Here is a 225,554-nt window from a genome sequence, read left to right as displayed (position 1 = left end):
TCAAGGAGGCCTCCCGCGCGCTTCTGCCGCGCGAGGTGGTCGACCGGCCCAAGGGCTACTTCCCGGTGCCCGCCATCCGGCACATCGACGGGCCGTTCCTCGACCTGGTGCGCGACGCGCTCACCGCGCCCGCCGCCCGGGATCGGGGCCTGTTCGACAAGGCGTACGTCGAGGGGCTGCTGGAGAACAGGGAGACCAGCCGCACCACGACGGGGGTCAACATGCTGTGGCAGCTCGGGCTTCTGGAGATGTGGTTGCAGGCGCAGGGAGTGTGATGGCGGCGGAAGCCCTCGGTGTGCGGACTCCGCCCCCCGGGGAGTCCGTCGGGATGCCCGCCGTGAAGTCCGCCGCGAAATCCGCCGGGGATGCGGCGCTCGGCGCCTGGAGCTGCCGGGCGCCGGCGCTCGCCCCCGACCGCGGCGCGGTCGCGTACGTCAGCGACCGGGACGGCGTGCCGCGGGTCTGGGTCAGGCCGCTGCGGCGGGGCGGGCGGGCGCGGCCGGTCGCCACGGGACCGGAGCCGGTCGCGGAGGTGAGCTGGTCGCCGTCCGGGGAACGGCTGGCCGTCCTGCTCACGCCGGGCGGCGGCGAGCACACGCAGGTCTGGACCGTCCGGCCGGACGGCGGCGACCTGCGCCCGCTGGCCGCGCCGGAGGGCGGGTCGGCGTGGTTCGTCCACTGGACCGGCCGCGGCGACCTGCTGCTGGCCGCCGAGGTCGCGGCGTCCGGAACGGCCGAGGCGCTGCTGGTCGACGCGGCGACCGGAGGCCGGGAGACGGTGGCCCGCGGGCCCCTGCTGCACCCGGAGGCGGTCAGCCGCGACCACGCCCGGGTGCTGCTGCGGCGGGGGCCGCGCGGGGTCCGGCGGATGTACGTCAGGGAGCTGTCGCCGGAGGCCACCGGCCCGGGAGGCGAGCGGCCGCTGCTGGCGGACCTGCCCGGCTCCACCGGCTACGGCGTCCTGTCCCCCGGCGGCGAGACGGCCTACCTGCTGTCGGACGCGGGGCGGGACCGCGCCGCGCTGCTGGCCGTCGCCGGTGACGGCCGCCCGGTCGTGCTCGCCGAACGCCCGGACGCCGAACTGGACATGTTCGCGCTGACCGCCGACGGCCGGCGCGTGGTGCTGGTGTGGAACGCCGCCGGCCGCTCCGAGCTGGAGGTGCTGGACGCGCCCGGGGCGCCGGAGCCGCTGGAGACGCCGGAGCGGGCCGGCGGGGCCGGGAGCCCGGCGCGGCGTCCCCTCCCCCCTCCCCCGGGCGAGGTGGTCACCTCGATCAGGGTCTCCCTGGACGACCGGGCCGCCGTGCTCACGGTGGAGGGACCGGCCCAGCCGCCGCACGTCGTGCTGTGCGACCTGGAGACGGGCCGCTACCGCCGGGTCGCCGGGGCGGGCCGGATCGCCGGGGCGGTGGACGCCGAGCTCGTGCGGCTTCCGGCCCGCGACGGGCTGGAGCTCAGCGGCTGGCTCTACCGGCCGCCCGCGGCCGTGGGCCCGGCGCCGTACGCCGTGTTCCTGCACGGCGGGCCGGAGGACCAGGAGCGGCCCACGTTCAACCCGCTGTACCAGAGCCTGCTGGCCGCCGGGATCGGCGTGCTCGCCCCGAACGTGCGCGGGTCGGCCGGCTTCGGCCGGGCCTTCCGCGAGGCGGACGACCACGCGCTGCGCTTCCGCGCGATCGACGACGTGGCCGACTGCGCCGCCTTCCTGGTGCGGGCCGGTCTCGCCGACGCCGCCCGGCTGGCCTGCCTGGGCTGGTCGTACGGCGGCTACCTCACGCTGGCCGCGCTCGTCACGTATCCGGGCCTGTTCCGCGCCGGGGTGGACGTCTGCGGAATGGCCGACTTCGCCACCTTCTACGAGCGCACGGAGCCGTGGATCGCGGCGGCGGCGGTGAGCGAGTACGGCCATCCGGAGGCCGACCGCGACCTGCTGCACGCCCTGTCGCCCCTGCACGCCTTCGACCGGCTGGCCACTCCCCTGCTGGTGGTGCACGGCGCGCGCGACACCAACGTCCCGGTGTACGAGGCCGAGCAGGTCGTCCGCGCGGCCAGGGCCGCGGGAGTGCCCTGCGAGGTCCTGCTGTTCGAGGACGAAGGGCACGAGATCCGGCGGCGGGCCAACCGGGTCACGTTCGTCAGGCGGGTGACGGACTGGCTCGACCGGCACCTGACCGGCGTGTTCCCCGGCTGAGCGGAGTCGGCCGGGGACGGGCGCGGCCCGGCACGCTCAGCGCGACTCGCGCAGCCTGGCCAGGTCGCTCTCCATCTTCGCGATGACCCGCTGGTAGCCCTCCCAGCCGCACAGCCGGAGCAGCTCCGACTTCATGCGCAGCGTCTCCTCCTGCACCGCCTCCGGGCCCTGCCGCCGGATCGCGTCGAGCGCGCTGCGCGCCCGGCTCTCCTCGTCGCTGGCGTCGGCGAGACCTTCGCGTCTCATATCAGGAGCAGGCATGGGACCTTTCCTCCGGGTCTGGACGAACGGTGCCTACACCTGACGCGCCTTGACGCCGGGAGGTTGACGGCCGGGAGAAATATTGGCCGGCGCGTTATCGGAGCGGCCGGACCTCGCCGCCGGGGACGTCGACCGCGATCTCGCCGCCCAGCCGCCGGCCGTCGTCGAGGACCAGGTTGTCGCCGCTCCAGAACCTGCCGGGGTCGTACCAGTTGGGCCGGCGGCCACCCGGCAGCAGGCCCATCTCCTCGTACGTCACGGCGACGACCTCCGCGCAGTAGGCCGTCTCCAGCGTCCTGTCCCGCGCCGTGCGTCCCTCCGCGTCGCGTTTCCCCCGGCGGAGCCCGGGGAGGGAGACAGGGCGGAGCGCGGGCAGGCGCCCGCGCAGCCAGCGCCCCGCCAGGCGGGCGGTGGACGGGAACGGCGTGCCGTCCAGCCGGGCGATCGTCCGCAGGACCGCGTCCTCCATCTCCCTGCCCACCGGCGGCTCCAGCTGGCGCAGCCAGGCGCGCTGGCCGTACCTCGCCGCCCAGACGCACACCGCGTCACGCATGTCGTGCAGCTGCACGCCGCGCTGGTGGGTGCCCGACCACATGTCGGGCAGCGACCGGCCGAGCTCCGCGTGCCACATCAGCGGCGGCAGGTCCTCGATGACCACCGCCATGCCCACGTGGTTCACCGGGCTGTTGGTCGTGACCTGGATGGCCCGGTCGGGCGCGCTGCGCCCCCGGAACACCCACACGTCACCGGTACGGACCAGTTCGAGCGCCTTGTCGAGGCTTATCCGCGTACGAGCCACGGCAGTAGCCTAGGCACATGCGGTGGTGGAAGATACTCGGCCTGGCGGCGTTCGCGGGCGTCGCGGCGACCGGCGTGGTGATCGCCCGTGCGGAGCGCCGTCGGCGCGCCTACACGCCGGAGGAGATCCGGACGCGGCTGCGCGCCCGGCACGCCGAGGCGGTCGCCGCTCAGCCGCTCCGGTAGGCGTCGGCGCCGAGCTTGACCGCGACCGCGAGACCGCAGATCGCGGCGGCGAGGCGCAGCGAGTCGCCGGGCAGGCGGCGGGCGATGGCGGGGCCCAGCCAGCCGCCGAGGAGGAACCCCGCGGCGAGCGGCCCGACCGCGGCCCAGTCGACCGGGCCGAACAGCGCGAACCAGACGGCCGCGACGGCGTTGGCGAGCGCGCCCACGAGGTTCTTCACCGCGTTCACCCCTGCCGGGGATCGGTCGAGCGCCGCCGCGAGCACCGCGAACATGATGATCCCTCCGGCGGCGCCGAAGTAGCCGGTGTAGACCGCGACGCAGAACACGGCGGCACGCAGCGCCAGGCCGCTCTCCCCGCCGAGGCTCACCTGTCCCGCGCGGGGCGGGCGCAGCAGCAACAGCAGCGAGGCGCCGCCGACCAGCCATGGAGCGACCATCTCGAACATCCGCGCGGGCGTGACCAGCAGCAGGCCCGCGCCGGCCGCGCCGCCCAGGGCGGCGAAGAGCCCGAGACGGCCGACGACCGAGCGCTGGCCCGCCAGTTCCGGCCGCGAACCGGCCGCCGCGCCCACGCCGGTGAACAGCAACGCGACCGTGTTGGTGACGTTCGCGGCCAGGGGCGGCAGCCCGAAGGCCAGCAGGGCGGGATACGACACGATCGAGGCCAGGCTCACCACCGTGCTGACCACTCCGGCCACCAGACCCACGGCGGCCAGCCCCAGCACGTCGACAAACACAGACGAACCCAACCATATGGGTCATAGTCGCCCGTCACCGCCCTCCCGCTCTCACGCACGTCAATGACGGCACCGGGGGCCGGTGCGGTGTGACACCGTCCGCTTCACGCCGGTCTCCACCCGGGCGGCCCGGTTCCGCGGCGGCGCCCGCGGCCCGGTCGTCAGAGCGCGGGGAAGCGGAGCACCCAGCGGCGCTGCCAGGGCGTCTCGACGGCGCGCCGGTGATAGTTGGCCCGGGTCCAGGCCACGGCCTCGTGCGCCGGCAGGCCCGACAGGATCGCCAGGCACGCGATTACGGTGCCCGTGCGCCCGACGCCTCCGCCGCAGGCCACCTCCACCGCCTGGCCGGCGCGGGCGTGCCCGTGCAGCGCCCGGATGAGGCCGGCCGCGCTCTCCCCGTCGCGGGGCAGCAGGAAGTCGGGCCAGTCGATCCACTCGTGCGCCCAGGTGAGGCCGGAGTCGTGCCGGCGCCTCAGCCGGGCGCCGCCCAGATAGAGGCCGCGCTCGGGCGGGACGCCCTCGGGAGCGGGGTACCGCAGACCGCGTCCGCGGATCGGGGTGCCGTCGGGCAGCTTGATCGCGCCGGGGAGGAAGGGCTCGGACATGATCCCATCCTGCCCCGCCGACGGGACCGGAGAGCACCGGCCGGGTTCGACGGCATGGCCGTTTGCCCCCCTTGATCCTGTCAAGACGAATTTTTTACTTTTTCCCGCTTTATGGGCGTCCGTTCCAATATCGAGGGTAGCTCGCGGCTCAGGGACGAATTCGACCCAAGGAGGCTTTCGTGAGCGACTTCCATCCCGAGACGCGAACATACGCGGGGGGAAGCGGGCAGCCGCAGGGCACGCTCCGGCAGGAGGAGACGGCCCGGGAGACGGCATTGCGGGGGACGACCCAGCAGGGCGTGACGCAGGGCAACGGTCAGCAGGGTACGACGCAGCAGGTCCGCGAGACGGCTCAGCAGACGGCGCAGCAGGCCAAGGAGGCCGCCGGCGAGGTCGCCGCGACCGCCAAGGACCAGGTGCGCACGGTCGCCCAGGAGGCCAAGGACCAGACGCGGCACGTGGTCCACCAGCTTCGCAGGCGTACCGACGAGCAGGCGTGGCAGCAGAGCAGGCGCGCGGCCGGCGCGATCCGGCAGTGGACCGAGCAGCTGGAGTCCGCCGCCGACGGCGTCACGCCCGACTCCCCCATGCGCGACGTGGTCAGGCAGGTGACCGACCGGGGCCGCCGCACGGCCGACTACCTGGAGACCGAAGGTCTGACCGGCGCGGTGCGCGACGTGCAGGACTTCGCGCGGCGCCGTCCCGGCCTGTTCCTGGCGGGCGCCCTGGTGGCGGGGTTCCTCGCCGGACGCGCGGTGAAGGCCGTCGCCACGGCCGAGGACCCGGCGGAAACGGACGACGCGCGGCGGTTCGGCTCCGGCACCGCATACGGCTCCGCCCCTGACTACGGGCGCGGCACCGCATACGCTCCCGGGTCCCCCTCCCCGGTCCGGTACGGCGACGGCGCCGGAAACGGCCTGACCGGGGAATCGGTCTCCGGGAGCACGGGCACCGGTGGCCCGGGAACCGGCCGTCCGGGGACCGGCGCCGCCTCCCCGTCGTACGGAACCGGCAGTGGCAACGGGACTGGATACGAGACCGGCGCCCGGTATCCGGGCGGCGAGTTCCGCGACGGCCGCACGGACGGCCGCACGGACGGGTACACGAACGGGCGCGGCGACGGGTACGCGGACGGCGACGGGAACGGCCGCGGGCACAGCGGTGGGTTCCCCGGCGGTCTCCCCGGGGGTGAACCGCGATGAGCTACCCCAGCCCACCGGCCGAGCCCTCACTGGGCAAGCTGGTCGGCGAGATCGGCGAGGACCTGTCCAAGCTGTTCCGCCAGGAGGTGGAGCTCGCCAAGGCCGAGATCCGCCAGGAGGCGGGCAAGGCCGGCAAGGCCGCCGGAATGCTCGGCGGCGCCGGCTTCGCCGGATACATGGTGGCGCTCCTCGTCACGCTGGCCGTCGTGTTCGGCCTCGGCAACGTCATGGACCTGGCCTGGGCCGCGCTCATCGTCGCGGCCGTGTGGGCCGTGATCGGCGGAGTGCTGTTCGCGCGGGGCAAGGAGCGCATGCGCGAGGTGAACCCCACGCCCGAGCAGACCATCGAGACCCTGAAGGAGGACGTGCAATGGGCGCGAGCCCAGAGGAGATAAGGGCCGAGATCGATGCCACTCGGGCGGAACTCGCCGCCGACGTGGACCGGCTCGCCGACAGGACGAGCCCGTCGCGCATCGTGCGGCGTCGTACGGACAGTCTGCGCCAGACGGCGCGATCGGTGAGGGAGAAGGTGATGGGGGTGCCGGCACACGCCACCCACACGGTTCGCGACCAGGCCGGCGACACCGTGGGAACGGTCCGCGACAAGGCCGCGGAGGCGGGCGAGACGGTGCGGCACGCGGCGGCCGAGGCCGGCGAGACCGTACGGCACGGCGCCCAGCAGGCCGCGGAGACCGTGCGGAGCGCGCCGCGCCAGGCGCTGCGCGGCACGCAGGGCAACCCCCTCGCGGCCGGGCTGATCGCCTTCGGGGCGGGCCTGCTGGCCGCGAGCCTGCTGCCGAAGACCGCCGCCGAGGAGCGGGCGGCCCTGCAGGTCAAGGATCGGGCGGGTGAGCTGGCCGAGCCGGTCAAGCAGGCCGTCCAGGAGACCGCGCAGCTTGTCGGCGAGGACGCCAAGGAGGCCGTCCAGCAGGTGCGCGACACGGCGGCCGAGGCGACCAGGACGACCCGCGACGAGGCCCGCGACCAGGCCAGGCAGGTCACCGAGGACACCCGTGACCAGGCCAGGCAGATGACCGGGCAGTCGCGTTCGCAGTGACCGTCGCGAGGGCCGGGCCCGGTGGACGGGCCCGGCCCTCGGGCGTGTCACCACCGGGCCCGCGATCACCGACAGGGTGATGCCGGGGGCCGGCTCCGCTGGACGGAGCCGGCCCCCGGGCGTGTCACCGCCCACGCGGCCGCCGGGCCGGCGATCACGGAACTCGCGGCCGCAGGCTTGCGATCACCGGGGTTACGATCGACGGGAAGACGATCTCAGGGGGCGGCGATGGCGTCGAGGGACGCGGAGGGCGGAGCGTGAAGGCCGCCCGGCTGCACAAGGTGGGCGACATCCGGCTGAGCGACGAGCCGCCGCCCGTCCCGGGCCCGGGCGAGAGCCTGGTGCGGGTCACCGCGGTCGGCCTGTGCGGCTCCGACCTGCACTGGTACGCCGAGGGCGGCATCGGCGACGCGGTGCTGGACACGCCGCTCGTGGTGGGACACGAGATCGCGGGGGTGATCGAGGGCGGTCCCCGGGACGGCACGCGGGTCGCGGTGGACCCGGCGATCCCGTGCGGCCGCTGCGCGGTCTGCGCCACGGGCTACGGCAATCTCTGCCCTGACGTCCGCTTCGCCGGGCACGGGACGCTCGACGGCGGCCTACGAGAGCGGATCGCCTGGCCCGACGACCTGCTGCACCCGCTGCCCGCCGCGCTCTCCGACGGCGACGGTGCCATGCTCGAACCCCTGGGCGTCGCGATCCACGCCGTGGACCTCGGGCACGTCCCGCTGGGCGCGCCCGTCGCCGTCGTCGGCTGCGGGCCGATCGGCCTGCTCGTGATCCGGCTCGCCCGGCTCGCCGGAGCCTGCGCCGTCGTCGCCGTCGACCCGCTGCCGCACCGCCGCGCCGCCGCCCTGAGGTACGGAGCCGGCCTGGTGCTGTCGCCCGAGGAGGCGGCGGAGCCCGGCGTGTGGCGGGAGGTCGACGGCTCGGCGGGCCTCGGCGTCCGGGTGGCGTTCGAGGTGGCGGGCGACGACGACGCCGTACGCCTCGCCATGACCGCGGTCCGGCCCGGCGGGCGGGTGGTGCTGGCCGGGATCCCCGACGAGGACCGCACCTGCTTCCCCGCGTCACTCGCCCGGCGCAAGGGCCTGACGATCGCCCTCGTCCGGCGGATGAACCTCACCTATCCCCGGGCGATCCGGCTGGCCGCCGACCGGCTGGTCGACGTGTCGTCGCTGATCACCGAGCGTTTCCCGCTCACGGCCACGGCGGAGGCGTTCACCGCCGCCGTCTCGCGGCGCGGGCTCAAGGTCCTGGTCGAGCCCGGCCGCCGCTGAGCCGCGGCCGGTCTCGCACGGGATCGGTACGGCAGGACCGGAACCGGCAGAACCGGCAGGATTGGACCGCCGGCCGCCGGGCAGGGCCATGACGTGGCTGTCACCGACGATTCCGGCGAGCCGGTCCCGGCGTACCGGCGGCTCGCGGCGATGCTGCGCGAGGAGATCGTGCACGGCCGGATCGAGCCGGACCGTCCCCTGCCCTCGGAGGAGCGCCTGGTGCGCGAGCACGGGTTCAGCCCCGACGACGTCCGCCGTGCCGTCGGCGTGCTGAGCGGCGAGGGCCTCGTGTACACGATCGAGGGGCAGGGGGCCTACGTCTCCACCCGGGCCGAGGAGACCGGCGGCGGCTAGGCCGTGTCTGACAATGATCACGATGCTGGTTGGCGGAGCCACAGGATGAGTGAGGCGAGTTCGAGTCCGGCCCGGTAGCGGGTGGCGAGTTTGTCGAAGCGGGTTGCGACGGCGCGGAACTGTTTGAGCCGGTTGAAGCATCTCTCCATGACGTTGCGGTGCCGGTACGCCTGTGCGTCGAAGACGGGCGGACGGCCTCCCTTGGAGCCCCGGCGGAGCCGATCGGCCTGCTGGTCTCGACGTTCCGGGGTGGTGGCGGCGATGCCGTGACGTCTGCACCACGCCCGAATGGCCCGGGACGGGTACGCCTTGTCGCCCAGGGCTCTGTCCGGGCGGGTACGGGGCCGGCCCTTGCCCACGCGTGGGATGCGGACCGCGTCCGTCACCGCTTCGAACATGGTGGCGTCGTGGACGTTGCCCGGCGTGAGGACCAGGGCGAGTGGGAGGCGCGGCCGTCGACGGCCAGGTGGACTTTGGTCGTCAGACCGCCCCGGGACCGGCCGAGGGCCTGCCGCGTCGCCGAGCGTTCCGAATCCGCCAGCTCGCCTAGGTGCCGTCCGCCTCCCAGCGGGCGAAGCGCTCGTAGACCGTCTGCCAGGGGCCGTACCGTTCGGGCAGATCCCGCCACGGCGCACCCGTGCGCAGCCGCCACAGCACCCCGTTGACCACCTGCCGATGGTCCCTCCACGGCCGTCCACACCCATCCCTTGTTCAGCGGTGGCTCTTAGCGGGAGGCCTGGGCTGGCCGAGGGCCGCTTGCGACTCGTCGACGAGTCCGGTCAGGCGCGCGACCTCGGTGTCGGTCAACTGTTCGGCAAGCTCGGAAGCTGCGATGTTGGACCGGAGGTGGTCGGTACTGCTCGTGCCGGGGATGACGACCATGGAGGGCGAACGGCGCAGCAGCCAGGCCAGTGCGATCTGGGCCGATGTGGCGCCTAGGCGCTCTGCCGGGCCGGTCAGCTCCTGGTGGTCGCTCAGCCGCCCAGCGGCAAGCGGGAAGTAGGGGATGAAGAGAATGCCCTGGGTCTCGCAGTCGGCGAGGACCTGGACGCCGCTGCGGTCAAGCAGGTTGAAACGGTTCTGCACCGCCACGATGGGGGTCATCTGCTGGGCGCGGGCCAGCATCTGCGGGGACGCGCCGGACAGGCCGATGCGGCGGATCAGTCCCTGGTCTCGCAGCTCGACGAGTGCGCCGAGCGACTCCTCCAGCGGTACGTCTTGGTGCGCGCCGGGGGTGTCGCCGACGAGTCGGAGGTAGGTCAGCTCGCTCGCGTCCGTTCCCATATCGGTAAGCGCCTCGTGGACCTGCCGCCGGACCGTCTCGGGGCGGCCGTCGACGATCCAGGACTTGTCCGGGCCGCGCTCTGCGCCGACCTTGTTGCCCACGATCACGCCCTCGGGGATCGGTCCCAGCGCCTGCCCGATCAGCTGGTTCACCGTGCGCGGCCCGTAGGCGTTGGCGGTGTCGAAGAAGGTCACGCCCAACTCCACGGCCAGGCGCAGCACCCGCCGCGCCGCCTCCGGGTCGTCCGGGAATCCCCAGACCTCAGGGCCCGCGAGCTGCATGGCGCCGTATCCCACACGATTCATCAACCTCTCCCGCCGTATCGCTGTAACGCTATTTTCCGTATCACTGTCTGAATCACTGATACGCCTCATTGCGTAGCATTGCAACGTGGATGATGCGAAGACCCGCAGTCGCCGACAGATCCTGGAAGTGGCAGCCGAACTCCTGGAACGGGAGGGCGCCCAGGCGCTCTCCACCCGCGCCGTCGCAGCGGCGGCCGGCATCCGGGCCGCCTCCTTGTACCAGCTCTTCGGTGACAAGGACGGGCTCCTTTCGGCGCTGGCCATCCACGCCTTCGACCTGTACTTGGCCCAGAAGCACACTCTGACGCCGAGCGGCGACCCGGTCGACGACATGCGCCGCGGATGGGACATGCACGTCGACTTCGGCCTGAAGCACCCCGCCTTCTACCTGCTGATGTACGGCACCGACCGCCTCGGCCGCCGCCCACCCGCCGCGCGGGAGGCTCAGGAACTCCTCATGACATTCCTCACCCGCGCCGCCTCCGACGGCCGCCTACGGGTACCGCCTGTCCTTGCCGCCCACCTCACCCTGGCAGCGGTGACCGGCGTCACGCTCTCCCTGATCGGCATCCCCGAGAGCGACCGCGACCCGGAGGTCTCACCACGCATGCGGGAAGCACTCATCGACGCCCTGACCACCGACACGAGCCCAGCCCCAGACCCGACCCTCGCCGCTCGCGCCCTCGCGCTCGATGCCACCCTCAGCCGGGCGGATCCAGCTACCGTCCCGCTCCGCCCCGTCGAGACCGCACTTCTGCACGACTGGCTCCAGCATCTCGCCCGCTAGCTAGGACGAGCCGGGCCCTCGAAGGCCATTTGTCAGGCACGGCCTAGTCCCGGCCGGCCCGGCCGAGGAGGGAGGCGACCCGTCTGCGGGCGTCCTCGCCCACCGGCACCTGGAGCACCAGCACGAGATCGGGGTGTCCCATCGGGCGCATCTTGAACATCTCCAGGTCGAGCCGCCCTATCTCGGGATGGTCGATCCCGACCGTCGCCGGCCGGAAGCGGCGCACGGGGTAGTCGGCCCACCATTCGCGGAACTCCCGGCTGACCTCGCTGAGCTCCTCCACCAGCGCCGCGAGCCGCGGGTCGCCGGGCCTGCGTCCCATCGCGGCGCGGAACTGGCTGATCACGGCGCGGGCCGCGGGCTCCCAGTCGACCATGCGGGCACGGTTCGCGGCGTCGGTGAACATCATCCACAGCAGGTTCCGCCGGCCCGGCGGGAACGTCAGCGGATCCAGACGGAGCAAGGTGTAGGAGGTGTTCCAGGCCACATAGTCGAAGCACGCGTCGTAGAGGGAGGCGGCGTTCGGGGCGGCGGCGTCGACCAGGCGCCGGAGCCGGGCCGCTGCCGCCGCCTGCTCCCCTCCGGGAGGCGGCGTGTCGGGCGGGGCGAGGCCCGCGAGGTCCCGCAGGTGGTGGTGCTCGTCGGGGTCGAGCCGCAGCGCGCGGGCCAGCGCGTCGATGACCTGCGCCGACGCCGAGATGTCCCGCCCCTGCTCCAGGTAGGTGTACCAGGTGACGCCGACGCCCGAGAGCTCGGCGACCTCCTCGCGCCGCAGTCCGGGGGTGCGGCGCAGGGCCGGATCGCCTCCCGGCAGCCCGACGTCGGCGGGCCGCAGGCGGGCCCGCTGGGCACGCAGGAACGCGCCGAGCTCGGCCCTGCGGTCCGAGTCCCTCACGCGGCGGCCGGGTGCGAGACTGGCAGCACGAGTGCCAGGACCGCCGGACGCCGCCTCGTTATCGTGACGGCCATGATCCTTCACAGGGCGAGTCTCCCAGGGAGGCGGGTGTCATGAGTGATCGCGTACTGGTGATCGGCGCCACCGGGCGGCAGGGCGGCGCCACCGCCCGCGAACTGCTCGCCCGCGGGCGGACCGTGCGCGCCCTGGTGCGCGACCCGGGCTCCCCCGCCGCGGCGTCCCTGGAGCAGGCGGGGGCCGAGCTCGCGGTGGGCGACCTGGACGACGAGGCGTCGCTGCGCCGCGCCATGCGGGACGCCGAAGGGGTCTTCCTGGCGCTGACCATGATGCAGGGACCGAGGATCACCGTCGAGGGCGCCGCCGCCGAGGAACGGCGGGGGCTGACGGTGGTCCGGCTGGCCGCCGAGGCCAACCTCGGGCACCTCGTGTACAGCTCGCTCCCCGGCACCGACGCCGACTCCGGCATCCCCCACTTCGAGAGCAAGGCACGGATCGAGCGGGAGATCCACGCGCTCGGGCTCCCGGCGACGATCCTGCGCCCGGTCTCCTTCATGGAGAACTTCCTCACCTACAGTCGTCCCTCCGTGGAGGACGGCACCCTGGTCCTGCGGCTTCCCGCACGGCCCGGGACGCCGATGCAGCTGATCTCCGTCAGGGACATCGGGGTCTTCACCGCCCTCGCCTTCGAGCGTCCCGGCGGGTACGTCGGCCGGACCGTCGACATCGGCGCGGACGAGCTGACCCCGCCGGAGATCGCCGCCGCGTTCGGCCGGGTGAGCGGCCTGCCGGCCCGCTTCGAGCAGACGCCGATCGAGCAGGTGCGCGCGTTCGACGAGCACCTGGCCCGGATGTTCGAGTTCTTCGACGAGCACCCGGCCGGCGGTGTCGACCTGAAGGCCCTGCGGGCCGAGCATCCCGGTCTGACGACGTTCGAGACCTGGCTGCGCACCACCGGCTGGAAGCCGTGAGGCGCGGGACGTCACCGGCGGCCGGGATGCCACGCCCGTACGGCTATTCCGCGGGCGGCCGGGGCTCGCGCCACATGGGATACATGACCGGGCCTCCGGGCAGCCGGATCAGTTCCGGCATGTCCACGTAGCCGTGGCGGAGGTAGAGCCGCCGGCTCGACTCGCTGCTCGCCTCCAGGTAGGCGGGCACCCCCTCGGCGTCGAGCCGGCGATGGTGCTCCTCCAGCAGCATGGTGCCGAGGCCGCGGCCGGTCCTCCCCCGCTCCAGGGCGATGAAGTTCAGGTAGTGGTGCGGCTCGCGCGGATGGTGCTTCTCCAGCAGCTCGCCCAGGATGTGGTAGCGCCCCGCGTTCTCCCCGGTGAAGGCGTCGATCTCCGCCCGCTCGCCGGGGATCTCCGGGAACGGCGCGGTGAACCAGACGGCCACCCCGGCCAGTTCGCCCGCCTCGTGGATGCCGTAGACGTCGCCGTGCTCCATCGCGTGCGCGGCGTACATGGTGAAGAACCTCCGCTGGAGGGGCAGGCGGTCCTCCTGGCGCGGGACGAGCCACGCGGTGATCGCGTCGACGTGGAAGGTCTCCGCGATCAGGTGGCCGGTCGCCTCCGCGTCCGTCATCCGGCTGATCACCGGACCCGCCGCGTCCGCCGCGGTCACCGGGGGCCTCCCGCCGCGGCCTGGGCGCCGAGGCCGATGCCGGCGTACACCTCGGGCCGGGTCGCCCTGATCACCCGGGCCCAGACGACGCCGAACACCACCGCGACGACGTAGATGGAGGGCAGGATCCACCGGATCGGCGAGTCGGGCGCGACCCCGAGGACCGTGTCGAAGTTGACCAGCGTCAGCGCGATGATCACGACCAGCGCCACGATCGACAGGGCGGGAGCGAAACGCGTCCGCCAGGCCGTCTCTCCCCGGAGGTCGCGGGAGAAGTACACGATCACCGAGATCGAGGTGACCGTGAGCAGGGTCAGCAGCCCGAGGCCGCCGAAGGCGCCGAAGGTGAAGAACAGCTTCGTCACGGGGTCGAGTCCCGAGACGGCGTAAATCGCGATCACGATAAAGCCGAGCGCGGTCTGCAGCACCGATCCGGAGATCGGCGCGGCGGTGCGGGCCGAGGTGCGGCCGAACACCGAGGGCAGCACGTTCTCCCGGCCGAGGGCGAAGATGTAACGGGCCGTGGTGTTGTGGAAGGCGATCATGCAGGCGATGCTGCTGGTCACGAACAGCACCGAGCCGACCGTCGCGACGGTGCCGCCCAGGTGCTCGGCCGCCTGGCCGAAGACGAGCGTGGGACCCTGCTCGGTCGCCGCCTTGACGATCCCGTCCGGGCCGGTCGGCACCGTCTGGGCCCAGGCGGAGATCGAGTAGAGGATGGCGATGACCGCGATGCCCAGGTAGGTGGCGACGGGCACGGTGCGGAGGCGGTCCTTGGACTCCTCGGCGAAGACGACCGACGACTCGATGCCGGCGAAGCCCGCGACGACGGTGGCGAGCGCGGCGCCCACGCCGGGCACGAACAGCGCGGCGGGGCTGTAGCCCTCGAAGCTGACGCCGTTCCGCGCGCCGCCGAACAGGTCGCCCAGGTCGAACAGCAGGACGACGGCGATCTCGCTGACCAGCAGGACGGACAGGATCCGGCCGTTGATGTCGACCCGCAGCAGGCCGAGCAGGCCGGTCAGCGCCCAGGCCCCCAGCGCGATGACCCACCACGGGGGCGAACCGCCGAACCAGTCCAGGAGCAGCGGCTCCGCCGCCGACCCGATGATGCCGTACAGGCCGAGTTGCAGCGCGTTGTAGGCGAGCAGCGCCACCCACGCCGTCACCACGCCCTGCGTCCGGCCGAGACCCTGCGCCGCGTAGGCGTAGAAGGCGCCGGCGTTCACCACGTGCCTGGCCATGGTCACGTAGCCGACGGCGAAGAGCGAGAAGACCCCGCCCAGCAGCAGGAACGCGAGCGGCACGCCGATCACGCCCGTCACCGCGTACGCCGTGGGCACCGAACCCGCGACGACCATCAGGGGCGCCGCCGCGGAGATGACGAAGAACACGATGGACGGCACACCGAGCCGGTCCTGGGCCAGTGCGGCGGAGACGGCGCTCGGCCGTTGCTCTGTCAGGGACACCTGGAACTCCGTGAGGGGATTTGGGGGGCGAGCGGTCACCGGCGGCTGAGGACGGCCTGGCCGACGGCGGCCTTGGTCTGGGCGACGAGTCTCTGCATGGGGGCCGGGAGCATGGCGATCACCGCGGCCACGAAGCGGGGATCGTGTTCCGACAGCACCCGCTGGGCACAGCCGGCGGCGTCCAGCAGTCCCAGGAGGACTCGGTCCCGGGGGTTCGGCGGCGTGCGGCGCTGGACGGCGAGGTTCAGGCGGGCGAGCGGCCACGCGGCCGTGCTCATGTCCGCCGGAGCCGGGGGCTGCTGCTTCAGCAGGTGCCTGGCCGGCGGTTTGAGCAGCTTCGCGGCGATCATCCTGGCGGTCACCTCGGCCTCGGCCGTACGGGCGAGGAACAGCAGCCACGTGCTCACCGGATGGTACGGCTCGGCGACGACGTGGCCGAGCACCCTCCTGGTGAAGGCGTCATCGCTGTCCTCCCCGGCCGCCGCGTGGAGGCGTTCGGGGTTCGACGTGAGATCCAGGGTCACCCGCTCGGCGAGCATCAGCTCGGCGAGGACGCCGCCGGCCAGTGCCAGCCCCGCGAGCCGTGAATGCAGGTGTGGATGACCCGTCGCATTGTCGTGCAGGACGAAATACAAGTCATCGACAAGAGACGGGCTCGAAAGATCGCTTTCAGCCACGGTCGGCGATGATATCGGCGCTTTGTTTCATTTGTCATCGCCCGGGAATCATCAAGGCGAGAATGGGAACGCGTTTTCCCATCACGACGTGAATTATGCCAACCGAAACCCGCTTTTTGGTTTATGAGAGCGCATCGCGCGCTCCAGCCGAGGAATCCTCACCGGAGCAGGGCGTTCACGACGATTGTGAGCAGGATCGACGCGACGATCGAGATGATGATCATAAGGATGCATCCCGTCGCGCCGCCGAGTGGACGAACCCTGAAATTTCCTGGCATGAGGACCTCCCGCCGCCGCTCCTTCCACGGCCTACCCTTGGCCTCCGCCGCGAACCGGCCCGCGTTTTGTCCGTTTTGAGGGTGGGCATCGAGGGCCTATGACCACCCAGGACGACAGGGGCGCGGTGGTCCTGGCCCGCGCCCACGGCCTCTTCAACATCGCGGGCGGACTGTGGCCGCTCCTGCACCTGACGAGCTTCGAGAAGGTGTACGGCCCGAAGACCGACCGCTGGCTGCAACGGACCGTCGCGGGCCTGCTGGTGGGGATCGGCTGGACCCAGGTCCGCGCCGCGCGCACGCCGGACGGCGTCCGGCATGCGCGCCGTCTCGGTATGGCCACCGCCGCGACGCTTCTCACCGCCGACCTGCTCTGCGTGCCCACCGGCCGTATCAGGCCGACCTATCTCCTCGACGCGGCGGCCGAGGCGCTGTGGCTGCGCGCCTGGCGGGGCGGCGCCGTACGGCCCGAGCCCCGGGCCCGCCGTACGGGGTCGGTCCTCGCCGCGGCGGCGGCGCTGGCGGCCGGGTGCGCCACCGGCGGCCTGCTGGCCTCGCGGGTGCTGCGGCGCCCGCCGGAGCAGGAGGTGTCCGAACTGACCCGGGCCCGCTACCTCCGTCATCCCGCCGCGAGGTGACGGGCGCCGGCCTCTCCCCTCCACCGGGTTACGTCTCCCGGCGACGGGTAGAGCGAACGGCAGTTCGACATTGGAGGGACGATGGACCGAGGACCGGTGGAGAAGGACCCCGAGGACTGGGCGACCGGGGACGAGCCGATGACCGCGCCGCAGGAGTCCTACCTGCGCACACTGGCCCGGGAGGCCGGGCGTGACGTGCCCGAGGGGCTCAGCAAGGCCGAGGCCTCCACGTTGATCGACGAGTTGCAGGACCAGAGCCGCCGCCTGAACGAGAACGGGTGACCGCCGCCACCCGTCCCGTCGCCGCCCCGTGCGCGGCGGCCGGGCGGGCGGACGACCGGGGCCGCCCGGGTGGGAGGATCCACCCGGGCGGCCCACGCCGTCCTCGCCCGGCTATCCGGGCAGCGTCTCGCCGCCGATCGGCGCGAGGACCTCACCCGTGTAGTACGACGAGAGCCGGTTGGCCGCGAAGAACACGTACGACGGGGCGATCTCGTCCGGGTCGGCCGGGCGGCCCATCGGCACCTGCTCGCCGAACTTCTCCACCTTCTCCTCCGGGAAGGTGGCCGGGATGAGCGGCGTCCAGACCGGGCCCGGTGCCACGGCGTTGATCCTGATCCCCCGGTCGACCAGCACCTGGGCCATCGCGTAGGTGAACGCGTTGATCGCGCCCTTGGTCGCGGAGTAGTCGATCAGCTGCTTGTTGCCGCGCAGCCCGTTGATCGACGAGGTGTTCACGATCGACCCGCCCTCGGGCATGTGCCGCAGCGCGGCCTTCGTCACCCGGAAGTAGCTGTGGATGTTGACGGCGAAGGTGTGCTCCCACTGCTCGTCGGACAACTCCTCCAGGCCCTGCACGGGGGTCTGCGTGGCCACGTTGTTCACCAGCACGTCGATGCCGCCGAGCTCGCGGACGGTGCGCTCGACGACCTCCTCGCAGTGCCGGCGGTCGGCGAGATCGCCCGGCAGGAGCAGGCAGGTGCGGCCCTCCTGCTCCACCAGTTTCCTGGTGTGCTCGGCGTCCTCGTGCTCGCTCAGGTAGGCGATGGCGACGTCCGCCCCCTCCTTGGCGAACGCCACGGCGACGGCCCGGCCGATGCCGGAGTCGCCCCCGGTGACGAGGGCCCGCTTTCCGGCCAGCAGGTCGCGTCCGGTGTAGTCGCGCATCTCGTCCCTCGGCTCGGGGCTCATCTCGCCCGTCCGGCCGGGATACGACTGCGTCTGCGGTGGCGGTGTGGAGTTGGACTGCTCAGACATGCACCCCGCGTACCCCTGCCCAGCCAGGGCAAACGGCAGGACGCGGCGGGGGGACGGTCGCCCGGCGGATACACAGTGTTACCTATCCATCACGCTTTAGCGTCCCGAGATGGGACATCATGTATGACGTTGACATGACATCCCGGCCGAAGATCGCCCTCATGGACGTCGTCTGGAGGACGTGCGGCGCCTCCCCCGGCTGCCCGGGCATCGCCCGCGAGCCGTACGGCCGGTGCCTGGCGCACCTGACGCCCGCCGAGACCGGCGCCGTCCTGCGGGACCTCGCGCCGGGCCAGGCGCTGGACCTGCGCGGCACCACCGTGGCGGAGGACCTGCTCGCCCACCTGCTGGACCGTCTTGAGCGCCGTGTCGGACGGGCCAGGTTCGACCACGCCGTCTTCACCGGCCAGGCCCGCTTCGGCGAGGTCGCCTTCACCGGGGACGCGACCTTCGACCACGCCCGGTTCGACCGGCTCGCCTCCTTCTACGGCGCCAGATTCCTGCGCAACGTCTCCTTCCGCGCGGCCCGGTTCGCGCGCGAACTGTCCCTGCACGACGCGCGGGTGCGCGGCCACGCCGCCTTCGACCACGCCACGATCCGCGGCGACGCCCTGTTCGGCGCGGCGCGCTTCGGCGACCTCCCCGCCGGGAGCACGCCCGGCGGCTCGCCGTCCCCCGGCGCCCCGCCCTTCCGGGCCACACCGGACGTCTCGTCGGAGGGGACCCGGAACACCCCGCTCGCGGAGGCGCGGATCGCCTCGTTCCCAGGGGCATGGAACGCCTCGTTCCCAGGAGCACGGAACGCCTCGTTCCACGGCAGACAGGACGTCTCGTTCGAGGGAACGCAGTTCCGCGGGTTCGCTGCGTTCGACGCGGCGGTTTTCGCGGGGGACGTCGTCTTCCGCGGCGCCCGTTTCCACCGGGCCGTCTCCTTCCGCGGCGCGGTCTGCGCGGCGACCGCCGCCTTCGAGGGAACACGGTTCCAGGGCGCGGCCTACCTGGGCCCGATGCGGGTCGGGCGGCGGCTGTCCCTCGCGGGCGTGCGGGCCGGGGCGGCGCTGCACGTGGAGACCGGCGGGTGCCGCGTGATACTCCGGACGGCGGACGTCGCCGGGCCGCTCGTCGCGCGGCTGTCCGACGCCGATCTCGACCTGCGGGGCGCCGTCCTCTCCGGGACGTCGGCGGTCACCCGGCGCTCCGGCCGGCTGCGGGTGACCTCGCTCGACGGTCTCGACGCCGCGGCGCTCACGCTCACGGGGGCCGACCTGCGCGGGTGCGGTCTCGGCGGGCTGCGCCGCCCGGAACGCCTGCGGCTGCGGGAGTGCCTGTTCGCGGCGACGCCCGGCGGGATGCGGCTGCGGCTGGGCTGGCCGCCGGTCCGGTGGTGGAGCCGCCGCCGCGTCCTCGCCGACGAGCACCTGTGGCGCGGCTGGGACGCGGCGGGGTTCGCCGGGTCTCCGGAATCCCCGGCCCCGCCCTCGCCACGGTCCCATGGATCAGCCGGGCCGCAGGATTCCCGGCCGCAGGGAGCACATCGGCCGCGGAAGCCGCCACAGGAGTCGCCGGGATCGCCGGACGCCGCCCGGCTGGCCGTCCTGTACGAGCGGCTGCGGCCGGGCGTGGACGACGCCAGGACCTCCGCCGACTTCGCGTTCGGCGCCATGGACATGCGGCGGCTCGGCAGTTCCCGAGGCCGGGCCAGGCTGCTGCTCTCGCTCTACTGGCTCGCCTCCGGGTACGGCCTGCGGACGGGCCGCGCCCTGGGGTGGCTGACGCTGGTGACGGCCGTCGCCGCGGGCGCCGTCTGCTGGACGGCCGGAGCCCGTCAGGCACGGCCGCCGGTCGGCCAGCGCCCCCAGGTGGCGGTGGTCGGAGCGGTGATGCGGGGCGGGGTGCGGGCCGGGCTGCGGGGCGGGGTGCGCGCGGGGCTGCGGCCGGCGGCGACCGCCTCCCACCCGGCCCACTCCCGCGTCTTGCCCACCCGCGCGGGCTGACCACGGGGCCCGAGCATCGAGAACGTCGATGCTCAGGGCCGCAAGCGTTCACGATCCTTACGAGCGTGACCTCCTGTCGCCAGCATAAGCTCAATCGTTCGCGAAACAGGAGGTTCCATGACAAAGCGCCTATCTGTGGCCATAGTCGGCGCGCTGGTCGTGTCGGCGCTCGCCGGCGGCTGCGGGCGTTCGTCGTCGGAGACCGCCGCGGGCGACAACGCGGCGGCGACGGCGAACAAGACCGCCAAGGACCTGGTCCCGGAGGACGTGCGCAAGACCGGCACACTGCGGGTCGCCACCTCCGAGGGTTACCCGCCGATGGAGATGTACAAGAAGGGCACCCAGGAGCTCACCGGGGTCGACCCCGACCTCGGCGCGGCCATCGCGGCCAAGCTGGGGCTCAAGTTCTCGATCACCAACGCCGCCTTCGACGGGCTCATCCCGGGCCTGCAGGGCGGGCGCTGGGACATCGTGATGTCCTCGATGAGCGACACCGAGGAGCGGCGCGCGGCGGTCGACTTCGTCGACTACTTCAACGCCGGTGGCGCGATCATGGTCAAGAAGGGCAACCCCGAGGGGATCAAGAACCTCGACGACCTGTGCGGCCGCACGGTCGTGCTGGCCAAGGGCAGCTCCAACCTCGCCATCGGCGAGAAGCAGAACGAGAAGTGCGCCACCAAGATGAAGATCATGCAGAGCGAGGACGCGCCGACCGGCCTGCTCTCGATCGACTCCGGGCGCGCCACCGCGACCATCGTCGACTACCCCGTCGCCGTCATGTACGCCAAGGACACCGGCAAGTACGACGTGCTGTCCGAGCAGTACGACGCCGGGCCGTGGGGCATCGCCGTCGACAAGCGGAAGACCGCGCTGCGCGACGCCGTCGCCAAGGCGATGGAGGAGCTTCAGGCCGACGGCGGCTACAAGGCCGTGCTGGACTCCTACGGCGTGACGGCCAACGCCGTCGACGGCGTGCTGGTCAACACCCAGCCGTGGAAGTGACCCAGGAGAAGGCGCCCGCCGCCGAACTGCCGATCGACGCCGTGCGCCCCGCGCGGCCCGGCCGGTGGCTCGGCGCGGCGGCCGCCCTGCTCTTCCTCGTGTGGCTGGCCTACACGGTCATCGTCAACGAGAACCTGCACTGGGACGTCATCGTCGCCTACCTGGCCGACGGCAGGATCCTCGGCGGCCTGTGGGTGACCATCCAGCTCACCGTGCTCTCCATGGCCATCGGCCTCGCGCTGGGCGTGCTCGCCGCCGTCATGCAGCTGTCGGACAACCCCGTGCTGCGCGGCACCTCCGCGCTCTACACGTGGTTCTTCCGCGGCACGCCGCTGCTGGTGCAGCTGATCTTCTGGTTCAACATCGGGCTGGTCTTCCCCACCTTCGCGATCGGCGTCCCGTTCGGCGGGCCCAAGCTGATCGAGTGGCAGGCGAACGAGATCATCACGCCGTTCACCGCGGCGCTGCTCGGCCTGGCGATCAACGAGGGCGCGTACATGGCGGAGATCGTCCGCGCCGGCATCCGCTCCGTGGACCCGGGCCAGCGGGAGGCCGCCGAGTCGCTCGGGATGTCGCACCGGCAGGTGCTGCGCCGTGTGGTGCTGCCGCAGGCCATGCGGGTGATCATCCCGCCGACCGGCAACCAGTTCATCTCCATGCTGAAGACCACGTCGATGGTCTCGGTCATCGCCGGGGCCGAGCTGCTCACCGTGGCGCAGCGCATCTACCTCGGCAACTTCGAGGTCATCGCGATGCTCGTCGTCGCGTCGATCTGGTACGTCGTCCTCACCACGATCGCGAGCGTCGGGCAGCACTTCGTGGAGAAGCGGTTCGAGCGCGGCCACGTGCGGCTGTCCTCCCGCGTACGCCGCAACCTGCGGCCCCTGACGTCCAAGGAGCCCTCGTGAGCGCCCCCGCTCAGTCACCCGGCCGGCCACCCGGTCGGCCGTCCGACCTGCCGATGGTGCGGATCCGCGCCGTGCGCAAGCGGTTCGGCCCGCTGGAGGTGCTCAAGGGCATCGACCTCGACGTCCCCGCCGGCTCGGTGGTGTGCGTGGTCGGGCCGTCCGGGTCGGGCAAGTCGACGCTGCTGCGCTGCGTCAACCGCCTGGAGACGATCGACTCCGGCCGCATCTGGGTGAACGGCGAGCTGATGGGCTACGCCGAGCGCGGCGGGCGGCTGCACGCGTTGCGCCCGGCCGAGCTGTCCCGCCAGCAGCGCGGCATCGGCATGGTGTTCCAGCGGTTCCACCTGTTCCCGCACCGCACCGCGATCGAGAACGTCATGGAGGGGCCGGTCACCGTGCTCCGCACGCCCGCCGCCCAGGCCCGGCGGCAGGCGGCGGAGCTGCTGGAGCGGGTCGGCCTGGCCGACCGCGCGCACCACTACCCCGCGCAGTTGTCCGGCGGGCAGCAGCAGCGGGTGGCCATCGCCCGCAGCCTGGCCATGCGGCCCAGCCTGATGCTGTTCGACGAGCCGACCAGTGCGCTCGACCCCGAGCTCGTGCAGGAGGTGCTCGCCGTCATGCGGGACCTCGCGGCGAGCGGCATGACGATGATGGTCGTCACCCACGAGATGAGCTTCGCCCGCGAGGTCGGCGACCAGCTCGTCTTCATGGACGACGGCGTCGTCGTCGAGCGGGGCGACCCCCGCGAGGTGCTCGCCGCGCCCCGGCACGGCCGGCTGCGCGCCTTCCTGGGACAGGTCCTGTGAACCCGGGCGCGGCCGCTCGTACGGGACGGCCGGGCGGGCGGCGTCCCGCGGCCCCGGAGATCTCGGGGACAGGTCCGGTGGCGGGAACGGATGGGACGGATCGGGTGACGAGGAGGCTTCCGTGACGGGGGCGGGGACCCGCTTCGACCTGCTCGTCCGGGGCGGGCTGGTGGTCGACGGCACCGGCCGCCCGGCCCGGCCCGCCGACGTCGGGGTCTCCGGCGGGCGGCTGACCGTGCTGCCCCCCGGCTCGTCGTCCGGCTCGGGGTCCGGGTCGGGGTCCGGGTCGTCGCCGGGCTCGGCGGCCGGCGCCGCCGAGGTGCTCGACGCGCGCGGGCGGGTCGTCTCCCCCGGGTTCGTCGACGTCCACACGCACTCCGACGGCGTGGCCCTGCTCGGCCCGGCCGGCGACGGCGACAGGCCGGGAGACGGATCAGGAAACGGGTCCGGCGACGGGTCCGGCAGGGAGCTGGTGCGGGCCTCGGTGCTGCAGGGGGTCACCACCGAGATCTGCGGCAACTGCGGATCGAGCCTGTTCCCGGCCCTGCCGGAGCGGCTGGCCGCCATGCGGGCGGAGACCCGGATCACCTTCGGCGGCGACGTCGGCGCGTACGCCGACTTCGCGGGTTTCGCCGCCGCGCACGCCGGGGTGCCCCGGGCCAACCACCTGGCCTCGCTCGTCGGCCACGGCACGCTCCGGGCGGGTGTGCTCGGCCCGGTGGACCGGCCGGCCCGGCCCGCCGAGCTGCGTGCGATGTGCGCGCTGCTCGACGCGTCCCTGACGCAGGGCGCCGCCGGCCTGTCCACCGGTCTCATCTACACCCCCGGCTCGTACGCGGGCACCGCCGAGGTGGTGGCGCTGGCGGAGGTGGCCGCCCGGCACGGCAAGCCGTACGTGACCCACCTGCGCGACGAGATGTCGCGGGTGGAGGAGGCGCTGGAGGAGGCCGTCGAGATCTCCCGGCGCAGCGGCGCGGCGCTGCACGTGTCGCACCACAAGACCGCCGGGCGGTACGCCTGGGGCCGCACCGAGCGCACCCTGCCGCGCCTCGCGGAGTTGCGCGCGGGCGGCATGGACGTCACCTGTGACGTCTACCCCTACACGGCGGGCAGCACGGCGCTGGCCGCGATGCTGCCGCCGTGGGCGAACGACGGCGGGCTGCGCGCCCTGACCGCGAGGCTCGGCGACCCCGCCCAGCGGGACCGGATGCGCCGGGCCATCGCCGAGGGCGTGCCCGGCTGGGAGAACACGGTCGGCAACGGCGGCTGGGACCGGATCTCGGTTGCCTGCGCGCCCCGCCATCCGCGGGCCGAGGGCGCGACGATCGCCGACCTCGCCGCCGCCGCGGGCGCCGATCCCCTCGACGTGGCCGCCGACCTGCTGGTCGCCGAGGACGGCGAGGTGACGATCATCAGTCATTCCATGATCGAGGAGGACGTGCGGCGGGTGCTGGCCGCGCCGTACGCGATGATCGGTTCCGACGGCGTGCCGAAGCCGGGCGGTCGCCCGCATCCGCGCTGGGCCGGGACCTTCCCCCGGGTGCTCGGCAGATACGTGCGCGAGCTCGGGCTGCTCGGCCTGGAGGAGGCGGTGCACAAGATGACCGGGATGGCGGCGGCGCGCTTCGGGCTGACCGGGCGGGGCGTGATCCGCGACGGCGCGCACGCCGACCTGGTGGTGTTCGATCCGGCGGCGGTGGCCGACCGGGCGACCTTCACCGAGCCGCTGCTGCCGCCCGCGGGCGTCGACGCGGTGGTGGTCGGCGGCGCGGTCGTGGTGCGTGACGGCGAGGAGACGGGCGCCCGCCCGGGACGGGTGCTGGCGCTGTGAACACCGGAGACGCGGGGATCGCCGGGGACGTGGTGAGCGCCGGGGACGGGGGCGGGCTCCCCCGCGACGCCGGGCCGGGGGACGTCTCCGGCGCCGCGCGCGGCTCGCTGGCGGAGCTGGCGGCGTCCTGCCCCGGGACGCTGGCCGTGTGCGTGCCCGGCCTGCTCGGGGTGAACGAGGACGTGGTGCTGCCGCTCGCCAGCACGGGCAAGGTGCTGCTGCTCGCCGCGCTCGCGCGGGACGTCGCGTCCGGCGCGCTCGATCCGGCCGAGCCGGTCGCGCTGCTCGACGAGGACTACGCGGGGGGCTCGGGTTTGCTCACCGAGCTGTCGGCCCGCCGCTGGACCATCGGCGACCTCGCCGTGCTGACGGCGTCCGTCAGCGACAACACCGCGACGAACGCGCTGCTGCGGCGGCTCGGGCTCGCCCGGGTGGACGCCGCGGCCGGCGCGCTCGGGCTGGCCGGGACGCGCGTCCACGACAGGATCCGGGAACCGCGGCTGCCCGCGCACCCGCCCGCGTTCGCCACCGGGACGGCCCGCGACCTCGCCGGTCTCATGCGGTCCGTGGCGTACGGCCGGGAGCCGTGGCAGCGGCTGCTGCTCGGCTGGATGGCGTGCAACACCGACCGCGGCCTGGTCCCGGCGTTGCTCCCGCACGAGCCGGAGGACCGCGAACCGCCTCGGGTCCTGCCGTACGCCGCAGGGGTGTGGGTGGCGAACAAGACCGGCACGGACGCCGGGACGCGGGCCGACGTCGGCGTGATCGCGGCGGCCAGGTGGGAGGGTTACGCGGTGCTCGCGCACGGGCCGGAAGGCTCCGAGCAGGCCCTCGTGCGGGCCGTGCGGCAGGCGGGCGTCGCCGTCGCCGCCACCGTGACGGGCGCCGCCGCTCGGGCGTGACCAGCGCGGACGCGGCCCGATACTGGGTGGCATGCTCAGCAGCCACCGCCTCAGGGTGCTCCTGGAGGTCTTCAGGACCGGGAGCATCGCCGGAGCCGCCAAGACCCTGCGGCTGTCGCCGTCCGCCGTCTCGCACCAGCTCGCCCGGCTGGAGGAGGAGGCGGGGGTCGGGCTGGTGGAGCGGGCCGCGCACAGCCTGCGGCTGACCGCCGCCGGCCGCCGCCTCGCCGGGCGGGCCCAGGAGGTGCTCGACCTCATCGAGTCCGCCGAGAAGGACCTGCTCGCGCAGGCGCGGGCGGACGCCGGGCAGCTCCGGATCGGGTTCTTCGCCTCGGCGGGCTACCGGCTGCTGCCGATGGCGCTGTCGTCGTTCACGGCCCGCCACCCCGGCGTCGATCTCGACCTGGTGCTCGGGCAGCCGCACGAGCTGCTGGCCGACGTGGAGCGTGGCGAGCTCGACGTGCTGGTCGTGTTCGAGCACGCGCTCGATCCGTGGAAGGCGCCGAAGGGCGTGGAGGTCGTCCACCTCTTCGACGAGCCGCAACTCCTGGTGATGCCGCTCGGCCATCCCGCCGGGCACCGGCCCCGCGTACGGCTGGCCGACCTGGCCGACGATCCGTGGATCACCACGTTCGGCACCGAGACCCCGGTGTCGGTGCTGGAGCGGGCCAGCGCCCTGGAGGGGTTCACCCCCGCGATCCGCTGCCGCAGCGACCACTACGAGGTGACGCTCGGCCTGGTGCGGGCCGGGCTGGGGGTGGCCCTGGTGCCGAGCCTCGGCGTGCAGGGCGCGGCGGGCGTCCAGGTCTGCCAGGTGGAGGGGCCCCGGCTCTACCGCCGGGTCGGCGCCGCGATCCGGCCGACCAACCCCAATCCCGCCCTGCGCGCCTTCGTCGGCTATCTCAGGGACGCCTCGGCCCGCCTCAGCGTGACGCTCCGCCAGGGCGCGGCCGAGCGGCCCGCCGCACGGGGCGGCGGGCCGCCGGACGGCCGGTCACCAGTTGCCGAGCCGGTGCCCGCTCCGCTCGCCCCGCTCGTGCCGGCGGTACACCTGCGCCATGCCCAGCGCGGCGGCGCCGAGCGCGAAGATCACGATGCCGGTCACGACGTTGTTCCAGACGGTGCTGGTGGTGGCCTCGCCTCCGCCGCGCACCACCCAGGGCGAGACCAGCGCCCAGACGCCGAGTAGCGGGATCAGCCACCCCATGCCGTAGGTGCGTCCGAAGGCGGACGCGAGCCCGAGGGCCAGGGCACTGACCACGAGACCCGTGATCAGGTTGCTGATGGTCAGCCCGGGGAAGCGAAAGAACCCGACTATCCAGGGCGAGAGCGCCAGATAGAGACCCGCCAGGAAGGAGAGCCCTTCCAGTACCTGAGCGGGGGCCGTCGAACCCGCCCGGTCGTAGGTCTGACGCAGTTCGGCGATGTCGGGGTGACGCTCGATGCCGGTAGGTCCAACCATGACTGGTCCCGCCTTTCCTGCTGGTTGCGTTTGCGCGGACGGCCATACCCGCACAAATCCAGCAATTCTCTACTTTGCGTAATATCTCGCTTATTAATCGGTTTTGCGGGATAAATTGCCTTCAGAGCATTCATTGGGAGATAGCGGTATGTGCGGCCGGGGAGGGTACCGATGAGGTCCGGCTGAGGGGGCGGCGACGCGGAGGGGGGCCATGATCGCTGTAGTCCTGGCGGTGCTCGCCGCGGCGGCCAACGCCGTCGCGTCGGTGCTGCAGCGCCGGGCCGCGCGCCGCATGCCCCCCGGCGAGGCGTTCCGGCTGGGGCTGATCCTGCACCTGCTGCGCAGTTCCGCCTGGCTGGGCGGCATCGGGGCGCTGATCGCCGGGTTCCTGCTGCAGGCCGCCGCGCTCGCGTCCGGAGGGCTCGCCCTCGTGCAGCCCCTGCTCGTCGCCGAACTGCCGATCACGATGCTGGTGGCGGGCTGGATGTTCCGGATCCGCGTCTCCCCGATGACGTGGCTGGCCGTCGCGGCGCTGACGGCGGGGCTGGCCGGGTTCCTGGGGGCCGCCTCCCCCTCTCCGGGCGACCGCCTGCCGGGTGTGCTGGGCTGGACGATCTCGGCGGGGGTGACCGCCGGGCTCGTGGCCGGCTGCGTGGCGGTCGCGATCAGCTCCGGCGGCGCCACCCGCGCCGTGCTGCTCGGGGTCTCCGCCGGGCTCGGCTTCGCCTACACCGCCGTGCTGATGAAGCGCACCGTCGAGGTGCTGCCCGACGGGCTGCGGGCCCTGTCCGGCGCCTGGTCGCTGTACGCCATGGTCGCCGCCGGCCTGTGCAGCCTGTTCCTGCTGCAGAACGCCCTGCACAGCGGGCCCCTCGTCGCCGTGCAGCCGGCCCTGACCGTGACCGACCCCGTCGCCAGCACGGCGTACGGCGTGGCCCTGTTCGGCGAGGGCATCCGCACCGGCCCGTGGGTGCTGCCCGAGCTGACCGGCATGGCCCTCATCCTGTACGGCAGCGTGCTGCTGTCCCGGCACGCGCCGCTGCACGAGGCCGTCAGGAGACCGTGAGGGCCGTGCCGTCCGGCCGCGCGAAGCGGAGCAGCAGGGCCTCCGCCGGTTCGGCGTCGAACAGGGCCTCCGCGCGGGCGGTCAGCGCGGCGCGGGCGGGCGAGCCGGGGGCGAGCCGGTCGAGCTCCCGGAGCAGTCCGGCGGGACGGCGGACGTGGACGCTCACCCCGGCCCTGGCCATCGCGAGCACCCCGTCGCGGCCGTGGCCGGGGATCGGCAGGCAGGTCACGACAGGCACCCGCGCGGCGAACGCCTCCCGGCAGGTCAGCCCGGCGGCGTTGTCCACCAGCGCGTACGCCGCGGCGAGCAGGCCGGGCAGGTCGTCACGCCAGCCGAGGGCGAGGCCCGCCGGCCCCGGCGGCTCGCCGAACAGCCGCGACAGGCGGCGGCGCAGCCCCTCGTTGCGCCCGCAGAGCACGACGGGCACGTACCGCCCGCCCTCCTGCCTGTCTCCCGGCCTGTCCCGCCGCCTGTTCCGCCGCCTGTTCCGCGGCCTGTCCCGCGCTGCGGAGCGGCACAGGGCGCGGGCCGTCCGCACGACCCGGCCGACCCCCCACGCGCCCGCGCCGACCAGCACGATCCGGTCGCCGTCCGGCAGGCCGAGCCGGGCGTGGCCGCTCCGCCCCGGCGCCCGTACGGCGGCGAACCCGGGCCGCACGATCGGGGCGTGCCGGAAGGCCGGGCGGCCGGTGGCGGCCGTCACGGCGAGGGCGGTGGCCGCGTCCGGGCACAGATACCGGTCGTTGCCCCCGTGCAGCCAGAGGCGGTGCGCGGCGAAGTCGGTCAGCACGACCACGCTGGGGACGGCCAGCCGCCCCCGCGACCGCAGGTGCCCGGCGGCCTGGGCGGCCACGTGGAAGACCGGCACCACCAGCGAGGGCCGCAGGTGGCGCACCACCCTGCTCAGCCCGGCCGCCACCACGACCGTCAGCGGCGACACCGCGCGAGCTCGCTGGGCCCGCCGCGGCACGAAGAAGATCCGGTAGACGAGGGCGTACAGCCACGGAGCCCGGAGCATCACGGTGCGGTACCACCAGCGCAGGACCGTGCCCAGCCGCAGCGGCAGCAGGGCGAGCACGTCCACCACCACCACCCGGACCCCGGCGGCGGCGAGGCGCCGGGCCAGTTCGGCGGCCACGCCGTCGTGACCGGCCCCCATCGACGCGCTGACGATCAGCACCTTCGCCGCCGGCGGTGTCATGGGCCCCTCCCAGGGAGTGGACGACGACGCGGCGAGGCGCCGCCAGGTCACGCGCGGCACCGGACGCCCTCCCCCGTCTCGTTCCCGGCTTGGCGAATCCGGACACAGGACCTGATACAGGACGGGCGATACTGAATCCGATGAGACGTCGCGTGGCCGCCGCCGGGGCGGCCCTGCTGCCCGTCGCGGTGCACGTCGCGCCGGGCGCGGCCTGGCTGCCCGCCGTACGCCGCCTGCTGCCCGCCCTCGCGGGCGAGGGGCGGCCCGGACACGTCGCGCTGACCTTCGACGACGGGCCCGATCCCCGGTCGACGCCGCTGTTCCTCGACGAGCTCGCCCGGCTGGGCTGCCGGGCGACCTTCTTCATGCTGGGCGAGCTGCTCGACCGCCACCCCGGCCTCGGGCGGAGCGTCGCGCGGGCCGGGCACGAGGTGGCCGTGCACGGCTGGCACCACGTGAACGCCCTGGTCGCCAGGCCGGGCCGGATCGCGGCGGAGACGGCCCGGGCCGCGCGCCTCGTCGCCGAGGTCACCGGCGCGCGGCCCGCCTGGTACCGCCCGCCGTACGGCGTGCTGAGCGCGGAGGCGCTGCTGGCGGCGCGGTGGCACGGCCTGCGCCCGGTGCTGTGGACGGCGTGGGGCGAGGACTGGACGCGGCGGGCCACGCCGGAGTCGGTGCTGCGGACCCTGGCTCCCGGCCTGCGGGGCGGCGCCACGCTGCTGCTGCACGACTGCGACCACACCTCCGCCCCCGGGTCGTGGCGCTCGGCGCTCGGCGCGCTGCCCGAGGTGGTCGGCCGCTGCCGCGCCGCCGGGCTGCGGGTCGGGCCGCTCGGCTCCCACCTCCCCTGAGCGCAGAGCGCCTCCCGGGAGAGCTTTTTACCGGCGGCCGGAAGCGCCAACGGCGGGCAACGGTTCCGCCCGCCCCCGGCTGCCCCGCCCGGCGTTTCTTTGGCCCGCCTTTCCGTCCGCCCCCGTCCGCGTACGCCGGGTTGCCCGTCAGGTCGCACGCGCAAAGCCCATGCCCGATCTGTCGGGTTTTGGGGTGATTTTCGGTGGAGATTCTCCTGACATGTCCGCAGCGGACGTACGCGACGCCGCGCGCCGGGAGAACTTCCCGGTGGCCTCCCGGCTGCTGCCGCGCGGGTACCGCCGCGACCTCATGGCGGTGTACGGCTTCGCCCGGTACGTGGACGACGCCGGTGACGAGGCGGATCCCGCGGAGCGGCCCGCCCTGCTCGACGCCGTGGAGGCCGATCTCGGCCGCCTGTACGCGGGAGACGTCCCGCGCCTGCCGGCCGTACGCGCGCTGGCGCCGCTGGTCTCCCGCCGGGCCGTGCCGAGCGCTCCGTTCCTGCACCTGGTCGAGGCGAACCGGCGCGACCAGGTGGTGCGGCGCTACGACACGTTCGCCCAGTTGCTGGGCTACTGCGAGCTGTCGGCCAACCCGGTCGGCCGGATCGTGCTGCACGTGTTCGGGCTGGCGACGCCCGAGCGGGCGCGGCTGTCCGACCTCGTCTGCTCGGCGCTCCAGGTGATAGAGCACTGCCAGGACGTGGGCGAGGACCACGCCCGCGGCCGCGTCTACCTGCCGGCGGAGGACCTGCGCAGGTTCGGCGCCGGGGAGGCCGATCTGACCGCCGCGCACGCCTCCCCGCGGCTGCGCCGGGTGATCGCCCTGCAGGCCCGTCGCGCGGCGACCCTCCTCGACGAGGGGACGCCGCTCCTGGAGACCCTGCGCGGGTTCGCGCGCACGGCGGTGGCCGGTTACGTCGCGGGCGGCCGGGCGCAGCTCGCGGCGCTCGAACGCCGCCGGCACGACGTGCTGGCCGGCGCCCCGCGTGCCCGCCGTCACGCGGTGCTGCGCGAGTGGGTGCGTGTGCTGAAGGAGGTGGACGGTGACGGTTCCCGGCGCGATTCCTGATCCCGTCCCCGAGCCCCTGGCCGGCGCGGCGGCGGACCTCCCGGCCGGGCGGGCGCCCCGGGCCGGGCCGGGACCGATGCCGGTGTCGCGGGCCTACGGGCACTGCGAGCGCGTCGTCCGCACCCGGGCGCGGAATTTCGCGTACGGCATCCGCCTGCTGCCCCCGCCGAAGCGGCGCGCGCTCAGCGCCGTCTACGCGCTCGCCCGGCGGATCGACGACCTCGGCGACGAGGCCGGGCCCGTGGCCGGACGACTGGAGCGGCTGGAGCGGGAGCGCGAACTGCTGAGGGCCCTGAAAACCGTGCCCGGTTCCTCGGGACCTGACTCCATGCGGCCTGGTTCCTCGGGGCCGGGTTCCTCGGGGCCTGGTCCGGGGGCCGTTCATCCGGTGACGGCCGATCCGGTGCTGGTGGCGCTGGGCGACGCCGCCGCGCGTTTCCCCCTTCCCCTTGAGGCGTTCGAGGAGCTCATCGACGGGTGCGCCGCCGACGTCGCCGGGGCGCGTTACCGGTGCCACGACGACCTGGTGGGCTACTGCCGGCAGGTGGCCGGGTCGATCGGGCGGCTGTCCCTCGGCGTTTTCGGCCTCGCCGGCGGCGCGTACGGAGACGACGGGACCGGTGGCGGACCCGGTGACGGCGAGCTTGTGCTGCGGCGCGCGGCGGGCCGGGCGGACGCCCTCGGCGTGGCGCTGCAGCTCACCAACATCCTCAGGGACCTGCGGGAGGACCGCTGCGCCGAGCGGGTGTACCTGCCCGCCGACGACCTGCGGAGGTTCGGCTGCACACTCGGGCTGGACGCGAGGGGGGATTTCACCGACCCGCCCGAGCGGCTGGCCGGGCTGATCCGGTTCGAGGCCGCGCGGGCGCTCGGCTGGTACGCCGAGGGCATGCGGCTGATCCCGCTGCTCGACCGGCGCAGCGCCGCCTGCACCGCGGCGATGGCCGGCATCTACCGGCGCCTGCTGGGGCGGATCGCCACCGACCCGGCCCGGGTCCTGGCCGGGCGGCTGTCGCTCGCGCCGTGGGTCAAGGCGATGGTCGCGGCGCGGGCCGTCACGGGCGCGGCCCAGGCGGAGCCCGAGGCCGGGTCCCAGGGAGAGTCCCCATGAACAGCCCGATGAGCAGCCCCACGAACGGCCTGATGACCGGCTCCCTGACCGGCCCGGACGGCGGCGTCCCGCCCGTCGCGGTGATCGGCGGCGGCCTCGCCGGGATCACCGCGACCCTCGCCATCGCGGAGGCCGGGTGGCCGGTGACCCTGTACGAGGCGCGGCCCCGGCTCGGCGGGGCCACCCACTCCTTCGCCCGCGGCGGCCTGACCGCCGACAACGGCCAGCACGTCTTCCTGCGCTGCTGCACGGCGTACCTGGGCCTGCTCGACCGGCTCGGCGGGACCGGGCGGGTGCGCCTGCAGGAGCGCTTCGACGTGCGGGTGCTCACCCCGCACGGCGAGCGGGGGCGGCTGCGCCGGGCCTCGCTGCCCGGGCCGTTCCACCTGCTCCCCGCGCTCGCGCGCTACCGGCTGCTGTCCCCCGCCGACCGCCTCCGGGCGGTGCGCGGCGCGCTGGCGCTGCGCGGTCTCGATCCGGCCACGCCCGCGCTGGACCGGGCCGCGCTGGGCGCCTGGCTGGCCTCCAGGGGCCAGCGGGACACCGTGCGGCGCGCCCTGTGGGACCTGTTCGCCGTGGCCGCGCTCAACATCACAGCCGACGAGGCGGCGCTCGGGCCGGCGGCCATGGTGTTCCGCACGGCCCTGCTCGGCCGGCCCGACGCCGCGGACATCGGGGTGCCGTCCGTGCCGCTCGGCGAACTGCACGGCGGCGCGGCGCTGACCGCCGTCGCGCGGGCCGGCGGCACGGTGCGGCTGCCGGCGAAGGCCGAGGCGATCCTGCCGGCCCCGCCCGGCCTGCCGGGGCCGTCGGTCCTCGTCGGCGGCGCGCGGGTGGAGACCTCCGCCGTCGTCGTCGCCGTCCCCCACGGGCAGGCCGCGCGGCTCCTGCCCGCCGAGGCGGCGCCGGACCGCGACGCGTGGGCGGGGCTCGGAGCGAGCCCGATCGTCAACGTGCACGTCGTCTACGACCGGCCCGTCACCAGCCTGCCGTTCGCCGCGGTCGTCGGCTCGCCGGTGCAGTGGATCTTCGACAGGACGGCGGCGGGCGGGCTGACCCGGGGCCAGTACCTGACGGTGTCGGTGTCGGCGGCCCGGCACTGGATCGACGTGCCCACGTCCGCGATGCGCGCGGTGTTCGTCCCGGAGCTGGAGCGGGTGCTCCCGGCCACCCGGACGGTGCGGCTGCTCGACTTCTTCATCACCAGGGAGCGGCGCGCCACCTTCCGCCAGGGCCCGGGGAGCGGCGCGCTGCGCCCCGGCGCGGCCACCCGCTGGCCGGGGCTGTTCCTGGCCGGCGCCTGGACCGACACCGGCTGGCCCGACACGATGGAGGGCGCCGTGCGCAGCGGCCTGGAGGCGGCCCGCCTGGTGCGGCTGCACCTCAGCCACCTCGGCCACCTCGGCCATGTCGGGGAGCCCGCGCGAGCGGAGTGGGCCCGATGACCGCGCTCCTCACCGCCGCGTCCCGCGCCGCCACCGCGCTCGAGGCGGCCCGCGCCCACCTGCTCGCCCTGCAGTCGCCGGAGGGCTGGTGGAAGGGCGAACTGCGGACCAACGTGACCATGGACGCCGAGGACCTCCTGCTGCGCGAGTTCCTCGGCGTGCGGACCGCGGCCGAGACGGCCGGGGCCGCCCGGTGGATCAGGTCGCAGCAGCAGGCGGGCGGCGGCTGGGCCAACTTCCACGACGGCCCGGCCGACCTGTCCACCACCGTCGAGGCGTACACCGCGCTGCGGCTCGCGGGCGACCCGCCGTCGGCCCCGCACCTGCGCGCCGCCGCGGCCCTCGTCCGCGATCTGGGCGGCGTCGAGTCCACGAGGGTCTTCACCCGGATCTGGCTCGCGATGTTCGGCCAGTGGCGGTGGGAGGACCTGCCGGTGATCCCCCCGGAGATCGTGTTCCTGCCGCCGTGGTGCCCGCTGAACGTGTACGACTGGGCCTGCTGGGCGCGGCAGACGATCGTGCCGCTGACCATCGTGACCGCGCACCGGCCGGTCCGCCCGCTGCCGTTCGGCCTGGCGGAGCTGCGCACCGGAAGGCCCGCGCGGCGGGGCCTGCGCACCGGCTGGGACGCGGCGTTCGCGGCGCTCGACCACGTGCTGCACCGGTACGAGACGCGGCCGCTCGGCGGGCTCCGCCGCGCCGCGCTCCGGCGGGCCGCCGAGTGGGTCGTCGCCCGCCAGGAGGCCGACGGGTCGTGGGGCGGCATCCAGCCGCCCTGGGTCTACTCGCTGATCGCGCTGCGCCTCTCCGGATACGACCTCTCCCACCCCGTGATGCGCCGCGGGCTGGCCGGGCTGGACCGGTTCACGATCAGGGAGGACGGCTCGCGCAGGCTTGAGGCGTGCCAGTCGCCGGTCTGGGACACCGCGCTCGCGATGATCGCCCTCCTGGACGCCGGCCTGCCGCGCGATCACCCGGCGCTGGACCGGGCGGGTGAGTGGCTGCTCCGCGAAGAGATCCGGGGGCCCGGCGACTGGGCCGTGCGGCGCCCGGGGCTCGCGCCCGGCGGCTGGGCGTTCGAGTTCGACAACGACGGCTATCCCGACGTCGACGACACGGCGGAGGTGATCCTCGCGCTGGGCCGGTGGGGCCGTCCCGCCGCCCGGGACGCCGTCCGGCGGGGGCTGCGCTGGACGGCGGGGATGGCCTCCCGCGACGGCGGCTTCGCCGCCTTCGACGCCGACAACACGCGCGCGCTGTGCCTGCGGCTGCCGTTCTGCGACTTCGGCGCGGTCATCGACCCGCCGTCGGCCGACGTCACCGCGCACGTGGTCGAGGCGCTCGCCGCCGAGGGCCTGGCCCGCTCCCCCGTCGTACGGCGGGCGGTGACCTGGCTGCTGCGGGCGCAGGAGCCCGGCGGCTCGTGGTTCGGCAGGTGGGGGGCGAACCACGTGTACGGAACCGGGGCCGTGCTGCCCGCCCTCGCCGCCGCCGGGGTGCCGCCCGCCGCGCCCTGCGTACGGCGGGCGGTGGCCTGGCTGGAGGCCCACCAGCACCCCGGCGGCGGCTGGGGCGAGGACATGCGCTCCTACCGCGACCCCGCCTGGATCGGGCGGGGCGAGCCGACCGCCTCGCAGACGGCCTGGGCGCTCATCGGCCTGCTGGCCGCCGGGGAGCGGGGCCCGTCGGTCGAGCGCGGTGTGGCCTGGCTGGCCGGCACGCAGCGCCCGGACGGCACCTGGGACGAGCCGCACTACACCGGGACCGGGTTCCCCGGCGACTTCTTCATCAATTACCACCTCTACCGGCTCGTGTTCCCGGTCAGCGCGCTCGGCCGCTACCTGCGGGCCGGCGAGGGGGCCCGGGAGGGGACGCCATGACGGATCTGATCGTGTGCACCGCGCTGGGCATGGAGGCCCGGGCCGTGGCCCGCGGGCTGCGGCCGGCGCGGGAGCGTTCCCGCGTCCGGGTCGTCCGGGTCGGGATGGGGCCGGACCGGGCGGCGCGCGCGGCGGCCCTGCTCCCGCCCGCCGGCGCCCTCGCCGTCACCGGCTTCGCGGGGGCCCTGGACGACGGGCTGCGTCCCGGGGACGTGCTCGTCGCCACCGAGGTCCGCTCCGGGGACCGCGTGTGGCCGTGCCCGTCCGCTCCGCTGCTCGCCGGTGAACTGGCCCGCGCCGGGCTACGGGCCGTCACCGGCCCGCTCGCGACCTCCCCTCGCGTCGTGTCGGGCCGCGACCGCCGCGCGCTCGCCCTTGAGGGCGGGATCGCGGTCGACATGGAGAGCGCGCCGCTGGCCGCCGCCGCCCGGGGGCGGCCCTTCGCCGCCGTACGCGTGATCGTGGACACCCCCGCCGCTCCCCTGCTGAGCCTCGCCACGACGGGCGGCGCGGTCGCGGCGTGCCGCACGCTCACCCGGATCGGCCCGGTGCTGGCGCGGTGGGCGGCGGCCACGGGCCCCCGGCGGGTACTGCTCGCCTCCCCCCGCTCGTTCTGCGCGGGGGTCGATCGGGCGATCGAGATCGTGGAACGGGCGCTCGTCCGGTTCGGCCCGCCGGTGTACGTGCGCAAGCAGATCGTGCACAACGTCCACGTCGTACGGGACCTGGAGCGGCGCGGCGCGGTGTTCGTGGACGACCTGGCCGAGGTGCCCGAGCTTCCCGGGGGCGCGGTGACCGTGTTCTCCGCGCACGGCGTGTCGCCCGCCGTACGGGAGGAGGCCGGCCGCCGCGGCCTCCGGGTGGTCGACGCGACGTGCCCGCTGGTCGCGAAGGTCCACGCGGAGGCCCGCCGGTTCGCCGCCCGGGGCGACCTCGTCGTGCTGATCGGCCACGCCGGGCACGAGGAGGTCGAGGGCGTGCTCGGCGAGATGCCCGGCGCGGGCGTGCTGGCCGAGGACGAGGCCGCGGTGGAGGCCCTGCCCGCGTCGCTCGCCGAGGGGCGCGGGGTCGCCTGCCTGACGCAGACCACGCTGGCCGCCGACGAGGCCGAGGAGGTCGCGGCGGCGGTCCGGCGGCGCTTCCCCGGCGCGGAGGGGCCGCGGGGCGACGACATCTGCTACGCGACGACCAACCGGCAGCGCGCGGTGCGGGCGGTGGCCGCCGAGGCCGGGCTGGTCCTGGTCGTCGGGTCGGCGAACTCGTCCAACGCCCGGCGGCTGACCGAGGTCGCCGCCCGTTCGGGTCGTGACGGGGCCCCGCTCGCCCGCCTGGTCGACGGCCCCGGCGACATCGCCCTGGAGTGGCTGCGCGGCGCGCGGACGGTCGGGCTGACCGCGAGCGCGTCCACCCCCGCCTCGCTGGTGGACGCCGTCGTGGCGGCCCTCGGCGGGCTCGGGCCGCTGGAGGTGGAGGAACGGCGGGTGACCGAGGAGAACGTCGAGTTCACACTGCCGAAGGAGGTGCGGCCCTGATGCCGATGCCCTTACGTCAGAGCCTTCGCGTCGGCGGGTACGTCCTGCGCCAGCGGTTGCGGCGGCGCAGGCGGTTCCCGCTGCTGGTCGAGCTCGAGCCGTTGTTCGCCTGCAACCTCAAGTGCGCGGGCTGCGGGAAAATCCAGCACCCGGCCGACGTGCTCAGGCGGCGCATGCCGGTCGGCCAGGCGGTGGCCGCCGTCGAGGAGTGCGGCGCGCCGATGGTGTCCATCGCCGGCGGGGAGCCGCTCATGCACCCCCAGATCGCGGAGATGGTCCAGGCGCTGGTGGCCCGGCGGAAGTACGTCTTCCTGTGCACCAACGCCCTGCTGATCCCACGCAAGATCGACCAGTTCACGCCCTCGCCGTACTTCGCCTGGGCGGTGCACATCGACGGGCTGCGCGAGCGGCACGACGCGTCGGTGTGCAAGGAGGGCGTGTTCGACGAGGCGGTCGCGGCGATCCGGGAGTGCCGGCGGCGCGGCTTCCGCGTGACCACGAACACCACCTTCTTCGCCGGGGACAGCCCGCGCACGGTGATCGAGGTGCTCGACTACCTCAACGACGACCTGCGGGTCGACCAGATGATGATCTCGCCGGGGTACGCGTACGAGAAGGCGCCCGACCAGGACTGCTTCCTCGGGGTGCGGCAGACCCGCGAGCTCTTCCGCGCGGCGTTCGCCGGTGGCAACCGCGGGCGCTGGCGGCTGAACCACTCGCCGCTGTACCTGGACTTCCTGGAGGGGAGGATCGACTTCCCCTGCACGGCCTGGGCCATCCCGTCGTACTCGGTCTTCGGCTGGCAGCGGCCCTGTTACCTGATGGCGGACGGGTACGCCGAGACCTACCGGGAACTGGCCGACGACACCGACTGGAGCGCCTACGGCCGGGGCCGCGACCCGCGCTGCGCCAACTGCATGGCGCACTGCGGCTACGAGCCGACGGCGGTCTTCGCCACCGTCGGCTCGCTGCGCGAGTCGCTGCGCGCGCTGCGCAGCCCGTGAGAAACCGCGCAGCCCTTGAGACGCCGCGCAGCCTTGAGACGCCGCGCAGCCCCTGAGTCCGTGCCGTACGCGATCTCAGGGCCGGCCGAAGCGGCGGGCGAGGACGCGGAACGGGCCCGGCGCGGCGCCACGGAGCCGGGCGGGCAGTCGCAGCCAGGCCGGCACGTACACCTCGGCGCGGCCGCGCTCGACGGCCACCGCGACGGCCCGCGCCACCCGCTCCGGCGGCACGGGCGCGGGACTGCGGCGCGCGTACGGCATACCGCGCCGGGCGAAGAACGGCGTGTCGACCACCCCGGGCACCACGGTGGTCACCCCGATCCCGGGCAGCTCGTACCGCAGGCTCTCGGCGAAGGCCAGCAGGCCCGCCTTGGTCGCGGCGTAGACCGCCTCCCCGGGGACCCCCACAACCCCCGCGATCGAGGCGACGTAGACGAGGTGCCCGCGGCCGCGCTCGGCCATCGCGGGCAGCAGCAGCCGGGTGAGCTGCACGTGGGCCGTCAGATTGACGCCGATCAGGCGTTCCGCCGTGGCGCCGGGCATCCGCGTCAGCGGCCCGCTCCAGCCCTCGCCCGCGTTGGCGACCAGCACGTCCACCGGCCCGGCGCGTGCGGCCAGGTCCTCGACCGGGCTCCCGGCCCCGCCCTCGATTCCGGCGCGGTCGTGGGCGAGGTCGGCGGGGACGACCTCGCCGCCGGTCCGGGCGGCCACGGCGGCGAGCGCCTCCCGGTCGCGCCCGGACAGCACCAGGCGGGCGCGACGGGCCCACAGTTCGAGCGCGATCGCCGTGCCGATGCCCGACGACGCGCCCGTGACCAGCACCCGTGCCCCCGCCAGCCGCATCCGTCCTCCCCACTGTGGCTGTACCCGCGGACGCGGCCGCCGCCCGGGGATCGGCTGCCGCTCTTCCCGTGAACCGGTGGACCATCGGCGGTATGACTGAGTAACCTTCCGAGTATGACCAAGAAGATTACGATCTCTTTGCCGGACGAACTGGCCGACGAGGCGCAGGCGTCCGGCAACGCCTCGGCCTACATCGCCGCGGCGCTGCGCGAGCGGCGGCGCGTCCAGGGCGACCTGGCCATCATGGCCGATTTATGGGGGCCGGGCTGGCAGGACGGGATCACCGACGACGACAGCGCCCGCGCGGCCCGCCTCATGGGTGGGGACGCCAAGGCGGACGCCGCGTGACCGACCCCGTCCCACCGGCCGGCGTCCTGTCCGGCCACGTGCTGGACCTCGACGCCGTCGTCCACCTGATCGAGGGCAAGAGCATGTACGGCAGGGCGGTCGTGCGGCAGTCCTCGGCGCACGGCGTCACCCTCCTCGTGCCCGCGCTCGCCGTCCAGGTCCTCTCGCTGGGCCCGATCCAGCCCCGCCTCGAACGCTTCCTGCGCATGTCGATGGTCGTCACCGGCGCGCTGTCGCCCGACGACGCCGTCGAGGGCGGGCCGTACGCGCAGGCGATCAGGGCGAGCCTGCGCCGGCACCGGCCCGCGGCGGCCGACGCGCGCCTGACCGACGTGCTCGTGGCCGCCCACGCCGTCGTCCACGCCACCCGCCGCGACTGGCGGATCATCACCCCGTCCCCCTACCTGTACGAGGGCCTCGACGTCCGCCTGGAGATCCTCCCCTAGATGAGCCCTCGCTCCATGGCCACGACGACGGCCGCGGCCCTGCTGTCGACGCCGAGCTTGGCGAAGACGTGCTTGAGATGCGTCTTCACCGTCGTCTCGCTGATCAGCAGGGTCCTGGCGATCTCCTTGTTCGCCGAGCCCCGCGCCACCAGGCGCAGCACCTCCAGCTCGCGCGGGCTCGGCTCCTGGGCCCCGGGCCTGCTCAGCAGGGCGGACGCGACCGACGGCGCCAGGACCGCGCCGCCGGCGGCGGCCGTACGGACCGCTCTGTGCAGCTCCTCGCGCGGCGCGTCCTTCAGCAGGTAGCCCGCCACCCCGGCGGCCATGGCCCGCGCCACGTCCGCGTCCGTGTCGTACGTGGTCAGCACGACCACCTTGATCTCCGGGTGGTCCGCCCGGAGCCGCCGGATCGCCCCGACGCCGTCCAGGCCGGGCATGCGAAGGTCCATCAGCACCACGTGCGGCCGCGCCCGCCTGGCCATGGCCAGCGCCTCGAACCCGTCGGACGCCTCCGCCACCACCTCGATGTCCGCCACGTGGTCGAACATCCCACGCAGTCCGTCGCGGACCACGGGATGGTCATCGACGATCATCAGTTTGAGGGGATCCGCAGGCACAGCGCCGTCCCCTCTCCCGGTGCGGACTCCACGGTCAGCGTTCCCCCGACGCCGCCGGCCCGCTCCCGCATGGCCGCCAGCCCGTACCCCGCGCCGGGCGCGTCCGGGTCGAAACCCACCCCGTCGTCGAACACGTCCAGCGTCACCTCGTCGTCCATGTAGGTCAGCGTGATCGCGACCCTGCCCGCCCGGGCGTGCCTGGCCGCGTTCGACAGCCCTTCCTGCGCCGCCCGCAGCAGCGTCGTCTGCACCTCGCCGGGCAGCGGCCGGGGCGTCCCCTCCACCGACACGGCCGCCGCCACCCCCGACGTCCGCGACCACCGCGCGGCCACCTCCGCGAGCGCCGCCTCGGGACCCGCGCCGGCGAGAGGGCCCGGCCGCAGCGCGTCGACCGAGCGCCGCGCCTCCTGCAGGTTGTCGCGCGCCAGCTCCTTGGCCAGCGCGATCCTCTTGCGCACGGCGCCCAGGTCGGGCATCGCCTGCTCGGCCGCCTCCAGCTGGGTGACGATGCCGCTCAGCCCCTGGGCGAGGGTGTCGTGGATCTCCCTGGCCAGCCTCGCCCGCTCCTCCAGCACCCCGACCGTCCGGTTCTGCGCGCTCTGCCGGGACACGTAGTCGACGAACAGCCCGATCGCCACGACGAGGCCCGAACTGCCGACGAGCCGCCACAGGACGCCGGGCTCGTCCAGATAGCCTCTGGCGGCGAACGTGCTGAGGACCGTCGCCACCGCGCCCACGTAGGACCAGGGGCTCGCCAGCATCAGATACGGCTGGGGCATCAGCCCGAAGACGACGACGTCGAAGGACCGGTCCCGCGCCACCAGCGCGAGGTAGAGCGCGCCGACGACCGCCAGGTGGAACGCCATGGGGTTCAGCCGCCCGAGCAGCCGCGGCCGCCGTACGACGAAGAAGCCGTGCCAGCCCGCCATGAGCGCGACGATTCCCAGCGTGAGCGGGTCGGGGCCGGTGCCCTCGCCCGTGCCGTCCCCGTACGAGAGGATCAGCCCGAGCGCCAGGCAGGCGTAGTACAGCACGTGGAAGGCGCGCGACCAGCGCGCCTCCCAGACGTTCACGTCCTCACTCCCATCGGAACAGCGCCGCGCCGGTGGCCGTGGCCGCCACGATTATCCCGGCCAGGATCAGCAGGGGGAAGGGCGCGGCGGCGCCGGACCAGGCGCCTCCCAGGGCCTCCACGGCAGGGGTCAGGGGCAGGAAGTCGCCGATCTGACGCAGCGAGCCGGGCAGGGCCTTCCTGGGCACGGCCGCGCCGGACAGGAAGATCATGGGGAACATGACCAGCATGCCGATCAGGCTCGCGCCTCTGGTGTTGCGCACGACCGCGGCGATCACGAAGCCCAGTGCGCAGGCCATCACCGAGCAGAGCAGGAAGGCCGCGGTCAGCATGAGGACGTCGCCAGGCGCCCGCGCGCCGAACACCGCGACCGTCACGACCACCAGCAGCGCGGAGCCCGCCAGGCCCGCGGCGACCTGTGACACCAGCTGGGCGCCGAGCAGCAGGACCGGGGAGATCGGCGTGGTGGCCAGCCGCTTGAGCACCTTGCGCTCGCGGTACGAGGCCAGCAGGCCCGGCAGCGCGCCCATCCCGCCGATGGCGGCGATCATCGCGAGGTAGCCGGGGACCGCGCCGCCGTCGCCGCGTTTGAGCACCAGCAGCATGAGAGGGAAGGCCACCATGAAGAACAACGAGGCGGGGTCGCGCGACAGCAGCCTGAGCTCGGCGGCCGTCAGAGCCGTGAACGCCTTCATCGGTCCGCTCCCTCCAGGGCGAGGTAGGCCTCTTCCAGCGAGGCGCTTCCGGTCCGGGCGACGAGCTCGCCCGTGGTGCCCGTCGCCGCCACCCGGCCGCGGGCGAAGACGGCGACCCTGTCGCAGAGCGCCTCGATCTCGTCGAAGTAGTGGCTGACCAGCACCACGGTGGTGCCCGCCGCCTTCAGGTCGCCGACCAGCCGCCAGGTCTCACGGCGCGCGATCGGGTCGAGGCCCGTGGTCAGCTCGTCGAGCACGACCATCTCCGGGTCGCCGACCAGGGCCAGCGCGAGCATCAGCCGCTGTCTCTGACCGCCCGACAGGTCGCCGTACGCCTTCCTCGCCAGCGGCCGCAGGCCCCAGCGCTCCATCACCCGCCGCCAGTCGGACGCGTCCCGGTAGAAGGCGCCGAACATGCGCAACGCCTCGGCCACCTTGATCCGCTCCGGCAGGGAGCTGTCCTGCAGTTGCACGCCGAGGCGGTGAGCCAGGGCCCGCCGCCTGCGCGCCGGATCCTCGCCGAGCACCCGGACCGTGCCCGCGTCGGCTCGCCTGAGCCCGATCAGGCACTCGACGGTCGTGGTCTTTCCGGCGCCGTTGTGGCCGATGATCCCGAACGTCTCACCGGCCCGGACCGTGAACGTCACCCCGTCCACGGCGCGGGTGTCCCCGTAGGACTTGCGGAGGTCTGTCACCTCGATGGCTTCCATGCCTCAAGGTTCGGGGCGGCGCCGATCACGCGGCATCACCCGGCACGTCGCCCCGCATCACCCGTTCGGAGGATGGCGGTGCGCGCAGGCGACGGCGTCCTGCCCTGCCGGTCGCATGTCAGCGCAGGTCAGGGGGGTATCCGGAGACCGGCCGGGGTACCAGCGGGGCATGGCCGCCCTTCCGGCGTACGCGCCGATGATGGCCCGGCTCGGGCCACTGCCCGAGCCGCAGGGCGACTACGCGCACGAGATGAAGTGGGACGGGGTCCGCGCCCTCGGGTACGTCGAGGACGGGACGCTCCGGCTCGTCTCCCGCAACGGCAGGGACATCACCCCCGCCTACCCCGAGATCGCCGGGCTGGCCGGCGCGACCGGCGGGCGGGCGATCGTGCTCGACGGGGAGATCGTCGCCTTCGACGAACGGGGCAGGCCCTCGTTCGAGGCGCTCCAGCCGCGCATGCACCAGCGCGACCCGCTCAAAGTCAGGCATCTGGTGGTCACCACGCCCGTGACGTACCTGCTGTTCGACGTGCTGCACGTCGGCGCGGGCACCATGACCAGAGCGGCCTACACGGAACGGCGGCGCGTCCTGGAGGACCTCGTGCGCGCCGGGCGCCACTGGGCCATCCCGCCCTACTACTCCGGCGGCGGGGAGCACGCGCTGGCCGACTCCCGCCGCCTGGGGCTGGAGGGCGTCGTCGCCAAACGGCTCGTCTCCGCCTACCTGCCCGGCCGCCGCTCCCCCGACTGGGTGAAGGTCAAGAACGTCCGCACCCAGGAGGTCGTGGTCGGCGGCTGGCGGCCCGGGGAGGGGCGCCGCGCCGACACGATCGGCTCGCTGCTGGTGGGCGTGAACGACGGCGGCCTCCTCCGGTACGCCGGCAGCGTCGGCACCGGCTTCACCGACGAGGCGCTGCGGCGGCTCGGCGAGCGCCTCGCGCCGCTGCGGCGGGACACGCCCCCGTTCTCCGGCATCACCCGCGAGGAGGCCAGAGGTTGTGGCTGGGTGGAGCCGGTGCTGGTCGGCGAGGTGCAGTTCGCCGAGTGGACGGGCGAGGGACGGTTGCGCCACCCCTCCTGGCGGGGCCTGCGCGACGACAAGGACCCCGGCGAGGTCGTCCGCGCCGATGGATGAGAGAGGGCCGGGCGGGGGGATGGCACTCCGGGCTCACCGGCCCGGGCTCACCGGCCCGGGCTCACCGGCCCGGGCCCACACCCGGGTCCGCATCGGGGTCCACGGTGCCGCGCGGCCGCGTCGCGAGCACGCCGAGCAGCACCGCGCCGGTGAGGAAGGCGACGTTGTGCGCGTACTTCGCGACCGGCGCGATATTCCCCAGCGGCACCACGAAGAACCCGACGACCGTGCGCGCGGTCATGGCTCCGGCGGCGAGCGCGGCGACGTGGCGGCAGGTCCACGCCGGTGAGCGGGCGAGCCGGCCGGCCGCGGCGGCGGTCAGGGCGAGCAGGGCGAGCCCGCCCGCGACCCCGGCCCAGGTCGCGGGCAGGAGGTCGAAGGCGAGGCCCGCCACCAGGCCGGCCGCGGCGACGGCGACCGGCCGGGGCGGGCGCCGGGGCGGCACGGCAGGAGCAGGGGAACCAGGGCGGCGCCGGGCGCGGACCGTACGGAGAAGCGCGAGCAGCGCCAGCAGCGCGGCGACGGCCAGCGCGCCCCCGATCTGGGCCGCCGAGGCGTGGTCGGACTCGGTCCGCAGATGGTCGGTCAGCACCAACGTCGCCGCCGCGAGGTACAGCGCCACGGCGGCGGCCAGCCCGGGCGCGCGCAGCCAGGGCGTACGCGATAACCGGGGGGCCAGCGCCTCGGTCAGCGCGATCGGCACGCCGAAGCTCCAGATCGCGTGGCCCCCGACGAAGGCCAGCGCGGTGTGGGCCGCCAGCCCCAGAGGCTCGACGTACGTCGGGCGGATCATCTCCTCCCAGTACGGAATGTCCCGGTAGCCCTCGCTGAACAGGGACTGGTCGATGACGCCCGCCTGCAGCACGCCGAAGGCGGCCGCGAGGGCGAGGATCTCCGGCCAGCGCAGCCCCAGCCTGCGGGCCGTCTCACGGATCAGCATCGCGGGCGCGCCGTACAGCGGACTGAAGATCACCAGGCTGGCGATCAGCACGAACGGATCGCCCGTGCTGTCGTCGTAGCCCGCGAGGTACTCGGCGCACATCGGCGAGAGCACCATCAGCCCGGCCGCGAGCGACCAGCGGGCCCGGCGCGCGTCAGGCGTTCTCATCGCGCCTCCTCGCGGCGGCGAACACGACGGCGCCGGCGACCGCGACGAGCAGGTTCGCGTACACCTCGTAGCCGGTCAGGAAGGCGAGGCGCGGGATGACCTGACGGTTGAAGACGTTGAGGATCGCTCCGTTGAACGGCTGCACGGCCAGACGGTCGATGGTGCCGCTGACTCCCACGGCGACCAGGAACGCCCCGGCCAGCTGGATGACCTTGCGCATGACGCCGACGCTAGGGACCGGCGGGACCGCCGGGCATCGGGCGTCGGCATCCCTCCGTCCGGCGAAGGTCGCCGGCGCGCGGCGTGCTCTCCGACCGAAGTCGGACGTCCCCCGACTTCGGTATCGACTTCGCGCCACCGCGTGGGCGCGCCTCCCTCGAAGCCGTACGCTGCGGCCGTATGGAAGCTCCCGCCACCCCCCGGCGTCGGCGGACCCGGCGTGACTGGCTCGTGGACACGGCGATGTTCCTGCTCGCCGCGGCGTTCGCGCTCCTCATGTCGGCGGAGCGCCTCGGCACCGCGCCACTGCCGCCCGGGTGGCTGTTCCCCCTCGACCAGGTCGCGGGCGCGCTCGGCTGCGCCGCGCTGTGGCTGCGCCGCCGGTGGCCGGTCGGGCTCGCGGTGACGCTCGTCGCGCTGTCGGCCGTCTTCGAGATGGTCGCGGGCCCGATGCTGGCCGCGCTCTTCTCGGTCGCGGTCCACCGGCGTCCCCGGACCTCCGGCGTGGTGTTCGCGCTCAGCGTGCTGGCCGCGGTCGTGTTCACGTGGTTGCGCCCCGAGCCGGGCACGCCGCCGCTCGCGATGTTCATGCTGGGCCTGGCCCTGCAGGGTGCGGCGGCGGGCTGGGGGCTGTTCGTCCACCACCGGCGGCGGCTGGTGCTGGCGCAGCGCGACCGCGCGGCCCGGATGGAGACGGAGGCGAGACTCCGGGCCGAGCAGGCGCAGCACCTGGTCCGCGAGGCCATCGCCCGGGAGATGCACGACGTGCTCGGGCACCGGCTGTCCCTGCTGAGCGTGCACGCGGGAGCGCTGGAGTTCAACCCCGGCGCCGACCCCGCCGACGTCGCCCGCGCGGCGCGCGTGATCAGGGAGAGCGCCCACCAGGCACTGCAGGACCTGCGCGAGGTCATCGGCGTGCTGCGCGCCCCAACCGGCGGCACATCAAGCGGCACATCAGGCGACCCGTCCGGCGAACGGTCCGCGCCCACGCGGCCCGGCCTGCCCGGGCTGGCCGATCTGGACCGGCTTGTCGCGGAGTCGGGCGAGGCCGGCATGCGGGTGCGGCTGCGCGACGAACTCGGCGGGCAATCCCGGGAGGCCGTCCCCGACCGGACGGGCCGCACCGCGTACCGGGTCGTGCAGGAGGCGCTCACCAACGCGCGCAGGCACGCGCCGGGGGCGGAGGTCCGCCTGCGGCTGGCGGGGGCGCCCGGCGACGGCCTGACGATCGAGGTGGTCAACGACATCCCCGGGGCCGGCCGGCCGGAGACCGAAGGGGGTCACGGGCTCATCGGCCTGGCCGAGCGGGTCACCCTGGCCGGGGGACGGCTGGAGCACGGGCCCGTGCGCCGGGACGGCGGCACCGGCCCAGGTACCTGGCAGGTGCGGGTTTGGCTACCGTGGCCCGCATGATCTCGCCCGACTCCGCGCCGATCGGCGTGCTCATCGCCGACGACGACCCGCTCGTCCGGGCCGGCCTCGTGATGATGCTCGGAGGCGCGCCCGACCTCCGTGTCGTCGCCGAGGCGGGAGACGGCGCGGAGGTCCTGCCGCTGGCCCGCCGGCACCACCCCGACGTGGTGCTGATGGACATCCGGATGCCCGTCATGGACGGCCTGACGGCGACCGAGACGCTGCGCGCCCGCGAGGGCGCCCCGGAGGTGATCGTGCTGACCACCTTCGACGCCGACGAGCACGTGCTGCGCGCCCTGCGCGCGGGGGCGGCCGGGTTCCTGCTGAAGGACACCCCGCCGGACGAGATCGTCGACGCCGTCCGCCGGGTGGCCCGCGGCCATCCGGTGCTGTCCCCGGCGGTGACCCGGCGGCTCATCGCCCGGGTGGCCGAGTCGGGCCGGGACCTGCGGCGGGCGCGGGCGGAGGAACGCCTGGCGCCGCTGAACGACCGGGAACGGGAGATCGCCGTGGCGGTCGGGCAGGGCAGGCCCAACGCCGAGATCGCCGCGCTGCTCCACCTCAGCGTCCCGACCGTGAAGACGCACGTGTCGAGCATCCTCGCCAAGCTCGGGCTGAACAACCGCGTGCAGATCGCGCTGCTGGCCCACGACGCCGGGCTGCTCGACGACGTCCCGGAGAGCTGAGGACATTTTCCTTCCCCTTGGTGTTCTCATTGCCCGGCCCGGGGCGGCGCCGCAGGTGGGACGGGTGGTCCTGGGGAAGGAATGCTGCATGCGCGCGCTCACCGTCGTGCCGCGCCGGGCCGGGTCGCTGGCGCTGACCGAGGTGCCCGACCCCGTGCCCGGCCCCGGCGAACTCCTCGTCGAGAGCGTCGCCGTCGGCGTGTGCGGCACCGACAGGGAGGTCGTCTCCGGCGACTACGGATACGCCCCGCCTGGCCGGGAGCGGCTGGTCATCGGGCACGAGTCCCTCGGCCGTGTGCGGCAGGCCCCCGCCGGGTCCGGCTTCTCCCCCGGCGACCTCGTCGTGGGCCTGGTGCGCTATCCGGATCCGGTGCCGTGTGTGGCCTGCGCCCACGGCGAGCCCGACATGTGCCGCAACGGGCGGTACACCATGCGGGGATTGAAGGAACGGGACGGCTACGCGAGCGAGATGTGGTCCGTGGAGACGGACTGCGCCGTACGTCTCGACTCGGGTCTCGGCGAGTCGGGCGTGCTGCTGCAGCCGGCGTCGGTGGTCGCCAAGGCCTGGGAGCAGGTCGAGAAGATCGGGCGCCGGTCCTGGTACGAGCCGCGCCGGGTGCTGGTCACCGGCGCGGGACCGTTCGGCATGCTCGCCGCGCTCCTCGGTGTCCAGCGCGGCCTCGACGTGCATGTGTTCGACTTCGTCAAGGGCGGGCCTAAACCGGCGCTGGTCACCGACCTGGGCGCGACCTACCACACGGGCTGGATCGAGGACGTGGTGACCGGTCTCCGGCCGGACGTGGTCGTCGAGGCCTGCGGCGCGGCCGAGGTCTTCACCGGCACGATCTCGGCGATCGGTCCGTACGGGATCGTCTGCCTGACCGGGGTCACCCCCGGCTCCCGCCGGGTCACCGTGGACGTGGGCACGCTCAACCGTGAGATGGTCCTGGAGAACGCCGTGGTGATCGGGACGATCGACTCCAACTTCCGCCACTTCACCGCCGCGGCCGGCGCCCTCGCCGTGTCGAACCGCGACTGGCTCGCCCGGCTGATCTCCCGGAGGGTGCCCCTGGACCGCTACGCGGACGCGTACGAGAGGCGGGAGAACGAAGTCAAGGTCGTGCTCACCTTCGGCTGAACCTCAGCGGTCGCGGTCGGCGGTCAGCCGGGCCAGCGCCTCCAGCCCCGCGGCGGCCTCCGGCGTCAGCCCCGCCGCCCGCAGCGACTCCAGCGCCTCGGCCAGCAGGCCGTCCACCCGGGCGAGGCTCCAGGCGCGCCCGCCCGCCTCCTCCACCAGCCGCGCCGCCCGCGCCAGGTCGGGCTCCGCGACGGGACGGCGGTACAGGGCGGCGAGCGCGGCGCCCGCCGGGGTGCCCGAGGCCAGCGCGGCGACGACCGGCAGGGACTTCTTCCGGTTACGCAGATCGGAATACACCGCCTTGCCGGTGGCCGCCGGGTCGCCCCAGATGCCGAGCAGGTCGTCCACGATCTGGAAGGCCAGCCCCACGCGCTCGCCGTACGCCTTCAGCAGCACGGACTGATCGGGGGTGGCGCCGCCGTACAGCGCGCCGAGTGCGCAGGCGCACCGGAAGAGGGCCGCGGTCTTGCCCTCCGCCATCCGCACACACGCCTCCAGGCCCACCTCGGCGCGCTCCTCGAAGTCGAGATCGGCGCTCTGGCCGTCCAGCAGCGACTGCACGTGCCCGGCCAGCACCGGCACTCCGTCCGTCCTGCCGTCTGCCGCGCTGTCCGGCCCCCCGTCCGTTCCGGTGGCGAGCACGGCGAACGCTAGCGCCAGCAGCGAGTCGCCCGCCAGGATCGCCTGGGCGCGTCCGAACACGGCCCAGGCGGTGGGCCGGTGCCGGCGGACCCGGTCGCCGTCCATCACGTCGTCGTGGATCAGCGAGAAGTTGTGCACCAGTTCCACCGCCACGGCGGCGGGCAGCGCCGCCGTGGCCTCTCCCCCGGCTCCCTCGGCCGCCAGCAGCGTGAACGCCGGCCGCAGCGCCTTGCCGCCGCCCGCGCCGCCGACCGGCCGCTCCCGGGCGTCCCACCAGCCGAAGTGATACCCGGCCACGCGGCGCATCGAGTGCGGCAGCGTGCCCACCGCGCGGCGCAGCGCGGGATCGAGCAGGTCGCGCGTGCGGGTGAGCACGTCCGCGGCGTACGGACACGCCACCACCGGTTCCGTCACGCTCCCACCGCCTCTGGCTCGGGTGCATCGTCGGGCAGGCCGGGGCCTGTCGGCGTACCCGATCGCGGAGGTCCACTAACGTGGGGCGTCGTGTACGAGATGCTCCGCCGGCCGCTGGGCCGCAGCCGCCTCCAGGTCACCCCGATGGGTCTCGGGCTCGCGGCGCTCGGGCGCCCCGCGTACATCACGCTCGGGCGCGAGGAGGACCTCGGGCCCGGCCGGGACGTCGCGGCGATGCGGGCGCGCACCTGGGAGGTGCTGGACGCCGCCTGGGCGACCGGTGTGCGCTACTTCGACACCGCGCGCTCCTATGGACGCGCCGAGGAGTTCCTCGCGGGCTGGCTCGCCGACCGGGGGGTCCCCGCGCGGGAGGTCGTCGTCGGCTCCAAGTGGGGGTACGAGTACGTGGGCGGCTGGCGGATGGACGCCGACCGCCACGAGGTGAAGGACCTGTCGGCCGCCCGGCTGCGCCGCCAGCTCGGCGAGACGCGGGAACTGCTCGGGGACCACCTGTCGCTCTACCAGATCCACTCCGCCACGGTCGGCAGCGGCGTGCTCGACGACGAGGACGTGCTCGGCGAGCTGCGTGCGCTACGCGACCGGGGCGTCGCCGTCGGCCTGTCCACCACCGGGCCCGCGCAGGCGGACACGATCGACAAGGCGGTCGCGACGGGACTGTTCGACACGGTGCAGTCGACGTGGAACCTGCTGGAGCGTTCGGCGGGCGACGCCCTGGCCCGGGCGCACGCCGCCGGGCTCGGCGTCATCGTCAAGGAGGGCGTGGCCAACGGCCGGTTGACGGCTCGTGGCGCGCCCCCCGCGCTGGTCCGCGCCGCCCGCGAGCGGGGCGTCACCCCGGACGCCCTCGCGCTGGCCGCCGTGCTCTCCCGCCCGTGGGCGGGCACCGTGCTGAGCGGCGCGGCCACGACCGGGCAGCTCGGCGAGAACCTCGCGGCGCTCGGCGTGATCTGGGACGACGAGGCCGAGAAGACGCTCGCCGAGCCGGCAGAGGATCCGGAGACCTACTGGGCCCGCCGCGCCGCCCTGCCCTGGAGCTGACCCCGGCGCCCGTCGTGGTCCTCTAGGCCAGGTCTCCCAGGAGGGTGGTCAGGGCCGGGCCGAGTGGGGCGTCGAAGGTCATCAGCGCCTCGCCGTCGCCCCGGGTCGGCCCCTGGTTGATGATCGCGACAGGGATCGAGCGGGCGGCGGCGTGCCGGACGAACCGGTAACCGGACATCACGGTCAGCGAGGATCCCAGGACCAGCAGCAGGCCGGCCCGCTCGGTCAGCGCGTAGCACTCCTGCACCCGCGACGGCGGGACGTTCTCGCCGAAGAACACCACGTCCGGTTTGAGCACGCCGCCGCAGCCCTCGCAGTCCACCGTACGGAACGTCTCGATCTCGGCGGTGGTCAGCACGGCGTCGCCGTCGGGGTTGATCAGCGCGGTGCGGGAGTGCCAGCCGGGGTTCTCCGCACGCAGCCGCCGGTCCAGTTCGTGGCGGGCGCCGCGGTGACCACAGCCGAGGCAGCGCACCCGGTGCAGGCTGCCGTGCAGCTCGATCACCCCGTGCGCGCCGGCGGCCTCGTGCAGGCCGTCCACGTTCTGGGTGATGACCCCGGCGACGAGCCCCCGGCGCTGCAGTTCGGCGACCGCGCGGTGACCGGCGTTGGGGGCGGCCTCCACGATGTGCCGCCAGCCCAGATGGCTGCGGGCCCAGTAGCGCCGGCGGGCGGAGGCGCTGCTCACGAAGGTGTGATAGGTCATCGGGTCGGCTCTGCGCCTGCGTCCGGTCTCTCCGCGGTAGTCCGGAATGCCGGACTCGGTGGACAGGCCCGCCCCGCTGAGCACCACCACGTCGCCGTCCGCCACGAGATCGGCCAGCATGCTCCACCGCTCGGCGGTCCGCTCGCTGGCCTGCTCGGCAGTCTGCTTGATGGCTCGCGCCATTGGAAGCCGGTTCACCCCTCCATGGTGCACGATGGGCGCCTCAGCCCGGCACGAGCCGCACATCGAAGATCACTTCGACCTCGTCGCGCAGCCTGAGCGCGCCGAAGAACGCGGAGTAGGGGCGGATGCCCCACTCCGACTGCACGACGGTGGCCCGGCCGCGGGCCCGCCCGCCGGCGAGCACTCCCTCGACGGCGACCGGCCGGGTCACGCCCGCGATGGTCAGGTCGCCCTCGACGCGGAACGCCCCGGGGTCGCCCCCGACACGCGTCGACCGGAACGTGATCGTGGGATGCCGGTCCGGCCTGAGGACCTTCTCCCGCATGTTCTTCTCGATCTCGACCCGGTCGGAGTCGGTGAGCGGCTTGACCCCGCCCGTGCCCTCCCTGACCCGCATCGAGGCCGTCTCGGCCTCCAGCGAGATCCGGGAGGCCGCCGGGTCGTCCGGTGCCACCACCGCCTCGCCCCGCCACCTGGTGACCTCGATCGTCAGGTCATGCCCGGCCTTCGCGCCCAGACCGGCGCGGCCGGTGAGGACCAGCAACCGCCCCGACCTGGGCCCCAGCACGTACGTGCCCGCCTCGACGTCCATGTCATCGGCATTCCCACGCTCTCGTCCGGCGATGTCGCCGCGGGTGACGGTACTCGTGGTGACCCGGCGGGAGGGATCTGCACAAGGCCGCCGCCTTTACGTTGTAGATCCTGAAATCAACGCGTCCCCTCCGGGGGCCGTACGACCGCGACGGGGCAGTGCGCGCGGTGCAGCACGGCGTGGCTGACCGAGCCGAGCAGCGCGCCGCGCACGCCGCCCAGTCCCCGCGACCCGACGACGACGAGGTCGGCGACGAGCGACGCCTCGGCGAGCGCGGGAACCGGGTGCCCGAAGACCGCCGACTCGACGAGCGGGACGTCCGGGTGCTTCTCGCGCCACGGCGCCAGCCGCAGCCGGGCCGAGCGCGACTCCTCGTCGAAGACCTCGTGCATCGTCGCTGTGTAGCCGGTGGCGAAGGGGGAGAAGATCGGCGCCTCCCACGCGTAGACGGCGTGCACCCGGGCCCGGCGCGCCCGCGCCTCCTCGAAGGCGAACTCCAGCGCGGCCTCCGAGTGAGGCGATCCGTCGAAACCGACGACGACCTCGTGGTACTCGTCGCGGTGCGGCCGGCGTACGACCACGACGGGGACCGGAGCGTGCCCGGTCAGACCCAGGCCGACCGACCCGAGGACCAGGCCGGAGAAGCCCCCCGTCCCCCGGCTGCCGACCACGAGCGCGCCGGCCCCGGCCGACGCGGCGCGCAGCGTCTCGACAACCGTCCCCTCGGCGAGTTCCGTCGTCACCTCCAGGTCCGGGGCGACCTGACGTGCGCGCTCCGCGGCCGCGGCGAGCACCCCTTCGCAGAACTCGCCGTAGGAGTCGGCGAACCCCTCCACGGCGTGGAACGGGTACTGGTGCGCCCACGGCTCGCGTACGTGGACGATGCGCAGCGCGGCCCCCCTGCGCCGCGCGTCGTCCGCCGCCCACTCCAGCGCCGCCGTCGCGGGCTTCGATCCGTCGACGGCGGCGACGACCAGTCCGGTCATGATCCGTTTCCTCCCTGTGCTCAGCGGCTCGCGGTGCTCGGCGGCTCGCGGGCGCGGGGACACCGCTCCCGGCGACCATCGCACCGTGTCCGCTGCCCGTCGCACAGCGGTCGAAAGTCACTTCGCCCCGGGACTTCCGCCGCCTGCCGTGCCTCCTGGGCGGCAGGCCCGCCAGACATCGCGAACTCCATGGATCGAGAGGCTTCCGGCGGGCATGCTCTCTGTCAGGAGACGTCTCGGGCGGGAGCGAGCATCGTGCCTGGCGGAATGCCGTGTGATGACAGGACCAACGCAACTCACCGGTCGCGGAGCGGAGCGCGCCTGGACGCGCCCCTGTCCGGCTCACCGCCAGCACCCGGCCGCATCCTCCGGCGGACGCCCGTGGCAGGCACGCCCCTTTCCGGCGCGCCGTCCGCGCCCGGCCGGATCCGCCGCCGGCCGCCCGCCGTACTGGCTCCGGTGCTGGCCACGCTGGGGTTCCTCGCGGCGGCGTGCGGTACGGGCCCGGGGCCGTCCCCCGCCGCCGAATCGGGCGCCACGTCAGCCGTGACGTCCACAGGCCCGTCGTCCGGCTCGTCCCTCGCGGTGCCCTCGGCGGCCGTGACCGGCACTCCGGCTCCCTCGCCCGCCCTCGCCACCTCCTCCGGCGGCCCCCTGGTGGCAGGCCGTTACCAGCCGCTGTGGCCGTTCGCCGACGAGACGCAGGTGCGCGACTGGCAGCAGAGCTACCGCGCGGGCGGGCACCAGCCCTGGCACCTGGACGCCGGGCAGACCGCTCTCGCCTTCACCCAGGGATACCTGGGGTTCAAGGGGATCGACCAGCTGGTCGACAGCACCGTCGACGGCGCGCACGCCCGCGTCTCCGTCGGCATCCGCGGCGAGGGCGGCGGTCGTCCCGGCATCGCCTCCGTCATCCACCTGGTGAAGTTCGGCACCGGTGGCGACGCTCCCTGGGAGGTGGTGGGCACCGACGACACCACCCTCTCCCTCACCACCCCCCGGTACGGCAGCTCCGTCTCCTCCCCCGTGAAGGTCGGCGGCAGGATCACCGGCGTGGACGAGAGCGTCCGGGTGCAGGCACGCGGTGTCGGTGGCACCGGCCCGCTCGGCGAGCGCTGCTGTGTCTCGGCGGGCGGCGAGAACCGCCCTTGGTCCACCACCCTCGACTTCCGTGCCGCCCCGGGCCGGACGGTGACCATCGTCGCGAGCACCGGCGGTCACATCGCCGACATCGAGCGGTTCGCCGTGACCGGAGTGCGCACCGCCCCACGTTAGGCTCCCCGGCCTCGTCGGGCCGCCGGTTCCGGTGCCCACCGTTCGCGGCGGGCACCGGAACCGGCCGGCGATGAGTCAGGTCACCTCGCGTTGGCCGCGCCGGGCGTGGGCACGTTGGTGGTGACGAAGTCGCGGCAGAGGCTGTCGGTGTCGTTTCCGTCGGGCCAGCGGGCGTTGCTCCGTCCGGCGCCGGTGGCCGCGCCCGCCACCACCGCGATGCAGCCGCCCCCGCCCTGGTCGGCTTCCAGGACGGCGAGCTCGGGGCTGGTGATGGTCCCGTTGCCGCTCGAACTGCTCTGCTGGGATCCGTAGACGACGGCGTCGACGACCACCGCGCCGGTGCCGTCCCGCAGCGCGATCGAACCGGCGCCGGTGGACAGGGCGCCTCCGAACCACTGGTCGGGCGCCTGCTGCCCCTGGTAGCCGGTCGTCGTGACCAGGGGATTCACCACGGCCGCGCCGATCTCGTGGCCGTTGTCGAGCGGACGGTCGAGGGTGATGCCGCTGCCGAGCGCCTGCACGGACACCCCGCTCGTGTGCGGCTCCTTCGTCCGCGGCGAGAAGCTGATGCCCGTCCCGCGGTCGGACACGTCGACGCCCTGCTCGTGGGCGAGCCGCAGCGGGGCGGCGAGGTCGACGCCCGTGCCGTTCGCGCCGGTGGTGCCGACGGCGGCGACGGTGACCTCCTCCTTGTTCTCGCCCGTGTCCACCGTCAGGGTGTCGCCGACCGTCATGTTGGCGTCGGCCGCGACCTTGATGTTGGTCGCGCCCGCGGGCGCCGCCGCCGACAGGGTCGTCTGCGTGGCCGCCTTGCCGACCGCGGTGACCATGGCCTGCTCGTAGTTCTCGCCCGTGTCGATGCCGATCCGGTCGCCGACCGCGAAACCGGCCGCGTTCGTGACCGGCACGTCGGACGAGCCACGGGGGATCGTGATCCACGGCCCGGTGGAGACGGGGATGAACAGCGTCGTCGCCGCGGTGGCCGCCGTCCCGACCTGCTGGACCGTACGGGTCTCCCGCCCGGAGCCGGTGTCGATGTCGACCTGCTGGCCGGCCGCGAAGCCGGTCGTGCTCCTGACGTTGACGACGGTCGCACCCTTGCTCACCGGGGCCGCCACTCCCGAGCCGGACAGGCCGAGCAGGTAGTAGTCGCCGCTCGTGAGCTTCGTCCCGGCCGGGATCCGCGCCAGGGTAGTGGCGGCCGAGCCGCTCGGGGTGTTGGTCAGGGTCCAGCCGGAGAGGTCGGCCTCGGCGCCCGAGGCGTTGTAGAGCTCGACGAACTGGTCGGTCGCGTTGGTGCTGGTACGGAAGCGGACCTCGTTGATCCTGATCGGGAGGGCGCTCCGCACCGCCTGGGTGACCTCCGTGGACTGCCTGTTCCGACCGGCGGAGTTGACGTACTTGCCCTCGCCGACCAGGAAGCCCGCGCCGGTCTCCGCCGCCGAGGTGACGGTGAAGGCGGCCCGCACGCTTTCACCCGGCTCGACCCGGCCGAACGTCGCGGATGTGTCATCGGTGCCCTTGACCCGGACGGTCCACTTCTTGGGCGCGGCCAGGCTCAGCTTGACGTTCAGCGCGGCCTCCCCCGTGGTGTTCGTGAACGTCTCGGTGACGTCCTGCGACGAGTTCGGGGTGAAGGTCGTGGCCCGCGACAGGGCCAGCCGCTGCACGTCGTACCTGGCGGCGACGATGTTGGCCTGCACCGCGTCCGTCGTGGCCTCCGACGGGTAGCCCGTCGTCATCACCCCCTCGTAGAAGGTGCCGGACGAGCCGTTGCCGTTGTCGCCGCCGGTGCCCAGGAGGACGGCGCCCTTCTTGTGCATCGGGTAGTAGCTGGCGTTGGTCAGCGAACCGGGGCGGATTCCGCTGTAGTAGGTCGTGAGGGGGCCCTCCTGCGCGTTGCCGCCGCGCAGGTCCCACTGGTTCCCGCCGCCGCCGTCGACGACGGCGGTGACGAACCGCCAGGAGTCGATCGTCGGGTCGGCCGGGTTCTGCTTCGCGTTGTATCCGGAGAACAGGCCCGCCTCCATGTCGGCCATGATCCACGGACCGGGTCCGCTGCCGCTCCCCCAGGCGGTGGCGGTGCCGAAGTAGGTGGTCTCCATGGTGCCGGTGCCCACGGCGCGGCCGTTCGTCGAGGAGTTGCCGTAGTCGAAGCAGCAGCCGCTGTCGTAGTGCTTGCCGTCGATGACGTAGTAGATGCCCTCCGGCTCGTCCCCCTTCGCGAGGCCGGTGGCGTTGTTGTTGCGATACCCCATGCCCGGCATGATGTAGGTGCCGTACACCCGGTGGCCGCCGAGCGTGATCGGCGCCATGTCCGCGATCGAGAGGGTGTCGAATCCACCGACGGCGGGGCCCCGGAAGGTGCCGGGGGGCGCCTGGTAGAGGTGGTTGCCCTTGCCGGACTGGTCGTAGATCGTGGTGATCAGGCAGACCGTGTCCTCGCAGAACGAGTCCTGCCTGTCGGCGTCGGCGTATCCGCCCGCGTCGGGGTATGCCCCGCCGACGGGGGCGACGACGCCGATGTCCCTGACCCTGTTGTCCGATGTCCGCCTGACCTGGTAGAGCGGGCCGTCGTAGGAGGCGTACAGCGCCCGGGTGGTGCTGTGGGCGGTCACACAGGGGGTGCCGCCGGCGGCGTAGATGTCACACGGGCCCTGCGGCCTGGCCGGAGGGGGCGCCGCCTGCGCCGTCGGCGCCGTCGCGAACGTGACGCCGGCCAGCGCCGTCACGATCGCCGCACCGGCGGTCAGGACTTTCCGGTGTACGGAACGGATGGGGGGTCTCGCCATGTTGGATCGTTCCTCCATACATCCTGCTCGGCTTTGAAAGCCGATTGTTAGCGCTAACAAATGTTTGCGCTAACATCATTAGCTGTTCTGGACGGCGGACGAGGAATGGGAGTCGGGCGCTGATCAGCAACCCAGACTATGGCACCGGGCAGAAATCACGTCAAGGTTAAGGGCGTGCTTTTCGGACGGGCCTTTTCCCCTCGTTTTCCCGCCGAAGCGGTTCCCGGCGCCCCGGGTGGGATCAGTGACCTCGGCGGATCCAGTCGTCGAGGTGGGGCCGCTCGGCGCCGATGGTCGTGCTGTCGCCGTGGCCGGTGTGCACGACGGTCTCGAGCGGCAGGGTCAGCAGGCGGTCGCGGATCGAGCCGATGATTACCCCGAAGTCGGAGAACGAACGGCCGGTGGCTCCTGGTCCGCCCTGGAACAGCGTGTCGCCGGTGAAGAGGACACCCAGGTCCGGTGCGTGGAAGCAGCAGGCGCCGGGGGCATGGCCGGGCGTGTGCAGCACTTCGAGGCGGGTCCCGGCCACCTCGATGATCTGCCCGTCGGACAGGGCGCCGTCGGGCTCCCGGTCAGGGTGGGTGAGCCGCCACAGCGGCAGGTCGGCCGGGTGCAGCAGGACGGGCGCCCCGGTGGCGCCGGCCAGGTCGGGCGCGACCCGGACATGGTCGTCGTGCGCGTGGGTGGCCAGGATCGCCAGGACCCGCCGACCGGCGATCACGTCCGTGATCGCCTTGACGTCGTGCGGCGCGTCGAACACCACGCATTCGGCGTCGTCGCCGAGCACCCACACGTTGTTGTCGACGTCGAACGTCTGGCCGTCCAGGCTGAACGTGCCCGATGTGACGGCATGGTCGATACGGGCACTCACGAGAAGATCACCACCGAGTTGCGCATGGCCCCCATTGTGCAGGATCTCGGCGGGCGGAGTCCTGGTGGGCAGGGCCTGGCGGACAGGGGCTCGGCGGGCAGGGGCTCGGCGGGCAGGGGCTCAGTCCGCCCGCGACGGCTTGGGCGGGAGCACCGGCTCCAGCCGGAACAGTCCCGCCGACGAGTCCGCGTCCTGTGCCACGGCCACCCGTCTGCCCGCCACCGCCGCCAGCAGGTCGGTCACGGTGACGATGCCCTTCAGCATGCCGGAGGCCCCGATGACGGGCACCACGTCCACCTCCGACTCCAGCATCGCGGCCGCCACCCCGGGCAGGGGCTCGTCCGGGGACACGTGCGGGCACCTGCGCCCTCCGAGCAGCTGCCGCACCTGGGCGCTCGACTGCTCCGCCGGGCCGCCGGACCAGTGGGCGGCGATGTCCTCCCGGGTGAGCACGCCGATGATGTGGGACCCGGAGTCCACGACGGGCAGATGGTGCATCGACCCGCGGCGCATGAGCTCCCAGGCCATGAGCGGCGACTCGTCCGGCTTCACGGTCACCAGCACGCGGCTCATCACGTCGGCGGCGGTCATGGCTTCCATGGTCATCGTCGTCCACCTCCCGCGGGCGGCGCGCCCGGCCCTCTGCCGGGGCACGCGTCTGCCATCTCCATGGGACACCGGGACGCGGTCCGGCGCAGGTGCCGAACGTCCCGAGCCGCGGGGACCTGCGGCCCGGCGGGCACCGGCGCCGCCCGGGCGAGGATGGAGACAGCGAAGGTGGAACGGTCGACGCTCAGATGGGAGGTGGCCATGCTCGCCGGTGAGGTCATGAGCAGCCCGGTGATCACGCTGGGCCGGGGCGACACGGTCCGACGCGCGATCCGGGTGCTGTACGACCACGACATCACCGCCGCTCCCGTGCTCGGAGACCACGGCGAGCTGGTGGGGATGGTCAGCGAGATCGATTTGCTGTGCGGCGCCTTCGCGCCCGGCATGTCCGGGCCGGCCACGGTGGCGGACGTCATGTCGCGGCAGGTCAGCACGGTCGAGGAGACCACCGACACGGCGGTGCTGACCGACCTGATGATCGCGAGGAGGATCAAGAGCGTCCCGGTGCTGCGGGACGAGCGGGTCGTCGGCATGGTCAGCCGCCGGGACCTCATGGCGCTGCTGGCCAGGTCGGACGCCGAGCTTCGCGACGCGGTCCTCGCCGCGCTCCGCGAGCGCTACCCGTCCGAGACCTGGGAGGTGAGCGTGCGGAACGGGGAGATCGACCTGCGCGGCCCGGAGGGCCAGGGCCCGGAGCACGTGGCCGACCTGCTGGAGCGGGCGGTCCCCGGGGTGCGGCCGGCCCGCCGCTGACACCGGCGGCCCAGCGGTCAGAGAGCGTGCCGGACGACGGCCACCGGGCAGCGCGCGTGTTCGAGCACGGCGCGGCTGACCGAGCCGAGCATGGCCGCGGTGAGGGCGTTCCTGCCGTGGGAGCCGACGACGAGCAGGGCGGCCCGGGCCGAGGCGTCGACGAGCGCGGAGACCGGATGGGCGCGGACCATGTCGAGTTCGGTCTCGACGTCCGCGTACCTGTCCCGCCAGACGGTCAGCAGGCGCCGCGCCCGGTCCTCCCGGATCCGCCCGATCTCGCCGGTGTCCACGGCGATCCTGGGCCCGGAGGAGATCGGCGGTTCCCAGGCGCAGACGACCCTGAGCCGGTGCCCGCGCAGCCGGGCCTCGTCGAACGCGTACGCGAGCGCGGGCGTCGCCGCGTGCGTGCCGTCGAATCCGGCCACGATCTCCGCGCCGGCGCCGGGAGACGCCGGGCGTACGACGACGACCGGCACGTCCACGTGACCGGCGAGCCGCGCGCCGACCGGCCCGTGGCCGCCCAGCACCAGCTCGGCCGCGCGGCCGGCCTGCTCGCGCAGCACGCGGCCGGGCCGCCCGTCGGCCAGTTCCGTGCTCACCTCCAGGCCGGGCCACCGGTCCCGGGCGACCTTCTCGGCGTGGTCGAGAAGCTGCCGGCCGGACGGGATCATCCGGTCGTAGCAGTCGGGGATCGGATAGCGGGGGGCGTCGTACGGCAGGCGGTCGGCGGCGTGGACCACCCGCAGGGGCAGTCCCTTCCGGTGGGCCTCGTCGGCCGCCCATTCCACGGCCTGGATGGCCACGGTCGTGCCGTCGGTGCCCGCCACGATCGGGCGGTCGGCGAAACTAGTCCTCATCGCAAGCCTCTCCAGGTGGCGGCAGCGGGACGCTCCAGCGCAGGCAGGTGCCCCCGTCCGGGCGTGGCCCGGCCGTGCAGCTCCCTCCCAGGGCCTCGGCCCGTTCCCGCAGGTTGAGCAGGCCGCTGCGGCGGCCCTGTGCCGGGATGCCGATCCCGTCGTCCTCCACGGTCAGCGTCAGCCGGCTTCCCTCCACGCACACGCTCACCGTGGTGCGGGTGGCGCGGGCGTGCCGTACGACGTTCGACAAGCCCTCGCGCACCACCGCCAGCAGATGCTCGCCGATGCCGCCGGGGACGCGGGTGTCGAGCCCTCCGTCCAGCCGCAGGGCGGGCAGGAAGCCGAGTTGCGCCCGCGCGCTCTCGACCAGCGCGACGAGCCGGGCGCGCAGCCCGGGAGCGCCGGCGGGGGTCTGCAGCGCGAAGATCGTGGAGCGGATCTCCCGGATCGTGCCGTCGAGCTCGTCGATCGCGTACCGCAGGCGGGCGGACGCCTCCGGGCGCTCGACCAGCCGAGCGGCGGCCGTCAGGGTCATCGCGATCGCGAACAGCCGCTGGATGACCACGTCGTGCAGGTCCCTGGCGATGCGGTCGCGGTCTTCGAGCAGGCCGAGCCGCTCGGCGTCCTTGCGCGCCTCGGCCAGTTCCAGCGCGACGGCCGCGTGCCCGGCGAACGCGTGCAGCATGCACACCTCCGACCGGCTGAACGGAATGCGGCCGGGCCGCCTGCCGAGCCACAGCACCCCGCGTACGGCCCCCGGAGTCCCCAGCGGGACGGCGCACACCGGCCCCTCGTCCTCGTCTGCGGCGTCGGCGGCCATGCGGGGTTCCGCCAGGGTGAAGGCCTGCCCGGCGAGCGTGCCGTCGACGGGGATCGGGCGCGCCCCCGCGCAGGGCTCGGGGAGGGCGCCGTCGGCGATCGCGACCCGGAGGGTGCGCCCGCCGGGGTTCGGCAGCAGGATCGCCATGGTGTCGGCGCCGGCCATCCGCCGGGCGCGGCGGGCGATCAGCGTGAGCACGCGGGGCGTCTCGGCGCCGGACAGCAGGCTGGTCGTGATCTCGCCCGACGCCTGCAGCCAGATCTCCCTGCGGCGGGTCTCCTCGTAGAGGCGGGCGTTCTCGATGGCCACTCCGGCGGCTCCCGCGAGGGCGACGACGATCGCCTCGTCGTCCTCGTCGAACTCCCCTCCCCCGCGTTTCTCGGTGAGGTAGAGGTTGCCGAACGCCTCGCCCCGCACCCGTACGGGGACGCCGAGGAAGCCGCGCATGGGGGGATGGCCGGGCGGGAGGCCGTACGACTCGGGGTGCCGGGAGATGTCGGGCAGCCGCAGCGTCCGTGGCTCCTTGATCAGCAGGCCGAGGAGGCCCAGCCCGTGGGGCCAGTGCCCGATGCGGGCGATCTCCTCCTCGCTCATCCCGACGGGCACGAACCGGGCCAGGGTGTTGTCCTCCCCGATCAGGCCGAGCGCGCCGTACCTCGCGTCGACCAGGGTGGTGGCGGTCTCGACGATGCGCCGCAGGACGGTTTCGAGATCGAGGTCGCCGCCCACCGAGACGACCGCCTCCAGCAGTGCCTGCACCCGGTCACGCGTCACCAGGACCGCCTGCAGCCGCGCGTGCAGCTCGGTCAGTAGCTCGTCCAGGCGCGTGCGCGGAATCACCGCGCTCACCCTCGTCCTCGCCGCGGCATGTGGGCCACATCTGAAAGTGTCGCAAATAAGGACAGTCCGGACACCGGCTCTTTGCCAGGTCACGACGGGCTTCTTACCAGTGCGAGCCCTCGGCGGGCCCGACCGCCCGGAGATACTCGAACTGGGGGGTGGACCATGCCGGCTGAACAGCGTGACGGGGTCATCCAGGTCGCCTGGCACGGAGCCGGCCGTTTCGACGTCCACGTCCGCCGGCACGCCGTACGGTCCGACCAGCCAAGGGACGTCGGCGGGAGCGACACCGGCCCCACGCCGGCCGAGCTGTTCGTGGGCGGGCTGGCCGCGGGCGTCGCGCACTGCGCCGAACGCTTCCTGCGCCAGCGGCAGCTCGCCGCCGGGGTCGGCGTCACCGCGCGGTACGGCCTGGGCGTCTGTCCCGGGCGGATCGACCGTGTCGAGCTGTCGGTGGACGCCCCCGGCCTCCCGGAGGGCCTGCGCGCCTCTCTCCTGTCGGTCCTGGAGCACTGCGCGCTCTGCACCACGCTGCGGGTGCCGCCGCGGATCACCTTCGACGTGCGCGAGGCCGTTCCCGGGTCAGCCGTTCCCGCAGCTCACGAGCCGTACGGTGAACCGCGGCCAGGACGGGCGGGGTCATCGGCGCCCCCGGTGTGAAGTCACCGCTCGATGCCGACGACGACCAGCTCGCCCGGCAGGCGGCCGAGGGCCCGGCCGAGGCCGACGGCGTCCACGAGGCCGAGCGAGCGAGTGGGTGCCGCCGCGTCGGCCCGCGTGCCATCCAGGGACGAGCGGGGAGAGGAGATCGTCAAGGCGCTGCCGCACACGCCCACCTCGGCCCGCGACCCGGCGGACGCGGCCCTCATCGCCGCTGCCTGTGATGCCCCTCGCACTCACCGTACGCCTGCCGTACCGGCGGATGAAACGTTCACCCGCGTACCGGCGCTACCGCGCGTACGGAGCCCGAGGCCATGACATTCCCCGCCGGCCGTGATCACAATCCGGAGGAACGTTCGTCGAATCGGCCGCGGGGACACCCCCTGGCCGGCGAAAGGAGAGGGAATGGCACGGCGGTATCGTGAAACCGGTTTCACCCGGCGGGGCGCCTGGATCGCGGCGGCGCTGGCCGCGGCCGCGGTGGTCGCCGCCCCCGCCCCGGCGAACGCGACCTCGGCGTCCTGCTCGGTCAGCTTCCCGACCGTCCACAGCTTTCCCTCGGGTTTCGTGGCGGACGGCAGAGTGGTGAACACTGGGACGACCACCCTGAACGGCTGGCGGATCTCCTGGACCTTCACCGGCGACGAGAAGCTCTTCTCCCTGCTGACCACGAGGTGGACCCAGACCGGGCGGAGCGTCACCGCGACGAACGTGTCCTGGAACGGCACCATCGCGCCCGGGGGGAGTTTCGCCGTCACCGCCAACGGCTCCTCGACCGGCGGCACGTTCGGCATGACCGGTCTGACCTGCACGCCGCTGTGACACCCGGGGTCCCGCACCCGGCCGTCAGGACCGCGCGACGGCGGCCCGGTAGTCGGCGGCGATGCGGGCCGCGACGGTCAGCAGCGGTTCGACCAGGCGGGGCAGCTCACGCACCCGCCGTGAGGACACCACGATGCCGACGGCCGCGACGGGCCGGCAGGCCTGCCCGTCGGCGGGCGGGCCTCCGGCCAGCACCGGCGCGGCGGCCGAGCACGAGCCGAGCGTCATCTCCTCGTGGGTCGTGGCGTACCCCTGGGCGCGCACCTGGGCGAGCTCGCGGGCCAGCCGTCCCGGCTCGGTGATCGTGTGCGGCGTCGGCCGCTCCAGCGGCCGGGACAGATAGGACGTGACGAACCATCCCGGCTCGTAGGCCAGCAGGGCCTTGCCGACGCCGGTCGGGTGCATCGGCAGGCGGGAACCGGTCCGCGACAGGATCGGCACGGCCCGCTTGCCGTACACCTTGTCGACGTAGAGGACCTCCAGCCCGTCCCGCACGGCCAGGTGGACGTTCTCGCCGGTGCCGCCGAACAGCTCCTGCAGCCAGGGACGGGCCACCTCCTGCAGCGGGTCGGGGGCGAGCTGCCCCAGCTCCCACAGGCGGCGGCCGATCTGGAAACGCCCGTCGGCGCCGCGGCGCAGGGCCCGCCACTCCTCCAGCTCCCCCGCCAGCCGGTGGACGGTGCTGAGCGCGAGGCCGGTGCGTTCGGCGATCTCCGTCAGCGTGAGCCGGGCGTGCCGGGCGTCGAAGGCGCCGAGGATCGCCAGCGCCCGGGACGTCACGGAACGCCCGGGGTCACGTGCGCCGCCGGCCATGTGCCTCCCTCTTCCACTGAGCGGACTTCCACTGGGCGGAAGCAAAGCCTACGTGACACGGCGGGCGCCGCCGATGCTTGGGCCATGCGAACTCAGGTCGGGATCATCGGGGCGGGGCCGGCCGGCCTGCTGCTCTCCCATCTGCTCCACCTGCGCGGGATCGAATCGGTCGTGCTGGAACGCCGGAGCAGGGAGTACGTCGAACGGCGGGTGCGGGCCGGGGTGCTCGAACAGGGCACGGTGGACACGCTCGTCGAGGCGGGGGTGGGCGAGCGGCTGAAGCGGGAGGGTCTCCCCCACCACGGCATCGAGCTGCGGTACGGCGGAGCGGGCCACCGGATCGCCTTCGAGCGGCTGGTGCCCGGCCGGTGCATCACCGTGTACGGCCAGCAGGAGGTCGTCAAGGACCTCGTCGCGGCGCGGCTCGCGGCCGGGGGCGACGTCCGCTTCGAGGTGGACGACGTGCGGGTGCACGACGCGGCGACCGACCGGCCGTACCTGACCTTCACCGGCTCCGACGGCGCGGCACACCGGCTGGACTGCGACGTGATCGCGGGCTGCGACGGCTTCCACGGCGTGTCCCGGGACTCGATCCCGGACGGCGTGCTGACCGAGTATCGGCGGGACTACCCCTTCGCGTGGCTCGGGATCCTCGCCCGGGTGAAGCCGTCGTCGGAGGAGCTGATCTACGCGCGGACCGAGCGCGGCTTCGCCCTGCACAGCATGCGCTCCCCGGAGATCAGCCGCTTCTACCTCCAGGTGGCCCCGGACGAGGACGTCGCCGCGTGGCCGGACGAGCGGATCTGGGCCGAGCTGCGGACCCGGCTGGAGACCGTGCCCGGCTTCGCCCTGGCGACCGGCGAGATCGTCGAGAAGAGCGTCACGCCGATGCGGAGCTTCGTGGCCGAGCCCATGCAGTACGGCAGGCTGTTCCTGGCCGGGGACGCGGCCCACATCGTGCCGCCGACCGGCGCGAAGGGGCTCAACCTGGCGGTGGCCGACGTGCGGGTGCTGACCGAGGCGCTGGCCCGGTTCTTCGCCGGCGGCTCCACCGAGACGCTGGACGGCTACTCGCGGGCCTGCCTGCCCCGGGTGTGGCGGGCGCAGCACTTCTCGTGGTGGATGACGACGCTGCTGCACACCTTCGACTCCGACGACGCCTACGCCCGGCAACTGCAGGGCTCCCATCTCGACTACGTCACCTCCTCGGACGCGGCGGGTACGACGCTCGCGGAGAACTACGTGGGCCTGCCGTACGAGGAGAGCCTGTGAACAGCCCTATGGACAAGGTGGTGGCGAGCGCCACGGAGGCGGTGGCCGACGTCGGCGAGGGCGCGTCGCTGGCCGTGGGCGGCTTCGGGCTGTCCGGTGTGCCGTCGGTGCTGATCCGCGCGCTGCTTGAGCGCGGCGTCGGCGGGTTGCACGTGGTGTCGAACAACTGCGGCACCAACGGCCGGGGTCTCGGCGAGCTGCTGGCCGCCGGCCGGATCGCCCGGGTCACCGGCTCGTACGTCGGGGAGAACAAGGAGTTCGCCCGGCAGTACCTGGCGGGCGAGGTCGAGGTGGAGCTGATCCCGCAGGGCACGCTGGCCGAGCGGCTGCGGGCGGGCGGCTGCGGCATCCCGGCCTTCTACACCCCTGCGGGGGTGGGGACGATGGTCGCCGAGGGCGGGCTGCCCTGGCGTCACCACCCCGACGGCAGCGTGGCCGTGGCGTCGCCGCCGAAGGAGGTGCGCGAGTTCGACGGCGTGCCGTACGTGCTGGAACGCGGCATCGTGACCGACTTCGCGCTGGTCAGGGCGGCGAAGGGGGACGCGTACGGCAACCTCGTCTTCGCGAAGGCGGCGCGCAACTTCAACCCGCTCGCGGCGATGGCCGGGCGGGTGACGATCGCGGAGGTCGAGGAGCTGTGCGACCTCGACCCCGACGAGGTGCACCTGCCGGGGGTGTTCGTGCGGCGGGTGGTCCCGCTCACCCCTGAGCAGGCCGCCGGCAAGGGTGTCGAGAAGCGCACCGTGACACCTGCGGTGAAGGAGGCTTAGGTGGCCTGGAGCCGTGACGAGATGGCCGCAAGGGCGGCCCGTGAACTGCCCGACGGGGGCTACGTCAACCTGGGGATCGGGCTGCCGACGCTGATCCCCGGTCATCTGGACGGCCGGCGCGTGGTGATCCACTCGGAGAACGGCGTGCTCGGCGTCGGCCCCTATCCCACCGAGGACGAGGTCGACCCCGATCTGATCAACGCGGGCAAGGAGACGATCACCGTGCTGCCCGGGGCCGCGTTCTTCGACTCGTCGCTGTCCTTCGGCATGATCCGCGGCGGGCACATCGACGTCGCCGTGCTCGGCGCGATGCAGGTGTCGGCCCGCGGCGACCTCGCCAACTGGGCCGTCCCCGGCAAGATGATCAAGGGGATGGGGGGCGCGATGGACCTGGTGCACGGCGCGAGGCGGCTGGTCGTGCTGATGGAGCACACCGCGAAGGACGGCACGCCGAAGATCGTGCCGGAGTGCACGCTGCCGCTGACCGGCCGGGCGTGCGTCCACAGGATCATCACCGACCTCGCCGTGGTCGACGTGACCCCGGAGGGCCTGCGGCTGGTGGAGACCGCGCCCGGTGTCACCTCCGGCGAGGTGCGGGCGAAGACGGGAGCCGAGATCGCATGAAGGACGTGTTCATCGCCGACGCCGTGCGGACCCCGATCGGGAGGTACGGCGGCGCGCTCGCCGGGATCCGCCCCGACGACCTGGCGGCCGGGGTGATCGGGGCGTTGCTGGACCGGGCCCCCGGCCTCGACCCGGAGCGGATCGACGACGTGGTCCTCGGCGCCGCGAACGGCGCCGGGGAGGACAACCGCAACGTGGGCCGGATGGCCGCCCTGCTGGCCGGGCTGCCGGTCACGGTGCCCGGCTCGACCGTCAACCGCCTGTGCGCCTCCGGCCTGGAGGCGGTGATCCAGGCCGCCAGGGCCGTGGCCTGCGGTGACGCCTCCGTGGTGGTGGCGGGCGGGGTCGAGTCGATGAGCCGCGCCCCCTGGGTGCTGCCCAAGCCCGAGCGCGGCTTCCCCCGGGGCCACGAGCAGCTCTACTCCACGACCCTCGGCTGGCGGATGGTCAACCCGGAGATGCCGGAGCGGTGGACGGTCTCCCTCGGCGAGGCGACCGAGACGCTCGCCCGCAGGCGCGGCGTGAGCCGCGAGGAGCAGGACGCCTTCGCCGAGCGCAGCCACCGCCGGGCCGCCGCCGCCTGGCGGGACGGCCTGTTCGACGCGGAGGTCGTCCCGCGGGAGGGGCTGTCCCGCGACGAGACGATCAGGGACGACACGTCCGCCGAGGCGCTGGCCCGGCTGAAGCCCGCCTTCACCGCCGACGGCACGATCACGGCGGGCAACTCCTCTCCGCTCAACGACGGCGCCGCCGCGCTGCTGGTCACCGACGCCGACGGCCTCGCCGCGCACGGCCTGCGCCCGCTCGCCCGGGTGGTGTCCACCGGGGTCGCGGGCGTGGACCCGGCCGACTTCGGAATCGGGCCCGTCCCCGCGGTCGCCCGGGCACTGGGCCGGGCCGGGCTCGGCCTCGCCGACCTCGCGTCCGTCGAGCTCAACGAGGCGTTCGCCGCGCAGGTGCTCGCCTGCCTCGGCGAGTGGAAGGAGCTCGACCCCGAGGTGGTCAACCCGCAGGGCGGCGCGATCGCGATCGGGCACCCGCTCGGCTGCTCCGGCGCGCGCCTCGCGGGCACTCTCGCCCACCGCCTCTCCCGCACCGGCGGGTACGGCGTGGCGACCCTGTGCGTCGGCGTCGGCCAAGGACTGGCCCTGACCCTCGAAGGACTCCGATGACCCAGCCGCCCTACCTGTATCCCGGCTACGCGAGCACGGTCCTGCGCGCGCCGTCCCGGACGCCGCTGCCGATGAAGGAGGACCCGGAGGCGGCCGAGCTGACCGGCCCGGTCTTCGGCCACGGGGACGTCGGCCCGCTCGACGCCGACCTGACCGCCGGGCACGCGGGCGAACCGATCGGCGAGCGGATCATCGTCACCGGCCGGATCCTCGACTCCTCCGGCCGGCCGGTGCCCCGGACGCTGGTGGAGATCTGGCAGGCGAACGCGGCCGGCCGGTACGCCCACCCGGTCGACCGGCACCCGGCGCCGCTCGACCCCAACTTCACCGGGGCGGGCCGGTGCCTGACCGACGACGAGGGCCGCTACCGGTTCGTCACGATCAAGCCGGGGGCCTATCCCTGGCGCAACCACCCGAACGCCTGGCGGCCGGCCCACATCCACTTCTCGGTCTTCGGCACCGCGTTCACCCAGCGCCTGGTGACGCAGATGTACTTCCCGGGCGACCCGTTGTTCGCGTTCGACCCGATCTTCCAGTCCGTCCCGGACCCGGCCGCCCGCGAGCGGCTCGTCTCCGCCTTCGACCTCGACGTCACCGAGCCGGAGTGGGCGCTCGGCTACCGCTGGGACGTCGTGCTGGGCCGCACCCCGATCGAGGCAGCACAGGAGGACGCGTGACCACTCCTTCGCAGACCGTCGGGCCCTTCTTCGGGTTCGCCCTGCCGTACGAGGGCGGCTGGGAACTCGTGCCCGAGGGGCATCCGGGCGCGGTCACGATCACCGGCCGGGTGCTGGACGGCGCGGGCGAGCCGGTGCCCGACGCGCTGCTGGAGCTGTGGACCGGCGAGCCCGAGGGGGTCGGGCAGCGGGGGCCCGCCGGCACGGGGTTCGGCAGCGCAGCCGCCGCAGGCAGCGCAGGATTCGGCGGAGGCGGGTTCGGCGGAGGCGGGTTCGGCCGGTGCGCCACCGAGCCCGACGGCTCCTACCGGTTCCGGACCGCGCCGCCCGTCCGGCCGTACCTCCCCCTGCTGGTCTTCGCCCGGGGGCTGCTGAAGCCGGTGCGGACCCGCGTCTACCTCGCCGACGTGCCCGACCCCCTGCTCGGCTCGCTGGACCCGGACCGCCGCGCGACGTTGCTCGCCCGCGCGGACGGGAAGGACGCCTACCGGTTCGACGTACGGCTGCAGGGTGAGCGGGAGACGGTCTTCCTTGATTTCTGACGCACGCTCAGATGCAGGTTCAGATTCAGGGCCCGATGCAGGGTTCGATGCGGCGTCCGGCGCGGCGTCCGGCGCGGGCCCTGACCACGGCCTGCTGACGCCCGTCTGGGCGGGCACGGACGTGGCGGCGATCACGGGCGACGGCGCCTGGTTGCGGGCGATGCTGGAGGCGGAGGTCTGCCTCGCGCGGGCGCAGGCCCGCCTCGGCGTCGTCCCCGAGCGGGCCGCCGCCGCGATCGCCGAGGCGGCCCGCCCGGAGCGGTTCGACGCGGCCGGTCTCGCCCGGCGGGCCAGGGACGCCGGCAACCCCGTCGTGCCGCTGGTCGAGGACCTGCGCGCCGCCGCCGGGGACGCGAGTAGGTGGGTGCATCACGGCGCGACCAGTCAGGACGTGCTCGACACGGCGGCGATGCTGGTGTCGGCGCGGGCGCGCGCGGTGATCCTGCCGCACCTGGACCGGGTGCTCGCCGCGCTCGCCCGGCTGGCCGCCGAGCACCGCGGCACCCCGATGGCCGCACGCACGCTCATGCAGCGGGCGGTGCCCACCACGTTCGGGCTGAAGGCGGCCGGATGGCTGCTCGGCTGCCGGGACGCCCGCGACCGCCTCGCGGCGGTGCGGCTGCCGGTCCAGCTCGGCGGCGCGGCCGGGACGATGGCCGGGTACGGCGAGCGGGCCCTGGAGCTCCTGCCGCTCTTCGCCGCCGAGACCGGGCTGGCCGAGCCGGTGCTGCCCTGGCACACCTCCCGCACCCCGGTCACGGACCTCGCCGCCGCGCTCGCCGCCGTCACGGGCGCGCTCGGCAAGCTCGCCGTCGACGTGATCCTGCTTGCGCAGAGCGAGGTGGGCGAGGTCGCCGAGCCCGCCGCGCCCGGCCGGGGCGGCTCGTCGGCGATGGCGCACAAGCGCAACCCGGTGCTCGCCACGATGATCCGGTCGGCGGCGCTGCAGGCGCCCGCCCTGACGCAGATCCTGCTCGCGTCACAGGTCGCCGAGCACGAGCGGCCCGCCGGAGGCTGGCACGCCGAATGGCAGCCGCTGCGCGAGTGCCTGCGCCTGGCCGGCGGCGCGGCGGAGACGGCCGCGGAGCTGACCGGGGGCCTGGAGGTGTTCCCCGGCCGGATGCGGCAGAATCTCGATGAGCTGCTCGCCGTGCTGCGCGAGCACGGGGAGGACACCGGGGCCGGGCCGGCGCCCGCCCTGGTGGACCGCGCCCTGGAGTTCCATGCCCGGGAGTCCCAAGCCCGGGAGCACCACGCGAGAGAAGACGGATGATCCCGCACCACCGATTCGACGGCCCGCCGGACGCTCCGGTCGTCGTGCTCGGCCCGTCGCTGGGCACGACGTTCGACCTGTGGGAGCCCCAGCTCGCCGCGCTCACCCGCACCTGGCGGGTCCTCCGTTACGACCTGCCCGGCCACGGCGGCTCCCCCGCCGCGTCCGGCTTCACCGTCGACGACCTCGCGGCCGGGGTGCTGGCGCTGCTCGACCGCCACGGTCCCGGCCGCTTCTCGTACGCCGGGGTGTCGCTGGGCGGGGCCGTCGGGACCACCCTCGCGCTGCGCGCGCCGGACCGGGTCGCGAGCCTGGTGCTGTGCTGCACCTCCGCCCGGTTCGGCACTCCGGAGAGCTGGCGCGAACGCGCCGCGCTGGTGCGGGCGGAGGGCACCGGGCCCCTGGTGGAGACGACCCGGTCGCGGTGGTTCACGGCGGGCTTCCCCGGCGCCGGGCGCTACCTCGACATGCTGCGCGGCGCCGATCCCGAGGGGTACGCCGGCTGCTGCGACGCCCTGGCGGCCTTCGACGTCCGCGACCGGCTCGGGGAGGTCCGCGCGCCCACGCTGGTGGTCGCCGGGGCCGACGACCCCGCGACCCCGCCCGCGCACGCCGAGGTCCTGGCCGGGGGCATCCCGGACGCCACGCTGCTGGTGGTGCCGGATGCGGCCCACCTGGCCACCGCCGAACGGCCGGACGTCGTCACCGAGGCGATCGTCCGGCACCTGACCACCACCTCCCGGAGGACGGCATGAGCGACGACGACGGCATGCGGGTGCGGCGGGAGGTGCTGGGCGACGCGCACGTAGACAGGGCGCAGGCGGCGACCACCGAGTTCACCGCCGACTTCCAGGACCTCATCACCCGGTACGCCTGGGGCGAGATCTGGACCCGGCCGGGACTGGACCGCAGGACCCGCAGTTGCGTCACGCTCACCGCCCTCGTGGCCCGGGGACAGCTAGAAGAACTGGCCATGCACGTGCGGGCCGCGCGGCGCAACGGGCTCACCACCGACGAGATCAAGGAGGTCCTGCTGCAGACCGCGATCTACTGCGGGGTGCCCGCCGCCAACGCCGCCTTCGCCGTCGCCCAGCGCGTGCTGGCGGAGGACCCGGGGAAGGACGTCGCATGACGTTCCTCGTGACGGGCGAGAGCCTCGTCGACCTGATCGGCGCGCCGGGGTCGTGGACCTTCACCGCCGTGCCCGGAGGCAGCCCGCTCAACGTGGCGGTGGCGCTGGCGGCGCTGGGCCGGCCGGTGCGGTTCGCCGGGGAGACCGGCGACGACCTCTTCGGCGGCCTGCTCCGCGACCACCTGACCCGCCACGGGATCGGCACCGGCGACCTCGCCTCGGCGGCGTCCACCGGCCTGGCCTTCGCCCGGGTGGGCGCGGACGGCTCGGCGTCGTACGACTTCCGCTTCGAGTGGCGGCTCTCCGCCCCGGTCGCGCTCGACGGGGTGACCTGCCTGCACACCGGCTCCCTGGCCACCCTCGTGGCCCCGGGCGGCGACCACGTCAGGGCCCTGATGCGGGCCGCGAAGGCGGCGGGCGTCACCGTCTCCTACGACCCGAACATCCGGCCCTCGCTGGCCGGCGACCATTCCGCCGCCGTGGCCCTGGTCGAGGAGTGCGTACGGCTGTCGCGCCTGGTCAAGGTGAGCGCCGAGGACCTGGACTGGCTCTACCCCGGCGAGCCCGGGCTCGACGTGGCGCGGCGCTGGGCCGGGCTCGGCCCGGAGCTGGTGGTGGTCACCCGGGGCGGCGACGGCGCGACAGCGGTGCTGCGTGACTGGCTCTCAGATGACGAGGTTCCGGGTGACGGGGTTCCGAGCGACTGGCTCTCAGATGACGGGGTTCCGGCCGGTGGGGTTCCGGGCGACGGAGTGATCACCTGCCCGGCCCCGGCCGTCGAGGTCGTGGACACGGTCGGCGCCGGCGACACCTTCACCGCCGCCTACCTCGACGCGCTGCACGACGACGCCCTGCCCGACGACGCCCTGCACGGCGGGCCCCTGCCCGACGGCACCCTCACCCCCGCGCGGGTGGCCAAGGCGCTGCGGCGCGGCTGCGCCGCAGCCGCGATCGTGTGCACCCGCGCCGGCGCGGTCCCGCCCACCCGGGCGGAGGTGAATTCGTTCTCCCTGGGTACGGGTCTGTCCCGAGCCGAGGAGGGACATACATGATCGAGATCATCGCCGTCGGCACCCCCTCCCTGGGCGACCGCAGCTACCTCGTCACCGACGGGGAGGTCGCCTTCGTCGTGGACCCGCAGCGGGACGTCGACCGGATGCTCCGCCTCGCCGAGCGGCGCGGCGTCGACATCCGCGGCGTCTTCGAGACCCACGTGCACAACGACTACGTCACCGGCGGGCCCGCCCTGGCCGCGGCCACCGGCGCGGACTACCACGTCAACGCGGCCGACCCGGTGGCGTTCCGCCACTGCCCGATCCAGGACGGCGACGTGATCGAGGCCGGGGACGTGCGTCTGCGCGTGCTGGCGACCCCCGGCCACACGTTCACCCATCTGTCGTACGCGCTGGAGGTCCCGGGCCGGACGCCCGCGGTCTTCACGGGAGGCTCGCTGCTCTACGGCTCGACCGGGCGGCCCGACCTGCTCGGCCCCGAGCACACGGACACGCTGGTGCGCGCCCAGTACGCGTCGGCGCACCGCCTGGCCCGCGAACTGCCCCCGGAGACGGAGGTCTACCCCACGCACGGCTTCGGGAGCTTCTGCTCGTCCGCCCAGTCGGAGGAGGTCACCGAGTCGACGATCGGCCGGGAGTCGAAGACCAACCCGGTCCTGACGCGGGGCGAGGAGGAGTACGCGGAGGCGCTGCTCGCCGGGCTGGACGCCTACCCGGCGTACTACGCGCACATGGCGGCGCTCAACCTGGCCGGGCCGGACGCGCCCGACCTGTCCCCGCCGCACCGGGCCGGCGCCGCCGAGCTGCGCCGCCGCCTGCGGAACGGCGAATGGGTGGTCGACCTGCGGTCCCGCACGGCGTTCGCGGCGGGCCACCTGCCGGGGACGCTCAACTTCGGGCTCGACGGCGGCTTCGCCGTCCACCTGGGCTGGCTCATCCCCTGGGGCACCCCGGTGACGCTGCTCGGCGCGACGCCGGAGGACGTGGCGGAGGCACAGCGCGAACTGGCGCGGATCGGCGTCGACCGCCCGGCCGCGGCCGCCACCGGAGGCCCGGCCGACTGGGCCGGTGACGGCGGCGAGAAGCCCGCGTCCCTGCCGCTCGCGACCTTCGCCGACCTGTCCGCCGTACGCCGCCCGGTCGTGGTCCTGGACGTGCGCCGCCACGCGGAGTGGCGCGAGTCGCACCTGCCCGGCGCGGTCAACATCCCGCTGCACGAGCTGCCCGCGCGGCTGGACGAGGTGCCGCCCGGCGAGGTGTGGACGCACTGCGCGACCGGCTACCGGGCGGCCGTCGCCGCCTCCCTGCTCGCCGCCGCCGGGCGCGACGTCGTCGCCGTCGACGACACCTTCCCTCCCGGCACGGGGTGATCCGCACCGGATGATCTGGGCCGCGTGATCCGGGCCAGGTGATTCGTACTGCCGGAGAGCGGACGTTCCACCCTGCGCATCCCGGCCGCCGGGGACCATAATGGCCGCCATGGCGGGAATATGGGCACTGGGGTTCACCGCCCTCCTGCTGCTCGCGCCGGCGTCGGCGGTACACAGCGGTTCCGAGTGGGCCATCCTGGCCGTCGCGGGGGTGTCGTTCGCGGGCGCGGTGCTCACCTCCCGCCGTCCACCGCCATCCGCGCGGTTCCTGCCGGCGGTGCTGGCCGGGCTGCTCGCGGCGGCGGCCGTCACGGCGAACGCCGCGTACGAGGCGACGGAGTGGCGGACGCTGTTCTCCCTGCTCGCGGTGGCCGTGGGAGTCGTCGCGCCCCTCCGCGTGGCACCCTGGCTCGTCGCCGCCACGGCCGTGCTGTCCGCCACCGTGGTGCTGAGCCGGGGCGGCTCCTTCGACGCCGCCCTCTGGGGCACCGCGCTGACCACCACGCTCGCGGGGATCACGGCGTACGGCTTCCGCCGGATGGGCCAGATCATCGAGGAGCTCGCCCGCACCCGCGAGCAGCTGGCCGCCGCCGCCGTCTCGGCCGAGCGGCTGCGTTTCTCCCGCGACCTGCACGACCTGCTCGGGCACACGCTCTCGATGGTGGTCGTTAAGGCCGAGGCCGTGCGCCGGCTGGCCCCGCGCGACGTCGCGGCCGCCGTGCGGCACGCCGAGGACATCGAGGCGATCGGGCGGCAGGCGCTGACCGAGGTGCGCGAGGCGGTCACGGGTTACCGGGACGCGAGCCTCGCGTACGAGCTGGACACCGCCCGGGCGGCGCTCGCCGCGGCCGGCATCGACTGCGAGGTGCGGGAGTCGGGGCCCGCGCTGCCCCGGGAGGCCGACGTGCTGCTGAGCTGGGTCGTCCGGGAGGGGGTCACGAACGTCGTGCGGCACTCCGGGGCGCGGCGTTGCGTCATCACGCTCCGCCGCGACCGCGACCCCGTGCTGGTCGAGGTCAGCGACGACGGCACCGGCGGCGCCGACGGCACAGGCGCGGAGGTCGCGGAGGAGAACGGCAGCGGCCTGCGCGGGCTGCGCGAGCGCCTGGCCGCCGCGGGCGGGCGGCTGCGGGCCACCCGGCTGCCCCGGGGGTTCGTCCTCGCCGCCGAGATCCCGCGCCTCGGCGGGGACGAGGGCCCGTGACGCAACCCGTGATCCCGCCCATGACCCCGCCCGTGACGCGCGTGCTGATCGCGGAGGACCAGGCGATGATGCGCGACGCGCTCGCCGTCCTGCTCGACCTGGAGGACGACTTCGAGGTGGTCGCGCAGGTCGCGAGCGGGGACGAGATCCTGCCCGCGGCGCTGCGGACGGAGCCCGGCGTGGCCCTGCTCGACATCGAGATGCCGGGCGGCGGCGGGCTCGACGCGACCGCCGGGCTGCGGGCGGCGCTGCCCTCGTGCGCCGTGGTCATCGTGACCACGTTCGGCCGGCCCGGCTACCTGCGCCGGGCGCTGGACGCGGGCGCCCGCGGGTTCGTGGTGAAGGACCGGCCCGTCGGCGAGCTGGCCCAGGCGATCAGGCGGGTGCTGGCGGGCGAGGTCGTGGTCGACCCCGCCCTCGCCGCCGCCGCCCTCAGCGCGGGGCCGAGCCCGCTGACGCCGCGCGAGCGGGAGGTGCTCGTCGCGGCGGCCGACGGCTCGACGGCCGCGGACATCTCCCGCCGCCTCCATCTGTCGGAGAGCACCGTGCGCAACCACCTGTCGTCGTGCATCGCCAAGACCGGCACCCGCAACCGCATGGAGGCCGTCCGGGCCGCCCGCCACAGCGGCTGGCTCTGACCGGTCCGATCCGGGCCGGGAAGCCGGTTGCCGGGGGGTGTGCCGCGGCGTAGCGTTGACGTCCGCCGCACGTGAAAGACGCACCTGACGCGACGTACCTGGCACGTGGAGGTTGGCATGAGCACTCCCGGCACGACGTCCGGCACAACCGTCGTCGACCTGTTCGACCCGCAGCTGGCGAGCGACCCGTTCGGGGGTTACTCGCGGCTGCGGGAGCAGGCCCCGATGATGCGCGGTTCCTTCCCCGGCCTGAGCTCCCCGATCTGGATCGTCATGCGGTACGAGGACGTGAAGACGGTGCTGAGCGACCGCCGGTTCGTCAACAACCCGGCCAACGTGCCGGGCTCGGACGTGCAGAACATCCGCGAGAACCTCATCGAGGCCCGCGGCATCCCCCGCGAGTACGCGCCGTACCTGCTCGACTCCGTCCTCGACGCCGACGGCGACGACCACCTGAGACTGCGCAGGCTGGTCTCCCGCGCCTTCACCGCGCGCCGCGTGGCGGAGCTGCGCCCCCGGGTGGAGGCGATCACCGAGGACCTGCTCGACCGGCTGCCCGGGCACGCCGAGGACGGTGTCGTCGACCTGATCGAGCACTTCGCCTATCCCCTGCCGATCACCGTCATCTGCGAGCTGGTCGGCATCCCGGAGGAGGACCGCCCGCAGTGGCGGGAGTGGGGCAAGGGCCTCTTCTCATTCGAACCGGGAGCGGTGAGCGAGCCGCTGCGGGCCATGGTCGACTACATCCACGAACTTGTCGGCCGCCGTCGCGCGGAGCCCACCGGCGACCTGCTCACCGGCCTGATCCGGGCCCACGACGAGGACGGCGACCGGCTGTCGGACACCGAACTGGTCACGATGATCCTCACGCTCGTCCTCGCCGGGCACGAGACCACCGCCCATCTGATCGGCAACGGGACCGCCGCCCTGCTGACCCACCCCGGCCAGCTCGCCGCGCTGCGGGCCGACCCCGGGCTGCTGCCGCGCGCCGTGCACGAGCTCATGCGCTGGTGCGGGCCCGTGCAGGGCACCCGGATCAGGTACGCCGCCGAGGACGTGCCGATCGGCGACCTGACCGTGCGGCGGGGCGAGCCGGTGATGGCCGTCCTGGTGTCGGCCAACTACGACCCCCGCCGCTTCGACGACCCCGACCGGCTCGACGTCACACGGGAGTCCGACGGCCACAAGGAGGTCCACGTCGGCTTCGGCCACGGCCTGCACTACTGCCTGGGCGCCGCGCTGGCCCGGCAGGAGGGCGAGGTGGCCTTCGGCGCCCTCCTGCGCCGCCACCCCCGCCTCGCGCTCGCGGTCGCGCCGGAGGACCTCGGCCGCCAGTTCCTGCCGTTCTCCTGGCGCCTCACCCGCCTTCCCGTACGCCTGGGGTAGGGCGCAGGCGGCGGGATCAGCCCTGGCCGGCGATGAGCGGCTCCAGGGTCAGGCCCTCGTGCTCGCGCTGGATCGACCGCATGCGCCACTGGTCGGTGAACACCGCGAGCAGGGCCTGGTCCCGGCCGCGCATGAGCACCTCCGCGCCGCGCTGGCGGCGCAGCACCTCGGCCGACTCGGCGTCGGTGCGGCGGGCCAGGGTGTACTCCAGCCGGTCCAGCACGATCTCCGCGCCGAACTCGGCGGCCAGGCGGTGCTGCACGACCTCGAACTGCATGGGCCCGACCGCGGCCAGCACGGGCGCCTGGTCGCCCCGCAGGTCGGAGCGCAGCACCTGGATGACGCCCTCGCCGTCGAGCTGGTCGATGCCGCGGCGGAACTGCTTGGCCTTGGCGGTGCTCCGGGAGCGGGCCACGGCGAAGTGCTCGGGGGCGAAGCTCGGGATCGGCGGGAACTCCACTGCCGTGCCCTCGTACAGGGTGTCGCCGGGGCGCAGGGCGGTCGCGTTCACCAGCCCGACGACGTCCCCCGGGTAGGCCTCGTCGATGGTGGCGCGCTCCTGGCCGAACACCGACTGGGCGTACTTGGTGGCGAACGGCCGTCCGGTCGCGGCGTGGGTGAGCACCATCCCGCGCTCGAAGCGGCCGGAGCAGACCCGGACGAACGCGATGCGGTCCCGGTGGGCGGGGTCCATGTTGGCCTGCACCTTGAACACCAGGCCGGCGAACGGCGCGTCCAGCGGCCGGGCCGCGCCCTCGACGTCCGTACGCGGCGCGGGCGCGGGCGCGAGGTCGACCAGCACGTCGAGCAGCCGGGCCACGCCGAAGTTGGACAGCGCCGCGCCGAACAGCACCGGCGTCGCCTCGTGCGCCTCGAACGCCTTCTGGTCGTGCTCGGCGCCGATGGCGGCGAGCAGGTCGCTCTCCTCCCGCGCCCGGGTCCAGTCGGCCCCGAGATCGGCCTCCGCCTCCCCCGGCGTCAGCGTGGTCTCCAGCGCCTTGGTGGCGCCGCCCGGGGTGCGGGTGTAGCGGACGGCGCGGCCGTCGAGCCGGTCGACCACCCCGTGGAAGTTCCCGGCGGCGCCGATGGGCCAGGTCACGGGGGTGGGCCGCAGGCCGGTCCGCTCCTCGATCTCGTCGAGGAGTTCCAGCGGCTCGCGGCCCGGCCGGTCCCACTTGTTGACGAACGTGATGACCGGGATGCGGCGGTGGCGGCAGACCTCGAACAGCTTCATGGTCTGCGGCTCCATGCCCTTGGCCGCGTCGAGGAGCATGACCGCGCAGTCGACCGCGGCCAGCACGCGGTAGGTGTCCTCGGAGAAGTCGGCGTGGCCGGGGGTGTCGACCAGGTTGAACACGTGGCCGCGGTACTCGAAGCGGAGCGCCGCCGAGGTGATCGAGATGCCGCGGGCGCGCTCCATCTCCATCCAGTCCGACGTCACGCCCCGCCGTCCGGCCTTGCCGTGCACGGCCCCGGCCTGGGTGATCGCCGAGGCGTGCAGGGCGAGCGCCTCGGTCATCGTGGACTTTCCGGCGTCCGGGTGGCTGATCACCGCGAACGTCCGGCGCCGCGCCGCCTCACCCGTCACGGCGCTCATCGCCGCGTCCCCGGCGTACGGACGCGGGTCGTCGTGGTGTGATCGTGCGATCGAGGCATCCGGGCTCCCAACTGCGGTGAACACCGTAGGTTACCGCGTCCGCGGGCACCCTCCACGCCATGGCGTCACGGGACGGGTTCCCGGTGGGCGGCGGAGACGACGAAGGACTCCAGCCGGTGCAGCAGGGCCTCGATCTCACCTTCGGACAGGCGGGTGGTGTCGGCGTTCACCTCCACGCCGAGCGTGCCGTTGCGGCGCATCAGGGCCAGGCAGAAGTCGCAGCTGCGCTTATCGGTGCCGGGGAGCCACTCCAGCTCGGACTCCTCGTCCGCGCGGGCGGCGGCGCCCGGGTCCTCGCCCGGGCGCAGGTCGTTGAAGCAGCACGACGGGAACACGGAGACGCCGCGGTCGGCGCTCAGCCGGTCGATCATCGCCTGCATGGCCGGCTTGTCGAATCGGGCGCGCCGGTAGGACGCGAGAACCGCCGGGTACGCGGTCGCGACCGTCTCGGCGAGGCCCCCGCTCGGGCCCAGGGTGAACAGTCCGAGCTGATTGAGGCTGGTGACCAGATCCCGGGTCCGGTCGTCGAAACGGTTGTGCACGATCGGGGTGATCGCGGCGACCTCGTGCCCGGTCAGCTCGCGCAGCAGCATGGCGACCGCCACCAGCAGGACGGTGGCGGTGCTCACCCCGGCCCGGGCGGCGAGCACGTACGCGGCGTGGTTGAGCCGGGGCGACGTCAGCACGGCCCGCGCGTACCTCGGCGTCGAGGCCGGCCGGACCGATTCCGGGAACATGGCGGACGGCACGGTCCGGAGCAGCGCCTCCCACTGGGCGATCGCGCGGTCCGAACGCGCCGGTGCCGCCCGCTCCTCCCGCACCAGGTCGAGCAGCTGCGACGACGGCGGTCGCGTGATCGCGCCGCGGAGCAGCAGCGTCCGCAGGTCGTTCACCACGACACCGGCCGCGTGCCAGTCGGCGACGGCATGACTCATCACGAGGGTCACGTGGGTGACGGCACCGTCGCGGACCACGAATCCGGCGCGCAGCGGCTGCTCGCCGTCGCCGAAGGACCGCGCGGCCAGGCGAGCGGCGAGTGCCGCCGCGACGTCGCCCGCCTCGTCGCGGGCCGCCTCGGCCATCTCGACCGGCAGCGTCCCCGCCGCCGCCACCTCCTGGTACGGTCCGTCCGCGCCGAGCCGCACCAGGGACCGCAGGGCGTCGTGCCGGCCCGTCACCTCGGCCAGAGCGGCGGCCACGACCTCGGGAGAGCGCGGGCCGCCCGCGCGCGGGACGGCGAGGACCTTGGGCACGTTGAAGTAGTGGGCGCTGTCCGGCCCGACCTGCTGGAGGGCTCCCCAGATATCCCGCTGCCCCCAGGCGAGCTCCGCTGTACCGGAACGGCTGGAGGCGAAGCCCACCTGAAGCCGCATGGCTCTCCTTCGACGCGGGTGTCCGTGGGGACGCTGCCATGAAGGCTAGGATGCGCCTCCGAGCGGGTCAAGATCCTCCCGGGCCGCCCGCCGGTCAGATGAGGTTGTCCTCCACGGGCAGGCCGAACTCGCCCCTGCCGTACATCGCGAGGGCGCGCTCGACGTCGTTGGCCACGTGGACGCCGCCGGCGTGGGCGTCGCGCCAGGCCCGCTCGATGGGGTTGCCGCGGCGGAGGGAGTTGCCCCCCGCCGTCTTGAACAGGACGTCGATGGCCTCCAGCGCCCGCTCGGTGGCGCGGACCTGGTCCCGGCGCACCCGCAGCCGCAGCTCGGCCGGGATCGCCTCGCCCCGCACCGCGTGCTCGTAGGCCTCCCGCACGTTGCGGTCGGTCTGCAGGACCGCAGCGTCGATCTCCGAGGCCGCCCGGGCGACCGCGACCTGCGCGAACTGGTCGTCGGCGAACCGGCCGCCGCCGCCCAGGCTCAGCCGTACGCGGTCGCGCATGGCCGACACGTACGACCGGTAGCAGCCGGAGGCCATCCCGATGATCGGCGCGGTGATCGTGGTGGTGAACACGGCGCCGAAGGGAAGCCGGTACAGCGGGCCGGTGTTCACCTGCTGGCCCGGCCCGCGCAGCCGGGTCAGGTCCTGGTTGCGCACCATCCGGTGCGCGGGGACGAAGGCGTCGTCCACGACGATGTCGTCGCTGGCCGTGCCGCGCAGCCCGATGACGTCCCAGACGTCCTCGATCGCGTAGTCGGAGCGGGGCACCAGCACCGTCACCACGTCCGCCGGCCGGCCCGCCGCGCCCAGGACGAGGCCGCCGAGCAGCGCCCACGACGCGTGCCCGCAGCCCGAGGAGAAGCGCCACCGGCCGGACAGGCGGTATCCCCCCTCGGCCGGGACGAGCCGCCCGACCGGCGCGTACGACGAGCAGGCGAGCACGCCGGGGTCGCTCCCCCAGACCTCGTCCTGGGCGGCCTCCTCGAACAGGGCGAGCTGCCAGGGGTGCACGCCGAGGACGGACACGAGCCAGCCGGTCGACCCGCACACCGCCGAGATCTCCCGCACCACCTCGTAGAAGCGCACCGGATCGCTCTCCGCGCCGCCGTACCTCTTGGGCTGCAGCATCCGGAACACCCCGGCCCGGGACAGCTCGCCGATCGACTCCGCGGGGACCCGCCGTTCCTCGTCGACGGCGCGGGCTCGTGCGGCGATCTCCGGCAGCAGCGCGCGAACCTCGTCCAGGACCTCGTTGCTCATGGGGGAATCCTTCTGTCTCGGTCAGATGCCCAGCCGCGCCGCGACGCCGTCGAGCACGCATTCGAGCCCCAGCTCGAACTGCCACTCGCCGTCGTCCTTGCGGACGCCTTCACGGATGTAGCGCTCGAAGGCGGGGTAGCGGCCCGACTCCAGCAGCCACCTCAGGTGCGAGGAGTAGAGGCCGCGCAGCTCGTCCGCCCCCGTGACGCCCTCGCGGCGCATGAGCTCGGCCAGGCCGACGTCGACCGCCACCATCCCGTTGACGTACGCGCTCACCGTGCCGACCACGGCCATGCGGCCGTCGGCGTCCAGGCCGAGGTCCTCCAGCGAGGCGAGCAGCCGGTCGGCCCGCGCGACGAGGTGCGGCGTGAGCTGGCCCGACCTGGCCGTCGTCCGGACCATCCAGGGGTGCCGCAGCACGGCGCGCCGCAGGCCGCGGGCCGCCTCGCGCAGCGTCGTACGCCAGTCGGCCGCGGGCTCCACCAGCGCCTCCTCCGCGATGACGGCGTCGAGCATCAGCTCGATCACGTCGTCCTTGCCGCGCACGTACCGGTAGAGCCCCATGGTCGCCACGCCGAGGCGTTCGGCCAGGTGGCGCATCGAGACGGCGTCGAGCCCCTCGGCGTCCGCGATCTCCACCGCCGCCGCGGCGATCTGGGCGTGGGTCAGCGCCGCGCGGGGCGGCCGGGCGGGGCGTTCCATCCGCTGCCAGATGGACTCGACGGCGTCACCCGCGACCTCGTCCGCGCTCTTCCCGGCCATCGCCACACTCCTCACCGTTGTGCGTGTACATCGTACCCGTGCTTGTACGCCGTACGCACTTGCGCGTACGGTGTACTCGTTGCGTACGACGTACTCACCTCGTGGAGGACCCATGCCAGGCGACGACCGGCTCGGAATCGCGATGATCATCGGCAGCGTCCGGGACGGGCGGGTGGCGCCCCTCGTCGCGAGCTGGTTCGCCGCCCAGGCCGAGCGGCGCGACGACCTCGCCCTCGACGTGATCGACCTTGCCGAGACCCGGCTCCCCGACGGGTTGCGCGGGCACTTCGGCGGCGACAGGCCCGAGGAGGTCACGGCGCTGCGGCCCCGCGTGGACGAGGCGGACGCCTTCGTCGTCGTGACCCCCGAGTACAACCGGAGCTTCCCCGCCGCCCTCAAGCTGATGATCGACAGCTATCACCGGGAGTGGGCGGCCAAGCCCGTCGGGTTCGTCAGCTACGGCGGCATGTCCAGCGGACTGCGGGCGGTCGAGCAGCTCCGGCTGGTCTTCGCCGAACTGCACGCGGTGACCGTCCGCGACTCCGTCGCGTTCCGGAGCCCCTGGACGCTGTTCGACGACGACGGCAACTGGCCGAAGGACCCCGCGGGCGCGGAGAGCGCGGCCAAGACGATGCTCGACGAGCTCGTCTGGTTCGGCAGGGCGCTGCGGGACGCGCGGGCGGCCCGGCCGTACGGCGCCTGATCCGGCCCTTCCCGTCCGCTCCCGCCCGCGCCTGCATCGCGACGCCGCCGCCCTGATCACGGGACGGCCGGTCCGTCAGCCTCCGTTGGAACCTCGTCCCGCGTCTCCGGGACCAGGCGCTCCACCGCCTGCTCCACGAGCTCACGCAGACGACCCTCGGGGAACACGTCGGGCAGCGTGAGCCGCTCCAGGATCAGCCAGTTCATGGCCAGGTGGAGTAGCTCCACCGACGTGGCGTCCCCGGGCCGGCCGTCGCCGAGGTGGAGACGGATGTTCGCGTCCACGTCCGCTCTGATCCGCTCGGTGAGCACGGCCCGCAGGGCCGGCCGTCGCGTCGCCTCCAGGCGCAGCTCCAGCAGGGCCAGGAATCCCGTTCGGTAGGTGCTGACCCGCTCGACCACCTCGTGGGTCAGCTCGGCGACCCTCGCCCGGTCCCTGCGTTTCTCCGGGCTCCCGGTCAGGGACCCGGCCTCCGGCTCCAGCCGTTCGTAGACGCGCGCGCCCGCCTGGGTGAGCATCTCGTCCCGGTTGGCGAAGTAGTTGGACGCGGTGCCGCCCGGCACCTGCGCCTGGGCGTCCACCGCGCGGAAGGTCAGGCCCCGCGCGCCGTCCCGCGCCAGCACCTCGATGGCCGCGTCGAGCAGAGCCGCCCGCCGAGCCGGATTCTGTCGCACCACGATTGACACCACTCCACTTGTAGTACTACGGTCATAACCACTACAGACAGAGTACTTCAGACGGAGCGTTTTGTATGCGAAAGCTTGTCTACTACATCGGCGTCAGCATCGACGGCTACATCGCGGGCCCCGGCGGAGAGTTCGACTTCTATCCGCTGGAGGACACGCTGAGCTGGATCATCGAGGAGTATCCGGAGACGGTGCCGAGCCACGTGCGCGCGCAACTGAACCTGGAAGCGCCGAACCGGCGTTTCGACACGGTCGTGATGGGCCGCGGCACCTACCAGCCGGGCCTCGACCTCGGCGTCACCAGCCCTTACGCCCACCTGAGGCAGTACGTGGTGTCGGCCTCGATCCCCGAGATCGGCGATCCCCAGGTGGAGCTCGTGCGGAGCGACCCCATCGGTCTCGTGCGGCGCCTCAAGCAGGAGGAGGGCGGGGACATCTGGCTGTGCGGAGGCGGCACGCTCGCGGGCGCGCTGCTGCCGGAGATCGACGAACTCATCGTCAAGAGCTACCCGGTCGTGGCCGGCGACGGGATCTCGGCGTTCACCGGGGCCTTCCGCCCCACGCCGTTCACCCCGGTCCGGTCCCGGTCCCTCGGCAGCGGAACGACCGTGACCTGGTACGACAGGGCGTAGGCGATCAGTGCGGGGAGGCACCGTCCACCGAGGCGGCGTACGCGAGGGCCCCGGCGACGTTCTCCGGGCGGCCCGGCCCGCGCGCCCGCACGCCGGCCGCCCGTCCCGGCGAGAACGCCGGGACGGGCGGCCGGATCGGCGTCAGCGGGCCTCGTGACGCCGCTGGCAGGCGATGCAGTAGCGGGCCAGGGGCCGGATCTTCAACCGTCCGAACGGGATGGCCGCCGCGCAGTCGGCGCACCGGCCGTAGTGTCCCTCCTCCATCCGCTCCAGCGTCCGGCGCACTTCGGTCACCGCCCGCTCGGTGGCGGCGACGTCGGCGAGCAGGGCGAGGCGGGCCGTGTCCTGCTCGCCGCCGTCGACCTCGGCCCGCAGGTCGCGCAGCTGCACCTCACGCCACTGGAGCTGCTCCTCCAGCTCGGTCCGGATGAGCCGTATCTGCGGCTCGCTGATGGCGGTGAACTCGTCACTGGTGGTCATGGTCGAGGTCCTTCACTTCGTCGGCGGGGATGAGGGCGGCGCGGCGCGCGACCGCGGGCAGCAGGCAGGCCAGGCCCCTGACGGTCGCCTGGGCGGGATCGACGGCGGGGGTGACGGTGATCCGCAGCCCGGCGCAGAGCGCGCGGGCCAGCTCCGGATCGCGGGCGCCGCCGCCGGTGATCAGCAGGCCGCGCCCCCGCGCGACGCCCCGCATGCGGGCGGGAACGCGCGCGACGAGGTCGGCGACCATGGCCACGATGCGTTCCCGCACGTACGGCGGGAACCGCGGACCGTCCGGCGGATCGCCGGCAGGGTCATCGGCGCGGTCCTCGGACCGGTCCCGCGTGCCCATCTGTACGGCCCCCGCGTCGGCGATCCGGCCGCCGCGGATGACGACGGCCTCGGCGATCCCCGCACCGGCGTCGAGGAGCAGCCGCGGCCTCGGGTCTCCGATGTCGACGCCGCAGCCCACCGCGGCGGCGAGCGGCTCCTCGACGATCGTGACCGGGCAGCGGGCGGCGCTGCCGACCGCCGCCTGCGCCGCGCGCCGGTCCAGCCGCGAGGCCGCCACCGGCACGCCGAGCAGGACGCGTTCCAGAGGCTCCTGCCCGGCGGCCTCGCGCAGCGCGGCACGGACCAGCCGCGCGCAGCCGGGCATGTCGGAGACCATCCCGTGCCGCACCGGCCAGTGGCGCGGTGCGGCCGGAGCGCCGACCGCGGAGGGCCACTCCCGGATCACCGGGCTGCCGGACAGCAGCAGCCGGGTCCGCGCGGTGCCGAGGTCGAGGGCCAGGCCGGTCGCTCCGCCCGCTCCCCCGCCCGTTTCGCCACCCGCACGGGTCACGCCGTGCCCGGTCGTGATCCCGGTTGTGCCGGTCATGCCGACATCCGGGTCTCGCCGGCGCAGGCGGCGCACAGTTGCACGTGCGGCGCCGAGCGGAGCCGGTCGAGCGGCAGGAACGCCTCACACTCCGTGCAGGTGCCGTAGAGGCCGAGGTCCATCCGCTCGATCGCCGCCTCGATGGCGGCGACGTCGCGGCTCGCCCGCCGTACGGCCTCGGCGGACGGGCGGACCCGCGCGACCGGCGGCGCCACCTCGTGTGGTTCGCCCGCCAGGGCCAGCTCGGCCCGCGCGGCGCGCAGCCGCTCGTCGAGCAGCATGCGCAGCTCGGAGAGCTGCGCATCGTACTGCCGGCACTCCTCCATGAGAGAGCCCGGCGACCTGATCTCAGCCATGATCGGCATCACTCCAGGTATGGAAAAAGGTGGGGTGGGACGCCACGCCCCACACCGGTACAAGACGGGTGCGAGCGGCGGCCCGGGTGACGGTCGGATCGGAGCGCGGCGAGCGGCCGGAGCCCGGCCGCCCCACAGACGCGGGAACGGACGCGGAACGGACGCGGGAACGGACGCGAGGCGGAGCGCGGCGGTCGCGAGGTCGCGAGGTGGGCCCGAGACGGACGCGAGACGGACGCGAGACGGACGCGAGACGGACGCGAGACGGGCCCGGGACGAGCGCTCGCCCCACCACACCGCTCGGAGAAGCGGCGGAACGGCGGAACGAGCTGGCCGTGCACCGCGCGAAGCGGAATGCCCGCCTGCGCCCTGCCCGGCCCTGCCTCGCACCCGGCAACACCCGGTACGCGGCTGTGCTCGATGCCCGACAGATCTGCCCCCTGCCCGGCTGTGGGCCGGGTGGGGGCGTCTGCGGTTCGTGGCGGTACGCCTGTTACGTCGTGCGGCGGACGCTCTGCAAGCAGCCGGGTCGAGGACCATACGACCGGCCGTTCAGAGGCCCTGCCCCGGCCGTTTCGCAGGCCAGGTCGCCAGCCGCTGCACAGACGGTGTCGCGGACCCCCTGCCGAGGATCACTCGACGCGTGGACCGGCCTGATTACCGGACGGCTGGGATGGCTGGGGCTGCTCGACGACGAGACCGGGGCGACGCCGCGGCTCGGAGCGCTCCGAAGTTCTAGACCAGCGGCGGGCTACGGGATCCGACCGTGCGATGCCCGGTCTGCTGCGGGCTGAGGAAGACGTCCTCGTTGTGCCGGACCAGCGCCGGGGCGGACGCCGGAGCCGCCAACGCGGCCACAGCGCTCGGCAGCCGCAACGACAGCGGCATGTGCTCTGAGCCGGCGCCCGCGGGCAGGGTGGCGGACTGGGGCGACCACGCCCCCGGCGTCCACACTTCGGCAGCGGCCTGGGGCGCGTGCTGCGCGGGGTCGCCTCCGTACCAGGCGGGCGTCGAGGCGACCAGGGCAAGGCCGAGCATCAGCAGGCCCACCACCCACGTGAAGGCGGTGGACCCGCACATGCCACGTCGTGAGGTCGCCATGAGACCGACCATAGCCCACCTTCGCGAAACGGTCATCTACGTTTTCCGCCGCCCGTTTCTCACCTTATTTCCGCCCATTTTCGAATGATCTCGGCACTTTTCGCCCTGCGCGATCACGGCACGCGGCGGGTCCGGGCCGGAGCGGCTACGGTGACGTGAGACCGGGTCGTCGCTGGAGGGAGGGATCGTGCGAAGCAGGCTGACCGCCGCGCTGCTGCTCCTGCTGCACGCGATCTTCCTGACCACCGGCTTCCTGACCGCCGGCGGCTCGCCCGCCGCCGCTCAGGGCATGACCCAGTCTGCCGGCGGGCTCCGCCTCACGGGCGCGCCCGCCGCCGCGGAGACCGCAGGCGTGCGGGGCGCCGCAGCGACCGCCGCGTCCACGGCAGCGCGGCCCACGACCGCCCGCCCTGTTAGGGCGGAGGACACGAGCGCACGGAACACGACGGCGCGGCACTGGGGGTCGCCCAGCGCGGGGCGGCCCGCGCACAGTGACCAGCCCCGGATCCACGCGGGTCCGGGCGGCCCCGGCGCCACCGCCGGGCCGGTCCTGCCGCCCGCCTCCGCGTCGCCGCGCGGGGGCACCCGGGTCACCCGAGCCGGCCCGGATCACGACGATCGTCCCGCCCAGCGCCCGCGCCGCACGACGGCCGCGCGGGCTCCTCCCTCCACGGCGTACTGAGGCCCTCTTCTCTCCTCGTACCTGCCTGTGGAGGCACAATGTCACGTGCGCCTTTGTGGCGCGCGGTGGCGGCGCTCGCCGTCATCGCCACCTCACTGCTGCTCGCCCTCACCATGGCCCCGCGCCTCGGGCTCGACCTGCGCGGCGGCACCCAGCTCGTCTTCGAGACGAAGGACTCCCCCACGGTCAGGGCGGACGCCGACGCCACCGACCGTGCCCTCGACGTGCTCCGGCGCCGTGCGGACGCCCTCGGAGTCGTCGATCCCACCCTGGTCCGCTCCGGCGAGAAGCGGATCATCGTGGAACTGCCCGGCGTGCTCGACCCGCGCGAGGCCGCCGAGGTCATCGGCAAGACCGCCCAGCTCAACTTCCACCCGGTGCTCGGCCCGGCCGGGGACGGCGACAAGGACGCGATCGCCGACGAGAGCGGCCAGAAGCTGAAGCTCGGCCCGGTCGCCCTCAGCGGGGCCGGCGTCACCGACGCCGCCGCCGGCACCGACCCCCAGTTCGGGCCCGGCTGGTTCGTGACGATCGACTTCCGGGAGGCGGGCCCCTGGCGGGAGCTGACCGGCAAGGCGGCCTGCGAGCCGATCGGCGATCCCAAGCGCAGGGTCGCCATCGTGCTCGACAACGAGATCATCTCCTCGCCCCAGGTGAACGAGACCGTGACCTGCGGGGCGGGCATCCCCGGCGGCACCACCCAGATCACCGGGTCGTTCTCCGCCGAGGAGGCGCAGAACCTCGCCGTGCTCGTCAAGGGCGGGTCGCTCCCGGTGCCTCTGGAGCTGGTCGAGCAGCGTACGGTCGGCCCGACCCTCGGCGCCGACGCGATCGCGGCGAGCGCCAAGGCGGGCGTCGCCGGGGTGATCCTCACCGCGGTGTTCATCGGCCTCGTCTACCGCCTGGTGGGCCTGCTGGCCGCGGTCGCGCTGGCCTGCTACGGGCTGATCTCGTACGCGGGACTGGTGGCGATGGGCGCCACGCTCACGCTGCCCGGCCTCGCCGGGTTCGTCCTGGCGATCGGCATGGCCGTGGACGCCAACGTGCTGGTCTTCGAACGGGCCAGGGAGGAGTACGGCGCGGCGCCCCGCCGGGGCCTCAAGGCCGCCCTGGACCGGGGGTTCAAAAAAGCCTGGAGCGCGGTCGCCGACTCCAACATCACCACCCTGCTCGCCGCCGGGCTGCTGTTCTGGCTGGCGTCGGGGCCGGTGAAGGGCTTCGGCGTGACGCTGGCGATCGGCGTGCTCGCCTCGTTGATCTCGGCCATGCTGATCACCCGGGTGCTCGCCGCCGCCCTGATCGGCAGGTTCGGCCCGGGGGTGTCGGGCCTCGGCTCGATCGGCCGGGTCAGGACCTGGCTGACCCGGCGGAACCCCGACCTGATGCGGGCGGGGCGGCGCTGGCTCGCCGTCGCGGCCGGGCTGCTCGTGCTGGTGGGCGCGGGGCTGGTCACCCGCGGCCTGAACTACGGCGTCGAGTTCACCGGCGGGCGGATCGTGGAGTTCGGCACGAGCGGGCCGGTCGACGTCGCCGCGGCCCGGCGGGCGGTGTCGGACGCCGGGTTCCCCACGGCCGTCGTGCAGCGGTCGGACGACGCGATCTCCGTACGGACCGGGCAGATCACCGCCGACGACGTCGTCCGCGTCGAGGAGGCCCTGGACCGGCGCGTCGGGGAGGTCACCAAGCAGCGCGACGAGCTCGTCGGGCCGAGCCTGGGCGCGGAGCTGCGCCGCAACGCGCTCATCGCGCTCGGCGTCGCGCTCGCGGCCCAGCTCGCCTACCTGGCGTTCCGGTTCCGGTGGACGTTCGGCGCCGCCGCCGTGGCGGCGCTGTTCGTGGACGCGGCCGTCGTCGTGGGCACGTTCGCCTGGCTGGGCAAGCCGATCGACGGCGTCTTCCTCGCCGCGATGCTGACGATCATCGGGTACTCGGTCAACGACAAGGTCGTGCTCTTCGACCGGGTCCGCGAGCTGTGGCCGGTGTCACGGGGGACGCCCTTCGGGCGGGTGGTGAACACGGCGATCCTGCAGACCGTGCCGCGTACGGTGAACACGGGGCTCGGCGCGCTGTTCATCCTGGCGGCGCTGGCGGTGTTCGGCGGCGACTCGCTGCGCGACTTCGCGATCGCCCTGCTGATCGGCATCGTGGCGGGCACGCTGTCGTCGTCGTTCGTGGCGGGGCCGGCGGCGATCGAGCTGGAGAGGCGCGCCGGTCAACCGCCGCCCGCACCCGCCGCTCCGCGTCGCCGGCCCGTGGCCCGCGACGGATCGGGCGCGGTGGTCTGAAGTGGTCAGGGATGGTCTGAAAGCGGTCTGAGAATGGTCCCGGGGCGGGCGGCGCCCGCCCCGGGACCACGGAGCCTCAGTGGCGGCCGAGGGCGCGCAGCTCGAGAGGGCTCAGCGCGGAGACGTTCTGGTCGATCGGCGAGTCGGTGTACTGGTGGATCGCCCAGCTCTTCCAGTCGGCCGGCGGGGTGATGTCGCCCGGGTTCCGGCTGTAGTGGGCCACCCACAGCGGATAGTCGCCCAGGCCGCGGCCGTACTTGTCGGCGAAGTTCCAGCCGCTGTAGAACATCGGCCGGACGCCGGTCTTGGCGGTCACGTACTCCAGCCATTTCCTGGCCCAGGCGTTGACGCGCTGCACCGACTGGCCGTCGGCGGTCTCCAGGTCGAGGACGAGGATGTCGCCGGGCTTGCCCGGCTGCGCGTTCACCACGCGGAGGAAGTGGTCGGCCTCGGCGATCGGGTCGTTGGAGGGGTGGCCGTAGTGGTAGACGCCGCGGACGATCCCCTTCTTGTCCAGCTCCCGCCAGTGCCGGGGGAAGGACGAGTCGACCCAGTCCAGGCCTTCGGTCGCCTTGATGAAGCCGAACTGCGCCCGGCTGTTGATCCAGTCGTGGTCGGCCTCGTAGCCGGAGACGTCCTGGCCGTACGTGTGCGGGTTCGCGTAGGCGGGAGCGGGCGCGGCCGCGGTGGCGACGAGCGTGGCGGCGGTGAGGGTGGCCGTGCCGGCCGTGACCGCGAGTGCCGCCGCGGCGAGGGCGGCGCGCAGGCGGCGGGCGGAGGGCCGCCCGGCGGGAGAGAACCTGATGGTGGGCATGACGCGGTTGAGCTCCTTGCTTCCATGCCGCCTACCGGGTTAGCTGACGGGTTCGGGCAGGAAGTGCCCTACGGGCGCATCTGGGGGTCTGCGCGCCGATTCACCCCGAGAAGTGGGTCCCCGGCTCCGCGGAACGCGGACTCGGCGGCCGCGCGCACAGAAGAGCGCACGGTCCGGGCAACGACACGGCAACGGAGGCGACGCGGATGTCACCGGTACCCATGCCGTGGCACCTAAAGGTACATACAGCTCAACAATGGTGTAAACCTGACAAAACCTGTTTTTACCTGGGAAGACTCGTCATGCAGGTGCCCCGTTGGACGGGATCCCGTGCGGCGCGGCGCCGAGGGGGTTTGTAAGTTCGTGACCTGAGCGCTGAGTCACCGGACCAGAGCCGCACCAGAGGCACGCACACCGGAGCCACCGGACCGCACGCGAGAGGTGAACCCATGACCGCAGCTTCCGCCGGCCCCGGCCTCGGCGACCCCGGCTCCGGAGACGCGCCGCCGCCGTCGCCCGCGGAGTTCCGGCGCGCGCTCGGGATGTTCGCGACCGGCGTGACCGTGGTCACGGGTCTCGACGACGGCGATCCGGTGGGGTTCGCCTGCCAGTCGTTCGCGTCGGTGTCGCTCGAACCACCGCTCGTGCTCTTCTGCGCCGACCACAAGGGCCGCGCCTGGCCGCGGATCAGGAAGTCCGGCCGCTTCTGCGTCAACGTCCTCGGCGAGGAGCAGGTCGACGTGTGCGCCAGGTTCGGATCGAGCAACGGCGACAAGTTCGCCGGGCTCGCCTGGGACCTGTCCCGCTGGGGCACGCCCGCCCTGCCGGACGTGCTGCTGCGCGTCCACGGCGAGGTCCGGGAGGTGCACGTGGCCGGAGACCACGACGTGGTGATCGGCCTCGTCCGAGAACTCGAACCCGTCCATCCGGAGCAGCGGCCGATGCTGTTCTTCCGCGGCAGATTCGGCGTGTACCACGACGACCCCGCCGCGGCGCTCGGGCCCAACCTGTGGGGCTGGGGCGACCACTGGGGATGAGGCCGTGCGGGGGGCGGGGCCGTGACCTGCCGGTGACTTGATAGCCTGCCTGCTCCGCGAGTTCGGCGGACAGGCGGTGAATCGGGGGCCTGATGCGGGAGGGGCGGGTACGGCTCGGCGGAGCGCTGGACACGGCCGGGATCCTGTTCGCCGCGATCTTCTTCTGCCTGTCCCTCACGCCGTCGCTGCTGCCCCGCTCGTGGCCGCTGCAGGGGATCATCGCGGGCGTGCTGACCGCGACCGGATACCTGGCCGGCGTGACCGCCGGCACTCTGGCCCGCCGGAGCGCCGCCCCGGTCGTCCGGCGGTATGCCGGGGCCCGGTGCGCGGGATGGCGCGAGGGGTGGCGCCGTACGGGACGGCGGCGGGTCCGCCGTCTGGTCGCGACGTTCGGCTGCGGGCTGGGCGCCGCGTCGCTGGTCCTCGGCGTACGCGCCCAGAGGGCCATCTACCCGCTGATGGGGCTGCGCCCGCCGGAACGGCTCGGCTATCTCGGCGTGCCGTTCGTCGCGGCGGCGGTGTTCCTGCTCCTGCTGGCCGCCGCCAGGGCGCTGCGCGTCGCCGCCCGGGCGCTCGGAGGCGTGCTCGGCAGGTGGATCCCCGCCACGGCGGCGCGGCTGGCCGCGACGCTCGGCGTCGGCGTGCTGGCCGTCCTGCTGACCGACGGGATCCTCACCGAGGCCCTGCTCAGAGGGGCCGACAACAGCTTCGCGGCGATCAACAGCGAGACCGCGCCCGGCACCTCGCGGCCCCGGTCCGCCGCCGTCTCGGGCGGCCCCTCCTCCCTGGTCTCCTTCGCGTCGCTCGGTTTGGAGGGCCGGGCGTTCGTCGCAGGCGCCCCCACCGTCGGGGAACTCAGCGGTTTCACCGGGCGGCCCGCGCTCCCGCCGGTCCGGGTCTACGCGGGGCTCGACTCCGCCGTGACCGCCCGCGAGCGGGCCGCCCTCGCCGTACGGGAGCTCGACCGGACCGGCGCGTTCCGCCGGGCGGTGCTGTGTGTGATCACGACGACCGGCACGGGCTGGGTGGACCCCCAGGCCGCCGCCGCCCTGGAGTTCATGTACGGCGGGGACACCGCGCTGGTCTCGATGCAGTACTCCTACCTGCCGAGCTGGCTGTCCTTCCTGGTGGACCGCGAGCGCGTCACGGCGGCCGGGCGCGAGCTGTTCGGCCAGGTGTACGCCCGGTGGTCGCGGCTGCCCGCCGGTCACCGGCCCCGGCTGCTGGTGTTCGGGGAGAGCCTCGGGGCGTTCGGCGCGGAGTCGGCGTTCCGCGACGACCGCGACCTGCGCGAGCGCACCGACGGCGCGCTTTTCGTCGGGCCGCCCGACAGCAGCCCGCTGTGGCGGCGGTTCGTGGACGGCCGCGACCCGGGCAGCAGGGAGGTGCTGCCCGTCTACCGGGACGGCGAGACCGTGCGCTTCGCCAACGGGCCCGAGGACCTGCCCGCGCCCGCCTCCTGGGACGGGTCGCGGGTGGTCTATCTCCAGCATCCCTCCGATCCGATCGTGTGGTGGACCCCGCGGCTGATCCTCGGCCGCCCGGACTGGCTGGAGGAACGGCGCGGCGGCGACGTGCTGCCCTGGATCCGCTGGTATCCGTTCGTCACGTTCTGGCAGGTCACCGCGGATCTGGTGTTCTCCCTCGACGCACCGCCCGGCCACGGGCACGACTACGACGGCGAGGTGGCCGCCGCCTGGGCGCGGATCGCGCCACCGGCCGGCTGGGACGACGCGCGGACCACGGCGCTGACCACGCTCCTGTCCCGGAGCGGGGCCGGCTCAGCCGGGCAGTGAGCCGAGCCAGCCGAGCAGCCGGTCGCCCTCACGCTTCATGATCTCGGGATCGCGCAGCGCGTTGGCCAGCAGCGACATGCCCTGATAGGCGCTCACCAGGGTCAGCGCGAGCCCGTCGGGCTCGGGCAGGCCCAGCTCGCGGAACTGGCGCTCGGCCCAGTCGAGCAGCAGCCGGATCACCCTCCCCGCCTCCGCGTCCAGCCCGCCCTCACCGCGCTTGTCCAGCTCGGCGGCGAGCGTGCCGGTCGGGCAGCCCCATCGCGCCGCGACGTCGCGCTGCCCGATCCAGGTCTCCACCAGCCCCTTGAGCCGCTCACGCGGATCGGGCAGCCGCTCCAGCCGTCCGGTGAGCTCCGCGAGATGCCGGGCGTGCTCGTCCAGCGCGGCGGCGACCAGCTCGTCCTTGGTCTTGAAGTAGTAGTACACGTTGCCCACCGGGACGCCGGCGGCGCGGGCGATGTCGGCGATGGTGGTGCGCTCGGCGCCCTGCCGGTGCACCACCTCGGCGGCGGCCGCCGTGAGCCGCCGCCGCTTGGCGCTCGCGGCCCCCGCGCGGGAAACGGTCGAGTCAGTCACCTGACTGACTATAGGCGCGTCCCGTGCTACGGTTCTCTCTGAGTCAGCCAACTAACTAACTCAAGGGAGATCACCATGATCGTCGTAACGGGAGCCACCGGGAACGTCGGCCGGGTCCTGGTCCGGCTCCTGGCGGAGGCGGGCGAGGACGTCACCGCCGTCGCCCGCCGCGTCTCGTCCGCCGATGTGCCCGAAGGCGTCCGTGCGGTCAGCGCGGACCTGGCCGATCCCGCCGGGCTGCGCCCCGCGCTGGAGGGGGCGGACGCGCTGTTCCTGGTGACGCCCGGCGACTACCTGGCCCTCGGCGGGAACGTGCGGCCGATCCTCCGCACCGCCGCGGAAGCCGGGGTGCGCCGGGTCGTCCTGCTGTCCTCCCAGTCCGCCGGGACGCGCCCGCTCTCCCCGGGTCACGGCATGCGGGCGCTGGAGGACGAGAGCGAGGTCAGGAACTCGGGGCTGGAGTGGACGATCCTGCGGCCGGGCGGCTTCGCCTCCAACGCCTTCGCCTGGGCGGAGTCCGTCCGCCTGCGCCGCACGGTGACCGCCCCGTTCGGAGACGTCGCGCTGCCCGTCATCGATCCCGGCGACATCGCCGAGGTCGCGGCGGCTGCCCTGCGGGAGCCCGGCCACGACGGCCGGGTCTACGAGCTCACCGGGCCGGAGCGGGTCTCTCCGCGTCAGATCGCCGCCGCGCTCGGCGACGCGCTCGGCGAGCCCGTACGGTTCGCCGAGCAGAGCCGCGACGAGGCACGCGCGATGATGGCGGCGTTCATGCCGGAGGAGGTGGCCGACGGCACCCTGGCCATCCTCGGCGATCCGACCCCCGGCGAACGGCGGGTCAGCCCGGAGGTCGAGCGGGTGCTCGGCCGCGCGCCGCGCCCGTTCTCGGACTGGGCGCGGCGCAACGCGGCCGCCTTCCGCTAGAGCAGGCGGCGGCCGGCGCCACCTACCACCACATCCACGGGATCACCTACTTCCACGGCTGCTACTCCGTCGGCGATGACCTGCTGTGGGGCGTCAACCGACGCCGCAAGGGCATCGACCACACCTGGGCGGCGCTGCGCTCCATCCGGGCCGCTCGCCCCGACGGTGCTCCTCGCCGCGAGCGCGCTCGCATCCGCAGCGAGAAGGGCATCCGTTCGGGCGGACGTCCCCTCGCCGATGCCGCTTGACCGGCCGGCGACCTTGCCCGGCCGGGTCCTAGCAGTAGCCGTCCACCCTGGCGCCGGCTGGAGCGAGGTTGGGCCAGGGATGCCCTGCTCTGTCGGAGGCAGCGGACCGTAGGAGGTCAAGAAGAGTGCATCCTGGGTAGCCCCGAAAACTCGCGTAGGTGCCCCGGTAGTAGCAGCTCCAGTAGCTCACGACCCGCCGTTGAGTGCGCGCGAAGAAGGCAGGATTGTCCACGATGAACTGCCCGTAAGCGAGGTGGCCGCAGGTGCCGGGCGTGGCGAGATCACGGAGCTCATCGCAGATGACGATCAGGATCTCCAAGACGTACTCGCCGACCAGCTGCACGACGAAGGGGACGACCCATGCCTCGGTCAGGTAACTGGCATCAATGGCCCCACACACGCTCAACCCGGCGAAGGTATGCGGTCAGAGCACTAGGCAAGAGCGGAGAAGGCAGGGCGTTCTGCGATGCGCCCCCTGGTGATCCACCGCTCGGGTGTGCGCAATGAGCCCCCGTAGCTCTGTGTGACGGCGGTAACGGTATGTGGTTCTCAGAAATGACCGGTTCTGCGAGGGTGACCATGCCCTGGCGGGTGCGTCTGTTCGCGCAGGTCGCTATTCGCAAAACTCCTCGCAGAACCTGAGGGTTGTGCGAGGAAGTTCTGCGAGAATCGGCGGGTGGAGCTGACGCCAGAGGAGGCCGCCGCGGCGGTCGAGGGGTCGACTGCCCGACTTGCGAGGTGATGGCCCCCTCCCCGTGCCGCACGCGGAGCGGGAAGGTCGCCTCCAAGTACCACACCGCGCGCTTCATCTTGGTGCCCGCACTGCGCGAGCTGCTGGAGGTGGCGGTCCCGGCCGGGCGCCGCCCGGGCGCGCGCTGGCAGGCGCTGGCGCCGGTGGCGGCCGCCGAGGTCACTCCGTCCGCGCCGGCGATCCGGATCGGCTACGCGCGCTGTTCGACCAAGGAGCAGGAACTGGACAGCCAGCTGCAGGCGTTGCGCGCGGCCGGGTGCACACGGATCTTCGCCGAGAAGATCTCCACTCGGATCAAGGTACGGCCCGAGCTGGATGCCGCGCTGACGCTGTGCCGTGACATCAAATCGGCCGCGCCCGGCCAAACGGTGATCTTCACCGTGCACGAGCTGAAGCGGCCCGCGCGCAACGCCGCCGAGCTGATGGCGCTGGCGGGCGGGCTGCAGGCGGCCGGGATCCAGTTGGAGCTGCCGACCGGCCCGTTGACCGGCGTCTACGACCCGAACGGGCTGGGCGCGATGTTGTTCGCCGTCCTGGCCGTCTGCGCCCAGCTCGACCGCGACTACATCCGCGACAAGACCCTGGAGGGCCAGCAGGCCGCCGCCGCGCGCGGCCATCATGGCGGCCGCCCCAAGGTGATCGATGAGGACATGCTCACCTTCGCCCTGGCGCTGCGGGCCAAGGGCCTGCCGGTTCCGGAGATCGTTGCCAAGCTGAAGATCGCCACGGGGAAGAACGCGGGCAGGGCGCCGTCGGTCGCCTCCCTGTATCGCGCGCCGGCCGATGCCGACCAGCGCAGCGCCTCGCTGGACGCATCCGGCTGAGCTGGGTCTTTCCGAACGTGACGGCTCGAAGGAGACGTTGACTTGGCGGCGATGGTGCGGCGTCGGACGGATGGCCGGCCGCTCACGCGGCCGGCCATCTCCGTGAGGACCGCGGCGTGCGCTCAGTCGAAGAGCGCGGCGTAACGGTCCAGGTAGAGCGGCCAGCCCTGGTCGTTGCCCACGCCCTCGGCGAGGGACTCCCAGCCAGGCCCGTGCCGGTCGATGTGCCGGTGCTCCAGCTCCACCCGGGTCCGGGAGGGCGACTCTTCGATGAAGCGGACCTCGACCTCGCTGGCGTTCGCGGTGTCGGCCTCGATCTGCCACTGGACGCCGATATCCCAGGAGAACACCACGCGAGAGGGCGGCTCGTAGGCCAGGACCCGCGCCCACCGGCACTCACTGCCGTCCTCGGCGCGGTCGTAGATGTGCCCGCCGGCCCTCGCCTCGAAGACGGTCTCGGCGATGGCCGCACCGAGCAGGTTGTGCTCGCGCGGCTTGAAGTCGCCGAACCGCTCGGTGAAGACCTTGAAGGCGTGCTCGACCGGTGCGTCGATCACGACGCTCCGATTCACGGCCGTCTGTGTCATTGCTGCTCCTCGTGCTGGCTTGGAGCGGCCGGGCCGTCCCGCTGGGCCGCGTCCTGGAAACCGGACAGCGCCCGCTCCCAGAACAGGTCGAGCTGATCGCGCAGCGCCGCCACGCCAGCCGGGTTCAGCCGGTAGATCCGACGAGTCCCCGCAGCGGTCTCGTCCACGAGCCCGGCGTCCTTCAGCACCTTCAGATGCTGCGACACCGCGGGCCGGCTGACCGGCAGCTCGTCGGCGAGTTCCCTGACTGAGCGCGGACGCTCGGCCAGGGTCGTGACGATCGTCCGCCGCGTCGGATCGCCCAGCGCGCTCCATGCGTCGTCGTCTGATCGGTAAGTGGCCACGAACCGTAAGCTTAAACTTACCGATGCCGGAACGCAAGGTTGCTGGCAGTCGCTCGCCGCGTGCGGGATCTCGTGTGCTTGGGACGAACTTCTCGCCGTTCTCCGTTCCATGCTGGCCATCGCCCGGCATGGCCGCTGGGTCGAGACCTCGCCTGTCGTGCACGGATATGTCCGGGCAGCGGACATGTCCGGGCAGCGGACATGTGGCGCGACAATCCCATGCCCGGACTCGGTGTGTGACCTGCGCCGACCACTTCCGCGATGCCTTCAAGGCCTATATGAAGGTCGGCCTTGCAGTCGAAGTGGCCGCCAGCCGTCATCCAGGAGCCGGCGCTTGTATCCGCGCAGCGCGTGACGTGCGGCCTTGGTGTTCGGTTTCGGCTGGCGCGCCAGCTCGTGCCAATTAAGGCGGCCGCCTTCGAACTGCTCGATAGGCGGGCGCTCGCAAGAGCGCCGGTCACCGAGCCGCCGCCCGCGCCGGGCCCCGCCGTACGCCCCGCCGCCGGCGGCGGCGGCCCGCCCGCCTCCCTCCGGCCGGCCGCCGCAGTGAGGGGTCCCACGTGCCGCTGTCGATCATCACCACGCCGTCCAGGTTGTGCCTGTGCACGGCCCGCACGAAGGCGTCGTCGGTCCGCTCACCGTTCCTCTCCCCGCTGGTGGCGAGCATGAGGTGATATCCGCGCCCGCTGAGCGCGGTCTTCAGAGCGACGAGGATTTCCTGGAAAAACGGGTGCCGCCAGCCGGGGCGGCGGTGGTCGCTGTCCCACACGAGGCCGACCATGAAGGACTTCTTGGTGGCCAGCGTGCGGGCCGACTCGTTAAGCAGGTAGCCGATCTGACGCGCCGCCCGCAGAACCTGCGTCCTGGTCTTCGCGTTAGCTACCTCCGGATTGTTGAAATCGCGGGAGACGGTTGCCGGGGACACGCCGCACAGGCGTGCCACCTCTCTGATCGTTGCCACGGATCGAACGCTGTCGCATCTCGCTGCAACCGGTTTCATGTAACCGGTTTCGAGGAAATTACGCAATCATGGGAAGTCTGTCAAGGTTGCCGGTAATTTCATCGGCGTTACGTTTTCGTGATTTGACATCGTGTGCCGCTGTTATGTCTCATGGCGGGCGTATCGGTCGATGCTTTTCGTTGCCGCGGCTCGACCGTCGCATCTCGCAGCCACGCCCCTTCTCCCTGCCAAGGAGTTCACGGTGTCTGCTGCGAAACTTCGTCTGCTCGTGGGTGTGCTCGCCGTCGGCGTGCTCACCGCCGGCTGCGGCGGCTCGACCGGCTCGTCCGGCGACGGCCCCGTCACCCTCACTCTCAACCTGTTCGGGAACATGGGGTTCAAGGACCTGTACGCCAAGTACGAGGCCGCCCACCCGAACATCAAGATCGTCGAGCGTACGTCGGCGTACAACGACCACCATCGCAACCTGGCCGCCCATCTGGCGACGGGCAGCGGCGCGGCGGACGTGGAGGGCATCGACACCGGCTTCATCGCCCAGTTCAGGGCTCAGCCGGAGCGCTTCGTCGACCTGCGCAAGCACGGCGCCGACGGGCTCAAGGACCGGTGGTTGCCGTGGAAGTGGCAGGCGTCGGTGGCCAAGAACGGGGCCCAGATCGGATACGGGACGGACGTCGGCGGCCTGGCCATGTGCTACCGGCGCGACCTGTTCGAGAAGGCCGGCCTGCCCACCGAGCGCGACGAGGTGAGCAAGCTCTGGCCGGACTGGGCGTCGTACTTCGAGGCCGGCAGGAAGTACACCGCGAACAAGCCGGAGGGCGCCAGCTTCTTCGACGGCGGCGCGCAGATCTTCAACGCGATGATCGGGCAGGCCGAGACCGGTTACTACGACGCCTCCGACCACGTGGTCGTCGCCACCAACCCGGTGGTCCGCTCGGCGTACGACGAGGTGCTCAAGGCCGTAGCCGACGGCGAGTCGGCCAAGCTGGTGGGCAGCTCCCCGGCGTGGAACACCGGCTTCGCCAAGAGTCAGTTCGCCACCATCGCCTGCCCCGCCTGGATGCTCGCGAAGATCCAGGACCAGGCCAAGGCATTCGCCGGCAAGTGGGACATCGCGGCCATCCCCGGCGGCGGCGGCAACTGGGGCGGCTCCTACCTGACGGTTCCGGCGCAGAGCAAGCACGTGAAGGAGGCGGTGGACCTGATCACCTGGCTGACGGCTCCCGAGCAGCAGATCGAGGTGTTCAAGGCGCACGGCATCCTGCCTTCGACAGTGGCGACGTACGAGAAGCCCGAGGTCAAGAACCTGAAGAACGCCTTCTTCAACGACGCCCCGGTCGGGCAGGTCTTCACCACCGCCGCGCTGAACCTGAAGCCGCAGTACCAAGGGCCGCGGGCCGGCGACATCCAGACCGCCATCCGCGACGCGATCAACCGAGTGGAGGAGGGCAAGCAGGACGGCCCGCAGGCCTGGGAGCAGATGCTCAAGGACGTCGAGCGCATCGAGCAGTAGCCGCCCAGCCAAACCGGGTGACGGCGGGAGGTAAGGGCCCGCCGTCGCCCCTTCCCCGGGATGGACCCATGACCCTCGCACGATCCGGGCCACGGCGCCGCTGGGCCTACCAGCTCGACGTCAAGGGCTCGCCGTACTTCTACATCGCCCCGTTCTTCCTGCTGTTCGGCGCGGTGGGGATGTTCCCGCTGCTGTACACCGCGTACGTCTCGCTCACGAACTGGAACCTGCTGGAGCCCACCCGGCACTGGGTGGGGCTGGCGAACTACGCCGAACTGCTGACCGACGACTACTTCTGGAACGCGCTGTTCAACACCGTCAGCATCTGGCTGCTGTCCACCGTGCCGCAGCTGCTCGCGGCCCTGTTCATCGCGCACATGCTCAACCGCAGCCTGCGTGCCCGCACGTTCTTCCGGATGGGCGTGCTGCTGCCCAACGTGACGTCCATCGTCGCAGTCACGATCATCTTCGCCCAGCTCTTCGGCCGCGACTTCGGCATGGTCAACTGGGCGCTCGATCTGGTGGGGCTCGACCCGGTGGACTGGCAGGCGGGCACCCTGTCCTCGCACATCGCCATCTCGCTCATCGTCATCTGGCGGTGGACCGGCTACAACGCGCTGATCTACCTGGCCGCCATGCAGACGATCCCCGAGCATCTGTACGAGGCCGCGACGCTGGACGGGGCCGGCCAGTTCACCCAGTTCCGGAAGATCACGATCCCGATGCTGCGGCCGACGATCATCTTCACCGCCGTCGTGTCCACCATCGGCGGCTTCCAGATCATCGCCGAGCCGCTGCTGTTCCAAGCCGGCACGGGCAACCCGACGGGAGGCTCGGACCGACAGTTCCAGACCGTCGGCCTCTACCTCTACGAGCAGGGGTTCAGCCTGTACAAGTTCGGCTACGCCTCGGCCATCGCATGGACCCTGTGCCTGATCATCGTGGTCATGGCTCTGGTCAACTACTCGGTCACCCGCCGGATCAGGAGAAGCTGACGTGACGACGATCATCACCGAGGCGCCCCGGAAGGCGCGCGTGCCCCGCTCGCGGGCGGCCCGCTCCCGCGGCGGGCGCCGCTCGGCCGGGTTCTGGACCTATGCGGCGCTGGTCGCCGTCCTGCTCGGCTCCCTGTTCCCCGTCTACTGGTCGCTCATCGTGGCGTCGCACGACAACGACGCCATCGCCCGCGTGCCTCCCGTCCTGACGCCCGGCGGGCACCTGTTCGAGAACATCGCGCGGGTCTTCGACACGACCGCGTTCGGTAAGGCGATGCTCAACTCCTTCATCGTCTCCGGCTCGGTCACCGTCTCGGTCGTGCTGTTCTCCACGCTGGCCGGGTTCGCCTTCGCCAAGCTCCGCTTCCGGGGCCGGACGTCGCTGCTGGTCATGGCCATCGCGACCACCACCGTGCCGCACCAGCTCGGGATCATCCCGCTCTACATCCTCATGGCGGAGCTCGGCTGGACCGGCCGGCTGGAGGCGGTGATCGTGCCCGGCCTGGTCACGGCGTTCGGTGTCTTCTTCATGACGCAGTACCTGTCGAGCGCGGTGCCGGACGAACTCCTGGAGGCCGGACGGATCGACGGCTGCTCCACCTTGCGCCTGTTCTGGCACGTGGTGGTGCCCGCGGCGCGGCCGGCCGCGGCCGTGCTCGGGCTGTTCACGTTCATGCAGGCATGGAACGACTTCTTCTGGCCGCTGGTGGTCCTCACCCCGGAGAACCCGACCGTGCAGGTCGCGCTCTCCTCGCTGGCCAGCGGCTACACGACCGACTACGCGCTCGTGCTCACCGGCACGGTGCTGGCGACAGTGCCCGTCGTGGCCGTCTTCGCGGCCCTGGGCCGGCAGATCATCGGAGGAATCATGTCAGGAGCGATCAAGGGATGACGGCGATCGAGGAAAGTCGCACCCGGCCGCGGACCTTTCCCGCCGGCTTCGTGTGGGGCACGGCCACCGCGGCGTACCAGATCGAGGGGGCCGTCGAAACCGACGGCCGGGGGCCCTCGATCTGGGACACCTTCTGCCGGGTGCCCGGCGCGGTGGCACGGGGCGAGTCGGGTGAGATCGCCTGCGACCACTATCACCGCTGGCAAGAGGATGTCGGCCTCATGAAAGACCTGGGGGCGGGGGCCTACCGATTCTCCGTTGCCTGGCCGCGGGTGCTGCCCGACGGGCGCGGGCCGGTGAACCGGCGCGGGCTGGACTTCTACCGGCGACTGGTGGACGCCCTGCGGGAGGGCGGCATCGAGCCGTACGTCACTTTGTACCACTGGGACCTGCCGCAAGCGCTCGAGGACCTCGGGGGCTGGCGGGTCCGCGACACCGCCGAGCGTTTCGCCGACTACGCCGAGGTGATGTACGACGCCCTCGGCGAGTCGGTGTCGAACTGGATCACGCTCAACGAGCCGTACTGCTCGGCCATCGTCGGCTACGGCGAGGGCCGGCACGCGCCCGGCGCCAAGGAGGGGCACGGCGCGCTCGCCTCGGCCCACCACTTGCTGCTCGGGCACGGCCTCGCCGTGGGGCGCCTGCGGGAGATGGCCAGGTCCGGTCAGCAGATCGGGCTGACGCTCAACATGTCGCCGACGGTTCCCGTCACCTCGTCGCCGCAGGACGTCCAGGCCGCGCGCCGGATGGACCTGCTGGTCAACCGGCAGTTCACCGAACCTCTCTTCGGCGGTGCCTACGCCGCCGACATGGCCGAGACGTTCGGCCGGATCAGCGGCTTCTCCTTCCGCTGGGACGGCGATTTGGAGATCGTCGGCAGGCCGGTGGACTTCCTCGGGGTGAACTACTACTACCGCCTGCACGTGGAGGCCGCGCCGTACGAGGAGGCCGATCCCGTCCGGCGCTCGGCGTTCGATTTGGGCGTGCGCACCGTCACGCCCGAGGACGCGCGCACCAGCGGGCTGGGCTGGGTGGTGGAGCCCGAGGGCCTGTACGAGACCCTGGTCGACCTGACCTCCCGCTATCCCGACCTGCCGCCGGTCTACATCACCGAGAACGGGTACGGCGACGACGGCGCGCTGGAGGACACCGGGCGCATCGACTACCTGCGCGACCACCTGACCGCGACCCGTAAGGCGATGACGGCGGGCGCCGACGTGCGCGGGTACTTCTGCTGGTCGTTGCTGGACAACTTTGAGTGGGCGCGGGGGTATTCGGCGAGGTTCGGCCTCGTGCACGTCGACTACGACACCCAGGCGCGCACGCCGAAGGCCAGCTTCCGCTGGATGCGGGACTTCATCGCCGACCCGGTCGTCACCACCCCCGTCACCGCCCGCCCCGCGACCACCGGCCCGGCCGACATCCTGGTCGCCGGCACCCCCAGAGATGAGCGCTGGGGACCGGGGTCGCTTTCCCAGGCGGCGGAGGAATCGACGTGACGGTCTCGGGGGGCGAGGAACATCGGAACAAAAACTGGCGCTAAGTCCTAGTCGCCCCCGGTGAGCGATTGATGGCTCGTCGGCGGCGAGCACGGCCTGAAGTTTTCCTACAGATAACGCCCTATTGTCTGCGGCAGGCTGAGTCGCGGCCTGCGGGGGCGTTCTCCAGGCGCTGCACGAGCCGCCCCTGTTATCTGTGGCAAGGGGATGCGGTGTCCGTACTCATACAGTTGCCGGTCGGCAACGCCGTCACCGTTCAGGAGGCGGCCGATGCGTTCCTGGACTCGCTCGGCAACCCGAACACCGTCCGCAGCTATGGGATCGGCGTCGGGAAGACCGTTGAACGCCTCGGCGGGGGCCGGCTGCTGGCGACAGTAGCCGACGACGAGGTCGGGGAGGCGCTGGAGGCGCTGTGGGGCACCGCGGCGGTGGGCACCTGGAACGTCCGCCGGGCCGCGGTGGTCTCCTGGCTGTCCTGGTGCCGCGAGCGCGGCCACGACGCGCCGACGGTTCCGGGGTGGGCGAAGCGGCTGGCGGCGCCGGACTCGCAGACCCCGGTGCGGTCGAAGATGGCGATCGACCGGCTGATTGCGCGGCGGGACGTCGGACTGCGGGAGAAGACGCTGTGGCGGATACCGTACGAGACCGCCGCGAGGGCCGAGGAGATCCTGGGCTTGAACATCGAGGATCTGGACTTCGCCGGACGTCGTGCCCAGGTGAAGGCCAAGGGCGCACGGGCCAAGGTCCGGCGGCGCGGGCAGGTGCGCGAGGACTTCGTGCTGGAGACGGTGTACTGGGACGCCGGCACGCGCGGTTGCTGCCACGGCTGTTGAAGGGCCGCACCCGAGGGCCGGTGTTCGTCACGGCTCGCCGTCCGGGGCCGGGGAAGATCGTCGGGGCCCCGCGACGTGTGCCCGGACACCGGAGCGGCACGTCTGTCCTACGGCCAGGCCCGCGCCCTGCTGGACGCGCACACCGCGGTGCGGGGGCCGGGGACCGGGTGGGACCTGCACGAATACCGCCATTCCGCCCTGACTCATCTCGGCGAGGTCGGGGCGTCGCTGCTGATGCTGATGGCTAAGTCCCGGCACAAGAAGCCGGGGAACCTGCGCCGCTACTTCAAGCCGTCGCCCGAAGCTGTCGCCGAACTCACGAGCCTGCTGGCACCCGGCGACAGCAGACGCTGAGACCGGGGGCGCGGGCGCTGGTTTACGCCGACTTTCGCTTTTCCCCTGATGGTCGTTCTGCGGCTTGGGTGAGTCGATCGGCCAGGTTCCTGAGCTCCTGTCGAAGTTCGTCGGGTTGGTGGATGGTGAAGGGCCATTCCAGGGAGGCGAGCATGTGGGCCATGCCGTCCAGCCGTTCCGCCCGCGCGTGCATCAGGACTCCGCTGGTGCCGGCGGTGAGTGTGACGGCCGAGCGTGGCAGCCGACGGGCGACCTCATCGAGGGGGCCGTGGATCGTCACCTGGACCTGCCAGCGGTATGGGGCTTGGGCCAGGGTCGAGGTCAGATGGGCGACGGGGTCGAACCCGTCGGGCTTGGCGAAACCGCGGGGGCGTGGGGTGACGGAGGCGATGCGGTCTATGCGGAAGGTCCGCAGGGCAGCGCGGAGGTGGTCGTGCCCGACGACGTACCAGCGTCCGGTGTGGAAGACCACGCCGTAGGGGTCGACGTCGCGTTCGGTGTGGTCTTGGCGCCACGACTGGTAACCGATACCGACGGTCGTGCGGGCGCGGGAGGCCTGGGCCAGCGCCAGCAGCACGCCTGTTTCGGGCGCCTGCCCGGGCACGGCGTTGGCGGTGAAGGACAGCGTCTCCCGCATCGCGGCGAGCGGTTCGCGCAAGGCGTTCGGCAGCACCCGCTCGATCTTGGCCAGGGCGCCGGCGTTGGCCGGGGCGGTCGTGCCCATGCCCAAGCGTTCCGCGGCCCGAAGACCCAGCACCACGGCGAGGGCCTCGTCGTTGGTGAGCACCAGCGGCGGCATCCGGTAGCCGCGGGCCAGGCGGTAGCCGCCGTAGCGGCCGCGTTCGGCCTGCACCGGGATGCCCAGCTCCCGCAGATGGGAGATGTAGCGGCGCACCGTGCGGACGTCGGTATCCAGGCGGTCAGCCAGCTCAACCCCGGTGAGTACGGCGTGCGACTGCAGGAGTTCCAGCAGGGTCAACGCGCGGGTCAGCGGATGTGACATGGATCACCCGGAATTCTAGGGCGGGAACTGTCCTGTATCGACCTTACTCTCCCTGCAGTACCTCACCTCAGGGAGATCACATGGCCACCTTCGTACTCGTTCCCGGCGCCTGGCTCGGGGCGTGGGCCTGGGAAGAGACAGCCCACGCTCTGCAGGAGCGGGGCCATACAGCACTGCCGCTGACGTTGACTGGCCTGGCCGAGAACGCCGGCCAGGGCGGGCCACAGACGGACCTGGACGCGCACATCGCGGATATCACCGGATTCGTCGAGCGGAATGATCTACACGACGTCACCCTGGTCGCGCACAGCTACGCGGCCGCCCCCGTTACCGGGGCGGCCGGACGCTTCGGTGACCGGCTGGAACGTGTGATCTACGTGGACAGCGCCCCGTTCCCCGCGGGCATGTGCATGCTCGACCTCATGCCACCGCAGGCCGCCGACCAACTGCGTCAGCAGGTCGCCTCATCCGGCGACGGCTGGCGGCTGGCGATGCCGCCCGCCGAAGTCCTGGGCCTGTCCAACAGCCTAGACGGACTTGACGAGACCCAGCTTGACCTCCTGCGCACGCGTGCCACGCCTCAGCCGTTCGGCACTTACACCCAGCCTCTGACCGGACCAACCGAACCCGGGCCCGGCGTGGATCGCGTCGTGATCGCCTGCCATGACTTCACGGGGCTGCTCGATGCCGGCGTGCCGATGCTGGCCTTCCTGAACCAGCCGCCGTGGCAGCGCTTCGGCCTGTCCACCGGGCACTGGCCGATGCTCTCGGCGCCTGCCGAACTCGCCGGCATCCTGCATGCCGCCGTCTCCTCATAAATCCGCTCTCACCCGGCGAAGCGATAAGGACGCCGACGTTACTGCTCGTCGGCGTCGTCAGGGCCGCGCAGCGGTCTCATCCCGCCGGGCAGCTCTGGCAGTTGGAAGGAGTACCGGCCGAGCATGTTGATGTGGTGCCGCACGAACGGCGAAAGACGGGCCACGTCGGCGTCGCGGACGTCGAAGCCCTGCCCGCTCAGCTCGGCGACGGCGGCGTCGATGTAGCGGGTGTTGAACAGCACGACGGCGTTCAGGACCAGGCCCAGGGCGCCGAGTTGGTCTTCCATGCCGTCGGCGTAGCGCTGGTAGAGCTGCCCGTTGCGGCCGTGGAAGATCTTGCGGCTCAGGGCGTGGCGGCCCTCCTGCAGGTTGGCCTGGGTCTTGATCTGGCGGCGGTAGCCGGGTTCGTCGGCCAGTCGCAGGATGTGAAGGCTCTTGGGTATGCGGCCATATGAGGCGATGCGGCCTTGCTGACCTGACCGGAGCCCGCATGCTCGCCGAGATCGGCGACGACCGGTCCCGCTTCGCCGACGCCCGCGCGCTGAAGGCCTACGCCGGATCGGCGCCCATCACCCGCGCCTCGGGCAAGAGCCTGGTCGTCCACCATCGCAAGGTGAAGAACCAGCGCCTGGCCGCAGCTGGGTATGTCTGGGCCTTCGCCTCCTTGCGAGCACCAGGCCCCCGGGCCCACTACGACCGCCGGCGCGCCGAAGGCGACCGGGCTGTCTGCACCACTGCCTCCAGAAGGGCACGACCTATGACGAACACGTGGCCTTTCCGGCGCGCCTGGAGGCTGCCGCTTGACGCCCTTACGCAGGTCGAATGTGTTCGCACTCGCGTTGATTTTGCTACGTGTCGCTGAATGCCTTCACAGCTCTGGGCCCTACGCTCACCCAGCTGAGTAGGGATACTCACGCGCCGTTCTAGCAGCCTTTATACGCTTCGATCATGTTTCTGAAGCTGGCCGCCACCGGGCGGTGGCTCGGATGGGCAGCCGTCGTCGCGGCGGTCGCAGCCGCCGCCGGCCTCTGGCTCTGGTGGACGCACCCTTTGGACGACGGCAACGACCGCTGGAAACTGGTGGCCGCCCAGTCGTCGGTCACCTACGGACAGGTCATCGCCACCGGCGAGCACGACGCCTGGGCCGTCGGCTGGGACATCCTCGGCATCGGCGCCTGGCTGCCGATGGCCGACGGCCCACACCGCCCCACGGTCTTCCACTGGGACGGCGACCGCTGGACGAAAAGCGACTTCCCAGTGGAACGCGGCGACATCAGCTCGCTCGCCGCGTCCTCCCCCTCCAACGTGTGGGCCCTGGCCAACGACGAGAGCGGCACCTCCGTCCTGCGCTGGGACGGACGCACCTGGGAGATCGCCCAGAAGCTTCCCGGTACGGCCGCGAGCCTTGCCGTCACCGCTGACAACGACGTGTGGGCCTGGGGCGATCACAAGGCCTGGCACTACAACGGCGCCACCTGGTCGGAACAGGGCGTCTCCTTCTCCGCCTATCGAGTCAGCGCCCGCTCCGCCTCCGACATCTGGGCCCTCGGCTGGGCCCTCGACGGCGAGGCCTCATCGGTGCACCACTTCGACGGCAAGGCCTGGACCCGAGTCGACGTGACCGCGGCGCTGCCCACGGCTCCGCCCCCGTCCGACGATTCTCCACTCGACCCGACCGGTCCTCGACTGGGCGCCATCACCGCCGACCCGGGCTGCGCGACCGGGTGCTGTTCGAGACCGCTCACGTCTGCGGCGCCCGCGCCTCCGAAGTCTGCGGTCTGTACGTCGAGGACCTCGATCTGCGCCTGGACGACGAACACGTGCGCTTCTGCGGCAAGGGCGGCAGCGTCCGCACCGTGCTGCTGGACGACCGCGGCTACGTCGCCCTGCTCAAGCTCTACCTGACCCGCGCCGGCTACACCGCCGGCCCGCTGTTCCGCGCCTCCATCAATGGCACCGGCGGGCCGCTGTCCTACGACGCCGCCCACCACCGCTGGCAGACCTACTGCGCCGCCGCCGGAGTCGAGATCGACATCCACCAGCTGCGTCACGCACACGCCACCGAGTTGATCAACGCCGGGGTATCGATCGAGGCCGTCCGCCGCCGCCTCGGCCACGCCAGCACCGAGGCCACCCAGCTGTACGCGCTGCTGGACGACAAGGCCGCCGACGCCGAGATTCGTGCCGCCCGGCGGCGCCGTGACCGAGTGGCGCGCTGACCGTACGGCCAGGGCCCAGGATCTTATGTTGCTGATCAGGGCAAACGCGATCGCGTGTACTTGGTGACAGCTTCGTTAACGACAGGCCTGTAGCGGGCGCTCGCCGAAGCCGAGGAAGCCGACATGTCCGACGACGCACAGGCCATCGGCCACCACCGCCCGGTCCGCGCCCGCATCACCGGCCGCAGAAGCGGCACCGACCCGGAGCTGATGGAACGGCTCACCGCACAAGTCCTGGACGGCGACACCGTGAGCCTCCGTCGACTTGAAGACACAGGTCAAAGGGCTGGCGTGACGGTCGCCCCAGGTTCTCACGCTGGTCGGAGGCGGCAGTCTCCGGAGTAGATCGTCTGTCAGCGGTTGACTCCCGCCCAGAATCGGTCTCGATGTTCTGCCCGTTCTGTTCTTCAGGGCCGGTGACCCGGCACCGGCGGTCTCAAGACCAGGCGATCTCGCCATGGCGGTCGATGAAGCGTCCGGTGCCGGCGCCCCGATCAGCGGGTGAGGAGGGCGCGCAGGGCCCCAGCGACGCCGGCCGGGTCCTCTTCGGCCATGAAGTGCCCGCATCCGACCGTCGTGTGCACCAGGTCGGGGGCCCAGGCGCCCCACAGCGCCTCGGCGTCATACCCGAGGGCGGCCCCCCAGTCCTGCTGGAGCACGGTCACCGGCATCCGCAGCAGGTTCCCCGCCTCCCGGTCCGCCCGGTCGTGGTCCACGTCGATGCCCGCCGACGCGCGGTAGTCCGCCACGATCGAGGGCACCGCCGCACGGCAGGCGTCCAGGTAGGCGGCGCGTACGCCGGCGGGGATCGCCTCGTGGTCCAGGGTCCAGACGTCGAGGAAGTGGCCGAAGAAGTCGTCCGCGCTCGCGCTGATCATCCGTTCGGGCAGGCCGGGCGGCTGGGCCAGCAGGTACAGGTGGAATCCGACGGCGGCGCCCGCGCCGTGCATCACCTCCCACATGTCCAGCGTGGGAAGCACGTCGAGGCACGCCAGGTGGCTGATCGAGGCCGGGTGGTCGAGCCCGGCGCGGAAGGCGACCAGCGCGCCGCGGTCGTGCCCGGCCAGCGCGAACCGCTCATGTCCCAGCGCCCGCGCCAGGGCGACGACGTCGGCGGCCATGGTGCGCTTGGAATAGGTCTCGCGACCGGCCTCGGCTGGCTTGTCGCTGGCGCCGTAGCCACGCAGGTCGGGACAGATCACGGTGTGGTCGGCAGCCAGGTCGGCGGCGACGTGCCGCCACATCAGGTGGGTCTGGGGGAAGCCGTGCAGCAGCACGATCGGGCTCCCCGACCCGGCGACGGCCGCGTTCAGCGACACGCCGTCGGCGACCGGCACGCGAAGGTAGTCGAAACCGGGAAGGACAGGCGCCATCACGCGCCCCCCTTTCTGTGCGGGATCAGATGCCCCCAGGCTGCCGGGCGTGAATGAGCATCCGGTCAGCGCGCTAACGTGACCTAAGGCCAGGCGGGGAAAGGGGCCGCAGGTGGGGATCGCGTTCGGCGTGCTGGGGCCGGTGACGGCTTGGGACGGCACCGGCGGCGCGATCGCCCTGAAGGGGCCTCGGCACCGGGCGGTGCTGGCCCGGCTGATCGTCGCCCGCGGCCGCGTCGTCCCGGTCACCCGCCTGATCGACGACCTGTGGGACGAACCGCCAGAGGGCGCGGTCGGGGCCGTACGGACGTTCGTGGCGGCGCTGCGCCGCGCGCTGGAACCCGACCGGCCGCCCCGCACCCCCGCACGGCTGCTGGTGACAGAGGGACCGGGGTACGCGCTACGGGCCGGCGCCGACGCGGTGGACGCATGGCGCTTCGAACACGCGGTGGCCGCCACCGCGGATCAGTCCCCCGAAGACGGGCTCGGACGGCTGGAGGAGGCGCTGGGGTGGTGGCGCGGCCCCGCCTACGCGGAGTTCGCCGACCAGGACTGGGCCCGCGCCGAGCGCTCCCGCCTGGCCGAGCTCCGGTTGCACGCGGTCGAGCGTCACGCGGAGATGCGGCTGGCCCTGGGCCGGGCGGCCGAGGCGGTGCCCGACCTGGACGCGCACGCGGCCGGGCACCCTTGGCGGGAGGAGGCCTGGCGGCTGCTCGCGCTCGCGCTGTACCGCAGCGGGCGGCAGGGCGACGCGCTCGCCGTGCTGCGCCGGGCGCGGGCGTTGCTAGTGGACGAGCTGGGAGTGGACCCGGGCCCGGGGCTGCGCCGCCTGGAGACCGACATCCTGCGCCAGGCCGATCACCTTGAGTCCTCCGTGCGCGGCGCGGCCGAACGGGTGTGGGCCGAGACGACCGCCGCCTACGACCGCGCGGTCGCCTCCGGGGCGCGGGCCCGCCTTGAGTCGACGGCAGGACTACTGCGCGATCTCGCCATGACCGGGGGCGGCGGCCTGCAGGCGGCGCGCGAGCACCGCGTGGCCGCCGTCGAGGCGGCCGAGGAGCTCGGCGACGCGGAGCTGACCGCCAGGGTGATCGGCGCCTTCGACGTCCCGGCCGTCTGGACCCGGTCCGACGACCCCTGGCAGGCGGCGCGCATCGTGGCGGCGGCCGGGCGCACGCTGACCGCCCTGGTCCCCGATCCCCAGACTGCCGATCCCCAGACTGCCGGTCACGAGGCGGCCGGTCACGAGGCGGCCCGGGCCCGCCTGCTGGCCACGATCGCGCTGGAGTCGCGCGGCGACCGCTCCGGCCGGGGGCCGCGGGCAGCGCGGCAGGCCGAGGAGATCGCCCGCCGCATGAACGACCCCGCATTGCTGGCGTTCGCGCTGAGCGGCCTGTTCATGCAGACCTTCGATCGCACGGGCCTGGCCGCCCGCCGCGACGAGATCGGCGCCGAACTGGTGGATCTGTCCGCCCGGCACGGCCTGGTCAGTTTCGAGGTGCTCGGGCGTCTCGTCCGGATGCAGGCCAGGTCGGCCCTCGCAGACTTCACAGCCGCCGACGCCCACGCCGCGGAGGCCGAGCGCCTGGCCGCACGGCACGAGCGGCCCCTCGTGGGCGTGTTCACCGCGTGGTATCGGGCGCTGCGCCTCGATGCGACCGGCCGGGCGACGGTGGAGGAGGCCGAGGCCGCCTACCGGGATGCCGCCGCCCGGCTGGACGGGGCCGGCATGCCCGGGATGGAGCGGGGCCTGCTGCCGCTCGCGTTGCTGTGCCTGCGCCTGCGGCACGGGCAGCCCCCGCCCGAGGTCGAACATGCCGATTGGGGGCCGTACGCGCCGTGGGCCCGGCTCCTGGTGCTGCTGGCGTGCGACCGCCGCGCCGAGGCGGCCGCGGCGCTGCGTGCCCTGCCCGAGCCGCCGCGTGACCTGCTGACGGAGGCCATGTGGTGCCTGGCCGCCCGGGCGGCCCTCACGCTCGGGGACCGCACGACGATGGAACGCGCCCACGCCGCGCTGCTGCCCGCGGCGGGCGAGCTGGCCGGGGCGGGCAGCGGCGTGCTGACGCTCGGCCCGGTGGCCGAGCACCTGGACGACCTGGCCGCCGCGCTCCGGCGGCCGACAGGAGTCGCGCCGAGCCGGTCGTGAGCCTGCTCTCCCGCTGCGGAATCGTCGGCTCAGCAGGGCTGGAGTGAGGGGAGGCGGCCCGCGAAGAAGGCCGCCGGAGGCACGCCCATCAGGGTGCGGAACTCGGCGGTCATGTGGGACTGGTCGTAGAAGCCGGCGGTCGCGGCGAGCTGCGCCCAGCGCGCCGTGTGGGCCCTGCCGCGGGCAAGCACCCGGCGCACGCGATCGATCCGCTCGAAGCGCGGGGCATCACGGTGGGGTGAAGGCCTCCGGGCGATGTGAACCTTGGTCGACTCACACCACGCCAGAAGGCCCTCACCCTTTTCGAGATCATCGACAGCGGGTCGCCAATACTCCTCCGCTGTCACCGACGTCCATGGGCAGAACACCTAGCGCGCCGGCTGACGCCGCCGCACCGGGGTCACCAGTTGGCCGGCAGGCCCGGGGTCGTGGCGGGCAGCCGGTGGCCCGGCGGGTGGATGACGTAGACGATCCCGCCGCTGCCGGTGCTGCGCAGCCAGACGTTCTCGAACGCGGCCCGCGGATACACGTGGCGTACGGCGTCGTCGTCCCGCGAGGCGGGGTCGTTGGCGATGACGTCGCCCGTGGCGGTGAAGCCGATGATCACCATGAGGTGGCCGTTGGTGCTGTATCCCGCGCCGGGCAGCTCCTCCGCCTTGAACGACTGGGAGGTGACGACCGGGACGCCCGCCCTGATCAGCCGCTCCAGTTCGGTCAGCGAGCGCAGCCGGGTGACGAACCCCTCCATTCCGTACCGCCCGGCGTAGGCGGTGTTGAAGGGCCAGTTGCCCGCGCCCTCGTAGGCGTAGTCGTAGGTGTGGCGGGCGGCGTAGTCGACCTCGGGGTCGGGATCGGAGGGATCGACCCAGGAGGTGTCCCGCGCGCTGGGCCATCTCCCCCAGTAGCCGAGCGCCATGGTGGTCGAGGTCGGGCTGCACCAGGCCTCTCCCCCGCCGTCCCACTGCGGGTAGTGGCCCTCGTGGACGTTCTGCGAGCGGCGCGGCACGGGCAGTTCGACGCCCCACGCGATGCCGCCCGGGCTGACCGGGACCGTCTCCCGGTCCGGCACGGCGGAGGCCATCGCGCCGAGCGTGCGGACCACCGGCCGTACGGCCGAGCCCGGCGTGCGGTACAACGTCACACGCAGCTGGTACGCGGTGATGGCCCGGCCCGCCGCGGCCACGAACGTGTCGACCGAGACCGTGCCGTCGGCGTCGCGCTGTCCCGGCAGCGACGTGCGGCGGATGTCCTCGTCGCCGTACGCCCAGCGGCCGAGGACGTACCACTTCGTCTGCCCGGCGGCGTGGCGGCCGCGCATCTCGACCTGTAGCCAGCTGCCGGCCGGGACGTCGGCGGTCCAGGAGGCCACCAGTTCGGTGGCGGCGAACCCGACCGGCCGCTCGGGGCCGGTCCACCGGGCGTACTCCCAGCTCTTCGTGCCGAGCGCGTCGGTGTACGAGATCGTGCCCACTGGGGCGGCGAAGGAGAGGGTCCTCCCCGCCTTCACGCCCTCCCGCGTGCCGGGGCCGAAGACCGCCCGTTGGTAGACGACGTCGACGCCGCCCGGCGGGGGTTCGGCCCCGGCGACGGCGACGGCGGCGGTGGCCGGGGAGGGGACGGTGAGGACGGATGCCGCCAGGACAACCGTCAGGAAGGCGGAAAGGAGGGTGGACAGGAACGCGGTCGGCACGCGCATGGCTCACCTCGGGGTCTCGTCGGCGTCCTCGACGGTAGGGAACCCGGGCGGCCCGGCGCATCGGCAGGAATACGTATCCGGCCCCGCGGCGCTCGCACGCTCGCACCCCTCGCCGCACCACCACTTATGCCTTAAACCCCCAGAAGTCACATTAGTCACGCGTTTTGCCAATATTTTGCTATTAATCGCCTGAAGGCCAGGAATCGTCATGGCACGCTGAAACGCATGCCGACCCGTAAGCTTTTCCTTGGTGTCTCCATGGCGGCCTTTGCCCTGTTCACGGGGGTCGCGTCGCCCGCGCTCGCGCAGCCCGCCACGGCCGCTCCCGGCCCGGCCGCTCTGGTCCGCGAGCACACCACGGCGTTTCCCGCGTACACGGCGCCGCACGCGTACGGCCGGGCCGTCTATCTTTTCGACGCGACCACGGGACGGGAACTGCTGGACAAGAACGCCGGCAAGCGGATGCCGGTCGCCAGTCTCACCAAGATCATGACCGCCTATGTCGTCCTGCGGGAGGCGAACCTCGACGACCAGGTCAAGATCAAGCGTGAGGATGTCGAGTACGCCTGGAACAACGACGGCACGACGGCCGATCTCGAACCCGGCGACACCCTTCCGGTCCGGGAACTGCTCTACGCGCTGCTGCTCCCCTCGGGCGCGGACGCCGCGCACGCCCTGGCCCGTGTGTACGGCCCGGGAGTGGACGGCTTCGTGGCCAAGATGAACGCCACCGCCAAGAGCCTCGGACTGAACGACACGCTCTACGTCAACGCCGACGGGCTGCCCACGCGCGCCGGCGACGGCTACTCCACCGCCCGCGACCAGGCCCGCCTCGCGGCGATCACGCTGCGCGACCCGGTCTTCACCGAGATCACCTCGACCCGGCAGCACTCGACCGGCGACGGCAGGTACGACTGGTCCAACACCAACCACATGCTCGGCCTGCCCGGCGCGATCGGCGTGAAGACCGGCTTCACCAACGCCGCCGGGTTCTGCCTGGCGTTCGCCGCCGACCGCCACGACCACCGGCTGGTCGGCGTCATCCTCGGCGAGGACGACTCCAGCCGCCGCTGGGACACCGCCGGATCTCTGCTCGACTGGGCGGCCGAAAGCTGATTTCTTCACCAGAAAAGGTGGCGTCCGGAAAACACTCCGGAAAAGAGGGCCTTCCCACATCGGCGGAACGCGGTTAGTTTCCCGATCAGTGTCCAGCGGAGGCCGATCTCGGTCTCCAGTCTGCTGGGCCGTCTCGGATCGTCATTGGACCCGAAGGAGAGCCCAATGCGCGCCACCCTCGGCATGCGGGGCGCAGTCGCCGTCGCGGCGTCCGCCCTCGTGCTTCCCCTCCTGCCCGCCGCGCCGGCGAACGCCGACCCCGACCCCGCGGGGGTCGTGCAGACGATCGTCGCGTCCGCGGTCAAGAAGCACCTGACGAAGCTGCAGCAGATAGCCGACGCCAACGGTCACACCCGGGCCGCCGGCACTCCCGGCCACGTGGCCTCCCGCGACTACGTCGCCGGGGTGCTGAAGAAGGCCGGTTACAAGGTGACCCTGCAGGCGTTCGAGTTCCCGTTCTTCAAGGAGAACGCCACCGCGTCGCTGGAGCGCACCGCGCCGACCCCGAAGACGTACGCGCCGACTCCGCCGGACGGCAGCACCGTCGGGGAGTTCGCGACGATGACCTACTCCGGTTCCGGCGACGTCACGGCCGCCGTCCGGAACGTCGACCTGATGCTGCCGCCCGGGCCGACGCCCAGCAGTTCCACCTCCGGCTGCGAGGCCGCCGACTTCGCCTCGTTCCCGGCCGGCTCGGTGGCGCTGGTCCAGCGCGGCACCTGCACCTTCCAGGTCAAGGCGGAGAACGCGCAGGCCGCCGGGGCGGCCGCGGTCATCATCATGAACGAGGGCCAGCCGGGGCGCACCGAGACCCTGCAGGGCACGCTGGGCGCGCCCACCGTGCACATCCCCGTCGTGGGCGTGAGCTTCGCGGTCGGCCAGGAGCTGGCCGGCACCGCCGGGACCGTCGTCCACGTCAGGACGAGCACCACCAGCGAGATCCGCACCACCCACAACGTCATCGCCGACTCCAGGTGGGGCGACCCGAACAAGGTGGTTCAGATCGGGGCGCACCTCGACAGCGTGGTGCCGGGGCCGGGCATCAACGACAACGGCTCGGGCAGCGCCGCGATCCTGGAGGTCGCCGCGAAGCTCGGCGCCGTCCCGACCCGGAACGCGCTGCGCTTCTCCTTCTGGAGCGCCGAGGAGCTGGGCCTGCTCGGCTCGGAGCACTACGTCGCGAGCCTGTCGCCGGCCGACCTGGCGAAGATCAAGCTGTATCTGAACTTCGACATGGTCGCCTCCCCCAACTACGCGCTCAAGATCTACGACGGTGACGACTCCGACGCCACCGGCGCGCCCGCCGGACCGGCCGGCTCCGACGAGATCGAGAAGCTCTTCGTGAAGTACTTCGACACCATCCGGCAGGGCCACGTGGGCACCGACTTCGACGGGCGGTCGGACTACGGGCCGTTCATCGACGCCGGGATTCCCGCGGGCGGGCTGTTCACGGGCGCGGAGGGCGTCAAGACCCCCGAGGAGCAGGCGCTGTTCGGCGGCACCGCCGGCCAGGCGTACGACTCCTGCTACCACAAGGCCTGCGACACCATCGCGAACGTCAACGACAAGGCCCTCGCGCTGAACACCGGCGCGATCGCCACGGCGGCCGTCGTCTACGCCTTCAGCCGCGACCTGCCCGGGCCGGACACCCGGCCCACCGCCCGGACCGCCGCGGCCTCCGCAGGCGCCCACGCGGACCACGGGCACGGCCTGACCGCGAGCTGATCCCCCGGCCACACGCGGGGCGTCCTCCGGGCCCCGCCGGACTTCGCGTCCGGCGGGGCCCGCCGCGTCTCACCCCGCCGTCAGCTGAAGACGACGTCGCTGCAGATGAAGTACGCCTGGTCCATGTGCGAGGCCTGCCAGATCGTGAAGACGACGGCCCGGCCGCTGCGCCCGGACGTGCTGGCGTTGATCGAGTAGCTCTGGCTCGGCGCGTACCTGCCGGTGCGGGTCAGCAGCTGCAGGTCGTTCCAGGTCAGGGCTTGCCTGGTCGGATCGAAGCCCGGCTTGGTCACGTAGACGAGGAAGTAGTCGGCGCCGTGGCTGGCCTGGTCCTGGAGCTTGACCGTGAAGCTGTTGCGGATGGTGGTGGTCTTCCACGCGCCGACCGCATCCATCGCGTTGTAGCGGCCGCTCTCGGCGTGGCCGCCGCTGCACAGCTGCCCGTTGGGGATGCCGGCCTGGAAGTTGCCGCCGAGGCCGTTGCGGTACAGGCCGTTCCAGTTCCACATGGCGTTGGGCTCGGCCTGCCACGCCTGCCAGCACATCGGGTCCTGCTGGGCCATGGCCGGGTTCTGGAAGTCGTTGCCCCAGCGCTGCCAGCAGCCGTAGACGCGGGAGGCGGGGTCGATGACGGAGCCGTGGGCGAGGGCGGCGCCCGTCCAGGTGGCCAGGCAGGCCGCCGACGCGGTCAGCAGGGCCGTGAGACGCGGGGCCCAGCGGCGGGCGCGGGGGCGTGCGTGGAGCTGTGCGTGGGGCTGTGACTGCGTGTGCACTGTTGGGTCTCCATCTTCCGGTGGGGGGTTCCGGGCGAGATGGGGAGCGCTCCCGAGTTGCTGCGATCGTAGCCGACAGGCTGGAGTCGGCAAGCCTTACTCATGCCTGTAAGATCCATCGCCGCACCGCCGCCCGGACACCGGGCCCGCGGCACGGCCCGTCCGACCTGGCCGTTCACAGCGGGACACCGCGACCCGTGCGGGGGGCGGAACCGGACCCGCCGCCCATGTACCTTTCAGCGCGGCACGAGCGCCGCCCAAGCGCCGCCCGGCCGGGCGGGCGGCGGCTTGCAGCGGGGAGGGAGCCGGCCGTCGCGGATCACGACGGGGTTGATCACGACGGGTCGGGGCGGCCGCTCGGGCCCTGCTCCGACTTGTGCAGGAACGGCGAGCGGCCGAGGACCACGATGCCCGCCACCAGCGCGACCAGCCCGCCTACCTCCCCCGCCAGGGCGGGCGGGTCGACGCGCAGGCGCTCGCCGAAGAGGGCGACGCCGAGGAGGATGCCGACGATCGGCTCGGTCGCGGTGGTGGCGGGCAGCGAGATCCGCAGCGGCGCGGCGTCGAACGCGCTCTGGTTGAGCAGGATGCCGGTCACCGCGATCACCGGCAGCGCGTAGAGCTGCGGGGAGGCGAACAGCGCCCCCGGTCCCCGCGCCAGCGTGAGCAGGGCTCCGCGGGTGAGCGCGTCCTGCAGGCCGTACAACGCCCCGGCCGCGGCGGCGAACAGCATCGCCTTGGTCTGCAGGGGCACCCGCAGCGCCACCACGACCATTCCGGCGGCGACGGCGACCACGACGAGCACGGCGATCCACGCCAGGGACCCCGACGCCGGCATCCCGCCCCCGTGCGGGCGCCCGGCCACCAGGAACGCGGCGACGCCCCCGCTGACCAGCACCGCCCCCAGCCACTCCGTCCCGCCCAGGCGTTCCTGGTACAGCAGGGCCGCCGCGCCCAGGGCGAAGATGAGGTTGGTCGCCAGAAGCGGCTCGACCGACGCCACGTCGGCGCGCCGCAGCGCCAGCGCGCCGGCGATCTGGCCGCCGACCATCAGGGCGATCCCGGCCAGCCACACCGGCTTGCGCGCGAGGTCGAGCAGCAGGCGCACGTGCAGCATCTCGCCCAGTGGCTCGGTGTACGCGACGTGCTGCTGCGCGACGAAGCCCAGCCCGAGGAGGGCCGCCGCCGCGAGGCCGAGGAACACCGTGACGGTCATGATCCCGCGCCCCACCCCCTCGCGCGCCGGTCGCGTCCTCCCAGGTTATGCGCCCGTCCCCGGTCCCGCCCGGGTCGCGTACGACGTGTCCATCACCCCGTGCGGTGACGCAGGGTGTCCGATCGGTAACCGCTTTTTATTCCGGATGCCGCCGATCGGTAACACGCCCGGACTGAAGTAGCCGTCACGAGAGCGATGGCACCGCCTGGAGGTCCGGATGGCAGCACACAGCACGCCGCGGCTCGCCGGGGCACACTACCCGGTGGCGGTCGTCGGCGGCGGACAGGCCGGGCTGTCGATCAGCCACTGCCTGGGCCGGCGCGGCGTCGAACACGTCGTCGTCGAGGCGAACCGGGTGGGCCACGAGTGGCGCGAGCGCCGCTGGGACTCCTTCTGCCTGGTGACCCCCAACTGGCAGTGCGACCTGCCCGGCTTCCCCTACAAGGGAGCCGACCCCGACGGCTTCATGGTCCGCGAGGAGGTCGTCCGCTACCTGGAGGACTACGCCGCCTCCTTCGGGCCGCCGCTGGCCGAGGGCGTACGGGTGACCCGGCTTCGGCGGGCCGTGAGCGGGGTCTTCGAGCTCGCGACGACCGCCGGGGACCTCACCGCCGACCAGGTGGTGGTGGCGACCGGCCCCTACCACGCGCCGTCGCTGCCCCGCCTGGCCGAGCGGCTGCCGGCCGGCGTCGAGCAGGTCCACTCCTCCCGCTACCGCCGCCCGGCCCAGTTGCCCGAGGGCGAGGTCCTGGTGGTCGGCACCGGGCAGTCGGGCTGCCAGATCGCCGAGGACCTCCACCTCGCCGGCCGCCGGGTGCATCTCGCGGTCGGCGGCGCGCCCCGGGTGGCCCGCTTCTACCGCGGCCGGGACTGCGTGGCGTGGCTGCACGACATGGGCCACTACACCAGGAGCATCGACGAGTTCGGCGACGCCGACGCCGTGCGCATGCGCGCCAACCACTACGTCACCGGCCGCGACGGCGGGCGCGACATCGACCTGCGGGCCTTCGCCCGCGACGGCATGCGCCTGTACGGCCGGCTGACCGGCGTGGACGGCACGAGGCTGGAGTTCGCCGGCGACCTGAAGGACAACCTCGACCGGGCCGACGCGGTGGCCGAGGGCATCAAGGACGCCATCGACGCCCACATCGCGGCCCACGGCGTCGCCGCCCCCACCGAGCCCCGCTACGTCCCGGTCTGGGAACCCGGCGAGCCGGTGCGTCACCTCGACCTGGCGGAGGCCGGGGTCACCTCGGTCGTCTGGGCGACCGGGTTCACCCGCGACCACCGATGGATCGAGATCCCCGCGTTCGACGGGCGCGGCTACCCGATGCACTGGCGCGGCGTGACGAGCTGCCCGGGGCTGCACTTCCTCGGGCTGCCCTGGCAGCACACGTGGGGCTCGGGCCGGTTGGCGGCCGTAGGCCGGGACGCCGAGTTCCTGGCCGCCCACATCGAGGCGTCCCGAAGGCTCGCCGACGTGTGCGGGGCGCTCACCGGGGCCCCCGCCGGACTCTCCCCCGCTCTCCCGGTCGGGTGACGCCGTGGTCTTCGACGCGCACCGCCACATCGGCGTACTGCCCGCCCACCCCTTCTATGGCGGCCCTCCCGTGAACCCCGACGTCACCGCCCGCGCCACCGTCAGGCGGCTCATCGCCGACCTCGACGCGGAGGGCACCGAGCGGGCGCTCGTGCTGCCCAACTACGGCGTGCCCGACCCGGACGCCGCCTTCGCGCTGAACGAACTCGCGCTGGAGGCGGCGCAGGCCGACGACCGCGTCCGCGCCGGGCTGTGGGTCTCGCCGCTGCCGCGCGACGAGGAGCGCACCGCCCGCGCCCTCGCCCTGGCGGGCGAGGCGGGCGTGCGGGCCCTCAAGCTCAGCTTCCTCCTGGGCGGCCGTCCCACCGACCCCGCCTGCCGGCCCGGACTCGACCGGATCTTCGCGGCGGCCGCGCGGCACGGGCTGGTCGTCCACGTCCACACCTCCCCCGGCGCCGCCTCCGACATCGACGAGGTCGGCCACCTGGTCGAGTGGTACGCCGACCGCGTGCCGGTCCACCTGGTGCACTTCGGCGGCGGGATGAGCGGCCACATCAAGCTGGCCGGCTCCCGGTTCTTCGACTGGATCGCGGCCGGCAAGCGCGTCTACACCGACCTGTCCTGGGCCATCGGCTTCGCGCCGTACTGGCTGGCCCGGGAGATCGAGCGGCGCGGCCTCGGCCACGACCGGGTCCTGTTCGCCAGCGACCAGCCGTGGGGCGACTTCGCGGGCGAGCACGCCCGGATGCGCGCCGCGACCGGCGGCGGCGAACTGGGCCGCCTCGTCTTCCACGACACCTTCGCCTCTCTCTACGACTGATCCCACCTATTCGAAGGAGACGCACGTGACCGTCGACATGACCGACCTCGAGAAGAAGAGCATCGAGGAGATCCCCCACCCGTCGCTGCCCGAGGGCTCCACCATCTACGGCACCACGAAGGTCTTCCCCGACTACAAGGCCGAGAACGGCGAGTCGTACTTCACGCTCGTCCACGGCATCGCGCACGAGTCGTCGGTGAGCTTCGTGGCCGTGCTCCAGGCCACCCGCGCCCTGCGCAAGGGCTTCGAGACCGCCATCTACTTCTACGGCCCCGGCTCGCTGAACTGCCTGGCCACCCGCGGCTTCCCGACCACCGGCAACTCGGCCTTCCCCGGCGAGCACAACATCAACAACCAGCTCAAGACGTTCATCGCCGAAGGCGGGAAGGTCTACTGCTGCCGCTTCGGCCTGTCCCTGCACGGCGCCCGCGAGGAGGACCTGATCGAGGGCGTCATCCCGACCCACCCGCTGGACGTGCAGGACGCGCTGATCCACTACGCCCGCAAGGGCGCCGTCATCAACTCCACCTACCAGCTCTAGCGCCGTGACCGACGTACGGATCATGACCCGCGCCGAGCTGGCCCTGCGCGGCGTGGCGCTGGACACCCCCGTGCGGCGGCCGGAGGGCGCCGGGCCCAGCGGCGACGGCCACGTCCTCGTGGACGGCGCCGGCGCCGCGCTCCCGGTCAACCCCGACAGCCCGTTCACGGTGCGGGACGGCACGGTCTGGCTCGGCGAGCAGGACACCGGCGTCACGCTGGTCCCCGTCCGCAGGCCCCGGTTCTACGACCTGGTCACCGCCGACGGCGTGCCCTACGAGCGGATCGCCCGGCTGCACGGCGCCGACGTGCTGGCCACGACCGTCGTGCAGACCTGCGTCCGGTACGGCGAGGCCGACCGCTGCCGGTTCTGCACCATCGAGGAGTCGCTGAGGTCGGGCGCCACGACCGCCGCCAAGACGCCCGCCCAGCTCGCCGAGGTGGCGGAGGCGGCGGTGCGGCTCGACGGCGTCCGGCAGATGGTGATGACCACCGGCACCACCGCCGGGCCCGACCGGGGGGCGCGGAACCTGGCGCGGTGCGTGCGCGCCGTGCTGGAGGCCGTCCCGGGGCTGCCGATCCAGGTGCAGTGCGAGCCGCCGGGCGACCTCGCCTGGATCGGCGCGCTGCGCGAAGCCGGGGCCACCGCGATCGGCATCCACGTGGAGTCCCTGGACGAGGAGGTGCGGCGGCGCTGGATGCCGGGCAAGTCGTCGGTGCCGCTGCGCGAGTACGAGGCCGCCTGGGACGAGGCGGTCCGGGTCTTCGGGCGCAACCGCGTCTCGACGTACCTGCTGGTCGGGCTGGGCGAGGACCCCGGCGAGCTGATCGCGGGCGCGGGCCGGCTGATCGACCGGGGGGTCTACCCCTTCGTGGTCCCGTTCCGCCCGATGCGGGGCACGCTCGCCGCCCGCGACGGGATCGGCGCGCCCGGTGCCGGGCTGCTGCGGCACGTCACCGAGAGCGTGGCGGCGCTGCTGCGCGCGGCCGGCATGCGCGGCGCGGACCAGGGCGCGGGCTGCGCCGCCTGCGGAGCGTGCGGCGTGCTGAGCGCGGCGGGCGGGTGAGGGCCGTGTACCTCGACGGCGGCACGCGTGCCCCGGCGCGGGAGACCCCGCCCGACATCCTCGCGCTGCTCGGCGACCACAGCACGCTGTCCCGCCGGACCGGCATCCGGATCGAGCAGGCCGGGGACGCCGCGACGCTGGCGGCCTACCACCGCCTCCGCCGGGAGGCGTTCGTCCGGGAGCAGGGCCTGTTCGAGGGCCACGACCTCGACGACCGGGACGACGACCCGCGCACGGTCGTGCTGGTGGCCAGGGACCCGGCCGGCTCGGTCGCCGGCGGGGTGCGGCTCGGCCCGGCCGGCGACGGCCCCGACATCGGCTGGTGGACGGGCGGACGGCTGGTCGTGGCCCCCGCCGCCCGCGGCACGCGGCATGCGGGCGGGGGTGCGGGCGCGGCGCTGGTGCGGGCGGCCTGCGCCCGCGCCGAGGCGGAGGGCGCGCTGCGGTTCGAGGCGACCGTACGGGCCGGGGCGGAGGCGTTCTTCCGGCGGCTCGGATGGGCGCGGGTGCGGCCGGCGGTGGTCGCGGGCGCGCCGCACGTGCTGATGCGCCACCCGATCGGCCGGATCGCGGCGCAGGCGGCCGCGGCCAAGTCGGCGCTCGGCCCGCTGCTGGCCGCCCTGCCGGGCGGTCCGGCACGGCTGGGCGGGCCGGGCTTCGTCGGCGACGACGGCGCGCCGGTGCCCGGCAGCGATCTCGTCGCCGCCTGCGACGCGATCGTGCCGTCCATGGTCGAGCGGGACCCGGAGTGGGCCGGCTGGTGCTCGGTCCTGGTGAACCTCAATGACCTCGCCGCGATGGGCGCCGCCCCGGCCGGGCTGCTCGACGCGCTCGCCGCGCCCGACGCCGCGCACGCCGCCCGGGTGATCGGCGGCCTCGCACGGGCCGCCCGCGCGTACGGCGTGCCGGTGCTCGGCGGGCACACGCAGCTCGGGGTTCCCGCGGCGCTGTCGGTCACCGCGCTGGGACGGACCGCCCGGCCGGTGCCGGGAGGCGGCGGGCGCCCGGGCCACGCCGTACGGCTCACCGCCGACCTCGGCGGCGGCTGGCGGCCCGGGTACCGGGGCCGCCAGTGGGACTCCACCACCGGCCGCCGTACGGACGAGCTGCGCGAGATGCTCGGCGCGGTCGCGGCGGCCCGGCCCGCCGCCGCCAAGGACGTGTCGATGGCCGGCATCGCCGGCACGCTCGGCATGCTGGCCGAGGCGGGCGGCTGCGGGGCCGTGCTGGACGTGGCCGCGGTGCCGCGCCCGGCCGCCGCCTCCATGGGCGACTGGCTCACCTGTTTTCCCGGCTTCGGCATGCTCACGGCGGACCGGCCGGACGCGCCGGCGCCGCCCGCGGGCCCGGCCGTCTCGCGGGTCTGCGGTGAGTTGACCACCGGCCGGGGCGTGTCGCTGCGCTGGCCCGACGGACAGGTCACGGAGGCCGTGGGCGGCCCGGTGACCGGATTGGGGACCGCGTGAGCGCCCTTCGCATGGCGGCGGTGTCCGCCGGGTTCGGCCGCGACCTCGAAGACGACTTCGCGGTCGCCGAACGCCTGATCAAGGAGGCCCGCACCGGCGACGTACGGCTGCTCGCGCTGCCCGAGGCGTGCCTGGGCGGTTACCTTCTCAGCCTCGACGGCGACGCCGCGGACGCGGGGCCTCCCCCGCTCGCCGTGGACGGCCCCGAGATCCGGCGGCTGGCCGCGCTCGCCGGCGACATGGTCGTGGTCGCGGGCTACTGCGAGGACGGCGGCGACGCCCGCTACAACAGCGTGGTGTGCGTGAGCGGCGACGGGGTCCTCGGCAACCACCGCAAGGTCCACCAGCCGCTCGGCGAGAACGCCAGCTACTCCTCCGGCGACGGGTTCCGCGCCTTCGACACGCCGGTCGGCAGGATCGGCATGATGATCTGCTACGACAAGGCGTTCCCGGAGGCCGCCCGCGCGCTGGCCCTGGACGGCGCGCAGATCGGGGTGTGCGTGTCGGCCTGGCCCGGGTCCCGTACGGACGCGGCGCCGGATCTGGAGCGGGACCGCTGGAAGCGGCGGTTCGACCTGTTCGACCGGGCGCGGGCCCTGGAGAACCAGATCGTCTGGCTGTCGGCGAACCAGGCCGGCACGTTCGGGTCGCTGCGCTTCGTCGGCAGCGCGAAGGTCGTGGAGCCCGGGGGCGAGATCCTCGCCGGGACCGGCGTCGGGGCGGGCATGGCGGTCGCGGAGATCGACGTGCCGGCGGCGCTGGAGACCGCCCGCCGGTCGATGGGCCACCTGCGCGACCGCCGCCCGGAGACGTACGGGCCGCCGCGCGAAGGCCGATCGTGAGCATGCTGCGGATCGCCGCCGCGGCCGCCCACTTCGGCCGCGACCTGGAGTTCGACCTCGCCCGCGTGGCCAAGCTGATCGCCGACGCGCGCGGCGCGGGCGCGGGGCTGCTGGTGCTGCCCGACGCCGCGCTCGGCGGCTACCTCGCCGACCTGCGCCGCCCGGACCCCGACGCGCTGCCGCCCGCGCTGAAGCCGGACGACGCGGTGATCGCCCGCGTGGCGGCGCTGGCCGCCGAGATGGTCGTGTGCGTCGGGTTCTGCGAGGACGGCGGCGACGCCCGCTACAACGCCGCCGTCTGCGTCAGCGGCGACGGCGTGCTCGGCCTGCACCGCAAGGTGCACCTGCCCGCGGGCGAGACGGCGGCCTACGCGCCCGGCGACCGGTTCGAGGCGTTCGACACCCCCGCCGGGCGGATCGGCATGCTGATCGACTACGACAAGACCTTCCCGGAGTCGGCCCGCAGCCTCGCCCTCGGCGGCGCGCAGATCCTGGCCTGCCTGTCGGCCTGGCCGACCAGCGTCACCAACCGCGCGCCGCGGATGGCCCAGGACCGGCAGTCGCGCCTGTTCGACCTGTACGACCAGGCGCGGGCCGCCGAGAACCAGGTCGTGCTCGCCTCCTCCAACCAGACCGGGGTGATGGGCGGCATGCGGTTCCTCGGGCAGGCCAAGGTCGTCGGCCCGGGCGGCGACGTGCTCGCCCGCACCTGGTCCAAGGCCGGGCTCGCCGTCGCCGAGATCGACGTCGCGGCCGAGATCGACCGCGCCCGGCGCATCCTCCACCACATCCGGGAGCGCAGGCCGGACGTCTACCGGGAGACCGCCACATGAACATCGCGCTGCTCAGCTACTCGACCAAGCCGCGCGGCGGGGTCGTGCACACCCTCGCCCTGGCCGAGGCGCTGGCGGCGGCCGGGCAGCGGGTGACGGTGTGGACGCTCGGCCGGGGCGGCGACGCGGGGTTCTTCCGCCCGGTCGAGCCCGCCGTACGGCTGCGGGTGGTGCCGTTCCCCGACATCCCCGGCGAGTCCGTCGGCGCGCGGGTGCTGCGGTCGATCGCCGTGCTGCGCGCGGCCTTCGCCCCGGCCGCCGCCGCCTACGACGTCGTGCACGCCCAGGACTGCATCAGCGCCAACGCGGCGGGCGACTGCGTGCGCACGGTCCACCACATCGACCACTTCACCACCCCCGAGCTGGCCGCCTGCCACGAGCGCGCGATCGTCACCCCGTACGCGCACGTCTGCGTGTCGGCGGCGGTGGCGGCCGAACTGGAGACCGGCTGGGGCATCAGGGCCACGGTGATCCCCAACGGGGTCGCCGCCGAGCGGTTCGCGTCGGCCGACCCGGCCGCCGTCCGCGAGTGGCGCCGCCGCCTGGGGACCTACGTCCTGACGGTCGGCGGCATCGAGCCGCGCAAGGGCTCGCTCGACCTGCTGGAGGCGTACGCGCTGCTGCGCGGGACGCACCCGGACGTCCGGCTGGTGATCGCCGGCGGCGAGACGCTCTTCGACTACCGCGACTACCGGGCGCGGTGGGAGGCCCGCGCGGCGGAGCTGGGCGCCGGCCCGGTGGTCCTCGGCCCGGTGCCCGACGCCCACCTGCCGTCGCTGGTGGCGGGCGCGGACGCCTTCGCCTTCCCCTCCCTGAAGGAGGGCTTCGGCCTCGCCGCGATGGAGGCGCTCGCGGCGGGCGTCCCCCTGGTGGTCCGCGACCTGCCCGTGCTGCGGGAGGTCTTCGGCCCGGCCGCGCGCTTCGCCGCCGGTCCGCCCGCCCTCGCCTCCGGGCTTCGCGACGCCCTCGCCGGCGACGACCCCGGCAGGCGTACGGCGGGCCGGGAGCTCGCCGCCCGCCACACCTGGTCCGCCGCCGCAGAACGCCACATCGCCTTCTACACGGCACTGGCCGCGTAGGCTCTGAAGCGTGGCGGGCAGACCATTCGACGCGGTGCTGTGCGACTTCGACGGCGTCCTGAAACTGCAGGACCTGGAGCAGCAGGCGGAGATCGAGCAGGCGTACGGGGTGGAGCCGGGGACGGTGGCCCGGGTGACCGGCGCTTCGGCGCTGGTGGTCCCCGCACTGACCGGGCTCGTGACCCGCGAGGAGTGGCTGGCGTCGGCCGTGCCCGTGCTCGCCGAGCTGGTGGGCTCGGCGGCGCGGGCGGGCGCGCTGATCGACGAGTGGGTCACGGCCCGCACCTGGGCCGACGAGGAGGTGCTGGCGCTGCTCACGCGGGCCCGCGCCCGCGTCCCCGTCGTGCTCGTCAGCAACGCGACCTCCGAGCTGGCCGCCCACCTGCGTGAGCTGGAGCTGCACGACGCCTTCGATCACGTGGTGAGCAGCTACGACGTGGGCGTGGTCAAGCCCGACCGGAGGATCTTCGAGATCGCCGTCGAGCACGCGGGCGCGCCCGCGCAGCGGTGCCTGTTCGTGGACGACCGGGCCGAGAACGTCGCCGCGGCGAGCGCCCTCGGCATGACCGGGGTCCACTACCGCGTGCCGGCGGACCTGGAGGCGGCGCTGCTCCCCCTGCTGGCGGACTAGGCTCCGGTCATGGTGCGCTGGATCGTGGCCTATGTCGACCGGCCCCGTGATCGGTTCGCGGCGGGCGCGGCGTTCTGGACCGCCGTCACCGGCACCCGGCTGTCGGCCCGCCGGGGCGGCGACGGGGAGTGGGCCACGCTGCTGCCGGAGGACGGCGACGCCTGCGTGAAGCTCCAGGCCGTACGCGACGGCGGCGGCGCCCACGTCGATCTGGAGGTGGACGACGTCCGCGCGGAGGTGACCAGGGCCGTCGCGCTCGGCGCCGCCGTCGCGGCCGACCACGGCGACTGGGCCGTGCTCCGCTCCCCCGAGGGCAGGGCGTTCTGCCTCACCCCGTGGGAGGGAGCGGCCCGGCGGCCGCCCGTGTTCGCCGCCACCCGCCTCGACCAGGTCTGCCTCGACATCGCCCCCGGCGCGTACGGCGAGGAGGTGGCGTTCTGGGCGGCGCTGACCGGATGGCCCCCGCTCAACGGCTCGCTGCCCGAGTTCACGGTGCTGCGAAGCCCGGACATGCCCGTACGCCTCCTGCTGCAGCGACTCGGCGACGGGCCGGGCCGCACCGCCCACGTCGACCTGGCCTGCGCCGATCCCGAGGCCGCCCGCGTACGGCACGAGCGGCACGGGGCGGCGTTCGTGGCGCGCGGGCGGCACTGGATCGTCATGCGCGACCCGGCCGGCGGGGTCTACTGCCTCACCGGACGGGACCCGGAGACCGGCTCCCTGCCCGGGTGACCACCCCCGGCTTGATTCCCGGCGGCGTTCCCGCCGCGTTCCCGGGCGTCAGGCGGCGGGGCGCAGGTGCCGCAGCGCGGCGGCGAGCCGGGCGAGCTCGGCCAGCATCGCGTCCGCCGAGCTGTCCATCACGTCGTTGGGCCGCAGGTCGCCCTCCGCGTCGACGAACTGGGTGACGAACGGGATCGAGACCGCCTCGGACACCGGCACCATCTTCAGCGTGGTGACGACCTGCTTGAGCATCTGCACCGCGCGCGTCCCGGCGGAGACCCCGCCGTAGCTGACGAACCCGACCGGCTTGCACTGCCACTCGTGGTGCAGGTAGTCGATGGCGTTCTTCAGCACCGCGTTGAAGCCGTAGTTGTACTCCGGGGTGACGAACACGAAGGCGTCGCCGCGTTCGATGGTCGCGCTCCACTCCTTGGTGTGCTGGTTGACGTACTGCCGCAGCCGGGGGTGGTGGGGCTCGTCCAGGAACGGGAGGTTCACCTCCGCCAGGTCGACGAGCTCGACCTCGAACGCGTCGTGCGCGACCGCGCGCTCCCGGAACCACCGCGCGACCGGCAGCCCCGTCCGCCCCGGTCGCGTGCTGGCGACGACGATCTGCAGAACCGGCTTCCCCACGATTCCCCCATTTAGCGCTCCAAGGGATATAACGCCCACCACGGTACGCCGTGATCGGAACGGGCGCCGACCGGGTCTCCCCATCCCGGGAGGCCCGGTGTCCTGCGGGTTACCGGCCCGAGAACCGCTTCGCGACGTCGCGGGCCCATCGCGCGGCCTCGGCCGCCTGAGCCCCGGTCACGGGCGCGCCGGGCATCCCGCCCAGGCGCTCCACCTGCTCGGCGTAGCGCAGGTGCTCCCGGTGCGCGTGCTCGCGGCACGCGAGGCAGGTGACGCTCTCCGGACGAGGCGAGGTCATCGCGTACGGCACCTGGAGACCGCACCCGGTGGTGACGACGCTCGGCGCGTCGGGCGCGCGCCCCAGCGACGACGCGAGCAGACCGCGGTAGACGGCACCGGCCTGCATGACCTTCTGCTCGACATGGATGTGCGGGTCTGTCTCGGTCATCGCCGCACACACCTCCGTCCGCGTCGTCCAGGTATGAGGCTCCGGAGCGAGACTAACGCGTGGGCCCGGTGCCGCACGCGGTCGTCAGCGGGCGAGGCGGCGGCCGACGACGCGGCGCCGGCTCTGATCGCCGCCCTCGAAGATCCGCATGATTTGGCCGAAGATCCTTCTGGCGGCACGGCGACGGGGTCCAATTGAGGCATGAGCAATGACTCGGACGCCTCCTCCGGCCACCCGGCTTCCCCGCTCTCCAAGTACGGCAGGCGCCTCTTACAAGGCTTGTACAAGGCCGCGACTCTTTCTGCCATCGCATTGACCGTCGCCACCGCCTATACGTTGATCGATCGGATTCCAGCTCCCGCGATCAACCCGCTGAGCCCTGTCTGGATCTTGACTGGTGCCCTCCTGTCGATGCCGTATGTCGCCCTCGGAGTTCTGGATCGGCTGCGACGTGGCCGGGACCGGCGACGACTCGACGCGGCCGCCGACGAGCCCGGCAAGCGGCTGAACGACCGGATCAGAGCAGTCAGCGACGCGTTCACCGAAGCGGCGACCCTGATGAACGAGCTCCAGCGCGATCTCAAAGCGCAGCAGGCGGCCCGCGAAACTCTCCTCACCGAAGCCCAACGGCAGCAGAAGCTTCTCGAAGTCGACAAGGAGCAGGCCGAGAAGATCCGGGAGATTCTGATCGGTGAGACAAAGGCCACCATTCGCGCCGAACGGCGCCAGCAGCTGCTGTTCTTCGCGCTCGGCCTGGTGGCGTCCGTGCCCATAGGCGTTCTCGTCAACTGGATCAGCTGAGCCGTGGAACCGGCTTCGGATCGGTACGGATATGCGGCGACAGGGCCACTGCCTGCGGTGCTGGCCGGAACAGGACACCGGCACCCCTTGATTACCTCTCCCCCGGTGAGAAGGTGGAGTCCCCGGATCGAAGAGGACAACGATGTCACACACTCACGCTCAGGGCTCTGACGCGCGAACCCAGGCGATCGTGCGGGAACTGGCCGTAGTCCACCAGCTCGCCGCGAAGGACCATCAGGTAGGGGAACCCGGGCTGTACTCCCGGATCATGGTGATCGTCGACGGCAACATCCCTTCCCAGGGCGACGATGAAAGCTGCTACCTGACCCCGGTCGCGGCGCCCAGGTCCGGCCAGGGCTACTACACCCTCACGAGGGCAGACGGTGCCGAACGTCCCGCGGAGATCAGCGTGGACGAGGCCAAGCTCTCGCAGCAGGACAGCGAGGTCACCACTCTGCTCGAGGCCTACGAATGGATGACCGGCCGGGGATTCACCGTCGCCGCCCAAAGTATCCAGGTCATCCTGATCAGCAACATCGGGCCGTGCACGGGCTGCCAGGCCCGCCTTCGGATCTTCCAGAGCGACCTCCTCGCCGCGGCCAAGGAGGCCGGGAGCAACGTCCCCTTCACCGTCGAGAGCGTCTACGACACCCCCGAAGCCTCCCTGGACAGGACACGGGGCAACAAGATCCCCACGACGTACGGTTATCCGGACGCGGTGCGGACGCCGTACGACATCTCGGGCCGGCAGGGAGCGTACTGGGTCTACAGGCTGCCCAGCCTCCAGTGACGGTGGCGCTTCGACCAGGTCGATGCGCTACCTGGCGAGGTGGCGGCTGATGACGAGGCGCTGGATCTGGTTGGTGCCCTCGAAGATCTGCATGATCTTGGCTTCGCGCATATAGCGCTCGACCCGGAACTCGCGCGTGTAGCCGTACCCGCCGAAGACCTGGACCGCGTCGGTGGTGACCCGCATCGCGGTGTCGGTCGCGACCAGTTTGGCGACGCTGGCCTGCCTGCTGTACGGCAGTCCGGCGTCGCGGCGGCGGGCCGCGTCGACGTAGGTGGCGCGGGCGGCGTCGACTCCGGCGGCCATGTCGGCGAGCAGGAAGCCGAGCCCCTGATGGTCGATGATCTTCTTGCCGAACGTCTCGCGCTCCTTGGCGTACGCGACGGCCTCGTCGAGCGCGGCCTGGGCGAGCCCGGTCGCGCAGGCGGCGATGCCCAGCCTGCCGGAGTCGAGCGCCCCGAAGGCGATGGAGAGGCCCTGTCCCTCCGCGCCGATGAGCCGGTCCGCCTCGATCACCGCGCCGTCCCAGTGCGCGGTGGTGGTCGGGATGGCGTGCAGGCCCATCTTCTCCTCGGGGCGGCCGAACGTCAGGCCCTCGGCCGTGCCGGGTGCGAGGAAGCAGGAGACGCCGCGCGAGCCCGGGCCGGTGCGGGCGAACAGCGCGTAGAAGTCCGCCCGGCCGCCGTGCGTGATCCACGCCTTGGTGCCGGTGATCCGGTAGCCGCCCTCGGTCTTCTCGGCCCTGCAGGTCAGGGCGGCGGCGTCGGAGCCGGCCTGCGGCTCCGACAGGCTGTAGCCGCCGATCAGCCGCCCGGCCAGCATGTCCGGCAGCAGGCGCTCCCGCTGCTCGGCGGTGCCGTACTCCGCCAGGGGGAAGCAGGCCAGCGTGTGGACGCTGACCGCGACCGCGACGGCCGCCCACCGCGCCGCGAGTTCCTCGATGACCTGGAGATACACCTCGTACGGCTGGCCGCTCCCGCCGTACTCCTCCGGATAGGGCAGGCCGAGCAGCCCGGCGGAGCCGAGCGTCGCGAAGAGCCCCTCGGGATAGGTCTCGGCGCGCTCGTGCTCGTCGACGCGGCGGGCGAGCTCCTTGTCGGCGATCTCCCGGGTCAGCTCGATCAGGTCCCGGGCGTCCTGCCCCGGCAGCAGCCGCTCGACAGTCACCGTGCCTCCCCAATCACTGTGCCTCCACGGGTGACGGGTCGTCCAGCCGGGCGAGAAGGGTCGCGGCCCGGTCGCGGAACTCGGCCACCCTGGCGAGCTTGATGCCCTCGTAGCCGCGGATCATGTCCGGCAGCGCGGCGATCTCGGCGACGGCGGCGGCGTTCGCCGGAGTGAGCCCGTCGAGGGCCCGCCGCACCAGCTCGCGGTACTCCCCGGGCAGCGTGCGCTCCACCCTGCGGACGGCGGCGTACCCGAACACGTCGGCAGCGGTGCCCCGCAGCGCGCGGGCGGCGCGCAGCCCGCGGAACACGACGCCGGCGGACCGGCGCAGCCTGATCTTCCGCTTCAGGCCCATCGCCCTGAGCAGCGGCGGATGCAGCAGCACCGACACGTCGGCGTCCGCGCCGAACTCCCGCTCACGCCTGGCGCGCTCCACCGGGTCGAGGTGCAGCCGCGCGACCTCGTACTCGTCCTTGTACGCCAGCAGCTTGTGCAGCCCCCGGGCGTACGCGATCGCGATCCGGTCGCCCGCCTTCTCCCCCGCGCGCTCGGCGGCCAGGGCGGCCACCCGGCGCACCTCGCGGGCGTACGACCCGGCGTACCCGGCGTTCTGGTATCCGGTCAGGTCGGCGGTTCGCACGGCCAGCGTGTCTTCCAGGGTCTCCTCCGCCGTCTCCTCCCGGGTCTCGTGCAGGGCCGCGGTCCCCGGGGTCGCGGCCCGGAACACGGCCCCGAACACGGCCTCGCGGTCCAGTACGGCGGCCCGGCCCCACCGGAAGGCGGCGAGGTTCGTCTCGACGGCGGCCCCGTTGAGCCCGATCGCCCGCTCGATGGCGTCCGCCGAGAGCGGCAGGCAGCCGTGCTGGTAGGCCGCGCCCACCAGCAGGAGGTTGGCGGGCATGTGGTCGCCGAACAGCGCGTCGGACAGCGCGCCCGCGTCCAGGTGGACGTTGCCGCCCGGCACGGTGGCCGACTCCAGGCGGGCGAGCGCGTCCTCGGGCCCGGGAAGCGCGGCGCGGCCGGTCAGCATGGCGGCGGTCGGCACGATCGCGGTGTTCACGACGGCGACCGTGCGTCCGGGTGAGGCGACGGCGAGGGTGCCGTCCGCGGCGGCGCCGAGCAGGTCGAAGCAGAGCAGGACGTCGGCCGCGCCCCGGGTGGCGCGCACCGAGCCCGTGATCGGGTGCGGGGAGAGGCGCACGTCGCTGACGACCGGGCCGCCCTTCTGCGCCAGCCCGGTCTGGTCGAGCCCGGCGGCGTGCAGGCCGTCCAGGTGCGCGGCCATCTGGAGGATCTGTGAGACGGTGACCACTCCGGTGCCGCCGATGCCGGGCAGCCGCAGCAGAACCGGCCGCCCGGAGAACCTCGGCGCCGGCTCGGTCAGCGCGACCGGCGGCGCGGGCACCGCGTCCCGGACCCGCGGGCGGGGCTCGACGAGCAGGAACGAGGGGCAGTCGCCCTTGAGACAGCTCAGGTCGGAGTTGCACGACGCCTGGTGGATGCGGGTCTTGCGGCCGAACTCGGTCTCCACCGGCTGGACCGACAGGCAGGTGGACGCCTCGCCGCAGTCGCCGCAGCCCTCGCACACCCGCTCGTTGACCACCACCTTCGCCGTCGGCGTGGGCAGTTTGCCGCGTTTGCGCAGCCGTCGCTCCTCCGCCGCGCAGCGGTCGTCGTGGACCAGCACGGTCACCCCGTCGACCTCGGCGAGTTCCCGTTCCACTTCCTGGAGGTCGTCGCGGTGCCGTACGGACGCGATCGGCGCCAGCCGGACGCCGCGGTAGGTCTCCGGCTCGGGCGTGGTGACCACGATCCGGCGCACCCCCTCGGCGGCCAGCGACCGCGTGAGCGCGGGCACGTCGAGGCGGCCCTCGGCGCGCTGCCCGCCGGTCATCGCCACCGCGTCGTTGTAGAGCAGCTTGTAGGTGATCGAGACGCCGGCGGCCACGGCGGCGCGGATCGCCAGCGAACCCGAGTGATGGAAGGTGCCGTCGCCGAGGTTCTGGGTGAAGTGCCGGTCGGAGGTGAAGGGGGCGAGGCCGAACCACAGGGCGCCTTCGCCGCCCATCTGCGTGATGCCGACCTGCCTGCCGCGCCCCTCGGTGTGGAGCGCGACCATCGCGTGGCAGCCGATGCCGGGGCCGACCAGGGTGTCATCGGAGGCGCGGGTGGAGATGTTGTGCGGGCAGCCCGAGCAGAAGTACGGCGTGCGGGCCGCCACCAGCGGAAGCAGGGGACGCATCGCGGGACGGGCGGACAGGACCACCGTACGGCGGGGCAGCCGCTCCTTGCCGAGGCAGGCGGCGAGCGCCTCGGCGACGTCCTCGGCGGAGAGGCCGCCACGGGCGGTCAGCAGCCCGCGGCCGACGACGTCGGGCCGGTGGTCGGTGTCGTACAACGCCTGCTTGAGATGGCCCTCCAGGAACGGCACCTTGTCCTCGACCACCAGCACCCGGTCGAGGCCCGCGGCCATGGCCGCGAGGTGGTCGTACGCGAGGGGGAACGGCATGGCGAGCCGGATGAGCCGCAGGCCGAGGTCGTCCATCGCGGTCTCGTCCAGGCCGAGGTCGGCGAGGGCGCGCAGGACCACCGCGTAGGAGGTGCCGGACGCGAGCACGCCCGTCGTGGCCCGCGGCGCGTCGTGCGTCACCCGGTTGAGGTCGTGGGCGCGGGCGTACTCGCGGGCCAGGCCGAGCCTGCGGGTGAGCATGTCGTGCTCGGCGTCGAGCGAGGCCGGGCCGACCAGCGTGGGTGGCGCGCCCCGGGGGGTGCGGTCCGGCACGGGGACGCCCTCGCGGAGCGGCCCGAGGCCGACTGTCGCCGAGGAGTCGGCGACGTCGGTGACGATCTTCATCCCGGCCCACAGCCCGGTGGCCCGCGACAGCGCCACGGCGTGCAGCCCGAGCTCGATGATCTCCGCGACGGATCCGGGGGCGAACAGCGGCATCGACAGGCTCTGGCACATCGGCTCGCACGTGCTGGGGACGGTCGACGACTTGCTGCCGGGGTCGTCGCCGATCCAGGCCACCGCGCCGCCGAGCGCCGCCGTCCCGGCGACGTTGCCGTGCCGGATCGCGTCCGCGGCGCGGTCGAGGCCGGGGTTCTTGCCGTACCAGAAGCCGGTCACGCCCTCGTGCCGGCGGCCCGGCAGCTGGTCGAGCAACTGCGTGCCGGCGACCGCCGTCGCCGCGAGCTCCTCGTTCAGCGCGGGTCTGGCCACCACGCCCGCCTCCGCCAGGAACCGCGCGGCCCGCGCCATCTCCAGGTCGACCCCGCCGAGCGGCGAGCCGGGGTATCCCGAGACGAAGACCCGCGTGTCCAGGCCGCGCCCGGCGTCCAGGCGGCGCTGCTCAAGTGTCAGGCGGACCAGCGCCTGGACGCCCGACATCAGCACGGTGCCGCTCTCGGCGGCGTACCTGTCGTCGAGCGAGACGGGACGCGGAGACATGCTCACACTCACGCGAACCTCCTGGGCTACTGGGGGGTGACCCACAGCACAGCAATCTCCCGCCCCGTACGCAAGCACGGCGCGGCAGACGGCGGCCACGACGCAAAACTATGAAGAATCGCTCTCATATGAGTACTGTTCTTTGCGTCGGTTACGGAGGTGGCCCCATCGCGGAGATAGACGAGATCGACCATCAGGTGCTACGTCTGCTGCGCGAGGACGGGCGCAGGACCTTCTCGGAGATGGCGGCCGAGATCGGCCTGTCGGTGGCCGCGGTGAAGCGGCGCGTCGACCGGCTGCGCGAGATCGGCGTCATCACGGGCTTCACCGTGCGGGTCGACTACGCCAAGCTCGGCTGGGGCATCGAGGCGTTCACCGAACTGCGGTATCCCGGCACGACCCCGGTCGCGAAGATCATTCGTACCGCCACGGACGTGCCCGAGGTGCAGGAGGTGTTCACGATCGCCGGCGATCCGGACGCGCTCATCCACGTCCGCGTCCGGGACCTCAGCCACCTTCAGCAGGTGATCGACCGGCTGCGCCGCGCCGGCGACGTGACCGGCACCAAGACCCTGCTGGTGCTCGGCTCCTGGACCCGCGACACCGGGTCGGCCAGAGACACAGGGTCGGCCAGAGACACAGGGTCGGCCAGAGACACAGGGTCGGCCAGAGACACAGGGTCGGCCAGAGACACAGGGTCGGCCAGAGACACCGGCCCGGCCGGAGAGCCCGGTCGCCGCCCTCCCCGCTGACGCCTCCGGAGGCCTCGCGGGACCCCCCCGCCCCCGGCATTCGCTCCCCGTATGCCCGGCGGTTCCGGACGTCTCGCGGCTGATGCGTCCCGAGGATCCCGGCGGCCGCGGCCGTGGCGGGCGTCTCGCGTCGCGGGCGTCCCGGGGATTCGGCGGCCCGGGAACGGTCAGTTCGGCCGGACGCCGACGCCGGCGTCGAGGAAGCTCGTCAGCGGGCCGTCGGCGAGGCGGCCGTCGCGGTGCGCCTTCTGCAGCTCGCGGACCAGGTCGTAGACGCGCCTCGCGCCCTTGTCCCCCCGGCCTCTGCCCCGGTCGTGGAGGAGGTCCCTGGCCGCCTTCCTGATCGTGTCGTGCGCCCGGCGGGCCAGCCCCTGCTCGATGCCGCCCCGGCTCTCCTGCTCCTGTACGGCGTGGTCGAACGCGGCCAGCCACTCCTGATATCCCCCGTAGACGCGACGCACCGGGGTGGGGGGCGCGGGCGTGGGCCTGCCGGACGCCCGCGGCGTGGCGGGCGTCGGGCGCGGCGAGGCGGTCCGCGTGGGGGTGGGCGAGGTCTCGGCACGGGTGGTCGTCGCCGTGGGGGCGGCCGTGGACCCGCTCCGCTCTCCGGGGCCGGACAGCGCCGCCACCCCGATGACGATCACGGCCAGGCCCGCCACCGCCGCCCCCAGCCGGATGAGCGTCCGCCGCTCGGGCGACCCGCCCGCAGCCGGCGACCCGGCCGGCCCGCCGTATGGCCCCCCATCAAGTGGCCCGTGCGGCGGCCCGCCGTACCGAGGCCCGTCGAACTCCTGCCCAACGGGCGGCGGCCCGCCGAAGGAGGGCACGTCCAGCAGCGCGGTGTCCCCCGCGCGGGCGCCGCCCCCGGCGGCGGGGGGCCTCGCGGCCGGGTGTGGGGCGGTGAGGGTTACGGCGGCCAGGACCTGGCGCGCGACCTCCGCTCCGGGGCGGGCGGCGGGGTCCTTGGCCAGCAGCGCCATGATCAGCCGCTCCAGCTCGGCGGGGATCTCCGGCCGATGCCGGCTCGGCGGCACCGGAGCCTGGTGGATGTGCCGGTACACCAGTTCCGGAGCCGATCCCGTGAACGGCGGGTGCCCGCACAGCAACTCGTAGCAGACGCACCCCAACGCGTAGAGGTCGCAGGCCGCCCCGGCGCCCCGGCCCTCGATCTGTTCGGGAGCCAGGTAGGCGGCGGTGCCGACGACGGCGCCCACCGCGGTGAGCCGCGCCGCCTCCGTCGCGACCTGCGCGACGCCGAAGTCGACCACCTTGAGCGCGCCGTTCGCCGTCCGGTGCAGGTTGGCGGGCTTGACGTCCCGGTGCACGACCCCGGCGCGATGCGCGGCGTCCAGGCCCGCAGCGGCCTGGCTCGTCAGGTCGCACGCCTCCGCCACGGAGTATCGGCCCCGGTCGGCCAGTTCGTCGGCCAGGCTGCGGCCGGTGAGCAGTTCCATCACCAGGTACGGCCGGGCGTCCTCCTCACCGATGTCCAGCACAGTCACCACGTTGGGGTGGACGATCCGGGCGGCGGCCCGGGCCTCGCGGGCGAAGCGCTCCCGTGACGCGACCCCGGCGACCTGCGGCGCGAGGATCTTGACCGCGACGGGGCGGTGGGCCCGCAGGTCCCGGCCCCGCCAGACCTCGCCCATCCCGCCCCGGCCGATCAGCCCCTCCAGCTCGTAACGACCGCCGAGCACGGACGGCACCACGTCCCGCACCTCCCAGCCTCGCGCACATGATCGGGAGCCAACCTATCCTCCCCCGAGGCCGGGAGAGAGCGCGTGCCGGCTCACCCTGGGACGGCGGCCCGGGCGAAGATCCCTGAAACTTCCAGAGGATCGGCCCGCGACGCGGGGCGGACCCGCCACCGCACACCGGTGGCCCGGCGCGCGCCGTACCAGTGCGGCTTCCGGGCCCGTAGCCCCGGCCCGTCAGCGCGCCGGGAGCGGCGGAGCGCACGCAGGCTTTTCGTGCCTTGACACCTTTCATGGTCGTTTTCACACTGTCCCGAGACGGCTCCCCTGCCTGGTCGGTGGTGGTGGCGGGGGTCGCCGGAAGTGGCACGCGTGCCGCCTCCGGCGACGCGGCGGGCCGTGGGTTTCACGTGCCTGGACCGTCACGTCCACGGCTCGATCAGTGTGAACCGGGCGGGAACGCCGCGCCGCGAGCACCGGAGGCGAACAGGTGACCGGATCCACGGATCCGTCGTTCCCCAGCCTGTTCCTCCATCTGCGTACGGCTCACACACGCGAACAAGCCGACCGGGGAACCTCGGCCGGCACCACCGCACACGGCGGCCTCGCCTCCGTGTCCCTCACTGGAGTGTGCATTGACCACGTTCGCAAGACTCCGTACGGCGCTCTTCGCCGCCTCGGCGGCGGGGATGGCGCTGACGGCCGCTCCGGCCTTCAGCGCCTCCGCGTCGGCGGTCCCCGCCGCCGCCCCGGCGGCGGCGCGGCTGGCCTCCTGGCCGTCCCCGAGCGGCCAGCAGGCCGTCGGCGCCACGATCAGCGTCTCGGGGACGTACGACGGGAAGCTCAAGCGCTACTACGGCACCGGCGCCCTCGGCTCCGGCGGTCAGCAGGAGGGCCAGTCGCCGATCTTCAAGCTGGCCGACGGCGCCGTGCTGAAGAACGTCGTCCTCGGCTCCCCGGCGGCCGACGGCATCCACTGCACGGGCACCTGCACGCTGCAGAACGTGTGGTGGGAGGACGTCGGCGAGGACGCCGCGACCTTCAAGGGCACCTCGTCGTCGCAGACGATGACCGTCGACGGCGGCGGCGCGAGGGCGGCCAGCGACAAGGTCTTCCAGCACAACGGCCCGGGCACCATGGTCATCAAGAACTTCCAGGTGCAGAACTTCGGCAAGCTCTACCGGTCGTGCGGCAACTGCTCCAAGCAGTACAAGCGCAACGTCGTCATCCAGAACGTGACCGCGACCACGCCGGGCAAGGTCCTCGCCGGCATCAACACCAACTACGGCGACACGGCGCGCTTCTCCCAGATCACGATCGTGAACGACGGAAGCAGGAAGGTCGTCGTCTGCGACAAGTACAAGGGCGTGACCAGCGGGGAGCCGACGCGGATCGGCAGCGGCGCCGACGGCGTCAACTGCCTCTACTCGTCGTCGGACATCGTCTACCGGTAGACCCGGTCCGCGCCCTCCATGACGTCCATGACGTCCGGTCCCGGCGGCGGCTCCCCTTCCCGCCGCCGGGGCCGGCCCGACCGTCGCGACAGGTCCTCCAGCAGGCGCACCGCCCGGGCGGCCTGCCGGTACGGCACGAAGAGGTGATCATGGTGGAAACCGGCGACGACGTTGCAGCTCAGGCCCGCCGCGGCGAGCTCCCGCGCGACGGCGGCGGTCAGCCCGACCGCGTCGAGCGCCGAGTGGACCCCCAGCGTGATCCACCCGGCGACGTAGTCGTACTTCAGTCCCGCCGCGTCGGCGTCCCGCTGCGGCACGACCAGCGTGAGTCCTTCGTCCTCCGCCACCGTGACGACGGGACGGACCCCGGGCGGGATCTCGCCGTCGACGGTGGTGAACACGTAGCGCCCCGGATTCGGCCGCGGGCGCATCGTGGTCAGCAGTTCACGCAGGTCGGTCTCGCCGCTCACGATCCGCAGCCTACAAGCGCGCCTCACCGGGCCACCGGTCACGAGCACGAGCTCACGAGGCGGTCCGGCCGCCGCACATGGGGGCTCCGGCATTCACGCATCGATGTGTTAACGCTAACAATAGGAGGTTTCCGATGAACGCCCGTTCACCGGTGCGCGGCGCTCTGGCGTCGGCGCTCACGTTGCTCCTGGCCCTGGGCCTCGGGCTCGTCCTGACCGGCCCGGCCCGGGCGGCGACGATCGACACGAACGCGTCGTACGTGCTGGTCAACCGCAACAGCGGCAAGGTCCTGGACGTCTACAACTGGGCCACCAACGACGGCGCGCCACTGGTGCAGTACTCCCGCAACGACGGGGCCTGGCAGCAGTGGCAGTTCGTCGACTCCGGCGGCGGCTACTACCGCCTCAAGTCGCGGCACAGCGGCAAGGTCGTCGACATCTCCGGCCGCTCGACCGCCGACGGGGCCGACGTCATCCAGTACACCGACAAGAACGCCACCAACCAGCAGTTCCGGGTCGTCGACACCGACAGCGGCTACGTCAAGTTCATCAACCGCAACAGCGGCAAGGCCCTCGAAGTCTGGGAGTGGTCCACCGCCGACGCCGGCCGCATCTCCCAGTACACCGACCTCAACGGCGCCAACCAGCAGTGGCAGCTCGTCAAGCTCGTCGCCTACCCCGACCCGGGCTACGTCACCGGTGACGTCGGCGCGCACGACCCCGAGGTGACCAAGAAGCCGGACGGCTCCTACCTGCTCGCGTACACCGGCGACAACATCGCGCTCAAGACCTCGACCGACCGGACCGCCTGGCGCAACGCGGGCGTCGCGTTCCCCGGCGGGGCCTCGTGGACCCATGCCTACACCAACGGCAGCAACACGCTGTGGGCGCCGGACATCACGTACCTCAACGGCAGGTACTACATGTACTACGCGGCCTCGACCTTCGGCTCCAACCACTCGGGGATCTTCCTGGCGACGAGCACGACCGGGGCATCGGGGTCGTGGACGAACCAGGGCCTGGTCATCGAGTCGAACACCTCGGACAACTGGAACGCCATCGACCCCAACCTCGTCGTCGACGACCAGGGCCGCTGGTGGCTCGACTTCGGCTCGTTCTGGTCGGGGATCAAGATGGTCCAGCTCGACCCGGCGACCGGAAAGCGGCTGAACAGCACCGTTCTCAGCATCTCGGGCCGTAACGGCGGTGCGACCGAGGCGCCGTTCATCTACCGGCACGGCGGCTACTACTACCAGTTCGTCTCCTTCGACCTGTGCTGCAAGGGCGCGTCGAGCACGTACCGGATCATGGTGGGCCGCTCCACCTCGGTCACCGGCCCGTACGTCGACCGCAACGGGACCGCGATGACCTCGGGAGGCGGCACGCAGGTGCTGGCCGGGCACGGGAGCATCCACGGCCCCGGCCACCAGGCCGTCCTCGCCGACAACGACGGGGACATCCTCTTCTACCACTGGTACGCCGACGACGGATCCTCGCGTCTCGGCATCAACAAGCTGGGCTGGGACAGCGCGGGCTGGCCCTACGTCTACTGACCGACCGATCGCATCGGCCACCCCTCGCGACGACGCGCGCCGGCGGCGGGCACGGCGGACGTCTGCCGCCACTGTGATCGCCTGCCGGCGGGCGCGTCAAGAGGGGTGGGCCCGCGACGGCCGCGGTCGTGGAACTTTCGCCCCGGCCGGAAATCGGGCCTTGACGCGGGAGAGTCAGAAGTCAAAACTGAGCACCGATCCCCACGCATGACTGTGAGGCGGCGGTTCACAGTTGTGAATGTTAGCGCTAACAAGGATGGTACGCACGTCAGCCAGAGTCACCCCCCACCAGAAAGGCACCAAGGTCATCATGATCTCCGCATTACGACGCCTGAAGACGGCATCGCTGGCCGCGGGCTCGGCGATCACGCTCACGGCCGGTCTGCTGGCCGGTCTCTCCGCACCGACGGAGGCCGCGACGCAGGGTCCGTGTGACATCTACGCCGCGGGCGGCACCCCTTGTGTCGCGGCGCACAGCACGACCCGCGCCCTGTACGCGAGCTACAACGGCCCGCTCTACCAGGTGCGCCGCTCCTCGGACAACACCACCCGGGACATCGGCGTGCTGAGCGCCGGAGGAGTCGCCAACGCCGCGACCCAGGACTCGTTCTGCGCCGGGACGACCTGCCTGATCACGATCATCTACGACCAGTCGGGCCGCAACAACCGCCTCACCCAGGCGCCTCCCGGCGGCTTCTCCGGCCCGGCGGCGGGCGGGTACGACAACCTCGCCAACGCGACCGCCGCGCCGATCACGGTCGGCGGCCAGAAGGCGTACGGCGTCTACGTCGCGCCCGGCACCGGCTACCGCAACAACGCCACCAACGGCGTCGCCAAGGGCGACCAGCCGGAGGGCATGTACGCCGTCTTCGACGGCACCCACTACAACGGCGGCTGCTGCTTCGACTACGGCAACGCCGAGACCAACAGCCGTGACAACGGCAACGGCACGATGGAGGCCATCTACTTCGGCAACATCAAGGTCTGGGGCTACGGCGCCGGCAACGGCCCGTGGATCATGGCCGACCTGGAGAACGGCCTGTTCTCCGGCGTCAACCAGAAGTACAACGCGGGCGACCCGAGCATCAGCCACCGCTTCCTGACGGCCATCATCAAGGGCGAGCCGAACCACTGGGCCATCCGGGGCGGCAACGCGCAGTCGGGCGGCCTGGGCACCTTCTACGACGGCGTGCGTCCCAACGTCGCGGGTTACAACCCGATGAAGAAGGAAGGGGCCATCATCCTCGGCATCGGGGGTGACAACAGCATCGGCGCCCGCGGCACCTTCTACGAGGGCGTGATGACCTCCGGCTACCCGACGGCGGCCACCGAGGACGCGGTGCAGGCGAACATCGTCGCCGCCGGCTACGCCACGGGCGGCGGCAACCCGGGCACCGGACAGCAGATCGTCGGCGGCCAGTCCGGCCGCTGTGTCGACGTGCCGAACAGCAGCACCACCAACGGCACCCAGGTGCAGCTGTGGGACTGCAGCGGCCAGAGCAACCAGCGCTGGACCGCCACCTCCGGCAAGGAGCTCCAGGTGTACGGCAACAAGTGCCTCGACGCCTACGCGAAGGGCACGACCAACGGCACCCAGGTGGTCATCTGGGACTGCAACGGCGGAACCAACCAGCAGTGGAACGTCAACTCCAACGGCACGATCACCGGCGTGCAGTCGGGGCTGTGCCTGGACGCCAACTCGGCCGCCACCGCCAACGGCACGAAGCTCATCCTCTGGGCCTGCAACGGCGGAACCAACCAGCAGTGGAGCCTGCGCAACTGAGCCCCTGCCCGATCCGCGCGTGATCCGCGCATGACCTTCGGCCGGGCGCCTTCCTGACCAGGCGTCCGGCCGTACGGCGGAGCCGCCCCCGCACCCGTGTGGGGGCGGCTCTCCCGTGTTCCGGCGGCTCCCCCACGGCACCCGCGCGCGAAAAAAGTTGCATCAGGCAAAATGCCTGTTAAGCACACCTTTCGCCGTCCGCAAATGGCCGTGTCGCGGGGGCCGCGCCGTTTGGGAGGAGCGGCATCGGGAAGGGCGACCGGCGAGCCGCTCGAAGCCGCGGAACCTCGAAAGACCTCGACGCGGCGGGGCGCGGTGGCACGGCCGTCGCGGCCGCCGCCGGCCCGATCCGTGCACGGTCTACCCGAACGGAGAGGCAGATGACTGAGATCGTCGGTGAGAGCCTGGCCAGACGGCTGGTGGAGTGGGGAGTCGACACGATCTTCGGGCTCCCCGGTGACGGCATCAACGGCCTGATGGAGGGTTTCCGGCGGCAACGGGAGAAGATCCGCTTCATCCTGGTCCACCACGAGGAGGCCGCCGCGTTCATGGCCACCGGCTACGCCAAGGCCACCGGCAGGCTCGGCGTGTGCGCCGCGACCTCCGGCCCCGGCGCGATCCACCTGCTCAACGGGCTGTACGACGCCAAGCTGGACCACGTCCCGGTGCTGGCGCTGACCGGCATGCAGGAGACCTCCGTCCTCGGCACCCACTACCAGCAGGAAGTGCATCTCGACCGGCTCTACCAGGACCTGGCCGCGTACAACCTGATGATCACCAACCCGCAGCAGATGCCGGGGGTGGTGGACCTCGCCATACGCAACGCGCTGACCAGGCGGACGGTCTCCCACCTGACCTTCCCCAACGACATCCAGGTCGCCGCCGCGGCCGAGGACCCCTACCGGCACGTCGGCCCCGGCACCCCGCCGGCCAGCATGCCCAACCGCTCGGTTGCGCCGCTGCGGCCCGCCGAGGACGAACTGGCCCGCGCCGCCGACGTGCTGCGGCAGGGCGGCAAGATCGCCATGCTGGTCGGGGTCGGCGCCCGCCACGCCCGCGACGAGGTCCTGGCCGTCGCCGAGAAGCTCGCGAGCCCGATCGTGAAGACCCTGCCGGGCAAGTTCACGGTGCCCGACGACCACCCGCTGACCACCGGCGGGCTGGGCCTCCTCGGCACCGCGCCCAGCGAGGAGCTCATGGAGGAGTGCGACACGCTGTTCATGATCGGCACCTCCTTCCCGTACGGGAAGTATCTGCCGCCGGAGGGGCAGGCCCGGGTCGTGCAGATCGACGCCGACCCCACCCTGCTGGGCATCCGGAGGCCCACCGAGGCGCCGGTCGCCGCCGACGCGAAACTCGCCCTCCAGGCGCTGCTGCCGATGCTGGACGAGGCCAAGGACCGGTCGTTCCTGGAGAAGTACCAGCGGAAGATGGACGACTGGCGCTCGGACATGAAGGCGCTGCAGGACCCCTCCCGCGACCCCATCGCCCCGCAGTACCTCATGGGGTGCGTGGACGAGGCCGCGGCCGGCGACGCGATCCTGACCTGCGACTCGGGCACGATCGCCACCTGGGCCGCCCGGCACTGGACGATCCGCGGCGGCCGGGAGTTCTACCTGTCGGGCAACCTCGCCACGATGGCCCCCGGCCTGCCGTACGCGATCGGGATCCAGCACGCCTATCCGGGCCGGCAGGTGGTCGCCTTCGTCGGCGACGGCGGTTTCGCCATGCTCATGGCCGACTTCCTCACCGCCGTCCGGCACGGCCTGCCGATCAAGGTCGTCGTCAACAACAACAACTCCTACGGGCAGATCCTGTGGGAGCAGATCATCCTCGGCTACCCGGAGTACGCCGTACGCCACCAGCGGCCCGAGGCCGACTTCGCCGCCTGGGCCCGCGCCTGCGGGGCGTACGGAGCGAAGATCAAGGACCCCGGCGACCTGCCCGGCGCGATCCGCGAGGCGCTCGCCCACGACGGCCCCGCCCTGGTCGACTGCGACGTCGACCCCAACGAGCCGCCCATGCCCGGCAGGGTCAAGTACGACCAGGCCAAGCACTTCGCCGAGGCGTTCCTGCGCGGTCAGCCGCACAAGGCGAGCACGCTGGCCGCCGTCGCCCGCGACAAGATCAACGAGCTGTTGTCATGACGGAGACACTGCACCTCCTGCCCGACCCCGTGACGGTGCCTCCTCCGCCCGGCGGCGGCCGGGTGGATCTCGCGGCGCTCGAACGCGACCTCAGGGAGGCGGTGGACGGCGAGGTCCGCTTCGACGCGACGATGCGCGGCGCCTACTCCACCGACGCGTCCAACTACCGCCAGGTGCCCCTCGGGGTGGTGGTCCCCCGTACGGTCGACGCGGCGGTGGCGGCGGTGGCGGTCTGCCGCCGGCACGGCGCGCCCCTGCTGTCCCGGGGCGGCGGCACCAGCCTCGCCGGGGAGTGCGTGAACACCGCCGTGGTGATCGACTGGTCCAAACACTGCGACCGGCTGCTGGAGGTCGACCCGGAGAACCGCACCTGCCTGGTGGAGCCGGGCATCGTGCTGGACGTCCTCAACGAGCGGCTGCTCGGCACCGGCCTGGAGTTCGGCCCGAGGCCCTCCACGCACAACCACTGCACGATCGGCGGGATGATCGGCAACAACTCCTGCGGGGCGACCGCCCAGCGGGCCGGCAAGGTCGTGGACAACATCGCCGAGATGGAGGTGCTCCTCTACGACGGCACCCGGATGTGGGTGGGCGAGACCGGTGACGAGGAGTACGCGGCGATCCAGCGGCAGGGCGGCCGGAAGGCCGAGGTCTACGCCCGGCTGCGGGCGCTGCGCGACACGTACCTGGAGCCGATCCGCACCCGCTACCCGCACATCCCGCGGCGGGTGTCCGGTTACAACCTCGACAGCCTGCTGCCCGAGAAGCGCTTCAACGTGGCCCAGGCCCTGATCGGCTCCGAGGGCACCCTCGTCACGGTGCTGCGGGCCAGGCTGAAGCTGATCCCGGTGGTCAGGGCGCGCACCATGGCGTACGTGGCCTTCCCCGGCATCGCCGCCGCCGGGGACGCCGTGCCGGCGGTCCTGCCGCACCGGCCGATCGCCCTGGAGGGCATCGACGACAAGCTGATCCGTTACCAGCGCGAGGTCCACCTCAATGCCGAGGCGCTGAAGAAGCTGCCGGAGGGCGGCGCGTGGCTGCTGATCCAGATGGGCGGCGAGGACAAGGACGACGCCGACCGCAGGGCCGAGGAGGTGCTGCGGTCGCTCGGCAGGCGGCGCGGCGACGCCGGCGTGGCCGTCTTCGACGACCCGAAGCTGGAAGAGCAGATGTGGCAGATCCGGGAGTCGGGCCTCGGCGCGACGGCCCGCGTGCCCGGGCTGCCCGACACCTGGCCGGGCTGGGAGGACTCCGCGGTCTCCCCCGACCGGCTGGGCGACTATCTGCGCGATCTCAGCCGGCTGTTCGAGAGGTACGGCTACGGGCAGACCTCGGTCTACGGGCACTTCGGGCAGGGCTGCGTGCACTGCCGCATCCCGTTCGACCTCACGTCGGCCGAGGGGGTGGCGGCGTTCCGCTCCTTCCTGGAGGAGGCCGCCGACCTGGTGGTCGCGTACGGCGGGTCGTTCTCGGGTGAGCACGGCGACGGGCAGGCCCGCGCGGAACTGCTGCCGAAGATGTTCGGCGACGAACTCGTCGAGGCGTTCGGCCGGTTCAAGGCGATCTTCGACCCCGGCGACCGGATGAACCCCGGCAAGGTGGCCGCGCCGTACCCGCTCGACCACCTGCTGCGGCTGGGCGCCGACTACAACCACGGCGACGTGGCCACGCACTTCGGGTATCCCCACGACGGGGGCAGCTTCGGCCGCGCGGTGCTGCGGTGCGTCGGCGTGGGCAACTGCCGCCGTCACGAGGGCGGGGTGATGTGCCCGTCCTACATGGTCACCCGGGCCGAGGAGCACTCCACCCGGGGCCGGGCCCGGCTGCTGTTCGAGATGCTGGACGGCACGGCGCGGGGCGGCGCGGTGGCGCACGGCTGGCGGTCGCGGGCCGTCCACGAGGCGCTCGACCTGTGCCTGGCCTGCAAGGGCTGCAAGTCCGACTGCCCGGTCAACGTCGACATGGCGACGTACAAGGCGGAGTTCCTGTCCCACCACTACGAGGGGCGGCCGCGCCCGCGCGCCCACTACTCGATGGGGTGGCTGCCCGTGTGGGCGAGGCTCGCGGCGTACGCGCCGCGGGTGGCCAACGCGCTGTCGCACGCGCCGGGGACGGCCCGGCTGGCGAAGGCCGCCGCTGGGGTGGACCGGCGGCGGGAGCTGCCGCTGTTCGCGCCGCGGACCTTCCGGGAGTGGTTCGCGGGCCGCGAACCGGCCGGCGACGGGTCGCGCGGGGAGGTCGTGCTGTGGCCCGACACCTTCAGCGACCACTTCCACCCCGAGGTCGCGCGGGCGGCGGTCGAGGTGATGGAGTCGGCCGGGTGGCGGGTGCGCGTGCCGGACCGCGCCGTGTGCTGCGGCCTCACCTGGATCTCCACCGGCCAGCTCACGACGGCCAAGAAGGTGCTGCGCCGTACGCTCGACGAACTGCGGCCGCATCTGCGGGTGGGCACGCTCGTGGTCGGCCTGGAGCCGAGCTGCACCGCCGTCTTCCGCGGCGACGCGCCGGAACTGTTCCCCGACGACGAGGACGTGCGGCGGCTCGCCGGCCACACGGTGACGCTCGCCGAACTGCTGCACGACCGCACACCGGGATGGAAGCCGCCGAGGGTGCCGCGCGAGGCGCTCGTGCAGGTGCACTGTCACCAGCACGCGGTCATGCGGCACCGGGCCGACGAGGCGCTGCTCGACGCCATTGGGGTGGACGCCGAGGTGCTCGACTCCGGCTGCTGCGGCCTGGCGGGGAACTTCGGGTTCGAGAAGGGGCACTACGAGGTGTCGGAGGCCTGCGCCGAACGGGTGCTGATGCCCGCCGTACGGCAGGCCGATCCCGGCACGGTGCTGCTCGCCGACGGGTTCAGCTGCCGTACGCAGATCGACCAGGGCGACGCGGACGGCCGCCGCGCGATGCACCTGGCCGAGTTGCTGCGCGCCGGGCTGCGCGGCGACCGGGGGGACACGCCGTGCCCGGAGGAGACCTACGCCCTCCGGCCCGCGCCGCCCTCGGCGGCGGCCCGGGCCGCCGCGACCGCCGCCGCCGTCGCGACCGCCGCGGCCGTGGCGGGCGGCGCGCTGCTCGCGGGGCGGCGGCTGCTGCGGAGGTGAGCCGGTGACGACCGGGCCCGAAACGCCCGCACGGCTCAGCGCGCGGGCGTACACGATCCCGGCCGACTTCCCCGAGGCCGACGGGACGCTCGCGTGGACGAGCACGACGATCGTGGTCGTCCACGCGGGCGCCGGCGGCGTGCGCGGGCTCGGCTGGACCTACGGCCCCGCCGCCACCGCGTCGGTGGTGACGGACGTGCTGGCCCCCGCCGTCGCCGATCTCGACCCGGACGACGTGCCGGGCGCGTGGACGGCGATGGCCCGCGCGATCCGCAACGCGGGACGGCCCGGGATCGCCGGGCTGGCGCTGTCGGCGGCCGACAACGCCCTGTGGGACCTCAAGGCGCGCCGGCACGGGCTGCCGCTGGCCCGCCTCCTCGGCGGGGCCCGCGCCACCGTGCCGGTGTACGGCAGCGGCGGCTTCACCACCTACGACGCGGAACGGCAGCACCGGCAGCTCGCCCACTGGGCCCACGAGCTGGGCATCCCCCGCGTCAAAATCAAGATCGGGGAGTCGTGGGGGCGGCGCCCCGGGCGGGACCTGGAACGCATGGCCGCCGCACGGCGGACCATCGGCGACGACGCCGAGTTGTTCGTCGACGCCAACGGCGCCTACACCCGCAAGCAGGCCGTGCGGCTGCTGGACCGGGCCGCCGATCTCGACGTGCGGTGGTTCGAGGAGCCGGTCTCCTCCGACGACCTGCCGGGCCTCGGGCTCGTCCGCGATCTCGTGCGGGCCGACGTGACCGCCGGGGAGTACGGCTACGACCTCGTCTACTTCGCCCGCATGGCGCCGTACGTGGACTGCCTGCAGGTCGACGTCACCCGGTGCGGCGGGATCAGCGAGTTCCTGCGCGCGGCGGCCGTCGCCGCCGCCCACGGGCTGGAGGTCTCCGGGCACTGCGCCCCGCACCAGCACCTGGCGGTCGCGGCCGCGGTGCCGAACCTCCGGCACCTGGAGTGGTTCCACGACCACGTGCGGATCGAGAGCATGGTGTTCGACGGGGCCGCCTCGCCGGTGGGCGGCGAGGCGCCGGTCGACCGCGCCGCCCCCGGCAACGGGCTTACGTTCAGGGAGGAGACCGCCGCCCCCTGGCGCGTCGTCTGACCCCTTCCGGGACCGGTGATCCGTGAAAAGGGATATTTCCTGACTCGGCGTGTCCATACTCGGTTACGATCTTGGCGAGATTCCGCCAACCCGGTGGCACGGCGTACCCGTCCGGGATGTGCTTCACCCGGTCCGCCGCCGGCGGAGACCCGGCAGGAACGCGAGTAGGAAATCCCCGCAGGAAACCCAGCAGGAAGAGGCCCGCCACGTGAGACGCGCGACCCGCAGCGCGGCCCTGGCCGTCGCGGCGCTGCTGCTGCCCGCCATGCCCCCGATGCCCCCGGTGTCCGCAGCGTCCGCAGTGTCCGCGGCGCCCGCCTCCGCGACCGGCGCACAGTCCGGGGCACAGGTCTCGTGCGCGGCGACGCTGTCCGCGCCCACCCGGGACGCCGCCTTCGCCGCGGCGGCCCGGGACACCGGTGTGCCGGAGCCGCTGCTCAAGGCCGTCTCCTACATGCTCTCCCGGTGGGACGACCACTCGGGCCGGCCCAGCGCGGACGGCGGTTACGGCGTCTTCGACCTGAGCGACCGTACGCCCGGCCCGGGCACCGGCGCGGACAAGGGCCGCGTGGCCGAGGCGAAGAGCCAGATCACGCGGGCGGCCGAGCTGACCGGTCTGACGGCCGACGCCCTCAGGCGCGTGCCGAACGCGGGTGTGTGCGGCGGCGCGGCGCTGCTCGCCTCCTACCAGCGCGAGAACCCGCGGCGGGACGGCCTCCGGAGCGGCGGCGACCTGGCCGCCTGGCGGGACGCCGTCGGGCGTTTCGGCGCCGGGCACGACTTCGTCCGGCAGGTCTACCAGACCCTGCGCGGCGGCGAGAGCCGGGTCACGGCCGACGGCCAGACGGTGACGCTCCCCGCCGACGAGTCGGTCCCGCTCCCCCCGGCCGAGACCGCCGCCGCCCCTGACACCGGCTGCCCGGAGGATCTCGGCTGTGAGGCGATCCCCGCGCCGTACGCCAAGCTCACGCCCACCGATCCGGACAACACCACCAAGTACGGCAACCACGACATCGCCGATCGGACCGGGTCCGGCGGGCCGAAGCTGGACTACATCGTCATCCACGACACCGAGGGCTACTACGACCCTTCGGTGCGGCTCGTGCAGGACCCGGCGTACCTCGCGTGGAACTACACGATCCGCTCCTCCGACGGCCACGTCGCCCAGCACCTCGACCCGAAGGACGTGGGCTGGCACGCCGGCAACTGGTACGTCAACATGCACTCCATCGGCGTCGAGCACGAGGGCTTCGCCGGTGACGCGACCTGGTACACCGAGTCGGCGTACCAGACCTCGGCGACGCTGGTGAAGCACCTCGCCGCGACGTACGGCATCCCGCTCGACCGGGCGCACGTCATCGGCCACGACCAGGTGCCGGGCACCGTCGCGGGCACGACCAAGAGCATGCACTGGGACCCGGGGCCGTACTGGGACTGGGACCACTACTTCGAGCTCCTCGGCGCGCCGATCGGCGGCGGCCGGGCGGCCACGACCCAGGTCTCGGCCGGCGACGTCGTGGAGGTCCGCACCGGATACCAGGACAATCGGCAGCCGCTCACCGGCTGCGCCGCGGCGTCGCCGCCCTCGCCGGAGTGCGTCCCGGGAGCGGGCACGAACTTCCTGCCGCTCCGCCAGGCGCCGTCGGAGGACGCCCCGCTCGCCGCCGACCCCGGCTGGAAGCCCGCCGGCGAGGCCGGCACGACGTACGTGAGCGACGTCAGCGCGCGCGTCGTCTCCGGGCACAAGCTCGTCGTCGCGGAGGTGCGGGGCGACTGGCTGGGCGTGTGGTGGGCGGGTTCACTCGCCTGGCTGCACAACCCCGCCGACCGGCCCGTCGTGCTCCAGGCGGCGGCGAAGACGGTCACCGTGAAGGCGGGCGCGACCGGTCCCGCCGCCGTCTACGGCCGCGCCTATCCCGAATCGGCGGCGTACACCGGGACCGATGTCCCCGTGCAGGCGGTCTCGCCCCTGGAGTACACGATCCCCGCCGGGCAGACGTACGCGGTGAGCGACGACGACGTGGTGACGGACTACTACCGGGCGACGTCGTTCGACGGGTCGGCCCCGGGCGACCGCACCGACGTCACCGGCCAGGACCGGTACTACCAGCTCTGGTACGCCCACCGGCAGGTGTTCGTCCGGGCGGCCGACGTGGACCTGCACGACGCGCGGCCGTCCGCCCTGGTCAGCACGGCGCCCCCGGTGGTGCGCGGCGTCCCGTGGGTGGGCCGGCGGCTGACGGCCTCTCCCGGCGCGTGGACGCCCTCGCCGAAGAGGATCCGCTACCAGTGGCTGCGCGACGGCGCGAAGATCAGGGGCGCGACGGGGCGGGCCTACCATGTCACGGGCCGCGACCGAGGCACGCGGCTCTCCGTACGGGTGACGGCCTCGGCCCCCGGCTACGAGAGCGGTGTCGCCACGTCGGCGGCCACCGCCCCCGTCCGTTCCCCGTGGCACCCCCACCGCCACTCCCACCGTCACCACCGTTAGGCGGAGCCGCTGGGCCCTACCGGCTCCCCGGCCTCGGCGTGAAGTAGTGCGCGACCATGTAGGCGGTGACCTGCGCGCCGATCTTCGCGCCCCGCTCGTCCGCCGTGCGGGTGTGGATGCCGCCCCAGACGCGGGCCTCGACGACCTCGGCGAGCGCCTGGGAGAAACCCCGGAAATACCTGGTGGTACCCGAATCGGCGCTGTAGCCGCTGAAGGGAACGCGGGCGGCGCCGGCCGCCACTGACCGGGCCGGGCGCCCACCGGCCAGGTCCGGTCGCCGAACGCCCCGTCGTCCCGCCGCGCCGCGATCATCGCGTCGGCGGCCTGGGTGCCCACGGTGATTCCCCGCTGTTTCGCGGCGCCTTCGCGTATCGCGCCCAGCGACTCGTCGTACTGCGTTCTCAACCTCGCCTGCTGGTCGGGGAACAGCGCTCGCAGCACCAGGTAGCTGGCGGTCGCGACGGCCGCGTCCGTCGATTCCGTGCCGTCGGCGGCCGGTGCGACCAGGTACGGCCGATAGGGAGCGCCGGCGATCGCGCTCACCGCGTCGTACACCGCTCCGTGCACCATCGCGAAGCTGCGTGCCTGGACCTGCGGCTGCTGACCGGCGACGTCCCAGATGGCGGTCTGGGCGTTGCGGTCCCGCACGACAACAAATATCGATCCAGCCGGAACACCCGTCTCCCAGGTCGTCGAATATGCGAGTTTCCGGCATCCGGTTTCGTCAGCCGGGCTGCTCGCGGGTGCCGGTGAGGTCGTCCCGCGCCGTCGTCCCGCGCGTCCGTACGGCGAGAGCGACGAGCGTGACCCCGCACGCCAGGAGCAGGACCAGTTGCAGGGACCCGACGAGGGTGATCAGGCCGGTGAGGTACCCCTCCGCGCCCGGGTGCAGGGTGGCGGCTCGGGCCACCACGGCGGGCACGACCAGGATCGCCGCCGCGGGCGCGACGGAGCCGGAGGCCACGACCGGCGGCGCGGAGACCGGGGCGGGGGTGGCGGAAGCCCGGAGTGCGGACCGGCGCCGGGCCACGCACCACGCCGTCACCGCGAGCAGCGAGACGCAGGCGAGGCCCTGTGGGTCGAGCCACAGCCACGGCTGCAGCATGAGCGGGGTCGGTTCGCCTCCGGCTCTCGCCGCCGCGCCGAGCACGCCGACGGCCAGGGCGAGCAGGACGCCCGCCGCGGCCGGGAAGGCGACGACCCGCGCGGCCGCCGCACCGCGCAGGCGCGGCGGCGGAGCGTCGCGGTGGAACCCGGCCGTCAGCGCCAGCACCGTCACCAGGGCCGGCAGCGCCGTCAGGAGCCCCACGACCCGGGCCGGGCCGCCGGCCGTCGCGGGTTCCAGCGCGTACGGCAGGACCAGGGCCGCCCAGGCCGACGCCTTGGCCGTGCCCGCCCGGCCGGCGACGAGCGCTCCGAGGCTCGCGGCCCACAACAGCGGCGCGAGGCCGGACAGCACCTGACGCAGCCGCTCGGGCGACCCGGGGTCGCCGATTCCCATGAGCCCGTCGGGGAGCACGCCCGCGACGACGCCGTACGTGAGCACCGTCTGCGCGGCGAACAGCGTGCCGGCCATCGTCCAGAAGACCAGGCCGAGGATCGCGGCCCCCCGGACCGCCTCTCCCGTGGCGTACTCCCCCGGCGGTGAGCCGGGGCCGCCGAGCCGCACCCGCAGCGCGAGCGCGGCCACGCCGGCGATCTCCGCCCACCGCACCCGCTGGTCGTCGAGTCCCGTCTCCGCGCGCCGGGCGCCGTCGAGGAAGGCGGAGACCATCTCCTCCTCGCGCCGCGCCCGGTAGGACGCGGGCAGCAGCCGGAGCACCCGCCGGTAGCGTTCCTCCAGCACGCTCACGCCAGGCCTCCCGCCTGCCGGAGGCGCAGCCGCTCGACGGCGCGGCGGGCGTTGTCGGCCAGCCGGACGGCCTCCTCCTCCAGCGCCCGCGCCCCCTCGTCGGTCAGGCGGTAGTAGCGGCGCAGCCGCCCCTGCCGCACCTCCTCCCGGTCGGGCTCCACCAGGGCGTCGGCCGCGAGCCGGTCGAGCACGCCGTACAGGGTGCCGATCTTGAGCTGGACGCGCCCTCCGGAGAGCCGCTCCACCTCCTGCGCGATGCCGTAGCCGTGCCGCGGCTCGTCGACCAGTGCGGTGAGGACGAGAAAGGCGGGTTCGGTGATCGGCCGTGATGTCATGCGCCCATCATATATTGCAAGGCATGATATTCAAGTGCGGACGGCATGGACGCGCCGTCAGGAAGTGATGCGGAAGGTGGCGTCCTGCCGGTCGACGGAGCTGGAGGACGCGCTCAACGGGTCGATGCGGAGCAGGTAGTCGTAGTGCCTGATGTAGCGGTCGGGGTAGTTGTAGGAGCGGAACGACGTCCACGCCGAGTCGGCCAGGCCGGCGGTGCGGTAGAAGGTGGCGTCGGCGCGGAACGTCGCGGTGTTGTCGTTGGCGGCGAGCCGCAGCTCGTAGTTGTAGTGCCGCAGGTAGCTGCCGGGGTAGTTCACCGACTCGAACGACACCCCGGCCGAGTCGGCGAGGCCGGGGACCATCCGCCACATCTGGTCGCGGTACGGATCGAAGGGATAGGCGTCGATGCGCGCGACGTTGTTCTGGTGCCGTACGAACCGGTCGGGGTAGTTGGAGGACTTCAGCCGGACCCAGTTCGGCGTCCCCCACCGGCTGACCAGGGTGTTGTACTCGGCGTCGGTGATCTGGGCGATCGAGCCGTGCTTGGAGTTCAGCGGCGGGGTGTAGTCACGCTGGTTCAGCACGCTCCAGGAGTTGGCGCCGACGTTGGCCGACCCCCAGGCGTAGTAGTCGTTGTTGACCGGGCTGTACGAGTCGCCCCACAGCCGCCACCCGCCCTCGTTGGTCCGATGCAGCAGCGGCGCCTCGATGCCGCTCCCCTGGATCAGGCCGCTGGTGTAGGTGGTGAAGCTGTTGGGGGCGCCCGTGGACGACCGCGCGCCGTACAGACGGCCGTCACCGAGGTTCTTGTAATAGAGGTAGGTGGTTCCACCGTCCACGACGATGTCACCGTCGAGGACGCCGAAGCCCGGGCTGAAGAAGGTCTGGGCGGCGCCGACGGTCACGAAGTCCGTCGTGTAGTTCACCCTGAGGATCTCGGCCGCGGAGTAGACGATGCCGTACTGCCCGCGCGAGGCGTCCCAGAAGACCGTCGGCGCCCAGGTGTGGTCGTTGGTGGTCTGCATCCGCACCCGGCGGTATCCCGTGAAGTTCGTCAGGTTCACCGAGTCCCAGACGTGCAGATACTGACTGTTCGAGTTCCAGTCGGTGCCCTTGAGGTCGGTGGCGATCACGACGAACGTGCCGTCGTTCTTCCGGAACACCTGCGGGTCGCGCAGGCCCAGCTGACCGGCCGTCGGGGTGACGACCGGATTGTTCTGGTTCAGCGGCGTCCAGTTCAGACCGTCCCGGCTGACCGCCAGGTGCAGGCCGTAGTCCGCGCCCTGGCCCGACGGCGACTCGGTGAAGTACGCGAAGACGTAGGCGGCGTACGTCGCCGCCCGCGCCGCCCGCGGGAAGCCCGCCGCGCCCGCGGTGACGAGCGCGGCGGAACCGAGGGCCGCCTTGGTGAAGTCTCTCCGGGACAGGGTCACGAGGAGCCTTCCTTTCTCGGTCTCAGGAGCGATCTCAGGGACGATCTGGACGGACCCGCGGAGCGGAGGTGAGACGGGCACCTCAGCGGTAGCCGGCGGCGACCACGTCGGCCTGGACCGCGTTCTCGGTCGCGTCGGACGGGTAGCCCGAGACGATGGCGCCCTCGTAGAAGGTGCCGGCGCTGAGGTTGGTGTTGGTGGCGCAGCAGTCGCCGCCGCTGCCGAGGATGATCGCGCCCTGCTTCTTCATCGGGCTGTAGCCGCGGGGCAGCGCGCCGTCGTAGAGGGTGTACAGGCTGCCGGACTGGGCGTTGCTGCCCTTGATCGCGAACCGGGACGTGCCGTTGTTCTTGAGCGTCGCGGTGACGAACTTGCTGGTGAAGGCCCGCTGGTTCGGGTTCCAGGAGCTGCTCCCGCCGGGGTAGAGGCCGTATTCGAGGTCGGCCTGCACCCACGGACCGCTTCCGGAGCAGCCGCCGAACCAGCAGCTCGTGCCGAAGTAGATCGCGTCCATGGCGCCGGCGCCGTCGGCCCTCCGGGTCGTCTCGCTGTTGCCGTAGTCGAAGCAGCAGCCGCTGTTGACGTGCGTGCCGCTGGTGACCATGTAGACGCCCTCGGGAGCGCTGCCGGTCGGCACGCCGGTCGTGTGGCCGTCGCGCCAGTAGCTGTTGCCGGGGTTGATGTACAGCGAGTACGCCTTGCTGCCGCCGACCGTCAGCGACTCGGTCGTCGCCTTCGCGGGGGTGGCCCTGCCGCCGGCCCCGCCCGATCCCTGGTACCAGACGTCGTTGCCCCGCCCGGACTGGTCGTACACGACGGTGATGACGCAGGTGGTGCCGGAGCAGAACGAGTCCTGGGCGGCGGCGTTGGCGACGCCGCCCGCGCTCAGCACGCCGATGTTCCTGGTCGCGTTGTCGGACGACCGCCTGACCTGGTACAGGTTGCCGTTGTAGGCGCGGTAGAGCGCGCGGGTCGTGCTGTGCGCGGCCACGCAGGGCGTGCCGCCCGCCGCGTAGATGTCGCAGGGCTTGGAAGACGCCTGCGGGGTGGACGACGGACTGGCCGAGGGACTCGCGGAGGGGCTGGCCGAGGGGCTCCTCGACGGCGTGCTCGAAGGCGTGCTCGACGGGGTGGTGGAAGGTCCCGTCGAACCGGTGCAGGCCGTGCCGTTGAGGGCGAAGCCCGACGGGGTGGAGGTGGCGCCGTCTCCGCTGCCGTTGAAGCCGAAGCTCGTGCTGCCGCCGCTCGGGATGCCGCCGTTGTAGGAGACGTTGGTCACCGTCACCTCGGAGCCGGACTGGGTGTAGGTGCCGTTCCAGAGCTGGCTGATCGTCTGCCCGCCGGGGAACGACCACGTCAGCCGCCACCCGTTGACCGGGTCCCCGAGGTTGTTGACGGTCACGTTCGCCCCGAAGCCGCCGGGCCACTGGCTGCTGACCGAGTAGTCCACCCGGCATCCGGTGGCGGCGTGGGCGGTGGTCGTGGTCAGCGCACCGGCCGCGCCGATGACGGCGGCGACCCCGGCGGCGATCCAGAGCCGCAGACGAGGAATCTTCATGAGCGCTCCCGGACGGGCTGCGAGGAGAAGGGTTGTTAGCGCTAACACAGGGGGGCCTGAAGTGTTAGCGCTAACAAGTCTTCGAGGAGGACAGGCCGTTCTTCTGTCGGGTCGTGACGGTGGTGGTGCAGCGGAGCAAACACGAGGCGGTGACACCCCGTCAAGGTCCGTGCGCCGCCTCCCCCTTCGGCCGAGACGCCGGGAACGTGCCTCATCTGCCGGTTCGAGGACGGGACCCGGACCGTCGATGGGAAGCGGAGGGTGAAATTTACAGGGGGGCGTTCCGGTGCCGGACCGCCTCGGCATGACATCGCCCCTGGTGCGTTACACGACATAAATGCTGTTACGGTTAGCCGCGGTGTGCCGGGAAGTCTGGTCGGCGACGTCCCGCCGTTTCCGGACAGGGGAGGTTTCCGGGTGGTAGCGAGCACGGCGGGCCGCCGATGAGCGCGCCGCTGCCGGCATGAGGCTGTTCTGGGCGGTGCTGGGGCGCTTCACCCAGCCGGCGCAGGTGATCACGACCGTGTTCGGCGCGGCCGTGCTCCTGGGGACCGCGCTGCTGTCCAGTCCGCTCGCGACGACCTCGGGCAGGCCCTCCGACTGGGTCACCGCCCTGTTCACCGCCACCTCCGCGGTGTGCGTGAACGGGCTGACCGTCGTGGACACGTCCGCGCACTGGTCACCGTTCGGCGAGGTGGTCATCGCCGCCCTGATCCAGGTGGGCGGCCTCGGCATCATGACCCTCGCCACCGTCTTCACCCTCCTCGTCTCCCGCAGGCTGGGCCTGCGCGCCCGGTTGTCCGCCCAGGCGGAGACCCGGGTGCTCAACGCAGGCGACCTGCGGCGGGTGGTGGGCAAGGTCGTGGTGTTCAACCTGCTCTGCGAGGCCGTGACGGCGGCCGTCCTCACGCTCAGGTTCGTCGTCGGGTACGGCGAGTCCCCCGGCCGCGGCCTCTACCTGGGCGTGTTCCACGCGGTCTCGGCGTTCAACAACGCCGGTTTCGCGCTGTGGCCCGACAGCCTCGTCCGGTTCGCCGCGGATCCGTGGATCTGCCTGACCGTCGCGGTGGCGGTGATCGTGGGCGGACTCGGTTATCCCGTGGTGTTCGAACTGCGCCGCTCTTGGCGCCGCCCGAAGCGCTGGTCGCTGCTGACCCGCATCACGCTCGCGGTCACCGCCGTCCTGCTGGCCGGCGGCACGCTGGTCTTCCTCGTCACCGAGTGGGCCAACCCCCGCACCCTCGGCCCGCTGGACGGGGAGGCCAAGCTGCTGACGGCCTTCTTCACCGCGGTCATGCCGCGCAGCGCCGGCTTCAACAGCGTCGACATCGCGCAGATGCACCCGTCCGGCTGGCTGGTCACCGAGCTGCTGATGTTCGTCGGCGGCGGCAGCGCGGGCACCGCCGGCGGCATCAAGGTCACCACGCTGGGCCTGCTCACGTTCATCGTGTGGGCGGAACTGCGCGGCGAGAGCCAGGTGAACATCGGCCACCGCCGCCTCACCGAGGCGGCGCAGCGGCAGGCGGTCTCGCTCACCGTGCTGAGCGTGGGCCTGGTCGCGCTCTTCACCTACATCCTGCTGGTGCTGACGCCGCACGCCCCGAGCAAGGTGCTCTTCGAGGTGGTCTCCGCCTTCGGCACGGCCGGGCTGTCGGTCGGCGTCGTCTCCGCCGTCTCCCCCGCCGCGCAGACGCTGCTCACGCTGCTGATGTTCGTCGGCCGGATCGGCCCGCTCACGCTGGGCTCCGCGCTGGCGCTCAAGGAACGCACCCGCCGCTATGAATTACCGGAGGAGGACGTCATCGTTGGCTGAAAAGAGAAACGACCCCGTGGCGGTGATCGGTCTCGGCCGTTTCGGCACCTCGCTCGCCCTCGAACTGGTGCGGCGCGGCACCGAGGTGCTGGCCATCGACCACCGGCCCAAGGTGGTGCAGAGCCTCGCGGGCCAGATCACCCACATCGCCAGGGCGGACGCCACCGACCCCGAGGCGCTGCGTCAGCTCGGGCTGCCGGACTTCTACCGAGCGGTCTGCGCCATCGGCAGCGACCTGGAGGCGAGCATCCTCACCTCGTCGCTGCTGGTGGAGATGGAGATCGACGACATCTGGGCCAAGGCGGTCAGCAGCCAGCACGGCCGCATCCTCAGCCGGATCGGCGTCCAGCACGTCGTCTTCCCCGAGCACGACATGGGCGAGCGCGTGGCCCACATGGTGAGCGGGCGGATGCTGGACTACATGGAGGTCGACGAGAACTTCGCGCTGGCCAAGACCCTCCCGCCCAAGGAGTACGTCGGCGTCCCCCTCGGCGAGTCCAGCCTGCGCCGCAAGTACGGCGTGACGGTCGTGGCCGTGAAGCGGCCGGACGAGGAGTTCACCTACGCCACCGCCGAGACGGAGCTCGGCTACGGCGATGTGATCATCGTGTCCGGCCGTACGGACCGGGTCGAACGGTTCGCCGAGCTGCCCTGAGTCCATCGTCCGCCCGATGGCGCGAATGTCCGCCTTTACCACCCGCCACATCACGAATTCGAGTAACGTCATCACTCGTAGTGATCGAACGTCTCGCGTGACCACCTGGGCGGGATGATCCCAAAAAGCCGTCATACGCCGCTGAAGATCGGGAGTGTCCGCTTCGGAGCCGGGAAGGAGTAAAGCCATCACTGAAGGTGTCTCGTAATGGCGCGGGGGCCGGCATTGGAGTCGCGATGAGTTCTCAGAGCCTCCTGCGCGCGTTGCCGTTCATCGCGATCTCCCTGGTCGTCGTCGTCGACCTGATCAGCGGGCCCGGTGTGGGCTTCCTGCCGCTTCTCACCTTGGGACCGACCTTCGCCTCGGTGGCGGGCGGCGTCCGCCGTACGGCCCTGGTGGGCGCGCTCGCCCTGGCCATCTGCCTCCCCCTCGCCGTCTACGACGGCCTGTTCGGCCGGACGCAGAACAACCTCACGATCGCGGCGATCGTCGGCGTCACCGCCGCGAGCATGCTGGCCAGCAGGCTGCGGAACCGGCGGGAGCGGGAGCTCGCCAACGTCCGCCTGGTCGCCGAGGCCGCCCAGAGAGTGCTGCTGCGCCCGGTCCCCCGCCGGGCCGGCGACCTGCGGGTGGCGCTCTCCTACACCTCGGCCGCGGCGGAGGCCCAGATCGGCGGCGACCTGTACGAGGTGGTCACCACGCCCGAGGGCGTCCGGATCCTCATCGGCGACGTGCAGGGCAAGGGCCTGGAGGCGGTCGAGACCGCGGCGTGGGTGCTCGGCGCCTTCCGGGAGGCCGCCTACGACCAGTCCGAGCTTTCCGGGGTGGCCGAGCGCGTGGAGGCCAGCCTGGGCCGCCATCTGAGCGGGGAGAAGTTCGTCACCGCGATCCTCGCCGAGGTCCACGAGGGAGAGATCTCGCTGCTCAACTGCGGCCATCCGGCCCCGCTCGTGCTGCGGGCCGACGGCACGGCCTACTTCGCCGAACCCCAGGAGGAGGCGCTCCCGCTCGGGCTCGGCGCGCTGGGCTCGCCGCGGCCCAAGCCGCACCGGCTGCCCTTCGGGGAGGGCGACCAGATCCTCTTCTACACGGACGGCGTGATCGAGGCCCGGGACCGGGCGGGACGCTTCTATCCCCTCGCCGAGCGGGCGCACCTGACCCGGGGCGCCGACCCCCAGGCGGCGCTGGACGACCTGCGGGCCGACCTGCTGCGCCATGTCGGCGGCCCGGTCCCCGACGACGCCGCGATGCTGCTGCTGCGCCGCCATCCCTGCTGACCGCCGGACCGAGAACGTGTCCCGCCCAGGAGGGGCGGGGCGCACGGGCGAACCCGCCGTTTACGTGGGCGAACGGCGGGAAGGGCATCCCGGCACACGGGCACGGGCACCCCCGGGAACACCGCGAGGGGCACCGCCGACTGGAGCCGACCATGGAATCCCTGAACACCGCCATCAAGAACCTGGGCGACACGGTGGTGTCGGCGGCCGGGAGCGTCGCGGGTGCCGTCGCCGACCCGAAGGGCGGCCTGAAGCAGTTGAAGTCCGCGATGTCGTCGCCGAAGGCGCTCGCCGCCGCGGCGGGGCTCGTCGCCGGCTACGCGCTCGGCTGGTGGTGCGGCCACCGCGCCGCCACCCGCTGACCACCGGCACCCGCTGACCACCGGCACCCGCCTCTGCCACCCGCCAGGGGCGACCGGCCACGGGCCGCCACAACGGGCCGCCACAACGGGCCGCCACCGCGAGCCTCCACCACGGGGACGGCTCGGTCACCGGCGGGCGGCACAATCGTTCAAGACCACCGCCTCGGCGTGCGCTACAACGGTCTCCGGCGCCGGCCATGGCGGTCGGCGCGGGCATCTGCGCGCGGAGGCGGACGATGGACGTGGGCTTCGTCGGGCTCGGGATCATGGGACAGCCCATGGCGCTCAACCTGGCCCGGGCGGGGACGCCGCTGGTGGTGTGGAACCGCACGCCCGCCAGGAGCGAGCCGCTGCGGGCCGCGGGCGCGGTGGTCGCGGACGACGTGGCCGGCGTGTTCCGCCGGGCTTCCACGGTGCTCCTCATGCTGGCCGACGAGGCCGCCGTCGACGCCGTTCTGGAGCGCGGCACGCCGCGCTTCGCCGGGCTCGTCGCGGGCCGTACGGTGGTCCACATGGGCACCACCTCCCCCGCCTACTCGGCCGGGCTGGAGGCCGACGTGCTCGCGGCCGGGGGCCGCTACGCCGAGGCGCCGATCTCGGGTTCCCGGGTGCCCGCCGAGGAGGGGCGGCTGGTGGCGATGCTGGCCGGGCGGCCGGACACGGTGGCGGAGGTCCGCCCGCTGCTGGCGCCGATGTGCGGCAAGACGGTGGTGTGCGGCCCGGCGCCGAGGGCGCTGCTGACGAAGCTCGCGGTGAACATCTTCCTCATCACCACGGTCACCGGCCTGGCGGAGTCGCTGCACTTCGGCGAGCGCCAGGGCCTGGACCTCGGGCTGCTCGTGGACGTGCTGAACTCGGGCCAGATGGCGAGTGACGTCTCCCGCGTCAAGGCGACGAAGCTGGCCGGGCGTGACTTCGCCGCCCAGGCCGCCATCGCCGACGTGCTGAAGAACAACCGCCTCATCGCCGAGGCGGCGCGGCAGGCCGGCATCGCCTCGCCGCTGCTGGACGTCTGCCACACCCTGTTCGGCGAGACCCTCGGGCTGGGCCACGGCGCGCTCGACATGGCGGCCGTCGTCCACGCGATCGAGGCGAGAACGCGGGAGGCGCAGGGGGCGCCGGAGACAGGCGGAACACGCCAAGAAGGAGCATGCGCATGACCTCTCGCCCGGTCGTCGTCGTCACCGGCGGCACCCGCGGCATCGGCCGCGGCATCGTCGAACTCCTGTGCGCGGACGGGTACGGGGTCGTGTTCACGCACTCCGGCTCCGACGCCGACGCCAAGGCGCTGGAGGACGACCTCGGCGGCCGCGGCGCCCTGATCCGGGGCGTACGCCTGGACGTGACCGAGGAGGACGCGCCGGCCCGGCTGTTCGACCTGGCCGAGTCGGCCGGCGAGGTCACGGGCCTGGTGAACAACGCCGGGGTCACCGGCAGGCTCGGGCCGTTCGCCGAACTGACCGACGCCGACCTGCGGCGGGTCGTCGAGGTGAACCTCGTGGCGCCGGTGCGGCTGTGCCGGGAGGCGGCGCGCCGCTGGTCCGGCCGTACGCCCGCGACCGGCGCAGCGACCGGCGGGACGACCGGCGCAGCGACCGGCGGGACGATCGGCCGGGTGATCGTCAACGTCACCTCGGTCGCGGCCCGCACCGGCTCGCCGGGCGAGTACGTCGCCTACGCCGCTACCAAGGCGGCGGCCGAGACGCTGACCGTGGGCCTGGCCAGGGAGCTCGGCCCGGCGGGCATCCGGGTCAACGCCGTCTCGCCGGGGACGATCGACACGACGATCCACGCCCGGGCCGGAGAGCCGGGCCGGGCGGCACGGGTCGCTGCGCGGGTGCCGCTGGGGCGTCCCGGGAAGGCGGAGGAGATCACCGAGGCGGTCCGCTGGCTGCTGTCGGACCGCGCGTCCTACGTCAACGGCGCCGTCCTGGAGGTCGCCGGAGGGCTCTGACCCGCTCCCGGCCCGCGGCGATGACCGGGAGCGAGGACCGGAGTGTCGCGACGATCCCGATGACCGCGTGCCCGATGACCGCGTGCCGGGACCAGGCGAACGCCGGTCGGGCGAGAATGGTCAGGCGAGCGCGGCGGTCCACCGGGCGGGCGTGAGACCGTAGGTGCGCTTGAACATCCGCGTCAGATGGGCCTGGTCGGCGAAACCGGCGAGCTGGGCCGTCTCGGACAGCGGCACGCCGTCGCGCAGCAGGCGCCGCGCCCGGTCCAGTTGCCGCATGGTGCGGAAGCGGGTCGGGCTGGTGCCGAAGGCCGTGCGGAACTGCCGCGCGATCGTCCATCGGTCCAGGCCCGAGACCGCCTCGAACTCGGCGAGGGAGTGCCGCACCGCCGGATCCTCCGCGATGAGGTCCCGTACGCGGGCCAGCGCCTCCAGCGCCAGCGGAACCGGCCTGCCCGGGCGGCGCACGGCCGCGTGCCTGACCAGTGTCCGGGCGGCGAGCAGCGTGGTCGTGAGGCGGCCGAAGTCGTCCAGGGGCTCGTCGATGTCCCGCAGGCACGCGGCGAGCGCGGGGTCGACGTCGCGCCGCCCGATCACGGGATCGGCGACGAAGGGCAGCGGGCCCCCGCCCAGCGCCTCCTGCACGAGGAACGGGTCGAGGTAGATGATCCGATAACCGAACCCCTCGTCGGTGCCGGCCGTGCCGTCGTGCACCTCGTCGGGGTGCAGCACGTGCAGTTCCCCCGGCAGGCAGTGCCGCGCCTCGCCCCGATAGCGGAACGTCTGCACCCCGTGAAACGTCATGCCGATCGCGTAGGTGTCGTGGCGGTGCGGAGCGAACCCCTCCCCGGTCAGCGAGGCCTCCAGACGCTCGATGCCGGCCGCGCCGGATCCGAACCGCAGGCGGTGGCCGGGCAGGGTCCCACCGGCCGGCAGATGCCGGCGCGGGTCCGCGCCGCCGCCCGGCATGTCCCCGCCGCCCCGTGAGTTCGTGCCGCCCCGTGAGTCGTTCCGCACGAGGCGAGACTACAAGCGGGCGCGGACGCGCCTGCGAGCACGGCGAAGGCCCGGTGCAGGCCCAGCGCAGGCCCGGCGCAGGCCCAGCGCAGGCCCGGCGTAGGGGCCACCGCGCCGGCAGGGTGACGGCGCAGCGGTGCGGCATGGGGGCGGCACAGCGCTCGGAGGCGGGCACAGCGCGGGGTTCGGGGCGGGCGCGAGACAGTGGGCGGGACAGTGGGCGGGACAGGGACGGCGGATCTTGGCGGGGAGGGCCCGGCCCCGCTAGCGTCGCCTCGTGTCCGCGCTCACCGATGATCTCCCGACCGCCGCCGGAGCGGGCTGATGGACGGTCCGGCCCGGGTCTACGTCGTGTGCTCGGAGGTGCCGCCGGGCGTCGTCGGCGGGCTGGGCCGGTACGCCGAACGGATCATGGCCGCCCTCCGGGACCTCGGCGTGCCGATCGAGGTCTTCGGGGCCGCCCGCCGCGGCGCGGCTCCCCCGGCCGAACGTCGTGGAGACGTGACGCTCCGGCGGCTTCCCACCCCCGGTTACGGCATCGACGCCGGCTCCCCCGTCCCGGCCGTGCTGCGTCGGCCGGCCAGGGTCGCCGGGCTGCTGGTGTTCAACGTCCGCGCCGCCGCCCGCATCCTGCGCGCCGAGGAGGCCCGCCGCCGGCCGGGACCACGCGGAGAGAGGCGGTCCGGGGAGGGACGTGCGGTGGTCGCCGTGCACGACTGGATGGGCTGCGTGGCCGGGATCCTGTGCGGCGCGCTCGGACGGCTGCCGGTCGTGTTCCACGTGCACACCCGCGAGCTGAACGCGCCCGGAGCGCGCCGCTCGGCGTACGCCGTCCTGCTCGACCTGCTGGAGACGGCGCAGGCACGGACGGCGCGGCTGATCGTGGTGCCGAGCGCCCGCATGCGCGACGACCTCACCGCCCAGGGGTGGCCCGGCGACCGGCTGGTCGTCGTGCCGCACGGCTTCGAGGACCCCGACCTGTTGCGGCTCGCCGCGCTGCCGGACGACGAGCGCGAACGGACCCGCGCGGAGGTACGCCGCCGCTACCTGCCCGGCGGACGGGGCCGGCTCGTCGTGTTCGCCGGGCGCCCGTCGCCGCACAAGGGGGTCGGGACGCTGATCCGGGCGGTGCCGAGGGTCGTCTCCGAGCACGGTGACACGCGGTTCGTGCTCGTCGGCGCGGGGCTACCGCAGACCGCCGACGCCGCCGAGGTCGCCCGGCTGATCGAGCGGACGGGGACGGGCGGGCACGTCGTCGCCGGCAACCGGTTCCTCCCCTCCCCCGAGGTGTTCGCGCACTTCCTCGCCGCCGACGTGTGCGTCTTCCCGTCCGTGTACGAGCCGTTCGGCCTGGTCGCCGTCGAGGCGATGGCGCTCGCCCGCCCGGTGGTCGTTGGGCCCGGCTACTCGCCCGAGGTCGTCGGCGACGGCGCGCTCCGCTGCGCGGACGACGTCCCCGGCGAGCTGGCCGCCGCGCTGCTGCGCTGCCTGGACGACCCCGGCGAGGCGGAACGGCTCGCGCTGCGGGGCGCGGCGTACGTGCGCGAGCGTTACGGCTGGGCACGCACCGCCGAGCGGACCCTGGCGGTGTACGCCGCCGCGGCCGGGACCGGGGAACGGCCCTGATGACGGTCCCGGGTACCACCTCCGTGAGGGGCGCCCGGGTCCGCGGCCACGGCGAGGCGCCGCCCGCGCCCCGCGCGGCAGGACATGACGGTCAGGCACCGCCCAGGCGCAGCGGCAGTGTGCGGGGGCCCCGCACCTGACCGGCGGCCCAGGTCACCGCCGCGGGGTCGGCGAGGCCGAACACCGGGATACGCTCCAGCCAGACCTCCAGGGCGACCCGCAGCTCCATCCGGGCGAGGTGCGACCCCACGCACCGGTGGATGCCGAGGCCGAAGGCGACGTGCCGGTTGACCTCTCGGTCGATGACGACCTCACCGGCCCGCTCGAACTGCTCGGGGTCGCGGTTGGCGGCCGGGAACGACAGCAGGACCCAGTCGTCGGCCCGCATGTCGGCGCCGCGCCAGCTCATGTCCTCCTTCACCAGCCGGGCCATCGTGACCGGAGCGTACGCCCGGAGGAACTCCTCCATGGCCGTGGGCAGCAGGTCCGGCTCGGCGACCAGCCGCTCGCGGTCGGCCGGGGTCTTCGCCAGGTGCCACAGCGACGCGCCGATGGCGCTCCACGTCGTGTCGATGCCCGCGATGAGCAGCAGGGCGATCGTTCCGGCGACGTGGTTGGGCTGCAGCTTGTGGCCGTACAGCTCGGCGTCGACCAGGTAGGTGGTCAGGTCGTCGCGCGGGTTGTCCACGTGGTCGCGGATCTGGTCGTACAGGTAGTCGAACAGCTCGTCCATGCGCGCCATCCGCTCCTCCGGCGGCAGGTTGACGCCCTCCAGGGCGCTTTCGACGAACCTGCTGAAGCGCGGCCCGTCCTCGGGCGGGAAGCCGAGCATGTCCGCGATCACCCGGATCGGGATGTGCTGCGCGTAGTCGCGGGCGGCGTCCACGACGTCGGCGCCCTCCAGCGCGTCGACGAGCGAGTGGCAGAACGCCCGCGTCGCCTCCTCCCGCCTCGCCACCGCCTTCTTCGTGAACGCCGGGAGCAGCAGTTTCCGCGCGTCGTGGTGGAACGGCGGGTCGGAGGAGATCGGCGGGGTGGCCCCCACGGGCGCGGTCTCCGCGGGCGGCCGGTAGTTGCTCATGATGATCGACCGCGAGGAGAAGCGCTCGGTGTCGTAGGCGATCGCGGCCACGTCCTCGTACCGGGTCGGCAGCCACCCGCCGCCGAACCTCCCGGTGTGCGCGATCGGGCAGCGAGCCCGCAGGTCGTCCTGGATCGGGTACGGGTCGGCGGCCCACTCGGCCTCCAGGTGGGAGAAGTCGGTGGCCCAGTCCGACACCGGCCCGGTGACGATCTCGTTGCGGGTGCCGGCGGGCGGCCCCTGCTTCCGGAAACCACCGGTGAAGCGGTCGTCGACGGTCATGTCACGCCTCCTCGGTGAGGACGACCGCTCTTTCCGGGCAGTTCGCCGCGGCCAGCCGGGCCGCCTGCTCCTGCCCGGGCGGTACGGCGCCGTCGCCGGGCACCCGGCCGTACCCCTCGTCGTCCTCCTCGAACAGGCCGGGGGCGAGGTCGTAGCAGCGGCCGTGCCCCTGGCACCGGCCAGGGTCGATCTGCACCTTCATGGTGTCGCTCCCGTGCTTTCCGATTCTGGTCGTTGATTGGGTCCGGCCGGGGCGAGAGCAGCGACGAGACGGGTAAGCAGGGCGCTCCACTCCTCGTCGCCGACCCCGTGCAGGTCCGGCGTGACGATCACGCTGCCCATCGCGAGCAGGAGGCAGAGATGGGCGAGCGCGCCGGCCGGCAGCGCGGGGTCGATCTCGCCGTCGTCCTGGGCGGCCCGCACCAGGCCGGTGAGCCATCCGGCCCGCTCCCCGACGTACTCACGCATGGGCCGGGCGACGTCCTCGTCGCGGCGGGCCGCGACCAGCGCCTCGGCGATCAGCGAACTACGCGCGTCCTGCCGGTGCGGGAGCCTGCGGCCCACGGCGACGAGCAGGTCCGCGACCGGGCGCGCCGGATCGGCGGCGAGCAGCTCGGCGAGCAGGCCCGGCCCGTGGGCGTGCAGCGCGGCGGCGATCAGCTCGGCCTTCGAGCCGAAGTGCGCGTACAGCGCGCCGTTGCTCACCCCGGCCACGGCGGCGATGTCGGCGACGCGTGTGCCGTCGTACCCGCGCCGGGCGAACACCTCGGCGGCCGCGCGCAGCAGCCGCTCGCGCGTCTCGGCCGCGGTGACTCCCGCGATCCGCCCCATAACGGAATTAAAAGACCGTTCATTTGAATCCGTCAAGACCGGGAACCCTGAACGGTCGACGTTGCTGGGAGGGGTGACGGCAATCACCAAACAGAGCAAACTAGCACTATGCGGGATAAAGCGGGCATGGCTCCAGCGAATCACGAGCCGGTCGTCGACGCGTTGCTCGCCTGCGCCGTGCTGGCGTTCACCATCCCGACGTCGATGTTCGGCTACACCTTCGCCGTGTGGGGCACGGCGCCGTTCTGGATCGAGATCCTGGCGGGGGCCGTGACGGCGGCGACGATGCTGGTGCGGCGCCGCACGCCGTGGCCCGCCGTCGCCGCCTCCGCCGTCTGCGCCTGCGTCACCGGGCAGACAGTGCCGATGATCCTCGCCGTCTTCTCGATGACGGCCGAGCACCGTCCGCGCCGATGGCAGTACGTCGCCCTGGCCCTCGTGGTGGTCTACGGCGCCGTCGACTACGTGAACCCGCACACCGACCGTTCCGTCTACCTCAACATCGTGCGCGCGCTGACCCTCATCTACCTGCCCGCCCTGGTCGGCACCTGGGTGTACGCCTACCGGCGGCTGATCCAGGACCTGCGGCACGGCGTGCGCGAACGCGAGGAGATCGCCGCGGCGGAGGAACGCCGGAAGATCGCCAGGGAGATGCACGACACCGTCACGCACGCGGTCACCGCGATGGTGCTCAACGCCGGGATGGCGCGCGACGCCACCGAGCCCGGCGAGGTGCGCGAACTGACGGCCGTTATCGAGGACAAGGGGGTGCAGGCGCTCAGCGAGCTGCGTGAGCTGCTCACCGTGCTCCGGCATGAGGAGGGGGACCTCGCCGGGGGCGTCGACGCCATCGCGCGGCTGGTCGGCGAGGCGAAGGCGAGCGGCCTCGAGGTCGACCTCCGCCTCGACGTCCCCGCGGAAGGGCTGCCGAGGCAGGTCTCGCACGCGTGTTACCGGCTGGTGCAGGAGGGGCTCAGCAACATCCGCAAGCACGCGCCCGGCGCCCGGGTGCTGGTCACCTGCGAGACCGTCGGCGACCAGGTCGCCGTCTCCGTGACCGACACCCCCGGCAGGGCGCGGCCCGGCCGGACCGACGTCCGCGCCGCGCCCTCCCTCGGCGGGGGGTTCGGGCTGGCCGGTATCCGCGAGCGCGTGTGCCTCGCCCATGGCCGGTTCTCCGCCGGACCGACCCCCGAGGGCGGCTTCACGATAGCCGCCTGGCTCCCCCTCAAGTGAGGCGACACGGCCGGCGAAGACCGGGCGTACCGCCGTTTTCGCACGTCCGGCGGGGGTACGCCTTCCTTGCCGGCGCATCGCCGGCGCGCGGGCCGACAGCGCCCGCCCGGCGTGCGGCGTACGGAGGCGGCGCACCGCCCGCACGCCGTCCGGCGCAACGATCGCGTTCGAGGGCAGCCATGAAAGCCGTGGTCTACGAAAGTCCCCGCAAGGTCCGTGTCGCCACCGTGCCGGACGCCCGGCTGGAGCGGCACACCGACGTGCTCGTCCGCGTGACCGCGGCCAACATCTGCGGCTCCGACCTGCACATGTACGAGGGCCGCACCGACTTCGAGCCGGGCCGGATCCTCGGTCACGAGAACCTCGGCGAGGTGGTCGAGGTCGGTGCGGCCGTCGACCGGGTCAGGGTCGGCGACATGGTCTGCATGCCGTTCAACGTCTCGTGCGGCTTCTGCGCCAACTGCGAGAACGGCCTGACGGCCTTCTGCCTGACCACCAACCCCGAGCCGGGCCGGGCCGGCGCCGCCTACGGCTACGCCGACATGGGCCCCTACCAGGGCGGCCAGGCCGAACTGCTGCGCGTGCCGTACGGCGACTTCAACTGCCTGGTGCTGCCCGAGGACGCGCGGGAGAGGCAGGACGACTACGTGATGCTCGCCGACGTCTGGCCCACCGGCTGGCATGCGACCGTGCTCGCCAGAGTGCAGCCGGGCGACACCGTCGTGATCTACGGCGCGGGACCGGTCGGCCTGATGGCCGCCTACTCGGCCCTCCTCAGGAACGCGAGCGGCGTGATGGTGATCGACCACCATCCGGACCGGCTGGCCAAGGCCGAGGAGATCGGCGCGATCGCGATCGACGACTCCGTGTCCTCCCCGGTGGAGCAGGTCCTGGAGCTCACCGAAGGCGCGGGCGCCGACCGGGGCTGCGAGTGCGTGGGCTTCCAGGCCCACGACCCGGAGGGCGACGAGCATCCCAGCATGACCCTCAACAACCTGGTCAAATCGGTGAAGTTCACCGGCTGCATCGCGGTCGTTGGCCTGTTCGTCCCGACCGACCCCTGCGGCGGCGACTCCCTCTACCGGCGGGGAGCGGTGGCGATCGACTACGGGACCTTCTGGTCGAAGGGGCAGACGATGAGCACCGGCCAGTGCAACGTGAAGAACTACAACCGCCAGTTGTGCGCCCTCATCCACGAGGTCGGCGCCCGGCCGTCCTGGATCGTCTCCCACGACCTGGACATCGACGACGCGCCCGAGGCGTACGCGCGCTTCGACGCGCGGGACCGGGGCTGGACCAAGGTGGTCCTGCATCCCGGCAAGCCCGACTGACGACGGCGCCGGCGGTCGCGGCTCGCGTTCGCAGGCCGCCGTTCGCAAGCCGGCGTTCGCAGGTCGTGTTCGGTGGCCGGCGTTCGCAGGCCGGCGTTCGCGATCAGTGCGAGTCGCGCGGCACCGGGTGACCGCTGGAGCCGGTGAGGAAGCCCAGGTCGGCGCCGGTGTTCGCCTGGCCGACCGTCTCGACGTACAGGCGCTCCCAGCCGCGGCTCGGGGCGGCGAAGGCCTTCGTCATTGCCGGGGACGGCTCGCGGGCGGCCCACTCCTCCGCCGGGACCTCGACGTCGAGCCTGCGGGCGTCGACGTCGAGGACGATCATGTCGCCGTCGCGGACGAGGCCGAGCGGGCCGCCCGCGGCCGCCTCGGGCGCGACGTGCAGCACGACCGTGCCGTAGGCGGTGCCGCTCATCCGCCCGTCGCACACGCGGACCATGTCGCGTACGCCCTGGGCGAGCAGCTTAGCGGGCAGCGGCATGTTGGCGACCTCCGGCATGCCGGGGTAGCCCCGGGGCCCGCACCCCCGCAGGACGAGCACCGAGTCGGGCGTGACGTCGAGGTCCGGATCGTCGATCCTCGCGTGGAAGTCCTCGACGGAGTCGAACACGACGGCCGGCCCGCGATGCCGCAGCAGGTGCGGCGAGGCCGCGGCCGGCTTGATCACCGCGCCGCCGGGGGCGAGGTCGCCGTACAGCACGGCGATTCCGGCGTTCTCCAGCAGGGGCGTCTCGCGGGGCCGGATGACCTCGGGGTCGTGGATGCGCGCGGCGCCGAGCCAGTCGACCAGCGGCCGGCCGGTGACGGTGATCGCCTCCGGGTCGAGCAGGTCGCGGACCTCGCGCAGGACGGCGTGCAGGCCTCCGGCGCGGTGCAGGTCGTCCATCAGGAACCGCCCGGCGGGCAGCAGGTCCACCAGCAGCGGCACACCCGACCCCGTACGGTCGAAGTCGTCCTGGGTGAGCTCCACCCCGAGGCGCCCGGCGATGGCGAGCAGGTGGACGACGGCGTTCGTGGACCCGCCGAGCGCGGCGAGCGCCACGACGGCGTTGAGGAAGGACCCGCGGGTCAGCACCGTGCTGGGGCGGCGGTCCTCGGCGACCATCTCGACGGCGAGCGAGCCGCTGGCGTGGGCGGCCTCCAGGAGCCTGCTGTCGGCGGCCGGCGTGCCGGCGACGCCGGGCAGGGTCATGCCGAGCACCTCGGCGAGCAGCCCCATCGTGGAGGCCGTGCCCATCGTGTTGCAGTGACCCCTGCTGCGGATCATCGACGACTCCGAGCGCATGAACTCGGCCTCGGTCAGCGTCCCGGCCCGGACCTCCTCGCTGAGCTTCCACACGTCCGTGCCACAGCCGAGCGGGACGCCGCGGAAGTGGCCGGTGAGCATGGGCCCGCCCGGAACGACGATCGCGGGCAGGTCCACCGACGCCGCGGCCATCAGCAGCGCGGGGATCGTCTTGTCGCATCCGCCGAGCAGCACGACCCCGTCGACCGGGTTGGCCCGCAGCAGCTCCTCCGCGGCCATCGCGGCCATGTTGCGCCACAGCATGGCCGTGGGGCGCACCTGCGTCTCCCCCAGCGACACCACCGGCAGGTTCAGCGGGACGCCGCCCGCCTCCCACACGCCGCGCTTGACGTGCTCGGCGACCTCGTCGAGGTGCGCGTTGCAGGGGGTGAGGTCCGACGCCGTGTTGGCGATCGCGATGTGCGGGCGCCCGTCGAAGGCATGGGCCGGCAGCCCGCGCCGCATCCACGCGCGATGGATGTAGGAGTTGCGGCCGGCTCCGCCGTACCACTCGGCGCTTCGCGTCCCCATGCGGCACCCAGGTTCCTCGGGAGGTCAAAGACAGATGTCAGAGACAGAGGTCAACGACTCTGCGAGGCTAACCCACGCCTCACTTGTCCCGAAAGAGCCAAGTGATCCACTTTTCTCCCAGTCGCAATCGTGGCGCCAAACGACCTAATATCCGGAAATATGACCAGGCGGTTCACCGCGACCCAGGCCGGCCGGGACGTGTACGCACTCGGCGAGGGTCCCGTGTGGGATCCCGCCCGGGAGCGCCTGCTGTGGGTGGACATCGACGCGGGCGCCGTACACGAGGGACGGCTCGACCCGGCGAGCGGCGCGATCGAGGCCGCCACGCTGCACATCTTCGGCGGCACCGTGGGCGCGGTCGCCGTCTCCGCCGAGGGCGACCTCGTCGTCGCCGAACAGGCGGTCCTCACCAGGGTCGGCGTCACCGGACGGCGCACCGAACTCGCCCGGGTGCTCCCCCCGGGCATACGGAGCAGGCTGAACGACGGCGCCGTCGACCCGGCCGGGCGTTTCCTGATCGGCAGCATGGCCCTCGACGACCGGAAGGGCCGGGAGGTGCTGGCCCGGCTCGACGGCACGACCCTCGTCCACCTCGACGAGGACCTGACCCTGTCGAACGGCCTCGCCTGGAGCCCCTCCGGCGACCGCCTCTACAACGTCGACAGCGTGCCCGGGGTGGTGTGGGCGCGCGACTACGATCCGGCCACCGGCCGGACCGGGCCGCGGCGGGAGCTGTTCGCGCTGGACGGGCCGCCCGGCACCCTGCCCGACGGGATGTGCGCCGACGCCGACGGCAACCTCTGGATCGCCGTCTTCGGCGGCGGGCGGGTCGAGTGCCGCGATCCGGCGGGCCGCCTGCTCGCCGTGGTCGAGGTCGGCGCCCCGAAGCCCACCTGCCCGGCCTTCGCCGGGCCGGATCTCGACATCCTCGTGATCACCACGGCGACCGAGAACATGTCTCCCCGGGAGCTGGCCGAGCACCCCGGTTCGGGGCACCTGTTCACCGCCAGGGTCGGCGTACGCGGCCTTCCGGCACCCTACTGGGCGCCGCCGGTCACCCCTTCCGTATCGTGAGGCTCCACCCGTGAGCAGATCGTGAGCGGGCGGCGGACACCCATCCGCGGCACGGAGAACCACAGCACGGAGAACCACTTGCACCACCACTCCCCCGCCGGCCCAGCCGCATCCGTCCTCCCTCCCTGCCGTGCCGTCCGGGCACCCCGGTAGGGGGCGGGCGCATGCGGGCACTGGTCATCACGGGACCCGGCGCGGCCGAGGTCCTCGACGTCGAGCCGCCGGTCGCCGCGCCCGGGCAGGTGGTCGTCGACGTCGAGCGGGCCGGTGTCTGCGGCACCGACCTGGAACTGTTCAGCGGCGCGATGAGCTATCTCCACTCCGGCCAGGCCTGGTATCCGCTGCGCCCGGGGCACGAGTGGTGCGGGGTCGTCACGGCGCTCGGGGAGGGCGTCGACCCCGGCTGGCTGGGCCGCCGCGTCACCGGCGACACGATGCTCGGCTGCGGCCGCTGCCGCTTCTGCCTAGCCGGCCTGCGCCACGTCTGCCCCGACCGGGCCGAGATCGGGATCCGCATGGGCTTCCCCGGAGCGCTGGCCGAGCGGCTCGCCGTACCGGCGTCGGCCCTGTACGCGCTGCCGGAGACGATCGACGCGACGCTCGGCGCGCTCGTCGAGCCGGGCGCCAACTCGCTGCGCGCCGTACGGGCGGCCGCCGCGGGGCCCGGCGACCGGCTGCTGGTGCTGGGCACCGGCACGATCGGGCTGCTCGTTGCGCTGCTCGCGCGGGCGCGGGGGGCCGAGGTGCACCTGCTGGGCCGCGACGAGCCCGCGCTGCGGCTGCCCCGCGACCTCGGTTTCGGCGACGTGTGGACCCGCCCGTCACTCCCGTCGCACCCGTGGGACGCGGTGGTCGACGCGTCCAACGCGGCGGACCTCCCGGCGCTCGCGCTCGACCTGGTCAGGCCCGCGGGCCGGGTAGTGTATATCGGAATCGCGGCCTCCCCCAGCCGCGTCGACACCCGCGACCTCGTGTTCAAGGACGTCACCGCCGTCGGCGTGCTCAGCGGCTCGGGCGGCCTGGCCGGAACCATCGAGGCGTACGCGGACGGATCGGTCGACGCCCATCCACTCGTGGCGGCCACCGTCGGGCTCGGCGACGCCGCCGAGGTGCTGGCGGGACGACGCCCGGCGGGCGCCGGGCCGGGCCCCAAGATCCACATCGATCCGCGGCGATAGCGGAGGCGCTCGCCCGCCTCTGAGGGAAAGCGATGAGATCATGAGCCTTACCGATGCCGGAGCGCGCCGGCTGACCCAGCCGGACCCCGCCGCCCTCGCGGCGGTGGAGGCGGCCGTCCCGGGGATCACCCGTGCGCGGGCGAGCGACCGGCTCGGCATGGCGCACGACGCCTCGCACTACCTGCTGACCCCGCAGGCGGTGCTGGTGCCCGAGAACGCCGAGCAGGTCGCGGCGCTGCTGCGGACCGGCCTGCCGCTGACCTTCCGGTCCGGCGGCACCAGCCTGAGCGGTCAGGGCGTGAGCGAGCACCTGCTCGTCGACACCCGCAGGCACTTCCGGGACGTCGAGGTGCTGGACGACGGCGCCCGTGTCCGGGTGCAGCCCGGCGCCGTGCTGCGGCAGGTCAACGCCAGGCTCGCGGCGTACGGCCGCCGGCTCGGGCCCGACCCGGCCAGCGAGGCGGCGTGCACGATCGGCGGGGTCGTCGCCAACAACTCCAGCGGGATGACCTGCGGCACCCACGCCAACACCTACCGGACGCTGGAGTCGATGGTCCTCGTGCTGCCGGGCGGGACCGTCGTCGACACCGGCGCCCCCGACGCCGACGCGCGGCTGCGCGCCCTGGAGCCCGCGCTGGCCGAGGGCCTGGAACGGCTGCGCGACCGCGTCCGCGGCAACCCCGAGTCGGTGCGGCGGCTCAAGGCGCAGTTCGCCCTCAAGAACACCATGGGCTACGGCCTCAACAGCTTCCTCGACCACGACTCCCCGGCCCAGATCCTCGCCCGCCTCGTCGTGGGCAGCGAGGGCACGCTCGCGTTCGTCGCCCGGGCCGTCCTGCGTACGGTGCCGGCGCACCGGCTCGCCGCGACCGGCCTGGTCGTCTTCCCGACCCTGCGGGCGGCGATGGCGGCGGTGCCGGAGATCGTCGCCGCGGGTCCCGCCGCCGTCGAACTGCTCGACGCCGAGTCGCTGCGGGTCGCGCGGACCGACCCGGGCGCCGACGGCGTCCTGCGCGCGCTGGAGGTGCGCGACCACGCGGCGCTGCTGGTCGAGTGGCAGGAGTCCGCGCCCGAGGTGCTCGCCGCCCGCGAGCGGGACGCCGCTGAGGTCTTCGCCCGCCTCAACCTCGCCGCCCCGGCCCGGCTGAGCGGGGACACCGCCGGCCGGGCGGCCCTGTGGCGCATCCGCAAGGGCCTGTACGCCGCGGTCGCCGGCGCCCGGCCCAGTGGCACGACGGCGCTGCTGGAGGACGTGGCCGTCCCGGTGCCCGCCCTCGCCGCCCTCTGCGACGACCTCGCCGGGCTGTTCGCCCGGCACCGCTACGAGCGCAGCGTGATCTTCGGCCACGCCAAGGACGGCAACCTCCACTTCATGCTGAACGAGCGCTTCGGCGACGATCCGGAGCGGTACGCCGGCTTCACCGAGGAGATGGTCGACGCCGTGCTCGGCCGCGGCGGCACGCTCAAGGCGGAGCACGGCACCGGGCGGGTCATGGCCCCCTTCGTCCGCCGCCAGTACGGCGACGAGCTGTACGAGATCATGCGGGAGGTCAAGCGGTTGTGCGACCCCGGCGGCACGCTCAACCCCGGCGTCGTGCTCACCGACGACCCGCGGGCGCACCTGCGCGACCTCAAGCCCGTCGTCACCGTCGAGCCCGAGGTGGACCGCTGCGTGGAGTGCGGCTACTGCGAGCCGGTGTGCCCGAGCCGCGACCTCACCACGACCCCGCGTCAGCGGATCGTGCTGCGCCGCGAGATCGCCGCGGCCCGGGCGGCGGGCGACGAGGCGCTCGCGCGGCGGCTGGAGCGGGAGTACGACTACGACGCCGTCGACACCTGCGCCGTGGACGGCATGTGCGCCACCGCCTGCCCCGTACTGATCAACACGGGCGACCTCACCAAGCGGCTGCGCGCCGAGCGCCACGGACGCGCGGCGCGGGCGGGCTGGACGTCCGCCGCCCGGCACTGGGGAGCGGTGACCCGGGCCATGGACCTCGCCATGGACGCCGCCGCGGCGGCCCCGGCCGGGCTCGCCGAGCGGGCGAGCCGGGCGGCCCGCGCGGCCGGCGACCCCGACTCGGTCCCCCAGTGGAGCCGCGACCTGCCGCGCGGCGGCGTCCCCCGGCGCGCCGCACCAGCGGAGCGGGCCGACGCGGTGTACGTGCCGTCGTGCCTGAACACGATGTTCGCGCCCGCCGACGGCGGCCCGGGGGTCATGGCCGCGGTCTTGCGACTCGCCGCACGGGCCGGTCTGCGGCTGCGCGTGCCGGAGGGCGTCCAGAGCCTGTGCTGCGGCACGCCGTGGTCGTCCAAGGGGTTCACGGAGGGCTACGAGGTGATGCGCGAGCGGGTGCGGGAGTCCCTGCTGACCGCCACCGAGGGCGGCCGTCTCCCGGTGATCAGCGACGCCGCCTCCTGCACCGAGGGGTTCGAACGCCTGGTCGCCGCGGCGGGCGGCGGGCATGCCGCCGATGCCGCCGCAGGGGGCGAGGGGCCGGTCGTGACGAAGGACGGCGAGCGGGCCGTTGTCGCCGGTGCTGAGGGAGGCGAGCGGGCCGCTGCGGCGGCTCCCGCCGTCCGGGTGGTCGACGCCGTGACCTTCGTGGCCGAGCACGTGCTGCCCCGGCTGCCGGAGCCGCCGGAGGGCCGCAAGCGGGCGTCGCTGGCCCTGCATCCGACCTGTTCCTCCACTCGCCTCGGCCTGGACGCCGCCGTCGCGAAGATCGCCGCGGCCGTCGCGGAGCGGGTCGTCGTGCCCGAGGGATGGCAGTGCTGCGCCTTCGCCGGCGACCGCGGCCTGCTGCACCCGGAACTGACCGCCTCCGCCACCCGCGCCGAGGCCGCCTCGGTGGCCGAAGGCGGCTTCGACGCCCACGCGTCGGTCAACCGCACGTGCGAGATCGGCCTCACCCGCGCCACCGGGAAGACCTATCACCACCTGCTCGAACTGCTCGACCAGGTCACGCGCTGAGCTCTCGTCGTGGCGGCGGCCTGTGCGTGGGTCAGGTCCCGGCGCCGCCGGCCCGCTGCCGGTCCAGCAGCCCGGACAGCCGTTTCGGCGCGATCATCCGGTAGCTGTCCTCAAGGAGTTCGGCGATCTCCGCCCAGTCCTGGGCGGCGTCGAGGCGCGCGCCCACCCAGCCCTTAGCGCCGACGTACGGAGGGACGAAGAAGCGCTCCGGGTCCGACGCCACGAGGGCCTGCTGCACCCCCGGACCGGCCTTGAACGTGAGGGACCGCCCGTCCTCGCTGGTCATGGCGAAGAGCTTGTCGCCGATGCGGAACGAGGGCGCGGTGTGGCCGCCGAACGGCTTCTCCACCGCCTCGGGCAGGGACAGGCAGATCTCCCGGACCCGCGCCACCGCGTTCTCGTCGCCCACCACGCCGTCCCTCTCTCCCGCTCCGCGCCGGGCCGCCCCGGCAGGCGCCCGTACCGCCCCAGTATGGCCGTGCCGGAGCGTCACGGTGTGCGGCGGTTCGTCGTACTGTCCGGTGGACGGATCACGCCCTGACCCGAGGACTCCGCATGCCGAAGCTCAACCGCCCCCCGCTGCCGGTCATCACCGAGCACGACACCCCCATGCCGATGCGCGACGGCACCGTCCTGCGCGGCTCCGTCCACCGCCCGGCGGAGGGCGGGCCGTTCCCGGCGCTGCTGGTGCGCACACCGTACGGCGAGGACTCGTTCCGTACGGCGCCGGTGCTGCCCGCGCTGCGGGCCGGGTTCGCGGTCGTGCTGCAGCACTGCCGGGGGCGCGGCACCAGCGACGGCGAGTTCCGGCCGTGGCTGGACGAGGGCGCCGACGGCCACGACACGATCGGCTGGATCACCTCGCGGCCCTGGTCGAACGGCGAGGTCGTCATGAGCGGCATGTCCTATCTCGCCGGGTGCGCGTTGCAGGCGGCGGCCACCCGTCCGCCGGGGCTCAAGGCGGTGGTCGCGGCGATGACGCCGCACGACTTCCACGACGGCCTGAAGTATCACGGCGGGGCCTTCGCGCTGGGGTCGGCCCTGAACTGGGGCGCGTTCCAGGCGATGCTCGGTCTGCTGCACGCTGCGGAGGCCGGGGAGGACGTCGGCCCGGCTCTCGGCGAGGTGCTGCGGGTCCTTGACGACCAGGAGACCGCCGTACGCACCCTGCCCGTCGGGGACGTCCCGGGCATTCCGTGGTGGGGCGACTGGACCTCGCACGTGGCGCGCGACGCGTACTGGGAAGGCCTGGCCGAGACGCTGCGGCACGACCGCGTCGAGGTGCCGGTCATGCACGTGGCGGGCTGGTTCGACCTGTTCCTCGCGGGGACGCTGGAGAACCACCGCCGCCTCGGCGGCCCGCTGGTCATCGGGCCGTGGTCCCACCTCGCGCCGGGCGCCACGGGCACCGGGCGGCTGTTCTTCGGTGCGGCCGCCTCGGCGCAGGCGATCGGCCTGGAAGAGCGGCAGATGGCCTTTCTCCGGGGCGAGGACGACGGCCCCGCGGTGCGGATCTTCGTGATGGGCGACGACGTCTGGCGGGACGAGGAGGCCTGGCCGCTGGAGCGGGCCGTCGGCACCCCCTACTACCTCCACGCGGACGGCCTGCTCTCCCCCGAGCCGCCCTCGGCGGCGGAGCCGGCCGTCTTCGTGTTCGACCCGCGCGACCCCGTCCCGACCGTCGGCGGCCCGACCCTGCTGGCCGATCCCACCAACGTCGGTCCCCAGGACCAGCGGGACGTGGAACGACGGCCGGACGTGCTCTGTTACTCGTCGGAGGTGCTCACCTCCGACGTCGAGGTGACCGGCCCGGTGTCGGTGGCCCTCCACGCGGAGACCTCGGCCGCCTCGACCGACTGGACGGCCAAGCTCGTCGACGTCCATCCGGACGGCCGGGCGATGAGCGTGATCGACGGCATCGTCCGGGTTCTCGTGCCGTCCGGGACGTTCGTCGTCGATCTGGTCGCCACCAGCCAGGTCTTCAAGGCGGGCCACCGCATCCGGGTGGAGATATCCAGCTCCAACTTCCCCCGCTTCGACCGCAACCCCGGCACCGGCCGCGCCGGCTCCGGTGAGGCGGACCTGGTCGTCCAGCACCAGAAGGTCCACCCGGACTCCTACATCACCCTGCCGATCGTCCCCCGCCGAGCGGCACCGTAGGCCGGCAGCCCCCGAGGGGGGACGCACGCAGACGCCGAATCACCATCGCTGTCAGCAGGCGATTCGGCGTTCGGCGGACGGTTCGGGTCAGAGTTCGTCGTTCAGAAGCGCGTCCACGGACTGGACCGTGGCGGCGGCGCGGATCCACGCGTCCAGCCGGTCCAAGTCATGGCACTTCCTGATCTTGTCGTTGAGCTCGTCGGGCACCTCGATGCCGCGGGCGGCCAGCACGGTCAGGATCGCCTCGGTCTTGCCCTCAGCGATGCCCCTGGCCTTCCCTTCAACGATGCCCTCGGTCTTACCCTTGGCGATGTTCTCGCGGGCCCAGTCGCTGAGGTACTCGTAGCTCTCTGTCTTCATGTGCCTCTCCAAGTGATCCCAGATCTCTCGGGGGAGCGCCGCACGCACCATGTCAGCGTACATACCCCCCTGGTCACGGTCGAGATTGTGCAGCGCGGCGAACAGCGCGTTGAGGATATCGGGGCCCTGCGGCGTGGCGGCGTGGTGAATCACCGACAGCATCGCCAGTTCGATGTCGTCGGCCGCCTGGCCGGGATCGGTGATGACGGGGACTTCGTCGGGGCCGGCGACCAGCGGTGTCAGCACCAGCCCGGGGTGGCCGAGCTCGATCGGCCGGGAGCACCACCGGGCGATGGCCGCCTCCGGGCAGATCACCAGCAGCATGACCGGGCATTCGAGGCGGGTGCGCAGGCTGACGAGGTACATCGGCCAAGACCACATCTTGCCGGGATCGCGGCCCCGCTGCACCTCCACGATCACCGCTACGACCGGCTCGGGGTCGGCACCGGGGCGCTTGCGCCGGAACACGATGACCGAGTCGGCGTGACGAGAGGCGGGCGTGACCTCCGTGAGGTCTGCCGACTCGACCGCGGCGTAGTCGAACTCCGGGAGCTGTACATCGAGGGAGCGGGCCAGGAGCCCGGCAGCCAGATCGGGCCGTTCCTGAAACAGCCGTATCACCGCTTCGTGTTCAATCGTAAGCACAGGGTTACAGTAGATCTTCGCAGTGGCGCTACTCGCATGATCGTAGCTTTGAGTAATAATATCGTTACTATGAGTGGTGTCCGTGTGCGCTGTTGCTCGCCGGCGCCACCGACATCACTCCGCCACCATCGGCTGCCCGGCTATCGGATGTAGTCGGGTGGGACGTGGTCGACAAGCCAGACGCCGTTGGCGCTCAGCCGGAAGTGATGCCCGGCCGCGTGCATCGCCGCCGCGTCCACGACGAGGACGACCGGCTTGCCCCGGCGGGCGCCGACGCGGGTGGCGGTCTCCCGGTCCGGCGACAGGTGGACGTGGTGACGTTCCATCGGCCGCAGACCCTCCTCGCGGATCGCCTCCACGTTCCGGGCGACCGTGCCGTGATAGAGGATCGGGGGCGGCTCGGCCACCGGCAGGTCGAGATCGACGGACACCGAGTGCCCCTGACTGGCGCGGATCCGATCGCCGTCGATCACGTATCGCCGCTTGTCGTTGTCGGCGACCACCTGCTCCAGTTCGGCACGGGAGATCGGGAACCCGTTCGCGGCCGCCGCCGTCAGCAGCGTGTCGACGGCGACCCAGCCGTGCGCGTCCAGTTCGATGCCGATGCGCTCGGGTTCGTGGCGCAGATGCTTGGCCAGGTACTTCGAGACCCGCACCAGCCTGCGTTGGTCCATCGGCGTCTCCCGGTGTCCTCGATGAGCCCGCTGAACGCCGCGGGGACTGGCCGGCCGGGTGAGGAGGGCTCGGAGGCTGGATGTGCCAGCAGGCCCGTCACAGGCCCACCTGGAATCGAACCAGGAGAGAAGGAAGCCCCCGAATGGCCTCACCGGGCCGGAGCGCGAGGAAAGCGGGCGGACTAGACAGGCGCCCTTGCGGGCAAACCGGTTCCCAGAGAGGTAGAAGGAAGCCCTCCCATGGCCTCGCGATCTTCACGATATCAGGCGGGGATCAGCTCGTGCAGGGTCGCGGGCGTGTAGACGCGCGCCCCCTCCGGGAGGCCGGGGGGTGTCTCAAGCCCGATGTACGTGACGTGACCGCCCGCCGAGGCCTTGCTTCGCAGCAGGTCGGCCAGGTAGCCGACCCGGAGGTAGTCCCGCTCCACGATCGAGCGTACGAGCAGCGACGTGGTGACCCGATTGCCCTCCACCTGGTTGAAGGCCGGATGGCCGGACAGGTAGAGATGCAGCCACTTCACCCGCCAGGCGCCGTCGTCCCCGCGCAGGAAGACCAGCGGAAGCGCGATGCGGCCGGACCCGCGCAGGTCGGACTTCATCCGGACGGTACGCGGCTCGAACGGCCTGCCCTCCTGCGTGGCGTCCCTGGTCATGTAGCCGAAGAACGCCTCGGCGGCCTCGTCGAACCGCTCTCCGGCGTAGACGTGGACCTGTGGGATGACGATCGGCCGCGTCGCATGCGGAAGTCGTATGTCGATGAACTCCGACGCGCCCTCGGCGGCGTCGGTGAGGTCACCCGAGTAGGTCGCGAAGTCGTTCCCGTAGGACGTCCACGAGATGTGCGTCGGGTTGTCGTAGGTGGCATCGAGCATGAGCGCGGACAGGTCGTAGTCAGTGCTCCGGCCGGCCTGACGCCAGTACACGAAGAAGCGGAGCAGCTCACCGTCCACGGGTGACAGGGAGCCGCGGGGCAGCACCCCGAGCCCGGGCGCGGCGCTCTTGCCCGACAGGGGTAGCGCCACGTCGAGCACGGCGGGGTCGACGATGAGCTCGCCGGGGTCGGGCAGGCGGCGGCTGATCTCCTCGTCGAGGATGGCGAGGGTCCGGGTGAGTGCCTCCTCGTCCAGCGGAGAGCGGGTGTCGGGGGTCGCCCACGCCTTACCGTGCCGATTCGTGAAGACCCGGTCCACGGGGACGGCCCGGTTCTGCAGGTGCTCGCGCAGGGAGAGCAGCACGCGGCCGGAGGCGTGCGCGGCGGCTCGCTCCGCCGCCTCCAGCACCGCGGAGCCGCCACCCGTACGCAGCAAATGGTCGAGGCGGCGCAGCAGCGCGCCGGGCGTGTGCTCCAGCAGTGCGACGGCATCGCCGGTACGGCCCCCGGCCAGCGCGGCCTCGACCCGGCCGCCGAAACTCGCCGCCTCGCGCACGCCCCTGGCCACGTCGAAGACCTCGGCCGCCATGGGGAACTGAGGGTACTCGTGCGGGTGCAGGCGCTCGCCGAGCCGCTTCCACTGCTCCCGGTGGCGGAGCACGTCCCCGTGCTTGGCGGCCGGGACGGCGTCGAGAGCGGCCAGCAGGATCCGGCGCTCGGCCCGGCGGAAGGAGCGCAGGCGGGTGGGGGTGGACAGGGTGACGTCACCCTCGGAGCAGAGCGCGGCCACCCTGAGCACGTCCGTCACGGTGTCGACGAGCAGCGGCTGCCCGGTGGCCAGCCGCACTTCGTTGACGACGGCCCGGTTCTCGCGTACGGGGACGTGCTCGGGCCGGTCGCCGGCGCAGAAGGCGGCGAGGGCGCGCAGGGCCGTGAGGTCCTCGGCGGCGAGCGGGACCTCGGAGCCGGCGAGCGAGAAGTAGAGCTCCCGCGCCTCGTCCCGGAGGCTCCCGCCCAGCTCCAGCACGGTCACCCGGTCCTTGGCCAGGGGGATCAGCTCGTCGTGCGCCGCCAGCAGGTCGGCGTAGGTGTGCTGGTAGCGGCCGTACCGCGGCAGATCGAGCAGGTTGAGGGTGCCCGGCTGGAGCCGGGCGGCGGCGACCGGGTCGAGCATGGCCTCACGCAGCAGTCCCGCCCAGAACTCCAGGGTGTCCGGGACGTTCCTCGGGAAGTCGACGAAGTAGGCGTTGTGTACGACGTGGTCGCCCACAAGGCGGCGGACCGCGGCCAGGACCCGCACGCCAAGGTCGATCACCTGCTCGCCGGGCAGCCGGGCCAGGCGGTCGAGCAGCGCCGGCGAACACGTGAAGCCGACGCTGAGCAGCGCCGCGTCGAGCTGCCGGGCCGCCACCTCACCCCAACCGGGCGTGCCGTCCCCCTCCGCGTCGACGGGAACGCGCAGGCGCCGGGAAATGATGAGATCTTCCACGCAGGCACGATATATGGCCACTACAGGCGGATCGCCACTCGAATACCGGGCCGCGTCGACGGTGACGGGCCATGTTCCGGAAGGCGTCGGCCGCCGGCGGCATCTCGACGAGGCCTTCCTCGGAGCGTGCGCGGGTATCGACCTGGGCACAAGGCGCCCGGCACGGGCGAAGATCACCGTAGAGCGCCGGTCATGGACTGGGTCGAGCGAGTCGCCGGCATCAAGCCCTGGAAGCGGCACGGCGAACGGGCGCCGCACAAACCGCTCCTGCTGCTCTACGCCCTCGGGCGGTTCCAGCGCGACGGCGACCGGCCGATCCCCTTCAGCGCGGCCGAGGCGGAGTCAGGACTCCTGCTCAAGGAGTTCGGGCCGCCACGCAGGACCAGTCCTGGTGGGCCGTTCCGCCGGGTCAGCGTGGCGTCCAGGTCGGCGCGGGCGCCGGGCGGAAGAGGAAGACCTGGTCGCGCCGTCCCGTGCAGGTCTTCTGAGCGATCTCCGCCCCCGCCCGCATGTCGGACTCGCCGTACAGCGCGCCGACGCACAGGCCGCTGTGCAGGGGTTGGACGACGAATCCCGATCCGGCGGGCTTCAGCAGGAACTGCTGGTGAGGCGCTCCCGTGCACTCCGCGGGCGCGATCAGCGCACCGGAGGCCTTCAGCGCCTCGTCCACGGTGAGACAGCCGGGGCCCTCCACGGGATGATGCCACTCGATCTGCCATGCGCCGTCACCGACCGCACGCAGAAAGGTGTCCGGGACCAGGCCCGCGCAGGGACGCTGCACGGCCAGCGGGCGATCCGTCCTTCCGCTGCGCTCGCGCCCCTCCCCGATGCACAGGTCGCGATCCGCGACGTGCGCGGGAACCATCTGATACCACCCCTTGGACGGCAAGCGGTCGCTCTCCGCGGTCGCGCCGACGCGGGAAGGCAAGGGCTCCGGAGGCACGCCGCCGGCCGGGGGCCCGTAGAGCGACGGGAGGACCGAGACCACCGCGAGGAGCAGGAGGAGGACACCCGCTCCCACGCCCACCAGGGCCGGCCACTGCGGCCCTCCCGACGCCGGGCGCAGCGGTGGGTTGTCCGATGCGTTCCTGTCCGGTGCTCTTTGGACCAGGGCGTTACGGTCCGGTGCCTCTCGGTCCGGGCCGTCGCGATCCGGTGCGTCTCGGTCCGGGCCCTTGCCGTCCGGTGTGTTCTGGTCTCCGGGCCCGGCCGGAGCGAGGGACTCCGGCCGCGCCGGGCTCCCAGGGACCCGGCCGGCGGGACCGCCGGGCGTGCCGGACGAGAGCGGCATCTCGGCGGCCAGGCGTTTCCTCGCGGCCACCCAGCGAGCCGACTCCGCCTCGTCGAGCCCGCACGCCCGTACGAACGCGGCCACGAACTCCTCCCTCGGGAGGGTCGCCCGCCCCAGAGCGCCGGCGATGGTGCTGGCGGGGAGCGTGTCGCCGTTCGCCCTCGCGGCGGCGGTGAGCTGCCGGAAGGTCCGGCCGGACCACTGGCGCAAACTGCCCAGTGCGGCGACGAACTCGGCGGTCGTGGTGAGCCCATCGGGCTGCGGAGGCGCGCCGAACGGACCTGACACGACGATCCTCCCAAGCCCGACCCAGCGACGATCCCGGCGAAACACTAACAAAAAGCAGTGATGCGAGGTGGCTCGTCGAGTCAACCGTTCCCCGTGCCGCGATCCCGCCCACGAGACGAGCTTCCGGAGGGGATCTTCGGGTGCACGTCCAGCACGGCCTGGTCGGCGGCGGCGCGGCCGGAGATCCAGCCCTCGCGGTTGCTGACCGAGCCCGTCCTGACCATGCTGAGCTCGGGGAACATCTTTTCCATCGCCGCGTCGACGGCCCGGTCCCTGGCCGCCAGCACCGGCAGCAGGTCTCTACTGGTCTCCGCCGCCGCCTGCCGGACCGCCTCCCCCGCCGCCTCGTGCAGCCGTTCGCCGATCCGATAGGCATAGGCGGCGAGGAACGACTGCCGGAACGACCGCGTGCGGGACCGGCCGGCGCCGTCCCGGCGGGCGCCGGCCTGCCGCATCGCGGTGGTGGCCTGCACCAGCAGGGAGGTGAACAGCACCTCCACCGCCGCCAGGCCGGCCGGGAACCCCAGCACGGTGGCGAATCCGAGGTGGCGGCTCCAGATCGACCGGCAGTGGTTGGCCGAGGCGATGACGTCGAGCAGCACCGCCTTGGGCTCCTCGTAGGGCGCGTCGATCCCCAGGCGCCGCCCCTGCGGTTCGTCGTCCGGGCGGTTCGGCGCTCCGGCGGCCAGCAGCGCCGCGTCGATGCTGTAACGGGCCATCAACGACTGGGCGGCGGCGGTGAACGTCTCGGCCTCCGCCTCGAACTCCGTCGACTCGGCCTTGGCCAGCAGCGCCCGCACCCGCGCCAGCATCCGCTCGTCCACCCGCCCGGCCGTCCGGGCCGTACGGCGCGCGGAACCGGGCGGCGGGCACAGCCGTTCCAGCGGCTGCAGCGTCGCCAGGAGGATGACCACCTCCAGCGCCCGGGCGACCATCGCGGTCCGGTCGCCGTCCTCGCGCAGGTACTCCTCGTCTCTCCCCCACCAGACGGTGGCGTCCAGGGCGGTCAGCTGGTCCTGCCAGCGCTCGTCCACGGTCGCCGGGGCGTAGGCCCGCATCTCGGCCGCGACGGCGTCGACGGCCAGGCACGCGTGCCGCGGCCCGAACCGCCGCCCCACGAGCCGGACCACGTCGGCCGGCATCCACCCGTTCCGCCAGGCCCGCGCCAGATTGCCGCCGAGCATGCCCAGCAACGCGCGGTCGACCACGGGCCGCAGGCCGGGGTCGCCGGCCAGCGTCTCCACGAGCCGCGGGAACTCCGGCCTGCCCGCATTCAGTCGCGCGTCCACCGCGGCCGACAGCAGTCCGGCCACCATCTCCTCCGGAGACGACTCTCCCCGCTCCCGGGGGAAGGCCCGCGCTCCGCCGGGCGGGCCCTGCCACCGGCTTCCGCGCGTCTTCTCCCCGGCCCTGCCCCGCTCCCGGTCCGTCCTGCCCATGTGTCCTCCTGCCTCGGCCTCCCCCGCCGGGGGCTCACGGAGTTCACGATTCTGACAGCGTCCCGGCCGCGCCGAGGACGTTGTCCACAGGCCGGCTGCCGGTGGATCGCGCATGGAGGTCGAGCCGCGCCTCCCGGCCGTCACCCGACCGGCGGGCAGCGGCTATCCCCACGTTTGTGGGGTTTCTCACCCCCTTCTCACCTGCGCATACTCGATTCACACCGCATTCCCCCGTCAGACAGAGAGGTGAAGGCATGGCCTTCGATCCGAGGGAAGCTCTGCGTGAAGCCGGCGTCCTCAACAGCCCCCTGGCAGCCGAAGTCGAGGCGGCGTTCGCCACCTTGACCCAGGAGGAAGTGAACCTGCTCATCTCGCTCAAGGACAAGCTCCCCACCGCGCTGCCCGGTGTGCTGGCGCACGCCGGCGCGGGCGGCGAGTGGTCCCGGCCCGAGGTGGAGGCCCACACCGTGCCCGTCGAGTCCAAGTGCCTGTGCGGGGCCTGGTCGGGCTCCGGATCCGGCGCGGCGGACTAGTCCGGACAGGTCGCGGGTGCGGCTCCGGCCGCGCGTCGCCCACAGAGGTCTGGGGCCGCACCTGCGGCTGGGAGCGTAAGGGGAATGATGTCTGGGAAACTCGCCCGGAACCGCTCGTTGATGGAAGTACCGGCGGACCTGACCTACTTCGTGCACGACGAGGAGTACCTGGTCGTCAACCCGCAGGTGGGTGGCCGGTGCGTCCTCAACGCGCGCGAGTTCGCCGTCCTGGCGGCCCTGGCCCGTCCCGGGGCTGGCGGGGAGCAGGCCCGCCTCGACGAGACGGAGGCCGGCGGGTCCGACGAGACCGATCGGACGCTCGCCAAGCTGATCCTGAACTACCTCGTCTACTACGACGGGAACCGCCCGGAGCTCAGCTTCAGGGAGCCGTCGCTTCACCAGGTGTATTACGCGATCACCGACGGCTGCAACCTCCGCTGCCCGTACTGCTACGCCTCGTCCGAGAAGTGCCTCCCCGGTGAGCTCACCACCGCCGAATCACTCGATCTGGTCTCCCAGGTCGCCGCCTTCGGCGCCAAAAACATGATCTTCACCGGCGGCGAGCCGATGCTCCGCAAGGACCTGTTCCAGATCGTGGAGCACGCCAACGACAGCGGGCTGACGTCGAACATCATCACCAACGCCACGATGATCAGAACGCTCGCGCAGGCCAGACGGTTCGCCGAGCTGTTCGGCATGGTCACGGTGAGCGTCGACGGCGGCACGGCCGAGACCCACGACCGCACCCGCGGCGCCGGCTCCTTCGCCCGGACCTACCGCGCCCTCCAGCTGCTCAACGAGGCCGGCGTGGTGCCGCGGATCAACCACATCGTCACCTCGGACAACGTCGACGAGCTGGAGGACTTCGCGAAGTTCGCCGAAGGGCTCGAGGTGCACAGCATCCGGCTGATGTACCACAACGACCTGGGCCGGGGAGAGAGCGACGAGTACGACTTCGGCTGGGACGACCACATGCGGATCCAGCGGCTCACCTGGACGTCACCGGCCGCCGGCAAGCTGCTGCCGGACGGTCCCCGGCCGATCACGCCGTGCTCGGTGAAGGCCAACTGCGGGATGGGCGGCAACGAGATCTACATCAACTCGCTGGGCGACGTGTATCCGTGCAAGCTGGTGACCGGGCGGTCGCACCACGCGGGCAACGTACGGCGGCAGTCGCTGGCGGAGATCTTCGGCGGACCGCTCCTGCGCGGGATGCGCACCAGCACCGTGCTCGGCGGCGACTACCACGCGGACTGCGCGAAGTGCTACATCAAGGCGTCCTGCGGCGGCGGATGCCGGGCCTCCCACATGTCCGAGTCCAAGGACCTGCGGCGCAACAGCCGTCACCAGTGCCGGATCCTGCGGCACGGCGTCGCCACGCAGTTGTGGCTCGAAGCCGGGGTCTCTCGGTCGGAGCTCGCCACCAAGGACCGCGAGATGACGACGCCCCGCCTGGTCGTCAACGGCGACGTCCATCCCGTCTTCGACGACTGGAAGACCTATGTTCCCCCCTCGCCCGGCTCGGTCAGGGTCGGCGAGCTGCTTCCCATCACGCCGGTATAGAGGAGGTCAGTGTGTCACTCCGGATCAGCGAGGCCGTGATCTGGCAGGAGACCGGGGAGGGCGTCTCGCTCTACCACACGGAGACGGGCGACTTCCACAGCCTGAACGACACCGGCTCCCGGATATGGAAGCTGGTGGCGAGCGACGGCGAACGTGAGCCGGTCATGTTCAAGCTGTCCCGCGAGTTCGCCGGCAGCAACTCCGCGATGAGCAGGCAGATCGTGGCGGACGTGCGGGACTTCATCGGCACGATGATCGAGCAGGGCCTGATCGAGGAGGTCCCGTCCGAGAAGGCCGAGAAGGCCGCCACGTGACCGGCCCGGCCGCGCCCGCCCCGTACGCGACCAGCCCGGACGCGCCCGGATCGGTCGTGATCAGCTCGGTCCTGATCGGCCGGGAGCCGGCTGGAGGAGTGCGCGTCCGGACGGTCACCGTCGTGCCGCGTCCACCGGCTTCGGGCCGATGAGCAGGGCGGTCGTCCTCGGCGGGGGCTTCGCGGGGGTGCTCGCCGCCGCCGTGCTCGCGCGCCACGCGGACGAGGTCGTGGTGGTGGAGGGCGACCGCTACCCGTCCGGGCCCCGCCCGCGCCGGGGGCTGCCCCAGTCGCACCACAGCCACGTGCTCGTGGCCGGCGGCGCGAGGGCGCTGGAGGCGCTGCTGCCCGGCACGGTCGGCGCCCTCCTGGCGCACGGCGCGCAGCTGCGCGACCTCCCCGGCGACGCCCTGATCCTCACCGCCGACGGCTGGTTCCGCCGCATGCGCACCGACGCCCACCTGATCTCCTGCACCCGCGGGCTGCTGGACGAGGTGGTGCGGCGCCGGGCGCTCGCGAGCGGGGCCGTCGTGGTGTGGGAGGACACGCGCGCGCTCGGACTCCTCGGGGACGCGGCCCGGGTCGGCGGGGTGTCGGTCAGCAGGCGGGGCGCCCCGCCCGAGACTGTACGCGCGGACCTCGTCGTCGACGCCACGGGACGCAGGTCGGCGTCTCCCCGATGGCTCGCCGAGATCGGCGTCTGGGACGTCGAGGAGACGACCGTCGCCACCGGCCTGGCCTACGCCACCCGGCTCTACCGGGCGCCCGCCGGCCTCGCCGCGGCGATTCCGGCGATCATGCTGCATCCCGGGCCCGGCCCGGGACGGCCGGCCCGGGGGGCGACGTTGTTCCCCGTCGAGGACGGCAGATGGGTCGTCACTCTGACCGGCACCCGGGGTGGTGAGCCGCCCACGGACGAGCAGGGCTTCGCGGCCTTCGCCCGCGCGCTGCGCGACCCCCTCGTGGCGGATCTCATGGCGGAGGCCACCCCCCTCGGACTCATCCGGCCGTACCGGGACACCGTCAACAGGAGGCGGTTCTTCGAGCGGGCACGGCTGCCCGCCGGGTTCGCGGTGATCGGCGACGCGGCCGTGGCGGTCAACCCCGTCCATTCGCACGGGATGTCGGTCGCCGCGCGCTGCGCGCTCCGGCTCGACGAGGAGCTGACCCGGCACGGCGGGATCGGACCGGCCCTCTTCCCTGGGCTGCAGTCCGCACTGGCGGCGGAGGCGGAGCAGTCCTGGCGCATGGCGGTCGAGGCGGACGGCGAACAGGCCGGCGCAGGCACAGGAGAGCGGGCTCAAGGTACCGGCGCAGGCGCGGCCGAACGGGCCGGTGCGGGGACCGGCCGGGACGGCGCGCCGCGACGCGAGCCGAACGCCTTCGAACGCGAGATCCGCACCCGCCTGGCGCAGGCGAAGCTGGGCAACCCGCGGATCGCCGCCAAGCTCTTCGCCGCCCAGACCTTGCTCTCCGACGACACCGGGACAGACAGGCCGGAGATCGCCCGGGCGCTGTCCGGGCGGCCGGAGCCCCTCCTCACCAGCGAGGAGGCGATCGGGCAGTACCCCGGCCTGGCCGCGTGGCTGCGCTCGCGCCTCGCCGCCGCAACCCCCTGAGACCGCGCGCCCGCCGAAGCCCTTTCGCGCCCCGAAGGCTCCACGCCACGCGATCCCTCCGCGTCGGTGTCCGACGTCATGCACGCGGATGCCGGGAACCGTGTGAACGGCCTGCTCACTGGTAGGCGGCGACGGCGGCGAAGTACAGGCCGAGGAAGGTGGCTGCCGCGCCCGCGCCGGTGAGGAGCGCGTTGGCGGTGCCGGCGCTGCTGCGGCGGGCGATCAGTGCGGCGGTGATCGCGATGTTGAGGGCAGAGGACAGGGCCAGCAGCAGGGACAGGATCTGTACCTGGCTCATCGGGTGCTCCCTTGGGCGGTGGGTGGCCCTGGCGGACGGGCCAGGGGTCGATGAGCCCGAGACTTGCTGACCAGACGGGTGCCCTGGCACCAGATGGTCGCAGGTTGGACACAATGCCGCATAACGGCCGGTGAACGGCCTACTGTGCGCAACAAGGCAGGGGCGAGGGCGTGGAGTGTCCATAGGGCGGATGGACACCCAAGGCCGGCGATCGGTGGAGAGGGAGCAGCAGTGGGGGCAGCGGACCGGGAACCGGACCTGGCCGTGCTGCTCACCGCACTGGCTCGGGTCCGCCGCCAGATCACGCTGGATGGGCAGCCGTCGGACCGGACGCTGGCGAAAGCCGCCGGGGTGAGCCCGACCACGGTGGGAGCGTGGCTGCGCGGCGCCCGCTTCCCCCAGCAGATCGACCCGCTGATCAGGATTGTGGACGCGGTGCGAGAGCACGCCCGCCGGACGACGCACACCTGGGCCGGTGAGCCCGCCGGGCTGTGGGACAAGCGGTGCTGGCGCGATGCCCACATCGCCGAGGCCCGCCGGCGCGCCGGAGAGACCAGCCGGGCCGTTCGGGCGGCCGACGCCCGGTCGGTGCTGGAGTCGGGACGGCCGGGCACGCCTCTGGACCAGGTGACCGACCCGTTCATGCTGGAGGTGCACCGGCCGATCACTGTGGACGGCGCGACGGTGGGCGTGCTGCCGTCGTACGTCCGGCGGGCGCACGACGAGCGTCTGGGCCAGGTGGTCGATCGGGTTCTCGGCGGCACGAGTGCGATGGCGGTGCTGGTGGCCGGCTCCTCGGCCGGCAAGACCCGGGCGTGCTGGGAAGCCCTTGGGCCGCTGCGTGCGGCGGGCGGGTGGCGGTTGTGGCACCCCTTCGACCCGACCCGGCGCGAAGCTGCGCTGCAGGAGCTGGACCGGGTGGGCCCGCGCACGGTGCTCTGGTTGAACGAGACCCAGGAGTACGTGGGCGATGACGAGGACGGGGAGCGGGTCGCGGCCAAGCTGCGCGCCCTGCTCACCGACCGGGCGCGGGCGCCGGTGCTGGTGCTGGGCACGTTGTGGCGGAAGCACCACGCCGACCTGACCCGAAGTTCGGGGTCGCAGGTGGCGCAACTGCTGGACGACGTGGTGATCGAGGTGCCGGAGGCGTTCACCGGGGCCGCCCTGGAGGCGATGCGGCGGGCCGCCCAGTCCGATGCCAGGTTGGCCGAGGCGGTCGAGCACGCCGTAGACGGGAAGATCAACCAGTATCTGGCCGGTGGCCCGGCGCTGCTGAAGCGGCTCGAAACCGCGGAGCCCGCGGCCAAAGCGGTCATCTGGGCGGCGATGGACGTCCGCCGTCTCGGGCACCGCAGCACCATCCCGCTGGCTCTGCTCAAGGCGGCCGCACCGGCCTACCTGACCGACACCGAGTGGGACGCGGCCGGGGAGGACTGGCTCGAACAGGCACTGGCCTACACCGCCGAGCCGTGTAAGGGCGCCCGCGGGCCGCTCACCCGCATCCGCCCTCGCCGTAGCCAGGGCCGTCCGGCTGCGGCGGCAGACCCCGACGGTGAGCCGGTGTACCGGCTGGCCGACTACCTCGACCAGCATGGCCGCATCACCCGTGCCGACCAGATCCCACCTGCCGGTTTCTGGACCGCCGCGGCCGCCCACGCCCATCCTGCCGACCAGGGCACTCTGGGGGGCGCCGCCTGGGCCCGCGGCCTGTACCGGGAAGGCGCCCAGCTCTACAAGCAGGCCGTCAGCCGTGGGAACGTCGTAGCCGCCGGCACCCTCGTCGATCGCCTTCACGAACTGGATCCCACCGATCATCGCCCCGCCCGGTGGGTTGTCGCCCACGCCTGTCTCGACGACCCGTTCCACGTGGGGAATCTGTTGGCCGGCCTGCACAGGGCCGGGGCGCACGACCAGATCGCCACGGTGCTGGCCCGCTATCCCGCCGGGCGCGTTCCTCTCGACAACCCTGCCCGCCTGGGTGTGCTGCTGGACAGCCTGCGCAAGGTTGGGGCACACGACCAGTTCACCGCGCTGGCCGAGCGAGCCGCCGCCCACGCCCCGCTCGACCTGCTCGGCGTGGGTGTGCTGCTGGACAGCCTGCACAAGGCCGAGGCGCACGACCAGATCGCCACGCTGCTGGCCCGCGATCCCGCCGCCCATGTCCAACTGGACACCCACTACAGCGCGCTGAGCCTGCTGCGGCTGTTGCCCAGCCTGCGCAAGGTTGGGGCACACGACCAGTTCACCGCGCTGGCCGAGCGAGCCGCCGCCCACGCCGCGTTCGACGGCGACCCGCTGAGCGTGGGCCGACTGCTGATGGACAGCCTGTGTGCGGCTGAGGCGCACGCGCAGATCGCGGCGGTGTGGGCTCGCCATCCCGCTGCCCACCTCCCGCTGGACGACCGCCACAGCGCGCTGACCGTGGCGCGGCTGCTGGACAGTCTGCACGCGGCCGAGGCGCACGACCAGCTCGCTGCGCTGCTGGCCCGCGATCCCGCCGGCCGCGTTCCTCTCGACAACATGGCTGATGTGCGTGCATTGCTGGACACACTGCACAAGATCGGGGCGCACGAACAGTTCACCGCACTGGCCCTGCGCGCTACCGCCCACGCCCCTCTCGACGACCCGCACGCTGTGGGATTGCTGCTGATAACGCTGCGTGTCGCCGAAGCTGGTAGCCACGTCGCCGCGCTGCTGGCCCGCGATCCCGCCGGCCGCGTTTCTCTGGACAACCCTGGCGGCATGGGGGCGCTGCTGTTCGGCCTGTCCTTCTTCGACGGGACGCTTGAGCAGATCGCCGCGCTGCTGGCTCGCGATCCCGCCGCCAACACCACGCTCAACCCGCGTTTCCCAGACGGACCGCATGTGCTGCTGTTCGGTCTGCAACTGGTCCAGGCACACGACCAGATCACCACACTGGCCGAACGGTTGCCCGCCGCGGGATTGTTCGAAGTGTTCATGCAGATCGATGGCCACAAGGAGCGGTTCCGGTTCGGGCGGGAACCCGATGGGAGCGCCGCCGACCGGTGGGGGTGGGAGGATCTGGAGTGAACGGCGACCGGCGTCACGTTCCCGCCGGCCGCGAACGCGTTGACAGCGCGGCCGAGAGCGGGAGGCTCAGGACGGTCGCGCAACGAGGATCCGGATCTCCGAACCGCCGAGCGGCGGTGTGACCTCGGTCAGGTCGAACCCCGCCGCGGCGAGCAGATCCCGGAACTCGGTGCTGCCGCGTTCCCGGCCGCCGGTGTAGACGAGCATCGCGATGTCGCTCATGACGGCCCCGGCCGCCTCCGGTGTGCCGAGGGCGGACGGCATCACCGGCTCCAGCACGAGCAGGCGTCCGTCCGCCGCGATCGACCGGCGGCAGCTACGCAGCAGGGCGACGCAGCGCCGGTCGTCCCAGTCGTGCAGCACGCCCTTGACCAGCATGACGTCGCCCCCGGGCACGGCCTCGAAGAAGTCGCCCGTCTCGATGACGCACCGGTCCGACAGACCCGCCCGCCGGAACTCCTCCTCGGCGCCCGCGACCCCCTCGGCGGTGTCGAACAGGATCCCCTTGAGGCCCGGGACGGCCGCCAGCACCGCCGCCAGCAGCGTGCCGTTGCCGCCGCCCACGTCGACCACGGTCTGCGCGCCGCTGAAGTCGTACGCCCTGGGAAGCGCGGGCGCGATCCGTTCGGTGCCCTCGCGCATCGCCCTGTTGAACACCGCCGACAGGTCCGGGTGGCGGGCGAGGTGGTCGAACAGCGGGCTGCCGTGCGCGTGGTCCCACGCCGTCTCACCGGTCCGCACGCTGTGGGTCAGCGCCCCCCACGCCTGCCACGTGGCCGGGTCGCCGAGCAGCAGGAGGCTGGAGCGCATCGACCACGGGTGATCGGCGCACAGAGGCCGCCCCTGCGGCGTCAGCGTGAAGCTTCCCGGCTCCCCCTCCTCCGCCACGCCCAGCACCACCAGCGCGCGGAGCAGCCGGTGCAGCGCGCCGGGGTCCGACCCGGTGCGCTCCGCGAGCCGCGCGACCGGTACGGCCTCCTCCGCGAGCAGGTCCGGCACGCCGAGCCGGACGGCCGCGTAGAGGATCTGCGAGGTGGCGTAGCCGAAGGCCATCCGGGACAGGTTCGCCTGCCCCGCGAGGCCTCGCGGTCGGTCACTCATGGTCCTGCTCCTTCGGGGTCTCTGACAGGTGGGGGGCAGGTGTCACACGACGCCCGCCTCCAGCCGCAACCGCAGCGGCAGGCGGCGTACGCCGTGCAGGAACAGGTCCGGCGTCCACTCCAGGCCGGCGGGGTCGACCGCGAGGGCGATCCCGGGGAAGCGGCGCACCAGCGCCCCGATGGCGGCCGCGGCCTGCAGCCGCGCCAGCGCCGCGCCGAGGCAGAAGTGGGCGCCGTGACCGAAGCCCAGATGCCGGTTCGGGCTGCGGCCGATGTCGAAGACGTCCGGCCGGGGGAAGACCGCCGGATCGCGGTTGGCCGCCAGCAGCACCGGCACGACCACGTCCCCTCGGGGGATCACGGTCCCGCCGATCTCCACGTCGGCGAGGACGTACAGCGGGCGGGAGTGCCCGACCGGGCCGTTGTACCGCAGCGCCTCCTCGACCATCGAGCCGATCAGCTCCGGGCGCGCCCGCAGCCGATCCAGCTGGCGTGGGTGCCGCAGCAGCTCCAGCACCCCGTTCCCGATCAGGTTGACCGTCGTCTCGTCCCCGGCGAGCAGCAGCTGGAACACGCTGGAGACCAGTTCGGCGCGGCTGATCCCGCCCGCCTGCTCGGCCTCGGCGAGCCGGCTCAGCAGGTCGTCCCCCGGGTGCGCCCGCCGCTCGTCGATCCTCTCGTCGGCGTACGCGACGAACTCCAGGCCGGCCCGGCGCACCCGGCCCGCGTCCCCGCTGCCCACGATCTCGTCGCTCCATCCGCGCAGCCGGGCGCGGTCCCCGGGGGGCAGGCCGAGCAGTTCGGCGACGACCAGGACCGGCAGCGGCAGCGCCAGTTCCCGGATCAGGTCGGCCTCGCCGCCCGCGGCGGCCATGCCGTCCACCAGTTCGCCGGCGACCCGGTGGACGCGCTCCTCCAGCGCGGCCACCGTACGGGCGCCGAAGGCCGGCGCCATCAGCCTGCGGATGCGGGTGTGGTCGGGCGGATCGAGGTGGAAGACGTTGCGCCGCAGCATGGCCAGCGGGTCGCGCAGCTCGGCCCTGCGGTGCGGCGCGGCGAGGCCGGGAGGCAGCCGGTCGAGCTGCCGCCCGACATCCGGGTCGAGCAGCGCGCGCTGCACGTCGGCGTACCGGGTCAGGTACCACAGCACCCGGCCGCTCGCCGGGCTCACGTACCGGTAGACCGGCGCGTGCTCGCGCATGCGGTGGAACAGCGGATGGGGGTCCGGACGGTGCCGCGCGGCCGCCGGGTCGAACGGCTGCGCGGCCGGGCCGGACGGCTGCCCGGGTGTGGTCACGGTCATGACCCTCTCCTCACGCGGATGCACGGACGTTCCGGGACGCGGGCCGCACCTGCCCCCGCGCCGGGCCGGCGTCAGCGGTTCCCGTGCTCATGGTCGCGCTCCCCTCCTCGTTCGCCACGCGCGCGGCCTCGTCCCTCGGCCCGCCACTCCGCTCACTCGTCGGCTCGCCGCTCGGGGGCACGCGCGTTCTGGACGTCGAGGGCGAAGAACCTCCTGACGGCGTGTCCCAGCTCCTGCGGGCCGGTGAATCCGCGCCGGGCCAGCTCCACCTCGGCCGACGTCCCCTTCCCGTGCCAATGACGCAGGAAGATCCTGGCGCAGATCTCCGGCGGCGGGACGGCGAGCCGCCCCCGGGTCCGCTCCGCCGCCTCGTCGGCGCGGGCCACGATCTCCGACCACTCCTGCCAGTGGCCCGACTCCCGGACCCGTTCCAGCACGACCGGCCGCCAGTCCTCCGACTGCCAGACCGGCCAGACCCGCACCATGACCAGCCGCAGCTGCTCTCCGGCGGGGAGCGCCGCCCGTTCCGTCTCGGTGAGCCACGACGCGAGGACGGGCGGCAGGGGCTCGGCCGCGGCGACCCCGAGCGTGGCCCGCGCGTACGCCTCCAGGTCGAGGCCCTGGGCGGCCGCGAAGCCGGTCAGCAGGCCCGTCAGAGTCTCCTCGTGCAGGCGGGGGTAGTCGTCGCCGAACAACCGCCCCGCGGTGACGACGTCGAGGTCGGTCATCCACCGGCCCGGCGCGTACTCGCGCCTCGACCGCCACTTCAGCGCCTCGTAGTGGGTGATCCCCGTCAGCGCCGTGTCGGCCGCCCAGGCCACGGACTCCTCGCCGGGCCTCTCACCGGCCTGCTCACCAGACTGCTCGCCGGTTGCCCGCAGCGCGGCCAGCGCGTCCAGCCGTTTGACGTCCCACTCCCCCGTGCCGATCATCTGCCGCAGCGTCTCCAGGCAGGCGCGGTCGCCGGAGTCCACCGCCGCGCCGATTTCCTGCCAGGTGCGGTGCGCGAACGGCATCGCCTTGGCCGTGCGGACGATGCGCTCCCCGGCCTCCGCCGGGATCCGGCCCGTCCTCGCCCCCTCCCGGCAGCCGTACCGGAGGTTGACCAGCGCGACCGTCCCGGCCGGGTAGCCCAGGTCGGCGGGCCCGTGCAGCACCGCGACCTCGTCGTCGCCGTCGACCTCGCCCGTCGCGTACATGTCGAACACGGTCCCGGCGCCGCGCATGCCGTACGGGCTCAGCTCGGCCGCGCGCAACGCGCCCATGCTGGCCGCGCCGACGACGTGCACGCCCTCGTCGATGAGCCACAGGATCTCCTTGTGGCCCACCGCCAGCTTCTCCCGGTAGTAGCCGTCGATGATGACGGCGGTGTCGTCCGGGTTCCAGGTCTCGCTGAGGAGGTCGCCCCGGGCGACGGGGGGCCGCACCCGCGCGTGCGGCACGACGCCGCGGACCTCGTCGGCGGAGATCGTCGGACCCGCGTAGACGACCACGTTCGGCGAGCTCATCGAAACACCCTCGCTCACTAGAAGACCTCCGGGCACACACGGCTCCCCGGCGCCAGCACCCTGACGACCGGCACGCCGAGGTCCTCCCTCGTCAGGTCGACGACGAGAGGCGCGTGGGAGAAGGCGACCGTGGCGCGCTTCACCACGTCGTCCAGGTCGTCGACCAGGCTCTCGTGCGCGTGCAGCGATGTGATCGGCGCGCCGGGCTCCGGTGCCGGCTCCGGCCGTCGCGGCGCGCCCCGGTCGTCGTGGACGTTCGCGTGCAGGTCGTCGCGTGAGCCCGCGATGTAGCCCAGCCGGGCCTGCGCGGCCTCGGTGACGGCGCGGCTGAGCGCGATCTCCGAGCTGAGGTGGCAGCCGAAGCCGAGAAACGGCGGGGGATAGTCGTCGCAGGTGATCCGGGCGAGGAAGCACGGCAGCCCGGTCGGCGAGGCCAGCGACCTGACCTCCATGCGGACCCGGGCCCGCTCCATCGTCACGCACAGGTCGTCGACGACCGGCGAGCCGAGCGAGCGCGGGTCGACCCTGGTTCCCCGGTCGCCGCCGGTCATGAAGGCGGTCACGGCGTCCCGCTCGATCACCTCGTACAACGCGTGCAGCACGCCCTCCGTCAGCGTGTTCCCGCTGGCCAGGCCGTTGGTCGAGGAGAAGAACACCGGCGGGTGCCAGCCCGTCCTGCGGACGAGGGTGAACTGCGCCAGCTCCATCGGGACGAGCGTCGGGGAGCCGTCGGCCAGCGATCTGGCGGCGACCCAGTCCACCGGCAGCCCGTCGTGCAGCAGGCTCGGCGCGCACCGCGGCAGGGCGCCGACGTCGTAGCCGAGTTCCCCGGCGAGGTCACGGGGGGACGCGGTCGTGACCGGTCGCATGGGCTGCTCGGCGTGCCAGAGCTCGACGGCCTCCATCATGGCGGACAGCTTCGCCAGGTCCGCCGTGACGCCCTTGCCCTGGGAGACGGCGAGGGTCCGCGCGGTGGGCCTGATCGCCTGGTACGTCGGGATGCCGAGGGTGTCGAGCCGGGTGATGTCCGCGACCCGGGTGACCCCGGCCCGGCGCGCGGCGCGGCCGGCCATCTCCAGTGTGGCGGCGGGGTCCCGGGCCCGGTCCGTCCCCGGCAGCCGGACCTTCGACTGGTCGGAACCGGAGAGAAGCCAGGAGTGGGAGGAGGTTTCTGTCCGCATCGTCCCCTTGCCCGTGTCGAGATGAGGCGCCCTGTCAGGCCGGCCGTGTCAGATGCCGAGTGTCAGGTGCCGGATGTCAGATGTTGCGCGCGCGGTTGATCAGGGCGCGGCCACCCACGGTGTAGCCGACGACCGCCATGACCGCCAGGACGAGCAGGTCCACCCAGGCCTCGCCGAGACCGAAGACCGCGGCGTCCCGCATGCCGTTGATCGCGTACGTCAGCGGGTTGACCACGGAGATCCACTGCAGCACCGTGGGCATGCTCTCGGTGGTGTACATCGACGGGGCGCTGAAGACGAGAACGGGCATCGACACGTTCGACAGCACCATGAAGGCCTGGTAGTCCGTGATCGTGATCGCCGCCGCCAGGTACAGCCCGTTGAGCGCGAGGGCGGACAGCGTGAGCGCCGACAGCAGCCCCACCCAGTTCTCCGGGCCGAACGGCAGGTCGAAGATGAGCGCCGCCACGGCGAGGCCCAGCAGGGTCTGCCCGAGCACCAGCGACACGCCGGCGATCATCTTGCCGAGCAGGAAGCGCGACCTGCGCATGGGGTACGACCACAACTGGGTCGCCACCCCGCTCATCTCCTCCTGGAACACGGCCATGGCGGACGTGGCCGCCGCGCTCACGACCGACATCGCCAGCGTCATGGGGAGCAGGAAGACCGCGAACCCGACGCTGACGCCCTTGTAGTCGACGACCCTGACGAGGTTGCTCAGCGAGGTGTTCACCAGCAGCAGGTAGACCAGCATCGGCGTCAGGCCGAGGATCAGGTAGACCCGGTTGCGCGCGAGCAGCGCGTACTCCCGGTAGAGCACCGCGAGCAGGTCCGTCGCCCTCGCCATGGGGGCGGGGGGCGCGGTGTGGAAGTGCAGCCCGGCGGCCATCGTCACCCCTCGTTCCCGGTCATCCGGAGGAAGACCTCCTCAAGCGAGTCCACGGCGGTCGACACCCCGGTGATCGCTATGGCGTGGTCCTGGCAGTACCGGGACAGCTCCGGCAGCAGGTCGCGTGCCTTCGCGTCGTCGATGCGCACCTCGTTGTCCTCGGCCTTGGCCCTGAGCCCGGCCGACTCCGCCCAGGCGGCCACCAGGCCGCCCGACTCCGGGTCCTCGACGGTCACCAGCAGGTGGGTGCTGCCGAACTCCTCCACGAGTTCGCGCGGCTTGGCGAAGCGCACCACCCGCCCGCGGTCGACCACCAGGACGCGCTGGCTGTTGCGCTCCAGTTCGTCGATGTGGTGGCTGGTCCACAGCACGGTCACGCCGTGCTCCTCGCGCAGCCAGGTCACGAACCGCTCGACCTGGCGCCGCCCCGCGACGTCCAGGCCCGCGGAGGGTTCGTCGAGGATGAGCAGCCGCGGGATGGTGAGCAGGGCCCGCACCAGTTGCAGCCGCTGCCGCTGACCACCCGACATCTGGAACACCAGGCGCTGCATCGCGCCGCTGAGACCGAGGAAGTCGGCCACCTCGAACGCCCACGGCCGTACCTCGCGCCACCGCAGCCCGCGGAACCGTGCGGCGATCCGCAGGTTGTCCAGCGCCGGGAGCATCATGTCGAACGGACCGGTCTGGTGCATCGCGCCGATTCCGCTTTTTGCGAGGACGGGCTGGCGCACCGGATCGGCCTCGAAGACCCGGATCTCACCGGAGGTCGGAGTGGTGACGCCGCAGATCATCTTGATCAGAGTGGTCTTGCCGGCGCCGTTGGGGCCCAGGAGCCCGATGGTCTCCCCCTGGGCGATCTCGAAGGAGACGTCGTCCACGGCCGGTCTCTCGCTGCCCCGATAGCGTTTGGTCAGCCCCACGGCCGTCACGACGTCTCTCAACACAGCCTGCCCTTCACTTCGCCCTCCCGCTGCTCAGCGATGTGAGTCGCCCTCCGATCGTCCCCCGGCCTGCTCGGAACGCGTCGCTGGTCGAGTATGAGCCGGGGACGAGCAGGTGACACAACCCCACAAACGTGGGCTACCGGCGTGGCCCGGAGGGCCATAACCACGGCCATGGTCAGGCCATACCGATCGTTAAGCGCCCCTTTCTAGGGTCGCCGCAGAGGGACCTCACCAGGTCACTCAGTGGAACGGCGATCCGAAGCGGGACAGCGCATGGACCTTGTTTCCGACGGCCTGATCAATGATCGCGACCGATGGCTGATCGTCATGCTGGCCAGGGGCTACACGACGACGAAGATCGCCCGCGAGATGCACCTCAGCCGGTACACCGTGGCCGAGCGGATCAGCAAGCTGCTCGTCCAGTTCGCCTGCAGCAACCGCAGCCAGCTCGTGGCCTACTTCTACGCGCACCGGCTCCTGCACGTCGGCATCTGGCCGCCCAGCGTCTCGGACGCCCTCGGGTAGGCCAGCCCGGCGCGGTCCCGGCCGGCTCTGAAACTTTCCGTCCCGCGCGACGGGGCGTACCTGCTCACCGCCCGCTTCCGGCGCCCCGGCGGCCTTCCTCCTTGTCTCCCGCCCGGCCCTTGGCCAGCGTGATGCCCTGGCCGCGATGGCGACTCCCGGTAATCCCCCGCCGTCAGGCCGCCAGATTCCAGGGATTCGGAAGGAAACCCGTGCTCAGAACAACGCTTCCCGCCGCTCTCACGGTGGCGATGGCCTTGGCCGCCGGCGCGGCCGGAGCGGCACCGGCCGCCCTCGCCGCCGCCACCGGCCCGGCGGTCACGGTGGACGTGACCGCCGGAAGGCACGCCATCAGCCCGTACGTCTACGGGATGAACCATGCCGACGAGACGCTGGCCAAGGAACTGCGCCTGCCCGTACGGCGCTGGGGCGGCAACGCGACCACCCGCTACAACTATCTGTACGACACCAGCAACCGGGCCTCCGACTGGTTCTTCGAGAACATCGCGGAGGACAACACCGACCCCTCCGCGCTCCCCGACGGCTCCAGCGTCGACCGGTTCGTGGAGCAGGACCGGCGCACCGGCACCGACACGATGCTCACCATGCCGCTGATCGGCTGGGTGCCGAAGGGCCGCGACGCCTCCTGCGGCTTCTCCGTCGCCAAGTACGGCCCGCAGCAGCAGACCGACCAGTGGCGGCCCGACTGCGGCAACGGCGTGAAGCCGGACGGCACGAAGATCACCGGCAACGACCCCCACGACACGAGCGTGGAGGCCGGGGCGGCGTACGTGAAGGACTGGATCGCCCACCTCACCGGCAAGTACGGCACGGCGGCCGCCGGCGGGGTGAAGTTCTACAGCCTGGACAACGAGCCCGACATCTGGCACGGCACACACCGCGACGTCCACCCCGAGGGCGCGAGCTCGGTCGAACTGCGTGACAAGGCGTACCTCATCGGCGCCGCGATCAAGGCCGCCGACCCCGGCGCGAAGACGCTCGGGCCGGTCGGCTGGGGCTGGTCCTCGTGGGACTACTCGGGCCTCGACCAGGAGGTCTGCGGCCGGACCAACTGCTGGTCGAACCCGCCCGACAAGGCGGCCCGCGACGGCCTGCCCTTCACGACCTGGTACCTGCGGCAGATGAAGAAGTACGAGGACACGCACGGCCTGCGCGTCCTCGACTACTTCGACGAGCACTTCTACCCCCAGGCCTCGGGTGTCGCGTTCGGGAGCGGCGGCGACCCCACGACCGACGCGCTGCGGCTGCGCTCCACCCGGGCCCTGTGGGACCCGTCGTACACCGACGAGAGCTGGATCAACACCCAGGTCCGGCTGATCCCCCGGATGAAGGAGCTGGTCGCCGCCGAGTATCCGGGCACCAGGACCGCGATCACCGAGTACAACTGGGGCGCCCTCGACCACATCAACGGCGCCCTGGCGCAGGCCGACGTCCTCGGCATCTTCGGCCGCGAGGGACTCGACCTGGCCAACCTCTGGAGCCCGCCGACCGCCTCCCAGCCCGGCGCGTACGCCTTCCGGATGTACCTGAACTACGACGGCAAGGGCGGCCGCTTCGGTGAGACCGCGGTCGGCTCGGTCAGCGCCGACCAGGGCAAGCTGGCGGTGTACGCGGCCGAGCGCGCCTCCGACAAGGCCCTCACCCTCGTGGTGGTCAACAAGACCGGCGACGCCCTGACCAGCGACATCGCGATCAAGGGCCGCACCGGCGGCGCGACCGCGCAGGTCTACCGGTACGGCGCGGCCGACACCTCGGCCATCAAGAGGGACGCCGACGTGCAGGTGGGCGCGGGCGGCTTCACCGGCACGTTCCCGGCGAACTCGATCAGCACGATCGTCGTCCCGGCGGGGACCGTGACGTCTCCCAGCCCGTCTCCCAGCGTTTCCCCCTCCCCCAGCGCGTCCCCGTCGCCCAGCGCCTCTCCCTCGCCCAGCGTGTCGCCCTCGCGCAGCCCCTCCCCCAGCCCGTCGCCGTCGCCCAGCGGGACTCCGGTTCCGCCCGGCTCCTGCTCGGTGACGTACACCCTCACGAACCAGTGGCCCGGCGGGTTCCAGGCCGAGGTGCGGATCGTCAACCGCGGCGCCGCCGCCGTGAAGGGCTGGCAGCTCGGCTGGACGTACGGCGACGGGCAGACCATCAAGCAGCTGTGGGACGGCTCGTACACCCAGACCGGTTCGAAGGTGACGGTGACCAACGCGAGCTACAACGCCACGATCCCGGCCAGCGGCGGCAGCGTGAGCTTCGGCTTCCTCGGCGGCTGGAACGGCTCCAACACCGCACCCAAGCAGTTCACCCTGAACGGCGCCGCGTGCGGCGCGTGAGTCGAGGACCGCGTGAGTTGAGGACTGGGAGGGCGGCGCGATCCCGCGCCGCCCTCCGGCCCGGCTCCGTCCCGCGATACTCCGGCCGGCGAGATCGCCGCGCGGCGTGAGCGAGCATGACAAGATCTCCGCCATGGACGATGAGCTCGGCTTCCTGGAGGGTCCGTTCGACAGCGACGAGGCCGCCGACGGGGTGGCGGCGATCGAGGAGAGCCACGACGTCGCGGCGGCGATGACCGGACTGCTCGGCGAGTTCGTGCGGTTCGGGGAACTGGACGAGGACGACGAGCTCGCCGACGCCGCCGACGCCGCCCTGGCGGTCGCCTGCCTGGTCGCCGCCCGGATGTCGGGGATCGCCCCCGACGAGCAGGCCCACCATTGGCTGGACCGCAACCCCTTCGACGTCACCGAGGACCTGCGCCGTCTGGCCGCCGCCGCCTTCGCCCTCGCGACCCGGCCCGACGGGCCGCTCGCCGACCTGCGCTCCGACTGGGAGGACTTCCTGGCCCACGTCGAGCCGTACCGGAAGGCGCTGGCCGGGGAGCCGCAGGAGGCGCCCGCCCCGCCGGTTCCGGACCTCTCCAAGGGCTGGTTGTGGGCCACCTGGAGTCACCGGAACGGGAGTCTCCCGGCCCGCTCGCCGTACGCCGTGGCGGCCGGCCGGCTCGTCTCCGCGCTCAACGAGACGCCGGCCTGGACCGAGTGGTGGCGTCCGTCCGGCCTGCACGAGTTGCTCGTCTTCGGCACGCTCGCGACGGGCCCATACGCGGAACAGGTCTCCCGGGGTCGCCTCACCGCGGAGGCGTGGATCGACTTCGGGCACCCGCATCCGCTTCCCGACGAGGACGTCGAGCGGGAGGTCGCCGCCGATCTGCACCGGGCTCTGGCGGCGGCGGGTCGTTACCTCGGCCTCGCCTCCCTCCCGCCGCCGCCCGGCCACCCCTGACCGGGGCCTGGTCCCGGGGGCGCCCCGTGCGTCCCGCACGTACGGAGCGCCCCCGGTCGTGCGCTCCTCCTGGTCAGGAGCGCGTCATCGGGTTTCGCCGGTCAGGACGCGTCGCACGTCAGGCTGGGCGTCTCGGCGCTGCCGCTGCCGGTGAAACCGAAGGTGGTGGTGCCGCCCGCGGCGACCGTGCCGTTGTAGGACTCGTTGCGGACGGTGACGGCCGAGCCGGAGCCGGACCGGACGCCGTTCCACAGCTGGGTGATGGACGGGGAGCCGGACCAGTTCCAGCTCACCGTCCAGCCCCTGATCGCCGAACCGCCCGCACGCACCGTGACCTCGGACTGGAATCCGCCGGGCCAGGAGTTGACCGTCCGGATCGTCGCGCTGCATCCGCCGGGCTCCGCCGTGGGCGACTGCGACGGGCTGACCGGCGGCGTCGGACTGGGGCTGTCCGAAGGAGACGGACTCGGGCTGTCGGAAGGCGTCGCGCTGGGGCTCACCGGCGGCGTGGGGCTGGGCGATTCGCTCGGGACGGCGGCGTTGAGGGCGTTGAGGACCGACGTGTAGGCGGCCTTCTTGTTGCCGTTGCCGTCGAACAGCAGCGGGGTGTCACCCGAGCGCCACGAGTCGCTGTCACGCACGCCCCACGTGGTGATGCCGTTGCAGCGCGGCACCGCGAGGCAGTCGTCGACCACGCTGGCGTAGGTCTGCGCGGAGGCGCCCTGGATGTCCAGCTCGGTGATCTGCACGTCCACCCCGAGCGCGGCGAAGTTCTGCAGGGTGGTCCGGTAGTTGCCCGGATAGGGGCTGCCGCTGTTGAAGTGCGACTGGAAGCCGACGCAGTCGATCGGCACGCCGCGCTGCTTGAAGTCCTTGACCATGTTGTAGACGCCCTGCGTCTTGGCCCAGGTCCAGTTGTCGGTGTTGTAGTCGTTGTAGCAGAGCTTGGCGGCGGGGTCGGCGGCGCGCGCGGTGCGGAAGGCCACCTCGATCCAGTCGTTTCCGGTCCGCTGCAGGTTGGAGTCGCGGCGGCCGCCGCTGCTGTCGTCGTAGGCCTCGTTGACGACGTCCCAGGCGTAGATCTTGCCCTTGTAGTGGGACATGACCCCGTTGATGTGGTCGATCATCGCCTGGCGCAGGCTGCTGCCCGAGAGCGACTGCATCCAGCCCGGCTGCTGCTGGTGCCAGGCCAGGGTGTGGCCGCGTACCTGCTTGCCGTTCTGCACCGCCCAGTTGTAGATCCGGTCGGCGTTGGTGAAGTTGAACTGCCCGCGGTTGGGCTCGGTCGCGTCGATCTTCATCTCGTTCTCGGCCGTCACCATGTTGAACTCACGGTTCGCGATGGTCGTGTACTGCGAGTCGCCGAGCTTGCCCGAGGCGATCGCGGTGCCGAAGTAACGGCCGCTGCGGGCCGCCGCCGCGCCGAGCGTGGAGGCGGGCGGACCCGCCGACGGGCTGGGCGAGGGGCTCGGCGACGGGCTGTCCGGCGGGGTCGGCGACGGGCTGTCCGGGGGCGTGGGCGACGGGGTGGGAGACGGCGAGCTCGGCGTCGTGCTGTTGAGGCCGAGGAAGTTGATGGCGTAGCCGATCTGGCCGCTGAGGGGCAGCGAGTGGCCCTGGCCGGAGACGCTGACGCCCTCGACGGGCGGCTGCGTGCCGTTACCGCCGTACCGGGTGCGGGTCCAGCCCGACGACGGGGTGTCGGTGGCGGCCGGCGTCTGGCTGACGCCGTTGAGGTTGGTCCACTGCTTGATCTCTTCACCGAAGTTGTTGTAGTTCAGCGTGCTGTCGGTGGTGCCGTGCCACAGCTGCATCCGGGGGTAGGAGCCGCTGTAGCCGGAGTACATCGAGCGGGCCAGGTCCCCCCACTGCTGGGCGGTCTTGCTGACCTGCCCGTTGGCGCACTGGCTGTTCCAGGTGGAGCCGTCGGTCGTCGCGAAGCAGCCCGCCGGGACGCCCATGAACGCCGAGCCCGCCCTGAACACGTCCGGGTACTCGGCGGCGAGCACGTTCGTCATCATCGCGCCGGAGGAGACGCCGCTGACGTAGATCCGGCCGGGGTCCACGTTGTAGCGCGACCGGGCGTAGTCGACCATCGACATGATGCCCACCGGGTCGCTGCCGCCGCCCCGCCTGAGCGCCTGGGGCGAGTACACGTCGAAGCACTGCCCGCTTCGGGTGGCCTCGGGGAACACGATGATGTATCCGTACTGGTCGGCCGCGGTGACGTAGTCCCGGAAGTAGCCGCTGTACAGCGCGGACGCGGTTCCCGTGCAGTAGTGGACGGCGACCAGCAGCGCCGGCCGGGAGGCCACCCGGTCCGGCACGTAGATGTACATGTTGAGGTTGCTCGGATTGTTCCCGAAGCCGGTCACCCGGGTCAGCGAGGCCGCGGCGGCCGGCTGGGCGACCAGTAACGCGGCCATCGCGACCACGGGCATCAGCACGGCCGTCAGCACGGCCACGATGCGTCGTCTCACGTGAGGTTTCCTTCCTTTAATTTTTCAGAAGACTGCCTAAAAGTTTCTGACGCCACAACCGGCGACGGGTTCGTAGCGAGGGCAATCGGAAGAGGCAAAGTTCACGAGGCGCCCAGGGCCTGTGGGAGCGGTCGGCCATTGGAAACTTTCATTCGACTACCGAAAAGTTCCAACCGCGCGTCACGCGTATGCAGAAGGGACCGCCAACGCCCGCTGTTGACCGCGCTGTCGCACGCCCGTGACAATGTGTGTGCTCCGGGCTCGACGGGTGCTGGCACGCCGACAGGGCCGGGGCGGTCTTACCGGCCATGACGCGTTCGGCGCCGCGTCCTTGTGAAAGGGACCACGCCGTGCGGCTGCCCTGGCGATCCACCGGGCCGACGGCGACGAGGGCCACTGCCGGCACGGGCGTCTCTCGTGCGGGAAGATCGACGCTCGCCGGAGCCCTGCTCGCCGTCGCGGCCGCCGCGAGCAGCGGGATCACGCCTCCGGTGACCGCCGCCCGGGCGGTGTCGTGCGCGGTGCCCGACGCCCGGCCCACGGTCAGGTTCCTGGACGCCGACACCGGCGTGGCGAACCGGCCCGCCGGGGGCGGCTGCACCGTGAACGACCTCGTCGACGACGAGCGCACGTGGCCGGACCACGGCGCGTTCGTCTCCCACGTGGGCGAGGTCGCCCGGCGGCTCGGCCGCTCAGGGGTGATCGGCGGGCGGGAGCGCGCGGCGCTCACGCGGGCCGCCGCCCGGTCCGGCATCGGCCGGCCGGACGGGCCCAGGCCGTACCGGTGGATCTTCGACGGCACGCGGGCGTCGTTCGGCGACTGGGGCTATGTCGGCGACCGGGGCTTCGCGCTGCGCGACGACGGGACCGTGGTGACCCTGGGCACGCCCACCGGCGGCGGGCTCGGCCTGCTCTGGTACCGGCCGGAGCGGTTCGGCGACTTCTCGCTGCGCCTCCGGTTCCGGGACGAGCGGGCCGGGGACGCGAACGCGAGGTCGAACGGCGGTGTTTTCGTACGGTTCCCCGGTGTGGACCCCGCCGCCGATCCCGAGTGCGGGACCCGCGACCCCGCCTGGGTCGCGGTCAACTGCGGCCACGAGATCCAGATCAACGACACCCCCGAGGGCGGCGCCGGGGACCCCAGCAGGACCGGGTCCGTCTACGGGTTCGCCGACCTCGGCCCGGCCCGGGCCCGGCCGACCGCCAAGAACGTCTGGAACGACCTGGAGATCCGCGTCGTCGGGCAGCACTACACGGTGATCCGCAACGGCGAGGTCGTGAACGAGTTCGACAACGCCCCCGGCCTCCCGTTCCCCGGGCGCCCGGCGGACCCCGGGACGAGCGGCCGCCAGTTCGCCCGGGGTCACATCGGGCTGCAGAACCACGACGGTGAGTCGGTCATCGCGTTCCGCGACATCCGCGTACGCGACCTGGGCCGGTAGGCGGAGCAGGGCGGCTGCCGAGGGGAACGCCGCGGGCCGGACGGCCGGGACGGGCGCGGCTCACCGCCTCCCGAGGCCGTGCAGCACGGCCGCGACCAGATCGTCCAAGCCGGCGTCGTCCGGTCCGGCGGTGCCCCGTACTGGGGCGGGCGGCGCGGGGGCGGGCGGATCTGGCGGCGGCACGGAGGCCATGGCGGACATCACCGGCTCGTGGCAGACGCCGACGATCATCCGCGCCGCCGCCTCGACCCGCGCGTCCGGGGCCAGGCGGCCGAGGTCCCGTTCGGCCTTCAGGTAGGCGAGCAGGCGGTCGCGCCAGTCCAGGCCGGGGACGGGCCCGCCGGCGAACCTGGCCAGCACGGCCGGCTGCCCGGCCAGCCCGGCGAGCACCGGCAGGATGCCCGCGTGCAGGGCCATGCCGTACGCGACGAAGGCGCGCAGACCGGCCTCGACGGTGCCGGCGCCCGGTTCGGGAAGGTCGCCCAGGCCGCTCTCGACGGCCCGCACGCGGGCGCGCAGCGCGCACGCCAGCAGTTCCTCCTTGTCGGCGAAGTGGTTGTAGAGCACACCGTCGGCGACTCCGGCCTCCCGGGCGATGGCGCGCACGGTCAGCCCCGCCGCCCCGCGCTCGGCCATCAGCCGCTCGGCGGTGGCGATCAGGTGCTCACGCAGGCTCCGCCCGCCGTCTCGCAGCGCGGCCGCTTTCCTCGGTGACATCACCCCGCATGCTAGTGCGGCGACCTCGGCCCCGCCCAGGTCGTACGTCTCACCGGACGGCCGTCACGAGCCACGCGGAGCCGGTGAGGCGCAGCGGCCCGCCGGGCTCCTCGAAGCGCCGCAGCGCCGTCTCCAGCGCGTCGAGCGCGCGGGCCGCCGAGGCGTCGTCCACCGCGCGGAGGTGGTGACGCACGGGCCCCCAGCCGCCGAGGAACTCCGCCGCGTCGGCCGCGTCCCTGCCCCAGATCTGCGGAGCCGTCACGGGCGCGCACCCGGCGTCCCGGAAACCCGCGGCGGCGAGGACGTCCCGGACCCGGTCCGGGTCGGCCAGCGAGGCGGGGCCGCTGCCCGCCTCCGCCGGCCGGAGCGCCGGAACGTGCTCGGCCACGGCGGCGAACACCTCCTCCAGGTCGCCGCTCCCGGCCTGCCGCAGGGACAGGAACGCCAGCCGTCCCCCGGGACGGAGGGCACGGCGGACGTTGGCGAAGGCGGCGACGGGATCGGCGAAGAACATCACCCCGAAGCGGCTCACCGCCACGTCGAACGCCGCGTCCGGGAACGGGTGGACCTGCACGTCGCCGCGCTCGAAGGTCACGTTGCCGACGCCCTCGCGCAGCGCGGCGAGCCGGGCGGTGCGCAACATCGGCTCGGAGAGGTCGACGCCGGTGGCCCCTCCCGAACCCGCCCGGCGCGCGGCGAGCCGGGTCACCTGACCGTTGCCGCAGCCGAGGTCGAGCACGTGGTCGTGCTCGCCGATCGCCGCCGCGCCGAGGAGCGCGTCGTTGAAGCCGCTGTTCACCGCGTCGTAGCGGTCGCGGTGGGAGGCCCAGTGCTCGCCCTCGTAGCCGTTCCACGCCGCCGCCTGCTCGCTGTTGACGATCACCATGCCTCCAAGATTATGAACAGTCGTTCATGAACTTGTGTTCATGATGCTAGCGGCCGTTCTCCTCCGTCAACGGCTTTCCGGGCGGGGAGCCCGGTGAGCTCTTCCGCCCCTCGCAGGTCAGGAGGGCGCGCCAGCGGTCGGCCGACTCGATCATGTCCAGGCCGACCCGCTCCAGGAACGCCCCTCCCCTGGCCAGCCGCTGCCCCACGGGCCCGTCGAGCCCGACGGTCTCCGCCGCGGCGATCGCGACCCGGGCCGCTTCGAGCGTCTGCCGCGTGCCGGTCACGATCGAGTGGTACCACGCCTCGTTGTCGACCACGTAGACGTCGCGACGCCGCCGCGGATCGCGCTCACGCCGGGCGTACCCGTGCTGGACCAGGTAGTTCACGGACATGGAGACGGAGGCCGGGCTGACCTTCAGCCTGCGGGTCAGCTCGGCCGCGGTGCGCCTGCCGTCCTCGGACAGCAACAGGTCGAGGTGCACGCGCGCGATCATCCTCGGGAGGCCCGTCCGCACGGCCATCTCGATGATCTCCCTCGGCGTAGGAGAGCCCATCGGCGAGCCCGGCCGCGATGCGCTGACGCTCCTGCTGGGTCAGTCGTCCTCCTGGCATGCCGCCAGTATTGCCTTCGCCTCCATTCATTGCAACGCACTGTTGCATTCACTCCCAGTGCCATTGCATCAATTTCTTGCCGTCTAGCTGGGTAAATACAAACTACGATATTGACATCCACCCTGAACGCAACGTAGCTTTCGCTATGCATAAAACACGTACTATCGCGAGAAGAGGAACGGCGATGGGTGTCTCCCTCCACACCGTCACGACGCTGCCGACGGCCCGTCGGCCCGGCTGCCCCTTCGACCCGCCTAAGGAGCTCATCCAGGCCCGCGAGCACGGCCCCATCAGCCGATTCCCCTTCCCCGACGGACACCAGGGCTGGCTGATCACCGGATACGACCTGGTCCGGTCGGTTCTCGCCGACCCGCGGTTCAGCTCGCGCAGGGAGCTCATGCGCCACCACCCGCTGGTCGACTACGGGGACGTCGAGGTGCCGCCGGCGCCGCCCGGCGAGTTCCTGCTGATGGACGAGCCGCAGCACGGGCGCTATCGCAGACCGCTGGTGGGCAGGTTCACCGTCCGGCGGATGCGACAGCTCACCGAGCGCGTCGAGCGGATCACCGCCGACCACCTGGACGCCATGGAGCAGGCCGGGCCGCCGGCCGATCTGGTGACCGCGTTCGCCAGGCCCATCCCCTCCGTCGTGATCTGTGAGCTGCTGGGCGTGCCGTACGAGGACCGAGGCCGCTTCCAGGACCAGATCGACAAGTTCCTCGGCGGAGAGGCCGGCGACGAGGAGCTGATCGCGGCCTACACCGCGACCCAGCGCTATCTCGCGGAGCTGGTGGCCGCCAAGCGCGCGAACCCAACCGACGACGTGCTCAGCGATCTCACCGACAGCGACCTGACCGACGAGGAGCTGAGGGGGATGGCCCTGATCCTGCTGTCGGCCGGATTCGACACCACCGCGAACATGCTGGCGCTGGGCACCTTCGCGCTGCTGAGCCACCCGGCGCAGCTGGACGCGTGGCGCGCCGATCCCGCGCTCACCGACCGGGCAGTGGAGGAGCTGCTGCGGTATCTGAGCGTCGCCAAGACGTTCATGAGGACGGCGCTGGAGGACGTCGAGCTGGGCGGCCGGACCATCGAGGCCGGCACGACGGTCATCCTGTCCTACAACACCGCCAACCGCGACCCCGAGCGCTTCGCCGACCCCCACGTGCTCGACCTCCGCAGGGAGAACGGAGGGCACCTGGCCTTCGGCCACGGCATCCACCAGTGCCTGGGCCAGCAGCTGGCCCGCGTCGAGATGCGGGTCGCCTTCCCCGCGCTGCTCGACCGCTTCCCTACGCTCCGCCTGGCCGTACCGGCCGAGGAGGTCGGCCTGCGCCCCGAGACCGCCGACATCTTCGGGGTCAAGAGCCTGCCCGTGACCTGGGACGCGTGATCCTCGCGGGGACTCGCCGGCGTCGCCGGACTGTTTACCGTTCACCCGGAAGATTCCGGCACGTCCTACTGGTTTGATGGGTGAATACCCGTCGCCACCGGAGGAGCGCCACGTGAGCAGCAGGATCGTCCTTCCCGAGGACCCGTTCCACCGCAGGCTGCACCACGTGGCGCCGGCCGGTCTGACGTCCGAGACCGCGCAGACGGGCGGGATGACCCGGCGCGCCGCCATCAGCGGCGCCACCGTCGGTTCGAGCCGCCTGTGGATGGGCCAGACGCACGTGGCCCCGGGAACCGTCTCGGCGAACCACCACCACGGCGACTCCGAGACCGCCATCTACGTGGTCAGCGGCACCCCGTCGTTCGTGTTCCTCGACGTCGACGCGGAGGAGCCGCGGGAGGTGCGGATCGACACGAAGCCGGGAGACTACGTCTTCGTGCCTCCGTTCGTGCCCCACCGGGAGGAGAACCCGGACCCCGGCCTGGAGGCCGTCGTCGTCATCGCCCGGAGCACCCAGGAGGCCATCGTGGTCAACCTGCCGGAACTGAGGTGGGCGGGCCCGGTCCGGACCACGGCCTGACAGGTGCCGGCGGTCAGGCCGCGCCCGCTCCCCGGAAACCGGCCGCGGGGAGCGTCATACCGCACCGAACACCTCCGGGGCGGCGGCGAGCGCACGAGCGACTTCGATCACCGTCTCACGGCGCCGGGCCAGAGCCGCCTGGTCGGTCTCCTCGTCCAGGACGAGGCGGCACATCCGGGGCACCGCGAAGTTCCAGGCGATCAGTCCCATGAGAGTGAACAGCAGGTCCTGGGCGGCGCGGACGCGCGTACGCTCGGGAAGATGGGGGGTGACGCCCTCGCCCGCGAGATGGCGCACCTTCTCGCGGAAACCGTCACGGCGTTCCCGCTCGCTCTCGGCGACTTCGTCGCACATCTCCAGCGCCTCCCAGAGCAGCAGCCTGATCAGCTCCGGGTGTTCCCGGTACCAGTCGAAGATCTGCCCCACCGACTCGGCCACCGCGTCGGGATCTATGGAGACGGAGACGCGGACCTCCTCCAGCTTCGCCCGCAGGACGGCCGCGAACAGCTTCTCCTTGCCGCCGTAGTACAGGTAGATGGCCTGCTTGTTGGCCTTGGCGGTCGTCGCGATCCGGTCGACCCTGGCCCCCGCGAGTCCGTGCTCGGCGAACTCGGCGGCGGCGGCTTCGAAGATCCGTCGCCTGGTGTGCTCCGCGTCGTAGGCCATGGACGGATTAAACCATCCGGTTGACTCCCCTCCGTACAGACGGCAGGATCGGGACCAGGAGTAAAACAACCAGATGGTTTATTTCATCGGAGGCTCTCCAGTGACAACCATGGCTCCCATCCCCGTTCGTACGCCGCTGCCGGGCGCCCTCTCCGGCAGGACCGCGGTCCTCATCGGCGGCAGCTCGGGCATCGGCCTGGCGGCGGGCGTCCTGCTGCGTTCGGTCGGCGCCCGCGTCGTGCTGGTCGGCCGCGACCCCGGCCGCCTGAAGGCCGCCGTCTCCCGGGTTCGGAGCGCGGGCCCGGCCGAGGATCCCGACGACGCCGTGCTGGCCGTCCCCGGTGACGCCGGGGACGAGCGGACCCTCGCCGAGGCCTTCGACAAGGCGGGGCACGCCGACCACGCGCTCGTCACCGCGGGCGGTCTCAGCGGAGCCGGCCCTTTGACCGGCCTGTCGGCCGACGACATCCGCACGACCCTCGGTTCCCGCCTCTGGCCGGCCTTCGCCGTCGCCCGCGCGGCGGCGGACCGGCTTCCGCCGGGCGGCTCGCTCACCTTCAGCTCCGGGATCCTCGTGGTCCGCCCCGCCCCCGGGCTGACCGCCCCGCTGTCGGTCGCCGGCGCCGTGGAGACCCTCACCAAGGCCCTCGCCGTGGAACTCGCCCCCGCACGGATCCGCGTGAACACCGTCCGCTTCGGCCGCATCGACACGCCGCTCATCCGCTCGCGGCCTGGACTCGACTCCGACGCCGCGATCGCCGCCGCCGGGTCGACCGCTCCCCTGGGCCGCATCGGCACGGCCGAGGAGGCGGCCGCCGCTGCCCTCTTCCTCATGGCCAACAACTACGTCACCGGCCAGGTCGTCACCGTCGACGGCGGCGAGTCCCTCACCTGACCAGACCCGGAGGCCCCCGCCGGGACCGGCCCGGGCCGCGACCGCGGCTTCGTACGCCCGGAAACGGAGAACCCCCGGCCGGAAGGCGTCCGGCCGGGGGTCCCGTCAGCAGGTGACTAGAAGCTGGGGTAGATGTCGTAGGTCCCGCCGCCGACACCGTAGTAGTTGGAGCCGGTGGCCCAGACGGTGTCGTTGATCAGCGGCTTGTACAGGAACGCCTGTCCGGTGGCGAGGTTGAACCCGCACTCCCACAGGCCGGCCGCGGTGTTCACGCAGTTCTGCCCGCTGGTCCAGCTCAGCGGCGAGTCACCGCGGAGGGTGATGGTGTTGCCCGCGCCGGGGTTGTAGTGGACGCGGATCGTGGTGTTGTAGGTGGAGGTCGCCTGGATGCGGCCGCCCAGCGCGGTGCGCACCGACGCGCCGCCGGAGGACGTGGCGGTCAGGACGCCCCCGAAGAGGCTGATCGCCGAGCTCACCTGGTGGAGGGTGACGGTGACCTGCGCGGTGCCGTTCGCGGGCACCGTCACGGTGCTCGCGCTCAGGGTGAACAGGCCCGACGGGGCGGCCGTCGTCCCGGCCGCGTCGGTCGCGGACACGGCCAGGTTCAGCGTCACCGCGGAGGTCGTGTCGTTGGTGTAGGTCACGGTCTGCGTGGCGGTGGGCTGGGCCGAGGTGACCGACAGCGCGGCGCTCGGCGGGTTGGCGGTGAGCGACTGGCTGACCGCCCGGGCCGCGTTGACCCGGCCGGTGCCGTACGTGTACGGGGTGGAGCCGGCGGCGGCCGCGGCGGTGCCCATCAGGGCGTCCTTCAGCCGCTGCGCGCCCCAGGCGGGGTGACGCTGCTTGACGAGCGCGGCCGTCCCGGCGACGTGCGGCGTCGCCATCGAGCACCCGCTCATCGTGCCGTAGCCGCCGCCGGGCACGGCCGCGGTGATGTCCACGCCGGGGCCGGTCATGTCCGGCTTCAGGCCCTGGTCGCCCACCGGACCGCGGCTGGAGAAGCCCGCCACGGTGTCGGTCAGGTCCACCGCGCCCACGGTCAGCGCCTTGTCGGCGACGCCGATGGAGCTGATGGTGGACGTGCCGGAGCCGTAGTTGCCCGAGCAGACCACGAACAGCGCGTTGTACTCAGAGGTCAGGCTGTTGATCGCCGTCGCGATCGGGTGGTCAGGGTAGCCCGGGCCGCTCTGGATGCTCATGCTGACGATCTTGACGCCCTGCTGGCCGACCGCCCAGTTCATCCCGTCGATGATCCAGGAGTCGTAGCCCCAGTTCTCGTCGTTGAGGACCTTGCCGATGACCAGGTCGGCGCCGGGGGCGACCCCCTTGTACAGGCCCCCGGAGGCGGCACCGGTCCCGGCGACGGTCGAGGCGGTGTGCGTGCCGTGCGACTGGCCGTCCTCGACCCCGTTCGCGTTGCCGGTGAAGTCGGCGGAGGCGACGACCTGGTTGACCAGGTCGGGGTGGTCGGTGTCGTACCCGCTGTCCAGCACCGCGACCTTGACGCCGGTCCCGTCGTACCCGCTCGCCCACGCGGTCGGCGCGCCGATGTGCGGGACGCTCTGGTCGAGCCCGGCCGTCACCCTGCCGTCCAGCCACAGCTTGGTGACGCCGCCCTGCAGGCCGGTGGGCTTGGCGGAGCCGCCGGTGAGACCGCGCCAGGCGTCGGGCGCGGTCTTCTTCCCGATGGCGAGTGCGCTGATGCCCAGCCGGGGGAAGACGCGCCGGCTCTTGGCCGCCCCGCCGAACGCGGCACGGGCCCGGTCGGCGTTCTCGGTGGTCGCGCTCTTGCCGTAGGTGGTCATGACCGGGATGGACTGGCTGCGCTCGTCGTCGTAGCCGTCCGCGATCAGGGTGCCGACCTCGAAGAGCTCGGGGTCGAGGCGGCCGGCCTTGATGAGGGCGGCCGCGTCCGACGGGACCACCGACACCTGGTCACCGCGGTCGGTGACGTCGAACGTGATCCCCGTACGCCCCTCCCCCGGCTCGGCCGACAGGACGCGCAGGTCGTGGCCTTCCACACGCGCCCGCACGGTGTCGCCGGTGACGAGGGTGACGGTGTGGTCCCCGGCCGGGGACGCCGCGGCGGCTCCCGTCGCCGCGGAAGAGCCGGAGGGGACCGCACCGGAGAGGGCCGGCGGGACGGTCTGCGCCGCGGCGGACACGGCGGGCAGGCCGAGGAGGGCGGCCGTCGTGAGGGCGACGGCCATGGATGAACTTCGCAAGGGTTGTCTCCCGGTTGCTGCGAGTTGATCAATGCGGCATCAGGCTAGGCTTTTCCGGGGTTATTGGGAATTGTGCGAAATTCGTGTTTTTGAGCGGACTTCGTGATCAAAAAATCGGCGTGTCGCGCGCCGCTGAAATCGGTTTCAGTGGTGGCAGGCCGGGCCGTACGACGAGATCGGCAGCGAGCCGCGCGTCTGTGGTCTCGATCACGCCCGACGACGTTGTCTTCTCCACCGGCCCTGGTGTACGGGCCGCCCACCCGCCCCGCATCCCTAACCGCCCGGCACCGGATCCGAGTTTCGAACGGCCGAACATTGCGTGAAAGCCGTGTAACCAGAGTTTTTGTTCGTTGAAACTTTGGCCATTTCGGGGTCCGGTCACCGGCAATGACGGCGCGGGGCGTTCCCGATATGACATCGAGGAGACGACGTCGTTTCACGCGGGCGGAAAGGACGACCGAAAACGGCCGTACGAACCGCTCAAAATGCGGCTCGGCGGTGCCGCCGGCGTCGTGGCCGGACGCGGCGGGGGTGGGTGACCGGCGTGGAGGTCCATTGACCGGGTATTGACAAAAAGTTAGATTACGTCGGCAGATTCGGGGGCCGGGTACCTGAAGGGAGACCGTCCTCATGCTGCGACGAGTCCTGATCTCCGCCGCGGCCGCGGCGTCGCTCCTCGTCCTGGGTGTCCCGCCGGCGGCCCACGCCGCGGACGGCATCCGGACGCCGTCGAAGCCCTCCTACACCGTCACCCTGAGCAGCAACACCTCGGGCACGACCTGGACGGGGCACGAAAGCGTCACCTTCACGAACGCGTCCGCCGACCCCCTGACGGAGGTCTACCTCCGGTTGTGGGACAACGCCCACGGGTCGTGCCCGTCCACCCCGATCACGGTGACCAACGTGACCGGGGGCACGCCGTCCGCCCTCTCGGCCGGCTGCACCGCGATGAAGATCACGCTGCCCGCTGCCCTCGCCCAGAACCAGAGCGCCTCGGTCGGGTTCGATCTCAGCATCGTGGTGCCCAGCGGCGCCGACCGCTTCGGCCGCGACGGGTCGTACAACTTCGTCGGGAACGCGCTGCCGGTCCTGGCGGTCCGGGACGCGAGCGGATGGCACCTCGACCCCTACACGAACAACGGAGAGTCCTTCTACGCGCTCATCAGCGACTACGACGTCACGCTCGACCACCCGACGTCACTGCTCGTGCCCGCGACCGGCACCTCCGTCGACACGCCGGGCGCCTCCGGCCGCACGGTCACCAGGGCCACGGCGAAGAACGTCCGTGAGTTCGCCTGGGGTGCCGGGCCGTTCACGAAGACCACCAGCACCACGACCACCGGCGTCACGGTGAACGTCTACCGGGTGAGCTCGATCAGTTCGAGCAGCGCGAGCTCGATGATGACCACGGCGAAGAACGCCCTGGTCGCCCATGCCGGGCGGTTCGGCGCGTTTCCGTACGCCGAGGTGGACGTGGTGCTGGACAACAACTTCTGGTTCGGCGGCATGGAGTATCCCGGCTTCGTGCTCGACGTGATCAGCTCCACGGCGCTCGCCCACGAACTGGCCCACCAGTGGTGGTACGGCATCGTCGGCGACGACGAGTACACCAGCCCGTGGCTGGACGAGTCGTTCGCCGACTACGCCACCGACCTCTACAACGGCCTCTCCGGCACCAACTGCTGGAACAGCGTCTCCTGGCAGTCGTCCGCGGAGAAGATCACCAACTCGATGGCCTACTGGGACGCCCACCCGAGCCGGTACTCGACGGTCGTCTACGGCTACGGCAAGTGCGCGCTGCACGACCTGCGGCGCGCGATCGGCACGACGGCCATGGAGAACCTCCTGAGAAACTACGCCGCCGCCCACTGGTACGGGATCTCGACCACGGCGGACTTCAAGGCCGCGGCCCAGGCTGCGACCTCGGCCGACCTGTCGTCGTTCTGGACCACGCACCGCATCGACGGCTGACGGCGAGACGGATCGCGATCCGGCCGGGCCCGCCCGGCCGGATCGCGATCTCGGCGTGCGCGGCCGTCGCACCGCCGCGGCAGTGGCCGCACCCCCGGCCCGCGCCCTCGGCCCACGCCGTATTCTCGCGCGCCCTTTTTCCCGCGCGGACGGCCCGGATGGTTGTTCAGGGCTCCCTTCATCCCCGCTTTCGGTTCACCAATTCCGCTCCGCCGAAGACATTCCGATACGGGATATTCGGGTAGCGCGGAAGTCCCCGCAGGCAGCGCCATCGCCGCAGCACAGGGCACTGACGGGACGCGCATAATTCTCGACCGCAATCCCCGTATACGGCTGTCTGACTTCGCGTAATACCGCCGGTAGACCTCTGCGTCAAGCCATTGATCGGACCCTCAATTCGTGAAATACCGGATTCGCCCCGATCGAATCGGCAAGGAGGAAATCCTTCGTGAAACTCTCCCCCACCACCAGGACCACAGGACGCTTCGCCCGCCTCGCGACCGCGCTCGGCGCCGGCCTCGTCCTCGTGGCCGTCGCCGGTGCTCACCCGGCCGCCGCACAGGACCCGGGCAAGGACACCACGACACAGGCCATCGAGCCCGCCGGCGCGGTGCCCGGCGGCTTCGCGTCCTGGAAGGACCTCCTCGCGACCCAGGAGCGGCTGGTCCGCGCCGCGGACCGCATCACCGCCGCCGTCGCGCAGGAGCGGAACGGCGGCGGCTACGCCGGCATCGTGGCCGCCCCCGAGAACCACGAGCTGCGCCTGTACTGGAAGGGCCGCACCTCCCAGGCGATCGACGGACTCGTCGGCCAGCTGCGCGGCGACGTCGCGGTGAGCGTCCTGCCCGCCCGGCACTCCGCGGCGGAACTCACCGCCGCGATGGCCCGGATCACCAAGAGGGCCGGCAGCGCGATCACGTCCATCGCGCCCCGCGTGGACGGCTCCGGCCTCACCGTCACCGGCGTCGACGCCGGCAGGGCCCGCTCGGCGGCGTCGGGCGAGACCGTGCCGATCACCGTGGAGGCGGGCGTCCGCCCGCAGCTGGCCACCCGCTGGAACGACTCCCCGCCCTGGTACGGCGGCGGCGCGTGGCAGTCCCCCGGCGGAGGCTGCAGCACCGGCTTCGCGGTGACCTACGGCGGGTCGAGCAAGATCCTGTCGGCGGGTCACTGCGCCGCGGCGGGCAACACGGCCACCGACCCCACCGGTGAGGTGATCGGCAGTGTCACCCAGGACAACAACGGCCTGGACGTCCTGCTGATCAACACCAGCGCCGCGGGCCGGGTCTTCAACAACCCCGTCGGCAATGTGTCCACCGAGTACAACAACCCGGTCATCGGCACCACCAGCAGCTACGTCGGCATGTGGCTGTGCACCTCCGGCGCCTACTCCGGCACCAACTGCAGCATCCAGGTCCAGCAGACGGGCGTGACCATCAACGTCGGCTACCTGATCACGGGCACCGTCCGCGCCGAGCAGACGGCCCACACCAACGCCGTCGGGCAGGGCGACAGCGGCGGCTCGGTGGAGGTCGTCAACTCCGCCAACACCAGCCAGGTGTACGCGGCGGGCGTCAACACCGCCATCGACACCAGCACCGCCGTCACCTGCACCGGCTACGTGACCAGCGGCCGGACCTGCGCCTGGCGGATGTACTACTCGCCGTGGAGCAACGCGACCTCCGCGTTCCCCGGCATCGCGATCACACTCGGCTGAGCCGGCCGACCGGCCCGGCATCGGGCGGGACCGCGGCGCGACCGCGGTTCCGCCCCCGCCACCACCACGGCCCGTACCCTCAGCGAGGAGGGTGCGGGCCACAGTGGCTCACACTGACAGGAAGGGCGGCCCATGAACCGGCACGAGCAGGACGATCCGGTCACCGGAGGGGCCGTGGCGGGCCTGGGCGCCACCGCGCCCCCGCGACGCCGGGCGAAGATCGCCGGCAGGGCCGGAGCGGCGCTGCTCGGGGCGCTGGCCGCGGGGTGCCTGCTCACCACGGCGGCCTGCGCGTCGCCGGCCTCCGGCGGAGGCGGCCCCGCGGCCCCGGGCGGGGCGGCCGGCGCGTCGGACACGACGGGCCGCGCCGTGGGCGACACGTCGGGCGGCGCACCGGTCGACCAGGTGAAGCTCGCCCGGACCGCGGACCGGATCGACGCCATCCTGCGGCGAGACTTCCCCCGGCACTACGCCGGGGTCGTCCTCGCCCCCTCGGGACACCGCCTGATCGTCTACCGGCGCCCGTCGGCCACCCTGGACGCGGCGCTGCGCAGACGGTTTCCGGGGGCGCCGGTTCAGATCCGCGACGCCCCGCACGCGGCCCGCGAACTGGACGCGCTGGCCGCCCGCGTGCGCGGCGACATCGGCTACTGGCGCCGGCGCGGGGTGTCCGTCACCTCCGTGGCCGTCCGTCCCGACGGCACCGCGGTGGAGGTCGGCGTCACCGGCGTGGCCCGGGCCTCCGCCGCGCTGCGGCGGCGGTACGGCTCCGCGCCGCTGAAGGTCGTCGAGGCGGGGCCCACGCTCATCCCGGCACGCTGAGGCCCGTGCGGTCCCGCCTCACGGGACCGCACGGGCCGGGCCGGCCTGCGCCGGTGCGAGGATGCCTGCCGTCAGGGCGCCGTCAGGGCTTCACGGCGACGCCGCCGTAGGCCCAGGCGTGCCCGCCCGGGATGTACTCGTAGCCGTCGTCCGGCCGCCACCGCACCACTTCGACCAGGCCCGGGTCGATCACCCGCCAGCCGTCGAAGAACGGCAGCACCTCGGCGAGCGTCCGGGGCACCATGGGGGCGGTGCTGTTGTCGTACGGCTTGGTGAACTCCTCCCGGTCCACCTTGGGGGCGAAGTCGAGCGTGATGTGCGACAGCAGCAGGTGGCTGCCCGGGGGGACCGCCTCCTTGAACCGCTCGACCAGCGCGTACGGCCCCTCGTCGTCGGGGAGGAAGTGCAGGACCCCGGCCAGGATGACGCCCACCGGCCGGGTGAAGTCGATCACCTCCCGGACCTCCGGGTGGGACAGGATCGTCTCCGGCTCCCGCATGTCGGCCTCGATCACCGTCGTCGCCCCGGCCGAGCTGCCCCGCAGGAGTGCGCGGCCGTGGACCAGGACGATCGGGTCGTTGTCGACGTAGGCCACCTTGGCCTGCGGGTTGGCCTCCTGCGCGATCTCGTGGGTGTTGCCCTGGGTGGGGATGCCGGTCCCGATGTCGAGGAACTGCGTGATCCCCGCCTCCGCCGCGAGGTAGCCCACCGCACGGCGCAGGAAGGCCCGGTGGGCCTGGACGCCCTCCCGCGTGCCCGGCGACATCTTCAGGAGCTGCTCGGCGGCCTCACGGTCGGCCGCGAAGTTGTCCTTGCCGCCCAGCAGATAGTCGTACACCCGCGCCGGATGGGGGATGCTCGTGTTTATCCGCGAGGCAGCGGACTCGTGGGCCGTCGAGTGGGACATACGTGCTCCTTGCCGTCTCTCGCCGGGGGTGGTCCCCCGGCGAGAAAGGTCACCGTGTAGTTAGGCGCGGGTCCACCGTTGGTTCGCACCGCCGTTGCACGACCAGATTGCCAGCTTGGTGCCGTTTGCAGTGGCATTGTTGGGTACGTCCAGGCACTTGTTCGCGCCGACGGCGGTGATGGTGCCGTCCGCGTTGAAGCGCCACTGCTGGTTGTTCTGGCCGTTGCAATCCCAGATGATCACATTAGTGCCATCCGCCGTGCCCCGGTTGTACACGTCCAGGCACTTGTTGCCGTACACGCGCAGTTCGCCGGAGCTGGTCTGGGACCACCGCTGGTTCGTCTGGCCGTTGCAGTCCCAGATCTGCACCTGCGTGCCGTTGGTCTGCGAAGCGACGTCCAGGCACCTGCCGGACCCCACCCCCTTGATCGCACCGTTCGTGCCCGGGGAGCTCGGCGTGGCCGAGGGCGTGACGAGGCCCCCTCCGGTCACGACGTACATGGCCGCCCCGTGCGCGGGCACGGACGCGCTGATCGTGCCCGTCGAGGAGCCGGTGCTGTGCGCCCACAGGTCGCGGACCGAGTAGGAGGACGCGGCGCCGAGACCCAGGGCGGAGGTGGTGGTGGACACCGTCGCCGTCGAGGTGCCCCGGTTGAGCAGCACGACCGCGACGGATCCGTTCGACATCGGCTTGCGCCAGACCTCCAGGTTCCCGTTGTCGCTGATCTTGCTGCCCTGCCGGCCGCCCCAGTCCTGGTTCACGGCGATGACCTCGGTGTTGGTGAGGATCGTCCGGGTGTCGGCGCTCATCGTGCGCAGGTCGTTGCCCGCGATGAGCGGGGCGTTCAGCAGCGCCCACAGGCTGAAGTGCGCCCGGCCCTCGGTGCCGGTGATCGAGCCGTTGCCGACCTCCAGCATGTCGGGGTCGTTCCAGCCGCCCGGCCCCGAGTACGCCTCAAGTCCGACCTGCTGGTCCAGGATTCCCATGACCGAGTTCCAGTTCGCCTGGATGTCGCCGGTGTTGCGCCAGGAGTTGCCGGTCTGCATGCCCCAGGTCCAGACGCTCTCCTGGCCCCAGTTGCACAGGCTGAACAGGATCGGGCGTCCGGTCGCGGCCAGCGCGTCGCGCATCGCCTGGTACCGCTGCTGCCCGTTCTTGCCCTGGTGGTCGCCGCAGTTGTCGTACTTGAGGTAGTCGACGCCCCAGGACGCCCACAGGGCCGCGTCCCGCCGCTCGTTGCCGAGGCTCGCCGGGTAGCCCGCACAGGTCGTGAGACCCGCCGACGAGTAGATGCCGAGCTTCAGGCCCTTGGAGTGGACGTAGTCGGCCACCGCCTTGATGCCGTTGGGGAACTTCTGCGGGTCCGGCACCAGGTCGCCGCTGGCGTTGCGGCTCTTGGTGGACCAGCAGTCGTCGATGTTCACGTACTGGTAGCCCGCCGCCGCCATGCCGCTCGACACCATGATGTCCGCGGTCTGCCGGATCAGGCTGTCGTTGACGTTGCAGCCGAAGCTGTTCCAGTCGTTCCAGCCCAGCTGGGGCGTACGGGCGAGCCCGTTGTCCAGGGCCGCGGCCGGGGTTGTCGCACTGCCGACCGCGACCAGGGATCCGGCGGCGAGTGCCGCCGCCATCGCCCAGCGGAGAATCCTGCCCATCTGACTGCTCCTCAGCATCGTGTTCGTCAGGGGGTGGTGAGGTCGAACCTGTTGACGGTGACCGAGCCGCCCAGGGACTGGGTGGCGTAGTTGAAGATGCCGAAGCGGTGGCCCATGAAGAACTGCCAGGCGTTGCCCATCGTGAAGGCGGGGCCGAAGGAGGTGAAGTTCACCCCGTCGGTGCTGTAGGAGAACTTGGCCTGGCGGCCGGTGCCGGGCCGGATGTCGGCGTTGACCCGTAGCCAGATCCGCCCGCCGGACACGGCGGTGGAGGCGACCTCGGTGCCGGTGGAGGTGGTCTGCCAGCTGCTGTTCATGGTCAGGTTGTTGGTCGCGACCAGCCGGGTCTGGCCGTTGTCGCGCCGTACGCCGATCCAGGCCGAGGAGTCGCGCAGTATCGCCAGCCCCGCCCGGTCACCGTCGCGCATCTGGGAGTAGTCCAGCTGGATCGTCGCCGTGGAGGACGGCCCGAGGATGCGGTGGGTGAGGGTGTTGCGGGCCGAGTACAGGTCGTTGGTCACGGTGGCGGTCTGCAGCCGCAGTCCGCTGCCGACGCTGAACTTCGTGGTGTCGGGGTTGTGGTTCCACTCCCACTCCGGCCCCAGCTCCGTGCCCGTGAACGTGTCGGTCCCGGTCGGCGACTTCACCTGACGCGGTGTGACCGGGTTCGGGTAGGAGGCGCCCCAGCCGCCGTTGACGGTCGTGATGGTGGGCCATCCGTCGGAGGTCCAGGTGATCGGGGCCAGGACGGGGATCCGGCCGCCGGGGTAGGCGTCCTGGAAGGCCATGTAGTACCAAGCGCCGTTCTGGGTCTGCACCAGGCCGCCCTGGTGCGGCACGCCGCCGCCGGAGACCGGGCCGGACATGTTCAGCAGGACCTGGCGCATCTCGTACGGGCCGAAGGGCCCGTTGGTGGACTTCAGGATGTACTGGCCGTTGGCCGGGCGGGTGAGGAAGATGTAGTAGTTCCCGTTGCGCTTGTACATCCGTGAGCCTTCCAGCGTGCCGACGCTGGAGGGGGTGGAGAACACCTGCTGGCTGCGGACCTCGCTCTTGCCGTCGGCCGACAGCTGGGCCACGCTGATCTGCGTGTTGCCGTAGGCGACGTACATCGTGTCGTTGTCGTCGA

Annotated in this window: 210 protein-coding genes, 7 pseudogenes and 1 riboswitch (1 of these 218 running past the window's edge); of the genes and pseudogenes, 123 read left to right on the top strand and 94 right to left on the bottom strand. The window is 73.0% G+C overall.

Annotated features, from left to right (window positions below):
* Both HHX37_RS26565 and HHX37_RS37950 read left to right on the top strand, forming a co-directional pair.
* Positions 1-275: the end of an N-acetylglutaminylglutamine amidotransferase gene (locus HHX37_RS26565; protein WP_182887190.1), read on the top strand. 1,507 nt of this gene lie to the left of the window's left edge; the window shows 275 of its 1,782 coding nt (coding positions 1,508-1,782); its start codon lies off the left edge, out of view; its stop codon occupies positions 273-275.
* Between the two features lie 53 nt (positions 276-328).
* Positions 329-2,191, top strand: coding sequence for a prolyl oligopeptidase family serine peptidase (locus HHX37_RS37950; protein WP_182887189.1), 1,863 nt, complete (start codon positions 329-331; stop codon positions 2,189-2,191).
* A 36-nt stretch (positions 2,192-2,227) separates the two neighbouring features.
* Here the strand turns inward: HHX37_RS37950 and HHX37_RS26555 are convergent, their stop codons facing one another.
* Together HHX37_RS26555 and HHX37_RS26550 are read right to left on the bottom strand one after the other, a co-directional pair.
* Positions 2,228-2,437, bottom strand: coding sequence for a hypothetical protein (locus HHX37_RS26555; protein WP_111701285.1), 210 nt, complete (start codon positions 2,435-2,437; stop codon positions 2,228-2,230).
* Between the two features lie 109 nt (positions 2,438-2,546).
* The gene (locus HHX37_RS26550; RefSeq protein WP_138460818.1) at positions 2,547-3,251 is read right to left on the bottom strand and encodes a hypothetical protein; all 705 of its coding nucleotides are present in this window, start codon (positions 3,249-3,251) and stop codon (positions 2,547-2,549) included.
* Positions 3,252-3,268: 17 nt separating this feature from the next.
* Here HHX37_RS26550 and HHX37_RS26545 point away from each other — a divergent pair, with 17 nt between their 5' ends.
* Positions 3,269-3,436, top strand: coding sequence for a hypothetical protein (locus tag HHX37_RS26545; RefSeq protein WP_165900726.1), 168 nt, complete (start codon positions 3,269-3,271; stop codon positions 3,434-3,436).
* On the opposite strand, the gene HHX37_RS26540 is transcribed toward HHX37_RS26545, so the two are convergent.
* Entirely contained in the window at positions 3,421-4,173 is a 753-nt protein-coding gene (locus tag HHX37_RS26540) for a sulfite exporter TauE/SafE family protein (RefSeq protein WP_244301892.1), read from the bottom strand. The genes HHX37_RS26545 and HHX37_RS26540 overlap by 16 nt on opposite strands.
* A 161-nt stretch (positions 4,174-4,334) precedes the next feature.
* On the bottom strand, positions 4,335-4,778 hold the full coding sequence (locus HHX37_RS26535) for a protein-tyrosine phosphatase family protein (RefSeq protein WP_182887188.1): 444 nt from the start codon (positions 4,776-4,778) through the stop codon (positions 4,335-4,337).
* A gap of 179 nt (positions 4,779-4,957) precedes the next feature.
* On the opposite strand from HHX37_RS26535, the gene HHX37_RS26530 reads away from it, so the two are divergent.
* The 5 genes from HHX37_RS26530 (at position 4,958) to HHX37_RS26510 (ending at position 8,671) form a co-directional block, all read left to right on the top strand.
* The gene (locus tag HHX37_RS26530; protein ID WP_182887187.1) at positions 4,958-5,980 is read left to right on the top strand and encodes a hypothetical protein; all 1,023 of its coding nucleotides are present in this window, start codon (positions 4,958-4,960) and stop codon (positions 5,978-5,980) included.
* The gene (locus HHX37_RS26525) at positions 5,977-6,375 is read left to right on the top strand and encodes a phage holin family protein (RefSeq protein WP_111701289.1); all 399 of its coding nucleotides are present in this window, start codon (positions 5,977-5,979) and stop codon (positions 6,373-6,375) included. The genes HHX37_RS26530 and HHX37_RS26525 overlap by 4 nt, the downstream gene beginning before the upstream one ends.
* The gene (locus HHX37_RS26520) at positions 6,351-7,037 is read left to right on the top strand and encodes a DUF3618 domain-containing protein (protein WP_111701290.1); all 687 of its coding nucleotides are present in this window, start codon (positions 6,351-6,353) and stop codon (positions 7,035-7,037) included. The genes HHX37_RS26525 and HHX37_RS26520 overlap by 25 nt, the downstream gene beginning before the upstream one ends.
* Before the next feature lie 257 nt (positions 7,038-7,294).
* Entirely contained in the window at positions 7,295-8,317 is a 1,023-nt protein-coding gene (locus HHX37_RS26515; RefSeq protein ID WP_182887186.1) for an alcohol dehydrogenase catalytic domain-containing protein, read from the top strand.
* A gap of 93 nt (positions 8,318-8,410) precedes the next feature.
* Complete coding sequence (locus HHX37_RS26510) at positions 8,411-8,671, top strand: winged helix-turn-helix domain-containing protein (protein ID WP_111701292.1); 261 nt, start codon at positions 8,411-8,413, stop codon at positions 8,669-8,671.
* Between the two features lie 17 nt (positions 8,672-8,688).
* On the opposite strand, the gene HHX37_RS37190 is transcribed toward HHX37_RS26510, so the two are convergent.
* From HHX37_RS37190 to HHX37_RS26500, 3 genes and pseudogenes are all read right to left on the bottom strand, one after another.
* Entirely contained in the window at positions 8,689-9,291 is a 603-nt protein-coding gene (locus HHX37_RS37190) for a transposase (RefSeq protein WP_396776906.1), read from the bottom strand.
* A pseudogene (locus HHX37_RS38295) lies at positions 9,221-9,367 on the bottom strand (transposase); the annotation flags it as partial. The pseudogene HHX37_RS38295 and the gene HHX37_RS37190, both read right to left, overlap by 71 nt.
* Before the next feature lie 15 nt (positions 9,368-9,382).
* Positions 9,383-10,330, bottom strand: coding sequence for an aldo/keto reductase (locus tag HHX37_RS26500; RefSeq protein WP_259406788.1), 948 nt, complete (start codon positions 10,328-10,330; stop codon positions 9,383-9,385).
* A gap of 16 nt (positions 10,331-10,346) precedes the next feature.
* Here HHX37_RS26500 and HHX37_RS26495 point away from each other — a divergent pair, with 16 nt between their 5' ends.
* Positions 10,347-11,048 carry a TetR/AcrR family transcriptional regulator gene (locus HHX37_RS26495; protein ID WP_182887184.1) on the top strand — a complete coding sequence of 234 codons (702 nt, stop codon included), beginning with the start codon at positions 10,347-10,349 and terminating at the stop codon, positions 11,046-11,048.
* 43 nt (positions 11,049-11,091) lie between these two features.
* On the opposite strand, the gene HHX37_RS26490 is transcribed toward HHX37_RS26495, so the two are convergent.
* Positions 11,092-11,943, bottom strand: coding sequence for a helix-turn-helix transcriptional regulator (locus HHX37_RS26490; RefSeq protein ID WP_182881127.1), 852 nt, complete (start codon positions 11,941-11,943; stop codon positions 11,092-11,094).
* Positions 11,944-12,056: 113 nt separating this feature from the next.
* On the opposite strand from HHX37_RS26490, the gene HHX37_RS26485 reads away from it, so the two are divergent.
* Positions 12,057-12,932 (top strand): NmrA/HSCARG family protein, encoded by an 876-nt coding sequence (locus tag HHX37_RS26485; RefSeq protein ID WP_182887183.1) that lies wholly within the window; start codon positions 12,057-12,059, stop codon positions 12,930-12,932.
* Between the two features lie 43 nt (positions 12,933-12,975).
* Here the strand turns inward: HHX37_RS26485 and HHX37_RS26480 are convergent, their stop codons facing one another.
* The 3 genes from HHX37_RS26480 to HHX37_RS26470 are packed head-to-tail and all read right to left on the bottom strand — an operon-like array spanning position 12,976 to position 15,691.
* Entirely contained in the window at positions 12,976-13,587 is a 612-nt protein-coding gene (locus tag HHX37_RS26480; RefSeq protein ID WP_182887182.1) for a GNAT family N-acetyltransferase, read from the bottom strand.
* Positions 13,584-15,056 carry an APC family permease gene (locus tag HHX37_RS26475; protein ID WP_182881130.1) on the bottom strand — a complete coding sequence of 491 codons (1,473 nt, stop codon included), beginning with the start codon at positions 15,054-15,056 and terminating at the stop codon, positions 13,584-13,586. Before HHX37_RS26475 ends, HHX37_RS26480 begins: the two co-directional genes overlap by 4 nt.
* A gap of 35 nt (positions 15,057-15,091) precedes the next feature.
* A complete protein-coding gene (locus HHX37_RS26470; RefSeq protein ID WP_182887181.1) occupies positions 15,092-15,691 on the bottom strand; it encodes a GOLPH3/VPS74 family protein in 600 nt (199 codons plus the stop codon).
* Between the two features lie 418 nt (positions 15,692-16,109).
* On the opposite strand from HHX37_RS26470, the gene HHX37_RS35905 reads away from it, so the two are divergent.
* On the top strand, positions 16,110-16,646 hold the full coding sequence (locus HHX37_RS35905) for a hypothetical protein (protein ID WP_220503165.1): 537 nt from the start codon (positions 16,110-16,112) through the stop codon (positions 16,644-16,646).
* Positions 16,647-16,727: 81 nt separating this feature from the next.
* Positions 16,728-16,928 carry a DUF3072 domain-containing protein gene (locus HHX37_RS26460; RefSeq protein ID WP_111701298.1) on the top strand — a complete coding sequence of 67 codons (201 nt, stop codon included), beginning with the start codon at positions 16,728-16,730 and terminating at the stop codon, positions 16,926-16,928.
* Between the two features lie 111 nt (positions 16,929-17,039).
* Here HHX37_RS26460 and HHX37_RS26455 read toward each other — a convergent pair whose 3' ends face one another.
* Positions 17,040-17,903 (bottom strand): SDR family oxidoreductase, encoded by an 864-nt coding sequence (locus tag HHX37_RS26455; protein ID WP_138460824.1) that lies wholly within the window; start codon positions 17,901-17,903, stop codon positions 17,040-17,042.
* 134 nt (positions 17,904-18,037) lie between these two features.
* Between HHX37_RS26455 and HHX37_RS26450 the strand changes: the two genes are divergently transcribed.
* From HHX37_RS26450 to HHX37_RS26420, 7 genes and pseudogenes are all read left to right on the top strand, one after another.
* Positions 18,038-19,897: a pentapeptide repeat-containing protein gene (locus HHX37_RS26450; protein WP_182887180.1), complete on the top strand. Its 1,860-nt coding sequence runs from the start codon at positions 18,038-18,040 to the stop codon at positions 19,895-19,897.
* Positions 19,898-20,014: 117 nt separating this feature from the next.
* Entirely contained in the window at positions 20,015-20,899 is an 885-nt protein-coding gene (locus HHX37_RS26445) for an ABC transporter substrate-binding protein (protein ID WP_182873536.1), read from the top strand.
* Complete coding sequence (locus HHX37_RS26440) at positions 20,890-21,807, top strand: amino acid ABC transporter permease (protein ID WP_310740551.1); 918 nt, start codon at positions 20,890-20,892, stop codon at positions 21,805-21,807. The genes HHX37_RS26445 and HHX37_RS26440 overlap by 10 nt, the downstream gene beginning before the upstream one ends.
* A 53-nt stretch (positions 21,808-21,860) precedes the next feature.
* Positions 21,861-22,613, top strand: a complete 753-nt coding sequence (locus HHX37_RS26435; protein WP_182881294.1) for an amino acid ABC transporter ATP-binding protein — start codon at positions 21,861-21,863, stop codon at positions 22,611-22,613.
* Positions 22,614-22,734: 121 nt separating this feature from the next.
* Complete coding sequence (locus tag HHX37_RS26430) at positions 22,735-24,444, top strand: N-acyl-D-amino-acid deacylase family protein (RefSeq protein WP_182887179.1); 1,710 nt, start codon at positions 22,735-22,737, stop codon at positions 24,442-24,444.
* Positions 24,441-25,346, top strand: coding sequence for a serine hydrolase (locus HHX37_RS26425; RefSeq protein ID WP_310740550.1), 906 nt, complete (start codon positions 24,441-24,443; stop codon positions 25,344-25,346). The genes HHX37_RS26430 and HHX37_RS26425 overlap by 4 nt, the downstream gene beginning before the upstream one ends.
* Positions 25,347-25,377: 31 nt before the next feature.
* Positions 25,378-26,247 (top strand): annotated as a pseudogene (locus HHX37_RS26420) (LysR family transcriptional regulator); the annotation flags it as partial.
* A 93-nt stretch (positions 26,248-26,340) separates the two neighbouring features.
* Here HHX37_RS26420 and HHX37_RS26415 read toward each other — a convergent pair.
* Positions 26,341-26,808, bottom strand: a complete 468-nt coding sequence (locus tag HHX37_RS26415; protein ID WP_111701305.1) for an SPW repeat protein — start codon at positions 26,806-26,808, stop codon at positions 26,341-26,343.
* A gap of 211 nt (positions 26,809-27,019) precedes the next feature.
* Between HHX37_RS26415 and HHX37_RS26410 the strand changes: the two genes are divergently transcribed.
* On the top strand, positions 27,020-27,874 hold the full coding sequence (locus HHX37_RS26410) for a DMT family transporter (RefSeq protein ID WP_111701306.1): 855 nt from the start codon (positions 27,020-27,022) through the stop codon (positions 27,872-27,874).
* On the opposite strand, the gene HHX37_RS26405 is transcribed toward HHX37_RS26410, so the two are convergent.
* Positions 27,861-29,135, bottom strand: coding sequence for an MGDG synthase family glycosyltransferase (locus tag HHX37_RS26405; protein ID WP_310740548.1), 1,275 nt, complete (start codon positions 29,133-29,135; stop codon positions 27,861-27,863). The two genes, HHX37_RS26410 and HHX37_RS26405, sit on opposite strands and share 14 nt — an antisense overlap.
* Before the next feature lie 80 nt (positions 29,136-29,215).
* Between HHX37_RS26405 and HHX37_RS26400 the strand changes: the two genes are divergently transcribed.
* The 7 genes from HHX37_RS26400 (at position 29,216) to hpnH (ending at position 37,970) form a co-directional block, all read left to right on the top strand.
* Positions 29,216-29,926: a polysaccharide deacetylase family protein gene (locus HHX37_RS26400; RefSeq protein WP_111701308.1), complete on the top strand. Its 711-nt coding sequence runs from the start codon at positions 29,216-29,218 to the stop codon at positions 29,924-29,926.
* Between the two features lie 220 nt (positions 29,927-30,146).
* Positions 30,147-30,998, top strand: a complete 852-nt coding sequence (hpnC, locus tag HHX37_RS26395) for a squalene synthase HpnC (RefSeq protein ID WP_182887178.1) — start codon at positions 30,147-30,149, stop codon at positions 30,996-30,998.
* The gene (locus HHX37_RS26390) at positions 30,973-32,109 is read left to right on the top strand and encodes a phytoene/squalene synthase family protein (RefSeq protein ID WP_310740546.1); all 1,137 of its coding nucleotides are present in this window, start codon (positions 30,973-30,975) and stop codon (positions 32,107-32,109) included. Before hpnC ends, HHX37_RS26390 begins: the two co-directional genes overlap by 26 nt.
* Positions 32,106-33,554, top strand: coding sequence for a hydroxysqualene dehydroxylase HpnE (gene hpnE / locus HHX37_RS26385; RefSeq protein ID WP_259406787.1), 1,449 nt, complete (start codon positions 32,106-32,108; stop codon positions 33,552-33,554). Before HHX37_RS26390 ends, hpnE begins: the two co-directional genes overlap by 4 nt.
* Positions 33,551-35,434, top strand: a complete 1,884-nt coding sequence (gene shc, locus HHX37_RS26380; protein WP_182887177.1) for a squalene--hopene cyclase — start codon at positions 33,551-33,553, stop codon at positions 35,432-35,434. Before hpnE ends, shc begins: the two co-directional genes overlap by 4 nt.
* Entirely contained in the window at positions 35,431-36,966 is a 1,536-nt protein-coding gene (gene ispH, locus HHX37_RS26375) for a 4-hydroxy-3-methylbut-2-enyl diphosphate reductase (protein ID WP_182887176.1), read from the top strand. Before shc ends, ispH begins: the two co-directional genes overlap by 4 nt.
* On the top strand, positions 36,966-37,970 hold the full coding sequence (gene hpnH, locus HHX37_RS26370) for an adenosyl-hopene transferase HpnH (RefSeq protein WP_182887175.1): 1,005 nt from the start codon (positions 36,966-36,968) through the stop codon (positions 37,968-37,970). The genes ispH and hpnH overlap by 1 nt, the downstream gene beginning before the upstream one ends.
* Before the next feature lie 75 nt (positions 37,971-38,045).
* Here the strand turns inward: hpnH and HHX37_RS26365 are convergent, their stop codons facing one another.
* The gene (locus HHX37_RS26365; RefSeq protein WP_182887174.1) at positions 38,046-38,813 is read right to left on the bottom strand and encodes an SDR family NAD(P)-dependent oxidoreductase; all 768 of its coding nucleotides are present in this window, start codon (positions 38,811-38,813) and stop codon (positions 38,046-38,048) included.
* 114 nt (positions 38,814-38,927) lie between these two features.
* On the opposite strand from HHX37_RS26365, the gene HHX37_RS26360 reads away from it, so the two are divergent.
* Both HHX37_RS26360 and HHX37_RS26355 read left to right on the top strand, forming a co-directional pair.
* The gene (locus HHX37_RS26360; RefSeq protein ID WP_117410272.1) at positions 38,928-39,161 is read left to right on the top strand and encodes a ribbon-helix-helix domain-containing protein; all 234 of its coding nucleotides are present in this window, start codon (positions 38,928-38,930) and stop codon (positions 39,159-39,161) included.
* Positions 39,158-39,607 carry a hypothetical protein gene (locus tag HHX37_RS26355; RefSeq protein ID WP_117410271.1) on the top strand — a complete coding sequence of 150 codons (450 nt, stop codon included), beginning with the start codon at positions 39,158-39,160 and terminating at the stop codon, positions 39,605-39,607. The genes HHX37_RS26360 and HHX37_RS26355 overlap by 4 nt, the downstream gene beginning before the upstream one ends.
* Here HHX37_RS26355 and HHX37_RS26350 read toward each other — a convergent pair.
* From HHX37_RS26350 to HHX37_RS26335, 4 genes are read right to left on the bottom strand one after another with little or no spacing between them, the layout of a single operon-like run.
* Positions 39,604-40,200, bottom strand: a complete 597-nt coding sequence (locus HHX37_RS26350) for a response regulator (RefSeq protein WP_182881139.1) — start codon at positions 40,198-40,200, stop codon at positions 39,604-39,606. The two genes, HHX37_RS26355 and HHX37_RS26350, sit on opposite strands and share 4 nt — an antisense overlap.
* Positions 40,200-41,297, bottom strand: a complete 1,098-nt coding sequence (locus HHX37_RS26345; protein WP_182887173.1) for a sensor histidine kinase — start codon at positions 41,295-41,297, stop codon at positions 40,200-40,202. Before HHX37_RS26345 ends, HHX37_RS26350 begins: the two co-directional genes overlap by 1 nt.
* Positions 41,298-41,301: 4 nt before the next feature.
* Positions 41,302-41,991 (bottom strand): ABC transporter permease, encoded by a 690-nt coding sequence (locus tag HHX37_RS26340; protein ID WP_182881141.1) that lies wholly within the window; start codon positions 41,989-41,991, stop codon positions 41,302-41,304.
* Positions 41,988-42,701 carry an ABC transporter ATP-binding protein gene (locus tag HHX37_RS26335; RefSeq protein ID WP_182887172.1) on the bottom strand — a complete coding sequence of 238 codons (714 nt, stop codon included), beginning with the start codon at positions 42,699-42,701 and terminating at the stop codon, positions 41,988-41,990. The genes HHX37_RS26340 and HHX37_RS26335 overlap by 4 nt, the downstream gene beginning before the upstream one ends.
* 169 nt (positions 42,702-42,870) lie before the next feature.
* Between HHX37_RS26335 and ligD the strand changes: the two genes are divergently transcribed.
* Complete coding sequence (gene ligD / locus HHX37_RS26330; protein ID WP_182887171.1) at positions 42,871-43,836, top strand: non-homologous end-joining DNA ligase; 966 nt, start codon at positions 42,871-42,873, stop codon at positions 43,834-43,836.
* Between the two features lie 61 nt (positions 43,837-43,897).
* Here ligD and HHX37_RS26325 read toward each other — a convergent pair whose 3' ends face one another.
* Both HHX37_RS26325 and HHX37_RS26320 read right to left on the bottom strand, forming a co-directional pair.
* Complete coding sequence (locus HHX37_RS26325) at positions 43,898-44,944, bottom strand: hypothetical protein (protein WP_182887170.1); 1,047 nt, start codon at positions 44,942-44,944, stop codon at positions 43,898-43,900.
* Positions 44,931-45,164 carry a hypothetical protein gene (locus tag HHX37_RS26320; RefSeq protein WP_182881145.1) on the bottom strand — a complete coding sequence of 78 codons (234 nt, stop codon included), beginning with the start codon at positions 45,162-45,164 and terminating at the stop codon, positions 44,931-44,933. The genes HHX37_RS26325 and HHX37_RS26320 overlap by 14 nt, the downstream gene beginning before the upstream one ends.
* A 179-nt stretch (positions 45,165-45,343) precedes the next feature.
* Between HHX37_RS26320 and HHX37_RS26315 the strand changes: the two genes are divergently transcribed.
* From HHX37_RS26315 to HHX37_RS26305, 3 genes are all read left to right on the top strand, one after another.
* A complete protein-coding gene (locus HHX37_RS26315; RefSeq protein WP_182887169.1) occupies positions 45,344-46,576 on the top strand; it encodes a sensor histidine kinase in 1,233 nt (410 codons plus the stop codon).
* Positions 46,573-47,262 carry a response regulator gene (locus HHX37_RS26310; protein WP_182887168.1) on the top strand — a complete coding sequence of 230 codons (690 nt, stop codon included), beginning with the start codon at positions 46,573-46,575 and terminating at the stop codon, positions 47,260-47,262. Before HHX37_RS26315 ends, HHX37_RS26310 begins: the two co-directional genes overlap by 4 nt.
* An 88-nt stretch (positions 47,263-47,350) precedes the next feature.
* Positions 47,351-48,400: a glucose 1-dehydrogenase gene (locus HHX37_RS26305; RefSeq protein ID WP_182881147.1), complete on the top strand. Its 1,050-nt coding sequence runs from the start codon at positions 47,351-47,353 to the stop codon at positions 48,398-48,400.
* Between the two features lie 3 nt (positions 48,401-48,403).
* On the opposite strand, the gene HHX37_RS26300 is transcribed toward HHX37_RS26305, so the two are convergent.
* Complete coding sequence (locus HHX37_RS26300; RefSeq protein ID WP_310740544.1) at positions 48,404-49,456, bottom strand: polyprenyl synthetase family protein; 1,053 nt, start codon at positions 49,454-49,456, stop codon at positions 48,404-48,406.
* A 99-nt stretch (positions 49,457-49,555) separates the two neighbouring features.
* Between HHX37_RS26300 and HHX37_RS26295 the strand changes: the two genes are divergently transcribed.
* Positions 49,556-50,515 (top strand): aldo/keto reductase, encoded by a 960-nt coding sequence (locus HHX37_RS26295; protein ID WP_182887263.1) that lies wholly within the window; start codon positions 49,556-49,558, stop codon positions 50,513-50,515.
* A 22-nt stretch (positions 50,516-50,537) separates the two neighbouring features.
* On the opposite strand, the gene HHX37_RS26290 is transcribed toward HHX37_RS26295, so the two are convergent.
* The 3 genes from HHX37_RS26290 to HHX37_RS26280 form a co-directional block, all read right to left on the bottom strand.
* The gene (locus HHX37_RS26290) at positions 50,538-51,419 is read right to left on the bottom strand and encodes an NAD-dependent protein deacetylase (protein WP_310740543.1); all 882 of its coding nucleotides are present in this window, start codon (positions 51,417-51,419) and stop codon (positions 50,538-50,540) included.
* Between the two features lie 25 nt (positions 51,420-51,444).
* A complete protein-coding gene (locus HHX37_RS26285; protein ID WP_182887167.1) occupies positions 51,445-51,996 on the bottom strand; it encodes a YceI family protein in 552 nt (183 codons plus the stop codon).
* A gap of 116 nt (positions 51,997-52,112) precedes the next feature.
* Positions 52,113-52,982, bottom strand: coding sequence for a universal stress protein (locus tag HHX37_RS26280; protein WP_182887166.1), 870 nt, complete (start codon positions 52,980-52,982; stop codon positions 52,113-52,115).
* 381 nt (positions 52,983-53,363) lie between these two features.
* Between HHX37_RS26280 and HHX37_RS26275 the strand changes: the two genes are divergently transcribed.
* Positions 53,364-54,257, top strand: a complete 894-nt coding sequence (locus tag HHX37_RS26275) for a hypothetical protein (protein ID WP_220503164.1) — start codon at positions 53,364-53,366, stop codon at positions 54,255-54,257.
* An 80-nt stretch (positions 54,258-54,337) separates the two neighbouring features.
* On the opposite strand, the gene HHX37_RS26270 is transcribed toward HHX37_RS26275, so the two are convergent.
* From HHX37_RS26270 to HHX37_RS26260, 3 genes are all read right to left on the bottom strand, one after another.
* The gene (locus HHX37_RS26270; RefSeq protein WP_182887165.1) at positions 54,338-57,049 is read right to left on the bottom strand and encodes an arabinofuranosidase catalytic domain-containing protein; all 2,712 of its coding nucleotides are present in this window, start codon (positions 57,047-57,049) and stop codon (positions 54,338-54,340) included.
* Positions 57,050-57,290: 241 nt separating this feature from the next.
* Positions 57,291-57,920: an MBL fold metallo-hydrolase gene (locus tag HHX37_RS26265; RefSeq protein WP_182887164.1), complete on the bottom strand. Its 630-nt coding sequence runs from the start codon at positions 57,918-57,920 to the stop codon at positions 57,291-57,293.
* Between the two features lie 120 nt (positions 57,921-58,040).
* Positions 58,041-58,526 carry an HPP family protein gene (locus HHX37_RS26260; RefSeq protein WP_117408197.1) on the bottom strand — a complete coding sequence of 162 codons (486 nt, stop codon included), beginning with the start codon at positions 58,524-58,526 and terminating at the stop codon, positions 58,041-58,043.
* Between the two features lie 171 nt (positions 58,527-58,697).
* On the opposite strand from HHX37_RS26260, the gene HHX37_RS26255 reads away from it, so the two are divergent.
* Entirely contained in the window at positions 58,698-59,282 is a 585-nt protein-coding gene (locus tag HHX37_RS26255) for a CBS domain-containing protein (protein WP_182887163.1), read from the top strand.
* A gap of 17 nt (positions 59,283-59,299) precedes the next feature.
* On the opposite strand, the gene HHX37_RS26250 is transcribed toward HHX37_RS26255, so the two are convergent.
* Positions 59,300-60,139 (bottom strand): universal stress protein, encoded by an 840-nt coding sequence (locus HHX37_RS26250; protein WP_182881153.1) that lies wholly within the window; start codon positions 60,137-60,139, stop codon positions 59,300-59,302.
* Positions 60,129-61,799, bottom strand: coding sequence for a GAF domain-containing sensor histidine kinase (locus HHX37_RS26245; RefSeq protein WP_310740542.1), 1,671 nt, complete (start codon positions 61,797-61,799; stop codon positions 60,129-60,131). Before HHX37_RS26245 ends, HHX37_RS26250 begins: the two co-directional genes overlap by 11 nt.
* A gap of 165 nt (positions 61,800-61,964) precedes the next feature.
* Here HHX37_RS26245 and HHX37_RS26240 point away from each other — a divergent pair, with 165 nt between their 5' ends.
* Complete coding sequence (locus HHX37_RS26240; RefSeq protein ID WP_182887162.1) at positions 61,965-62,459, top strand: OsmC family protein; 495 nt, start codon at positions 61,965-61,967, stop codon at positions 62,457-62,459.
* 2 nt (positions 62,460-62,461) lie between these two features.
* On the opposite strand, the gene HHX37_RS26235 is transcribed toward HHX37_RS26240, so the two are convergent.
* A complete protein-coding gene (locus HHX37_RS26235; protein WP_182887161.1) occupies positions 62,462-62,668 on the bottom strand; it encodes a hypothetical protein in 207 nt (68 codons plus the stop codon).
* Between the two features lie 196 nt (positions 62,669-62,864).
* On the opposite strand from HHX37_RS26235, the gene HHX37_RS26230 reads away from it, so the two are divergent.
* A complete protein-coding gene (locus HHX37_RS26230; protein WP_182887160.1) occupies positions 62,865-63,281 on the top strand; it encodes a cellulose binding domain-containing protein in 417 nt (138 codons plus the stop codon).
* Positions 63,282-63,305: 24 nt separating this feature from the next.
* Here the strand turns inward: HHX37_RS26230 and HHX37_RS26225 are convergent, their stop codons facing one another.
* The gene (locus HHX37_RS26225) at positions 63,306-64,094 is read right to left on the bottom strand and encodes an IclR family transcriptional regulator (RefSeq protein ID WP_182887159.1); all 789 of its coding nucleotides are present in this window, start codon (positions 64,092-64,094) and stop codon (positions 63,306-63,308) included.
* Positions 64,095-64,178: 84 nt separating this feature from the next.
* On the opposite strand from HHX37_RS26225, the gene pobA reads away from it, so the two are divergent.
* The 14 genes from pobA (at position 64,179) to HHX37_RS26155 (ending at position 77,167) form a co-directional block, all read left to right on the top strand.
* Positions 64,179-65,366: a 4-hydroxybenzoate 3-monooxygenase gene (pobA, locus tag HHX37_RS26220; protein ID WP_182887158.1), complete on the top strand. Its 1,188-nt coding sequence runs from the start codon at positions 64,179-64,181 to the stop codon at positions 65,364-65,366.
* 8 nt (positions 65,367-65,374) lie between these two features.
* Complete coding sequence (locus HHX37_RS26215; protein WP_182887259.1) at positions 65,375-66,136, top strand: CoA transferase subunit A; 762 nt, start codon at positions 65,375-65,377, stop codon at positions 66,134-66,136.
* A 21-nt stretch (positions 66,137-66,157) separates the two neighbouring features.
* Entirely contained in the window at positions 66,158-66,760 is a 603-nt protein-coding gene (locus HHX37_RS26210; protein WP_220499213.1) for a 3-oxoacid CoA-transferase subunit B, read from the top strand.
* Positions 66,757-67,932, top strand: coding sequence for a thiolase family protein (locus tag HHX37_RS26205; protein ID WP_182887157.1), 1,176 nt, complete (start codon positions 66,757-66,759; stop codon positions 67,930-67,932). Before HHX37_RS26210 ends, HHX37_RS26205 begins: the two co-directional genes overlap by 4 nt.
* Positions 67,929-68,609: a protocatechuate 3,4-dioxygenase subunit beta gene (pcaH, locus tag HHX37_RS26200; protein WP_182887156.1), complete on the top strand. Its 681-nt coding sequence runs from the start codon at positions 67,929-67,931 to the stop codon at positions 68,607-68,609. Before HHX37_RS26205 ends, pcaH begins: the two co-directional genes overlap by 4 nt.
* Positions 68,606-69,151: a protocatechuate 3,4-dioxygenase subunit alpha gene (locus tag HHX37_RS26195; RefSeq protein WP_182887155.1), complete on the top strand. Its 546-nt coding sequence runs from the start codon at positions 68,606-68,608 to the stop codon at positions 69,149-69,151. The genes pcaH and HHX37_RS26195 overlap by 4 nt, the downstream gene beginning before the upstream one ends.
* A gap of 121 nt (positions 69,152-69,272) precedes the next feature.
* Entirely contained in the window at positions 69,273-70,424 is a 1,152-nt protein-coding gene (gene pcaB, locus HHX37_RS26190) for a 3-carboxy-cis,cis-muconate cycloisomerase (RefSeq protein ID WP_310740541.1), read from the top strand.
* Positions 70,421-71,179 carry a 3-oxoadipate enol-lactonase gene (gene pcaD / locus HHX37_RS26185; RefSeq protein ID WP_182887154.1) on the top strand — a complete coding sequence of 253 codons (759 nt, stop codon included), beginning with the start codon at positions 70,421-70,423 and terminating at the stop codon, positions 71,177-71,179. The genes pcaB and pcaD overlap by 4 nt, the downstream gene beginning before the upstream one ends.
* Positions 71,176-71,556, top strand: a complete 381-nt coding sequence (gene pcaC / locus HHX37_RS37180) for a 4-carboxymuconolactone decarboxylase (protein WP_182887153.1) — start codon at positions 71,176-71,178, stop codon at positions 71,554-71,556. Before pcaD ends, pcaC begins: the two co-directional genes overlap by 4 nt.
* Entirely contained in the window at positions 71,553-72,608 is a 1,056-nt protein-coding gene (locus tag HHX37_RS26175; RefSeq protein WP_182887152.1) for a carbohydrate kinase family protein, read from the top strand. Before pcaC ends, HHX37_RS26175 begins: the two co-directional genes overlap by 4 nt.
* The gene (locus HHX37_RS26170; RefSeq protein ID WP_182887151.1) at positions 72,605-73,939 is read left to right on the top strand and encodes an MBL fold metallo-hydrolase; all 1,335 of its coding nucleotides are present in this window, start codon (positions 72,605-72,607) and stop codon (positions 73,937-73,939) included. The genes HHX37_RS26175 and HHX37_RS26170 overlap by 4 nt, the downstream gene beginning before the upstream one ends.
* A 109-nt stretch (positions 73,940-74,048) precedes the next feature.
* Positions 74,049-75,143: a sensor histidine kinase gene (locus HHX37_RS26165; RefSeq protein WP_220503163.1), complete on the top strand. Its 1,095-nt coding sequence runs from the start codon at positions 74,049-74,051 to the stop codon at positions 75,141-75,143.
* 32 nt (positions 75,144-75,175) lie between these two features.
* Positions 75,176-75,781, top strand: a complete 606-nt coding sequence (locus HHX37_RS26160; protein WP_310738139.1) for a response regulator transcription factor — start codon at positions 75,176-75,178, stop codon at positions 75,779-75,781.
* A 117-nt stretch (positions 75,782-75,898) separates the two neighbouring features.
* Positions 75,899-77,167, top strand: a complete 1,269-nt coding sequence (locus HHX37_RS26155) for a cytochrome P450 family protein (RefSeq protein ID WP_182887149.1) — start codon at positions 75,899-75,901, stop codon at positions 77,165-77,167.
* Positions 77,168-77,183: 16 nt separating this feature from the next.
* Here HHX37_RS26155 and HHX37_RS26150 read toward each other — a convergent pair whose 3' ends face one another.
* The 4 genes from HHX37_RS26150 to HHX37_RS26135 all read right to left on the bottom strand — a co-directional run bounded on the left by HHX37_RS26150 (position 77,184) and on the right by HHX37_RS26135 (position 82,223).
* A complete protein-coding gene (locus HHX37_RS26150; RefSeq protein WP_182881167.1) occupies positions 77,184-78,764 on the bottom strand; it encodes a peptide chain release factor 3 in 1,581 nt (526 codons plus the stop codon).
* A gap of 125 nt (positions 78,765-78,889) precedes the next feature.
* Positions 78,890-80,197 carry a condensation domain-containing protein gene (locus tag HHX37_RS26145; protein WP_182887148.1) on the bottom strand — a complete coding sequence of 436 codons (1,308 nt, stop codon included), beginning with the start codon at positions 80,195-80,197 and terminating at the stop codon, positions 78,890-78,892.
* Positions 80,198-80,291: 94 nt separating this feature from the next.
* Positions 80,292-81,461, bottom strand: a complete 1,170-nt coding sequence (hsaA, locus tag HHX37_RS26140) for a 3-hydroxy-9,10-secoandrosta-1,3,5(10)-triene-9,17-dione monooxygenase oxygenase subunit (RefSeq protein WP_182887147.1) — start codon at positions 81,459-81,461, stop codon at positions 80,292-80,294.
* A 21-nt stretch (positions 81,462-81,482) separates the two neighbouring features.
* Positions 81,483-82,223: a TetR/AcrR family transcriptional regulator C-terminal domain-containing protein gene (locus tag HHX37_RS26135; protein WP_182873583.1), complete on the bottom strand. Its 741-nt coding sequence runs from the start codon at positions 82,221-82,223 to the stop codon at positions 81,483-81,485.
* A 112-nt stretch (positions 82,224-82,335) separates the two neighbouring features.
* Between HHX37_RS26135 and HHX37_RS26130 the strand changes: the two genes are divergently transcribed.
* The gene (locus tag HHX37_RS26130) at positions 82,336-82,926 is read left to right on the top strand and encodes an NADPH-dependent FMN reductase (protein ID WP_182887146.1); all 591 of its coding nucleotides are present in this window, start codon (positions 82,336-82,338) and stop codon (positions 82,924-82,926) included.
* Positions 82,927-82,982: 56 nt separating this feature from the next.
* Here HHX37_RS26130 and HHX37_RS26125 read toward each other — a convergent pair whose 3' ends face one another.
* Positions 82,983-83,600 (bottom strand): TetR/AcrR family transcriptional regulator, encoded by a 618-nt coding sequence (locus HHX37_RS26125; RefSeq protein WP_182887257.1) that lies wholly within the window; start codon positions 83,598-83,600, stop codon positions 82,983-82,985.
* A gap of 77 nt (positions 83,601-83,677) precedes the next feature.
* Between HHX37_RS26125 and HHX37_RS26120 the strand changes: the two genes are divergently transcribed.
* Entirely contained in the window at positions 83,678-84,244 is a 567-nt protein-coding gene (locus HHX37_RS26120; protein ID WP_182887145.1) for a dihydrofolate reductase family protein, read from the top strand.
* A 141-nt stretch (positions 84,245-84,385) separates the two neighbouring features.
* Here the strand turns inward: HHX37_RS26120 and HHX37_RS26115 are convergent, their stop codons facing one another.
* From HHX37_RS26115 to HHX37_RS26100, 4 genes are all read right to left on the bottom strand, one after another.
* The gene (locus HHX37_RS26115) at positions 84,386-84,724 is read right to left on the bottom strand and encodes a TraR/DksA family transcriptional regulator (protein WP_182887144.1); all 339 of its coding nucleotides are present in this window, start codon (positions 84,722-84,724) and stop codon (positions 84,386-84,388) included.
* Positions 84,711-85,604, bottom strand: coding sequence for a rod shape-determining protein (locus HHX37_RS26110; RefSeq protein ID WP_182887143.1), 894 nt, complete (start codon positions 85,602-85,604; stop codon positions 84,711-84,713). Before HHX37_RS26110 ends, HHX37_RS26115 begins: the two co-directional genes overlap by 14 nt.
* A complete protein-coding gene (locus tag HHX37_RS26105) occupies positions 85,601-85,960 on the bottom strand; it encodes a TraR/DksA family transcriptional regulator (protein ID WP_182887142.1) in 360 nt (119 codons plus the stop codon). The genes HHX37_RS26110 and HHX37_RS26105 overlap by 4 nt, the downstream gene beginning before the upstream one ends.
* Before the next feature lie 735 nt (positions 85,961-86,695).
* Positions 86,696-87,061 carry a hypothetical protein gene (locus HHX37_RS26100; protein ID WP_182887141.1) on the bottom strand — a complete coding sequence of 122 codons (366 nt, stop codon included), beginning with the start codon at positions 87,059-87,061 and terminating at the stop codon, positions 86,696-86,698.
* Between the two features lie 187 nt (positions 87,062-87,248).
* Between HHX37_RS26100 and HHX37_RS26095 the strand changes: the two genes are divergently transcribed.
* Both HHX37_RS26095 and secD read left to right on the top strand, forming a co-directional pair.
* Positions 87,249-87,743, top strand: a complete 495-nt coding sequence (locus HHX37_RS26095) for a hypothetical protein (protein WP_182887140.1) — start codon at positions 87,249-87,251, stop codon at positions 87,741-87,743.
* A gap of 38 nt (positions 87,744-87,781) precedes the next feature.
* Positions 87,782-90,028 (top strand): protein translocase subunit SecD, encoded by a 2,247-nt coding sequence (secD, locus tag HHX37_RS26090; protein WP_182887139.1) that lies wholly within the window; start codon positions 87,782-87,784, stop codon positions 90,026-90,028.
* A 76-nt stretch (positions 90,029-90,104) separates the two neighbouring features.
* Here secD and HHX37_RS26085 read toward each other — a convergent pair whose 3' ends face one another.
* Positions 90,105-90,842 carry a glycoside hydrolase family 25 protein gene (locus tag HHX37_RS26085; RefSeq protein ID WP_182881175.1) on the bottom strand — a complete coding sequence of 246 codons (738 nt, stop codon included), beginning with the start codon at positions 90,840-90,842 and terminating at the stop codon, positions 90,105-90,107.
* A 13-nt stretch (positions 90,843-90,855) separates the two neighbouring features.
* Positions 90,856-90,999, bottom strand: a riboswitch (cyclic di-AMP (ydaO/yuaA leader).
* 292 nt (positions 91,000-91,291) lie between these two features.
* Here HHX37_RS26085 and HHX37_RS26080 point away from each other — a divergent pair.
* Positions 91,292-91,879 carry a flavin reductase family protein gene (locus tag HHX37_RS26080; RefSeq protein WP_182887138.1) on the top strand — a complete coding sequence of 196 codons (588 nt, stop codon included), beginning with the start codon at positions 91,292-91,294 and terminating at the stop codon, positions 91,877-91,879.
* Between the two features lie 92 nt (positions 91,880-91,971).
* The gene (locus tag HHX37_RS26075) at positions 91,972-93,675 is read left to right on the top strand and encodes an alpha/beta hydrolase (RefSeq protein WP_182887137.1); all 1,704 of its coding nucleotides are present in this window, start codon (positions 91,972-91,974) and stop codon (positions 93,673-93,675) included.
* On the opposite strand, the gene HHX37_RS26070 is transcribed toward HHX37_RS26075, so the two are convergent.
* Positions 93,661-94,251 carry a TetR/AcrR family transcriptional regulator gene (locus tag HHX37_RS26070; RefSeq protein ID WP_111702075.1) on the bottom strand — a complete coding sequence of 197 codons (591 nt, stop codon included), beginning with the start codon at positions 94,249-94,251 and terminating at the stop codon, positions 93,661-93,663. The genes HHX37_RS26075 and HHX37_RS26070 overlap by 15 nt on opposite strands.
* Positions 94,252-94,326: 75 nt before the next feature.
* Here HHX37_RS26070 and HHX37_RS26065 point away from each other — a divergent pair, with 75 nt between their 5' ends.
* The 3 genes and pseudogenes from HHX37_RS26065 (at position 94,327) to HHX37_RS26060 (ending at position 96,998) form a co-directional block, all read left to right on the top strand.
* Positions 94,327-95,175: an NAD(P)H-binding protein gene (locus HHX37_RS26065; RefSeq protein ID WP_182881178.1), complete on the top strand. Its 849-nt coding sequence runs from the start codon at positions 94,327-94,329 to the stop codon at positions 95,173-95,175.
* Positions 95,100-95,423, top strand: a pseudogene (locus HHX37_RS37945) (hypothetical protein); the annotation flags it as partial. The gene HHX37_RS26065 and the pseudogene HHX37_RS37945, both read left to right, overlap by 76 nt.
* Positions 95,424-96,236: 813 nt before the next feature.
* Entirely contained in the window at positions 96,237-96,998 is a 762-nt protein-coding gene (locus tag HHX37_RS26060; protein ID WP_310740538.1) for a recombinase family protein, read from the top strand.
* A gap of 122 nt (positions 96,999-97,120) precedes the next feature.
* On the opposite strand, the gene HHX37_RS26055 is transcribed toward HHX37_RS26060, so the two are convergent.
* The 3 genes from HHX37_RS26055 to HHX37_RS26045 form a co-directional block, all read right to left on the bottom strand.
* On the bottom strand, positions 97,121-97,585 hold the full coding sequence (locus HHX37_RS26055) for an SRPBCC family protein (RefSeq protein WP_182887136.1): 465 nt from the start codon (positions 97,583-97,585) through the stop codon (positions 97,121-97,123).
* A complete protein-coding gene (locus tag HHX37_RS26050) occupies positions 97,582-97,929 on the bottom strand; it encodes a metalloregulator ArsR/SmtB family transcription factor (RefSeq protein ID WP_310740537.1) in 348 nt (115 codons plus the stop codon). The genes HHX37_RS26055 and HHX37_RS26050 overlap by 4 nt, the downstream gene beginning before the upstream one ends.
* Positions 97,930-98,386: 457 nt before the next feature.
* The gene (locus HHX37_RS26045) at positions 98,387-98,890 is read right to left on the bottom strand and encodes a LacI family DNA-binding transcriptional regulator (protein WP_182887135.1); all 504 of its coding nucleotides are present in this window, start codon (positions 98,888-98,890) and stop codon (positions 98,387-98,389) included.
* Between the two features lie 241 nt (positions 98,891-99,131).
* On the opposite strand from HHX37_RS26045, the gene HHX37_RS26040 reads away from it, so the two are divergent.
* The 6 genes from HHX37_RS26040 to HHX37_RS37170 all read left to right on the top strand — a co-directional run bounded on the left by HHX37_RS26040 (position 99,132) and on the right by HHX37_RS37170 (position 104,973).
* On the top strand, positions 99,132-100,400 hold the full coding sequence (locus HHX37_RS26040; RefSeq protein ID WP_239101359.1) for an extracellular solute-binding protein: 1,269 nt from the start codon (positions 99,132-99,134) through the stop codon (positions 100,398-100,400).
* Between the two features lie 68 nt (positions 100,401-100,468).
* Positions 100,469-101,395 (top strand): carbohydrate ABC transporter permease, encoded by a 927-nt coding sequence (locus HHX37_RS26035; protein WP_182875223.1) that lies wholly within the window; start codon positions 100,469-100,471, stop codon positions 101,393-101,395.
* 1 nt (position 101,396) lies between these two features.
* Entirely contained in the window at positions 101,397-102,287 is an 891-nt protein-coding gene (locus HHX37_RS26030) for a carbohydrate ABC transporter permease (RefSeq protein WP_182887134.1), read from the top strand.
* Positions 102,284-103,786 (top strand): GH1 family beta-glucosidase, encoded by a 1,503-nt coding sequence (locus tag HHX37_RS26025; RefSeq protein ID WP_182887133.1) that lies wholly within the window; start codon positions 102,284-102,286, stop codon positions 103,784-103,786. The genes HHX37_RS26030 and HHX37_RS26025 overlap by 4 nt, the downstream gene beginning before the upstream one ends.
* Before the next feature lie 212 nt (positions 103,787-103,998).
* The gene (locus HHX37_RS37175) at positions 103,999-104,619 is read left to right on the top strand and encodes a hypothetical protein (RefSeq protein WP_259406785.1); all 621 of its coding nucleotides are present in this window, start codon (positions 103,999-104,001) and stop codon (positions 104,617-104,619) included.
* Between the two features lie 75 nt (positions 104,620-104,694).
* Complete coding sequence (locus tag HHX37_RS37170) at positions 104,695-104,973, top strand: hypothetical protein (protein WP_259406784.1); 279 nt, start codon at positions 104,695-104,697, stop codon at positions 104,971-104,973.
* Between the two features lie 22 nt (positions 104,974-104,995).
* Here HHX37_RS37170 and HHX37_RS26015 read toward each other — a convergent pair whose 3' ends face one another.
* Positions 104,996-105,976 (bottom strand): helix-turn-helix transcriptional regulator, encoded by a 981-nt coding sequence (locus tag HHX37_RS26015; protein ID WP_182887132.1) that lies wholly within the window; start codon positions 105,974-105,976, stop codon positions 104,996-104,998.
* An 80-nt stretch (positions 105,977-106,056) separates the two neighbouring features.
* Between HHX37_RS26015 and HHX37_RS26010 the strand changes: the two genes are divergently transcribed.
* Positions 106,057-106,794, top strand: coding sequence for an alpha/beta fold hydrolase (locus HHX37_RS26010; RefSeq protein ID WP_182887131.1), 738 nt, complete (start codon positions 106,057-106,059; stop codon positions 106,792-106,794).
* A 38-nt stretch (positions 106,795-106,832) separates the two neighbouring features.
* On the opposite strand, the pseudogene HHX37_RS26005 reads toward HHX37_RS26010, so the two are convergent.
* A pseudogene (locus HHX37_RS26005) lies at positions 106,833-107,255 on the bottom strand (Tn3 family transposase); the annotation flags it as partial.
* A 2-nt stretch (positions 107,256-107,257) separates the two neighbouring features.
* Between HHX37_RS26005 and HHX37_RS26000 the strand changes: the two are divergent.
* A pseudogene (locus HHX37_RS26000) lies at positions 107,258-107,598 on the top strand (transposase); the annotation flags it as partial.
* Positions 107,599-107,897: 299 nt separating this feature from the next.
* Here the strand turns inward: HHX37_RS26000 and HHX37_RS37940 are convergent.
* Positions 107,898-108,209, bottom strand: a complete 312-nt coding sequence (locus HHX37_RS37940; RefSeq protein ID WP_182887130.1) for a hypothetical protein — start codon at positions 108,207-108,209, stop codon at positions 107,898-107,900.
* A 15-nt stretch (positions 108,210-108,224) separates the two neighbouring features.
* On the opposite strand from HHX37_RS37940, the gene HHX37_RS37935 reads away from it, so the two are divergent.
* The gene (locus HHX37_RS37935; RefSeq protein WP_310740536.1) at positions 108,225-109,013 is read left to right on the top strand and encodes a tyrosine-type recombinase/integrase; all 789 of its coding nucleotides are present in this window, start codon (positions 108,225-108,227) and stop codon (positions 109,011-109,013) included.
* A gap of 494 nt (positions 109,014-109,507) precedes the next feature.
* Here the strand turns inward: HHX37_RS37935 and HHX37_RS25985 are convergent, their stop codons facing one another.
* Positions 109,508-110,386, bottom strand: a complete 879-nt coding sequence (locus HHX37_RS25985) for an alpha/beta fold hydrolase (RefSeq protein WP_182881309.1) — start codon at positions 110,384-110,386, stop codon at positions 109,508-109,510.
* Between the two features lie 112 nt (positions 110,387-110,498).
* Here HHX37_RS25985 and HHX37_RS25980 point away from each other — a divergent pair, with 112 nt between their 5' ends.
* The gene (locus tag HHX37_RS25980) at positions 110,499-112,532 is read left to right on the top strand and encodes an AfsR/SARP family transcriptional regulator (RefSeq protein ID WP_182887129.1); all 2,034 of its coding nucleotides are present in this window, start codon (positions 110,499-110,501) and stop codon (positions 112,530-112,532) included.
* Between the two features lie 29 nt (positions 112,533-112,561).
* Here the strand turns inward: HHX37_RS25980 and HHX37_RS25975 are convergent, their stop codons facing one another.
* Positions 112,562-112,732, bottom strand: coding sequence for a helix-turn-helix domain-containing protein (locus HHX37_RS25975; protein ID WP_220499137.1), 171 nt, complete (start codon positions 112,730-112,732; stop codon positions 112,562-112,564).
* Positions 112,733-112,932: 200 nt separating this feature from the next.
* Positions 112,933-114,228 (bottom strand): C39 family peptidase, encoded by a 1,296-nt coding sequence (locus HHX37_RS25970; protein ID WP_182887128.1) that lies wholly within the window; start codon positions 114,226-114,228, stop codon positions 112,933-112,935.
* 258 nt (positions 114,229-114,486) lie between these two features.
* On the opposite strand from HHX37_RS25970, the gene HHX37_RS25965 reads away from it, so the two are divergent.
* Positions 114,487-115,344 carry a D-alanyl-D-alanine carboxypeptidase family protein gene (locus HHX37_RS25965; protein ID WP_259406783.1) on the top strand — a complete coding sequence of 286 codons (858 nt, stop codon included), beginning with the start codon at positions 114,487-114,489 and terminating at the stop codon, positions 115,342-115,344.
* 165 nt (positions 115,345-115,509) lie between these two features.
* Positions 115,510-117,069 (top strand): M28 family metallopeptidase, encoded by a 1,560-nt coding sequence (locus tag HHX37_RS25960; RefSeq protein WP_182887126.1) that lies wholly within the window; start codon positions 115,510-115,512, stop codon positions 117,067-117,069.
* An 80-nt stretch (positions 117,070-117,149) separates the two neighbouring features.
* Here the strand turns inward: HHX37_RS25960 and HHX37_RS25955 are convergent, their stop codons facing one another.
* Together HHX37_RS25955 and HHX37_RS25950 are read right to left on the bottom strand one after the other, a co-directional pair.
* Positions 117,150-117,842 (bottom strand): lytic polysaccharide monooxygenase auxiliary activity family 9 protein, encoded by a 693-nt coding sequence (locus tag HHX37_RS25955; RefSeq protein ID WP_111702065.1) that lies wholly within the window; start codon positions 117,840-117,842, stop codon positions 117,150-117,152.
* A gap of 334 nt (positions 117,843-118,176) precedes the next feature.
* Positions 118,177-119,058 carry a DMT family transporter gene (locus tag HHX37_RS25950; protein ID WP_182881191.1) on the bottom strand — a complete coding sequence of 294 codons (882 nt, stop codon included), beginning with the start codon at positions 119,056-119,058 and terminating at the stop codon, positions 118,177-118,179.
* A gap of 217 nt (positions 119,059-119,275) precedes the next feature.
* Between HHX37_RS25950 and HHX37_RS25945 the strand changes: the two genes are divergently transcribed.
* The 10 genes from HHX37_RS25945 to HHX37_RS25900 are packed head-to-tail and all read left to right on the top strand — an operon-like array spanning position 119,276 to position 128,608.
* Positions 119,276-120,598, top strand: a complete 1,323-nt coding sequence (locus HHX37_RS25945) for an MSMEG_0569 family flavin-dependent oxidoreductase (RefSeq protein WP_182887125.1) — start codon at positions 119,276-119,278, stop codon at positions 120,596-120,598.
* A 4-nt stretch (positions 120,599-120,602) separates the two neighbouring features.
* Complete coding sequence (locus HHX37_RS25940) at positions 120,603-121,418, top strand: amidohydrolase family protein (protein ID WP_138460864.1); 816 nt, start codon at positions 120,603-120,605, stop codon at positions 121,416-121,418.
* Positions 121,419-121,443: 25 nt separating this feature from the next.
* A complete protein-coding gene (locus tag HHX37_RS25935) occupies positions 121,444-121,959 on the top strand; it encodes an MSMEG_0572/Sll0783 family nitrogen starvation response protein (protein ID WP_111702059.1) in 516 nt (171 codons plus the stop codon).
* A 4-nt stretch (positions 121,960-121,963) separates the two neighbouring features.
* Positions 121,964-123,025, top strand: a complete 1,062-nt coding sequence (locus tag HHX37_RS25930; protein WP_220503162.1) for an MSMEG_0568 family radical SAM protein — start codon at positions 121,964-121,966, stop codon at positions 123,023-123,025.
* Complete coding sequence (locus tag HHX37_RS25925) at positions 122,995-124,491, top strand: MSMEG_0567/sll0787 family protein (protein ID WP_220503161.1); 1,497 nt, start codon at positions 122,995-122,997, stop codon at positions 124,489-124,491. Before HHX37_RS25930 ends, HHX37_RS25925 begins: the two co-directional genes overlap by 31 nt.
* On the top strand, positions 124,488-125,333 hold the full coding sequence (locus HHX37_RS25920) for a carbon-nitrogen hydrolase family protein (RefSeq protein ID WP_182881193.1): 846 nt from the start codon (positions 124,488-124,490) through the stop codon (positions 125,331-125,333). The genes HHX37_RS25925 and HHX37_RS25920 overlap by 4 nt, the downstream gene beginning before the upstream one ends.
* Before the next feature lie 2 nt (positions 125,334-125,335).
* Complete coding sequence (locus HHX37_RS25915) at positions 125,336-126,166, top strand: carbon-nitrogen hydrolase family protein (RefSeq protein ID WP_259402205.1); 831 nt, start codon at positions 125,336-125,338, stop codon at positions 126,164-126,166.
* Positions 126,163-127,245 carry an MSMEG_0565 family glycosyltransferase gene (locus HHX37_RS25910; protein WP_182887124.1) on the top strand — a complete coding sequence of 361 codons (1,083 nt, stop codon included), beginning with the start codon at positions 126,163-126,165 and terminating at the stop codon, positions 127,243-127,245. The genes HHX37_RS25915 and HHX37_RS25910 overlap by 4 nt, the downstream gene beginning before the upstream one ends.
* Positions 127,246-127,255: 10 nt before the next feature.
* A complete protein-coding gene (locus HHX37_RS25905; protein ID WP_182887123.1) occupies positions 127,256-127,876 on the top strand; it encodes an HAD family hydrolase in 621 nt (206 codons plus the stop codon).
* Positions 127,877-127,885: 9 nt separating this feature from the next.
* Positions 127,886-128,608 carry a VOC family protein gene (locus HHX37_RS25900; RefSeq protein WP_182887122.1) on the top strand — a complete coding sequence of 241 codons (723 nt, stop codon included), beginning with the start codon at positions 127,886-127,888 and terminating at the stop codon, positions 128,606-128,608.
* Between the two features lie 48 nt (positions 128,609-128,656).
* Here HHX37_RS25900 and HHX37_RS25895 read toward each other — a convergent pair whose 3' ends face one another.
* The gene (locus HHX37_RS25895; RefSeq protein ID WP_310740535.1) at positions 128,657-129,232 is read right to left on the bottom strand and encodes an NAD(P)H-dependent oxidoreductase; all 576 of its coding nucleotides are present in this window, start codon (positions 129,230-129,232) and stop codon (positions 128,657-128,659) included.
* A 109-nt stretch (positions 129,233-129,341) separates the two neighbouring features.
* Complete coding sequence (locus HHX37_RS25890) at positions 129,342-129,680, bottom strand: hypothetical protein (RefSeq protein ID WP_182887120.1); 339 nt, start codon at positions 129,678-129,680, stop codon at positions 129,342-129,344.
* Positions 129,681-129,881: 201 nt separating this feature from the next.
* Here HHX37_RS25890 and HHX37_RS25885 point away from each other — a divergent pair, with 201 nt between their 5' ends.
* Together HHX37_RS25885 and HHX37_RS25880 are read left to right on the top strand one after the other, a co-directional pair.
* Positions 129,882-130,481: a hypothetical protein gene (locus HHX37_RS25885; protein ID WP_182887119.1), complete on the top strand. Its 600-nt coding sequence runs from the start codon at positions 129,882-129,884 to the stop codon at positions 130,479-130,481.
* Positions 130,482-130,623: 142 nt separating this feature from the next.
* Positions 130,624-131,271 carry a hypothetical protein gene (locus HHX37_RS25880; protein ID WP_182887118.1) on the top strand — a complete coding sequence of 216 codons (648 nt, stop codon included), beginning with the start codon at positions 130,624-130,626 and terminating at the stop codon, positions 131,269-131,271.
* A gap of 27 nt (positions 131,272-131,298) precedes the next feature.
* Here the strand turns inward: HHX37_RS25880 and HHX37_RS25875 are convergent, their stop codons facing one another.
* On the bottom strand, positions 131,299-132,438 hold the full coding sequence (locus HHX37_RS25875; RefSeq protein ID WP_182887117.1) for an acyl-CoA dehydrogenase family protein: 1,140 nt from the start codon (positions 132,436-132,438) through the stop codon (positions 131,299-131,301).
* 13 nt (positions 132,439-132,451) lie between these two features.
* Positions 132,452-135,898 (bottom strand): indolepyruvate ferredoxin oxidoreductase family protein, encoded by a 3,447-nt coding sequence (locus tag HHX37_RS25870; RefSeq protein WP_310740534.1) that lies wholly within the window; start codon positions 135,896-135,898, stop codon positions 132,452-132,454.
* A gap of 116 nt (positions 135,899-136,014) precedes the next feature.
* Here HHX37_RS25870 and HHX37_RS25865 point away from each other — a divergent pair, with 116 nt between their 5' ends.
* Positions 136,015-136,638, top strand: a complete 624-nt coding sequence (locus HHX37_RS25865; protein ID WP_259406782.1) for an Lrp/AsnC family transcriptional regulator — start codon at positions 136,015-136,017, stop codon at positions 136,636-136,638.
* A gap of 167 nt (positions 136,639-136,805) precedes the next feature.
* On the opposite strand, the gene HHX37_RS37930 is transcribed toward HHX37_RS25865, so the two are convergent.
* Positions 136,806-138,347 (bottom strand): serine/threonine-protein kinase, encoded by a 1,542-nt coding sequence (locus HHX37_RS37930; protein ID WP_182887116.1) that lies wholly within the window; start codon positions 138,345-138,347, stop codon positions 136,806-136,808.
* Positions 138,348-138,967: 620 nt separating this feature from the next.
* Here HHX37_RS37930 and HHX37_RS25855 point away from each other — a divergent pair.
* Positions 138,968-139,786, top strand: coding sequence for a pectate lyase (locus tag HHX37_RS25855; RefSeq protein ID WP_259406781.1), 819 nt, complete (start codon positions 138,968-138,970; stop codon positions 139,784-139,786).
* On the opposite strand, the gene HHX37_RS25850 is transcribed toward HHX37_RS25855, so the two are convergent.
* Positions 139,777-140,256: an ACT domain-containing protein gene (locus tag HHX37_RS25850; RefSeq protein WP_182881202.1), complete on the bottom strand. Its 480-nt coding sequence runs from the start codon at positions 140,254-140,256 to the stop codon at positions 139,777-139,779. The genes HHX37_RS25855 and HHX37_RS25850 overlap by 10 nt on opposite strands.
* Before the next feature lie 134 nt (positions 140,257-140,390).
* Here HHX37_RS25850 and HHX37_RS37160 point away from each other — a divergent pair, with 134 nt between their 5' ends.
* The 6 genes from HHX37_RS37160 (at position 140,391) to HHX37_RS25820 (ending at position 152,442) form a co-directional block, all read left to right on the top strand.
* Complete coding sequence (locus HHX37_RS37160; RefSeq protein WP_182887115.1) at positions 140,391-141,809, top strand: family 43 glycosylhydrolase; 1,419 nt, start codon at positions 140,391-140,393, stop codon at positions 141,807-141,809.
* Between the two features lie 310 nt (positions 141,810-142,119).
* The gene (locus HHX37_RS37155; protein ID WP_182887114.1) at positions 142,120-143,592 is read left to right on the top strand and encodes an arabinofuranosidase catalytic domain-containing protein; all 1,473 of its coding nucleotides are present in this window, start codon (positions 142,120-142,122) and stop codon (positions 143,590-143,592) included.
* 380 nt (positions 143,593-143,972) lie between these two features.
* On the top strand, positions 143,973-145,739 hold the full coding sequence (locus tag HHX37_RS25835; protein ID WP_182881205.1) for a thiamine pyrophosphate-dependent enzyme: 1,767 nt from the start codon (positions 143,973-143,975) through the stop codon (positions 145,737-145,739).
* Positions 145,736-148,843, top strand: coding sequence for an FAD-binding and (Fe-S)-binding domain-containing protein (locus HHX37_RS25830; RefSeq protein ID WP_182887113.1), 3,108 nt, complete (start codon positions 145,736-145,738; stop codon positions 148,841-148,843). The genes HHX37_RS25835 and HHX37_RS25830 overlap by 4 nt, the downstream gene beginning before the upstream one ends.
* Positions 148,844-148,847: 4 nt before the next feature.
* Positions 148,848-149,951 (top strand): enolase C-terminal domain-like protein, encoded by a 1,104-nt coding sequence (locus HHX37_RS25825; RefSeq protein ID WP_182887112.1) that lies wholly within the window; start codon positions 148,848-148,850, stop codon positions 149,949-149,951.
* Between the two features lie 208 nt (positions 149,952-150,159).
* On the top strand, positions 150,160-152,442 hold the full coding sequence (locus HHX37_RS25820; protein ID WP_220503159.1) for an N-acetylmuramoyl-L-alanine amidase: 2,283 nt from the start codon (positions 150,160-150,162) through the stop codon (positions 152,440-152,442).
* A 16-nt stretch (positions 152,443-152,458) separates the two neighbouring features.
* Here HHX37_RS25820 and HHX37_RS35885 read toward each other — a convergent pair whose 3' ends face one another.
* The 5 genes from HHX37_RS35885 to HHX37_RS25795 form a co-directional block, all read right to left on the bottom strand.
* Positions 152,459-152,683: a hypothetical protein gene (locus HHX37_RS35885; RefSeq protein ID WP_220503158.1), complete on the bottom strand. Its 225-nt coding sequence runs from the start codon at positions 152,681-152,683 to the stop codon at positions 152,459-152,461.
* Positions 152,684-153,166: 483 nt separating this feature from the next.
* Positions 153,167-154,294: a hypothetical protein gene (locus HHX37_RS25810; RefSeq protein WP_182887111.1), complete on the bottom strand. Its 1,128-nt coding sequence runs from the start codon at positions 154,292-154,294 to the stop codon at positions 153,167-153,169.
* Positions 154,291-154,629 carry a PadR family transcriptional regulator gene (locus HHX37_RS25805; protein ID WP_220499144.1) on the bottom strand — a complete coding sequence of 113 codons (339 nt, stop codon included), beginning with the start codon at positions 154,627-154,629 and terminating at the stop codon, positions 154,291-154,293. The genes HHX37_RS25810 and HHX37_RS25805 overlap by 4 nt, the downstream gene beginning before the upstream one ends.
* Positions 154,630-154,686: 57 nt before the next feature.
* Complete coding sequence (locus HHX37_RS25800) at positions 154,687-156,063, bottom strand: glycoside hydrolase family 43 protein (protein ID WP_182887110.1); 1,377 nt, start codon at positions 156,061-156,063, stop codon at positions 154,687-154,689.
* An 82-nt stretch (positions 156,064-156,145) separates the two neighbouring features.
* On the bottom strand, positions 156,146-157,621 hold the full coding sequence (locus HHX37_RS25795) for an arabinofuranosidase catalytic domain-containing protein (RefSeq protein WP_182887109.1): 1,476 nt from the start codon (positions 157,619-157,621) through the stop codon (positions 156,146-156,148).
* Between the two features lie 463 nt (positions 157,622-158,084).
* On the opposite strand from HHX37_RS25795, the gene HHX37_RS25790 reads away from it, so the two are divergent.
* The 6 genes from HHX37_RS25790 to HHX37_RS25765 all read left to right on the top strand — a co-directional run bounded on the left by HHX37_RS25790 (position 158,085) and on the right by HHX37_RS25765 (position 163,682).
* The gene (locus HHX37_RS25790; RefSeq protein WP_182887108.1) at positions 158,085-159,434 is read left to right on the top strand and encodes a TrkH family potassium uptake protein; all 1,350 of its coding nucleotides are present in this window, start codon (positions 158,085-158,087) and stop codon (positions 159,432-159,434) included.
* Positions 159,400-160,089 (top strand): potassium channel family protein, encoded by a 690-nt coding sequence (locus HHX37_RS25785; protein WP_182887107.1) that lies wholly within the window; start codon positions 159,400-159,402, stop codon positions 160,087-160,089. Before HHX37_RS25790 ends, HHX37_RS25785 begins: the two co-directional genes overlap by 35 nt.
* Positions 160,090-160,325: 236 nt before the next feature.
* The gene (locus HHX37_RS25780) at positions 160,326-161,366 is read left to right on the top strand and encodes a PP2C family protein-serine/threonine phosphatase (RefSeq protein WP_182887106.1); all 1,041 of its coding nucleotides are present in this window, start codon (positions 160,326-160,328) and stop codon (positions 161,364-161,366) included.
* A gap of 152 nt (positions 161,367-161,518) precedes the next feature.
* A complete protein-coding gene (locus HHX37_RS25775) occupies positions 161,519-161,728 on the top strand; it encodes a hypothetical protein (protein ID WP_117408289.1) in 210 nt (69 codons plus the stop codon).
* 236 nt (positions 161,729-161,964) lie between these two features.
* Entirely contained in the window at positions 161,965-162,888 is a 924-nt protein-coding gene (locus tag HHX37_RS25770) for an NAD(P)-dependent oxidoreductase (RefSeq protein ID WP_182881214.1), read from the top strand.
* A complete protein-coding gene (locus tag HHX37_RS25765) occupies positions 162,885-163,682 on the top strand; it encodes an SDR family oxidoreductase (RefSeq protein WP_182887105.1) in 798 nt (265 codons plus the stop codon). The genes HHX37_RS25770 and HHX37_RS25765 overlap by 4 nt, the downstream gene beginning before the upstream one ends.
* A 120-nt stretch (positions 163,683-163,802) precedes the next feature.
* On the opposite strand, the gene HHX37_RS25760 is transcribed toward HHX37_RS25765, so the two are convergent.
* On the bottom strand, positions 163,803-164,699 hold the full coding sequence (locus HHX37_RS25760) for an AraC family transcriptional regulator (RefSeq protein WP_310740533.1): 897 nt from the start codon (positions 164,697-164,699) through the stop codon (positions 163,803-163,805).
* A 324-nt stretch (positions 164,700-165,023) separates the two neighbouring features.
* Between HHX37_RS25760 and HHX37_RS25755 the strand changes: the two genes are divergently transcribed.
* On the top strand, positions 165,024-166,325 hold the full coding sequence (locus HHX37_RS25755) for a glycosyltransferase family 4 protein (protein WP_182887104.1): 1,302 nt from the start codon (positions 165,024-165,026) through the stop codon (positions 166,323-166,325).
* A 91-nt stretch (positions 166,326-166,416) separates the two neighbouring features.
* Here the strand turns inward: HHX37_RS25755 and HHX37_RS25750 are convergent, their stop codons facing one another.
* From HHX37_RS25750 to HHX37_RS25740, 3 genes are read right to left on the bottom strand one after another with little or no spacing between them, the layout of a single operon-like run.
* Positions 166,417-167,688: a cytochrome P450 gene (locus HHX37_RS25750; RefSeq protein ID WP_182887103.1), complete on the bottom strand. Its 1,272-nt coding sequence runs from the start codon at positions 167,686-167,688 to the stop codon at positions 166,417-166,419.
* A gap of 1 nt (position 167,689) precedes the next feature.
* A complete protein-coding gene (locus HHX37_RS25745; protein ID WP_117408283.1) occupies positions 167,690-167,890 on the bottom strand; it encodes a ferredoxin in 201 nt (66 codons plus the stop codon).
* Complete coding sequence (locus HHX37_RS25740; protein WP_182887102.1) at positions 167,887-168,519, bottom strand: TetR/AcrR family transcriptional regulator; 633 nt, start codon at positions 168,517-168,519, stop codon at positions 167,887-167,889. The genes HHX37_RS25745 and HHX37_RS25740 overlap by 4 nt, the downstream gene beginning before the upstream one ends.
* Positions 168,520-168,645: 126 nt before the next feature.
* Here HHX37_RS25740 and HHX37_RS25735 point away from each other — a divergent pair, with 126 nt between their 5' ends.
* Together HHX37_RS25735 and HHX37_RS25730 are read left to right on the top strand one after the other, a co-directional pair.
* A complete protein-coding gene (locus tag HHX37_RS25735) occupies positions 168,646-169,755 on the top strand; it encodes a sensor histidine kinase (RefSeq protein WP_182887101.1) in 1,110 nt (369 codons plus the stop codon).
* Between the two features lie 179 nt (positions 169,756-169,934).
* Complete coding sequence (locus HHX37_RS25730; protein ID WP_182887100.1) at positions 169,935-171,086, top strand: glutathione-independent formaldehyde dehydrogenase; 1,152 nt, start codon at positions 169,935-169,937, stop codon at positions 171,084-171,086.
* Positions 171,087-171,189: 103 nt separating this feature from the next.
* On the opposite strand, the gene HHX37_RS25725 is transcribed toward HHX37_RS25730, so the two are convergent.
* On the bottom strand, positions 171,190-172,902 hold the full coding sequence (locus tag HHX37_RS25725) for an IlvD/Edd family dehydratase (RefSeq protein WP_182881219.1): 1,713 nt from the start codon (positions 172,900-172,902) through the stop codon (positions 171,190-171,192).
* A gap of 159 nt (positions 172,903-173,061) precedes the next feature.
* Between HHX37_RS25725 and HHX37_RS25720 the strand changes: the two genes are divergently transcribed.
* The 3 genes from HHX37_RS25720 (at position 173,062) to HHX37_RS25710 (ending at position 178,125) form a co-directional block, all read left to right on the top strand.
* Entirely contained in the window at positions 173,062-173,976 is a 915-nt protein-coding gene (locus HHX37_RS25720) for an SMP-30/gluconolactonase/LRE family protein (RefSeq protein ID WP_182887099.1), read from the top strand.
* Between the two features lie 164 nt (positions 173,977-174,140).
* Positions 174,141-175,154: a zinc-dependent alcohol dehydrogenase gene (locus HHX37_RS25715; RefSeq protein ID WP_182887098.1), complete on the top strand. Its 1,014-nt coding sequence runs from the start codon at positions 174,141-174,143 to the stop codon at positions 175,152-175,154.
* 40 nt (positions 175,155-175,194) lie between these two features.
* Positions 175,195-178,125: an FAD-binding and (Fe-S)-binding domain-containing protein gene (locus HHX37_RS25710; RefSeq protein ID WP_182887097.1), complete on the top strand. Its 2,931-nt coding sequence runs from the start codon at positions 175,195-175,197 to the stop codon at positions 178,123-178,125.
* 31 nt (positions 178,126-178,156) lie between these two features.
* Here HHX37_RS25710 and HHX37_RS25705 read toward each other — a convergent pair whose 3' ends face one another.
* Positions 178,157-178,534 (bottom strand): MmcQ/YjbR family DNA-binding protein, encoded by a 378-nt coding sequence (locus HHX37_RS25705; RefSeq protein WP_182887096.1) that lies wholly within the window; start codon positions 178,532-178,534, stop codon positions 178,157-178,159.
* A gap of 146 nt (positions 178,535-178,680) precedes the next feature.
* Here HHX37_RS25705 and HHX37_RS25700 point away from each other — a divergent pair, with 146 nt between their 5' ends.
* On the top strand, positions 178,681-180,285 hold the full coding sequence (locus HHX37_RS25700) for a CocE/NonD family hydrolase (RefSeq protein WP_182887095.1): 1,605 nt from the start codon (positions 178,681-178,683) through the stop codon (positions 180,283-180,285).
* A gap of 87 nt (positions 180,286-180,372) precedes the next feature.
* Here the strand turns inward: HHX37_RS25700 and HHX37_RS25695 are convergent, their stop codons facing one another.
* From HHX37_RS25695 to HHX37_RS25685, 3 genes are all read right to left on the bottom strand, one after another.
* Complete coding sequence (locus tag HHX37_RS25695) at positions 180,373-181,266, bottom strand: hypothetical protein (RefSeq protein WP_182887094.1); 894 nt, start codon at positions 181,264-181,266, stop codon at positions 180,373-180,375.
* Positions 181,267-181,430: 164 nt separating this feature from the next.
* On the bottom strand, positions 181,431-181,964 hold the full coding sequence (locus HHX37_RS25690; protein WP_182887093.1) for an RNA 2'-phosphotransferase: 534 nt from the start codon (positions 181,962-181,964) through the stop codon (positions 181,431-181,433).
* Between the two features lie 263 nt (positions 181,965-182,227).
* Positions 182,228-184,324: a hypothetical protein gene (locus HHX37_RS25685; RefSeq protein ID WP_310740532.1), complete on the bottom strand. Its 2,097-nt coding sequence runs from the start codon at positions 184,322-184,324 to the stop codon at positions 182,228-182,230.
* Positions 184,325-184,516: 192 nt separating this feature from the next.
* On the opposite strand from HHX37_RS25685, the pseudogene HHX37_RS38290 reads away from it, so the two are divergent.
* Positions 184,517-184,738, top strand: a pseudogene (locus HHX37_RS38290) (restriction endonuclease); the annotation flags it as partial.
* Here the strand turns inward: HHX37_RS38290 and HHX37_RS37925 are convergent.
* Together HHX37_RS37925 and HHX37_RS25675 are read right to left on the bottom strand one after the other, a co-directional pair.
* Positions 184,734-185,903 (bottom strand): XRE family transcriptional regulator, encoded by a 1,170-nt coding sequence (locus HHX37_RS37925; protein ID WP_182887092.1) that lies wholly within the window; start codon positions 185,901-185,903, stop codon positions 184,734-184,736. The pseudogene HHX37_RS38290 and the gene HHX37_RS37925 sit on opposite strands and share 5 nt — an antisense overlap.
* Positions 185,904-185,983: 80 nt before the next feature.
* Positions 185,984-187,342, bottom strand: a complete 1,359-nt coding sequence (locus tag HHX37_RS25675) for a DUF2786 domain-containing protein (protein WP_182887091.1) — start codon at positions 187,340-187,342, stop codon at positions 185,984-185,986.
* A 254-nt stretch (positions 187,343-187,596) separates the two neighbouring features.
* Here HHX37_RS25675 and HHX37_RS25670 point away from each other — a divergent pair, with 254 nt between their 5' ends.
* The 4 genes from HHX37_RS25670 (at position 187,597) to HHX37_RS25655 (ending at position 191,370) form a co-directional block, all read left to right on the top strand.
* Complete coding sequence (locus HHX37_RS25670) at positions 187,597-187,875, top strand: StsA-related sactipeptide RiPP (protein WP_111700756.1); 279 nt, start codon at positions 187,597-187,599, stop codon at positions 187,873-187,875.
* Between the two features lie 84 nt (positions 187,876-187,959).
* On the top strand, positions 187,960-189,438 hold the full coding sequence (gene stsB / locus HHX37_RS25665) for a StsB family radical SAM/SPASM domain sactipeptide maturase (protein WP_396776756.1): 1,479 nt from the start codon (positions 187,960-187,962) through the stop codon (positions 189,436-189,438).
* An 11-nt stretch (positions 189,439-189,449) separates the two neighbouring features.
* A complete protein-coding gene (locus tag HHX37_RS25660; RefSeq protein ID WP_182881229.1) occupies positions 189,450-189,752 on the top strand; it encodes a PqqD family protein in 303 nt (100 codons plus the stop codon).
* Between the two features lie 148 nt (positions 189,753-189,900).
* Positions 189,901-191,370, top strand: a complete 1,470-nt coding sequence (locus tag HHX37_RS25655) for an NAD(P)/FAD-dependent oxidoreductase (protein WP_182887090.1) — start codon at positions 189,901-189,903, stop codon at positions 191,368-191,370.
* A 115-nt stretch (positions 191,371-191,485) separates the two neighbouring features.
* Here HHX37_RS25655 and HHX37_RS25650 read toward each other — a convergent pair whose 3' ends face one another.
* Positions 191,486-191,668, bottom strand: a complete 183-nt coding sequence (locus tag HHX37_RS25650; protein WP_111700759.1) for a hypothetical protein — start codon at positions 191,666-191,668, stop codon at positions 191,486-191,488.
* Positions 191,669-191,899: 231 nt separating this feature from the next.
* Here HHX37_RS25650 and HHX37_RS25645 point away from each other — a divergent pair, with 231 nt between their 5' ends.
* Entirely contained in the window at positions 191,900-194,719 is a 2,820-nt protein-coding gene (locus tag HHX37_RS25645) for a hypothetical protein (protein WP_182887089.1), read from the top strand.
* Between the two features lie 66 nt (positions 194,720-194,785).
* Here HHX37_RS25645 and HHX37_RS25640 read toward each other — a convergent pair whose 3' ends face one another.
* The 6 genes from HHX37_RS25640 to HHX37_RS25615 all read right to left on the bottom strand — a co-directional run bounded on the left by HHX37_RS25640 (position 194,786) and on the right by HHX37_RS25615 (position 201,644).
* Complete coding sequence (locus tag HHX37_RS25640; RefSeq protein WP_182887088.1) at positions 194,786-195,820, bottom strand: methyltransferase; 1,035 nt, start codon at positions 195,818-195,820, stop codon at positions 194,786-194,788.
* Positions 195,821-195,862: 42 nt separating this feature from the next.
* Entirely contained in the window at positions 195,863-197,122 is a 1,260-nt protein-coding gene (locus HHX37_RS25635) for a cytochrome P450 family protein (protein ID WP_182887087.1), read from the bottom strand.
* 152 nt (positions 197,123-197,274) lie between these two features.
* Positions 197,275-198,630 (bottom strand): TfuA-like protein, encoded by a 1,356-nt coding sequence (locus tag HHX37_RS25630; protein WP_182887086.1) that lies wholly within the window; start codon positions 198,628-198,630, stop codon positions 197,275-197,277.
* 17 nt (positions 198,631-198,647) lie between these two features.
* Positions 198,648-199,811, bottom strand: coding sequence for a YcaO-like family protein (locus tag HHX37_RS25625; protein ID WP_182887085.1), 1,164 nt, complete (start codon positions 199,809-199,811; stop codon positions 198,648-198,650).
* Positions 199,812-199,887: 76 nt separating this feature from the next.
* Positions 199,888-200,700: an ABC transporter permease gene (locus HHX37_RS25620; RefSeq protein WP_111700765.1), complete on the bottom strand. Its 813-nt coding sequence runs from the start codon at positions 200,698-200,700 to the stop codon at positions 199,888-199,890.
* 2 nt (positions 200,701-200,702) lie between these two features.
* Positions 200,703-201,644 carry an ABC transporter ATP-binding protein gene (locus HHX37_RS25615; RefSeq protein ID WP_220503155.1) on the bottom strand — a complete coding sequence of 314 codons (942 nt, stop codon included), beginning with the start codon at positions 201,642-201,644 and terminating at the stop codon, positions 200,703-200,705.
* 273 nt (positions 201,645-201,917) lie between these two features.
* Here HHX37_RS25615 and HHX37_RS25610 point away from each other — a divergent pair, with 273 nt between their 5' ends.
* Complete coding sequence (locus tag HHX37_RS25610) at positions 201,918-202,169, top strand: LuxR C-terminal-related transcriptional regulator (RefSeq protein WP_138460897.1); 252 nt, start codon at positions 201,918-201,920, stop codon at positions 202,167-202,169.
* 131 nt (positions 202,170-202,300) lie between these two features.
* Positions 202,301-203,368: pseudogene (locus tag HHX37_RS38285) on the top strand (glycoside hydrolase family 44 protein); the annotation flags it as partial.
* A gap of 545 nt (positions 203,369-203,913) precedes the next feature.
* Here HHX37_RS38285 and HHX37_RS38280 read toward each other — a convergent pair.
* A complete protein-coding gene (locus HHX37_RS38280; RefSeq protein ID WP_396776899.1) occupies positions 203,914-204,210 on the bottom strand; it encodes a hypothetical protein in 297 nt (98 codons plus the stop codon).
* Between HHX37_RS38280 and HHX37_RS38275 the strand changes: the two genes are divergently transcribed.
* Together HHX37_RS38275 and HHX37_RS25600 are read left to right on the top strand one after the other, a co-directional pair.
* Positions 204,122-204,508, top strand: a complete 387-nt coding sequence (locus HHX37_RS38275; RefSeq protein WP_396776896.1) for a cellulose-binding domain-containing protein — start codon at positions 204,122-204,124, stop codon at positions 204,506-204,508. The genes HHX37_RS38280 and HHX37_RS38275 overlap by 89 nt on opposite strands.
* 133 nt (positions 204,509-204,641) lie before the next feature.
* A complete protein-coding gene (locus HHX37_RS25600; protein ID WP_182887084.1) occupies positions 204,642-205,454 on the top strand; it encodes a DUF4259 domain-containing protein in 813 nt (270 codons plus the stop codon).
* Positions 205,455-205,555: 101 nt separating this feature from the next.
* Here the strand turns inward: HHX37_RS25600 and HHX37_RS37140 are convergent, their stop codons facing one another.
* The gene (locus tag HHX37_RS37140) at positions 205,556-207,934 is read right to left on the bottom strand and encodes a PHB depolymerase family esterase (RefSeq protein ID WP_310740531.1); all 2,379 of its coding nucleotides are present in this window, start codon (positions 207,932-207,934) and stop codon (positions 205,556-205,558) included.
* Positions 207,935-208,284: 350 nt separating this feature from the next.
* On the opposite strand from HHX37_RS37140, the gene HHX37_RS25590 reads away from it, so the two are divergent.
* The gene (locus HHX37_RS25590) at positions 208,285-209,376 is read left to right on the top strand and encodes a 3-keto-disaccharide hydrolase (RefSeq protein ID WP_220503153.1); all 1,092 of its coding nucleotides are present in this window, start codon (positions 208,285-208,287) and stop codon (positions 209,374-209,376) included.
* 60 nt (positions 209,377-209,436) lie between these two features.
* Here the strand turns inward: HHX37_RS25590 and HHX37_RS25585 are convergent, their stop codons facing one another.
* The 3 genes from HHX37_RS25585 to HHX37_RS25575 are packed head-to-tail and all read right to left on the bottom strand — an operon-like array spanning position 209,437 to position 211,502.
* Entirely contained in the window at positions 209,437-210,093 is a 657-nt protein-coding gene (locus HHX37_RS25585; protein WP_182887082.1) for a TetR/AcrR family transcriptional regulator, read from the bottom strand.
* A 49-nt stretch (positions 210,094-210,142) separates the two neighbouring features.
* Complete coding sequence (locus HHX37_RS25580) at positions 210,143-210,979, bottom strand: class I SAM-dependent methyltransferase (protein ID WP_182887081.1); 837 nt, start codon at positions 210,977-210,979, stop codon at positions 210,143-210,145.
* A 46-nt stretch (positions 210,980-211,025) separates the two neighbouring features.
* Positions 211,026-211,502 (bottom strand): MarR family transcriptional regulator, encoded by a 477-nt coding sequence (locus HHX37_RS25575; protein ID WP_259406780.1) that lies wholly within the window; start codon positions 211,500-211,502, stop codon positions 211,026-211,028.
* Positions 211,503-211,777: 275 nt separating this feature from the next.
* Here HHX37_RS25575 and HHX37_RS25570 point away from each other — a divergent pair, with 275 nt between their 5' ends.
* Both HHX37_RS25570 and HHX37_RS25565 read left to right on the top strand, forming a co-directional pair.
* Complete coding sequence (locus HHX37_RS25570) at positions 211,778-212,986, top strand: cytochrome P450 (RefSeq protein ID WP_182887080.1); 1,209 nt, start codon at positions 211,778-211,780, stop codon at positions 212,984-212,986.
* Positions 212,987-213,098: 112 nt separating this feature from the next.
* The gene (locus HHX37_RS25565; protein WP_310738135.1) at positions 213,099-213,566 is read left to right on the top strand and encodes a cupin domain-containing protein; all 468 of its coding nucleotides are present in this window, start codon (positions 213,099-213,101) and stop codon (positions 213,564-213,566) included.
* 54 nt (positions 213,567-213,620) lie between these two features.
* Here the strand turns inward: HHX37_RS25565 and HHX37_RS25560 are convergent, their stop codons facing one another.
* A complete protein-coding gene (locus tag HHX37_RS25560) occupies positions 213,621-214,232 on the bottom strand; it encodes a TetR family transcriptional regulator (protein WP_182887079.1) in 612 nt (203 codons plus the stop codon).
* A gap of 109 nt (positions 214,233-214,341) precedes the next feature.
* Between HHX37_RS25560 and HHX37_RS25555 the strand changes: the two genes are divergently transcribed.
* On the top strand, positions 214,342-215,127 hold the full coding sequence (locus HHX37_RS25555; protein ID WP_220503152.1) for an SDR family oxidoreductase: 786 nt from the start codon (positions 214,342-214,344) through the stop codon (positions 215,125-215,127).
* A gap of 116 nt (positions 215,128-215,243) precedes the next feature.
* On the opposite strand, the gene HHX37_RS25550 is transcribed toward HHX37_RS25555, so the two are convergent.
* Entirely contained in the window at positions 215,244-217,352 is a 2,109-nt protein-coding gene (locus HHX37_RS25550) for a S8 family peptidase (protein WP_182887077.1), read from the bottom strand.
* A gap of 106 nt (positions 217,353-217,458) precedes the next feature.
* Positions 217,459-217,587 carry a hypothetical protein gene (locus tag HHX37_RS37135; RefSeq protein ID WP_259406779.1) on the bottom strand — a complete coding sequence of 43 codons (129 nt, stop codon included), beginning with the start codon at positions 217,585-217,587 and terminating at the stop codon, positions 217,459-217,461.
* Positions 217,588-217,982: 395 nt separating this feature from the next.
* Between HHX37_RS37135 and HHX37_RS25545 the strand changes: the two genes are divergently transcribed.
* From HHX37_RS25545 to HHX37_RS25535, 3 genes are all read left to right on the top strand, one after another.
* A complete protein-coding gene (locus HHX37_RS25545; protein WP_182881244.1) occupies positions 217,983-219,323 on the top strand; it encodes a M1 family metallopeptidase in 1,341 nt (446 codons plus the stop codon).
* Positions 219,324-219,771: 448 nt separating this feature from the next.
* Entirely contained in the window at positions 219,772-221,040 is a 1,269-nt protein-coding gene (locus HHX37_RS25540) for a hypothetical protein (RefSeq protein ID WP_182887076.1), read from the top strand.
* A 132-nt stretch (positions 221,041-221,172) separates the two neighbouring features.
* On the top strand, positions 221,173-221,862 hold the full coding sequence (locus tag HHX37_RS25535; protein WP_182887075.1) for a hypothetical protein: 690 nt from the start codon (positions 221,173-221,175) through the stop codon (positions 221,860-221,862).
* Positions 221,863-221,944: 82 nt separating this feature from the next.
* On the opposite strand, the gene HHX37_RS25530 is transcribed toward HHX37_RS25535, so the two are convergent.
* From HHX37_RS25530 to HHX37_RS25520, 3 genes are all read right to left on the bottom strand, one after another.
* Complete coding sequence (locus HHX37_RS25530) at positions 221,945-222,769, bottom strand: SAM-dependent methyltransferase (protein ID WP_182887074.1); 825 nt, start codon at positions 222,767-222,769, stop codon at positions 221,945-221,947.
* Positions 222,770-222,829: 60 nt separating this feature from the next.
* Positions 222,830-224,425 (bottom strand): lectin, encoded by a 1,596-nt coding sequence (locus HHX37_RS25525; RefSeq protein WP_182887073.1) that lies wholly within the window; start codon positions 224,423-224,425, stop codon positions 222,830-222,832.
* A 26-nt stretch (positions 224,426-224,451) separates the two neighbouring features.
* Positions 224,452-225,554, bottom strand: a 1,103-nt coding sequence (locus tag HHX37_RS25520) for a family 43 glycosylhydrolase (RefSeq protein WP_182887072.1), incomplete at its 5' end; no start/stop codon positions are given.

The organism is Microbispora sp. H10885, assembly GCF_014161415.1.
In the GTDB taxonomy this organism is placed as follows: domain Bacteria; phylum Actinomycetota; class Actinomycetes; order Streptosporangiales; family Streptosporangiaceae; genus Microbispora; species Microbispora triticiradicis.
The sequence above is the reverse complement of the archived record's forward strand: the minus strand, read 5'-3'. Positions and strand labels throughout refer to the sequence as shown.

What these genes read in the sequence shown, in the direction of transcription:
- HHX37_RS26075 (WP_182887137.1), top strand. Translation starts at nt 91,972, where the DNA reads ATGCGGGAGGGGCGGGTACGGCTCGGCGGAGCGCTGGACACGGCCGGG.
- HHX37_RS26230 (WP_182887160.1), top strand. Translation starts at nt 62,865, where the DNA reads ATGGCACGGCGGTATCGTGAAACCGGTTTCACCCGGCGGGGCGCCTGG.
- HHX37_RS26500 (WP_259406788.1), bottom strand. Translation starts at nt 10,330, where the DNA reads ATGAGGCGTATCAGTGATTCAGACAGTGATACGGAAAATAGCGTTACA.
- HHX37_RS25545 (WP_182881244.1), top strand. Translation starts at nt 217,983, where the DNA reads ATGCTGCGACGAGTCCTGATCTCCGCCGCGGCCGCGGCGTCGCTCCTC.
- HHX37_RS26525 (WP_111701289.1), top strand. Translation starts at nt 5,977, where the DNA reads ATGAGCTACCCCAGCCCACCGGCCGAGCCCTCACTGGGCAAGCTGGTC.
- HHX37_RS25880 (WP_182887118.1), top strand. Translation starts at nt 130,624, where the DNA reads ATGTCACACACTCACGCTCAGGGCTCTGACGCGCGAACCCAGGCGATC.
- HHX37_RS25525 (WP_182887073.1), bottom strand. Translation starts at nt 224,425, where the DNA reads ATGGGCAGGATTCTCCGCTGGGCGATGGCGGCGGCACTCGCCGCCGGA.
- HHX37_RS25775 (WP_117408289.1), top strand. Translation starts at nt 161,519, where the DNA reads ATGGAATCCCTGAACACCGCCATCAAGAACCTGGGCGACACGGTGGTG.
- HHX37_RS26535 (WP_182887188.1), bottom strand. Translation starts at nt 4,778, where the DNA reads ATGTCCGAGCCCTTCCTCCCCGGCGCGATCAAGCTGCCCGACGGCACC.
- HHX37_RS25890 (WP_182887120.1), bottom strand. Translation starts at nt 129,680, where the DNA reads ATGACCGAGACAGACCCGCACATCCATGTCGAGCAGAAGGTCATGCAG.
- HHX37_RS25630 (WP_182887086.1), bottom strand. Translation starts at nt 198,630, where the DNA reads ATGAGCTCGCCGAACGTGGTCGTCTACGCGGGTCCGACGATCTCCGCC.
- HHX37_RS26305 (WP_182881147.1), top strand. Translation starts at nt 47,351, where the DNA reads ATGCGCGCGCTCACCGTCGTGCCGCGCCGGGCCGGGTCGCTGGCGCTG.
- HHX37_RS25795 (WP_182887109.1), bottom strand. Translation starts at nt 157,621, where the DNA reads ATGAAGATTCCTCGTCTGCGGCTCTGGATCGCCGCCGGGGTCGCCGCC.
- HHX37_RS26315 (WP_182887169.1), top strand. Translation starts at nt 45,344, where the DNA reads ATGGAAGCTCCCGCCACCCCCCGGCGTCGGCGGACCCGGCGTGACTGG.
- HHX37_RS25750 (WP_182887103.1), bottom strand. Translation starts at nt 167,688, where the DNA reads ATGACCGTCGACGACCGCTTCACCGGTGGTTTCCGGAAGCAGGGGCCG.
- HHX37_RS26240 (WP_182887162.1), top strand. Translation starts at nt 61,965, where the DNA reads ATGCCGGCTGAACAGCGTGACGGGGTCATCCAGGTCGCCTGGCACGGA.
- HHX37_RS37155 (WP_182887114.1), top strand. Translation starts at nt 142,120, where the DNA reads ATGATCTCCGCATTACGACGCCTGAAGACGGCATCGCTGGCCGCGGGC.
- HHX37_RS26235 (WP_182887161.1), bottom strand. Translation starts at nt 62,668, where the DNA reads ATGAGGGCCGCGTCCGCCGGGTCGCGGGCCGAGGTGGGCGTGTGCGGC.
- HHX37_RS26260 (WP_117408197.1), bottom strand. Translation starts at nt 58,526, where the DNA reads ATGACCATGGAAGCCATGACCGCCGCCGACGTGATGAGCCGCGTGCTG.
- HHX37_RS25785 (WP_182887107.1), top strand. Translation starts at nt 159,400, where the DNA reads ATGAATTACCGGAGGAGGACGTCATCGTTGGCTGAAAAGAGAAACGAC.
- ispH (WP_182887176.1), top strand. Translation starts at nt 35,431, where the DNA reads ATGACGGATCTGATCGTGTGCACCGCGCTGGGCATGGAGGCCCGGGCC.
- pcaC (WP_182887153.1), top strand. Translation starts at nt 71,176, where the DNA reads ATGAGCGACGACGACGGCATGCGGGTGCGGCGGGAGGTGCTGGGCGAC.
- HHX37_RS26280 (WP_182887166.1), bottom strand. Translation starts at nt 52,982, where the DNA reads ATGACCGGACTGGTCGTCGCCGCCGTCGACGGATCGAAGCCCGCGACG.
- HHX37_RS25610 (WP_138460897.1), top strand. Translation starts at nt 201,918, where the DNA reads ATGGACCTTGTTTCCGACGGCCTGATCAATGATCGCGACCGATGGCTG.
- HHX37_RS25765 (WP_182887105.1), top strand. Translation starts at nt 162,885, where the DNA reads ATGACCTCTCGCCCGGTCGTCGTCGTCACCGGCGGCACCCGCGGCATC.
- HHX37_RS26215 (WP_182887259.1), top strand. Translation starts at nt 65,375, where the DNA reads ATGGACAAGGTGGTGGCGAGCGCCACGGAGGCGGTGGCCGACGTCGGC.
- HHX37_RS26350 (WP_182881139.1), bottom strand. Translation starts at nt 40,200, where the DNA reads ATGATCGTCGATGACCATCCCGTGGTCCGCGACGGACTGCGTGGGATG.
- HHX37_RS26460 (WP_111701298.1), top strand. Translation starts at nt 16,728, where the DNA reads ATGGACCGAGGACCGGTGGAGAAGGACCCCGAGGACTGGGCGACCGGG.
- HHX37_RS26115 (WP_182887144.1), bottom strand. Translation starts at nt 84,724, where the DNA reads ATGACCACCAGTGACGAGTTCACCGCCATCAGCGAGCCGCAGATACGG.
- stsB (WP_396776756.1), top strand. Translation starts at nt 187,960, where the DNA reads ATGATGTCTGGGAAACTCGCCCGGAACCGCTCGTTGATGGAAGTACCG.
- HHX37_RS26085 (WP_182881175.1), bottom strand. Translation starts at nt 90,842, where the DNA reads ATGCCCACCATCAGGTTCTCTCCCGCCGGGCGGCCCTCCGCCCGCCGC.
- HHX37_RS25960 (WP_182887126.1), top strand. Translation starts at nt 115,510, where the DNA reads ATGCGCGCCACCCTCGGCATGCGGGGCGCAGTCGCCGTCGCGGCGTCC.
- HHX37_RS26410 (WP_111701306.1), top strand. Translation starts at nt 27,020, where the DNA reads ATGATCGCTGTAGTCCTGGCGGTGCTCGCCGCGGCGGCCAACGCCGTC.
- HHX37_RS26270 (WP_182887165.1), bottom strand. Translation starts at nt 57,049, where the DNA reads ATGGCGAGACCCCCCATCCGTTCCGTACACCGGAAAGTCCTGACCGCC.
- HHX37_RS26450 (WP_182887180.1), top strand. Translation starts at nt 18,038, where the DNA reads ATGACATCCCGGCCGAAGATCGCCCTCATGGACGTCGTCTGGAGGACG.
- HHX37_RS25585 (WP_182887082.1), bottom strand. Translation starts at nt 210,093, where the DNA reads ATGTCACCGAGGAAAGCGGCCGCGCTGCGAGACGGCGGGCGGAGCCTG.
- HHX37_RS25535 (WP_182887075.1), top strand. Translation starts at nt 221,173, where the DNA reads ATGAACCGGCACGAGCAGGACGATCCGGTCACCGGAGGGGCCGTGGCG.
- HHX37_RS26435 (WP_182881294.1), top strand. Translation starts at nt 21,861, where the DNA reads ATGGTGCGGATCCGCGCCGTGCGCAAGCGGTTCGGCCCGCTGGAGGTG.
- HHX37_RS26035 (WP_182875223.1), top strand. Translation starts at nt 100,469, where the DNA reads ATGACCCTCGCACGATCCGGGCCACGGCGCCGCTGGGCCTACCAGCTC.
- ligD (WP_182887171.1), top strand. Translation starts at nt 42,871, where the DNA reads ATGGCCGCCCTTCCGGCGTACGCGCCGATGATGGCCCGGCTCGGGCCA.
- HHX37_RS25620 (WP_111700765.1), bottom strand. Translation starts at nt 200,700, where the DNA reads ATGGCCGCCGGGCTGCACTTCCACACCGCGCCCCCCGCCCCCATGGCG.
- pobA (WP_182887158.1), top strand. Translation starts at nt 64,179, where the DNA reads ATGCGAACTCAGGTCGGGATCATCGGGGCGGGGCCGGCCGGCCTGCTG.
- HHX37_RS26100 (WP_182887141.1), bottom strand. Translation starts at nt 87,061, where the DNA reads ATGGCGACCTCACGACGTGGCATGTGCGGGTCCACCGCCTTCACGTGG.
- HHX37_RS25690 (WP_182887093.1), bottom strand. Translation starts at nt 181,964, where the DNA reads ATGGACCAACGCAGGCTGGTGCGGGTCTCGAAGTACCTGGCCAAGCAT.
- hsaA (WP_182887147.1), bottom strand. Translation starts at nt 81,461, where the DNA reads ATGAGCAACGAGGTCCTGGACGAGGTTCGCGCGCTGCTGCCGGAGATC.
- HHX37_RS25755 (WP_182887104.1), top strand. Translation starts at nt 165,024, where the DNA reads ATGGACGGTCCGGCCCGGGTCTACGTCGTGTGCTCGGAGGTGCCGCCG.
- HHX37_RS25790 (WP_182887108.1), top strand. Translation starts at nt 158,085, where the DNA reads ATGAGGCTGTTCTGGGCGGTGCTGGGGCGCTTCACCCAGCCGGCGCAG.
- HHX37_RS26015 (WP_182887132.1), bottom strand. Translation starts at nt 105,976, where the DNA reads ATGTCACATCCGCTGACCCGCGCGTTGACCCTGCTGGAACTCCTGCAG.
- HHX37_RS26025 (WP_182887133.1), top strand. Translation starts at nt 102,284, where the DNA reads ATGACGGCGATCGAGGAAAGTCGCACCCGGCCGCGGACCTTTCCCGCC.
- HHX37_RS26310 (WP_182887168.1), top strand. Translation starts at nt 46,573, where the DNA reads ATGATCTCGCCCGACTCCGCGCCGATCGGCGTGCTCATCGCCGACGAC.
- secD (WP_182887139.1), top strand. Translation starts at nt 87,782, where the DNA reads ATGTCACGTGCGCCTTTGTGGCGCGCGGTGGCGGCGCTCGCCGTCATC.
- HHX37_RS26170 (WP_182887151.1), top strand. Translation starts at nt 72,605, where the DNA reads ATGATCGAGATCATCGCCGTCGGCACCCCCTCCCTGGGCGACCGCAGC.
- HHX37_RS26285 (WP_182887167.1), bottom strand. Translation starts at nt 51,996, where the DNA reads ATGGACGTCGAGGCGGGCACGTACGTGCTGGGGCCCAGGTCGGGGCGG.
- HHX37_RS26130 (WP_182887146.1), top strand. Translation starts at nt 82,336, where the DNA reads ATGCCAGGCGACGACCGGCTCGGAATCGCGATGATCATCGGCAGCGTC.
- HHX37_RS25830 (WP_182887113.1), top strand. Translation starts at nt 145,736, where the DNA reads ATGACGGAGACACTGCACCTCCTGCCCGACCCCGTGACGGTGCCTCCT.
- HHX37_RS25600 (WP_182887084.1), top strand. Translation starts at nt 204,642, where the DNA reads ATGGACGATGAGCTCGGCTTCCTGGAGGGTCCGTTCGACAGCGACGAG.
- HHX37_RS26295 (WP_182887263.1), top strand. Translation starts at nt 49,556, where the DNA reads ATGCTCCGCCGGCCGCTGGGCCGCAGCCGCCTCCAGGTCACCCCGATG.
- HHX37_RS26545 (WP_165900726.1), top strand. Translation starts at nt 3,269, where the DNA reads ATGCGGTGGTGGAAGATACTCGGCCTGGCGGCGTTCGCGGGCGTCGCG.
- HHX37_RS25580 (WP_182887081.1), bottom strand. Translation starts at nt 210,979, where the DNA reads ATGGTGATCGTCAACAGCGAGCAGGCGGCGGCGTGGAACGGCTACGAG.
- HHX37_RS26340 (WP_182881141.1), bottom strand. Translation starts at nt 41,991, where the DNA reads ATGAAGGCGTTCACGGCTCTGACGGCCGCCGAGCTCAGGCTGCTGTCG.
- HHX37_RS25910 (WP_182887124.1), top strand. Translation starts at nt 126,163, where the DNA reads ATGAACATCGCGCTGCTCAGCTACTCGACCAAGCCGCGCGGCGGGGTC.
- HHX37_RS26325 (WP_182887170.1), bottom strand. Translation starts at nt 44,944, where the DNA reads ATGAGAACGCCTGACGCGCGCCGGGCCCGCTGGTCGCTCGCGGCCGGG.
- HHX37_RS26055 (WP_182887136.1), bottom strand. Translation starts at nt 97,585, where the DNA reads ATGACACAGACGGCCGTGAATCGGAGCGTCGTGATCGACGCACCGGTC.
- HHX37_RS26365 (WP_182887174.1), bottom strand. Translation starts at nt 38,813, where the DNA reads ATGCGGCTGGCGGGGGCACGGGTGCTGGTCACGGGCGCGTCGTCGGGC.
- HHX37_RS25740 (WP_182887102.1), bottom strand. Translation starts at nt 168,519, where the DNA reads ATGGGGCGGATCGCGGGAGTCACCGCGGCCGAGACGCGCGAGCGGCTG.
- HHX37_RS26520 (WP_111701290.1), top strand. Translation starts at nt 6,351, where the DNA reads ATGGGCGCGAGCCCAGAGGAGATAAGGGCCGAGATCGATGCCACTCGG.
- HHX37_RS26210 (WP_220499213.1), top strand. Translation starts at nt 66,158, where the DNA reads ATGGCCGCAAGGGCGGCCCGTGAACTGCCCGACGGGGGCTACGTCAAC.
- HHX37_RS25900 (WP_182887122.1), top strand. Translation starts at nt 127,886, where the DNA reads ATGGTGCGCTGGATCGTGGCCTATGTCGACCGGCCCCGTGATCGGTTC.
- HHX37_RS26445 (WP_182873536.1), top strand. Translation starts at nt 20,015, where the DNA reads ATGACAAAGCGCCTATCTGTGGCCATAGTCGGCGCGCTGGTCGTGTCG.
- HHX37_RS25575 (WP_259406780.1), bottom strand. Translation starts at nt 211,502, where the DNA reads ATGGCCGTGCGGACGGGCCTCCCGAGGATGATCGCGCGCGTGCACCTC.
- HHX37_RS25675 (WP_182887091.1), bottom strand. Translation starts at nt 187,342, where the DNA reads ATGGGCAGGACGGACCGGGAGCGGGGCAGGGCCGGGGAGAAGACGCGC.
- hpnC (WP_182887178.1), top strand. Translation starts at nt 30,147, where the DNA reads ATGTCCGCAGCGGACGTACGCGACGCCGCGCGCCGGGAGAACTTCCCG.
- HHX37_RS26485 (WP_182887183.1), top strand. Translation starts at nt 12,057, where the DNA reads ATGAGTGATCGCGTACTGGTGATCGGCGCCACCGGGCGGCAGGGCGGC.
- HHX37_RS25700 (WP_182887095.1), top strand. Translation starts at nt 178,681, where the DNA reads ATGCCGAAGCTCAACCGCCCCCCGCTGCCGGTCATCACCGAGCACGAC.
- HHX37_RS25720 (WP_182887099.1), top strand. Translation starts at nt 173,062, where the DNA reads ATGACCAGGCGGTTCACCGCGACCCAGGCCGGCCGGGACGTGTACGCA.
- hpnE (WP_259406787.1), top strand. Translation starts at nt 32,106, where the DNA reads ATGAACAGCCCGATGAGCAGCCCCACGAACGGCCTGATGACCGGCTCC.
- HHX37_RS26110 (WP_182887143.1), bottom strand. Translation starts at nt 85,604, where the DNA reads ATGACCGGCACAACCGGGATCACGACCGGGCACGGCGTGACCCGTGCG.
- HHX37_RS25670 (WP_111700756.1), top strand. Translation starts at nt 187,597, where the DNA reads ATGGCCTTCGATCCGAGGGAAGCTCTGCGTGAAGCCGGCGTCCTCAAC.
- HHX37_RS25735 (WP_182887101.1), top strand. Translation starts at nt 168,646, where the DNA reads ATGGCTCCAGCGAATCACGAGCCGGTCGTCGACGCGTTGCTCGCCTGC.
- HHX37_RS26360 (WP_117410272.1), top strand. Translation starts at nt 38,928, where the DNA reads ATGACCAAGAAGATTACGATCTCTTTGCCGGACGAACTGGCCGACGAG.
- HHX37_RS25780 (WP_182887106.1), top strand. Translation starts at nt 160,326, where the DNA reads ATGAGTTCTCAGAGCCTCCTGCGCGCGTTGCCGTTCATCGCGATCTCC.
- HHX37_RS26335 (WP_182887172.1), bottom strand. Translation starts at nt 42,701, where the DNA reads ATGGAAGCCATCGAGGTGACAGACCTCCGCAAGTCCTACGGGGACACC.
- hpnH (WP_182887175.1), top strand. Translation starts at nt 36,966, where the DNA reads ATGCCGATGCCCTTACGTCAGAGCCTTCGCGTCGGCGGGTACGTCCTG.
- HHX37_RS26225 (WP_182887159.1), bottom strand. Translation starts at nt 64,094, where the DNA reads ATGGCCGGCGGCGCACGTGACCCCGGGCGTTCCGTGACGTCCCGGGCG.
- pcaD (WP_182887154.1), top strand. Translation starts at nt 70,421, where the DNA reads ATGATCCCGCACCACCGATTCGACGGCCCGCCGGACGCTCCGGTCGTC.
- HHX37_RS25985 (WP_182881309.1), bottom strand. Translation starts at nt 110,386, where the DNA reads ATGGCGCCTGTCCTTCCCGGTTTCGACTACCTTCGCGTGCCGGTCGCC.
- HHX37_RS37160 (WP_182887115.1), top strand. Translation starts at nt 140,391, where the DNA reads ATGAACGCCCGTTCACCGGTGCGCGGCGCTCTGGCGTCGGCGCTCACG.
- HHX37_RS26205 (WP_182887157.1), top strand. Translation starts at nt 66,757, where the DNA reads ATGAAGGACGTGTTCATCGCCGACGCCGTGCGGACCCCGATCGGGAGG.
- HHX37_RS25970 (WP_182887128.1), bottom strand. Translation starts at nt 114,228, where the DNA reads ATGCGCGTGCCGACCGCGTTCCTGTCCACCCTCCTTTCCGCCTTCCTG.
- HHX37_RS26320 (WP_182881145.1), bottom strand. Translation starts at nt 45,164, where the DNA reads ATGCGCAAGGTCATCCAGCTGGCCGGGGCGTTCCTGGTCGCCGTGGGA.
- HHX37_RS26145 (WP_182887148.1), bottom strand. Translation starts at nt 80,197, where the DNA reads ATGCGGCTTCAGGTGGGCTTCGCCTCCAGCCGTTCCGGTACAGCGGAG.
- HHX37_RS26400 (WP_111701308.1), top strand. Translation starts at nt 29,216, where the DNA reads ATGAGACGTCGCGTGGCCGCCGCCGGGGCGGCCCTGCTGCCCGTCGCG.
- HHX37_RS26105 (WP_182887142.1), bottom strand. Translation starts at nt 85,960, where the DNA reads ATGGCTGAGATCAGGTCGCCGGGCTCTCTCATGGAGGAGTGCCGGCAG.
- HHX37_RS26150 (WP_182881167.1), bottom strand. Translation starts at nt 78,764, where the DNA reads ATGAGCGCCGTGACGGGTGAGGCGGCGCGGCGCCGGACGTTCGCGGTG.
- HHX37_RS26120 (WP_182887145.1), top strand. Translation starts at nt 83,678, where the DNA reads ATGCGAAAGCTTGTCTACTACATCGGCGTCAGCATCGACGGCTACATC.
- HHX37_RS25715 (WP_182887098.1), top strand. Translation starts at nt 174,141, where the DNA reads ATGCGGGCACTGGTCATCACGGGACCCGGCGCGGCCGAGGTCCTCGAC.
- HHX37_RS26165 (WP_220503163.1), top strand. Translation starts at nt 74,049, where the DNA reads ATGGCGGGAATATGGGCACTGGGGTTCACCGCCCTCCTGCTGCTCGCG.
- HHX37_RS25745 (WP_117408283.1), bottom strand. Translation starts at nt 167,890, where the DNA reads ATGAAGGTGCAGATCGACCCTGGCCGGTGCCAGGGGCACGGCCGCTGC.
- HHX37_RS25625 (WP_182887085.1), bottom strand. Translation starts at nt 199,811, where the DNA reads ATGCGGACAGAAACCTCCTCCCACTCCTGGCTTCTCTCCGGTTCCGAC.
- HHX37_RS25655 (WP_182887090.1), top strand. Translation starts at nt 189,901, where the DNA reads ATGAGCAGGGCGGTCGTCCTCGGCGGGGGCTTCGCGGGGGTGCTCGCC.
- HHX37_RS25650 (WP_111700759.1), bottom strand. Translation starts at nt 191,668, where the DNA reads ATGAGCCAGGTACAGATCCTGTCCCTGCTGCTGGCCCTGTCCTCTGCC.
- HHX37_RS25640 (WP_182887088.1), bottom strand. Translation starts at nt 195,820, where the DNA reads ATGAGTGACCGACCGCGAGGCCTCGCGGGGCAGGCGAACCTGTCCCGG.
- HHX37_RS25555 (WP_220503152.1), top strand. Translation starts at nt 214,342, where the DNA reads ATGGCTCCCATCCCCGTTCGTACGCCGCTGCCGGGCGCCCTCTCCGGC.
- HHX37_RS25635 (WP_182887087.1), bottom strand. Translation starts at nt 197,122, where the DNA reads ATGACCGTGACCACACCCGGGCAGCCGTCCGGCCCGGCCGCGCAGCCG.
- HHX37_RS26455 (WP_138460824.1), bottom strand. Translation starts at nt 17,903, where the DNA reads ATGTCTGAGCAGTCCAACTCCACACCGCCACCGCAGACGCAGTCGTAT.
- HHX37_RS25965 (WP_259406783.1), top strand. Translation starts at nt 114,487, where the DNA reads ATGGCGGCCTTTGCCCTGTTCACGGGGGTCGCGTCGCCCGCGCTCGCG.
- HHX37_RS26250 (WP_182881153.1), bottom strand. Translation starts at nt 60,139, where the DNA reads ATGAGGACTAGTTTCGCCGACCGCCCGATCGTGGCGGGCACCGACGGC.
- HHX37_RS26080 (WP_182887138.1), top strand. Translation starts at nt 91,292, where the DNA reads ATGACCGCAGCTTCCGCCGGCCCCGGCCTCGGCGACCCCGGCTCCGGA.
- HHX37_RS26135 (WP_182873583.1), bottom strand. Translation starts at nt 82,223, where the DNA reads ATGGCCGGGAAGAGCGCGGACGAGGTCGCGGGTGACGCCGTCGAGTCC.
- HHX37_RS25710 (WP_182887097.1), top strand. Translation starts at nt 175,195, where the DNA reads ATGAGCCTTACCGATGCCGGAGCGCGCCGGCTGACCCAGCCGGACCCC.
- HHX37_RS35905 (WP_220503165.1), top strand. Translation starts at nt 16,110, where the DNA reads ATGACCACCCAGGACGACAGGGGCGCGGTGGTCCTGGCCCGCGCCCAC.
- HHX37_RS26415 (WP_111701305.1), bottom strand. Translation starts at nt 26,808, where the DNA reads ATGGTTGGACCTACCGGCATCGAGCGTCACCCCGACATCGCCGAACTG.
- HHX37_RS25805 (WP_220499144.1), bottom strand. Translation starts at nt 154,629, where the DNA reads ATGACATCACGGCCGATCACCGAACCCGCCTTTCTCGTCCTCACCGCA.
- HHX37_RS25770 (WP_182881214.1), top strand. Translation starts at nt 161,965, where the DNA reads ATGGACGTGGGCTTCGTCGGGCTCGGGATCATGGGACAGCCCATGGCG.
- shc (WP_182887177.1), top strand. Translation starts at nt 33,551, where the DNA reads ATGACCGCGCTCCTCACCGCCGCGTCCCGCGCCGCCACCGCGCTCGAG.
- HHX37_RS26010 (WP_182887131.1), top strand. Translation starts at nt 106,057, where the DNA reads ATGGCCACCTTCGTACTCGTTCCCGGCGCCTGGCTCGGGGCGTGGGCC.
- HHX37_RS25835 (WP_182881205.1), top strand. Translation starts at nt 143,973, where the DNA reads ATGACTGAGATCGTCGGTGAGAGCCTGGCCAGACGGCTGGTGGAGTGG.
- HHX37_RS37950 (WP_182887189.1), top strand. Translation starts at nt 329, where the DNA reads ATGCCCGCCGTGAAGTCCGCCGCGAAATCCGCCGGGGATGCGGCGCTC.
- HHX37_RS26175 (WP_182887152.1), top strand. Translation starts at nt 71,553, where the DNA reads ATGACGTTCCTCGTGACGGGCGAGAGCCTCGTCGACCTGATCGGCGCG.
- HHX37_RS25885 (WP_182887119.1), top strand. Translation starts at nt 129,882, where the DNA reads ATGAGCAATGACTCGGACGCCTCCTCCGGCCACCCGGCTTCCCCGCTC.
- HHX37_RS25945 (WP_182887125.1), top strand. Translation starts at nt 119,276, where the DNA reads ATGGCAGCACACAGCACGCCGCGGCTCGCCGGGGCACACTACCCGGTG.
- HHX37_RS26555 (WP_111701285.1), bottom strand. Translation starts at nt 2,437, where the DNA reads ATGAGACGCGAAGGTCTCGCCGACGCCAGCGACGAGGAGAGCCGGGCG.
- HHX37_RS25725 (WP_182881219.1), bottom strand. Translation starts at nt 172,902, where the DNA reads ATGGGGACGCGAAGCGCCGAGTGGTACGGCGGAGCCGGCCGCAACTCC.
- HHX37_RS25915 (WP_259402205.1), top strand. Translation starts at nt 125,336, where the DNA reads ATGCTGCGGATCGCCGCCGCGGCCGCCCACTTCGGCCGCGACCTGGAG.
- HHX37_RS25530 (WP_182887074.1), bottom strand. Translation starts at nt 222,769, where the DNA reads ATGTCCCACTCGACGGCCCACGAGTCCGCTGCCTCGCGGATAAACACG.
- HHX37_RS26155 (WP_182887149.1), top strand. Translation starts at nt 75,899, where the DNA reads ATGAGCACTCCCGGCACGACGTCCGGCACAACCGTCGTCGACCTGTTC.
- HHX37_RS25865 (WP_259406782.1), top strand. Translation starts at nt 136,015, where the DNA reads ATGAGTACTGTTCTTTGCGTCGGTTACGGAGGTGGCCCCATCGCGGAG.
- HHX37_RS25570 (WP_182887080.1), top strand. Translation starts at nt 211,778, where the DNA reads ATGGGTGTCTCCCTCCACACCGTCACGACGCTGCCGACGGCCCGTCGG.
- HHX37_RS25560 (WP_182887079.1), bottom strand. Translation starts at nt 214,232, where the DNA reads ATGGCCTACGACGCGGAGCACACCAGGCGACGGATCTTCGAAGCCGCC.
- HHX37_RS26065 (WP_182881178.1), top strand. Translation starts at nt 94,327, where the DNA reads ATGATCGTCGTAACGGGAGCCACCGGGAACGTCGGCCGGGTCCTGGTC.
- HHX37_RS25730 (WP_182887100.1), top strand. Translation starts at nt 169,935, where the DNA reads ATGAAAGCCGTGGTCTACGAAAGTCCCCGCAAGGTCCGTGTCGCCACC.
- pcaH (WP_182887156.1), top strand. Translation starts at nt 67,929, where the DNA reads ATGACCCAGCCGCCCTACCTGTATCCCGGCTACGCGAGCACGGTCCTG.
- HHX37_RS25950 (WP_182881191.1), bottom strand. Translation starts at nt 119,058, where the DNA reads ATGACCGTCACGGTGTTCCTCGGCCTCGCGGCGGCGGCCCTCCTCGGG.